Consider the following 226,517-nt stretch of genomic DNA (forward strand, 5'->3'; position numbering starts at 1 on the left):
AGCGCCCATAATGTCGCGCATTATACGAGGCTGCGAGCGCCTCGGAACGGGATATTTAGGAGTCTTTTATGGCCGTCCCCCTTACCACCCTCGTCGAGGAAGCGGACCGCTACCTTGGCAGTGCAAAAATTGCCGATTATTGCCCCAATGGCCTGCAGGTCGAGGGCCGCCCGCAGGTGATGCGCATCGTCAGCGGCGTGACCGCAAGCCAAGCCCTGCTGGATGCCGCCGTCGAAGCCCAAGCTGATTTGGTGCTTGTGCACCACGGTTATTTCTGGAAGGGCGAAAACCCGTGCATCACCGGCATGAAGCAGCGCCGCCTGAAAACCCTGCTCAAGCATGACATCAGTTTATTGGCCTACCACCTCCCGCTGGATCTGCATCCGGACGTGGGCAACAACGTGCAACTTGCCCGTCAGTTGGACATCACTGTCGAGGGCCCGCTGGACCCGAGCAATCCGAAAATCGTCGGGCTGGTCGGTTCTCTCGCCGAGCCATTGTCGCCCCGCGACTTCGCGCGTCGTGTGCAGGATGTGATGGGCCGTGAGCCGCTGTTGATCGAAGGCAGCGAGATGATCCGCCGCGTCGGCTGGTGCACCGGTGGTGGCCAGGGCTATATCGACAAGGCGATTGCCGCCGGTGTCGACCTGTACCTGAGCGGTGAAGCCTCCGAGCAAACCTTCCACTGTGCGCGGGAAAACGACATCAGCTTTATTGCTGCCGGGCATCACGCCACTGAGCGCTACGGCGTCCAAGCGCTGGGCGATTACCTGGCTCGGCGGTTTGCCCTGGAGCATTTGTTCATCGATTGCCCGAACCCGATCTAACCTCGGCGAGGGACAACATGTGGGAGCCGGCTTGCCTGCGATGGCATCAACTGTGTGTCACTGATACACCGAGGTGCCTGCATCGCAGGCAAGCCCGCTCCCACACAAACCCGCTCCCACATTCGACCGAGTTGGGCCAAACCTCGCGGCATATTCATATACCGTTTCGATCTAGCTGGCGCCCTGAATAGAAGTAGGCGCTGTGCTAGCATGCCCCGCTCGAACACGGCCCGCTGGCCGTCCATAAGATCGTTTTTCCGTGAGTAGCCATGGTCGACAAACTGACGCATCTGAAACAGCTGGAGGCGGAAAGCATCCACATCATCCGCGAGGTCGCCGCCGAGTTCGACAACCCGGTGATGCTCTACTCGATCGGTAAAGACTCCGCCGTGATGCTGCACCTGGCGCGCAAGGCTTTCTTCCCGGGCAAGCTGCCGTTCCCGGTGATGCACGTCGACACCCGCTGGAAATTCCAGGAGATGTACAAGTTTCGCGACAAAATGGTCGAAGAGCTTGGCCTGGACCTGATCACCCACGTCAACCCCGATGGTGTGGCGCAGGGCATCAACCCGTTCACCCACGGCAGCGCCAAGCACACCGACATCATGAAAACCGAAGGCCTCAAGCAGGCCTTGGACAAGCATGGTTTCGACGCAGCGTTCGGCGGTGCCCGTCGTGATGAAGAGAAATCCCGCGCCAAAGAGCGCGTGTACTCATTCCGCGACAGCAAGCACCGCTGGGACCCGAAGAACCAGCGCCCGGAGCTGTGGAACGTTTATAACGGCAACGTCAACAAGGGTGAGTCGATCCGCGTATTCCCGCTGTCCAACTGGACCGAGCTGGACATCTGGCAGTACATCTACCTGGAAGGCATCCCGATTGTGCCGCTGTACTTCGCCGCCGAGCGCGACGTGATCGAGAAGAACGGCACGTTGATCATGATCGACGACGACCGCATCCTCGAGCACTTGTCCGACGAAGACAAAGCCCGAATCGTCAAAAAGAAAGTACGTTTCCGTACCCTTGGCTGCTACCCGTTGACGGGCGCGGTGGAGTCCGAAGCCGAAACGCTGACGGACATCATTCAGGAAATGCTCCTGACGCGAACTTCCGAGCGCCAGGGCCGGGTCATCGACCACGATGGCGCAGGCTCGATGGAAGATAAAAAACGTCAGGGGTACTTTTAAGCTTCGAGTTACAAGCGGCAAGCTGCAAGTTAGAGGCGGTATGCGTAATTTTGCAGTTTGGTGCTTGCAGCCGGTTGTTGCGAGCCGATATTGAGTGACTCGTAATGGGTTTCGAGAAACTGATTGTCTGGCAGAGAAGCAAGTGTTTGGCGGTGAAAATCTATAAAGAGTTTGCGGGCTGCGGGGGTTTCGGTTTCAAGGATCAAACCACCCGGTCTGCACTTTCGGTACCTTCCAATATTGCGGAAGGTATGGAACGTCGCAGCAACAAAGAGAAAGCTCACTTTCTTTGGATTGTAAAAGCTTCCTGTGGGGAGCTACGCACTCAGATTTTCATTGGCCGTGACATCACTTACATCGCCCGCCCGCTGGCTGAAAACTGGATTACAGAAACTCGCGAGCGCTCAAAAATGCTCTGCGGCCTGATCAACAAAATTTCTGACTAGCTGTACGCCGACAAGCTTGCCGCTTGAAGCTTACAGCTTGGAGCTTGAATGCAATGAGCCATCAATCTGATTTGATCAGCGAGGACATCCTCGCCTACCTGGGCCAGCACGAGCGCAAGGAAATGTTGCGCTTCCTGACCTGCGGCAACGTCGACGACGGCAAGAGCACCCTGATCGGGCGCCTGCTGCACGACTCCAAGATGATCTACGAAGATCACTTGGAAGCCATCACCCGCGATTCGAAGAAATCCGGCACCACTGGCGACGATATCGACCTGGCCTTGCTGGTCGACGGCCTTCAGGCCGAGCGTGAGCAGGGCATCACCATCGATGTCGCCTACCGCTACTTCTCCACCGCCAAACGCAAATTCATCATCGCCGACACCCCCGGCCATGAGCAGTACACGCGCAACATGGCCACCGGTGCATCCACCTGTGACCTGGCGATTATCCTGATCGATGCCCGCTACGGCGTGCAGACCCAGACCCGTCGCCACAGCTATATCGCCTCGTTGCTGGGCATCAAGCACATCGTGATCGCCGTCAACAAGATGGACATCAATGGCTTTGACCAAAGCATCTTCGAGTCGATCAAGGCCGATTACCTGAAGTTCGCCGACGGTATTGCTTTCAAGCCAAGCACCATGGCCTTCGTGCCGATGTCGGCGCTCAAGGGCGACAACGTGGTGAACAAGAGCGAGCATTCGCCTTGGTACACCGGCCAGTCGCTGATGGAGATTCTCGAAACTGTCGAGATCGCCAACGACCGCAACTACACCGACCTGCGTTTCCCGGTGCAGTACGTCAACCGTCCGAACCTGAACTTCCGTGGTTTCGCCGGCACGTTAGCCAGCGGCATCGTGCACAAGGGCGACGAGGTTGTAGTGCTGCCGTCGGGCAAGAGCAGCCGCGTCAAATCCATCGTCACCTTCGAAGGTGAGCTGGAGCACGCCGGCCCAGGCCAGGCCGTGACCCTGACCATGGAAGACGAGATCGACATCTCCCGTGGCGACCTGCTGGTGCATGCCGACAACGTGCCGCAAGTGACTGACGCCTTCGACGCCATGTTGGTGTGGATGGCCGAAGAGCCGATGCTGCCGGGCAAGAAATACGACATCAAGCGCGCGACCAGCTACGTGCCGGGTTCCATCACCAGCATCGTGCACCGCGTGGACGTGAACACCCTGGCCGAAGGCCCGGCGAGTTCGCTGCAGTTGAACGAGATCGGCCGGGTCAAGGTCAGCCTCGACGCCGCCATCGCGCTGGACGGTTACGACAGCAACCGCACCACCGGTGCGTTTATCGTCATCGACCGTTTGACCAATGGCACTGTGGCCGCAGGCATGATCATCGCGCCGCCGGTCAATCATGGCGGTTCTGCGCAACACGGCGGCCTCGCTCATGTCGCCACCGTAGAACGCGCCCTGCGCTTCGGCCAGCAGCCGGCCACCGTGTTGTTTAGCGGCCTGTCGGGCGCGGGCAAAAGTACCTTGGCCTACGCGGTTGAGCGCAAGCTGTTCGACATGGGCCGTGCGGTGTTCGTACTGGACGGCCAGAACCTGCGTCATGACCTGAACAAAGGCTTGCCGCAGGACCGTGCCGGGCGTACTGAAAACTGGCGTCGTGCCGCTCACGTCGCGCGCCAGTTCAACGAAGCAGGCCTGCTGACCCTGGCCGCCTTCGTTGCCCCGGATGCCGAAGGCCGCGAACAGGCCAAGGCGCTGATTGGCGCCGATCGCCTGCTGACGGTTTACGTCCAGGCCTCGCCACTGGTGTGCGCCGAGCGTGATCCGCAAGGCCTGTACGCCGCGGGTGGGGATAACATCCCGGGCGAATCCTTCCCGTACGACGTGCCGTTGAATGCCGATCTGGTGATCGACACCCAGGCCCTGTCGCTGGAAGACAGCGTCAAGCAAGTGCTGGAACTGTTGCGTCAGCGCGGCGCGATCTAAACCTCGCCGCCACAAAAAAAAGCCCGCCACCGAGCACTCGGTGGCGGGCTGATCGTTCCCACGCTCTGCGTGGGAATGCATCCTGTGACGCTCTGCGTCACAACTTCAAATGTTGACTCGGTCAATGTCGGAGCTGGCTTGCCTGCGATGGCGGACGGTCAGTTTATTTTTACTTGGCTGACCCACCGCTATCGCAGGCAAGCCAGCGCCCACATTAAATTGCATCCACATGTTGATCAGTGGCGGTCTGGGAAATCTGTGTGCAGTTTGGCGAGCAGTTGGTCTTTGTCTTCCCACAGCTGGTTAATCCACCCCTGAAACGCCAACCGATACTCGCCATCCTGCTCATAATTCTTGCCGATAAACCCGGCTGGAATCTGCACCTCTTCAAAGTGCACCACCACATCCTTCACATTCCCACACAGCAAATCCCAATACCCTGGGCGCCCGCCAGGGTAGTGAATGGTCACGTTGACCAATGACTTCAGCTGCTCACCCATGGCATCCAGCACAAACGCAATCCCGCCCGCCTTAGGCTTGAGCAAATAGCGAAACGGCGACTTCTGCTGGGCATGCTTGCCTGGCGTAAAGCGTGTGCCTTCGGCAAAGTTGAAAATGCCCACCGGGTTGTCACGAAACTTCGCACAGGTCTTGCGGGTGGTTTCCAGGTCTTTGCCTTTCTTCTCCGGGTGCTTCTCCAGGTAGGCCTTGGTGTAGCGCTTCATGAACGGAAAGCCCAACGCCCACCACGCCAGGCCTATCACCGGCACCCAGATCAGTTCCTGCTTGAGGAAGAACTTCAGCGGGCGAATCCGGCGATTGAGCACGTATTGCAACACCATGATGTCGACCCAGCTCTGGTGGTTGCTGGTCACCAGGTAGGAGTGCTCATAGTCCAGCCCTTCAAGGCCGGTCAGGTGCCAGCGCGTGCGCCGTACCAGGTTCATCCAGCCCTTATTGTTGGTCACCCAGGCTTCGTGGGTGTGGTTCATCAGCCATTCGCTGAAGCGCTTGGCAAACGGCAGCGCCTTGAACAGCGCGACGATAAACAGAAACGAGCACAGCAGGATCGTGTTCAGCGCCAACAATAAGGACGCGATCACCCCGCGCACGGCGGCAGGTAGAAAATCCAGCATTTAGATATCCATAGGTCGGTTGGCGGCTTGAATCGCAGTGAGTGCGATGGTGTACACGATGTCATCCACTTGGGCACCGCGCGGCAGATCGTTTACCGGTTTGCGCAGGCCTTGCAGCATTGGCCCCAGGCTCACGCAATCGGCGCTGCGTTGCACCGCCTTGTGCGTGGTGTTGCCGGTGTTCAGGTCCGGGAACACAAACACCGTGGCTTTGCCGGCGACCAGGCTGTTGGGCGCCAACTGCCGGGCCACGGTTTCGTTGGCGGCGGCGTCGTACTGCAACGGCCCGTCGATCAGCAGCGAGCTTTGTTGTTCGTGGGCGAGCAGGGTGGCTTCACGGACTTTTTCGACCTCCTCACCGCTGGCCGAATCGCCGCTGGAGTAGCTGATCATCGCCACGCGCGGGGTGATGCCGAACGCGGCCGCCGAGTCGGCACTTTGCAGGGCTATTTCCGCCAGTTCTGCGGCGCTTGGGTGCGGGTTCATCACGCAGTCGCCGTAGACCAGCACCTGCTCCGGGAACAGCATGAAGAACACCGATGAGACCAACGTGCAGCCGGGCGCGGTTTTAATCAGCTGCAGGGCAGGGCGGATGGTGTTGGCGGTGGAGTGGATAACCCCGGAAACCAGGCCGTCCACTTCATCCAGCGCGAGCATCATGGTGGCGATCACCACTGTGTCTTCCAGTTGCTGCTCGGCCATCGGCGCGTTGAGGCTCTTGCTCTTGCGCAGCGCGACCATCGGTTCTACATAACGCTGGCGAATCAGGTCAGGGTCGAGAATCTCCAGGCCTTCAGGCAACTCAATGCCGTGGGCGCGGGCGACCGCTTCCACATCCGCAGGTTTAGCCAGCAGCACGCAACGCGCAATGCCGCGTGCCTGACAGATGGCGGCGGCTTGCACGGTCAGTGGCTCGCTGCCTTCGGGCAACACGATGCGCTTGTTGGCGGCTTGGGCGCGCTGGATTAACTGGTAGCGGAACACGGCCGGCGAGAGGCGCATCTCCCGTGGCGTGCCGCAGCGTTGGTGCAGCCAGCGCGCATCGAGGTGGCTGGCGACGAAATCGGTGATGATTTCTGCGCGCTCGCGGTCATCAATCGGGATTTCTTTGTTGAGGCTGTTGAGTTGGTTCGCCGTATCGTAGGAGCCCGTGCTCACCGACAGCACCGGCAGCCCGGCCTGGAACGCACCACGGCACAAATCCATAATGCGCGGGTCGGGCAGTGTGTCGCTGGTCAGCAGCAGCCCAGCCAGCGGCACGCCGTTGATCGCGGCCAGGCTGACGGCGAGGATGATGTCATCTCGGTCGCCCGGGGTTACCACCAGCACGCCGGGCTTGAGCAATTCCACGGTGTTACGCATGGTGCGCGCGCAGATGATGATTTTGGTCATGCGCCGGCTTTCATAGTCGCCGGCGTTGAGGATCTGCGCGCCCATCAGGTCGGCCACGTCGCGGGTGCGCGGTGCGTTGAGTTCGGGCTGGTAGGGGATGCAGCCGAGCAGGCGGAATTCACCGCTGCGCAACAGCGGCGAATGCTCTTTGAGGCGCGCCGAGAACGCTTCCATGCTTTCGTCGGTGCGCACTTTGTTGAGGATCACGCCCAGCACTTTCGGGTCTTTCGGGCCGCCGAACAGCTGGGCCTGCAATTCCACGCGGCCGGAGAGCTCGGTGAGCACTTCGTTTTCCGGCGCCGACACCAGGATCACTTCCGCGTCGAGGCTCTTGGCCAAGTGCAGGTTGACCCGTGCCGCATAGCTGGCGCTGCGGGTCGGCACCATGCCTTCGACAATCAGCACGTCCTTGCCCACAGCGGCTTGCTGATACAGGGTGATGATTTCTTCGAGCAGTTCGTCGAGCTGGCCGTCGCCGAGCATGCGCTCCACGTGGGCCAGGCCCAGCGGTTGCGGCGGTTTCAGGCCGTGGGTGCGGGCCACCAGCTCAGTGGAGCGCTCGGGGCCGGTGTCGCCAGGGTGTGGCTGGGCAATCGGTTTGAAAAAGCCGACTTTCAGCCCGGCCCGTTCAAGGGTGCGCACCAGCCCAAGGCTGATGGAGGTCAGACCCACACCAAAATCGGTGGGCGCGATAAAAAAAGTCTGCATGCGAATTCTCTGGAGGTGCATGGCTTCGGTGGCGCTCTATGGTTGAGCGCCTACCGGGAATCAGGCACCAAGGTTATCGTTATTCGTGCTCTTGCGCACACCAGCCGCACGCAAAGGGTTGGCCTATTTTTTTAACGCGTTGCGCGGGGTCGAGTACCCAGGCGCGGGACTGCCAGGGCGGCAGATGGCGCAGGTGTTGGGTGTGGCCGCAGGACAGCTCGGCAACCCAGTGCTGGTCGTCATCCTGGCGAAAGCCGATGATGAAGGATGCCGTTGATCGACCCCGTCTGTCCGGGTTGTGTTCGCTTTCGGGCAAATCCTTGTTTAGACTTGTCCGTTCTTCATTCTTATGCAAAAGGTCTCGCCCCATGACGATCGCCGCTAACAAGGCTGTCTCCATCGACTATACCCTGACCAACGACGCTGGTGAGGTCATCGACAGCTCCGCCGGCGGCGCGCCGCTGGTCTACCTGCAAGGCGCAGGTAACATCATCCCGGGCCTGGAAAAGGCTCTGGAAGGCAAGAACGTCGGTGACGAACTGACCGTCGCCGTAGAACCTGAAGAGGCTTACGGCGAATATTCCGCCGAACTGGTTAGCACCTTGAGCCGCAGCATGTTCGAAGGCGTTGACGAACTGGAAGTGGGCATGCAGTTCCACGCTTCCGCGCCGGACGGCCAAATGCAGATCGTCACCATCCGCGACCTGGACGGCGACGACGTGACTGTCGACGGTAACCACCCACTGGCTGGCCAGCGTCTGAACTTCCAAGTGAAGATCGTTGCGATCCGCGACGCCTCCCAAGAAGAAGTTGCTCACGGCCACGTTCACGGTGAAGGCGGTCACCAGCACTGATTGATGGTTTAATCAGTTGCTAGCAAAAACGCCCCGACTGGTTCGGGGCGTTTTTTTTGTTTGAAAATATCTATCTCACACCCCGCGGCCCACGTGTGGGAGCGGGCTTGCCCGCGATGGAGGCGTGTCAGCCACCTTATATGTCACTGACCCACCGCTATCGCGGGCAAGCCCGCTCCCACATTTTGAACTGCGCGCGCCGTCTATATAAGGCACAAACAAAAATGCCCCGGACCTTTCGGTACGGGGCATTTCTTAACTGTTACGTAACCTAGGCTACGCGGCAGTTATTACCACTTAGGCTGCTGCAGCGACGTTCAGAGCCTTGATGTGGCCATTCAGGCGGCTCTTATGACGAGCGGCCTTGTTCTTGTGGATGATGCCTTTATCGGCCATACGGTCGATAACTGGCACGGCCAGAACGTAAGCAGCTTGGGCTTTTTCAGCGTCTTTGGTGTCGATGGCTTTAACTACATTCTTGATGTAGGTACGAACCATGGATCGCAGGCTGGCGTTGTGGCTGCGACGCTTCTCAGCCTGTTTTGCACGTTTTTTGGCGGAAGGTGTGTTGGCCACCGTCGAGCTCCTCGAAAGACTTTTTAGGAAATAGCAAACAAAATAGGCCGCGAATCATGCCGATGACTTGATGGGTTGTCAAGGGCGGCTGATGCGAACTGCTGAGTGGTCGATCTGAAGAGGCGGGTGATTTATTTCCGGCGCTTGACCTGTAAACTCGCGAGCTTTGGCTCTGTGCTGTTGCAGGCGCGCAGTATCGCATAAGTGGGCGCTTAGTTCGCCTGCTCTTTATCTATAGGCGCAAACTCTTTCAATGAATCTGCTCAAGTCGTTGGCTGCCGTCAGCTCTATCACGATGATTTCCCGGGTATTAGGGTTCGTGCGTGACACCCTGCTGGCGCGTATTTTTGGCGCCAGCATGGCCACGGATGCGTTCTTTATTGCCTTTAAACTGCCCAACCTGCTGCGGCGGATCTTCGCCGAGGGGGCTTTTTCCCAAGCTTTCGTGCCGATCCTGGCCGAATACAAGACCCAGCAGGGCGAAGAGGCGACCCGCACTTTTATTGCGTACGTTTCGGGCCTGCTGACCCTGGTGCTGATGCTGGTGACCATCGCCGGCATGCTCGCCGCGCCCTGGGTGATCTGGGCCACGGCGCCAGGTTTTGCCAACACCCCGGAAAAATTCGCGCTGACCACTGATCTGTTGCGGGTGACCTTTCCTTATATATTGCTGATTTCCCTGTCGTCCCTGGCCGGGGCGATCCTCAACACCTGGAACCGCTTTTCGGTGCCGGCCTTCGTGCCGACCTTGCTGAACGTCAGCATGATTATTTTTGCGCTGTTCCTCACGCCGTACTTCGACCCGCCGGTGATGGCCCTGGGCTGGGCCGTGCTGGCCGGCGGCCTGGCGCAGTTGCTCTACCAGCTGCCGCACCTTAAAAGGATCGGCATGCTCGTGCTGCCGCGCCTGAACCTCAAAGACACCGGCGTATGGCGCGTGATGCGCAACATGCTGCCGGCGATCCTCGGGGTTTCCGTCAGTCAGATCTCCCTGATCATCAACACCGCGTTCGCCTCGTTGTTGGTCTCAGGCTCCGTGTCGTGGATGTATTACGCCGATCGCCTGATGGAGTTACCGTCCGGTGTGCTCGGCGTGGCCTTGGGCACGATTTTGCTGCCGACCCTGGCGCGCACCTATGCCAGCAAGGACCGCCAGGAGTACTCGCGCATCCTCGATTGGGGCTTGCGCCTGTGCTTTATGCTGGTGCTGCCGTGCTCCCTGGCGCTGGGGATCCTGGCCGAGCCGCTGACCGTCGCGTTGTTCCAATACGGCCAATTCGACGCACATGATGCATTGATGACCCAGCACGCGCTGGTGGCTTATTCCGTCGGCCTGCTCGGCATTATTGTGATCAAGGTGCTGGCTCCGGGCTTCTACGCCCAGCAAAACATCCGCACGCCGGTCAAAATCGCGATTTTCACCCTGATCGTCACGCAACTGCTCAACCTGGTGTTTATCGGCCCGCTGGCCCATGCCGGCTTGGCCCTGGCCATCAGCGTCGGTGCCTGCATCAATGCCGGCCTGCTGTTTTATCAACTGCGCAAGCAGCAGATGTTCCAACCGCAGCCAGGCTGGGGCATGTTTGCGCTCAAGCTGGTGGTGGCGGTGGCAGCCATGTCGGCGGTATTGCTTGGCCTGATGCACTTTATGCCGGCCTGGGACCAAGGCCATATGCTGGAGCGCTTCCTGCGCCTGGGTGTATTGGTGGTCGCCGGTGTGGTGGTGTACTTCGGGATGTTGCTGCTGCAGGGTTTTCGCCTGCGGGATTTCAATCGCAAGTCGCTGAGCTAGAGACTTTCCGGCGATAAAACGGTTGTTTTATCGATTCGATCCATTTGGCCTGCGCTGTTGCCTGTCGTCCGGGGCTGGGTGTGGTTATAATCGACCACTTTATGAGCAAGAAGCGCGTTATGCAGCTGGTTCGAGGTCTCCACAACCTGCGCCCCGAGCATCGGGGCTGCGTCGCCACTATTGGCAACTTTGACGGTGTTCACCGTGGCCACCAGGCTATCCTGGGCCGGCTGCGTGAACGTGCGGTCGAGTTGGGCGTGCCCAGCTGCGTGGTGATTTTTGAGCCACAGCCACGGGAATTCTTCACCCCGGAAACGGCGCCGGCACGTCTGGCCCGCTTGCGCGACAAGTTGCAGTTGCTGGCCGAAGAGGGCGTGGACCGTGTGCTTTGCCTGGCTTTCAACCAGCGCTTGCAAAGCCTCAGCGCCGCCGAGTTCGTCGACCGTATCCTGGTGGACGGCCTGGGCGTGCAGCACCTGGAAGTCGGCGACGACTTCCGCTTCGGTTGCGACCGCGTCGGCGATTTCGACTTCCTGCAGCACGCTGGTGTGATTCAAGGTTTTACCGTCGAAGCCGCGCAAACCGTCGAACTGGACGGCCTGCGCGTGAGCAGTACCCAGGTGCGTAACGCCCTGGCCGCTGCCGACTTCGCCTTGGCTGAGCGTTTGCTCGGTCGCCCGTTCCGCATTGCCGGGCGGGTACTGCACGGCCAGAAGCTGGCGCGCCAACTGGGCACGCCAACCGCCAACGTGCAACTCAAGCGCCGTCGTGTACCGCTCACCGGGGTTTATCTGGTGAGTGTCGACATCGACGGCCAATCGTGGCCGGGAGTCGCCAACATAGGCGTCAGGCCCACGGTTGCAGGTGATGGCAAGGCCCACCTGGAAGTTCACCTTTTGGATTTTGCCGGTGATTTGTATGACCGGCGTTTGACGGTGGTTTTCCACCAGAAGCTGCGTGAAGAGCAGCGTTTCGCCTCACTTGAGGCGTTGAAAACGGCGATCAATGCGGATGTCGCCGCCGCCCGTGCACTAGCCGCACCTAGCGCCCATCGCTAACCGAAGAGCCTTAAATGACCGACTATAAAGCCACGCTAAACCTTCCGGACACCGCCTTCCCAATGAAGGCCGGCCTGCCACAGCGCGAACCGCAGATCCTGCAGCGCTGGGACAGTATTGGCCTGTACGGAAAGTTGCGCGAAATTGGCAAGGATCGTCCGAAATTCGTCCTGCACGACGGCCCTCCTTATGCCAACGGCACGATTCACATCGGTCATGCGCTGAACAAAATTCTCAAGGACATGATCTTGCGCTCCAAAACCCTTTCGGGTTTTGACGCACCTTATGTCCCGGGCTGGGACTGCCACGGCCTGCCGATCGAACACAAAGTCGAAGTGACCTACGGCAAGAACCTGGGCGCGGATAAAACCCGCGAACTGTGCCGTGCCTACGCCACCGAGCAAATCGAAGGGCAGAAGTCCGAATTCATCCGCCTGGGCGTATTGGGCGAGTGGGACAACCCGTACAAGACCATGAACTTCAAGAACGAGGCCGGGGAAATCCGCGCCTTGGCCGAAATCGTCAAGGGCGGTTTCGTGTTCAAGGGCCTCAAGCCCGTGAACTGGTGCTTTGACTGCGGTTCGGCCCTGGCCGAAGCGGAAGTCGAGTACGAAGAGAAGAAGTCCTCGACTATCGACGTGGCCTTCCCGATCGCCGACGACGCCAAGCTGGCCGGGGCTTTTGGCCTGGCGAGCCTGAGCAAGCCGGCTGCCATCGTGATCTGGACCACCACCCCGTGGACCATCCCGGCCAACCAAGCGCTTAACGTGCACCCGGAATTCACCTACGCCCTGGTGGACGTCGGTGATCGCCTGCTAGTGCTGGCCGAGGAAATGGTGGAGGCCTGCCTGGCTCGCTACGAGCTGCAAGGTTCGGTGATCGCCACCACTACCGGCACCGCGCTGGAACTGATCAACTTCCGTCACCCGTTCTATGACCGTCTGTCGCCGGTGTACCTGGCTGACTACGTTGAGCTGGGTTCGGGTACTGGTGTGGTTCACTGCTCGCCCGCCTATGGCGTGGACGACTTTGTGATCTGCAAGAAGTACGGCATGGTCAACGATGACATCATCAACCCGGTGCAAAGCAACGGCGTTTATGCGCCTTCGCTGGAGTTCTTCGGCGGCCAGTTCATTTTCAAGGCCGACCAGCCGATCATCGACAAGCTGCGTGAAGTCGGTGCGCTGATGCAAACCGAAACCATCAAGCACAGCTACATGCACTGCTGGCGTCACAAGAGCCCGCTGATCTACCGCGCCACCGCGCAGTGGTTCATCGGCATGGACAAAGAGCCGGTCAGCGGTGACACCCTGCGTGTGCGCTCGCTGAAAGCCATCGAAGACACCCAATTCGTACCGGCCTGGGGCCAGGCGCGCCTGCACTCGATGATCGCCAACCGTCCGGACTGGTGTATCTCCCGTCAGCGTAACTGGGGCGTGCCGATCCCGTTCTTCCTGAATAAGGAAAGCGGCGAACTGCACCCACGCACCGTCGAACTGATGGAAGCAGTGGCCCTGCGCGTTGAACAGGAAGGCATCGAAGCCTGGTTCAAACTGGACGCCGCCGAACTGCTGGGCGACGAAGCGCCGCTGTACGACAAGATCAGCGACACCCTCGATGTGTGGTTCGACTCCGGCACCACTCACTGGCACGTGCTGCGCGGTTCGCACCCGATGGGCCACGAGACCGGCCCGCGTGCCGACCTGTACCTGGAAGGCTCGGACCAACACCGTGGCTGGTTCCACTCGTCGTTGCTGACCGGTTGCGCCATCGACAACCACGCGCCGTACCGCGAACTGCTGACCCACGGCTTCACCGTCGACGAGACGGGCCGCAAGATGTCCAAGTCGCTGAAGAACGTGATCGAGCCGAAAAAGATCAACGACACCTTGGGCGCCGACATTATGCGTCTGTGGGTGGCCTCGACCGATTACTCGGGCGAAATCGCCGTGTCGGACCAGATCCTGGCCCGTAGCGCCGATGCCTACCGCCGTATCCGCAATACCGCACGCTTCATGCTGTCGAACCTGACCGGTTTCAATCCGGCCACCGACATCCTGCCAGCCGAGGAAATGCTCGCCTTGGACCGTTGGGCCGTGGATCGTACCCTGTTGCTGCAGCGTGAGTTGCAGGAGCACTACGGCGAATACCGCTTCTGGAACGTGTATTCCAAGATCCACAACTTCTGCGTGCAGGAGCTGGGTGGTTTCTACCTCGACATCATCAAGGATCGCCAGTACACCACCGGCGCCAACAGCAAGGCGCGCCGTTCGGCGCAGACCGCGCTGTATCACATCTCTGAAGCGCTGGTGCGTTGGATCGCGCCGATCCTGGCCTTCACCGCCGATGAGCTGTGGGAATACCTGCCGGGCGAGCGTAACGAATCGGTGATGCTCAACACCTGGTACGAAGGCTTGACCGAACTGCCGGCAGACTTCGAACTGGGCCGCGAGTACTGGGAAGGCGTGATGGCCGTCAAGGTTGCGGTGAACAAGGAGCTGGAAGTGCAGCGCGCGGCCAAGGCCGTTGGCGGCAACTTGCAGGCCGAAGTCACCCTGTTTGCCGAGGAAGGCCTGACCGCCGACCTGGCCAAACTGAGCAACGAACTGCGCTTCGTGTTGATCACCTCGACCGCCAGCCTTGCACCGTTTGCCCAGGCGCCAGCGGACGCCGTGGCTACCGAAGTGCCTGGTCTCAAGCTTCAAGTGGTCAAGTCGGCCTTCCCTAAGTGCGCGCGTTGCTGGCACTGCCGTGAAGACGTTGGCATGAACCCTGAGCATCCGGAAATCTGCGGTCGTTGCGTCGACAACATCAGCGGTGCCGGCGAGGTTCGCCATTATGCCTAAAGCCAGCCGTTTCGGACGTCTGGGCTGGCTCGTACTGAGCGTGCTGGTGCTGGTTATCGACCAGCTCAGCAAGGCTCATTTCGAAGGCGCCTTACAGATGTACCAGCAGATCGTGGTCATTCCTGACTACTTCAGCTGGACCCTGGCCTACAACACCGGCGCCGCCTTCAGCTTCCTCGCTGATGGCGGTGGCTGGCAGCGATGGCTGTTCGCCGTGATCGCCGTGGTGGTCAGTGCGGTGTTGGTAGTCTGGCTCAAACGCTTGGGCCGCGATGACACCTGGCTGGCTATCGCCTTGGCCCTGGTGCTGGGCGGCGCGCTGGGCAACCTGTACGACCGCATTGCCTTGGGCCATGTGATCGACTTTATCCTGGTGCATTGGCAGAACCGCTGGTATTTCCCGGCGTTCAACTTTGCCGACAGCGCCATCACCGTCGGTGCAATTATGCTGGCGTTGGACATGTTCAAAAGTAAGAAAACCGGAGAGACCGTCAATGACTGATCAGGTATTGGCTGAGCAACGCATCGGCCAGAACACGGAAGTCACTTTGCATTTTGCACTGCGCCTGGAGAATGGCGACACGGTCGACAGTACGTTCGACAAAGCCCCGGCGACCTTCAAGGTGGGCGATGGCAACCTGCTGCCGGGTTTTGAAGCGGCCCTGTTCGGTTTCAAGGCCGGCGACAAGCGTACCCTGCAGATCCTGCCGGAAAACGCCTTTGGCCAGCCCAACCCGCAAAACGTGCAAATCATCCCGCGTTCGCAGTTCCAAGACATGGACCTGTCGGAAGGCTTGCTGGTGATCTTCAACGATGCGGCGAATACCGAGCTGCCCGGTGTGGTGAAAACCTTTGATGACGCGCAAGTGACCATCGACTTCAATCACCCGCTGGCCGGTAAAACCTTGACGTTTGACGTTGAAATCTTCGACGTTAAAGCGCTCTAACTGACGAAACATAGCAAGTGTGGGAGCGGGCTTGCTCGCGAATGCTGAGGCACATTCAGCAAATATGTTGGCTGACGCACCGTTTTCGCGAGCAAGCCCGCTCCCACATTTGATTCGTGTTGTTAAATAGAGACCAGCCGCGCCTGCGGTTGCAATGATCCAATTTCTTGCCCTGCAAGACACGAGGCACAGCATGCAAATCAAACTCGCCAACCCCCGTGGCTTTTGCGCCGGTGTGGACCGGGCGATCGAAATCGTCAATCGCGCCTTGGAAGTCTTCGGGCCGCCGATTTACGTGCGCCATGAAGTTGTCCACAACAAATTCGTGGTTGAAGACCTGCGCGCACGCGGTGCCATTTTTGTCGAAGAACTCGACCAGGTGCCGGACGACGTTATCGTCATCTTCAGCGCCCACGGCGTTTCCCAGGCCGTGCGTACCGAAGCTGCCGGCCGTGGCCTGAAAGTATTCGACGCCACCTGCCCACTGGTGACCAAGGTGCACATCGAAGTCGCTCGTTACAGTCGCGACGGCCGTGAATGCATCCTGATCGGCCACGCCGGCCACCCGGAAGTCGAAGGCACCATGGGCCAATACGACGCCAGCAATGGCGGCGCCATCTACCTGGTGGAAGACGAAAAAGACGTCGCCAACTTGCAGGTGCAAAACCCCGAGCGGTTGGCCTTTGTCACGCAGACCACGTTGTCGATGGACGACACCAGCCGTGTGATCGATGCCCTGCGCACGCGCTTCCCGGCCATCGGCGGCCCGCGCAAAGATGACATCTGCTACGCCACGCAAAACCGTCAAGACGCGGTCAAGCAACTGGCCGATGAATGCGATGTAGTGCTGGTGGTCGGCAGCCCTAATAGCTCCAACTCCAACCGTTTGCGCGAGTTGGCTGAGCGCATGGCCACACCGGCGTACCTGATCGACGGCGCCGAAGACATGCAGCGCAGTTGGTTCGACGGTGTTGAGCGTATCGGCATTACGGCCGGCGCTTCGGCTCCGGAAGTCTTGGTGCGTGGTGTGATCCAGCAACTGCAGGCTTGGGGCGCCACCGGTGCCGATGAATTGGCCGGTCGTGAAGAGAACATCACGTTCTCCATGCCCAAGGAACTGCGGGTTCGCTCGCTGCTGTGAGTGCAAAGGTGCCGGAATCATTCCGGCACAACGCCTGCTCGGTGGCCTCACTGCGCAGGCTGATGCGTCCACTGGGCGCGAGCACCACCTGAAACAGGCTTTGCGCCTTGTCCGCGTCGCACACATGCACGGTGCCCGCGCGGAAACCTCCCGCTGAAAATATCGGCTCGCCCAACCCGCTGAAGCGCACTTGGCTTTTCACCGGCCCATTGCCCACGATCGGTATTCGCCCGCTGTCCTGTCGCTCCAGCAGTACTGGGTTGTCGTCGTCCAGGTTGCCGCGCCCGCTTTCGTCCAGTATCACCCGCCATCCCTGGCTCCAGTCCTCATCCCGCGCATAAATGACCACCGCACGATTGCGCGCAATGGCCTCGGTGCGTGCGTAGCGCAGCCCGCCGGCCAAGGCCTGCGCAGCAGTTTGTCGCTGCTGCGATTCAAGTAAACCTTTAAAACCGGGGATTGCCAGGTTCGCCAGGATGCCACTCAGAACCAGACTGAGCAGCAGTTCGATCAGGGTGAATCCGTGTTGTCTCATGTGCCGTCCCTCCGTGGACGTGGTCAGTGTTGCCGGTGACAGGCATAGGTATAGCCTCTCGGTCCTGGTGGTGGATGATGGCCTTTATGTCCAAAGTATTTCCCTTTATTCCGGAAGCAGCACGAGTCAAAAACCGGCGCTAGTCTTGGGCCGCACAGCAGGGTTTTCCTGCTTTTTTTCGGCCTTCGACAGGGATGACGACGGTAATGCTTGCTTACCCGAACACACACGCTGCCTGTGTTTTACCCAGGCTCCAATCCGGCATGACGTTGATCGAGGTGCTGGTGGCGGTACTGATTCTCGCGGTTGGCCTGCTGGGTGCGGCGGTGATTCAGCTCAATGCGCTCAAGTACACCGACGGTGCAAGGATGATCAGCCAGGCCAGTTTCATTGCCTACGACATGCTGGACCGGGTTCGCGCCAACTCGGGTGTCAATTACTCATGGGGCCGAACTGAAGGTGCACCGCCCATTACCTCCAGCGCCAGCGTGCGTGACGTGGACCTGCATGATTTCGAAGCCAATATCGTCGGGTTCGCTGGGGCCAGCGCCAAAGGTTCCGTGGTGGTCAGCGGCAGCGAGGTAACCGTCAGCATTACCTGGGATGACGCCAGAAGCGCGAACACCGGTGGAGCGCGAGAAACCTTCACCCTCACCAGTCGCATTGCCGGCGAGTTGGGGGTGACGCAATGAGTCGCCTTTCGCGGGGCTTCAGCCTGGTGGAGCTGTTGCTGGCGCTGGCAGTCGGGCTGGTGCTGATACTCGGTGTCAGCCAAGTAGCCATCAGTGCCCGGATTACCCACGCCAGTCAGCAGGCCGCCATGCTGCTGCAGGATGATGCGCGCTTTGTGCTAGGCAAGATGATTCAGGATATTCGCCAGGCGGGCATGTTTGGCTGCTTGGCGACGGCCTACATCGATAACGCGCCAACGGTCTTTGATCGACCGGTTGGGTGGAGTGCCACAGGCAGCTCCAAGTCATTGACGGTGGTCACCGCCGATGTAGCAAGTGAGGGTGGCAAGCCTGATTGGACGGTACTCTCCGACTGCACCAGCGCCGCCCAAGCCTATGCGGGCAGCTCGCCGCCGCCAGCGCCCGGCCAAATTCGGTTTGCGATACGCCAGCTCACCTACACCTTTGAAGCAGGGCAATTGAAGATCAGCACGCCCGCAACGCCCGCCAGGACGGTGCTGGTCGATAACGTACAGGCGCTCGACATCAGTTTTGGTGTAGCGGCCAAACCCGGTTCGACTCAGGTCGTGCGCTATGACCCCAGCCCGGCTGACGAGTCGCTGATACGTAGCGTACGTATACAGATGACGCTGCAAGACCCGACCGGGCGTGCTCAGGATCAGGCCTACAGTGTCGTGGCGGCGCTGCGTAATCGGTTGGGGTAGGGCGACCATGCAGAGCTATCACTGCTTTTATCGGCGACAGACGGGCATGGTCCTGCTAATTAGTCTGGTGTTTTTGTTGGTGTTGTCACTGATCGGCCTGGCCTCGATGCAAGGGGCCGTGTCCCAGCAAAGGATCGCCAGCGGCGTCTGGCATCGCAACCAATCATTTCAAAGTGCCGAAAGCGGCTTGCGGCTTGGGGAGTCGATTGTCCGGCGCGTAGGGGTGGTGCTGCCGTTGTGCAAGTCGATCAGTACCTGCGCACCGCCGGGGGAGTCGTTTTCGGTAATGGGCGTTGGGGCGAATCCTGTTTCAGCGGTCAGCTGGTTTGCCTTGACTGGCGGCTTGTATGGCATTCAATCGCTGGGGCAGAGCATAGGGCTGGCGGGTTTACCGCCGCAAACGGCTGCAGCGTTGTACCGCGTGACGGCGGTTGGGCTCAGTGGCCAATCGCGCACGGTCTTGGAAACGGTGTATGCCCAGGTGAACGAAGAGGCAGGCCCGCGATTTCGTCGGGTTTTATGGCGACAACTTCAATGAGGTACGTATCAATGGGCAAGGATTGCCAAGGTTTTACCCTGATCGAGTTACTGATCGCTGTAGCGATCATCGCGGTTTTGGCCGGGATTGCTTACCCCGGTTACACCGGCCATGTAAAAAAAGCCTATCGCGCAGAAATCGTCGCGTTGTTGTCCGAGCAAGTGCACTACCTGGAGCGTTTTTACACGCGCAACGGCACTTTTATTGATGCACGCGGCGTCAGTGCGGGCAATGATCGCTATAGAATCAGCGCTGCATTAAACCCCCAGGAATTTCGCCTGGTGGCTACGCCTGTTGTCGACTCGGTCATGGTGGGCGACCCTTGCGGTGCCTTTAGCCTGACCAGCTCGGGTGTGCGCAGCAACCCGGGCGCGGCACCTGAAATGTCGCGCAAGGCGTGCTGGGGGCAATGATGAGAGTGCTGGATGATTGGGCGCCGTGTGCGCTTTTCCCTTTTTATCGGCTGGATCAAATGATGGCTAAGCAACAGCAAGTGGTGATTGTCGGTGGTGGAGTAATCGGGTTGTTGACGGCATACAACCTGGCCACCCAAGGGCAGGCCGTCGTGCTGCTGGAGCGTTCGGGCCTCGGTCAGGAGTCTTCTTGGGCGGGTGGCGGAATTGTTTCGCCACTGTATCCGTGGCGCTACAGCCCGGCGGTCACTGCTCTGGCCCACTGGTCGCAGGATTTTTACCCGCAACTGGCGCAGCGATTGTTCGCCGCCACCGGTATTGATCCAGAGGTTCATACCACAGGCTTGTACTGGCTGGACCTGGATGATGAGGCCGAGGCACTGGCTTGGGCTGCACGCGAAGGCCGACCACTGAGCAAAGTTGATGTGTCGGCCGCCCATGATGCGGTGCCGGTGCTGGGCGGGGGGTATTCCCAGGCGATCTACATGGCGGACGTGGCCAATGTGCGCAACCCGCGACTGGTCAAATCCCTCAAGTCGGCGTTGTTGGCGCTGCCCGGCGTGACCATCCATGAGCAGTGCGAAGTGGCTGGGTTTGTTCTTGAGGGTGAAGACGTAGTGGGTGTGAACACGGCTGCGGGGCAGGTTCTTGGCGATCAGGTCGTACTGGCTGCCGGTGCCTGGAGCGGGGAGTTGCTGGGCACGTTGGGTTTGTCACTGCCCGTAGAACCGGTCAAAGGCCAAATGATTTTGTACAAATGCGCGTCGGATTTCTTATCGAGCATGGTGTTGGCCAAAGGTCGCTATGCGATCCCGCGGCGGGATGGGCACATTCTGATCGGCAGCACGCTGGAGCATGAAGGGTTCGACAAGACCCCGACCGAATCGGCGCTGGAAAGCCTCAAAGCGTCAGCTGTGGAGTTGATTCCCGCGTTGGCGGACGCCGAGGTTGTGGGCCACTGGGCCGGTTTGCGGCCCGGTTCGCCGGAAGGTATTCCTTATATCGGCGAGGTCCCTGGCGTGAAAGGGCTGTGGCTCAATTGCGGGCATTACCGCAATGGTCTGGTGCTCGCCCCGGCATCCTGCCAGTTGTTTGTCGACTTGTTGCTGGGGCGTACACCGATCATCGACCCGGCGCCCTATGCGCCCGCCGGTCGGATCAACGCTGGATAGACTTCGGCCCTTGCTCCAGGTGCGCCTGGGTGCAATACCACTCTTGGCGTGAGCTCAGTGCGCGATTCTGCGGCAGGTGTACGCCGCAGTGGGCGCAGCGCACCATCAAGGCGGCGTCGGGCTCGCTGGCGCGTTGCTGTTTGGCGGCTGGGCTTTTGAATTTGCGCCAGAACCATACTGCGGCAGCAATGACGGCAATCCAGAACAGTAGACGGAGCATGATGGGCAGTTTCTCGACAGGGAATGTGCCAGTTTAGCCAAGGTGGTGGCAGGCGCACAGCGCAATAATGCTCGGCAATAAAAAAGGAGCCTCGAAAGGCTCCTTCTTGATGACGCCGGGTGCAATCAGTCAAACACGCCGAACGTCATGTAGCTGAACCACGAGCGATCTTCGTTGTTGCCAAGGGCCTGTGGCTCTTGCTCTTCGATCACGTCACCGTTTTCGTCATGCGGCTTGAGCTCCGAAGGAATCGATTCCTTGGCATCCTGGAACTGCTTCATCACGTCCTGGTTGGCGCGGGTTTCGCCCGGCGGCAGCGGTGGACGGGATTCGATCAGGCCCAAGGTGTACTTGCTCAGCCACGAACGGTTGTCCGCTTCAGCAACCTGAGGCACGAACTGGCCGTCCTTCAGGCTTGGGTGATCCGGGTAGTTGAGTTTCAGGGTTTCCAGGCTGGTGGTCGCCAGGGCGTCCAGGTGCAGGCGCTGGTAAGCCTCGGTCATCACTGCCAGGCCGTCACCCACGGATGGGGTTTCCTGGAAGTTTTCCACTACATAGCGGCCACGGTTGGCGGCAGCGACGTACGCCTGACGGGTCAGGTAGTAGTGGGCCACGTGAATCTCGTAGGACGCCAGCAGGTTGCGCAGGTAGATCATGCGCTGCTTGGCGTCCGGCGCGTAGCGGCTGTTAGGGTAGCGGCTGGTCAGCTGGGCGAACTCGTTGTAGGAGTCGCGGGCAGCGCCCGGGTCACGCTTGGTCATGTCCAGCGGCAGGAAGCGCGCCAGCAAGCCAACGTCCTGGTCGAACGAGGTCAGGCCCTTCAAGTAGTAGGCGTAGTCCACGTTCGGGTGCTGCGGGTGCAACCGGATAAAACGCTCGGCGGCAGACTTGGCAGCCTCAGGCTCGGCGTTCTTGTAGTTGGCGTAGATCAGCTCGAGCTGTGCCTGGTCGGCGTAGCGTCCGAACGGATAGCGCGACTCCAGGGCCTTCAGCTTCGCTGTGGCGCTGGTGTAGCTATTATTGTCCAAGTCTTTTTGAGCTTGTTGGTACAGCTCGACTTCGCTCAGGTTTTCGTCGACGACTTCCTTTGTTGACGAGCAAGCAGCAGTCATGGCGAGGATGGCGATCAGCAGCAGGTGTTTCACTTGCATGGCGGCTTGCGTCCCTATGACGGCCGCTGTCTTGGGCGGGGCCGTCCTGTTATGATGAGCGCCCCGTTGAAAGCCTCGGGGCAAAAGACGCCGTATTTAACCACAAGCGCGCAGCCGAAACCAAAGGCTGTGCCACGCCTAGTCTGAGCATGTCCGATAAAATTGAACTTCGCGCAGAGGTGCCGTCCGAATTGGGCGGCCAACGCCTCGATCAAGTCGCCGCACAATTATTCGCTGAGCACTCGCGCTCGCGCCTTTCCGCCTGGATCAAAGACGGCCGCCTGACTGTGGATGGAGCGGTTATCCGCCCGCGAGACATAGTTCATGGTGGTGCGATTCTTGAGCTGACTGCCGAGCAGGAAGCCCAGGGAGAATGGGTCGCCCAGGACATCGAGCTGGATATCGTCTATGAAGACGACGACATCCTGGTCATCAATAAACCCGCAGGCCTGGTGGTTCACCCGGCGGCCGGGCACGCTGATGGCACCTTGCTCAATGCCCTGTTGCACCACGTGCCGGACATCATCAATGTCCCGCGCTGCGGCATCGTGCACCGCCTGGACAAGGACACCACCGGCTTGATGGTGGTGGCCAAGACTATCCAGGCCCAGACGCAGTTGGTCACACAATTGCAGAGCCGTAGCGTCAGCCGCATCTACGAATGCATCGTGATCGGCGTGGTGGTAGCGGGTGGCAAGATCAACGCCCCTATCGGCCGACACGGCCAGCAGCGCCAGCGTATGGCGGTCATGGAGGGCGGCAAACAGGCCGTCAGCCACTACCGTGTACTCGAGCGTTTCCGGTCCCACACTCACGTGCGGGTCAAGCTGGAAACCGGTCGTACGCACCAGATTCGCGTGCACATGGCGCACATTAACTTCCCGTTGGTCGGAGATCCGGCCTACGGCGGTCGCTTCCGTATTCCGCCGGCGGCGAGTCAGACCATGGTTGAATCGCTGAAGTCCTTCCCGCGCCAGGCACTGCATGCCCGGTTCTTGGAACTGGACCATCCGACGAGCGGTAAGCGGATGAGCTGGGAATCGCCTCTTCCGGACGATCTGGTCTGGTTGTTGTCGCTGCTCAAGCAGGATCGTGAGGCGTTTATCGGATGAGTGACTGGCTGATTCCTGACTGGCCCGCGCCGGCCGGGGTGAAAGCCTGCGTTACCACCCGAGCGGGCGGCGTCAGTCTGGCGCCGTTCGACAGCCTTAACCTGGGCGATCATGTCGAAGATAGCCTTGAGGCCGTCCTTGAGAATCGCCGTCGTCTGACCGATGCCTTTGATATTCAGCCTGCGTGGCTGCGCCAAGTCCACGGGACAACCGTGGTCGAGGCTGACCCGTCGCGCATCGCCGAAGCCGATGGCAGTTGGACCGGCACGCCTGGGATTGCCTGCACAGCAATGACCGCCGATTGCCTGCCCGCGTTGTTCTGCAACCGTGCCGGTACTCGCGTGGCGGCCGCCCATGCCGGTTGGCGCGGGCTGGCAGCAGGCGTATTGGAAGCAGCCTTTGAAAGCTTGAACACCGAACCCGGCGAAGTGTTGGTCTGGCTGGGCCCGGCAATCGGGCCGCAAGCTTTTGAAGTTGGCCCGGAAGTGCGTGAAGCCTTCATGGAGCAACTGCCGATTACCGCCGAAGCCTTCGTTCCAAGCCACAACCCCGGTAAGTACTTGGCCGACATCTACCAGTTGGCACGCCTGCGCCTGGCCGCGCGCGGTGTCACCGCTATATATGGTGGCGGTTTCTGCACCGTGACCGATCCGCGCTTCTTTTCTTACCGCCGCAGCCCTCGCACCGGTCGGTTTGCCTCCCTAATCTGGCTTGACCGCTAGACTCTCTTGATCTGGGTCAACCCTGGTCCATATCGACCATTGATCGCTTGAATCTTCCAGAATCCACCCCATCTATAGGGGTATCTGGCAGGTTTCTTCATTCAGGATGTGTTTATAGCTCCGGCCTGCTCAAAAGGAAGGTGACTAATGCGTATTGATCGTTTAACCAGCAAATTGCAGTTGGCTTTATCTGACTCTCAATCCTTGGCGGTGGGCCTTGACCACCCGGCCATCGAGCCTGCGCACTTGATGCAGGCGCTTCTGGAGCAGCAAGGTGGTTCTATCAAGCCCTTGCTGATGCAGGTGGGCTTTGACGTCAACAGCCTGCGCAAGGAGTTGAGCAAAGAGCTCGACCAACTGCCGAAAATCCAAAACCCTACCGGCGACGTGAACATGTCGCAGGACTTGGCGCGCCTGCTTAACCAGGCGGATCGTCTGGCCCAGCAGAAAGGTGACCAGTTCATCTCCAGCGAACTGGTGCTGCTCGCCGCGATGGACGACAACAGCAAGCTTGGCAAATTGTTGCTGGGCCAGGGCGTGAGTAAGAAAGCCTTGGAAAACGCCATCAACAACCTGCGTGGCGGCGAAGCGGTGAATGACCCCAACCATGAGGAGTCGCGCCAGGCCCTGGATAAATACACCGTCGACCTGACCAAGCGCGCCGAAGAAGGCAAGCTTGACCCGGTGATTGGCCGTGACGACGAAATTCGTCGCACTATCCAAGTGCTGCAACGCCGCACCAAGAACAACCCGGTGCTGATCGGTGAACCTGGCGTGGGTAAAACCGCGATTGCCGAAGGCTTGGCCCAACGCATCATTAATGGTGAAGTGCCGGACGGCCTTAAAGGCAAGCGCCTGCTGTCTTTGGACATGGGCTCGCTGATCGCCGGTGCCAAGTTCCGTGGCGAGTTCGAAGAGCGCCTGAAATCCCTGCTCAATGAGCTGTCGAAGCAGGACGGGCAGATCATTCTGTTTATCGACGAACTGCACACCATGGTCGGCGCCGGTAAGGGCGAAGGCTCGATGGACGCGGGCAACATGCTCAAGCCAGCCCTGGCTCGGGGTGAGTTGCATTGCGTTGGTGCGACCACGCTCAACGAATACCGCCAGTACATTGAAAAGGACGCAGCCCTTGAGCGTCGTTTCCAGAAAGTACTGGTGGAAGAACCGAGTGAAGAAGACACCATCGCGATCCTGCGTGGCCTGAAAGAACGCTATGAGGTCCACCATAAGGTGGCGATCACTGACGGCGCGATCATTGCGGCGGCCAAATTGAGCCATCGCTATATCACTGACCGTCAGTTGCCGGACAAGGCCATTGACCTGATCGACGAAGCGGCCAGCCGCATTCGCATGGAGATCGACTCCAAGCCGGAAGTGCTCGACCGCCTGGATCGGCGCCTGATTCAACTGAAAGTCGAATCCCAGGCACTGAAGAAGGAAGAGGACGAGGCGGCGAAGAAGCGCCTGGAAAAACTCCAGGAAGAAATCCTGCGCTTGGAGCGTGAGTATTCGGACCTCGAGGAAATCTGGACCTCGGAAAAAGCCGAAGTGCAGGGTTCTGCGCAGATCCAGCAAAAAATCGAGCAGTCCCGTCAGGAACTGGAAGCGGCACGCCGTAAAGGCGACCTGAACCGCATGGCTGAGTTGCAGTACGGGGTTATCCCGGACCTGGAGCGCAGCCTGCAAATGGTCGATCAGCACGGTAAAAGCGAGAACCAGTTGCTGCGCAGCAAGGTGACGGAGGAAGAAATCGCCGAAGTCGTCTCGAAGTGGACCGGCATCCCCGTGTCGAAAATGCTCGAAGGTGAGCGCGACAAACTGCTGAAAATGGAAAGCCTGTTGCACCAGCGCGTTATTGGCCAGGAAGAGGCGGTGGTGGCGGTGTCCAACGCGGTACGCCGTTCCCGGGCCGGCTTGTCCGACCCGAACCGTCCGAGCGGCTCGTTCATGTTCCTCGGCCCGACCGGCGTGGGTAAGACCGAGCTGTGCAAGGCCTTGGCCGAGTTCCTCTTTGATACCGAAGAGGCCATGGTGCGGATCGATATGTCCGAATTCATGGAGAAACACTCGGTGGCGCGCTTGATTGGTGCCCCACCAGGCTATGTGGGCTACGAGGAGGGCGGTTACCTGACCGAAGCCGTGCGGCGCAAGCCTTACTCGGTGATCTTGCTGGACGAGGTCGAGAAGGCCCACCCGGATGTGTTCAACATCTTGCTGCAGGTGCTGGAAGATGGCCGCTTGACGGACAGCCACGGGCGTACCGTGGATTTTCGCAACACGGTGATCGTGATGACCTCCAACCTGGGCTCCTCGCAAATCCAGGAACTGGTCGGCGATCGTGAGGCGCAGCGTGCTGCGGTCATGGATGCGCTGACCTCGCACTTCCGCCCGGAATTTATCAACCGGGTCGATGAAGTGGTGATCTTCGAGCCTTTGGCGCGGGATCAGATCGCGGGCATCACCGAGATCCAGTTGGGCCGCCTGCGCAGCCGCCTGGCCGAGCGCGAACTCGACCTGGAGCTGAGCAGCGAGGCGTTGGACAAGCTGATCGCGGTGGGTTACGACCCGGTGTATGGCGCACGGCCTCTCAAACGTGCGATCCAGCGCTGGATAGAGAACCCGCTGGCGCAGTTGATCTTGTCGGGCAGCTTCATGCCGGGGACCAGCGTCGCGGCCACGGTGGAAAACGACGAAATCGTCTTCCACTGAGCCCAGCCTGTATGGCGATAAGAGGAGGCCCCGCATTGCGGGGCCTTTTTTTTCGATAGGGCGTTGAACTGTAAGGCAAAGGCTTGTAAAGTGCGCCCCGCAGCAACGTCAGCCCACGGGTTTCTTCTCCCCAAGAAGAAATCAGAAAGAAGCGCAAATCATTGTCTTAAAAGCAATTTAAAGGGTTGACAGGGGTTTTTAAGATTGTAGAATAGCGCGCCTCAGAGACATGAACGTAGCGATACGGACGGGTCGAAGAGAAGGTTACAAAGCGGTAAAAGTTGTACATTTGAAATATGTAGTTCCGTGATAGCTCAGTCGGTAGAGCAAATGACTGTTAATCATTGGGTCCCAGGTTCGAGTCCTGGTCACGGAGCCAATTTCAAAACCGGGGTATAGCGCAGTCCGGTAGCGCGCCTGCTTTGGGAGCAGGATGTCAGGAGTTCGAATCCCCTTACCCCGACCATTTTTGGGTCGTTAGCTCAGTTGGTAGAGCAGTTGGCTTTTAACCAATTGGTCGTAGGTTCGAATCCCACACGACCCACCATTTTTGAGACCAGTTAACGCTGGAATCGAATCTTAAGATCAGAGGCCAAAAGCACTGATCGAAGAAGGCGACTGAAAGGTCGCCTTTTTTTTACCGGGGTATAGCGCAGTCCGGTAGCGCGCCTGCTTTGGGAGCAGGATGTCAGGAGTTCGAATCCCCTTACCCCGACCATATTAAAAATCCTCGTATCGAAAGATACGGGGATTTTTTTTGCCCGTTGGTTAGCCTGCTTGTGCGAATTCCAAACAAATATTGTGCTGATTAGTGCGTTGGTGCGGTGATGACGGTCTCCTAGACTGGGTCTCGTCAATTTACTCACCTCAGGAACTCGCACCATGACCCTCGCTATTGCCACTCATCCCGTCCGCTCATTACCTGCCATGCTCAAGTCCACACTGGTGGGCCTCGGCATGATGATGGGGTTCGGCCACTACGCGGTCGCCGCCGACACCGCCGCGAATCAGCAGCCCACCATTCGCGCCATGTTGGGTGCCAAACCCACAGAACGCCTGGACCCGAAAACCACCGCCCTGCTGGTAATCGACTTCCAGAATGAATACTTCACCGGCCGCATGCCGATCCCGGACGGCATGAAGGCTCTGGAAAACACCCAGCGCCTGATCAAATTCGCTGACAAAGAAAAAATCCAGGTCATTCACGTGCAGCACATCGCCCCGGATGGCGCGGCGGTATTCGCCAAGAACGGCAAGACCGTTGATTTTCACCCGCTGATGAAGCCGCGTGCGCAAGACACGCTCGTGCAGAAGACCACCGTCAGCGTATTCGCCAGCACTGACCTGGATGCGCAATTAAAGAAGGCCGGCGTCAAGACTCTGATTATCAGTGGCCTGATGACCCACGCCTGTGTCGCCGGCGCCGCCCGGGACGCCGCGCCGTTGGGTTATGACGTTGTGGTAGCATCCGATGCCAGTGCCACACGGGCGATTACACGCGCCGATGGCCATTCGGTAACCAAGGATGAGTTGCACAACTCGGCGCTGGCGGAAATTGAAGACACTTTCGGCTCGGTGCTGACCACCTCGCAAATTATCGCGTTGCCGGTTAACTGATTCCCCAAAACCCGCAGGGACCGCCTGTTGCATGAACCAGTTATCCGCCATGCGCGCCTTTCGGTGCATCGTTGACGCAAAAGGCTTTTCTGCCGCAGCAGAGCGCCTGGACACCACGCACTCGACGATTTCCCGGCAGTTGCAGCAGTTGGAGATTGAGCTGGGCGCCCAGCTGATCAACCGCAACACGCGGCGCTTCAGTCTGACGGCGGCCGGGGAGCAGTACTACGCTGCGTGCGTGGATATCCTCGACCGTCTCGACGCCGCATCCCAAGCCATCGCCCATGGGCACCAACGCCCTGAAGGCGTGCTGAGAGTCAGTGTGCCGCTGGTGGTGGGGACCTTGGATCTGCCGCACTGGCTGCCGGGTTTTCAGCGGCGCTATCCCGATATTGAGCTGCAACTGTGTTGCGATGATCAATTCGTCGATTTGGTTGCCGATGGGTTTGATGTCGCGATACGCATCTCCAGCGCCTTGGCGGACACGTCGCTGATTGCACGCACGTTGACGGTTTCCAGTCAGGTTCTGGTGGCTTCGCCGGGCTACATCGGCCGTCATGGTTTACCGCGTTCGGCCCAGGAGCTCGACAAGCATCACTTGCTGAGCTTTGTGGGGGCGTCGTCGGATTGGCAGCTGAACGCGGCACGCGGCGCTGTAGTCAACGTCACGCCGTCGGGGCGGTTCAGTACCAACACTATCAGCGCGCTGCACGCGGCCACGTTGGCGGGGGCGGGCATTGCGTGCTTCACCCAGGCCACCGTGCACAATGATTTGGCGCTAGGCCAGCTTGTGCGCATTCTGCCCAATTGCTCATTGGGCGAGCGGCACTACTACGCCCTTTATCCACAGTCCCGGCATCTGGCGCCCAAGGTGCGAGCGTTTGTCGACTATATGGCCGAGTTCTACCAGCAGAGTTAGCCCAATAAAAAATCCCCCTATCGCTCGATAGGGGGATTTTTTTGTGGCCGTTCAGTCGATCAGTGCAGCTTGAGCCGAGGCTCAGTCCCGCGCCCAATCTTGCTGCCCAGTATCAGCATCGCCGTGCGGAAAAAACCGTACAGCGCCATCTGGTGCATGCGGTACAGCGACACATAGAACATCCGCGCCAGCCAGCCTTCGAGCATCACGCTGCCAGTCAAATTGCCCATCAAGTTACCCACCGCGGAGAACCGCGACAGCGAGATCAGCGAACCGTAGTCGGTGTACTTGTAGGACGGCAGGTCCTTGCCTTCAATGCGCAGCTTCAGCGACTTGGCCAGCAACGAAGCCTGCTGGTGAGCGGCCTGGGCGCGTGGTGGCACATTGCGGTCGGTGCCCGGTTGCGGGCAGGCGGCGCAGTCGCCAAAGGCGAAGATGTTCTCGTCGCGAGTGGTCTGCAGCGTTGGGAGCACTTGAAGCTGGTTGATGCGGTTGGTTTCCAGGCCATCGATATCCTTGAGGAAACCTGGCGCGCGAATCCCGGCGGCCCACACCTTCAGGCTGGCAGGGATGACCTGGCCGCTGCTGGTGATCAGCGCGTCGGCGGTCACTTCGCTGACCGCTGAGTTGGTCAGCACGGTGACGCCGAGTTTCTCCAGGGTTTTATGCACCGGCCCGCCAATTCGCTCCGGCAGCGCAGGCAATACCCGTGGGCCGGCCTCGATCAGGGTGATGTGCATGTTTTCCGGTTTGATCCGGTCCAGGCCATACGCCGCCAGCTCATGGGCGGCGTTATGCAGCTCGGCGGCGAGCTCAACACCGGTGGCACCGGCACCGACGATGGCGACGCTGATCTGCTCAATGGTATCGGTCTGCCCGGCATGGGCGCGCAGATAGTGGTTGAGCAACTGCTGGTGAAAGCGCTCGGCTTGTTTGCGCGTGTCGAGGAACAGGCAGTGTTGCGCCGCGCCTTCGGTGCCGAAGTCATTGGTGGTGCTACCGACCGCGATCACCAGGCTGTCGTAGCCCAGCACGCGCCCAGGCACCAGTTCGCGGCCTTCTTCATCAAGGGTGGCGGCCAGCTGGATTTTCTTCTTTTCACGGTCAAGCCCGCTCATGCGCCCCAGCTGGAACTCGAAGTGGTTCCATTTGGCTTGGGCGACATAATTGAGTTCGTCTTCCGAAGAATTCAGCGAACCGGCCGCCACTTCATGCAGCAGCGGCTTCCAGATATGGGTCAGGTTGGCGTCCACCAGCGTGATGCTGGCGGTGCCGCGCTTGCCCAGAGTCTTACCCAGGCGGGTAGCCAACTCCAGGCCGCCGGCGCCGCCGCCGACGATAATAATACGATGGGTCATGGGGATATCTCGCAAGGCTAAAAGAAATCGGAGCAGTTACCCCCGCGAGCGCCAGGCAGCTCATAGCGTCAGGTAACTCAAAAGGCGGCTCAGCAGACCGAGCCCGATCACCACTACCAGCACCACACCAAGGAGCAGCCACGGCCGGAAAGGCTTGCGCTCGACTTGGTTCTGGGAGAGTTGCAGGTACTCTTCGACATGCTGTTGGTCATCGGGGTTCAGGCGGCTGGTCATAAAGGCCTCGTCAGATAGACGTTGCAAAAGGGCGCCACGTTACAGTCAGGGGGTTGGCGGTATTGCCACAAGCGTAGCCTGTACCCGAGTCACAAGCTGATGCCCACGTCGAATACTATGCTGCGCCCCAGGTTGTTGCGCAAGAAATCCGGTGCGTCGGGGTGGGCGAACAGTACCCGGGCAAAGGTCGGCCCTACCAGGGACAACGAGCGCCAGCCCTGGCGCAGGTATTCGGTGGGGGGCGGGAAGTGGCTGTTGAGGTCCAGCACTTCGCGTTTGAGGCTGGTGAAGGCGATGAGGTCTAACTCGCCCAGGTCCATACCGCGCTCTTTGTAGTTATGCGCTTTTTTGCGCAGCGTCGGTGCCAGGCGCAGTAGGAACTCATGGGCCGGAATGCGCCGCGGCTTGGCCTCGCGGCGTACCAGTTGGCTCAGGGAAAATGCACTGCGTCGGCGCAGCAGTTCATCGCGCCATTCGTCGTTCAGGCGTCGGCCTTCATCCAGCACGAAAAACACCTCAAAACTGGCGTCGCGAAACAGCACATCCGGCGGCTCTTGACCGGCGGCATGAAACTCTTCGGCGCGGTAGGGCACATTCAAGCCTTGCAGCAGGCGCTGGCAGACCCAACGCTCACGCTCCCATTTGCGGGCATTGGACAGGAACGCATTGGCTTGTTCGGCCGCTACGGTGAGCAGGCGCAAATAATCTGAGTCATCCATATTTGCAGCTTAGCGTTCAAATGATGACCACAGGAAGTCTTGCTTTAAAAGGCCGGTGTAGACTGGCTACTCGACCATCATCCAAACCAAGGAGTAAGCAGTGAAGTTTTTCGCAGTGCTGTTTCTAAGCCTTTTACCGTTGTGGGCCCAAGCCGTCGAGGTGGGTGAGCGCGTGGCGCCGTGGACCTTGCTCGACCAGTTCGACCAAGCCTACACCCTGGATGATCAGGCACAGATTCTGCTGGTAGCTCGCAGCATGGACGCCGCCAAGTTGCTAGACGCGGCGTTGCAAGGCCAGCCCAAGGGCTACCTCGAAGCGCGGCATGCGGTGTTTGTTGCGGATATCCAGCGCATGCCCCGGCTGGTCGCCAAGCTGTTCGCCGTGCCGGCCATGCAAGCCTACAACTACCTGGTCATGCTCGACCGTGACGCGCGTATCGCCCCGCGTTATCCGGGGGCTGTGGATAAAGTGCTGTGGCTGCAACTCGATAGCGGCAAGCTGGTCGCGCAACACGAATACAGCTCAGCCGCTGAACTGCGCCAGGCCCTGGAGCAGGTGAAGCCGTGATCAGCGCCGCCGTGCTGGCGCCGGAAACCCTCAGCGTCGGCTGGCTGTTGTATGCGCCGGTGGTGATGTGGGCAATCCTGCGCTCACCCTGGGTTGAGCTGTTTGCCGACCGACGGCGCCAGCATCTGCTGTTCGGTACGGTGTTTGCGCTGTTCATGTTGTGGCTGGTGCGGCGGGATTTTGATACGGGCGTTTCTTACCATTTTATTGGCATGACCGCTGTGACCCTGCTGCTCGATTGGCCTCTGGCAATCGTCGGCGGGTTGGCTTCGCAGTTCGGTCTGGTGCTGCTGGGGCGCCAGGACTTGGCCGCCGTCGGCATCAACGGTCTGCTGCTGATTGTGTTGCCGGTGCTGGTCACGGAGGCCTGCGCAGTGCTGGTTGAGCGGGCGCAACCACGCAATCCCTTTGTGTATATCTTCTGCTCGGGTTTTTTTGCCGCCGCGCTGTCGGCGCTGCTCTGCCTGTTGGCCGCATTGGGCCTGCTGTGGTTCGACGGCCGTTTCGCAATGCCGGAATGGCTGGAGGATTTTGTCGGTTACCTGTGGCTGATCATCTTCCCCGAAGCCTTTATCAACGGCATGGTCGTCAGCGCCCTGGTGGTGTTCTGCCCTGAATGGTTGGAGACCTTTAACCGCACGCGCTACTTGTCGGCGCCGTGGAAGGATGACGATTCGCGGCGTTGATCCAGATCAAATCCCGGGCACCTGCGCAGGCCCATGCTTTGCGAAAATCTTGAAGGGGCTTTAGGCATGAGTGTGTACGAATGGGCACGGCAGGAGTTGCGCAGAAGTCAGGACGCTGCACAGGAAATCGGTTTTGACCCAGGCTTGACCCTGCGCGCCATGCTCAGTGCGGTGGTGCAGCAGAGCAAGGGCGTACGCAGTTTTGAAGACTTGGCCGACGAGCTGCAATACCTTGCAGAGAACCTCGACGACCAGCAGGAATACGCCTTTATGCGGCCTTAGTGGCGCGGCGGCAGGTCTTCGGAGAACAGGTCGTCCTCGGCATCCGGGCTGACCGGAATCTTGTGCTCTTCCGACGCCCAGGCGCCCAGGTCGATAAGTTTGCAACGGTCCGAGCAGAACGGCCGGTTGGCGTTGTCTGTTTTCCATTCCACGGGTGCACCGCAGGTTGGGCAGTCGACGGTCTTAGGTTGGCTCATGATCGGCCTCCACGCAAAGTAAGGTAAAAGTGGTGCAGTCGCTCGACCTCGCTGTGCAGCCAGGCAAGGTCCTGGTCATTGACCAGCACGTCATCGGCATGGTTCAGGCGGTCTTCACGGCTGGACTGAGCCTTCAGAATCGCCTGCACCTGCTGTTCGCTGATGCCGTCGCGCTGCAGGGTACGCTGAATCTGCAGTGATTGCGGCACGTCGATCACCAGGATGCGCTGGGTCATGCTGTTCTGGCCGGATTCGATCAGCAGCGGTGATACCAGGATCGCGTAAGGCGACCGAGCGCGGGCCAGGTGGCTGCGAATTTCCTCACCGATCAGCGGGTGCAGCAGGGCTTCCAGCCAGCGGCGCTCTTCGGGCACCTCAAAGATCAGGTTGCGCAACGCCGCGCGGTCCAATTGGCCGTCGGGCAGCAGCACGCCTGCACCGAAGTGCTCAGCGATGCGCGCCAGGGCCGGCCGGCCGGGTTCGACCACCCAGCGGGCGGCATGGTCGGCGTCGACCAGGTCAATGCCCAGGTCGACAAAGTGCTGGGCGGCCGCGCTTTTACCGCTGCCGATGCCGCCGGTGAGGCCAAGAATCCAAGGTGTTGCAACAGAAGTGGTCATCTGAAACCGACAGACTGCAAATAGAAGTCGGTTATTTGACCACCCCAGAGCAATGCAATCCAGCCGGCAATCGCCAGGCACGGACCAAACGGCATCGGTAACGACGCCTGGGGCTTGCGCAAGCGCATCAGGATCAACCCGGCGAGCACCCCGAGCAGCGATGACATCAGCAGCGTCATCGGCAGGATCTGCCAACCACCCCAGGCGCCGAGCAGGGCCAATAACTTGAAGTCGCCATAGCCCATGCCGTCCTTGCCGGTGATCATCTTGAACAGCCAGAACACCGTCCACAGGCTCATATAGCCGATCACCGCGCCCCATAGCGCATCGGGCAGCGTCGCCAGCATGTCGGCACTGTTGAGGATCAACCCCAGCCATAACAGCGGCAGCACCAGAACGTCGGGCAGCAGTTGATGATCCACATCGATCAGGCTCATCGCCAGCAACCCCCAGCTCAGCAACATCACCGCACCTGCTTGCCAGCCGAAGCCGAAATGCCAGGCGACCGTCGCCGAGATCAGCGCGCAGGCAAGCTCCGTGAAGGGGTAGCGCGCACCGATCGGCTCACGACATTGGGCGCAGCGCCCTCTGAGCAGCAGATAGCTGAGCAGCGGGATATTTTCCCACGGGCGAATCGGCTGTTTGCATTGCGGGCAGCAGGAATTGGGGTGCATCAAGTTGTAAGTCGGGCCCGCCGGGTCGGCAGGTAAGCCGAGCACCTCTTGGGCCTGGGCGCGCCATTCGCGCTCGAGCATCTTCGGCAGGCGCCACACCAGCACGTTGAGGAAACTGCCGACGATCAAGCCCAGTACCAGCGCCATCCCAACGAAGACCCAAGGTTGCTCGCTCAGCAGCAGGCTCAAAATGCCGACCCCAATTGGAACACCGGCAGGTACATGGCGATGACTAACGCGCCGACAATGCCGCCCAGTACCACCATGATCAGTGGCTCCATCAGGCTGGTGAGGTTGTCGACCAGATTTTCCACGTCGGACTCAAAGTGATTGGCGACTTTTTCCAGCATGCGGTCCAGCGTGCCCGACTCTTCACCGATCGCGGTCATCTGGATCGCCATACTGGGAAACAGCCCGCTGCCGGCCATGGATTGATGCAACTGCATGCCTGTGGATACATCGTGACGCATATGCTCGATCGCCTGTTTGAACAACCCATTGCCCACCGCGCCTGCTACCGAGTCCAGCGCCTGCACCAAAGGCACACCTGCTGCGAAGGTGGTCGAGAGTGTGCGGGCATAACGGGCGACGGCGGTTTTTTTCAGCAGTGTGCCTGCCAGGGGCGTGTTCAACAAACCTGCGTCCAACCAGTGGCGAAAACCAGGAGAGGCTCGGTAGGCCTGGCGCAAGCTTGCAAATGTAGCGCCCAGGCCCAGCACGAGCATCCACCAGGCCTGCTGCAGGAATTCGGACAGGACGATGACGGCCAAGGTAAACCCGGGGAGTTTGCCGTCGACCCCGGCAAACAGGATCTGGAACTGCGGCACTACATGAATCAGCAGGATGCTGCTGACCACGCACGCGACCACGATCACCGCGATGGGGTAGGTCATGGCCTTTTTGATTCGCGCCTTGAGCTGTTGGCTTTTTTCCAGGTGCACCGCCACCCGCTCCAGCAGGGTTTCCAGGGCGCCGGCTTGTTCCCCGGCAGCCACCAGGTTGCAATACAGGTCATCGAAGTAACGCGGTTGCTTGCGCAGTGCCGCCGCCAGGTTGTTGCCGGCAGCGATTTCCTGTTTCAAACCCTTTACCAGTTCGCGCATCAGGCGGTTGTCGAAGCCTTCGCGGATAATGTCGAAGGCTTGCAGCAGCGGTATGCCAGCCTTCAGCAAAGTCGCCAGTTGGCGAGTGAACAGCGCAATATCGGCGGGTTTTATCGGCGGGGCGAAGCTCGGCAGGCACGTGGTTTTCTTGCGCACGCGGCCGGGGAAGATTCCTTGTTGGCGCAACTGCGCCTTGATCAGCGCCAGGTCATGGCCGACGGTTTGCCCGGACACCCTGCGCCCTTTGCGGTTGATGCCTTCCCAGGCGTAGATCGTTGCAGCGTCATTCATGTCACGTTTCCGCACGCGGGTGGTTGAAGATTTATAGCTTAGTCAGGTCATGGATTCGGACAGGCCGGTGGCGAAGGATAAAATGTCAGATTGTGCGTCTTGCACGCGATTGGTTGCCCACGGATGAGTACACTGGCGCCGTTGCACAACGCGAGGCGCAGGACGCGCCTTGGTATGGGTTCTATATCTGGAGAGTGAATGTGATGCGTCAGAAAGGCTTTACCTTGATCGAGTTGTTGATCGTCGTGGCAATCATCGGCATTTTGGCAACCATCGGTTTGCCCATGTACACCAATAACCAGGCCAAGGCCAAGTTCACGGCGGGGTTGGCTGAAATCTCCGCGTTGAAGGCCGGTTTCGAAGATACCTTCAACCAAGGCACTGTGCCGACCCTGGCCTTGATCGGTGGCACCAGCCCCACCGCCAATTGCAAGATTGACGTGGCAGGCGATGTGGCGACTGGCGTCGGTTCCATCAGCTGTGAAATCCTCGATGCACCGGCGCCCGTGCAAGGCAAGACCATCACCTTGACGCGCAGCGCCACCACGGGCTGGAAGTGTGCCACTACGGCTGATGCGCAATACATCGCCAAGGGCTGCGGCGCCGACGGGGCCTAGCGGCTGCTGGGCGGCATGCGAGTTAGTTGCTGCCCGCCCAATGCGGTGCTAGCTTTAGCCCACTGCCCGTGTAGCTCAGCCGGTAGAGCAGCGCACTCGTAACGCGAAGGTCGCAGGTTCGATTCCTGTCTCGGGCACAAAGGCAACACTGTTTCAAAGGCAACGTTTTCAGATGATCCCAGAATGGTTCTGAAGGCCAGACGAGCCGGCATTCGTGCCCGCTCTTTCGTATCTGCGCAACCTTGATGACCCAGATGCATCCCCATTCCTCGATCTAAGAGAACAACATGACCACATCAGAGATGACCCAGGAAGCGCGGCACGAAGCAGCCCTCAAAAAGTACGTCGCGGAGTCGCCGGAACTGCTGCATGAGATCAAGGACCTGAGCGCCGATGATCAAAAGGACCAGATCAAATGGGCATTTGAGGATGAGGCTGAGGCCCAGGGCCTGCAGCCATGGGAGCTGAGCCTCAAGTACACCTCCACCCCTGAAGAGTTCGAGGCGGCGCGACTGGCCTTGCACAAGGAGGCTGCCGAGGTGCTGGGTGTCGACTGGAACGAGTATTGCGGGATGAATAATCTCGCGATCTAAGCACTAAGCCTGCAACGAGCTTGTTGTGGAGGCTCGCTTGGTTGGCGAGTGGGCTTGTTGTGGTGAGGCTTGAACTGGTGAGTGGGCTCGCCACGACAGCCCCGCTCACCGCAACAAGCCGCCACACAAATTTCGGTCATGCGCCTCAGATACTGAGGCGCATCGACAAATCCACCGCCTTCACATCCTTGGTCATCGCACCGATGGAGATGTAATCCACCCCGGTTTCAGCGATGGGCAGCAGGGTGGTTTCATTGATCCCGCCGCTTGCTTCCAGCTTGGCCTTGCCGGCGTTCAGGCGCACGGCCTCACGCATGTCATCCAGGCTCAACTCGTCGAGCATGATGATATCGGCACCCGCCGCCAGTGCTTCGCGCAGTTCATCCAGGCTTTCCACTTCGATTTCCACCGGCTTGCCCGGGGCGATTTTGTGGGCGGCCGAAATCGCCTGGGCAATACCGCCACAGGCGGCGATATGGTTTTCCTTGATCAGGAACGCGTCATACAAACCGATGCGATGGTTGTGGCAGCCGCCGCAGGTGACTGCGTACTTCTGCGCTAGGCGCAGGCCTGGCAGGGTTTTGCGGGTGTCCAGCAACTTGACCTGGGTCGTGGCGACAAAATCCGCCAAGTAGTGGGCGCGGGTGGCGACGCCTGACAGCATCTGCAGAAAATTCAGTGCGCAGCGTTCGCCACTCAGCAGCGAACGGGCCGGGCCTTCCAGATGGAACAGCGCCTGGTTGGGGCTGACGCGCTCACCGTCGGCCACCTGCCAATGCACCGCGACCCGAGGGTCGAGCTGGCGGAAGACGGCGTCCACCCAGGCAGTACCGGCGATAACGGCGGCATCACGAGTAATGATCGTGGCCTTGGCCAGTCGTTCGGCGGGGATCAATTGCGCAGTGATATCGCCGCTGCCGATGTCTTCCAGCAGTGCACGGCGCACGTTGGCTTCGATTTCGGCGGTAAGGTCGGCAAGACGGAGATTCGGCATAACAGGCTCCACAAACAAGGTGCCTCGATTATAGGGGCTGTGCGCCTTTGAACCCAGGCTCCCCACTCATTTACACCGCAATGGCAGAGTTTGCTGGCGCAACTACCCTCGTTTGCAAGATAATCTCGCGCCTTGCAATTGGCGTCATAGCTTTGACGTCTTGGTGGTAACCGGCTTTTGCAGCCCAATTGGACCTGTCGCCGATTTTTCCCCACCCCAACATCGCCGTTTCAGGAGGCCAGGATGCACATTGACGGAAAGGTGGTGCCTATCAACAAGGCACAGGCCACGCCATCCCCGCTCGCGCGCCTGCCGGTGGTGTTGATGCAGGTTCGCGACAAGGCTGCCCAACAGTTGCAGCAAGGCTTGCAGGAGCTGTTCGATAACGCCGACGACACCCTGTTCGAAATGGCCGACAAGGCCCGCAGTAATGTTGACCATCACATTTTCTTTGAAGCCATGCGCGACTTGCGCCTCAAGCGTAAGAACTTCGAACGCGTATTCATGGAGCAACTGTTCGCCGCCTTCGCCAATCTGGGCCCCAGCGGGCCGGGCGAGCCGCACCTGGTGCCGGTAGTGTCCTACGAGGCGGCGCCCGGCACGTCCAGCGATGCCCTGGAAAAAGCCGTTGCACTGGAGGCCATGCTGGGCCGGGTGCGGCACCGCGATGGCCTGGCGCTGGGGCAACTGACTGCACGCTTGGGCACGGTGCTCGGCAAGCCCCTGGACGAGCGAGATAACCCATTGGGCCCGGCGCTGCTTTGTGAGTTCTTTTTGCGCGCGGGGCGCAGCTTGGGGGTGGAGATCCGCGTCAAGCTGATCATGCTCAAGCTGTTTGAAAAGTACGTGCTCAGCGACGCCGATCAACTGTTCGGCGAAGCCAACCAGTTGCTGGTTGCCACCGGGGTGCTGCCTGAACTCAAGGCGGTGCCGTCACGTCGGCCCGGCGGGCGTGCGGCGCGCGAACAACAGCAAGAAGGCAGCCTGCCCAGCATCGACCCGCCGCTGGATGAAAACGGCCAGGAAGCCTTCGCCGCGTTGCAAAAGTTGCTGGCGGCGGTACGTGGCAGTGTAGCGCCCACCCTTGAGGCCTGCGCCGAGCCGCAACCCATTGCCACCCGCGACCTGCTGCGCCTGCTCTCCCATTTGCAACAATACGTGCCGGAACCCGAGGCCGAAGACGACTTTGACCTGCGCAACCAGCTTGGGCAGTTGTTGACCCGGGTCAGCGTCAAGAGTGGCAAATCCCGTGTTGTGGAAGACGCCGATGAGGATGTGATCAACCTGATCGCGCTGCTGTTCGATTTCATCCTTAACGACCGTACCGTGCCGGATGCCTTCAAGGGCTTGATTGCCCGCTTGCAGATCCCGATGCTGAAAGTCGCGGTGCTGGACAAAAGTTTCCTCAGCCGTAGCAATCACCCAGCGCGGCGGTTGCTCAACGAGATCGCGGCTGCCGCCATGGGTTGGAGCCCGCACGCGGACTATCAGCGTGACAGCCTGTACCTGCAGATCGAGCAAGTGGTGCAGTGCTTGCTGAATGACTTCGTCGAGGACCTGACGATTTTTTCCCAACTGCTGGCGCAGTTCAGTGCGTTTACCTTGGATGAACGCCGCCGTAGCGAGCTGCTTGAACAGCACACCCGCGAAGCCGAAGAAGGGCGTGTGCGCACGCAAGCCGCCCGTGAGCGTGTGGCTGACCTGCTTAACCGGCGCTTGCTCGGCAAGGTGTTGCCGCAATCCGTGGTGGAGTTTCTGCAGCAGGCCTGGAGCCAGGTGCTGTTGTTGGCCAGCCTCAAGCAAGGCGAACAGTCGGTGCAGTGGCAGTCGGCAGTACGGACCATGGACGAGTTGATCTGGAGCGTGGGCCTGCAGAAAGACACCGAGGCCGGGCGGCACCTGCTGGAGCAACTGCCTGGGTTGCTCACGGCGTTGCGCAACGGCTTGACCCGCGCGGCGTTCGATTCCTTCAGCACCCGTGAGTTTTTTGTGCGCTTGCAGGCCATGCATGTTCAATCGTGCGAAGGCGAGCCCCTTGATGTGCTGATCAAGGTGCGTGAGCCGTTTTCATTCGGTGCCGTGTTGCCTGACGCCATGGAAGGCCTGCCCAGCGATGACCCGGACCTGCTCAAGGTTCATCAACTGCGCATTGGCGGCTGGGTTGAGTTCCAGCAAGAGGCAGTCGCCACCCTGCGATGCAAGCTGACGGCGATCATGGCACCGGCCAACCGCTATATTTTTGTCAGCCGTACCGGGCTCAAAGTCCTGGACAAAACCGCCGGCCAATTGGCCATGGCGTTCAAGCGCGGCGCGCTGTGCACCTTGGACGATGGGTTGCTGTTCGACCGCGCGTTGGCGTGCGTAGTGGGTAACCTGCGTCAACTCAATCGCGGCAAGTGATCGCAACCGCAGGGCTGAACGCGGCATACTGGTGATACCTCGTCTCATTCAAGGAACCTGTATGCAGTTGGACCCCACCAGCGGTTGGTGCCAGGGCATTCGTCATTGCCCTTCGCCCAACCACAACGAGCGCCCCGCAGGCGAAATCTCACTGTTGGTGGTGCATAACATCAGTTTGCCCCCGGCGCAGTTTGCCACCGGCAAGGTGCATGAGTTTTTCCAGAATCGCCTGGATGTCACGGAACATCCCTACTTTGAAGGCATTGCCGACCTACGGGTATCTGCGCATTTTCTGATTGAACGCGACGGTACCGTGACGCAATTTGTATCGTGCCTGGACCGCGCCTGGCATGCCGGGATATCCAGCTTTGGGGGGCGTGAAGTCTGCAACGACTTCTCTTTAGGCATCGAGCTGGAAGGGACCGATGAGCTACCGTTTACCGAGGCCCAATATGCATCCCTGATCGACCTGGCCCGCCAGCTGCTGGTGGCGTATCCGGACATTACCCAGCAGCGTATTTGTGGCCACAGTGATATCGCCCCGGGACGCAAGACTGACCCGGGCCAGGCTTTTGATTGGACGCGCTTTCGCAGCGCCCTGCAGGATGGAGGACACGCACGATGAGTTTCCTGGTGTTAGTGCTGGCGGTCTGGATCGAGAAGTTTTCGGCCCTGCGTCGGCGGTTGCAGCGTGACGGTGGATGGCTGCGTGAGCTGGCCAAGCTGGAATCTAGCGCGCGCATGGGCAAGCGGCCCTGGTTGATTTTAGTACTGCTGGTGTTGTTGCCGGTGGCCTTGCTAGCCCTGTTGCTGATGGTGCTGGAGCCGGTGGCTTATGGCCTGTTGGCGCTGCCGGTGCACTTGCTGGTGGTGATTTATAGCCTGGGGCGTGGCGATCTATTGGCCGGGCTTGGACCGTTTCGCGATGCCTGGCGGCGCGGCGATCTGCAGGCCGCCGAACACGTGGCCGAGCGCGACCTGAAGGTGGCGGCCGACAGTGGCGAGCAGCTGCTGGAGCGGGTGCAGGGCCATCTGCTGTGGCAGGCCTATCAAAGCTTTTTCGCGGTGATTTTTTGGTATTTCCTGTTGGGCCCGGTCGCCGCACTGGCCTATCGACTGCTGGCGTTGGCCAGCGAGCATAGTCAGAACCCCTTGGTCGCCGAACGTGCCGGGCAGTTGCGCCACGCGTTTGACTGGCTGCCGGTGCGCCTGCTGGCGGCAAGTTTTGCGCTGGTGGGTAATTTTGTTGCGGTCGGTCGGGTGATGCTGCATGAGCTGCTGAGCTGGGACATCAGCGCCGCACAACTGGTGGAGAAGGTTGGCCTGGTGGCCGCTGAAATTCCGGCGCCAGTGGTGGGGGCTGACGGTATCAATAGCCTGGATCGGCTGTGGGAGTTGCTGCTGCGTGCGGCGGTGCTGTGGTATGCCGGGTTTGCTATCTGGACTGTGTTGCCGTAATTAAGCGAACGCGGTCAAAAATGTGGGAGCGGCGGTGCGAGGATTCGACTCGCACCGTCGCTCCCACCGTTGTTTAAAGTCGTTAACCTTACGTTACAAAACTCCCTTTCAAATTGAGCTATACAGACACAGCGCCAAATAGTGGCTATCTGCCGTGCCCCTGCGCCTCAATAAAAATAAGAAAGGGAGTTCACCTGTGAAGAGCTTGCTCTATCCCGCCGTAGCGCTGATGAACCGCCTGAGTTTCGGCATGAAATTCAGCCTGATCAGCGTGCTGTTCCTGCTACCGATGCTGGCAACCAATTATTTCCTGGTGCGCGATTCCTGGTCTGAATTCCAGGGCACCCGCATCGAGCTGCAAAGTCTCGACCTGCTCGGCAGCAGCCTGGCCCTACGCCGCGATCTGGAAACCCTCAACAACCAGGTGCAGATCAACGCGGTGCTCGGCCAATCCGGCAAGGCCGGCGATCTTGAAAGCCAGATCAGTGCTTTGGAACAAAGCGTGCTGAGTCGCTTGCAAAGCCTTAATGCGATGACCACCGACCCTGAGCAAATCAGCGCCTTTGACGGCAAACGTGACGAGATGATCGCCGCGTTCAAGGCTCAGCAACAAGAAACCTCGCTGCTGAGCAAAAGCGCGCTGATCGGCAAATTGCTCAACAAGGCCCAGATGCTCAGCCAGATCATCGCCAGCCAGTCTGGCTTGAGCCGTGACGCCCAGAGTGATGTGCGCCAACTCTGCGAGCTGGTCACCAGTATCACCCCGCAAGTCACCCAAACGTTGGGCGAAGGGCGCGCGATGGGCGCGTATTCCCTGGGCCAAGGCTTTCTCAATTCATCCTCCAGTACGCGCTTTGACGAACTGCTGCAACAGGTGGAGAAACTCCAGGCCGAATACGCCTTGAAGTTGCAGGATGCCCTGGGCGGCAGCGGTGCCGCGCATGCCGCGCTCGACAGCCAGGCCAAGGCCAGCAGCGCGAGCCTCAAGCAAGGCAGTGAAGTGTTTGAAGAGCAGGTGGTGATGGCCGAAACCCTCGATGCGCCCTGGCAGGCCTTCTACGAAGACGTCAGCAAGCTGATGGCCCAGACCTACCAGCTCAATGAAGCGACTTTGACCTTCCTCGAGCAGCAACTTGAGCAGCGCCTGGCGCAAAACCGAACGCACATGGTGGTGCTGGTCTCGGCCCTGGCGGCGGTATTTTTGCTGATTTTTTATCTGTATGCCGGTTTCTACGCCTCGACCCGCACCACCTTGCGGCGCTTGGGGGCGATGATGGGCAAGGTTGCGGCCGGCGACATGACCGTCACCTTTGTCGCCGACAGCCGCGATGAACTGGGGGATTTGGGCCAGGTATTCAACGGCACCGTGGCCAAGATTCATGACCTGATCGAGCGTGTCGGCCACACCGTCAGCCAGGTCGAGCTGCAAGCCGGCCAGGTGCAGGCCGTATCCGCTCAGAGCAACCAGGCGGTATCCGGGCAGCGCAGTCAGATCGAACAGGTGGCGACGGCCATGAACCAGATGTCTTCCACCGCCCAGGAAGTGGCGCGCAGCGCGGCGGCGGCGGTCAGCAGTGCCCACAGCGTCAACGATGAAACGGTCAGCGGCCGTGGCCTGGTGCAATCCCAGCAGAGCAGCATCGCGCGCCTGGCGTCGGAGATTGATGAGTCGGTACGGGTCATCAACCAATTGGCCACCGACAGCCAGTCCATCAGCAGCGTGTTGGAGGTGATCAAGAGCGTCGCCGAACAAACCAACCTGCTGGCGCTGAATGCCGCGATTGAGGCGGCGCGTGCCGGCGAGCAGGGCCGAGGCTTTGCGGTGGTGGCCGATGAGGTCCGTACCCTGGCCCGGCGCACCCAGCAGTCCACCGAAGAAATCGAACAGATGATCAGCCGATTACACAGCGGGGTCGGTGCGGCAGTGAAGGCCATGGGCACCAGCCATGCGATGGCGAATGGCACCGTGGGGCAGTCGGAAAAGGTCCAGCAGGCCTTGGAAAACATCCACGGTGCCGTCGGCATGATCGTCGATCAGAACCAGCAGATTGCCGCGGCCGTGGAGCAGCAAACCGCCGTCGCCCACGATATCGATCAGAACATCGTCGAAATCAATCGTGCCGGCGAGCATGCGGCCGAAGGTGCGCATCAGACCGAGGCCGCCAGCCGACTGCTATCAATACAGGTCATCGAGTTGAAGCAACTGATTGGGGCGTTTCGCGTGTAGGTCCGGGGCGTAGGAATTTATCCTTGTGTGGTGTGGTGCCCGTCCTGATTTGCCTGTGGATCTTTTCTGAGTGCGTGAAGGGGTGAGAGTTTGTTTCAACCAGTCACAGACCAAGGGAGGCACGGCGATGACCGCTGTTATCGGCGTCAAAGGGCACTGCGCCCATTGCGACATCACGTTTTCACTCAAGCCTTGGCAACTGAACGCCATTGCTATCCATGAGCCCTTTGGATGCCCGTACTGTCAGCGCATCTTGCAGTTGAACTGCCCCAAACAACAGCGCCAGTTCAAGTCGTTGGACCACTGGGCGATGGTGCGCCCGAGCATGATCGTGCTGACTTGCGTGGTGATGGTCGTGGCGCTGGTGGCCGAGTGGGTAGGGCTGATCAGTGTGATCGGGCAGCTGAATATTTCATTGGTAGTGGTGCTGGTGCACTTTCTGGTGCTGCGTTATGCCCGTCACCGGCAACGGCTGACGTTGGACTTGCAGGCGGTCAACACGCTACCAATTGAACAGCTCGCACGCGTTGCGCGTACTCGACTCGGCCAACAATAAAGGGCTGATGCCCATGTGTTCAGCCAGGGCGGTGCAGATGTCCGGCAAGTGTTGCGGGCTATTGCGCTGGCCCGGGTACATGGCGGGCGCCATGTCCGGCGAATCGGTTTCCAGCACCACGGCTTCCAGGGGCAGTTGGGCCAGTACTTTGTGCATGCGCAGCGCCTGGGGCCAGGTGGCCGCGCCGCCCAGGCCCAGCTTGAAGCCGAGCTTGATGTACTCGCGAGCCTCCTCAACACTGCCGGCGAACGCATGAATGATGCCGCCGCGTGGCAGGCGGATGCGCTTGAGGGTCGCGATCACTGCTGCGTGGCTGCGGCGTACGTGCAGCAAGGCCGGAAGCTGGAAGTCCACCGCCAGTTTCAACTGGGCTTCAAACAGGCTTTGCTGGCGCTCGCGGTCCAGCTGTTCGAGAAAGTAATCCAGGCCGATCTCGCCGACGGCGCACAGTTGGCGGTGGCCGTGCAGGCGGGTAAGCCATTCGCCCAGCGCGGTCAGGTCGGCGGGGCGATGCTCATCGAGGTACACCGGATGCAGGCCGAAGGCGGCGAACAAGCCTTCATCTGCTTGCACCAGGTCCCACAGCCGTTGCCAATTTTGCTGATACACCCCCAACACCACCATGCGCTGCACGCCGAGTTGGCGGCTGTGCGCCAGCACTTCCCGGCGATCAATGTCGAAGTCCGGGAAGTCCAGGTGGGTGTGGGTGTCGATCAGTTCCACGCTCAAGCCTCGTGAATACGCTGCTTGAAGGTCCGGCCGATGGCGTGCACGCCCGGTTGGTACTGTTCTTCTTCGATGGCGGCCAGGGCCAGACGCAGCGCGGTGTCGGCAATCAGCTGATGTTGCTGGGCCATGGCGTTGACCGGCAACGGCAGAAAGTCCAGCAATTGGGTGTCACCAAAGGTGCCCAGGCGCAGCGGTCGGGATTTGAGCGGGAAGTCGTGCAACGCGTCAAACACGCCTTGCAGCAGCACGTAGGAGGTGGTCACCAGTGCGTCAGGCAAATGCCCCAGTTGCTGGAGAAGTTGCTCCATCAGCTGTCGGCCGCAATCACGGCTGAAGGCTTCACCCTCTTCGATGATGACGTCACCGGTGAACCCCTGCAGGGCTTCGCGGAAACCGGCGGCACGCTCCTGGCTGATGCTTAGCTCGGGCCGTGCACCTATTAATGCGATCTCCTTGGGCACCGGTTGCAGCAGGCTGCTGGTCAATTGCTGGCAGGCCTGGCGGTCGTCGCTGACCACCGAGCAGAATTGCCCCGGCTCCATCACCCGGTCGATGGCAATCACCGGCAGGCCTTTGGCTTGCAGCTCGCGGTAGCTGTCATCGCTGGCCGGCAGGCAGCTGGCGACGAACAACGCATCGCAGCGCCGCGCGCGGAACAGTTGCAGCAACTGACGCTCGCTGTCGGCTTCATCATCGGAGCTGGCAATCAGCAATTGATAGCCGCGTGCTCGCGCGCCTTGTTCCAACAGCTTGGCGATCCGTGCGTAACTGGGGTTTTCCAGGTCGGGCAGGATAAAGCCCAAGGTGCGTGTATGCCGGCTGCGCAGCCCGGCCGCCTGGGGGTTTGGAGTAAAACCATGAGCGTCGACCACCGCCCGCACCCGCTCCACGGTTGTGGGGCTGATGCGTTGCTGTGCGGCCTTGCCATTGATGACGTAGCTTGCGGTGGTAACGGACACACCGGCCAGACGTGCGATATCACTGAGTTTCAAACCGGGATTTCCTTGTTTTTTAGAGCCTGCCCCGACATTTTGTCCGATCGTAACCGATTACTGCACACGACTATTGTCTGAGCTCAAGTGCCGAGTGGTCCTTCAAGCTTGCGCAATTAACGCGTAATCTGCCATAAATTCTAGATTAAACGTTTCAGCAGGCGTATTTTTACGATGTTCGCCGCTGAGTGGCTACTGCCAATTGACCACTTAGTCAGTTATTTATGAACGCCCGTACGCTGATTTATTCAAAACAATACCTAGTGCGCACACCGCACTAACTAGGAGAACGGCATGCTTGAGCTCACTGTAGAGCAGATATCCATGGGCCAGGTGGCTGTGGATAAATCTGCTGCCTTGCACCTGCTTGCTGACAAATTGGTGGCCGATGGCCTGGTCGCCGAGGGTTACCTCAGTGGCTTGCAAGCCCGTGAAGCCCAAGGCTCGACCTTTCTCGGCCAAGGTATTGCCATCCCCCATGGCACCCCGCAAACCCGCGACCAAGTGTTTTCTACCGGCGTGCGCCTGCTGCAGTTCCCCGAAGGGGTGGACTGGGGCGACGGCCAGATCGTCTACCTGGCCATTGGCATCGCGGCCAAATCCGATGAACACCTGCGCCTGCTGCAATTGCTGACCCGCGCCCTCGGCGAGACCGACCTGGGCCAGGCGCTGCGACGTGCCAGTTCCGCCGAAGCCTTGCTGAAACTGCTGCAAGGTGCGCCGCAGGAACTGGCGCTGGATGCACAGATGATCAGCCTCGGCGTGTCCGCCGATGATTTTGAAGAGCTGGTCTGGCGAGGTGCACGCCTGCTGCGCCAGGCTGACTGTGTGAGCAACGGCTTTGCCGCCGTGTTGCAACAAGTTGACGCGCTGCCGCTGGGCGATGGCCTGTGGTGGTTGCACAGCGAGCAGACCGTGAAGCGCCCGGGCCTTGCGTTCGTGACGCCGGACAAACCGATGCGCTACCTCGGCCAGCCACTCAATGGCTTGTTCTGCCTGGCCAGCCTCGGCGAAGCGCACCAGACCTTGCTGGAACGCCTATGCGCGTTGCTGATTGAAGGGCGCGGTCAGGAACTCGGCCGCGCCACCAGCAGCCGTGCGGTGCTCGAAGTGCTCGGCGGCGAACTGCCGCCGGACTGGCCGAGTGCGCGCATCACCCTGGCCAACGCCCACGGCCTGCATGCCCGGCCGGCGAAGATCCTTGCGCAATTGGCGAAAAATTTTGACGGCGATATCCGCGTGCGCGTCATAGATGGCCCGGTGGGCGCCGTGTGGGTGAAAAGCCTGAGCAAGCTGCTGAGCCTTGGCGCGCGTCGCGGCCAGGTGCTGGAGTTTGTCGCTGAGCCGACGATTGCCGGCGATGCACTGCCGGCGTTGCTGGCGGCGGTCGAAGAAGGCCTTGGTGAAGAGGTCGAAGCGCTGCCGACCTTCAGTGCCCAACCGGCAACATTCGATATTGAACCGGTGATCAGCGCGCCGCAGGCCGGCAGCCAGGTCCAGGCCATCGCCGCCGCACCGGGCATCGCCATTGGCCCTGCGCATATCCAGGTTCAGCAAGTCTTCGACTACCCACTGCGCGGCGAATCCTCAGCGGTTGAACGCCAGCGCTTGCACGCCGCGCTCAGCGATGTGCGCGCTGATATCCAAGGCTTGATCGAGCGCAGTCAATCTAAAGCCATTCGCGAAATTTTCATCACCCACCAGGAAATGCTCGACGACCCGGAACTGACCGACGAAGTCGACACCCGGCTCAAGCAAGGCGAAAGCGCTGAAGCCGCGTGGATGAGCGTGATCGAAGCCGCCGCCAAGCAGCAGGAGTCGTTGCAGGATGCCTTGCTCGCCGAGCGCGCTGCCGATTTGCGTGACATTGGCCGCCGGGTGCTGTCGCAACTGTGTGGCCTCGACACCGCCCAGGAGCCGAATGAACCCTACATCCTGGTGATGGACGAAGTCGGCCCCTCCGACGTCGCCCGTTTGGACCCGGCCCGCGTTGCCGGCATTCTCACCGCCCGTGGCGGCGCCACGGCGCACAGCGCCATCGTCGCGCGCGCCTTGGGCATTCCCGCCTTGGTTGGCGCGGGCGCGGCGGTGTTGCTGCTGGCGTCCGGCACGCCGTTGTTGCTTGATGGCCAACGCGGTCGCCTGCACGTCGCCCCCGACGCCGCCACCTTGCAACGCGCCACGGTCGAACGCGACACCCGCGAACAACGCCTGCAAGCCGCCTCGGCCCAGCGCCATGAGCCGGCCCTGACCCGCGACGGCCACGCCGTGGAAGTGTTCGCCAATATCGGCGAAAGCGCCGGCGTCGCCGCTGCGGTGGAGCAGGGCGCCGAAGGCATTGGCCTGCTGCGTACCGAGCTGATTTTCATGGCCCACCCGCAAGCGCCGGATGAGGCCACCCAGGAAGCCGAATACCGTCGCGTACTCGACGGCCTCGGCGGTCGCCCGTTGGTGGTGCGTACCCTTGATGTGGGCGGCGACAAACCCTTGCCGTATTGGCCGATTGCCAGGGAAGAGAATCCTTTCCTCGGCGTGCGCGGTATTCGTCTGACGTTGCAACGCCCGCAGATCATGGAAGCGCAATTGCGTGCACTGCTGCGCTCGGCGGATAACCGGCCGTTGCGCATCATGTTCCCCATGGTCGGCAGCGTGGATGAATGGCGCGCCGCCCGTGACATGACCGAGCGCCTGCGCCTGGAAATCCCGGTGGCCGACTTGCAGCTGGGCATCATGATCGAAGTGCCGTCCGCCGCGTTGCTGGCGCCGGTACTCGCCAAGGAAGTCGACTTTTTCAGCGTCGGCACCAACGACCTGACCCAGTACACTCTGGCCATCGACCGTGGCCACCCGACCTTGTCGGCCCAAGCCGACGGCCTGCACCCGGCGGTGCTGCAACTGATCGACATCACCGTGCGCGCCGCCCATGCCCATGGCAAATGGGTCGGCGTGTGTGGCGAACTGGCGGCGGACCCACTGGCGGTGCCGGTGCTGATCGGCCTGGGTGTGGATGAGTTGAGTGTGTCTGCCCGTAGCATTCCCGAGGTGAAAGCGCGGGTACGTGAATTCAGTCTGAGCGAGGCCCAGGGCCTGGCGCAAAAAGCCCTTGCGGTAGGTTCGCCTGCGCAAGTGCGAGCCCTAGTGGAGGCCGTGTAAATGGCGAAGATTCTGACCCTGACGCTGAACCCGGCGTTGGACCTCACGGTGCGCCTGGCGCACCTGGCACCGGGTGAAGTCAACCGCGGCGAAACCCTGCTGACCCATGCCGCTGGCAAGGGTGTGAATGTCGCCCAAGTGCTGGCGGACCTCGGCCATCAAGTCACCGTCGGCGGCTTTCTCGGCGAAGACAATCCACAAGCCTTTGAGGCGCTGATCGCCCGGCGTGGTTTTGCCGATGCGTTCATCCGCGTGCCGGGTGAAACCCGCAGCAATATCAAGATCGCCGAGCAGGACGGTCGGGTCACCGACATCAATGCGCCAGGGCCGCAGGTCACTGAGCAGGCCCAGCAGGCGTTGCTCAATCAACTGACGCTGATCGCGCCGGGTCACGATGCGGTGGTGGTCGCCGGCAGCTTGCCGCGTGGCATCAGCGCGCAGTGGTTTCAAGGCTTGCTGGAGCACCTGAAAAGCCTCGGTTTGAAAGTCGCCCTCGACACCAGCGGCGAAGCCTTGCGCGCAGGCCTCAAGGCTGGCCCGTGGTTGATCAAACCCAATACTGAAGAATTAGCTGAAGCGCTCGACTGCTCCACCGATTCCCTCGCGCAACAGGCCCTGGCCGCCGAACGCCTGCACGCCCAAGGCGTGGAGCATGTGGTGATCTCCCACGGCGCCGAGGGTGTGAACTGGTTCAGCCCGGGCACTGCGCTGCACGCCACACCGCCCAAGGTCAGCGTCGCCAGCACGGTGGGCGCGGGCGACTCGTTGCTGGCCGGGATGCTGCACGGTTTGCTCAGTGTTGATCTGCCGGAAACCGCCCTGCGGCGCGCCACGGCGATTGCGGCGATGGCGGTCACGCAGATCGGGTTTGGCATCAGCGATCACGCGCAGTTGGCGCGTCTCGAAAGCGGCGTCCACGTGCGCGCGCTGACAGAACAATAAGAGGGTTTGTGATGAAGTTAGCCATTGTTACCGCCTGCCCGAACGGCATGGTCACCAGTGTGCTGTGCGCCCGCTTGTTGGACGCTGCCGCGCAGCGCCAAGGCTTGCGCACCAGCGTCGAAGTGGTGGACGTGCAGCGCCCGGAACGCCAGTTGTCCCAGGCCACGATCGATGAGGCCGAGTGGGTGTTGCTGGTCAGCAGCACGCCGGTGGATATGCAGCGGTTTGTCGGCAAGCGCGTGTTCCAGAGCACGCCGGCCCAGGCGCTGGCGGATGTGGACGCGGTATTGCGTCGCGGCGCCGAAGAGGCCGCGGTCTATGTGGCGACTGCGCAAACCGCTAAAAACGCGCCGCGTATCGTTGCAATCACTGCCTGCCCGACGGGCGTGGCCCACACCTTTATGGCTGCCGAAGCCTTGCAGCAAACCGCCAAGCGCCTGGGCTACGACTTACAGGTCGAGACCCAAGGCTCGGTGGGCGCGCGCACGCCTTTAAGCCCGGAGGCCATCGCCAATGCCGACGTGGTGTTGCTGGCCGCCGACATCGAAGTCGCCACCGAGCGCTTCGCCGGCAAGAAGATTTATCGCTGCGGCACCGGCATTGCCCTCAAACAATCCGAAGCCACGCTCAACAAGGCCTTGGCCGAAGGTGCGGTGGAAAGTGCCGCCAGCGGCGCGGTGGCCAAGAAGTCAGAAAAAACCGGTGTGTACAAACACCTGCTCACCGGCGTGTCGTTCATGTTGCCGATGGTGGTGGCGGGCGGTTTGTTGATCGCCTTGTCGTTTGTGTTCGGTATTCATGCCTTTGAAGAAAAAGGCACCTTGGCCGCCGCCCTTAAGACCGTCGGCGACCAGGCCTTCATGCTGATGGTGCCGCTGCTGGCGGGCTACATCGCCTACTCGATTGCCGACCGTCCTGGCCTGGCGCCAGGCATGATTGGCGGGTTGTTGGCGGGTACTCTGGGCGCGGGTTTTATCGGCGGCATCCTCGCCGGTTTCCTCGCCGGTTATTGCGTGAAGCTGATCACCCGTGCGGTGAAGTTGCCGCAGAGCCTGGAGGCGCTCAAGCCGATTCTGATCATTCCGTTACTGGCGAGTTTGTTCACCGGTCTTGCGATGATCTATCTGGTTGGGCCGCCGGTCGCGCGGCTGCTCACTAGCCTGACGGACTTTCTCAGCACCATGGGCACCACCAATGCGGTGCTACTGGGCATCCTGTTGGGCGGCATGATGTGCGTCGATTTGGGCGGGCCGATCAACAAGGCGGCGTATGCGTTTTCCGTCGGCTTGCTGGCGGCTTCCAGCGGTGCGCCGATGGCCGCGACCATGGCCGCTGGCATGGTGCCGCCGATTGGCATGGGCATCGCCACGTTCCTGGCACGGCGCAAGTTCGCTCAGACCGAGCGCGAAGCCGGCAAGGCCGCGATGATTCTGGGCCTGTGCTTTATCTCCGAAGGCGCGATTCCGTTTGCGGCCAAAGACCCGCTGCGCGTGATCCCGGCCAGCATCGCCGGTGGCGCCTTGACCGGCGCGCTGTCGATGTACTTTGGCTGCAAGCTGGCAGCGCCCCACGGCGGTTTGTTTGTGTTGGTGATCCCGAATGCCATGAACCATGCGTTGCTGTACTTGCTGGCAATCGTTGCCGGCAGCCTGTTGACGGGGTTGGTGTACGCGCTGATCAAGCGCCCGGAAGCCGTCGAGCTGGCGGCCGTACCGACCTGACGGCGCGAACCGGCAATGGGATTACGGCGTGGTAGCTGAGCCTGGGTGATCGCAGTTGCCCATCGGCGTGGAAAGGCGACCTCGGGGTCGCCTGGCATCTCAACGGTGTTACGTTCGCCTAAGCCCACCTAATATGCCGCCCGCTGGCGTCAGGCTGGCAGTCAGCATATCCAGCAGAGCGCTGACCTTTGGCAGCGCCTGACGGCTTTTGACCCAGGCCAGGTTGATCGGCATGCCCTCGGTCGCCAAATGGGGCAGCACCTCCACCAATGTTCCCTCTTCCAGCTGCTGATTAATCAGCCACGAGGGTAGTTGCGCGATCCCACAGCCCGCCATGACCGCCATCAACAACCCCTCTCCATTGCCAATCACCAACTGGGCGGGTACTGGCTGGCGCTTTATGGCGCCGGGGTGTGCGCCTGCGAAACCCCACGGGGTGATGTTGCCGTCCACCCAGCCATAGGCGATGCACTGGTGGTGCTCCAGGTCCTGATCCGTGAGAGGCGTGCCGTGCTTGGCCAAATAGGCCGGGGATGCGCAGAAGGTATGCCATTCACTGGCCAGGTAACGATGCGCCACGCGTTCGGGCCAGATGTCTGTGCCACCAATGCGCACGACCACGTCCACTCCCTCCTGGAACGGGTCGATCAAACCGTCGGAGAACGTCACGTGCGGAATCAGCAGCGGATGATCCTGCATAAATCGCAGGAGGGTGGGCAGCACTTGCGCACGGCCGAACGCGCCTGGAAGGTCAATTCGAATCCGGCCACGCGGTTCGGTATTTTCGATTTGCAGTGACAGCTCGGCCTCTTCAAGGTCGGCGAGCACACCGATGCAGGTGCTGTAGAACGCGGTCCCCGCATCTGTCAGCGCCAGGCTTCGGGTGGTGCGTTGGAAGAGTCGGGTGCCCAATCGGCTCTCCAGCCGGGCGACGCTTTTACTGATGGCGGAGCCTGTCAAATTCATTCTCTCGGCAGCAGCCTTGAAGCTACCGGTCTCCGAGACGCAGACGAACACATCAATCCCTTTCAAGCGTTCTGAGGAAAACATACACACCCTGTATCCATGAATTCAGTTCCACCTATCTGGTAAAAAAGATCATAAATCAGAACGTGGCACGGCGGTAATCTAAGTGCATGAACATCTGTCAGTGATTGGCTATAAACGCTGTCATAAAAGTGACCTATTGATCGACGAGGCAAGGATGCTGGTGGCGTTAAAAAGATATCGGGCGACAGTCAGTGTCCTGTTTTCAGCACTTCTGATATTGAACCCTTTTCGAACCCGCAACTTGTTTGCTCTGGTTGCCTGTTCATGGGGCGGCTTTGTTTTGCTCCCCCGACGCTCTTTTGTATCAGGGCTGGGGTGAGAACGCCTACCTCTGCTGCGGCGCAGCTGATTAATAGCGCGCCGTTCGGCATCGACAGCCCACGTTTCCTCATGAATTAATATTCCCGTCTTATGCCGAATAAAGGCATTTGTCCGGCAGGCAGCGCTTTGTCTAAAGCGCAGCGGTTAATGGATATAAGTAGAGGCATTTGTAATACGTTAAATGTGCTGTTTTATAAGAAGCTTGTAGTTGCGCAACCCTCGTTAGTAAGGAGAAAAAAGTGCCGTCCAAGGAAATTTATACACTGGCGTGTGCAGGGCTTAAGAAGTTGGCGCTTAATCAGGAATGTCGTGACGCATTCAATAAAAACTCTTTATTTTTCAAATTGTTCGAGCAGGCTGCCCATCGCTACATTATTGCCTCGGACGCGCAGGAACTGAACCGTAAGTTGCACACATTGGCGGCTAAAGGCTATCAGCTTGGTGTGGAGTATGTGGGGGAAGAGAATCACGACCCGCAGGTTGTCCAGCGCTTCGTCAGCGAGTACCTGAGTGCTGTTCAACGATTTGCCGACGCTGGTTTAAAACCACAGTTGGGCTTTGATTTAAGTGCTGTGGGCATGCTCATTTCTCAGGAGACGGCTTATCGCAACGCTGCGACTATTTTGTCGGCGGCGGCTCAGCACGATATCCCGGTAATGATCAGCATGGAGCACTCTTCGGCTGTCGATAAAATTCTGGAAGTGTATGCCGAACTTGCGCCGGCTCATCACAATGTGGGTATGACCGTACAGGCGCACTTGCACCGAACCGTCAATGACTTGCCTCGCCTCATTAGTTATGGGCGAAAAGTCAGATTGGTCAAAGGCGTCTATAACGAAGCGCACGACATCGCTTTGCCCCGTGGTGAAGAACTGGATAACCGTTACTTGATGTTGCTTGATGATTTACTGGCCGCCCATGTTCCAGTGAGTTGTGCAACGCAAGATCCCAACTTGATCAAGCGCCTGTTCGAGGGGGGTTACCACTCGAAGATCGAGGAGCTGGAAATGCTCCACGGCGTCCAACCTGAAGTATTGCGCAGCGCCCGAGAGGCCGGCCTGACCTGCCGCATTGCGGCGGTCTATGGTGACAGTTGGTACCTGCATTTCCTGCACCGCCTGGCGGAGTCACCGGACAACGTCCTCGAGGCGCTTGCTGACTTCTACGACCCATCCCGTATCACGTTTGGCGCAGGTTATTAACGGAGCATTTATGTTTATCGATCTCAGAAGCGATACGGTCACCAAGCCAACGGAAGGCATGCGCAAGGCTATTTACCAGGCGGAAGTCGGGGATGAATGTTTCGGTGAAGACCCGAGTGTGCGTGCGCTTGAAGAGTTCTGTGCCAATTACTTCCAGAAGGAAGCGGCGCTCTTCACCACGGGTGGCACCTTGAGTAACCAGTTGGCTATCAAGTCCCTCACCCAGCCAGGTGATGAGATTTTTCTGGATGCCTCCTATCACATCAACTATTACGAGGCCGCGGCGACGTCGGCGTTTTCGGGGGTCAACTTTTCGCTGTCATCCCATGAAAACGGCTTGTTCGACGTCAGTGACCTGGAAAAGCTCTACGCCTCCCGCTGCCGCTGGAATCAGAACTATGCCTTGCCGCGCGTGGTGGTGGTTGAAAATACCCTGGGGTGCAAAGGCGGCGCGATCTTTCCCTTGGCGCAGATGAACGACGTCTTCAGTTATGCCAAGTCGATCGATGCCTATCGTTATCTGGACGGTGCACGCATCCTCCATGCCTCTATCGCCTCCGGCATTGACGTGACGTCGTACACGGAAAACGCCGACCTCATGTCCATGTGCCTGTCCAAGGCATTGGGCGCACCTGTGGGCTCGATCATGGTCGGCTCCAAAGAGTTGATTCAGCGTGCCAAAAAATACCGTAAGTGGTTTGGCGGCGATCTTCATCAGGCCGGCATGATGGCCGCTGCCGGGCTTTACGCGATGCACAACAATATTGAGCGGTTGGCCGAAGATCATGAGCATGCGGCCCTGTTGCATCGTTTGCTCTGCGATATCGATGAGACGCCTGCGCATTACAAAGGCACGAATATGGTGACCCTGGATGTTTCTTCGCTGGGTGTCACGCCGATGCAATTCAGTACGTTCCTGAGTCAACAAGGTGTCGCCGGCTTGCCTTATAACGCGCGAGAAATGCGCTTCATGCCGCACATCAATATTAGTCGTGCCGATGTCCTCAAGGCGGCCGGCATTATTAAGGCCGCTGTGCGTGAATTCGCTTCAGCGCGGGAGGTCGCCCAGTGATTTATAAGAAAAATATTGTACTGATCGTCGATGCTTATTCGATTGGCAGTTTGATCGCGCCCGCGTTCATCTCACGTGGGTATGAATGTGTGCACGTGCGCTCGACCGCCGAAGTGAATGGGTTTTACCAAGCCTGGTTGCGCACCGGGGACTTTATCCACGACCTGCTTTACCGTTCGGATGCCGAACTGCAGCAGGCATTGTCCGAGTACAGCGTGCAGTTCGTACTGGCCGGTTGTGAGTTCGGGGTTGAAATGGCTGCGCATCTGGCTGCGCTATTCAATGTCGAGCGCCACAACAATCCGGCCCACGCCGTGCGCTGGCGCGATAAGTATCAAATGCATGAGGCCTTGTCGCAGGCGGGTGTGCGTTCGATCAAACACTTCAAATCAGATTCGCTGCCGAGCATTCTGGAGTGGGTCAAGGAGCACAACATGTTGCCGGTGGTGTTGAAACCGGTGAAAAGCGCGGGCTCCGATAATATTCATATTTGCACGCAAGTCAGCGAAATTGAACACGCCTTTGAGGTCATCAAATCCAGCCGCAACATCTTTCTGGAAAGTAATGAAACGATTCTGGTGCAGCAATACCTGGATAACTCCGATTTCAAATCCGAGTTGTTGCTGAGCAAATCCAAGGATGTCGACATCGAATACTGCGTGAATACCGTGAGTGTCGATGGCCTGCACTATGTCAGTGAAATTATCCGCGTTTACCGCACCCGTATCGGTGCCTCGCCGGTGCATGACTACAACCAGCTGATGTGCCCGGTGGACAATGCCGACGTCTACAACCGACTGTCGAGTTACATCTTTTGCGTGCTCGACGCCTTGGGCATCCGGCACGGTGTCGGGCATAGCGAATTGATGATCGTCGATGATCAGCCCGTGTTGCTTGAAACCGCTGCACGCATGCCGGGCGGCATCGATCTGTCGGCCTATACCCGCGCCTTGGGGCACAACCAGTTGAGCTTGTGGATCGACTCGCTAGTTAACCCTCAAGCGTTTCTCGATTACCGCCAGCGGCCGCGAAAAAAACTCTACTTTCATTCCAGCTGTGTGTTCCTGATCGCTCGCCAGGCAGGGCCGATCAAACGCACACCGGACATCACGGCGTGGAAGGCGATCCCCGGCGTACACAGCATAAAAATCCAGGATGAAGGCGTGCTCAAGCCAACCGTCTCCCTGGAAAACAGCCCCGGTCATGTATTCATCCTCGATAGCAACCGCGCGAACATTCAGAACAGCATTGAGCTGCTGCGTGAGCACGAGCCAAGCGTCTACAGGGAAATGCTGATATGAAAGAAGTCTCGGAGGGGCTGGTAATCCAGAGTCAAGCCAAAGTCTATGACCGGCCAGTGATCCTGCTGCTGTCGGCGACCTTTATCTTGACCATTGCCCGGGCGTTGGCGCTGCCCTATCTGGTTATTTACTTCTCTGAGGCGTTCGGTCTGGGAGTGGCCGATATTGGCCTTGCCGTCGGCGGGGCGTTGATCGTCAGTTCAGTCCTTGGGGTCTATGGTGGGTTTCTGGTGGACCGGTTCTCCAACTACCGGATCATGCTCGCTGCCGCCACGGTGTTCGCGCTCGCGTTTGCGGTGGCCTTCCAGGTCACCAGCCTGGTGCCGTTCATCATCGCGATTGTGGTGGTGAACCTGGCCTACGCGGTGGTGGATATCGCGGTGAAATCCGGCATAGGTTTCCTGGTGGCGCCGGACAAGCGCGGCGGGGTGTTCTCGCTCAAGTACACCTTGACCAACGTCGGCTATGCCATCGGCCCTTTTCTGGGTGTGCTGTTTGCCAAAGTCAGTCCCGGCCTGCCGTTTGCGGCGGCCGCGCTGATCGGGGCGGTTTTTGTCGTACTGTATGGGCTGGTTGGGGCGCGAATTCCTCGGCCATCGGCCGTGGCGAGTGACGCGGCCGGGACGAGTTTTGCCAACGTGTTGATGCATTTGCTGAGGAACTACCGGCTGGTATGTTTCACCGTCGGCGGCATTCTCAGCGCGATCGTCTTCGGGCAATTCACGGCCTACTTGTCGCAATACCTGATCGTGACGAGTGACCCGCAAAACGCCTATCAAATTATCAACTATCTGGTGACCACCAACGCCTGTGTGGTTATCAGCCTGCAATACCTGATCGGTTCTCGGATTAATCAGCACAACATGTTCCGCATGTTGATGCTGGGGATGCTGTTCTTTGTGGTTGGGCTGATGGGCTTCGCTCACGCACAGGTACCGGTTGTCTGGGTACTCGCAATGATTATTTTCACCGTGGGCGAGATCATCATCATACCGGCGGAGTACTTGTTTATTGATTACATCGCGCCGGAAGATATGCGCGGCGTTTATTACGGCGCGCAGAACTTGTCGAACTTGGGCGCGGCGCTCGGGCCGGTACTCTGTGGCGTGGCGTTGTCGTTTTATGCGCCTCAGGCGATGTTCTATGTGTTGTCCATGTGTATCGTGTTGGCGAGCGGTTTCTATTTTATGGGTTCACGGCACAGGGCTGATTAATGATCCATTTCAATACGGCAGGCGCGGGGCGCGTTTCCTCTGAAACATTGCGTTTGATGCAGACTTACCTGCAAGAGGAATATGAAACCGGCGCCTATGAAACCGAACTGTCTTACGCGGCAACGCTGGACGGCGAAGTGTATGAAAACATCGCTCGGTTGCTCGGCGCCAAACCACGCAACATTGCACTTTTCGACGGTGCTACCAAGGCCTGGATCACTGCGCTGAACGCGCTGAACTGGTCCCCCGGTGCGCGTGTCGTGGTCACGCCTTACGAGTACGCCGGCAACCTGATCGCGCTGTCCGAGTTACAGCGCCGCTACGGTATCGTGATTGACGTCATGCCACTGCTGCCCAATGGCGACTTGGATCTGCAATGGCTGGCGCAGCACATGAGTGCGCAAGTCATGCTGGTCTCGGTGGTGCATGTGCCTTCGTGCTGCGGCATCGTGAATGATGTTGAGGCGGTGGGTCACATCCTGCGCGATTTCCCGTGCTACTACTTTGTCGATGCCTGTCAATCTGCGGGCTTGCTGCCTCTGGACATGCTGGCGATTGGCGCTGATGTGCTGACGGCTGCGGGCAGGAAGTTTCTTTGCGGGCCTCGAGGTACGGGGTTTGCCTACCTGTCCGATGCTTTTCTGGCGGCTGCACAACCGCGCTTCACCGACCTGAGCAGGGCCAGTGTGGACGCCCAAGGGGGCGTAAGCTTGGGGGCCGATGATGCCCGGCGTTATGAATATGCCGAGCGCAATAACGCGGCCGTTGTTGGGTTGAATCAGGCGATCAAAGAGCGTCTATCGGTGGCTTACAGCGTTGAGCGTGGGGTCTACCGACACCTGTATCAGCAATTGGCACAGACGGCGCACATTCATGTAATCGCCCCGGGTACGCAACAGGCGGGAATCATTGCATTTACCCATGATCGCTGTTCGGCTACCGAACTGGTGGCTTATATGCGCACGCAGGGTGTGAACAGCTGGCCAGGTTATGCCTCGCACACGCCATATTATATGTTGGGGCAAGGCCATGATCGCTTCGTACGCCTGTCAATTAATAACAAGAATAATCTTGATGATGTCGGTGTGTTTATGGCGTTGTTGGCCAAGTTGTAATAATCGCATGTTATAAAACTGAGGGAGGTGTCGCGCCAGCGTCGCCGGTCATGTGGGATGATCAGGTGCCAATCAAAGCAGTCTCCTTATGTGAATGAATCGATCAGGCAAAGCATTTATAAACGTCGGAAGTTACTTCGGGTATTAATGGGTGACCATCAATCTCGTGGGGTGTGACTTGTTGCCATAGTGTCGCGCATCAGCGTTAATTGCACTGAGCGCCTCGAGTTGAGGAAAAGGAATTCTGATGGGTAACGTAAAAAGATTTAACCCTTCCAATGAAGTGAAACAGCGCCTGCGTGCACTTTACCAAAAGGACAACTGGCATTGGATGTTGGCAGTATTGGCCGACGTGGCCGTTATCGCGCTGGCGGTGTTTTTTGCCGATCGCTACCACTACCTGTACCCGCTGGCGCTGCTGTTTATAGGGTCCCGCCAACGCGCCTTGGCTTCGCTGCTGCACGAAGCGGCGCACATGACGCTGACCCAAAGTAAGAAGCTCAACAAAATCATCGGCGAGTACCTGCTCGGGTACCCGATCTTTCAAAACTATGAGGCTTACCGTCGCTCGCATGTGCAGCTTCACCATCACAACCTCGGTGACCCCGATAAAGATCCGGACCATCGCTATTACATTGAATCGGGCTTGTATAACGCGACCGACCGCTTCGATTTCTTGATCGGGCATTTGCTCAAGAGCCTGACACTGGCCAATACCTATCGCTACTTCCTCTACCTCGTGAAAAACCGAGCTGGGGACGTTGTGGCCAACCCGTCGCAGGGCTTGAAACTGTTGGCTGCTCACGCGGTGTTGCTGCTGGTTTTCAGCTACTTCATCGGGCCATGGGCCTATGTATTGTTTTGGCTGGTGCCGTATTTCACGGTGTTCCAGGTGATTGGCTGGTTATCCGAAGTCTCTGAGCACTTCGGCAGGTTCGGTCTCTACAACGAAGAGGTGGAGCTCACTCGTAACCGCTTCCCCGTGCTGCTTGAGCGCTTGATCATCGGTATGCATGGCGATAACTACCACCTCACCCACCACCTGTTTGCCGGTATTCCGTTCTGGAACTTGAAGAAAGCCCATCAGGTGCTGATGGACGATGAGCGTTACGCCGCTGCCAACCAAGGTTGCGGCGGGATTTTCACGGCGAAGGGCGATGCCCAATCCAGCATTGGCCAGATATTCGAGGCTTATCGCAGCGGAAAAATCAGCGCAGTCTTCGTCGCCGAGTAATGCGTTGACGGCTGCATCCCACACTGGGGCTGTCATAACCGCTTCATCCGGGCATGGTTAAGTTGCCCTTTTGAATATTCAGAGGGCACCTGCATGAGCCACTTCGACCTCGGCCGTCGCCGCGTGATGCAAGCCGTCGGCGCTGGCCTGTTGCTGCCGGGCCTCGCTCCGGCTGTGATCGCGTCGGTCAAAGACCGGCCGCAACTCACCGATGGGGTGCAGTCCGGCGACCTGCTGGGCGACCGCGCGATGATCTGGAGCCGCAGCGACCGCCCGGCAAAAATGGTGGTGGAGTGGGACACCCGCAGCGTGTTCAGTAACCCGCGCAAATTCATTTCGCCGCTGGCCGACAGCCGCACCGACTTCACCGCGCGCGTCGAGCTCACTGGGTTACCGGTCGACCAGGCGATCTTTTACCGCGTGCATTTTGAAGACGCCCAGACCGGCGTTGCCAGCGAGCCGTGGTTCGGCCACTTGCGCAGTGTGCCGCAGCAACGTCGCGACATCCGTTTTGTGTGGAGTGGCGACACCGTCGGCCAAGGCTTCGGCATCAACCCCGACATCGGCGGCATGCGCATCTACGAAGCCATGCGCCTGCGCCTGCCGGACTTCTTTATCCACAGCGGCGACACCATCTACGCCGACGGCCCAGTGCCGGCGCAACTGACCACCGAAGGTGGGCGCATCTGGCGCAACATCACCACCGAAGCCAAGAGCAAAGTGGCCGAAACCCTGGATGAATATCGCGGCAACTACCGCTACAACCTGCTCGACGAAAACGTGCGCCGCTTCAACGCCGAGGTGCCGCAGATCTGGCAGTGGGACGATCACGAGGTGGTCAATAACTGGTCGCCGAGCAAGCAGCTCGATGAGCGTTATCAAACCCGGGATATCAACACCCTTGTTGGCCGTGCACGCCAGGCCTGGCTGGAATATTCACCGATGCGCCGGCAAAGCGCCGACGGCGGCGGGCGGATTTATCGCAAGCTCAGCTACGGCCCGTTGCTGGATGTGTTCGTGCTGGACATGCGCAGTTATCGCGGCCCCAACGATGACAACCTGGGCGCTGAAAAACCCTTCCTTGGCCGTGAGCAACTGGACTGGCTCAAGCGCGAACTCAAGGCCTCCCAGGCGCAGTGGAAAGTCATCGCCGCTGACATGCCTATCGGCCTAGGCGTGCCCGACGGCGAGGTCAGCCCCGGCGTACCGCGTTGGGAAGCGATTGCCAACGGCGACCCTGGCCCGGCCCAAGGCCGTGAACTGGAGATTGCCGAATTGTTGGGCTTTTTGCGCGCGCAACAGGTGCGTAACCACGTGTGGCTGACGGCGGATGTGCACTACTGTGCGGCGCATCACTATCACCCGGACCGGGCGGCGTTTCAGGATTTCGAGCCGTTCTGGGAGTTTGTCGCGGGGCCGTTAAATGCGGGGAGTTTTGGGCCTAACCCATTGGATAAAACTTTTGGTCCCGAGGTGGTGTTCGAGAAGGCGCCGCCTGCGCAAAACACCTCGCCGTTTGCCGGGTTTCAGTTTTTTGGTGAGGTGCAGATTGATGGGCAGACGGCTGAGTTGACGGTGATTTTGCGCGACCTGGATGGAGTCTCCGTGTTCGAGCAAAAACTGCAGCCCGTATAGACGATCATTCCCACGCTCTGCGTGGGAATGCCGGCTTGGACGCTCTGCGTCCGCTCTTAAGGTCGTGACGCGGAGCGTCACAGGATGCGTTCCCACGCAGAGCGTGGGAACGATCAGTCAATACACATCCCGACGATAGCGCCCTTGCTCAATCAAGCGCTCCACCGCCTCGCTGCCGAGCACCTCGTGCAGCACCTGATCCACGCCTGTCGCCATGCCCTGCAAACTGCCGCAGACATAAATGGCGGCGCCATCCGCCAGCCATCGACGTAGCACATCCGCCGACTCGCGCAGGCGATCCTGTACGTAGATCTTCTCTTCCTGGTCGCGGGAAAACGCCAGGTCCAGCAGCGCCAGATCACCGCTGGCCAGCCAGCCTTGCAGCTCGTCCTGGCACAGGTAGTCGTGGGCGATATTGCGTTCGCCGAACAGCAACCAGTTGCGCTGCTGGCCATCGGCAATGCGCGCCTTGAGCAAGCTGCGCAGGCCGGCTAGGCCGGTGCCGTTGCCCAGCAAGATCAGCGGTACCGGCGCGTCCGGCAGGTGGAAGCCACTGTTGCGACGCAGGCGCAGGCTGATGCTGGAACCGAGGGCGGCGTGTTCGGTCAGCCAGCCGGAACCCAGGCCTAGGCTGCCGTCGGGGTGACGTTCCTGGCGTACGATCAGCTCCAGCACACCGTCAGCGGCAATCGAGGCGATGGAGTATTCGCGCATGCCCAGCGGCACCAATGCGTTCACCAGTGCCTGGGCATGCAGGCCGACCAAGTGCGCGCGGTTGTCCGGCAGTTGGCGGGTGGCCAGTGCCTGGTTGAGGGTTTGCGCCAGGCCATCGATCAGCACGCCGTCGCTGCCGGCCAGGCCCAGGCCTGCGAGAAAGTGCTCGATGGCCCATGTGCAATTGCGTGGCAGGATTTCCACCAAGTCACCGGCCAACCAGCTGTGTGGCGAGGGCGGTGTGAGGCCCAGCAGGTAGATGGCCGAGCCGACGCTGTCGCGGTTGAGCAGGGTGCGCTGGCTCAGGGTCCAGTTTTCGTACTGGGCGGTCTGCCAGGCTGCTGCCGGCGCGTGACCGGTGATCTGGCCGAGTTGCTGTTGCCAGGTCTGCAAGGCCTCGGTGTCACCGCTGTCGACTTCCACTGGGGCGAACAGCGGGTTGCCGCCCTGGTTGGTCAGCCAGAAGTGCAGGCGCCGGGCAAAACCGCAGAAGTGTTGGTACTGGCGATCACCCAGGGCCAGTACCGAATAGTTCAGGCCTTTGAGCGACAGCTCCTGGCCGAGCACGCTGCGCTCAAAACCACGGGCGCTGTCGGGGGCTTCGCCGTCGCCAAAGGTGCTGACCACGAACAGTGCATTTTCTGACTGGCGCAGGTCGTCCTGGCTGACGTTGCTCAAGGGCTGCACCTTCACCGGCAGGCCGGCGGCCTGCAATTGCCCAGCCGTCTGCCACGCCAGCTGTTCGGCGAAGCCGCTCTGGCTGGCAAAGCCGATCAGCCACGCGGGGGCATCGCTGTGGTTGGCGCCGAGGCCTTTGCGCGCATCGCGCACATGGCGTTTTTTGCGGCGCCGGTCGAGGTACAGCAGCCAGCCGGTAATAAAGAACAGCGGCATGCACAGCGCACTGACGGTGAGGATGATGCGGCCTAGCAAGCCGAAGTAGCTGCCGGTGTGCAGCGCGTAAACGCTGGTGAGCAATTGCGACTTGAAGCTTTTGCTGGCGTAGCGGTCGTGAGACTTGACCTCGCCGGTGGCCGGGTCGAGGTTGATCTGGTTCTGCGCGCGGTCATGGGGCGATGTTTTGAGCAGGTAATAGACGATGGCCGGCGGCCCGGCGACGGCCGGCATACGGATGTTGTAAGCGCTCAAACCAGGGCCGGCGTTAGCGTAGATGCTGCTCCAGATCGCAGCGTAGTCGGCCACCGGCGCCGGGCCTGCGGGCGGCGGGCCGCGTTTGCGCATGCGCTCATTATGCGGGGCGTCGGAGAGCAGTTTGGTCACGCCCTGGTTGTACCAGTCATAGGACCAATACAAGCCGGTCAGCGCGGCAAACAGATAAAACAGCAGGCACCAGGTACCGAACACCGAGTGCAGGTCCCAGTTGAAACTGCGGCCCTTTTTGCGCCAGTCCAGCGTCAGCCAGGCACGCCAGCTGGCCACTTGGCGCGGCCAGCGCAGGTACAGGCCCGAGAGGCAGAAGAACACCAGGATCAGCGTGCAGGCGCCGGTGATTTGCCGGCCGGTGTCGCTAGCGGCCAGGAAGCGGTGCAGCTGCAAGATGAAATCGAACACATCCTGGCCGACGGCGTCGCCCATGTAGTCGCCGGTGTACGGGTCGAAGTAGCGCATCTGACCACGGCGCTCGCCCGGCGGCGGGGTGAAGAACACGCGCGCGGCGTTGCCGCTTTCGTTTTCCACCCACAGCATCGATACGGTTTTACCTTCGGTGGCTTCGAGCTTGCGCACCAGTTCGGCGGGCGGCAGCACACCGGCTTCGCGTTTTTGCACGCTCAATACCGTGGGGTTGAGCGCGCGCAGAATCTCATCCTGAAACGAGACCGCAGCCCCGGTGATCCCCATCAACGCCAACACCAGCCCGGCGGTAATGCCGAAGAACCAGTGCAACTGGAACAGGGTTTTCTTCAACACGTCTGACGGCCTCGCTGAGCTGGATAGTTAGGTCACGGCGCGCATTATGCCGTGGGTTAACGAGAAAAATTCTGTTTTACACGCAAAAGCCCCGCGCATCCGATGCGTGGGGCTTTGGGCTGAAGGAGTGCCCCGTTTAGAAGTGGAAACTGGTGGTCAACAGCGCCGTACGACCGGCGGCCTGGTTGGCGAAGTGTGTCGAGAAGGCCTTGTCGTAATAGGTCTTGTCGGTGAGGTTCTGCACGTTCAATTGCAGGTCGACGTTCTTGGTCAGTTTGTAGCTGGCCATGGCGTCGTAGCGGGTGTAGGACGGCACGTACACGGTGTTGCCTACATCGCCATACACGTCGTCGACATAGAACGCACCGCCACCGATGGTCAGCTTCGACGTGATGTCGTAAGTGGTCCACAGGCTGAAGGTGTTCTTCGGCGTATTCGGCATCTGGTTACCTTTGTTCGAACCTTTGCTGACTACGCCGTTACGCCCATTGAGACCGGCGCTGACCAGTTCGCTGTCGAGGTAGCTGTAGCCGGCGAACACTTGCCATTGATCGGTGATTTTGCCGCTGGCGGACAATTCCAGGCCATCGACCTGCGACTCACCGGCGTTCTGGTAGGTGAAGGCGTCGACCAGGATGCGCGTGTTTTTCTTCTCGGTGCGAAACACAGCGGCGGTCAGCGACAGGCGATCGTGGAACAGGTCCCACTTGGTGCCCAGTTCATAGTTGACGGTTTCTTCCGGCTGCAAATCGCTGCTGGCGGCACCAGCAGTCAGTGGATTGCCGTCGGAGCCTTCGCCCACCAGGCCGCCGGGCGGTGTAGCCGAGGTGGCGTACGAGGCGTAGATGCTGCCGTTTTCCATCGGCTTCCAGACCAGGCCGGCCTGCCAATTGAAGAACTGGCTGTCTTCCTTGATTTTGCTGCGCCCGGCGGCGGCATTGGTGCTGGCTTCGGTGTCGAAGGTGTCGTAGCGCAGGCCGACGTTGAGCAGCCATTTCGGGTCGAGCTCAATGGTGTCGAATACATAGGCGGCGCGGCTGACGGCTTTGGTGTTGGTGCCGTAGTAATTGCGTGCGACGCTGCCGGTCCAGGCGTCGTCTGGTGTCGGGTTGCTCAACGATGTGCACTGGCCGCCCAGGCTCCCTTTGGCCACGGTGCAGGTCGGGTTGGCGTTCGGGCTCACGGTGTAGCTGCTCACGCGGGTTTCTTCGCCGGTGAACTCCAGGCCGGTGGAGTAGGTGTTCTTGAAGCCCAGCGCCTGGAAACTGCCGAACAGGTCGGTCTGGTTGGTGGTGGTTGTGGTGGTGGACACGCGGCTGTTGGCGCGGCGCCATACAGTGCCGAACTTGTTGACGTTGAGCTTGCTGTCGTCCGGTTGGGTGAGGACATAGTCCTGGCCGGTGCTGCCATGGCGCAGGGTGTTTTTCAGCGTCATGTTGTCGTTCAGATCGTGCTCGATGGAGACGGTGCTGATATCGGCGCGGGTCTTGCGGAAGTCGCGGCTCTTGAGCCCGTAGAAGTTGTTGCTGTCGCCGCCGTCATTGGGTTTGTCATGCACGTGGGCGGTGGCGGTCGGCGAGCCGTAGCCGTAGGGGATCCCCGAATCTGGCAGGTCGTCGCTTTCCATGTGGTAGTAGCTGAGGTTGACGCGGGTCGGTGTGCCCAGGCCGAAGGTCAGAGAGGGCGCTACGCCCCAGCGGTCATAGTTGATCGTGTCGCGACCCGCCACATTCTGCTCGTGGCTCATCAGGTTCAGACGGAACGCGGCGTTGTCGAGGAACTGGCGGTTCACGTCGAGCACGTAGCGACGGGTCTGGTCGGAGCCGTAGGTGAAGCCGCCGTTGGTGAAGTCGCGCGCTTGTGGGGTTTTGCTCACCAGGTTGAGGCTGCCGCCGGCCGAACCGCGGCCGCCGAACGAGGAGTTCGGGCCTTTGCTGACTTCAATCGATTCGATGTCGAAGATCTCGCGGCTTTGGCCGCCGGTGTCGCGTACGCCGTCCAGGTAGGTGTCGCCCTGCGCGTCAAAGCCACGGATAAATGGACGGTCGCCCTGTGGGTTACCGCCTTCACCGGCGCCGAAAGTAATCCCCGGTACGGTGCGCAAGGCATCCTGCAACGAGGTGGCGGCGGTGTCCTTGAGCACTTGTTGCGGCACCACGGTTACCGAGCGCGGGGTGTCCACCAGTGGCGCGGTGTACTTCTGCGATGAGGCTTTTTCCACCTGGTAGGAGGTGTTGTCCTGTTCCTGGCCGGTAATGCTCGTGGCACCGAGGGAGATGCTGTTGCGCTCGCCTTTTTGTTCAGTGCTTTGCGCTGCTTGCGCCAAGTGGGCGGCAGAGCTAGCGCTGAGCGCGACGCCGATGGCCGAAGCCAACATACGTGGTGAACTGGCAGGTGTTTTTAGCATTGTGCGCGACATCGACGTGTCCCTTCCCCAAGGTTGTGAGGCCGCGGAATATAGGATCAATAAGAGTTTCTATCAATTGCGATACATTACTATTCGCACTGAATTTACATTCTTTACACTTTTTGCTTACGGTTTTTACCAACTCGTTCGTCTCGCGCGTTTTACAGGGCGGATAAGAATCAATACCATTGGCGCCTCTCTGCATTCAGGTACTGCCCCATGCTGCTGCACATTCCCGGCCTGTTCTCTCGCGAGGAGGTGCTGCGCATTCGCCAAGCCCTGGAAAACACTGAGTGGGCCGACGGTAAAATCACCGCCGGGCACCAATCCGCCAAAGCCAAACACAACCTGCAATTGCCTGAAGGGCACCCGTTGGCCAAGGAAATCGGCGCGGCGATGCTGGAGCGCTTGTGGAAAACCCCGCTGTTTATGTCAGCGGCGTTACCGCACAAGGTCTTCCCACCTTTGCTCAATTGCTACACAGCGGGCGGCAGTTTCGATTTCCATATCGACAACGCTGTACGCCAGGCGCGGGGCAGTCACGAGCGCGTGCGAACAGACCTGTCGTCGACGCTGTTCTTCAGCGACCCGGATGAATACGACGGTGGCGAACTCGAGATCCAGGACACATTCGGCCTGCAGCGGGTCAAACTGCCGGCCGGCGACATGGTGCTGTACCCCGGCTCCAGCCTGCACAGAGTCAACGCCGTGACCCTTGGCGCGCGTTACGCCTCGTTCTTCTGGACCCAAAGCCTGGTGCGTGAAGACAGCCAGCGCACTTTGCTGTTCGAGATGGACGGCGCGATTCAGCAACTGACCCGCGATGTCCCTGACCACCCGGCGCTGATCCAGCTCACCGGCACCTACCACAACTTGTTGCGCCGCTGGGTCGAGGTCTGAGATGGGCTTTTTAGTGCGCCGTGAAGAAGTGCTCAATGTTGAGCAACTGCAAAGCATGCTCGACGACTCCCCGGTGCGTGCGGCCCAGGCGATTCTGATGGCGGCGAGAGAGGGCGTGGTCGACGCTCAGGCATTGCTGGGGCAAATCCTGCTGGAAGGGCGCGGCATCGCACGCGATGAAGCGCTGGCGCTGCGCTGGTTCCAGATCGCGGCCAATGGCGGGCACTTGATGGCACGCAACATGGCCGGGCGTTGCCTGGAGCATGGTTGGGGTTGCGCCGTCGATGAAGCAGCGGCGGCGCGGGAGTACCGCCTGGCGGCAGAGGCCGGGTTGGATTGGGGCCAGTACAACTACGCCAACCTGCTGGCCACCGGTCGTGGTGTCGCGCAAGACCCACCGCAAGCGCTGGGGTTTTATCGGCTGGCCGCAGAGCAGGGCCACGCCAAGTCGATGAACCTGTTGGGGCGTTATCTGGAAGATGGCGAGTATTGCCCAAGGGATCTGGAGGCGGCTGTCGAGTGGTATCGCCGCTCAGCCGAAGGCGGGGATTTTCGCGGGCAGTTCAGTTATGCGGCAGTGTTGGCCGATAGAGGCCAGGTCGAAGAGGCGTTGGCATGGTTGCGCAAGGCGTTGGTGGGCGGCAATTTGAAGTTTTTGCGGGTGGCGCATATCGCGCTATTGAATGCAGTGCAGCCTGAGATCAGGTGCTTGGCGAAGGATTTTGAGCATCGAGCAATTCTATTAAGCGATGAACGTCCTCGCGCAGAGGTTGCTGCACAAGCCTAAATCACCATGATTGAGGCTGATTCAATTTTAATCAGAAATTTCGCGATGTTGCGAATATAGGATGCATGGGCGCCGACACTAAAGTACTGACAGCTCACGTCCCCACGGCCTTGGCGCAAAAAGTCGATCAGATGGCGGCGCGAATGGATCGTCCGCGTGGCTTGCTTGTTAAGCAAGCCCTCGAAATCGGATCGCGGCGGCGTGCACAGTGCAGTCACTTTCCCGGGCACCTACGAGCTTATTGAGTCATCCGCGTATAGGTGAACGAGTTGAAGAGTTCGAGCCGCGAGACGTAAGAACACTATTGGTCGGCCCCTACGAAATGCGGTACGAAATTCAAACATCAACACTCTATATTCTGCGCTTGTGGCACGTCCGCTAAGACCGTTAATAGTAGGCATCCATAAAAAAACCCATGACATGTCATGGGTTTTTTGTGTGCGAAGTGCTTACACGTAGTAAGACTTCAACGGCGGGAACCCGTTGAACTCAACCGCGCTGTAGCTGGTGGTGTACGCACCGGTCGACAACCAGTACATCCGGTCACCAATTGCCAGGTTCAGCGGCAGGCCGTACTTGTAGTTTTCGTACATGATATCGGCGCTGTCGCAGGTCGGGCCGGCGATGACCACTTCTTCCATCTCGCCTTTCTTCTCGGTCCAGATCGGGAACTTGATGGCTTCGTCCATGGTTTCGATCAGGCCGGAGAATTTGCCCACATCGGTGTACACCCAACGCTCGACGGCAGTGCGCGATTTACGCGCCACCAATACCACTTCACTGACCAGGATACCGGCGTTGGCGATCAACGAACGGCCTGGTTCCAGGATGATTTCCGGCAGGTCGTCGCCGAAATCTTCCTTGAGGAAGCGGATGATTTCTTCGGCGTAGGTTTCCAGGCTGTTGGTACGGGTGATGTAGTTGGCCGGGAAGCCGCCGCCCATGTTGATCAGCTTCAGATGAATGCCGTCTTCTTCTTTCAGGCGTTCGAAGATCACTTTGACCTTGGCGATGGCTGCGTCCCACACGCTGATGTCGCGCTGTTGCGAGCCGACGTGGAACGAAATGCCGTAAGGCACCAGGCCCAGGTCGCGGGCCAGGATCAGCAGGTCCATGGCCATGTCGGTCTGGCAGCCGAATTTGCGCGACAGAGGCCAGTCAGCCGTGGTCGAGCCTTCGGTGAGGATACGCACATAAACTTTCGAACCCGGCGCGGCCTTGGCGATGTTGCGCAGGTCGGCTTCGGAGTCGGTGGAGAACAGGCGCACGCCCTTATCAAAGAAGTAGCGAATGTCTTTGGATTTCTTGATGGTGTTGCCGTAGCTGATACGGTCGGCGCTGACGCCACGGTCCATGACCTTGTCCAGCTCGTAGATCGAGGCGATGTCGAAGCTCGACCCCTTGTCTTTCAACAGGTCGATGATCTCGACGGCCGGGTTGGCCTTGACCGCGTAATAGACTTTGGCGAATTCGAAACCGGCGCGCAGGTCATCGTAGGCCTGGCTGATCATCGCGGTGTCGATCACCACGAACGGGGTTTCTTGCTTGTCGGCGAACGCCTTCATTTTGTCAAAAGTGGCGCGCGCGAAATAATCTTCGACGTTGATCGACATGCTGGGGACTCCTAAGGGCAAACTAAAATTAGCAATGGGTGCAAATGAACGTCCTCCGTATCCCCACTTTGGTTCGCCTACTTCCCAAGGCATGTCGCCGAAAGCAAAAAGGCCATGGGAATAAACGCTGCCCTTGGCCTTGCTGTCTCGTCGTCAGTACTTGAGCCGGATGGATCGTTTCCAGCATGGACGTTCGGCGCGAACTTTAGGACGTGAGGGGCTATAGATCAACTAAAAATGTCGCGTTTTTGCACGCGTTCGTCGCGCGACCTCGTGCAGCTACTTATGTAACCGACAGGTGTGACGGATTGATGTTCCCCGGATGGGGTAAATCAGGAGGATTTGCGGTGCCTTCATCGCAGGCAAGCCAGCTGCCACATTTGAATTGCATTCATCTGTTGGAATGCATTTCCCTGTGGGAGCCGGGCTTGCCCGCGATAGCGGTCTATCAGGCCAACGCTGTCTCGGCGGGCGAAACAATGCTGGTCTTACCGCCACGCGACTTACCAGAACTCAGGTACTCAGCAATCGACTCCTGAGTCACTTCACCCAGGAACACCCGCTCCGCATCCATCACCGGCAACCACGAACGGTTGAACTCGTACATGCGCGACAACAGGATGCGCAAATGCTCGTCATACGCCGCCGTGGCGTTGAATTCGCGCAGGTACTGGCCGCAGGTACCGGTCTGGCGGTGCAGGTCGCGACGTCGTACATAACCCAGCGCTTTGTTCTCGGCGCAGGTGACCACCACGTAGCGACGGTCGGTTTCGTCCATCAGCTCCAGCGCCTCGGCCACCGGGGTTTCCGGGCTCACCGACGGCGCGTTGTCCGCCGCGTCTTCGGCTTTCACCAGCAGCAGGCGCTTGAGGGTGCTGTCCTGACCGACGAAGCTGCTCACGAACTCATCAGCCGGATGCGCCAGCAAGGTGTCCGGGTGGTCGATCTGCAGCAGCTTGCCGGCACGGAAGATCGCAATCTTGTCACCCAGCTTGATCGCTTCGTCGATGTCGTGGCTGACCATGATCACGGTCTTGTTCAGCGCGCGCTGCATCTCGAAGAACTCGTTCTGGATCATCTCGCGGTTGATCGGGTCGACCGCGCCGAACGGTTCGTCCATCAATAGCAGTGGCGCATCGGCCGCCAGCGCGCGGATCACACCGATACGCTGTTGCTGGCCGCCCGACAGTTCACGCGGGTAGCGATGCAGGTACTGCTTGGGCTCCAACTTGATCATGCTCATCAACTCGCGGGCGCGGTCGTGGCATTTCTGCTTGTCCCAGCCGAGCAGCTTTGGCACGACCACGATGTTTTCCTCGATGGTCATGTTCGGGAACAGGCCGATCTGCTGGATCACATAACCGATGTTGCGGCGCAGGGTCACTTCGTCGAGGTCGGTGGTGTCTTCGCCGTTGATCAGGATCTTGCCCGAGGTGGGCTTGATCAGGCGGTTGATCATTTTCAGCGTGGTGCTCTTGCCGCAACCCGACGGGCCGAGGAATACGCAAATTTCGCCTTCGTTGACGGTCAGGCTTACGTCGTTCACGGCAGAGACTGTTTTGCCGTTGCTTTGAAAAGTCTTGGTCAGGTTTTGAAGTTCGATCATTTGAGCAGTCCTTTTGGAGTCAGCGAGCGTTGCAGCCATTGCAGAAGCAGGTCGGCGAAGATGGCCAGAAGACTGACCAGTACGGCGCCAACGATCAGCATCGACATGTCGCTGCGGCTGATGGAAGCCAGAATAAGTACACCCAGGCCACCGGCGCCGATGGTGGCGGCGATGGTCATCACACCAATGTTCATCACCACGGCGGTGCGCACACCGGCGAGGATCACCGGCACGGCGATGGGCAGTTCGACCATGCGCAGGCGCTGGCCGAAGGTCATGCCGATACCCCGCGCGGCTTCGCGAATACCCGGATCAACCCCGGTCAACGCCAAGTAGGTGTTACGCATGATCGGCAGCAGGGAATAGAGGAATACCGCAGTAATCGCCGGCATCGGGCCCAGGCCCTGGCCGAACTTGGAGTAGAACGGCAGCAGCAGGCCGAACAGGGCGATGGACGGCACCGTCAGCAGTACCGTGGCGCTGGCTTGCAGCGGGCCGGCCAGGGTCGGGAAGCGCGTCATCAGCACGCCGAGCGGTACGCCGACGACGATTGCCAGGATGACGGCAATGCCGACCAACGTGATGTGCTGCCAGGTCAGATGCAGGACAAGTGCCCAATCAAGATGGGAAAAGGCGTTCAGGAATTCCATGTCTTCTCCTCTTATTGATTGATCGGATGTTGGCGCAGGAAATCTGCAGCGACAGCGGACGGGCTTTCGTGGTCGACGTCGACCCGTGCGTTCAGTTGGCGCATGGTTGCGTCGTCGAACAGCGCGGCAAGAGGTTTGAGGTCAGCTTCCAGCTGCGGGTGGGCGTCCAGATAAACCTGGCGCACTACCGGTGCGGCGGTGTAGTCCGGGAAGTAGTGCTTGTCGTCATCCAGCAGCTTCAACTTGAAGGCATCCAGGCGACCGTCGGTGGTGTAGACCAGACCGGCAAACACCTGGCCATTACGCAGCGCGGTGTAGACCAAGCCGGCGTCCATCTGCCGGGTGTTTTTGCGCGTGAGGTTCATGTCATACAGCTTGACCATGCCGGCCATGCCGTCGGAACGGTTGGCGAACTCGGTGTCCAGGGCCACCAGGCGCGTGCCTGTGTTTTTTTCCGCCAGGGCTTGGGTCAGGTCGCTGATACTGTTGATCTGCGGGAATTCCTTGGCCACGTTTTCTGGCAGCGCCAATGCGTAGGTGTTGCTGAATTTCGACGGCGACAGCCAGACCAGGCCTTTCTTTGCGTCGAGTTCTTTCACCCGTGCGTAGGACTGCTCGTTGTCGAGCTTCTCGTCTACATGGTTGTAATTCACCAGCGACACCCCGGTGTATTCCCAGAGCATATCCAGTTGCCCGCTTTCCTGGGCACTGCGTGCCAGGTTACTGCCCAGGCCGCCGGTCACACGGGTGTCGTAACCCTTGGTGCGCAGGTACTGGGCGGTGATTTCGGCAAGCAGGGTCTGTTCGGTGAACACCCGGGCGCCGATGCGGATGACCGGTTTTTCGGCGGCTTGCGCAATGCCTGCAAACAGCAGGACGCAGCTTAATATCAACGTCAGTTTTTTCATGTGATTTCCTTTGCCAAGCCTTAAGACGGACGCAACCCGCGTTCCAGCCAGAGGCGGCTGGCCATGGTCACCAGACCGTCGAGCAGCAATGCCAGCAACGCGGTGCACGCGGCGCCGAGCAGCAATTGCGGCTGATTGTTCAAGGCGATGCCGGGGAAAATCAGACTGCCCAGGCTGTTGGCGCCGATCAGGAACGCCAGCGGTGCGGTGCCGACGTTGATCGCCAGGGCCACGCGCACACCGCCGATGATGATCGGCACGGCGTTGGGCAACTCCACGCGAAACAGCACCTGGCGCGGCGTCATGCCGATGCCGGTGGCGGCTTCTTTCAGCGAGCCTTGAACGTTTTTGAGGCCTTCGTAGGTGTTGCGCACAATGGGCAGCAACGAGGCGAGGAACAACGCGAAGATGGCCGGGCCACTGCCGATGCCGAGGACGCCGAGGGCGATGGCCAGTACGGCCAGGGGAGGGACGGTGTTGCCGATGTTGAAGATCTGCATGAAGCGTTCTGCGCGCCCGACCATGTTCGGTCGGCTGAGCAGGATACCGGCGGGGATCCCTACAACGAGGGCTGCCAGCATGGAGACAAAAACGAGGATCAGGTGTGCTTGCAGGTAAAACAACAAATCGTCGCGGTACAGTTCGATCGTGTTGATGCCGATCCAGTGGACCAGCAGGGCCAGGAGAGCGACGACAACCGCTCCACCTATCAGCCCTTTGCCATAGCGAATAGCCACAGGCGGACTCCTTTTTTCTTTTGTCGGCGAACACATTTCTTCGTGGCATGCCATTGCTGGCTGCCTCTGAATGTGGTCGCGAAAAGCAGCTCGCCAATGCCGGTAAGACGGCATGAGGTCAAGCCATGAGCGCAGCCTCGTCAGGCTAACTTGCTGATTTATCAGCCCCTGTTCCGAGTGCGATAGCAGGGGAGTGGACGTCTCTACCTTTTAAAAGGTTCCACACTTGGCTGCATTTAGCCACCCTCAATGGGCTGAACGGTGGTCCGGCTCCCTGGGTTTGCGCTATACTCGCCGCCCTTTTTTGACTCACCTGCCAGGCGATTTCCCATGACCCACCAGGCCGCCGAAGTCGCGAAACGCCGCACTTTCGCCATTATTTCCCACCCCGATGCCGGTAAAACCACCATCACCGAGAAGCTCCTGCTGATGGGCAAGGCAATCGCGGTGGCCGGCACGGTGAAATCCCGCAAATCCGACCGCCATGCCACCTCCGACTGGATGGAAATGGAAAAACAACGGGGTATTTCCATTACCACGTCGGTCATGCAGTTTCCGTATCGCGACCACATGGTCAACCTGCTCGACACCCCGGGCCACGAAGACTTCTCCGAAGACACCTACCGCACCCTGACTGCAGTGGACTCGGCCTTGATGGTCCTCGACGGCGGTAAGGGCGTTGAGCCACGTACCATCGCGCTGATGGACGTTTGCCGCCTGCGCGACACGCCCATCGTCAGCTTTATCAACAAACTCGACCGCGATATCCGCGACCCGATCGAGTTGCTCGATGAGATCGAAGCGGTCCTGAAGATCAAGGCCGCGCCGATCACTTGGCCGATTGGTTGCTACCGCGACTTCAAGGGTGTCTACCACCTGGCCGACGACTACATCATTGTCTACACCGCCGGCCACGGTCACGAGCGCACCGACGTCAAGATCATCGAGAAACTCGACTCCGACGAAGCCCGCGACCACCTGGGTGACGAGTACGACCGCTTCGTCGACCAGCTGGAACTGGTGCAGGGCGCCTGCCACGAGTTCAACCAGCAAGAGTTCCTCGACGGCCAACTGACGCCGGTGTTTTTCGGTACCGCACTGGGCAACTTCGGTGTCGACCACGTGCTGGATGCCGTCGTGAACTGGGCCCCCAAGCCTCTGGCCCGGGTTGCCAACGAGCGCACCGTGGAACCGGTCGAAGAGAAATTCACCGGCTTCGTGTTCAAGATCCAGGCGAACATGGACCCCAAGCACCGCGACCGTATCGCCTTCATGCGTATCTGCTCGGGCAAATACGAAAAAGGTATGAAGATGCGCCACGTGCGCACCGGCAAGGACGTGCGCATCGGCGACGCCCTGACGTTCTTCTCCTCCGAGCGCGAGCAACTGGAAGAGGCGTTTGCCGGCGACATCATCGGCTTGCACAACCACGGCACCATCCAGATCGGCGACACCTTCACCGAAGGCGAAGCGCTGGGCTTCACTGGTATCCCGCACTTCGCCCCGGAACTGTTCCGCCGCGTACGCCTGCGTGACCCGCTCAAATCCAAGCAACTGCGCCAAGGCTTGCAGCAGTTGGCGGAAGAGGGCGCCACCCAGGTGTTCTTCCCCGAGCGCAGCAACGACATCATCCTCGGCGCCGTCGGTGTTCTGCAGTTCGATGTGGTCGCCAGCCGTTTGAAAGAGGAATACAAGGTCGAATGCTCTTACGAGCCGATCACCGTGTACTCCGCGCGCTGGATCGATTGCAGTGATAAGAAGAAGTTGGAAGAGTTCTCCAACAAGGCTGTGGAAAACCTTGCGATCGACGGCGGTGGTCACCTGACCTACTTGGCGCCGACGCGGGTGAACCTGGCGTTGATGGAAGAGCGCTGGCCGGATGTGAAATTCCGCGCGACCCGCGAGCATCACTAAAAACCGATGCGGGCCATACGCTACGTATGGCCCGTCTTGGAGTGTTTCGTATCAGCGACAGCTACGCAAACGACTCAGGCTGGCATTCAACTGACTATCGTTTAGTTGGAAAGTAACTGTCGGTCTTTGCCTCATTGATAAAACGGTCGTATTCGGGGCGTGAGATAAAGCCGTTAGCATCTTTGTCTGCAGCCTTAAAGGCAACGTCATCAAATTCTGACTTGTTCGAGTAACCCAATTCGGTTGCTGTTTTAACGTAGCGGTCATCCATATATAAGTTCCATTCCTGTCTTGAAAGTTGTCCATCTTTATTTCGATCGGAATAGTCCCAGTTGTCATTGTAAATCGTGTTGTAGAGGCCTCCGCAAGCGGTGGTATTCACAAAGACGGCGATGAGTGCACAGGCGACAAGGATAGGCTTCACTTTGTTTTTCTCGATAGGAGTTCGTGGAGCTAAGACTTTAGTAATGGGTGTTCGCTAGATGCAATAAACTCGTTGAATAGTTAAAACTTTCAGAATCGTCCTACGGGTGGGATGGAAATGGTTGTGTGCGTAACCTCTACAGCAGGCCGGGTGGCGCATGGCCTCAATTGCGAAAACCCTGATGCGCGACTAGGTTGATAAAGGGGCCTGAAACAGTTCACCCATCGACTGAAAAGGAGGCCGTCGTGCCGAGAATTCAACGTGCTACCCAACTGGTGCTGCTGGCAACCTTGGGCGTAGCCAACGCCTGGGCGCACACCCCAGTGCCGGTCTCTGGCCTGCTATTCGCGGATGCGGGAACGCCCCAGTGGAAAGACACGGGCCCAGTCACCAAGAAAAAGCAGAACGAGGTCAATTCCGGCAGTTGGCAACCACAAGCCCAACCTGCTCCCAAGGAGGACGCAGAAAACCCCTACAACGAAGGTGAAGACAGCGAAACCTACGATGACGGCGACACCTGAAGCCTGGCGCAAACCGGGCATTGGGACTAGCTTCTTACTGGGCGACGGTAAACAGCTGTCGTGCAGGATTCATCTACTGACTGGACGGAAATCGACCATGAGTATTTTTCAACGAGTTGTGCTGTTGCTAAAGGTGTTGGTGCTGTTGTCGTTGGGGATGTCGACGGCCTGGGCGCATAACCCGGCGCAGGGCAGCCAGGCGGGCTTTTCGGCGGTGCAGACGACGCAGGGGAAAGGGTTGCAGTTGGCCAAGTCTGAATCCGAAGCGGGTGACGAAGATCAGGGTGGCTCCAAGGACGATGACGACCAGCAAGTCCCGCCAGACGACGATGACACGCAAGGTGACAGCGATACCTGAGTCGCCGTAGAAAAAAGCCCTTCCCGCCAGGGTTATGCGCCACCTGATCGGAAGGGCTTTCGACAACCAAACTCACCCCACGCGTGAATCAACCGATTTCTTTGAAATGGTCGTTGCTCAGGATGTGTTCAATTGAAAGCCCTGGCTCTGGGATATAGTCGGCGCCCTTTGCGGCAGTAAACTTAATATCCTTACTGCCCTTTGTAATACTCCGCTCACCTGCAGTTTGGGTCGAGGTGGTGTAAACGGTACTGCGCATTTTCATATAGCCGCCCAGATCATTTTTGATCGTTGCGAGCCGTTCTTCTATCTGCTCGGGCGTGAGGTTGAGTTTCTTTTCCAAGCGAACGCCCCAGCGCGTCAGGCATGTTTCCGCAAAGTGGCGAACAAGCTGGCCGGGTTCTGCATAAACCTTTGCACCTTCGTTCCCATTGGCGGCAGCATTACCCACTAAAGTCGCATGGCGGCCGGGCATGGGGTAAATATGAACCTGGGTAGTTTTATCACATTCTGGAACAACACAGGCGAACCCCAGGGAGCGCTCATCTCTGGCGTAAAACGCCACATACTCTTTGACGTTGCTACCGAGTCTTACCCTGCTGTCCTGGAAGTTCAGCAGCCCGGGAACAGGGTCCACAGCAAAAATGTTGACAGGCACATTTTTTAAGGCGCTGTCATTCAGCATGGCATTGGCCAGCATATGGCAGCTGATCCCGCCGCGGCTCCAACCGACCAGATTCACTTGGGTCGGAATAATGCCGTCTTTTCGAAAGGTCTTGATGATTTGTTGTTGCAGCTGTTGCTGCGTCACTTTGCGCGTACCGTAATCGTACGTGCGCCAATACCAACTGCCTGTGACGTTGACTTCTTCAATGGGGACGCCGGCGTTCTGCAGTTGGTTTTAGTTTTCCTCGGTCAGTTTTAAGCGCTGCCACAAAACCGTTCCCTTCATGATGTTGACAGCGTGTGCCACATTTTCTTCCCAACCGGAACCCAGGGCTGTTCCCTTTAGCTGAAGGTAGTTACCTGACGCAGTGAACATCTCGTCTGCTTGCAAGTTTCCGCTGCCGGGGCCGTCAATGACGATCCATTCGGCAAACTCCTTACTGAGGCTTTGGGTATTTTGCGCCAAGGTAGAAATGAGTTCGCCATTCCAATAATTGGCGTTGCTATCATCAAATTTAGTTGAGCCGGTGCCGCAGAAAAAAACCGTAAAAGTTGTCATGAGTACATACCCTTCCGTTGGATAAAGGTCGTGCGCTCATGAAAGGTTAAACAGGTCGTGCTGGCTACTGTGAGAACTCACAGGTGATTAGATTGCTTTCGAATACTTAATGGGGTTTGTTAACAGAAAGCACTCGGTGATAAGCCGAAAAAAAGCCCCTCCCAACAGGCTGATGCGCAACCTGATGGGAAGGGCTTATAGAACACACTTAATGCCCTGGGTTGACCCCCAAGGCATCTTTTATCGGTCAGGCCACAAACTGCTCCGCATAGTGGCAAGCCACCTGACGGTTATCCAAGGCACGCAACTGCGGCTCCTCGCTGCTGCACCGCGTGGTCGCATACGGGCAGCGCTTGTGGAACGCGCAGCCAGGTGGCGGGTTCAGCGGGTTGGGCAGTTCGCCGACGATTTTGATCTTCGGCTTGTTCGGGTCCGGGTGGATGGTCGGGGTGGCCGACAGCAGCGCCTGGGTGTACGGGTGCAGAGGGCGGGCGTAGATGTCGTCCTTGGGGCCGACTTCCACCGGGCGGCCGAGGTACATCACCATCACGTCGTCGGCGACGTGTTGCACCACCGCCAGGTTGTGGGAGATGAACACGTAGGCGGTGTTGAATTCCTGCTGCAGGTCCATGAACAGGTTGAGCACCTGGGCCTGGATCGACACGTCCAGCGCCGAGGTCGGTTCATCCGCCACCAGCACTTTGGGTTGCAGCATCATGGCGCGGGCCAATGCGATGCGCTGACGCTGGCCACCGGAGAACATGTGCGGGTAGCGCTGATAGTGCTCAGGGCGCAGGCCCACTTGCTTCATCATCGCCTGGACTTTCTCGCGGCGTTCAGCGGCGGACAGATTAGTGTTGATCAGCAGCGGCTCGCCGAGTTGATCACCGACTTTCTGGCGCGGGTTCAACGACGCGTACGGGCTCTGGAACACCATCTGCACGTCTTTGCGTAATTGCTTGCGCTGGGCCTTGTTGGCGCCGGCGACTTCCTGGCCGGCGATTTTCAGCGAGCCTGACGACGGTTCTTCAATCAGCGTCAGGGCGCGGGCCAGGGTGGATTTGCCGCAACCGGATTCGCCAACGACCGCCAGGGTCTTGCCGGCTTCCAGCTCAAACGACACACCATTAAGCGCGCGTACCAGCGCGTGGCCCTTGAACAGGCCACGGGACACTTCGTAGTGACGGGTCAGGTCGCGGGCGGTAAGAACGACGGCCATTACGCCACCTCCTGGTTCAAGGGGTAGAAGCAGCGCGCAAGGCTGTTGCTTTTCGGGTCAAGGCCAGGCCGCTGGGCACGGCAGGATTCCTGCACATACGGGCAGCGCGGCGACAACAGGCAACCCTGCGGCCGGTCATAACGACCGGGAACAATCCCCGGCAGCGTGGCCAGGCGCGTGGCGCCCAGGCTGTGCTCCGGGATTGCCTTGAGCAGCGCTTCGCTGTACGGGTGCGCCGGGATGTCGAACAACTGCGGCACCTGGCCGACTTCCACGGCTTGGCCAGCGTACATCACGCACACACGCTGGGCGGTTTCGGCCACCACGGCGAGGTCGTGGGTGATCAGCACCAGGCCCATGTTCTGCTCTTTCTGCAGGGCCAGCAGCAGCTCCATGATCTGCGCCTGGATGGTCACGTCCAAGGCCGTGGTCGGTTCGTCGGCGATCAGCAGTTTCGGCTCGCCGGCAATCGCCATGGCGATGGCCACACGTTGGCTCATACCGCCGGACAGTTGGTGCGGGTAGGCATCCATACGGCTGGCGGCGCCTGGGATTTCAACTTTTTCGAGCAGCTCGATAGCGCGTTTACGTGCTTGTCTGCCGGACATTTTCAGGTGCAGGCGCAGCACTTCTTCAATCTGGAAACCCACGGTGTAGCTGGGGTTCAGAGCGGTCATCGGGTCCTGGAACACCATCGCCAGGTCTTTGCCGACGATCTGGCGGCGCTGACGGTTACTCAGCTTGAGCATGTCCTTGCCGTCGAAGTTCAGCGCGTCGGCGGTGACGATCCCGGGGTGCTCGATCAGGCCCATCAGCGCCATCATGGTCACGGATTTACCCGAGCCCGACTCGCCAACGATCGCCAGTACTTCGCCTTTGTCGACGCAAATGTCGAGGCCATCGACCACCGGCACGGCGGTCTTGTCGCCGAAGCGCACATTGAGATTCTTGATTTCTAACAGTGACATGGGAATCTCCTCAGGCGGCGTTCTTGAGTTTCGGGTCCAGCGCATCGCGCAGGCCGTCACCCATCAAGTTGATTGCCAGCACGCTGAGCAAAATGGTCAGACCCGGCAGGCTCACGACCCACCAGGCGCGTTCGATGTAGTCACGGGCCGAAGCCAGCATGGTGCCCCACTCAGGGGTTGGCGGTTGTACGCCAAGGCCAAGGAAGCCCAGGGCCGCGGCATCGAGAATCGCCGAAGAGAAGCTCAAAGTGGCCTGTACGATCAGCGGCGCCATGCAGTTAGGCAGCACGGTGATGAACATCAGGCGTGGCAGGCCGGCGCCGGCGAGGCGGGCGGCCGTCACGTAGTCGCGGTTCAGTTCGCCCATCACTGCAGCACGGGTCAGACGCACATAGGATGGCAACGACACGATGGCGATAGCGATCACGGTGTTGATCAGGCCAGGGCCGAGGATCGCGACAATGGCGACAGCCAGCAGCAGCGACGGCAGGGCCAGCATGATGTCCATCAAGCGCATGATGGTTGGGCCAAGCAGGCGCGGGAAGAAGCCAGCGAACAGGCCTAGCAGGATGCCTGGAATCAGCGACATCACCACCGACGACAAGCCGATCAGCAAGGACAGGCGCGAACCCTGGATCAGGCGCGAAAGCAGGTCACGGCCCAGCTCGTCGGTACCGAGCAGGAACTGGATTTGCCCGCCTTCCAGCCACGACGGCGGGGTCAGCAGGAAATCGCGGTATTGCTCGCTGGGGTTATGCGGCGCAACCCACGGGGCGAAGATCGCGCAAAACACGATGAGGGTCATGAATAGCAGGCCGGCAACCGCACCTTTGTTCTTGGAGAAGGCTTGCCAGAATTCTTTGTAAGGGGACGGGTACAGCAGGCTTTGATCGACTGCTACCGCTTGTGTAGATGGGGTCATGGTCATGATCTCAGCGCTGGTGACGGATGCGTGGGTTAGCGAAGCCGTAGAGGATATCCACCACGAAGTTCACCAGGATCACCAGGCAGGCGATCAGCAGGATGCCGTTTTGCACCACCGGGTAGTCTCGCGCGCCAATGGCTTCGATCAGCCATTTGCCGATGCCGGGCCACGAGAAAATGGTTTCGGTCAGGACCGCACCGGCCAGCAGGGTGCCGACTTGCAGGCCGACCACGGTGAGTACTGGGATCAGCGCGTTACGCAGGCCGTGTACGAACACCACGCGCGCCGGCGACAGGCCTTTGGCCTTGGCAGTGCGGATGTAGTCTTCGCGCAGTACTTCGAGCATCGATGAACGGGTCATCCGGGCGATCACCGCCAGCGGGATGGTGCCGAGCACGATGGCCGGCAGGATCAGGTGGTGCAAGGCATCCCAGAAAGCGTCCGGCTCGTCAGCCAGCAAGGTGTCGATCAGCATAAAGCCGGTGCGTGGCTCGATGTCATAGAGCAGGTCGATACGCCCGGAAACCGGGGTCCAGCCCAGGCTTACCGAGAAGAACATGATCAGGATCAGGCCCCACCAGAAGATCGGCATCGAATATCCCGCGAGGGAGATGCCCATCACCCCATGGTCGAACAGGGATCCTCGTTTCAAGGCCGCGATCACCCCGGCCAACAGGCCCAGGATACCGGCGAACAACAGGGCGGCCATGGACAGTTCCAGGGTCGCGGGGAAGAGGGCGGTGAATTCGGTCCACACGCTGGTGCGGGTGCGCAGGGATTCACCGAGGTCGCCCTGGGCGAGCTTGCCTACGTAGTCAAAATATTGCGCGTACAGCGGCTTGTTAAGGCCGAGGCGTTCCATTGCCTGTGCGTGCATCTCTGGGTCGACTCGTCGTTCGCCCATCATGACTTCGACAGGGTCGCCGGGGATCATGCGAATCAACGCAAACGTCAGCAACGTGATGCCGAAAAACGTGGGGATCAATAACCCCAATCGGCGGGCAATAAAGCTAAACATCTTGTTGTGTACCTCAATCAGCCGGTTAGGCAGGTTCGGCACCGTCAATGTCGACGGTGCCGAGCGTCTCTTATTACTTCACCTGGGTGGTGGCGAAGTTATTTGTAGTCAGAGGGCTTTGGGTAAAGCCTTCGACGTTTTTGCGCATGGCGGTGAACATTTTCGGGTAAGCCATGGGAATCCAGGGTTGATCCTTCTCGAAAACGTCCATGGCTTGTTCGTAGAGTGCAGCCCGTTTCGAGGGTTCCTCGATGGCGCGTGCCTTATCGATCAAGTCTTGAAACTCTTTGTTACACCAGCGGGCGTAGTTTTCGCCGTTTTTGGCTGCATCGCAACTCAGGTTTGGCGTGAGGAAGTTATCCGGGTCACCGTTATCCCCTGCCCAGCCAGCCGACACCATGTCGTGCTCGCCGTTTTTTGCGCGCTTGAGCATTTCGCCCCATTCCATGACTCTGATATTGACCTTCAGGCCAATCTGCGCCAGATCCGCCTGCATGCGCTGGGCGCCGAGCATTGGGTTAGGGTTGGTCGGGCCACCGCCGTTACGGGTGAACAGGGTGAACTCGGTGCCTTCCGGTACGCCGGCTTCCTTGAGCAGGGCGCGGGCTTTGTCCAGGTCGCGCGGTGGGTTCTTCAGCTTGTCGCTGAAACCCAGCAGCGTCGGTGGATACGGGCCAGTGGCGTCGATGGCGTTGCCTTTGCCATACAGGGATTCGTTGTAGCCTTTCTTGTCGAACGCGATGTTGATCGCGTGACGCACCCGCGCGTCGCTCATGTACTTGTGGGTGGTGTTCATGGCGGTGTAGCTGGTGGTCATGGCCGCCAGTTCCGCGACTTTCAGGTTTGGATCAGCCTTGGCGCTCGGCACGTCATCGGGCTTGGGATACAGCGCGATCTGGCATTCGTTGGCCTTGAGCTTTTGCAGGCGCACGTTGCTGTCGGTAGTGATGGCCAGGATCAACGGGTCAGCTGGCGGCTTGCCACGGAAGTAATCCGGGTTGGCCTTGAAGCGCACTTGGGCGTCCTTGGCGTAGCGGGTGAAGATGAACGGGCCGGTGCCGATCGGCTTGGCGTTCAGGTCATCGGTCTTGCCGGACTTGAGCAACTGGTCGGCGTATTCGGCGGAGTGGATCGAGGAAAACGCCATGGCCAGGTCGGCCAGGAACGGTGCTTCAGGACGGGTCAGGGTGAAGACAACGGTGTGGTCGTCGGTCTTCGTTACGCTCTTGAGCAGTTCCTTGAAACCCATGCTTTCAAAGTACGGGTAGCCCACAGCGGACTTGTTATGCCAAGGGTGGTTCGGGTCCAGCTGGCGCTGGAAGCTCCAAAGCACGTCGTCGGCATTCATGTTGCGCGTGGGTTTGAAGTAGTCGGTGGTGTGGAACTTGATGTCGTCACGCAGGTGAAAGGTGTAGGTCAGGCCATCGACGCTGATTTCCGGCAGGGCCTTGGCCAGTGCAGGAATCACTTCGGTGGTGCCGGGCTTGAAGTCCACCAGGCGGTTGAACATGGTTTCGGCAGCGGCGTCAGCGGTGACGGCCGTGGTGTACAGGACCGGGTCGAAACCCTCCGGGCTGGCTTCGGTGCAGACCACCAGCGGTTTGGCCGAAACGCCGATCGCGACGCTCAACAGCGCAGCGGCAATGGCAGCTTGTAGCGGGAGCATTTTCATTCAGAGGCCTCTGCAATCGATTGAACCAGACAAGCGTAGACGGCGGGTTCGTCATGAACCCGCCGTCTACCTGGCGCTAATTAAAGGATGTTGAACGGGATGGTAGTGACCAGGCGGAACTCACGGATGTTGCCGTCAGCCTGTTGGGCGCTGGCACGGTGAGTGACGTAGGTGCCACGGATGGTGGTGGCTTTCAGAGGGCCGCTCTGGATAGCGTAGGAAGTACCTACGCCGTATTCCTGGTGCTTCTCGCCGTCTTGGGACTGAATACCGTTGTAAGCGAAGCCTTTCACGCCGCCGTCGCCGGTGTAGTGAGTACCATCAATGCCCCAGCCGCGAGCCGAGTAGATGTTGAACTTCAGGCCTGGCACGCCGTATTCAGCCATGTTGAGGCCGTAGGCAACCTGGAAGGACTTCTCGTTCGGACCGTTAAAGTCAGAGGTCAGGGAGTTGGCCAGGTAGATGCCGTTGGTTTCGTGCAGGTAGTCGAAGTACTCGTTACCGTTAACGGCCTGGTAGGAGAAGGTCAGGCTGTGGGCTTGGTGAGTCAGGCCCAGAGACAACGAGTAAGTGTCGTTGTCGATTTTGCCCATCTTCTTGCTGCCGGTGTCGGTGGTTTTGTAGTAGTTCAAGCCGGTGGTCAGTGCCAGAGTCTGGGCATCACCCAGTTCGTGGGTAGCGCCGAAGTAGTACTGGTTCCAGAAGTCTTCGACGTTAGCGGCAAAAACGCTGGTTTTCAGGCTTTTGAACGGCTGGTAGTTGAAGCCCAGGGTTTTGACCTTGTCGGTTTCCTGGCCATTGCCGTACTCGGAGCGGAATTTCGACAGGCTCTGTTCGGTACGTGGCGAAACGCGGTCAAAGATACCGCCCTGGAATGACAGGTTGCTGAGTTCCTGGCTGTCGAACGACACACCTTCAAAGCTTGAAGGCAGTGCACGGTTACCGATGGTGTCGACAATGCCGCTGCTGAAGTTCTGGCGACCGGCGGTCAAGGTGGTGTTCGAGACACGGAACTTCACGTTGGCCAGGCCCAGTTTGCTCCACTGGCCGACGGCATCGCCGTCGGAGTCAGCCAGCGTACGGTTGGAACCGCCCTTGATGTCACGCTTGCTGCGGTCCAGGGCCACAACGTTGTAAGCCGCCACTTCGGTCGCCACGCCCACGGTGCCTTGGGTGAAGCCCGAGGAGTAGTTAAGGATGGTGCCTTGCAGCCAGTTCGTACGGTTCGCGTCGGTTTCTGTCACGCCGTGCTTCTTGTAAGAGAAGCGCTGGCCACGGAATTTACGCTCGCTGGAGAACCAGTTACGGGTAGTACCGCCCAGACTTTGACCGTCGACAAAGCCTTTGGCCTCGCTTTGGGCGCTGGTGCCGGCCAATGTGGTAGGAACGAAGTCCTGGCTTTGAGGTTCAGCGAAGGCGGTTGCCGTGATGCTGCTGATGGCCAAGGCCAGAAGCGCTTTGCTGCTCAGTTTCATGGGTGAAGCTCCTTTGGTTCTCTTTTTAATGCCGGTCTTTTTAGGTGAACCGGCTATTGGGTGTGTAACTCGTTCAAGCCTTGCAAACGTTTGCCGTAGGAAATTTCCCAACAAAAGGCTGCACGTTTGCCAGGGAGCTAACTTCGCTCCCTGCAAATCCGGTTATTTTCTTATGGGGTGATACTGACGCCCGAGAACACGTTGCGGCCGAAGGGGCTGACTTTGAACCCTTCAACTTTGGCGCTTAACGGCTGGTTGACCGTCGAGTGGGCGACTGGCGTGATCGGCACCTGTGTTTTAAGCAGTTGCTGCGCCTGTTTGTACAGAACAGTCCTTTGTTCGCGGTCGGTGACGACCTTGGCTTGCTTGATCAGCTTGTCGTACGCCGGGTCACACCACATGGAGTAGTTGTTCCCGCCGATGGCGTCGCAGCTATACAGGGTGCCCAACCAGTTGTCCGGGTCACCGTTGTCGCCGGTCCAGCCGATCAGGCTGATATCGTGCTCACCGTTCTTGGTGCGCTTGATGTATTCGCCCCACTCGTAGCTGACGATCTTGACCTTGAGGCCGATCTTGGCCCAGTCGCTTTGCAGCATCTCGGCCATCAGTTTGGCGTTGGGGTTGTACGGCCGTTGCACCGGCATCGCCCACAGGGTGATCTCGGTGCCTTCCTTCACGCCGGCAGCCTTGAGCAGTGCCTTGGCTTTTTCCGGGTCGTAGGCGGCGTCCTTGATGGTGTCGTCGTAGGACCACTGGGTCGGCGGCATGGCGTTGACCGCCAGCTGACCGGCGCCCTGGTACACGGCGTTGAGGATGCTCTGCTTGTTCACCGCCATGTCCAGCGCCTGGCGCACTTCGAGCTGGTCGAAGGGTTTGTGGCGCACGTTGTAGGCGATGTAGCCGAGGTTGAAGCCCGGCTTGGTCAGCAATTGCAGATTCGGGTCGGCCTTGAGAGCGTCGACGTCGGCCGGGCGCGGATGCAGGGTGATCTGGCATTCGCCGGCCTTGAGCTTCTGTACCCGCACCGATGCGTCGGTGTTGATCGCAAAAATCAGCTGGTCGAGCTTCACGCGGCTCGGGTCCCAGTACTGTTTGTTGCCCACATAACGAATCTGCGAGTCTTTCTGGTAGCGCTGGAACACAAACGGGCCAGTGCCGATCGGCTTCTGGTTGATGTCGCTCGGTTTGCCTTCTTTAAGCAGCTGCTCGGCGTACTCGGCCGACAGAATCGAGGCAAAGCTCATGGCGATGTTTTGTACGAACGCGGCGTCGACCGTGTTCAGGGTCATCACCACGGTGTAAGGGTCGGTTTTCTCGACCTTGGCAATGTTCTTGTTCAGGCTCATCCCGGTGAAGTACGGGAACTCGGTGGGGTAGGCCTTGCGAAACGGGTATTCAGGGTCAAGCATACGGTTGAAGGTGAACAGCACGTCGTCGGCGTTGAAGTCGCGCGTCGGCTTGAACTCCTTGTTGCTGTGGAACTTCACCCCTTCACGCAGGTGGAAGGTGTAAGTCAGGCCGTCTTCGGAAATATCCCACTTGGTTGCCAGCCCAGGTACCACATTGGTTGAGCCCTTTTCGAATTCAACCAAGCGGTTGTACAGCGGCTCGGCGGCATCGTTGTCGGTGGCGGTGGTGTATTGCGCGGTGTCAAACCCTGCCGGACTGCCTTCAGAGCAGAACACCAGGCTCTTCTTGTCGGCGGCTTGGCCCATCGTAGCCACAGCCAGCAGGCTGGTGCCAAAAATTGCGGATAGAACGGTGGTATGGCGCATGACGATCCCAATCCTTGTTTGTTGTTGTCATCAGCGAGCAATCACCCAGGCTTTTGCCTGGGAGACATCACTGATCCCACACACAGCAAGTGCCTTTCCGTGCTTGGTGCTTCTGCTGTCCTACGACGTTATGGGTCTCGGACTTCGCAGTAAATACGCCAAAACGGATTGACCTTGTAGGTAACGGATGCACAGGTCGCGGCTCATTGCTGTAGGACGGCAACGTTTCGGATGTGGTCTGTTTCCTATGGTCCAGGCGGATGCAATAACGGCGACGTTATGACGCGTCGCCGTTACTAATCCTTACTTGCCGCTTACGCTCACGCCGTAGAAGGAGTTCAAGCCAAACGGGCTGATCTTGAAGTCCTGCACGGTGTTGCGCATGGGTTGATACACCGTCGAGTGCGCGATAGGTGTCAACGGGACTGCATCTTTGAGGATATGTTGCGCCTGCTTGTACAGCTCGGTGCGTTTGGCGACATCCGATGTGGCCTTGGCATCTTTCACGAGGCCATCGAATTTTTTGTCACACCATTTGGAGAAGTTGTTACCGGCCAGCGAGTCGCAACCGAACATTACGTTCAGCCAGTTGTCCGGGTCACCATTGTCGCCGCTCCAGCCAATCAGCATGGCCTGGTTCTCGCCGCCTTTGGCGCGCTTGACGTACTCGCCCCACTCGTAGCTGACGATGTTGACCTTCAGGCCGATCTGTTTCCAGTCGTTCTGCAGCATCTCAGCCATCAGCTTGGCGTTCGGGTTGTACGGACGCTGAACCGGCATCGCCCACAGGGTGATTTCGGTGCCTTCCTTGATACCGGCTTCCTTGAGCAAAGCCTTGGCTTTGGTCACGTCAAACGGAACATCTTTGATGGTGGTGTCGTAGGACCATTGGGTTGGTGGCATGGCGTTGACGGCCAGTTGGCCAGCGCCCTGGTAAACCGAATCGATGATCTGCTGCTTGTTTACCGACATGTCCAGGGCTTGACGCACGCGCAGGTCCGACAGCGGGTTAGGCGCAGTCTGGCCTTTGAGCACCGGCATTACGTTGTAGGCGATGTAACCCAGGTTGAAACCGGCCTGGTTCGGCATTTTCAGGTCTTTGTCTTCGCTCAGCGTCTTCAGGTCGGCTGGACGTGGGAACAGAGTGATCTGGCATTCATTTTTCTTGAGCTTCTGGATACGCACCGACGGGTCAGTGGTGATGGCGAAGATCAGGTTGTCGATCTTCACATCTTCAGGTTTCCAGTAATCCTTGTTGCCGGTGAAACGGATGTTGGAGTCTTTCTGGTAGCTCTTGAACACGAACGGACCAGTGCCGACCGGCTTCTGGTTAATGTCCTGGGCCCTGCCTTCCTTCAACAGTTGTGCGGCATATTCAGCCGACTGGATCGAAGCGAAGCTCATTGCCATGTTCTGGATGAAAGCAGCGTCCACGGTGCCAAGGATGAACTTGACGGTGTGGTCATCGACTTTCTCGATGTTCTTGATGTTGGTGTCCATCCCCATGTCCGTGAAGTACGGGAACTCGGTGGGGGAGGCTTTGCGGAACGGGTCGTCCTTGTTGATCATGCGGTTGAACGTGAACTGCACGTCATCGGCATTGAAGGTACGGGTCGGCTTGAAGTACGCCGTGGTGTGGAACTTGACGCCTTCGCGCAGGTGGAAGGTGTACGTCAGGCCATCCGGGGACACGTCCCAGCTGGTGGCCAGCCCAGGAACAACAGCGGTGCCGCCGCGTTCGAACTGGGTCAGACGGTTGAACATGGTTTCGGCCGAAGCATCGAAGTCTGTTCCGGTGGTGTACTGGGCGGCGTCGAAACCAGCCGGGCTCCCTTCGGAGCAGAACACCAGGTTAGTCGCCGCTTGGGCGAATGGGGCTGCGGCCATAAGGCCAGCGCTCACTAAAAGCGGAATGACTGCGTGTTTAAGCATGTTGGCCTCATGATTTGTTGTCATTTTTGGTGGTGAGGGCGACCTCGTGAGTCGGCCTGCGGATACTTATGCAGGCGCCATACCCATTGCAAGATGCTGAACCGTCGCGAGAGCCAAACTGTGGTACGAACGTACAGGAATGTCGCATTTATGAAAGTTTGTACATAAATGCATATATATAGAGGGTTTTTTCAGTGCATTTGACGCACCAAAAAAGCCCGACCGAGGCGTCTGGCGCACTCGGTTGGGGCGTCGCTGTTACTTATCTAGACTGACACCATAAAACGGTGTCAGGCCAAACGGGCTGATCTTGAAGTTCTGCACTTCTTTGCGAATAGGCTGGAAAACCGTCGAGTTTGCGATAGGCGTTATAGGTACTTGTTCCTTAAGGATTTTCTGTGCCTGTTGATACCACTTGATGCGCTGCTCACGGTCACTGCTGACCTTGGCCTGTTGCACCAGTTTGTCGTAGGCCGGGTTACACCATTTAGCGTAGTTGCTGCCCTTGACCGCGGCACAACTGTAGAGCACGCCAAGCCAGTTATCCGGGTCGCCGTTGTCGCCGGTCCAACCGTAAATCATCGCGTCGTGCTCGCCATTTTTGGCGCGCTTGATGTATTCGCCCCACTCGTAGCTAACGATATTGGCTTTGATACCGACTTTTTCCCAATCCTGTTGGATCATTTGTGCCGACATTCGCGCGTTGGGGTTCGAGGCGCGCTGCACAGTCATCGCCCACAGATTGATGGTGGTACCTGGTGCAACCCCTGCTTCTTTTAGTAGCGCCCGCGCCTTTGTCGGGTCGTACGGCGCGTCCTTGATGTTGGGGTCATAAGACCACTGCGCCGGTGGCAGTGCGTTCTGCGCCAATTGCCCGGCGCTTTGGTAAACAGCCTTGATAATCGCCGGTTTGTCGATGGCCATGTCCAGGGCCTGGCGCACTTTGAGCTGGTCCAGCGGCGGGTGAGTGACGTTGTACGCCAGAAAGCCCAAGTTGAAACCGGCTTGCTGCAGCACGCGCAGATTCGGGTCCTGCTTCATCACTTCAATGTCGGCGGGGCGTGGGTAGCCGCTGACCTGGCATTCGCCGGCCTTGAGTTTCTGCAAGCGCGAGGCCGCGTCCGGGGTGATGGCGAACACCAGGTTGTCGAGCTTCACATCCTCGGGCTTCCAATACTGTTTATTGGCCGCGTAGCGAATCTGCGAGTCTTTCTGGTAGCGCTTGAACACAAACGGCCCGGTGCCTACGGGCTTTTGATTGATATCCGAAGCCTTGCCTTCTTTTAATAGCTGCGCGGCGTATTCGGCCGATTGCACCGAAGCAAAGCTCATCGCCAGGTTCTGCACGAACGAGGCATCGACGTTGTTCAGGTTGAAACGCACGGTGTGATCGTCGAGTTTTTCGAGGTTTTTGATCGTGGTGTTCAAGCCCATGTCGGTGAAGTACGGCGACTCGGACGGGTAGGCCTTGCGAAAGGGGCTGTCGGCATCCAGCAGGCGGTTGAAGGTAAACAGCACGTCATCCGCGTTGAAGTCGCGGGTAGGGGTGAAGTAGTCGGTGGTGTGGAACTTGACGCCATCGCGCAGATGAAAGGTGTAGGTCAGGCCGTCTTTGGATACCTCCCAGCTCGTCGCCAGGCCGGGTTCGACTTCGGTGCCGCCGCGCTTGAACTGGGTCAGACGGTTGAACACGGTTTCGGCGGAAGCATCGAAGTCGGTGCCGCTGGTGTACTGGCTGGGGTCGAAGCCGGCGGGGCTGGCTTCGGAGCAGTAGACCAGGGTGCTGGCCGCTTGGGCCATCGGCATAAAAGCCAGCAGGCTTGCAGCCAGGAGTAGCGGTTTGAACGCAGAACTTTGCATGGAAACTCCTGAAGTAGCAGGCCTATAAAGCCGCCCAAACAAAAACGGCGGTCACCGAGGTTACCGCCGTTCAGGTTTGTCAGGTAGGGGTCACTGCATCTGTACTTCGATCACGCCATCAGCGCTCATGTTGACCTGGCTGGTGCCGGCTTCGACTTCCGGCGTCGGCGCCGAATCCGCCATGGCTGCTTTCATCATCATCCCGCCACTGCGGGCGTAAGGCATCGGATAGCCATTGGTGTTGAAGTTCAGGTTAACGATTTTGTAGCCCTTGCCGCCCAGCGCATCGGTGGCCAGTTGGGCGCGCGCTTTGAAGGCGGCAACCGCGTCTTTGAGCAATGCATCTTCGCTGGCCTTGCGCGTGTTGTCGGCGATGGCGAAGTCCATGTTTTCCATTTTCAGGGTATTGAGCAGCTCGCCGGTAAGCTTGGACAGCGCCGGGAAGTCCGCACTCTCCAGGCGCAGCTCGGCGCGCTCACGCCAGCCGGTGATCTTCTGGTTCTTGTTGTCGTAGATCGGGTAGCTGCTACGGCTGCCCTGGCGCAGGGTCACGCCTTTGACTTCGCGCGCTTCGCCAAGGGCCTTGTTCAGGGTGGTGGTGATTTCGGCGGCGAGCTTGGCCGGGTCGGTATTTTGCGACTCGGTATAAAGCGTGACGATCATCTTGTCGCGGGCCACTTCCTGGCTGACCTCAGCGCGCAGGGAAATCTGGTTGTAATGCAGCTCATCGGCGGCCATCGCCGGGAGGGTGGCCAGGGCGCTGGCGCTCAGGGTCAGTACGGCTGCACTGCGAGTGAAACGAGACATGGAAGCTCCTTGGGATAGTCGTGTTCGGTATGACTGTAGACGGTGCTGTCGGGTTCTTCGGGTTTACACATTCGCTACAAGTTGTGGGGGCGCCGACGAACGGTCATTCGCTCGGCCTGCGTCAAAGAGCCACACGCGCCGTGCCAGGCGGCCTGCTTCGTTTATACTCCTGGCGATCCGCCTGCAGCGCTCACCGGGAGAGCTCATGCTCGCCGCCGTAAAACTGACTTCCGCCACCCGCCAGAACCTCTGGCGCCTGACGTTCATTCGTACCCTGGTACTGGCCGCACAGGCCGGTTCCGTCGGGCTCGCGTATTGGTTCGACCTGCTGCCATTGCCGTGGCTGCAGCTGGCCGTGACCCTCGGCTTTTCCACCGTGCTGTGTGTGTTTACGGCCATTCGGCTGCGTACCACCTGGCCGGTGACCGAGCTGGAATACGCCCTGCAGTTGGCTTGCGACCTGTTTATCCACAGTGTGCTGCTGTATTTCTCCGGTGGTTCCACCAACCCGTTCGTCTCGTATTACCTGGTGCCACTGACGATTGCCGCCGTGACCTTGCCATGGCGCTACTCGGTGGTGCTGTCGGGTATCGCGCTGATGCTGTACACCTTGCTGCTGGCACAGTTCTACCCGTTGCAGACCTTCCCTATCGCTAGGGAAAATCTGCAGATTTATGGGATGTGGCTGAGCTTTGCGCTGTCTGCGGCGGTGATTACTTTCTTTGCCGCGCGCATGGCCGAAGAGCTGCGTCGCCAGGAAGAATTACGCGCCATTCGCCGCGAAGAAGGCCTGCGTGACCAGCAACTCCTGGCCGTCGCCACCCAGGCCGCCGGTGCCGCTCACGAGCTGGGCACGCCGTTGGCGACCATGAGCGTACTGCTCAAGGAAATGACCCAGGACCATCACGACCCGGCCCTGCAAGAAGACTTGAGCGTGCTGCAGGAACAGGTCAAGCAGTGCAAGCTGACCCTGCAGCAACTGGTGCGGGCCGCCGAAGCCAATCGCCGCCTGGCGGTGGAAATGCAGGACGTGACCCAATGGCTCGACGACGCCCTGAACCGCTGGCACCTGATGCGCCCCGAAGCCAGTTACCGCTTCAACCTGCTGGGCCAGGGCAGCGTGCCGCGCATGGCGCCGCCGCCGGACCTGACCCAAGCCTTGCTCAATCTGCTCAACAACGCTGCCGACGCCTGCCCCGAAGGGCTGGGCGTGCAGCTGGATTGGGATGCCGAAGACGTGACCATCAGTATTCGTGACCACGGCGCTGGCGTGCCGCTGGCCATTGCCGAGCAGATCGGTAAACCCTTTTTTACCACCAAGGGCAAAGGCTTCGGCCTCGGCCTGTTTTTGAGCAAGGCCAGCGTGACCCGCGCGGGCGGCTCAGTGAAGCTCTATAGTCATGAGGAAGGTGGCACGCTCACCGAGCTGCGCCTGCCCCGTGTCGCACGAGGAGATATCGATGAGTGACGAGATCCAAGTCGAAGGCGAAGAACTGCCGCACCTGTTGCTGGTAGATGACGATGCCACCTTTACCCGCGTGATGGCGCGTGCCATGAGCCGCCGTGGTTTCCGCGTAAGCACCGCAGGCTCGGCCGAAGAAGGCCTGACCATCGCCCAGGCCGATTTGCCGGACTACGCCGCGCTCGACCTGAAAATGGACGGCGACTCCGGGCTGGTGCTACTGCCTAAACTGCTGGAACTCGACCCGGAAATGCGCGTGGTGATCCTCACCGGCTACTCCAGCATCGCCACCGCTGTCGAGGCCATCAAGCGCGGCGCCTGCAACTACCTGTGCAAGCCGGCAGACGCCGACGACGTGCTGGCCGCCTTGCTCTCCGAGCACGCTGACCTCGATACCCTGGTGCCGGAAAACCCGATGTCGGTGGACCGCCTGCAGTGGGAACACATCCAGCGCGTACTGACCGAGCACGAAGGCAATATCTCCGCCACCGCCCGCGCCCTGGGCATGCACCGACGGACTTTGCAGCGCAAGCTGCAGAAGCGCCCAGTACGGCGCTGAACAAAGTCTGAACAATCCGCTTCAGGCCGCAGGGAGCTCTGAACCGATCGTCTATGATCGGTTCAAACGCCTGTCATCTTTTCCCTATCGAGCCTGAACGATGAATCAGAACGCTGAGTATGGCGCGGTCAATGACGCGGTGCGTGGGCAATTCTTGCGCCGAACCTGGGCGATGATCACGCCCTATTGGCGCAGTGAAGAGAAGGGCAAGGCTTGGTTGCTACTGGTCGCACTGGTTGGCTTGTCGCTGTTCAGCGTGGCGATCTCGGTGTGGATCAACCACTGGTACAAGGATTTCTACAACGCCCTGGAGAAGAAGGACACCGCCGCCTTCTGGCAGTTGATCGGCTATTTTGGCGGGATTGCCGCCGTGGCGATTCTCGGCGCGGTATACCGCCTGTACCTGACCCAGATGCTGACCATTCGCTGGCGTGCCTGGCTCACCGAAAAGCACTTCGCACGGTGGCTCGCCGACAAGAACTACTACCAGCTGGAGCAGGGCGGCTACACCGATAACCCAGACCAGCGGATATCCGAAGACCTCAATAACTTCACCTCGAACACGTTGGGCCTGGGCCTGGGTCTGCTGCGCAATATCGTCAGCCTGGTGTCTTTCTCGATTATTTTGTGGGGCGTTTCCGGCAGCATCGAGGTGTTTGGCTTTACCATCCCGGGTTACATGTTCTGGTGTGCGCTGGTCTACGCCGGGATCGGCAGTTGGATAACCCACTTGATCGGCCGTCGCTTGATCGGCCTGAGCAACCAACAGCAACGCTTCGAAGCGGACCTGCGTTTCTCCATGGTGCGCGTGCGCGAGAATGCCGAGAGCATCGCCCTGTATAACGGCGAGCCGAATGAAAACCAGCGCTTGAGCGCACGTTTCGGCAAGGTCTGGCGCAACTTCTGGGACATTATGAAAGTGTCCAAGCGCCTGACCTTCTTCACCGCCGGGTATGAACAGATCGCAACCATCTTTCCCTTTATCGTCGCTGCGCCGCGCTATTTCGCCGGCAAGATCGAACTGGGTGAGCTGATGCAAATCAACTCGGCGTTCGGCAATGTGCAGGGCAACTTCAGCTGGTTTATCAGCGCTTACGCTGACCTCGCCAGCTGGCGCGCGACCAGTGATCGTCTGCTCAGCTTCCACCAGGCCATGAGTGAAAACGAGCAGCGTGCCCCGGCCATTGATGTGCGCCCGGAAGGCGAGCGTCTGGTGGTGAAAGACTTGGGCATGGACTTGGCCGACGGTCGCCACTTGCTGACCGATGGCGACATGACCGTGGAGCCGGGCGAGCGTGTGATGCTCAGCGGGCGTTCCGGCAGCGGTAAAAGTACCTTGCTGCGCGCCATGGGGCACTTGTGGCCGGCGGGCCACGGCAGCATCCGCCTGCCGGCGGCGCGTTACCTGTTCCTGCCGCAGAAACCGTATCTGCCGATTGGCACCCTGAAGGCCGCGCTGAGTTATCCACAGGCCGACAGCGTCTACCCGCCGGAACGTTATGCACAGGTGCTCGAAACCTGCCGCTTGCCGCACTTGGTCGGCCGTCTGGACGAAGCCAACCACTGGCAACGCATGCTCTCGCCGGGTGAGCAGCAACGCCTGGCGTTTGCCCGCGCGCTGTTGTTTGCACCGCAATGGCTGTACATGGACGAAGCCACCTCGGCGATGGATGAAGAGGATGAGGCAACGTTGTACCAAGCCTTGATCGATGAGTTGCCGGGGCTGAGCATCGTCAGCGTCGGCCATCGCAGCAGCCTCAAGCGCTTCCATGGGCGGCATGTGCGGATCGAGGGTGGGCGTCTTCAGGAGCAACTCGTCTCCTGAGGCCGAACTCGATCAAAGATGTGGGAGCCGGGCTTGCCCGCGATGGCGGTGTAAGCTGGCACACCGCGATCGCAGGCAAGCCAGCTCCCACATTTGATCGGTGTTGGCTGATGAAGTGAGTGCCCAACAAAAAGCCCGGCTGATCATCGATCAGCCGGGCTTTTTTTATTGCTTGAAAATGACTTACTTCTTCAAGCCGTAATGCTCATCCAGCATGCCCGGGGCGTTCGGCGTTTTTGGCGCGTAGTCCCGTGGTGGCTCCTGGTTTTCCCGCGGTGGGGTCAGGCGCTCCCGCGCAGTTTGCGGGGCATCGGAATGCAACGCAGCCAGCAGGCGCTGACGGGTGATGTCGTCGAGGGCCAGGCGGTTGGCGCCATCGGCGAGGTGATCCTGTACTTCCTGGTAGCTCTGGGTGAGCTTCTTGACCAGGGTCGCGGTGCTGTTGAAGTGGGTAACAACCTCGTTCTGATAACTGTCAAAACGTTCCTGAATGTCATCCAACTGACGCTGCGTGCGGTTAGGCGCGGCATTCGGCAGCAGGCGGGCAACCAGGAATCCAATGGCGACACCGGCAACCAAGGCGAGAGTCGGCAACAACCAAACTAAGAGCGAGTGTTCCACGAGTCCTTCCTCTATAAACGGCTTTGCTTTACGTTAACGGCTCAAACCTGCGCTGTATACCGCGATTAAGCTCGCAATGATGCCATGCACAGACTTTTAGCTAGACGAGTCGACCCTTTGAGAGGTCACGGAGTTCATTCCTTGCTCATGCGTGAAACCCCCGTTTTGATCGATGGCCCGGTTGGCCAATTGGAAGCCCTGTACCTTGATCACCCCGAGCCACGTGGCCTGGCGCTGATCTGCCACCCTAACCCGGTGCAGGACGGGACCATGCTCAATAAAGTTGTCTCGACCCTGCAACGCACCGCCCGCGATGCCGGTTTGATTACTTTACGTTTCAATTACCGTGGCGTCGGTGCCAGCGCCGGTACACACGATATGGCCACCGGTGAAGTGGACGATGCCGAAGCGGCTGCCACCTGGCTGCGGGAAAAACACCCCGACCTGCCGATCACCCTGCTCGGTTTTTCCTTTGGCGGTTACGTGGCCGCCAGCCTCGGCGGCCGTTTGGAAGCCAAGGGTGAAAAGCTCGCGAACCTGTTCATGGTTGCCGCCGCCGTGATGCGCCTGCGCGATACCGACCTGCTGCCCCAAGGCTGCCCATTGACCCTGATCCAGCCGGAAACCGACGAAGTGGTCGACCCGCAGCTGGTCTACGACTGGTCTGGCGCCTTGAAACGCCCCCATGAGCTGCTGAAAGTGGCAGAATGCGGTCACTTTTTTCATGGCAAGCTGACCGATCTCAAGGATCTGGTGCTGCCGCGCCTCTCGAATTGATAGCAGTCTGATAAGCGATTACCCATGACGACTCGTACCCGTATCCTCACCGGCATCACCACCACCGGCACGCCGCACCTGGGCAACTACGCTGGCGCGATCCGCCCGGCGATCCTTGCCAGCCAAGACGCGAATGCCGACTCCTTCTACTTCCTGGCCGACTACCACGCCTTGATCAAGTGCGATGACCCGCAGCGCATCCAGCGCTCGCGTATGGAAATCGCCGCGACCTGGCTGGCCGGTGGCCTGGATGTGAACCGGGTGACTTTCTATCGCCAGTCCGACATCCCGGAAATTCCCGAGCTGACCTGGCTGCTGACCTGCGTCGCCGCCAAGGGCCTGCTCAACCGCGCCCATGCCTACAAGGCCTCGGTGGACAAGAACGTGGAAACCGGTGAAGACCCGGACGCGGGCATCACCATGGGCCTGTACAGCTACCCGGTACTGATGGCGGCGGACATCCTGATGTTCAACGCACACAAGGTGCCGGTCGGTCGCGACCAGATCCAGCACGTGGAAATGGCCCGCGACATCGGCCAGCGTTTCAACCACCTGTTTGGTAACGGTAAAGAATTCTTCACCATGCCCGAGGCGTTGATCGAAGAAAGCGTCGCCACCTTGCCGGGCCTGGATGGCCGCAAGATGTCGAAAAGCTACGACAACACCATCCCGTTGTTCACCAGCGCCAAGGACATGAAAGACGCCATCTCGCGGATCGTCACCGATTCCCGCGCGCCTGGCGAAGCCAAAGACCCGGACAACTCGCACCTGTTCACCCTGTTCCAGGCGTTTGCCACCAAGGCCCAGGAAGAAGAGTTCCGCGCTGAGTTGTTGCAAGGTTTGGGCTGGGGCGAGGCGAAGAGCCGTCTGTTCCAACTGCTCGACAGCCAACTGGGTGAGGCGCGCGAGCGTTATCACCAGTTGATGTCGCGCCCTTCGGACATGGAAGACCTGCTGCTGATCGGCGCCAAGAAGGCCCGTGCCGTAGCGGCGCCGTTCCTGGCCGAGCTGCGTGAGGCGGTGGGCCTGCGTTCATTCGTCAATGAGGCTGCGGCGCCGGTGGCGACCAAGAAGAAAACCGCCAAAGCCGCGCGCTTTGTGAGCTTTCGCGAAGACGACGGCAGTTTCCGCTTCCGCTTGCTGGCGGCCGATGGCGAGCAACTGCTGCTGTCGCGCAACTTTGCCGACGGCAAAGCGGCCGGTGCGGTAACCAAGCAATTGCAAAGTGGTGACGCGCTGGACGTGCGAACTGAAGTGCTGAGCTTCAGCGTGTGGCTGGACGGCGCTGCTGTGGCCGACAGTGCGACCTTCGCCGATATGGCATCGCGTGATGCTGCCATCGAAGCCCTGCGCGTCGCGTTGACCCCCATCGAGGATTAACCCGACCAAGGGTTGATTGCCATTCTTCAGGGCCGTCGTTACAGTGACGGCCCGTTTTTGTTGCCTTGCTAACGAAATTATGACGCCCCTAGAACGATATCAAGCTGATCTGAAACGTCCTGAATTCTTCCATGACGCTGCCCAGGAAACTGCGGTGCGTCATTTGCAGCGCCTGTACGACGACCTGGTCGCGGCCTCGCAAAGCAAGCCAGGGATGTTCAGCAAGCTGTTTGGCAAGAAAGACCACACGCCGGTCAAAGGCTTGTACTTCTGGGGTGGCGTGGGCCGCGGCAAGACTTACCTGGTCGACACCTTCTTTGAAGCGCTGCCGTTCAAGGAAAAGGTACGTACGCACTTCCACCGCTTCATGAAGCGCGTGCACGAAGAAATGAAGACCTTGCCGGGCGAGAAAAACCCGCTGACCATCATCGCCAAGCGCTTCTCCGACGAAGCGCGGGTGATCTGCTTCGATGAGTTCTTCGTCTCCGACATCACCGATGCCATGATCCTCGGCACCCTGATGGAAGAGCTGTTCAAGAATGGCGTGACCTTGGTTGCCACCTCGAACATCGTGCCCGACGGCTTGTACAAGGACGGCCTGCAACGCGCGCGCTTCCTGCCGGCCATCGCGCTGATCAAGCAGAACACCGAGATCGTCAACGTCGACAGCGGCGTCGACTACCGCCTGCGTCACCTTGAGCAGGCCGAGCTGTTCCACTTCCCGCTGAACGAAGCGGCGCACGAAAGCCTGAAAAAAAGCTTCCGCGCGCTCACGCCGGAATGCACCCAGGCGGTGGAAAACGACAAGTTGATGATCGAGAACCGCGAAATCATCGCGCTGCGCACCTGCGATGACGTGGCCTGGTTCGAATTCCGCCAACTGTGCGACGGCCCGCGCAGCCAGAACGACTACATCGAACTGGGCAAGATCTTTCACGCGGTGATTTTGAGCGGCGTGGAGCAGATGAGCGTCACCACCGACGACATCGCGCGCCGGTTTATCAACATGGTCGACGAGTTTTACGACCGCAACGTCAAGCTGATCATCTCGGCGGAAGTCGAACTCAAGGACCTCTACACCGGCGGTCGCTTGAACTTTGAATTCCGGCGCACGTTGAGCCGCTTGTTGGAAATGCAGTCCCACGAGTTCCTGTCGCGTGGGCATAAGCCGTAAGCGGTGTGATTGATATAAAAGGCCCGCAGCGATTGCGGGCCTTTTTATTTTGGGTGTTGGTTAAAAAGTGATCTGGTCTTCAGTGGGCGGCGCCGGTTTTACGAGCGTCTTTATGTCACCCTCCACCTTGTAGATCGCGCCGTCCGCCCCCTTAACAAATTCGGGCGCCGCTTCCTCTTCCTTTTTTTTCCGATCCTTTTTTAACTGTTCAGTCTCATTTTCCTTGGATGTAATTGCGCCTGTCTCGTTCGGCTGTACAGCCGACCTGAAAGAGCTGCTTCCTATGGATGACATGATTGAGTCTCCGTCCTAGTTTGAGCCAAGTGAATTTAGAAAAAGCCCTGCGTGATCCGCAGCGCAGTTCGGCAGAAATAGGCGACTTTTTCCTCGCTTAAAATGCCAGAGGTCCCGGGCGTTGCGGGTTCGTCCTCGTCCTGTCTAGCTGTAGGAATTGGAGGTCTTGCAGGCAGGTATTGCTTAAGGCCTTGGTTAAGGCTGCATGGGGTTTTCAGTTCGACCCTGCACCATTGCGGAATGGCAGGGTCGTTTGCATCGTCAGGGGCTGTATCTACGCGGCTTGCTGAAATTGCTGCCGGTACTGGTTTGGCGACAACTCCGTGTGCTGGCGGAACAACCGCGCAAAGAAGCTCGCATCGTCGTAACCCACCTCATAACTGATGGTCTTGATGCTCTTGCGGCTGCCCGAAAGCAAGCCCTTGGCGGTCTCGATGCGCAGGCGTTGCAGGTAATGCAGCGGCTTATCACCCGTCGCTGTCTGGAAGCGGCGCATAAAGTTGCGAATGCTCATACCGTGTTCCCGGGCGACGTCTTCGAAGCGGAACTTGTCGGCAAAATGCTCTTCGAGCCAGTGCTGGATCTGCAGGATGATCACGTCTTGGTGCAGCTTCTGCCCACCAAACCCGATGCGCCCCGGCGCGTAGCTGCGCTGCACTTCGTAAAGAATATCGCGGGCCACGGCTTGGGCGATGTTGGCGCCGCAGAAACGTTCGATCAAGTAGATGTAGAGGTCGCACGCCGAGGTGGTGCCACCGGCGCAATACAGGTTGTCGGCGTCGGTCAGGTGCTTGTCCTGGTTGAGCTGCACCTTGGGGAAGCGTTCGCTGAAGGCATTGAAGAAGCGCCAGTAAGTGGTCGCCTCCTTGCCATCCAACAGCCCGGCTTCAGCGAGCCAGAACACCCCGGTGGCTTCGCCGCAGAGCACGGCGCCACGGGCGTGTTGCTGGCGCAGCCAAGGCATCACTTGCGGGTAGCGCGTGCACAGCGCGTCGAAGTCATCCCAGAAGGCCGGTAAGACGATGATGTCGGCGTCTTCCAGGCCGCCGTCCACCGGCATGATCACATCACTGAAGCTGCGCACCGATTGCCCGTCGGGGCTGACCAGGCGCGTTTCAAACGCTGGGGTCAGGCCCAGGCCTTGTTGCTTGCCATATCGCAGGCTGGCGAGATGGAAGAAATCCTTGGCTTGCATGAGGGTTGAAGCGAATACCCGATCAATGGCCAAAATGCTGACGCGCCGCAGGGGCGTGGAGATTTGGTTAGACATAATTTCATTTATTCTTATAGGGGAAAGTGGTCACCAGACGGCTGGATCGTCTTATTTTTTGTCGCATGTGTCCAGTGTCCCGTGACGCCTTCGCGGCTTAGTCTCTGTGGTCTGGTCTTTGTCCGACAATCCCCACAGGTGACCCATGATCCCCAGAACCTTGTTCAGCTCGGAGCACGAACTCTTCCGCGAGAGCGTGCGCACCTTCCTCGAAAAACACGCTGCGCCGTTCCATGGGCAATGGGAGAAACAGGGCTACATCGACCGTGATCTGTGGAGCAAGGCAGGGGAGGCGGGCATGCTCTGCTCCCACTTGCCGGAGGAATATGGCGGCCTGGGCGCGGACTTTCTCTACAGCGCGGTAGTGATCGAGGAGATCAGCCGCCTTGGTTTGACCGGCATCGGTTTCTCGCTGCATTCGGACATCGTCGCGCCGTACATCCTGCATTACGGCAGTGAAGCGCTGAAACACAAATACCTGCCCAAATTGATCTCTGGCGAGATGGTCACGGCCATCGCCATGACCGAGCCGGGGGCCGGTTCCGACTTGCAGGGCGTTAAGACCACCGCCGTGTTGGAGGGCGATGAGTACGTGATCAACGGCTCCAAGACCTTTATCACCAACGGCTTTCTCGCCGAGTTGGTGATCGTGGTGGCCAAGACCGATCCCAAGGCCGGTGCGAAGGGCACCAGCCTGTTTCTGGTGGAAGCCGATACGCCGGGCTTCGACAAGGGCAAGCGCCTGGAGAAGGTAGGCATGAAGGCTCAGGACACGTCGGAGTTGTTCTTCCAGGACGTGCGCGTGCCCAAGGAAAATCTGTTGGGTCAGGCGGGCATGGGCTTCGCGTATTTGATGCAGGAGTTGCCCCAGGAGCGTCTGACCGTGGCGATTGGCGCGCTGTCGTCGGCCGAGGCGGCGCTGCAGTGGACCTTGGAACACACCCGCGAGCGCAAGGCGTTCGGCAAGGCGATTGCCGATTTCCAGAACACCCGGTTCAAGCTCGCGGAGATGGCGACTGAGATTCAGATTGGCCGTGTGTTCGTTGACAAGTGCATGGCGTTGCACCTGGAGGGCAAGCTAGACGTGCCTACGGCGGCGATGGCCAAGTATTGGGCCACGGACCTGCAGTGCAAGGTGCTCGATGAGTGCGTGCAGTTGCACGGCGGCTACGGCTACATGTGGGAATACCCGATTGCGCGGGCCTGGGCGGATGCGCGGGTGCAGCGGATTTATGCGGGGACCAATGAGATCATGAAGGAGATTATCGCGCGGGCGCTTTGATGGTTTTGTAGTGCTGCGTAAGGCTCCATCGCAGGCAAGCCAGCGCCCACATTTGACTGTGTTCACAGTTCAAAATGTGGGAGCCGGGCTTGCCCGCGATGGGGTTTAGGGATCAATCAAGGCGCGGGGTTCGGATGATCCTTCTGAATCGCCTCAATCCCTTCGAGCACTTCCTTCGACAGCTTCAGGTCAGCACTGGCAATGTTGCTGTCCAGCTGTTCCAGTGTCGTGGCACCAATAATGTTGCTGGTCACAAATGGCTGTTGCGTCACAAAGGCCAGGGCCATCTGTGCCGGGTCCAGACCCTGTTCCCGCGCCAGCGCCACATAACGGCTGCATGCCGCTTCCGACTGCGGGTTGAAGTAACGGCTGAAGCGGCTGTATTCGGTCAGGCGAGCCTTTGCCGGGCGTGCGCCACCTTCGTACTTACCGCTGAGCATGCCGAACGCCAGCGGCGAGTAGGCCAGTAGGCCGCACTGCTCACGCATGGCGACTTCCGCCAGGCCCACTTCAAAGCTGCGGTTGAGCAGGTTGTAGGGGTTCTGGATCGACACCGCGCGTGTCCAGCCACGGGCTTCGGCCAGGGCCAGGAATTTCATAGTGCCCCACGGGGTTTCGTTGGACAGGCCGATGTGGCGGATCTTGCCGGCCTTGACTTGTTCGTCCAGCGCTTCGAGGGTTTCTTCCAGCGGGGTCAGGTCGTCTTCGTCTTTGTGCTTGTAGCTCAGTTGGCCAAAGAAGTTGGTGCTGCGTTCCGGCCAGTGCAACTGGTAGAGGTCGATCCAGTCGGTTTGCAGGCGTTTGAGGCTGGCATCCAGGGCGTCGACGATGTGTTTGCGGTTGTGGCGCAGGTGGCCGTCGCGGATGTAGTCGATGGTGTTGCCTGGGCCGGCGATTTTACTGGCGAGGATCCAGTCGGCACGGTCGCCGCGGCTTTTGAAGTAATTACCGATGTAGCGCTCGGTGGTGGCATAGGTGTCGGCCTTGGGCGGCACCGGGTACATTTCTGCCGTGTCGAGGAAGTTGATCCCCGCGGCCTTGGCCCGTTCGATCTGCGCGAAGGCCTCTGCCTCGCTGTTCTGCTCGCCCCAGGTCATGGTGCCCAAGGCTATCGCGCTTACGTTCAGATCGGTGCGGCCCAGCTGTCGATAATCCATCCGGTACTCCTTCGGGGAAAACAATCATAAAAGCAGGTTGAATTTTTTTTCGCAATCTGCATAATTGCCCACCTCTTTCTGCAGTGGAAGTGATGCGCCGCCTGCCGAAGAATCTTGCCGTTGAACGGACGCGCCGACCCGAGCCCCCGATAGCGTCTGTATCCGGCTGCCTTTGACTTGTCAAAGTACGCACTATTCAGTAAGATCCGCCGTCTAATTTACAGGGCGGCCCCTGAGGCTATTAAAGAATGACAACTTTTACTGCAAAACCGGAAACAGTTCAGCGCGACTGGTTTGTCGTCGACGCCGCTGGTCAGACCCTGGGTCGTCTGGCCACTGAAGTCGCCAGCCGTCTGCGTGGCAAGCACAAGCCTGAGTACACCCCTCACGTTGACACCGGTGACTACATCGTGATCATCAACGCTGAGCAGGTACGTGTTACCGGCAACAAAGCGCAAGACAAAATGTACTACCGTCACTCCGGTTTCCCAGGCGGTATCAAGTCTTCCAACTTTGAAGGCCTGATTTCCAAGAAGCCTGAAGCCCCGATCGAAATCGCGGTCAAAGGCATGCTGCCGAAGGGCCCACTGGGTCGCGATATGTTTCGCAAGCTGAAAGTCTATGCGGGCGCTGTACACCCTCATGCTGCTCAGCAGCCCCAAGAACTGAAGTTTTAACGGAATAGTTCATTATGTCGGCGACTCAAAATTACGGCACTGGCCGTCGCAAAACCGCAACCGCACGCGTTTTCCTGCGTCCGGGCACTGGTAACATCTCGATCAACAACCGCACTCTGGAAAACTTCTTCGGTCGCGAAACTGCCCGCATGGTAGTTCGTCAGCCGCTGGAATTGACCGAGACAGTTGAAAAGTTCGACATCTACGTCACCGTTATCGGTGGCGGTGTAAGTGGTCAAGCTGGCGCAATCCGCCACGGTATCACTCGCGCTCTGATGCAGTACGACGAAACTCTGCGTGGCGCTCTGCGCAAAGCTGGCTTCGTAACTCGCGATGCTCGTGAAGTTGAACGTAAGAAAGTCGGTCTGCGTAAAGCGCGTAAGCGTCCGCAGTACTCGAAGCGTTAATTCGCTTTACGTTCCACAAAAACGCCCAACTCCTTACGGAGCTGGGCGTTTTTTATTGCCTACGATTTATGCATAAATTTCGCCGTGACAACTTGCCACATCCGTAGACCCCCTATACTACAAGGCCTGGGGAGGGAGCCTTGGGCAATTCCCTTGTCATACGTGGGGCTTTTCATTACCATTCGGCAAAATTTTTATAAGTAAAGATTCAACACTTAGTAGACGCCTGATTTAACAGGCCAAAAAGCTGATGGGAGAGGACTGAATGAGCAATGACGGCGTGAATGCAGGCCGGCGTCGCTTCTTAGTAGCAGCCACATCCGTGGTGGGTGCTGCAGGAGCGGTGGGGGCTGCGGTCCCGTTCGTGGGGTCATGGTTTCCCAGTGCCAAGGCGAAAGCCGCTGGTGCACCGGTGAGGGTGAATGTCAGCAAGATCGACCCAGGCCAGCAGATGATTGCTGAGTGGCGCGGTCAGCCGGTCTTCATCGTTCGTCGTACTGAGGAAATCTTGGGGAATCTGAAGAAAATCGAAGGTCAGCTGTCTGACCCCGACTCGAAGAATTCCGACCAACCCGCCTACGTCGATAAGGAAATTCGTTCGATCAAGCCAGAGATCCTGCTGCTGATCGGTATCTGCACCCACTTGGGTTGCTCGCCTACTTTCCGCCCCGAAGTTGCTCCAGCAGACCTGGGAAAAGACTGGGTTGGGGGCTATTTCTGCCCTTGCCACGGCTCCCACTACGACCTCGCTGGCCGCGTCTACAAGTCACAACCCGCACCACTGAACCTGCCAGTTCCGCCGCATCATTACGAGACTGACAGTGTCATTGTCATTGGCGTCGACGAGGGGGAGAAAGCCTGATGAGCAAGTTCATGGATTGGGTGGATGCGCGCTTCCCCGCTACCAAAATGTGGGAAGACCATCTCAGCAAATATTACGCGCCAAAAAACTTCAACTTCTTCTACTTCTTCGGCTCCCTGGCGCTGTTGGTGTTGGTCAACCAACTCGTCACCGGCGTCTGGCTGACGATGAGCTACACGCCGTCGGCAGAAGAGGCCTTTGCGTCCGTTGAAGGGATCATGCGCGATGTCGAGTACGGCTCGATCTTGCGTCTATTGCACTCCACCGGCGCTTCAGCGTTCTTCATCGTGGTCTACATGCACATGTTCCGTGGCTTGCTCTACGGTTCGTACCAGAAGCCACGCGAGCTGGTGTGGGTGTTTGGCATGCTGATCTACCTGGCACTGATGGCCGAAGCCTTCATGGGCTACCTGCTGCCGTGGGGCCAGATGTCGTACTGGGGCGCCCAGGTGATCATCTCGCTGTTTGGTGCGATCCCGGTCATCGGTAACGACCTGACCCAGTGGATCCGCGGTGACTACCTGATCTCCGGCATCACCCTGAACCGCTTCTTCGCCTTGCACGTGGTGGCCTTGCCAATCGTGATTCTGGGCTTGGTGGTGCTGCACATTCTGGCGCTGCACGAAGTGGGTTCGAACAACCCAGATGGCGTGGATATCAAGAAACACAAAGACGAAAACGGTATCCCGCTGGATGGTATTCCGTTCCATCCGTACTACACCGTGAAAGATATTGTCGGCGTGGTCGTGTTCCTGTTCATCTTCTGCTCGATCGTGTTCTTTTTCCCGGAGATGGGCGGTTACTTCCTCGAAAAGCCTAACTTCGAACAGGCCAACGCCTTCAAGACGCCTGAGCACATCGCCCCGGTTTGGTACTTCACACCGTTCTACGCCATCTTGCGGGCGATTCCAGACAAGCTAATGGGCGTAGTTGCCATGGGGGCTTCGATTGCTCTGTTGTTTGTACTGCCTTGGCTCGACCGTAGCCCGGTCAAGTCCATGCGCTACAAGGGCTGGTTGAGCAAGATCTGGCTGTGGGTGTTCTGCATCTGCTTCGTGCTGCTGGGTTGGACGGGCGTCAAGGCGCCGACGCCGCAATTAACGTTGCTGTCGCAGGTCTGCACCTTCCTGTACTTCGCCTACTTCATTCTGATGCCGTTCTACACCCGGCTCGAGAAGACCAAACCGGTTCCGGAAAGGGTGACTGGCTGATGAAAAAGTTATTTGTTGCTTTGATGCTTGCGGCACTGCCGCTACTGTCCTTCGCGGCCGAGCATGGCCCCGAGCTGGAAAAAGTCGATATCGACGTGTCTGACAAGGCCGCCATGCAGGACGGGCTGCGTACCTTCAGCAACTACTGCATGGGCTGCCACAGCGCCAAGTTTCAGCGCTACGAGCGTGTCGCCGATGACCTGGGCATCCCCCATGACGTGATGCTCAGCCACGCGGTGTTCACCGGCGCGAAGATCGGCGACCACATGAGCATCGGCATGCAACCGGCTGATGCCAAGGCCTGGTTCGGGGCTGCACCGCCCGACCTGACCCTGGTGGCCCGTGTTCGCGGCACCGATTGGCTCTATGGTTACCTGAAATCCTTCTACGAAGACCCGGCGCGCCCTTATGGCGTCAACAACAAAGTCTTCCCGAACGTCGGTATGCCTAACGTTCTGGTCGGCCTGCAGGGTCGCCAAGTGGTAGGATGCAAGCAGGTTCAGGTCGTCGAAGACGGCAAGAAGCAATATGATCCGTTGACCGGTACGCCTTTGACTCATGAAGCGTGCGATCAACTGACCATCGTGCCCAAGACTGGCGCGCTGAACGAAGAGCAGTTTGACGAGAAGGTCAAGAATCTGGTGACCTTCCTGGCCTACTCGGCCAACCCGGTCAAACTGGAACATCAGCGCATCGGTACCTATGTATTGCTGTACCTGGCTTTCTTCTTTGTGTTCGCCTATCTGCTCAAACGCGAATACTGGAAGGATGTGCATTGATCCAACTGTAAGCAATTGCTGTTAATCTTGCGCGCCCAGCGGCATCTCTGAACACGTAGCGCTCTGGTTGAACCAGGCACTGCAGAGATGCTCTCTGGGCGCGCTCGTTTTTGAGCTTTCGATAATTTCAACAAGCGAGGAGGACCGCCATGGGCGTGACCAACCGGTTGGCCTGTTACTCCGACCCCGCCGACCACTATTCCCACCGAGTACGCATCGTGCTCGCAGAGAAGGGTGTCAGCGCCGAGATCATCAGTGTGGAGGTGGGTCGTCATCCGCCGAAACTGATCGAAGTGAACCCTTACGGCAGCTTGCCCACCCTGGTCGATCGTGACCTGGCGTTGTGGGAGTCAACCGTGGTGATGGAATACCTGGATGAGCGTTACCCGCATCCACCTTTGCTGCCGGTCTACCCGGTGGCGCGTGCCAACAGCCGCCTGCTGATCCATCGGATTCAGCGTGACTGGTGCGGGCTGGTGGATTTGATTCTGGATACACGCAGTAAAGAAGCCGCTCGAGTGCAGGCGCGCAAGGAATTGCGTGAGAGCCTGACCGGTGTTTCGCCGCTGTTCGCCGACAAACCTTTTTTCCTCAGCGAGGAACAAAGCTTGGTGGATTGCTGCCTATTACCCATACTCTGGCGCTTGCCGATCCTGGGCATTGAACTGCCACGGCCGGCCAAGCCGTTGCTTGATTACATGGAGCGCCAGTTTGCGCGTGAGGCTTTCCAGGCGAGTCTGTCTGGCGTCGAACGCGATATGCGCTAAGGCTTAAGGAGCCGCTGATGAACTCCAGTCGACCCTACTTGGTCCGCGCGCTCTATGAGTGGATTGTGGACAACGATTGCACCCCGCACATGCTGGTCAACTCTGAATTCCCCAAGGTTGATGTGCCGCAGGGTTTCGCCAGTGATGGGCAGATCGTGCTGAACGTATCACCCAGTGCTGTGCGCCACCTGCATATGGACAATGAAGCTGTCAGCTTCGAAGGGCGTTTCGGCGGTGTGCCGCATACGCTGTTCGTGCCGATTGGTGCCATCCTCGGGATCTATGCTCGGGAAAATGGCCAGGGCATGGTGTTCGATCTGGAGTCGCCTTTCGAGGACGACGAAGCGATCGAAGGCGAAGGCGGTGATGATGTGCCACCACCAGACTCCGAGCCTCCGCGTCCAAGCGGCCGGCCGAGCCTGAAAGTGGTGAAGTAAGCGGCTTTCACCCTAGGGTGAGCCTGAAAAATGCCTCGACTTGTGCCGGGGCTTTTTTTTGCGCAAAGGATGTGGGTGAAAGTCGCGACCGGACGGTGATCGTACAACCGCCATGGGCTATGATGCGGGCTCAAGTTCGCCGAGAAAGATGGATTCATCATGGAAAATGCCAACACCGCCCCTCGTCTTCCCCGCAAGCGCCGCAGCCTTGCCCAGGAATTGGTCACGGTGTTGTCCGAGCAGATTCGCGACGGCCAACTCAAACGCGGCGACAAGTTGCCTACCGAATCCGCAATCATGGAAGCCCATGGGGTCAGCCGCACCGTGGTGCGTGAAGCCATCTCGCGTTTGCAGGCGGCGGGGCAGGTGGAAACCCGCCACGGTATCGGCACTTTTGTATTGGACACGCCAAGCCCCAGCGGCTTCCGGATTGACCCGGCCACGGTGGTGACGCTGCGTGATGTGCTGGCGATTCTGGAGCTGCGTATCAGCCTGGAAGTGGAGTCCGCCGGCCTCGCAGCCTTGCGTCGTAGCGACGAACAGCTGGCCGCCATGCGTGCTGCCCTCGACGCCTTGAATGAAAGCGCCGCCCACGCTGGCGATGCTGTCGCGTCAGACTTCGCGTTCCACCTGGAAATTGCGCTGTCCACTGGCAATCGCTACTTCACCGACATCATGACCCACCTGGGCACCAGCATCATTCCGCGTACCCGCTTGAATTCAGCGCGCCTGGCCCATGATGACCAGCAGCACTACATGGGCCGCCTGAGCCGCGAACACGAAGAGATTTATGAGGCGATTGCTCGCCAGGATTCGGACGCGGCACGCGCGGCCATGCGCCTGCATCTGACTAACAGCCGCGAACGGCTGCGCCATGCCCATGAAGAGGCACAAGCGCAGCGCTGATCTAGTGTGGGAGCTGGCTTGCCTGCGATAGCATCACTTCGGTCTGTCTGACAGGTCGAGTCGCCCGCATCGCAGGCAAGCCAGCTTCCACAGTGATCATTCCCACGCAGAGCGTGGGAATGATCAAACCTACTTAGCTCGCAGGTTGGTTTGGCTTGTAGTCCTTGAGCAGCAGGTACGTACTCCAACCCCACCAATCATTGGTCCAGTGCTTGTCGTTCAGGTCATTCACGTCCTTGCGGCGCAGCACCTTGTTGCCTTCCATCTTGAACAGCGGCGAAAAGTTATTCGCCGGGTTCTGCGCCGCGTTCAAATCCGGCACATACAGCGGCGCCTTGAAGTTGGCCGGGGAGGGCGCGACACCGCTGATAAAGGTCTCGAAGATTTCATCTGCCGACGCCTGCACCGCACGTTTGACCATCGCCCGATTGTCCGCGTCGATGGCATCGAAGTAGCGTTTATCCCCATAGGCATGCCATTGATCACCCTTGGCGTTGCGCACCTTGAGCCCAAACTTGCTGTCTTCATCGTGCATGAAGCGGCTGATCAGCGAGCCCAGTTCCCCTGGCGTCACCACGGCCGCCAATTGTTTACGCGGCACGCGCAGGTGGCCGGCGGAAAACAGGTCGGTCAAAAAATGATCAGCAAAGCTGTTCATGGCATAGGCCAATTCCAGTGCTTGGTCGGTGCCGGTTTGATGCGCCACCACCGCCTGTTGCAGCGCCGCCGTATGGCCGGCCAGATAGGCTGACAGCGCCCACTCGCCAAAGTGGTCGGCGTTGTCTGCCGCCAATTTCAGATAGCGCCCCAGCGGAATCAAGGCCGACACCGCACTGCCACCGCCGGTGATGCGGTTCCATTCCTCGGACAACGTATCACCCAGCGCGTCATACGCTTCATGGGGTTGTTTGCCGTCCTTGATCGCCTGCTTGACCGCGTTGATCTCCTTTTGCATCACCGCGAGGATTTTCCCGGCTTCTGCCCGTGAGGCTGGCAGCACAGCCAACGAATTGAACGCAGCGCTAAAGCGTTGCACACGCTCGGCGGGGGAGGCGCCATCGCTGATGGGCTGGCCGGGAATGCCATAGAAGTCACCGCCCAGGGCGATCACCTGGCCGTAGGTCAGTGCCAGCCCGTTGGGCAAGTGCAGCTCGACTTGGTGCGCTGGAATCGCCGGGGCGTCCTTGACGAAACGCAGCAGGGTTTCATCGCCGATAGCAGTGTGTTCACCGCCTTCGAAGCGCAGGGCCGGTGGGATTTTTTCGGGTGCTGCGAGTTCAAGATCTGACATGTTAGCTCCTTGCTATGTCGTAGGAATCTTCCTTAATAACTGTATGTATATACAGCTGTGTCGAGCATAGAGGAAAAAAGTCCTACGTCAAGAAGTCACGTTTAAACACTTAGCCGCAGATGAGGCCCGATGAATTGCAGTTGACGAATAGTTTTATAGTTGTACGATGACGTACGACATCGCCACAACCAACAACAACCTTTCGACAGAAAGTCTTCGCCCAGGGTGTTCGAATAATGAATCCACAAGAACTGAAGTCCATCCTCTCCCACGGTCTGTTGTCTTTCCCCGTGACCGATTTCAATGCGCAGGGTGACTTCCACCAGGCTGGCTACATCAAGCGTCTGGAATGGCTGGCCCCTTACGGCGCCACCGCCTTGTTCGCCGCCGGCGGCACCGGTGAGTTTTTCTCCCTGGCTGCCAGCGAATATTCTCAAGTGGTGAAGACCGCTGTTGATACCTGCGCCACCAGCGTGCCGATCCTTGCCGGCGTCGGTGGTTCGACCCGCCAAGCCATCGAGTACGCCCAGGAAGCCGAGCGCCTGGGCGCCAAAGGCTTGCTGCTGCTGCCGCATTACCTGACCGAAGCCAGCCAGGACGGGGTTGCCGCTCACGTAGAAGCGGTGTGCAAATCGGTCAAGATCGGCGTGGTGGTCTACAACCGCAACGTCTGCCGCCTGACCGCGCCTTTGTTGGAACGCCTGGCTGAGCGCTGCCCTAACCTGATCGGCTACAAAGACGGCCTGGGTGACATCGAGTTGATGGTGTCGATCCGCCGTCGTCTTGGCGACCGTTTCAGCTACCTCGGCGGCTTGCCGACTGCAGAGGTTTACGCCGCTGCCTACAAGGCCTTGGGCGTGCCGGTGTACTCCTCGGCGGTGTTTAACTTCATCCCGAAAACCGCGATGGACTTCTACCACGCGATTGCCAAAGACGATCACGCCACCGTCGGCAAGATCATCGACAACTTCTTCCTGCCTTACCTCGACATCCGCAACCGTAAAGCCGGGTATGCCGTGAGCATCGTCAAGGCCGGTGCAAAAATCGCCGGCTACGACGCAGGCCCGGTGCGCACGCCGCTGACCGACCTGCTGCCGGAAGAATATGAAGCCCTGGCCGCGCTGATCGACAAGCAAGGTCCGCAGTAACTTATCAACAAGGCCGCTGAGAGATCAGCGGCCTTTTGCGTCAGGAGAAGATGTGTGTCCCAAGCCAAACGTTTTGAAAACTACATCAACGGCGAGTGGGTGGCCGGTGCCGACTACTGCAACAACATCAACCCGTCGGAGTTGTCCGATGTTATTGGCGAATACGCCAAGGCTGACGTAGCCCAAGTCAACGCTGCCATCGACGCCGCCCGTGCCGCTTTCCCGGCTTGGTCGACCTCCGGCATCCAGGCTCGCCACGATGCCCTGGATAAAGTCGGCAGCGAAATCCTTGCCCGCCGTGAAGAACTCGGCACCCTGCTGGCCCGGGAAGAGGGCAAGACCCTGCCCGAAGCCATCGGCGAAGTGACCCGCGCCGGTAACATCTTCAAGTTCTTCGCCGGTGAATGCCTGCGCCTGTCTGGTGACTACGTGCCGTCGGTGCGCCCGGGCGTCAACGTTGAAGTGACCCGCGAAGCCTTGGGTGTGGTCGGCTTGATCACCCCGTGGAACTTCCCGATTGCAATCCCCGCCTGGAAAATCGCTCCGGCCCTGGCCTACGGCAACTGCGTAGTGATCAAGCCGGCCGAATGGGTGCCCGGCTGCGCCTGGGCCCTGGCCGAAATCATCTCCCGCGCCGGCTTCCCCGCCGGTGTGTTCAACCTGGTGATGGGCAGCGGCCGTGTGGTGGGTGACGTGCTGGTCAACAACCCGAAAGTCGACGGCATCAGCTTTACCGGCTCGGTCGGCGTGGGGCGTCAGATCGCCGTCAGTTGCGTATCGCGCCAGGCCAAAGTGCAGTTGGAAATGGGCGGCAAAAACCCACAGGTCATCCTCGATGACGCCGACCTCAAGCAGGCCGTCGAGCTGTCGGTACAGAGCGCGTTCTACTCCACCGGTCAGCGTTGCACCGCCTCAAGCCGTTTGATTGTTACTGCCGGTATTCACGACCAGTTCGTCGTGGCCATGGCCGAGCGCATGAAGTCGATCAAAGTTGGCCACGCGCTGAAAAGCGGCACCGACATCGGCCCGGTGGTTTCCCAGGCCCAGTTGGACCAGGACATGAAGTACATCGACATCGGCCAAAGCGAAGGCGCGCGACTGGTCAGCGGTGGTGGCTTGGTGACCTGCGACACCGAAGGTTACTACTTGGCGCCGACGTTGTTTGCCGACAGCGAAGCCGCCATGCGCATCAGCCGTGAAGAGATCTTCGGCCCAGTGGCCAACGTGGTGCGCGTAGCGGATTACGAGGCGGCGCTGGCCATGGCCAACGACACCGAGTTCGGCCTGTCGGCGGGCATTGCCACCACCTCGCTGAAGTACGCCAACCACTTCAAGCGCCACTCCCAGGCCGGGATGGTGATGGTCAACCTGCCGACCGCCGGGGTGGACTACCACGTGCCGTTCGGTGGCCGTAAGGGCTCGTCTTATGGTTCGCGCGAGCAGGGTCGCTATGCGCAAGAGTTCTACACCGTTGTGAAGACCAGCTACATCGGTTCGTAGGAAACGCCCCGGTAGGCACCGGCTTGTGTGGGCGCTGGCTTGCCTGCGATGCAGTCACCTTGGTGCTTCAATGAGACCGAGGCGATGCTATCGCAGGCAAGCCAGCTCCCACAGAAAGCGGCTCCTGCAGTTAAAACAGAAATGATTACCCGCAAAAAAAATAATTAGTGGGAGTACTTCTTCATGCAAGCGACCAAGCCGACCCACGTCCGCTATTTGATCCTGCTCATGCTGTTTGTGGTGAGCACGATCAACTACGCCGACCGGGCAACTATCGCCATCGCCGGTTCCAGCCTGCAAAAAGACCTCGGCATCGACGCGGTCACCCTCGGTTACATCTTCTCCGCATTCGGTTGGGCCTACGTGGCCGGGCAAATTCCCGGTGGCTGGCTGCTGGACCGGTTCGGCTCGAAAAAAATCTATGCCCTGAGCATCTTCACCTGGTCGCTGTTCACCGTGCTGCAAGGCTATGTGGGTGAATTCGGGGTCTCCACCGCCATCGTCGCGTTGTTCATGCTGCGCTTTTTGGTGGGCCTGGCTGAGGCGCCGTCGTTTCCTGGAAATGCCCGCATTGTTGCGGCGTGGTTTCCTACGGCTGAACGCGGCACGGCCTCGGCAATTTTCAACTCGGCGCAGTACTTCGCTACGGTGCTGTTCGCACCGCTGATGGGCTGGATCGTCTATACCTTCGGCTGGCAGCACGTGTTTATCGTGATGGGCAGCATCGGCATCCTGTTCTCGCTGATCTGGCTGAAACTTATCCACAGCCCGCGCCAGCACCCGATGATCAACGCGGCCGAACTCAAGTACATCGCTGAGAACGGTGCGATGGTCGACATGGATCAAGACAAGGCCAAAGGCCAGAAAATCGACGGCCCGAAGTGGGATTACATCCGCCAGTTGCTGACCAATCGCATGATGCTCGGCGTGTACCTGGGCCAGTACTGCATCAACGGCATCACCTATTTCTTCCTCACCTGGTTCCCGGTGTACCTGGTGCAGGAGCGTGGTATGACGATTCTCAAGGCCGGCTTCATTGCTTCGCTGCCGGCGGTCTGCGGGTTTATCGGCGGGGTATTGGGTGGGTTGATTTCCGATTACCTGCTGCGCAAGGGCCATTCCCTGACGTTCGCGCGCAAGGCGCCGATCATTGGTGGGTTGCTGGTGTCGTCCAGCATCGTGGCGTGCAACTACGTGGATATCGAATGGATGGTGGTGGGCTTCATGGCCTTGGCCTTCTTCGGTAAAGGCGTTGGCGCACTCGGTTGGGCGGTGGTGTCTGACACCTCTCCGAAACAAATAGCCGGGCTCAGTGGCGGCCTGTTCAATATGTTTGGCAACCTGGCGTCGATCAGCACGCCGATCGTGATTGGCTACATCATCGCCACCACCGGCTCGTTCAAGTGGGCCTTGGTGTTCGTCGGCGCTAACGCGCTGCTGGCGGTATTCAGCTACCTGGTGATTGTCGGCCCGATCAAGCGTGTGGTGCTCAAAGAGCCGCCCAGCAAAGGGCCAGAGCTGACCCAACTTACCGAAGCGCATTCCTGAGGGGCGATGTAATGCAGTTGATTGAACATGCCGACTCACCGCGCTCGATCCGTTTGCACGCGCGCGACAACGTGGTGATCGTGGTCAACGACCAGGGCGTACCTGCGGGCACCGAGTTCCCGGACGGCCTGGTGACCGTGGATTTCATCCCACAGAGCCACAAGGTGACCCTGGAAGACATCCCCGAAGGCGGTCAGATTATTCGCTACGGCCAGACCATTGGTTACGCCCTGGCGCCGATTCCACGAGGTAGTTGGGTGCAGGAAGACCAACTGCGCATGCCCACCGCGCCACCGTTGGACAGCCTGCCGCTGTCCACCGAAGTGCCGCAAGCCCAGGCGCCGTTGGAAGGCTTCACGTTTGAGGGTTACCGCAACGCCGACGGCACCGTGGGCACGCGCAATATCCTGGGCATCACCACCACGGTGCAGTGCGTCACCGGCGTGCTGGACCATGCGGTCAAGCGCATCAAGGAGGAGTTGCTGCCCAAGTACCCGAACGTCGATGACGTGGTGGCGCTGACCCACAGCTACGGCTGCGGCGTGGCGATCACTGCGACGGATGCGTATATCCCGATCCGCACCGTGCGCAACCTGGCGCGCAACCCGAACCTGGGCGGCGAAGCGCTGGTGATCAGCTTGGGCTGCGAGAAACTGCAGGCCGGGCAGGTGATGCACGACAACGACAGCTCCGTCGACCTGAGCGAGCCGTGGCTGTATCGGCTGCAGGATTCCAGCCATGGGTTTACCGAGATGATCGAGCAGATCATGGCGCTGGCCGAGGTGCGCTTGAAGAAACTCGACCAGCGCCGCCGCGAAACCGTGCCAGCGTCGGAGTTGATCCTGGGCATGCAGTGCGGTGGCAGTGATGCGTTTTCCGGCATCACCGCTAACCCCGCGCTGGGCTACGCCTCGGACCTGCTGCTGCGGGCTGGGGCTACGGTAATGTTTTCCGAAGTCACTGAAGTGCGTGATGCGATTTACCTGCTGACGTCGCGCGCTGAAAGCAAAGAAGTTGCCCTAGCCCTTGTAAGAGAAATGGACTGGTACGACCGTTACCTGGCCAAAGGCGAGGCGGATCGCAGCGCCAACACCACGCCGGGTAACAAGAAGGGCGGGTTGTCGAATATTGTCGAGAAGTCTCTGGGCTCCATCGTCAAATCCGGCAGCAGCGCGATCAATGGCGTGCTCGGCCCGGGCGAGCGTTTCAAGCGCAAAGGCCTGATCTTTTGCGCCACGCCGGCCAGTGACTTTGTGTGCGGCACCTTGCAATTGGCGGCTGGGATGAACCTGCATGTGTTCACCACCGGGCGTGGCACGCCGTACGGGCTGGCGATGGCGCCGGTGGTGAAGGTTTCCACGCGTACGGAATTGGCGCAGCGCTGGCCGGACCTGATCGATATCGACGCCGGACGCATCGCCACCGGGCGTGCGAGCATTGAGGCATTGGGCTGGGAGTTGTTCCACTTCTACCTGGATGTGGCCAGCGGCAAGAAGCAGACGTGGGCGGAGCAGCATAAGCTGCATAACGACATCACCTTGTTCAACCCGGCGCCCATTACCTGAGACCTACCCGGACGTTGTGGGAGCAGGCAAGCCAGCTCCCACATCTATGGTTACCCCCTTTTCTGCAATACTGTCTTTGATGGCGTGTATGGCTTGCTTTCATCTATTCGGCGTCTGAGTGGGGTATTGGCCCCGCGCCTCGATGAGAATTGATGCCCAACGACCCTAATTATTTGGACGGCCTTTCAGCCGTGTGGGAGCTCAGGGTTGTCGTCAGGCCGGTTGGCCGTTCACGTCATCTGTTATCCAGCATCGCAAAACCAGGTGGGTGGTGCTTGGGTGACAGCAGGGTCAAGCGTTCATCGCGCTTGGCCCTGCATCAAATTCAGTGTGGTTTGCCGCGATCGACCAAGCGATTCTTGCCAGCTTGTTGGCTAGCGCGCAGACCACTAAATTGGAGTGCCGATGGCCTGCCAGCAGCTTGCGAACCCAATCGGCCAAACTCCCTTTTTGCTTATCCAAGTGCATCAAGTAGATACGGGCACATTGAACAAACAAGCGTCGCTGGTTTCGATCTCCGCGCTTGCTGATGCCCAAAAGTACGGTTTTACCGCCAGTAGAATGCTGCTTTGGCACAAGTCCTATCGAGGCTGAATAGCCTCGACCACATTTGAACTGCTTGCCATCGCCCAACTCCGCAGCCAAGACGCTGGAGGTGATCGGGCCAACGCAGGGAATTGTCATCAAACGAGAAGCCAGATCATCTTCAGCGACTTGGCTCTCAACTTCTTTGTCGAGAACCTTAACCTGACGATCCAGGTAGACGTAGTGGTCATACAGCCCTTGCAGCAGCTTTTTGATCAGCCCATGAAATGAGGCTGTTTCGAGTAACGCGGGCACCTCTTTGACTGATTTAAAGCCCGGTGCCAAGCTGACACCCACCTCCAAAAGCCCTGCATGAATTCGATTAACGGCGGCTGTGCGTTCCTTGATAAGCGAGTCGCGGACCGAGTTGAGCATGGCCAACGCTTGCTGAGCTTGGGTTTTTACTGGTACGAAACGCATCGTTGGGCGACTAGCTGCCTCACAAATCGCTTCGGCATCAGCGAAGTCGTTTTTATTGCTTTTTACGTAAGGGCGCACGAGATGAGGAGCAATAAGTTTGGGGGTGTGTCCCAGCATGGCGACTTGTTGCGCCATGAAGTGGGCGCCGCCGCAGGCTTCCATCACAACAGTACAAGGCTCGATGGAAGCTAAATGCTGGAGCAATCCTGCTCGATTAAACTTTTTGCGCAGCAGTACATGGCCACGCTCATCTTGTTCGTGAGCGTGATAGCTGTGCTTACCAAGGTCAACGGCGGTGATGTCTACTTTGCTCATGGCTGCGGTCTCCGATAGATCCCCCTGTGAAAGCTTAGTGGGCGTTCACAGGGGGCGGCGGGGGTAGCCATCTCATTATTTGATCGGTGTTGCCCGGACGAACCGGGCCGCATGGCTTATCATTAGCCACCTGACGACACCCACCAAGGTTCTCCCCGGCATGCTGGCTATCTTCCTCACCACCCTCACCATCACCGCGCCGGTGTTTGCCATGCTGTTCCTCGGTGTGCTGCTCAAGCGCATCAACTGGATCAACGACAACTTTATCCACACCGCGTCGTCACTGGTGTTTAACGTCACCATGCCAGCGCTGCTGTTTCTGGGCATTCTGCATGCCGACCTGCACTCGGCGCTCAAGCCGGGGCTGCTGATCTATTTCGCCGTTGCCACGTTGCTCAGCTTTGCCCTGGCCTGGGGTTGGGCGCTCTATCGTTGCCCGCGTGAAGACCGCGGCATCTACACCCAGGGCGCGTTTCGCGGCAATAACGGCGTGATCGGCCTTGCGCTGGCGGCCAGCATGTACGGCGACTATGGCATTTCCCTCGGCGCGATCCTCGCCGCGCTGGTGATCCTGTTCTACAACACGCTGTCGACCATCGTGCTGGCGGTGTACAGCCCGGTGATCAAGTCCGACCCGTGGAGCATCTTCAAAAGTGTGGTGGCCAACCCGCTGATCATCAGCGTGATTGCCGCCGCGCCGTTCGCGATCTTCAAGATCGGTCTGCCGGGGTGGCTGGAGTCGTCCGGCCAGTACCTGGCGGACATGACCTTGCCGCTGGCGTTGATCTGCATCGGCGGCACTTTGTCGTTGGCGGCCTTGCGCAAAAGCGGGAGCATGGCGTTGAGTGCCAGCCTGGTGAAGATGATCGGCCTGCCGCTCTTCGCGACGCTGGGCGCATGGCTGCTGGGCTTTCGGGGGCCGGAACTGGGGATTTTGTTTCTGTATTTTGGCGCGCCGACGGCGGCAGCGAGTTTTGTCATGGCCCGGGCGGCCGAGGGTAATCATGAGCTGGCGGCGGCGATTATTGTGATTACTACCTTGGTGGCGGCGGTGACCACCAATATCGGGATTTTTGTGTTGCAGGCGGGTGGTTGGATCTGAAGGTTGTGGTGGGGTTGAAGGCCAATCGCAGGCAAGCCAGCTCCCACATTCGACCGCATGCTCATGCTGCAACTCGGTCAAGTGTGGGAGCTGGCTTGTCGGGTCGCCGCACCGCTGCGGTAGCTATCTAACAGTCACTGCTTATCTGCCTGATACGCCTCAATCACTTCCTGAGCCGCCCGAAACGCATCAATCGCCGCCGGCACGCCCGCGTACACCGCGCAATGCAGCAGCGCTTCGCGAATCTCCTCCACCGTACACCCATTGTTCAGCGCGCCACGCACGTGGCCCTTGAGTTCCTGCGGGCACTTGAGGGCGGTAAGGGCGGCGAGCGTGATCAGGCTGCGCGTCTTCAGCGGCAGGCCTTCGCGGTTCCACACGCTGCCCCATGCGTGGTCGTTGACGAAATCCTGCAGCGGCTGGGTGAACGCGGTGGCGTTGCCCAAGGCGCGGTCGACGAACACATCGCCCATGACCTGGCGGCGCATTTCAACCCCGGTTTTTTTCTGATCGGTCATTGCGGTTCCCTCTTGTGTTGGCGGCGCCAGGCTTGCAGCGAGGTGAACAACAGGAAGGCCACCAGCGCTGGCAGGACGTAATACAGCATCAATTGTTCAAGCTGGGTGGCCAGCGGCATGCCAAAGGTGAACGACACCACATGCAGCCCATACACCAGGTACAGGCCCAGGAACACCAGGCCTTCGGCACGGGTGACCCGGTAGCCGGTATAAAACACTGGCAGGCACAACACAATCACGCCGAGCATCACCGGCAGGTCGAAGTCGAGGGCGTTGGGTGACACCGACAGTGGCGAGGGGGCCACCAGCGCGGTAAACCCAAGCACTCCAAGCAGATTGAACAGGTTGCTGCCGATCACGTTGCCCACGGCAATCTCCCGCTCGCCGCGCAGCGCGGCAATCAGCGAGGTCGCCAGGCACGGCAGCGAAGTGCCGACACCGATCAGCGTCAGGCCGATGATGCGCTCCGACAGGCCCAGATCGCTGGCTACATCCACTGCCGCACCCAGCAGCAAATGCCCGGCCAGTACCAGGATCAACAGCCCGCCGAGCATCAGCAACGCGCTGCTCAGCCAGGGCGCCCTGGCCACCGTATCCAGCGTGCGTGGGCGGCGCGAATGGCGGGTCTGGTAGTGCAGCACGCCGAGGTAGGCAACCAAAGCAAGCAGCAGCAACAGGCCGTCGAACGGTGTCAGTGTTTCATTGGCCGCCAGGGTAAACACCAGCAAGCCGGCGAAAATCATTACGGGGATGTCCAGGCGCACCAGTTGCCGCGACACCCGCAGCGGAATGACCAACGCAGCCAGGCCCAGGGTGACGAGGATGTTGAAGATACTGCTGCCGATCACGCTGCCCACAGCGATATCGGTATTGCCGGCCAAGGTGGCTTGCAGGCTCACGGTCATTTGCGGCGCGCTACTGCCGAAGGCGACGATGCTCAAGCCGATAATCAACGGCCGCACCTTGAGGCTGGCTGCCAGGCGCACGGCGGCGCGCACCAGGATTTCGGCGCCGGCGATCAGCAGCACCAGGCCGCTGATCAGTTCGATCAGGCTCCAGGGCGAGAGGGCAGTTAATGCGGAAATGGCCAAAGCTCCCTTGATTTAGTTGCTCATGGCTTGCACGCGAACCCGTGCAGTGCCGCTGCCCAGCATACCGAGTTGTTCGGCAGCCTTGCGTGAAACGTCGATCAGGCGCCCACGGGTATGCGGGCCGCGGTCGTTGATGCGCAGCACCACGGACCTGTTGTTGTCGAGGTTGGTCACCTTGACCTGAGTGCCGAAGGGCAGGCGCCGATGGGCGGCGGTCAGGGCGTTCTGGTTGAAGGGTTCACCACTGGCGGTTCTGTTGCCATGGTGCTTGGCGCCGTAATACGAGGCGGTGCCGGTTTCGTCGTAGCCGTTGGGGTCGATGAGGCCGCTGGCGCAACCGGCCAACAGAGAGAACAGGGCCAGGAGGCCGAGTAGACGCTTCATTTTCAGGAAATTCCCAATTAAATGTGGGAGCTGGCTTGCCTGCGATACAGGCACCTCGGTATTTCAGTTGCACCGAGGCGATGCTATCGCAGGCAAGCCAGCTCCCACACAAGCCCACTCCCACAAGGGGTCCGAGTTGGGCATGAAAGCCCACCCGGACCATTTCACCGCGATCAGCCTTCGAGCTTGCTTTTCAGCAGTTCGTTCACTTGTTGCGGGTTGGCCTTGCCTTTGGAGGCTTTCATCGCCTGGCCGACAAAGAAGCCGAACATCTTGCCGCGCTTGGCTTCGTCTGCCGCACGGTATTGCTCGACCTGTTCGGCGTTGGCCGCCAGCATCTCATCGAGTACGGCCGAAATCGCGCCGCTGTCGGTGACTTGCTTGAGGCCGCGCTTCTCGATGATTTCGTCCGCACTGCCTTCGCCGCTGGCCATCGCTTCAAACACGGTCTTGGCGATTTTGCCGGAGATGGTGTTGTCCTTGATGCGCAGCAGCATGCCGCCCAGTTGCTCGGCGGTAACAGGCGCATCGTCGATTTCCAGGCCCTGTTTGTTCAACAGGCTGCCCAGCTCAACCATCACCCAGTTGGCCGCCAGTTTGGCGTCGCCGGCGATGCTCACGACTTTTTCGAAGTAGTTGGCTTGCTCACGGCTGGACGCCAACACGCTGGCATCGTAGACCGACAAGCCGAACTGCGCCTGGAAGCGCTCGCGTTTCTGCTGCGGCAATTCCGGCAGGGTGGCGCGGATGTCATTGAGGAACGAGTCCTCAAGCACCACCGGCAACAGGTCCGGGTCGGGGAAGTAACGGTAGTCGTTGGCTTCCTCTTTGCTGCGCATGGCGCGGGTTTCGTCTTTGTTCGGATCGTACAGGCGCGTTTGTTGGATCACCCTGCCGCCGTCTTCGATCAGCTCGATCTGGCGACGCACTTCGCTGTTGATCGCCTTTTCGATGAAGCGGAACGAGTTGACGTTCTTGATCTCGCAGCGGGTGCCGAACTCGACCTGGCCTTTTGGCCGGATCGACACGTTGCAGTCGCAACGCAGCGAGCCTTCGGCCATGTTGCCATCGCAGATGCCCAGGTAGCGCACCAGCGCGTGGATCGTCTTGACGTAGGCCACGGCTTCCTTGGCGCTGCGCATGTCCGGCTCGGACACGATTTCCAGCAACGGCGTGCCGGCGCGGTTCAGGTCGATACCGGTGGCACCTGGGAATTCTTCGTGCAGGCTCTTGCCAGCGTCTTCTTCCAAGTGCGCGCGGGTCACGCCGACACGTTTGATGGTGCCGTCTTCCAGCGGTATGTCCAGGTAGCCCTTGCCGACGATCGGCAGCTCCATCTGGCTGATCTGGTAGCCCTTGGGCAGGTCCGGGTAGAAGTAGTTCTTGCGCGCGAACACGTTGTGCTGGCCGATCTCGGCGTCAATCGCCAGGCCGAACATCACCGCCATGCGCACCGCTTCCTGGTTCAGCACCGGCAATACGCCGGGCATGCCCAGGTCAACCAGGCTGGCCTGGGTGTTGGGTTCTGCACCGAACGTGGTGGCGCTACCGGAGAAAATCTTCGATTGGGTGGCGAGCTGGGTATGAATCTCCAGCCCGATCACAACTTCCCATTGCATAGTGTTCTCCTCAGAAGCCGGTAGGGGTGCGAGTGTGCCAGTCGGTGTTCAACTGGTACTGGTGCGCCACATTGAGCAGGCGGCCTTCCTGGAAATACGGGGCGAGCAATTGCACGCCGACCGGCAGGCCATCGACGAAGCCGGCGGGCATGGACAAGCCCGGCAAGCCCGCGAGGTTGGCGGTAATGGTGTACAGGTCTTCCAGGTACTCGGCGATCGGGTCGCCGGTCTTGGCGCCGATCTTCCAGGCCGGGTTTGGCGTGGTTGGGCCGAGGATCACATCGACTTCTTCAAAGGCCGCCATGAAGTCGTTCTTGATCAGGCGACGGATTTTTTGCGCCTTGAGGTAGTACGCGTCGTAGTAGCCGGCCGACAGGGCGTAGGCACCGACCATGATCCGGCGTTGTACTTCGCTGCCGAAGCCTTCGCCACGCGAGCGTTTGTACAGGTCGGTGAGGTCTTTCGGGTTTTCGCAGCGATAGCCGAAACGTACGCCGTCGAAACGCGACAGGTTCGAGGAGGCTTCAGCCGGGGCGATCACGTAGTACGCAGGAATCGCGTGCTGGTTGTTCGGCAGGCTGATTTCCTTGATCACGGCGCCGAGCTTTTCCAGTTCCTTGACGCTGTTGTGGACCAGCTCGGCGATACGCGGGTCGAGGCCGGCGCTGAAATACTCTTTCGGCACGCCGATGCGCAGGCCTTTGATCGACGTATTCAGGCTGGCGCTGTAGTCCGGCACGGGCTCATCGATGCTGGTGGAGTCCTGTTTATCGAACCCTGCCATACCTTGTAACAATATTGCGCAGTCTTCGGCAGTGCGTGCCAATGGGCCGCCCTGATCGAGGCTGGAGGCGTAGGCGATCATGCCCCAACGGGAAACGCGACCGTAGGTCGGCTTCAAGCCAGTGAGGTTGGTGAACGCGGCGGGCTGACGGATCGAGCCACCGGTGTCGGTTGCGGTAGCCGCCGGCAGGAAGCGCGCGGCAACGGCCGCCGCCGAACCACCCGACGAGCCGCCTGGCACGTGTTCCAAGTTCCACGGGTTTTTCACCGCGCCGTAGTAGCTCGACTCGTTGGCCGAACCCATGGCGAACTCGTCCATGTTGGTCTTGCCCAGGGTCACGGCCCCGGCGGCAGCCAGCTTGGACACCACGGTGGCGTCGTAGGGCGCTTTAAAGTTGTCGAGCATCTTCGAGCCGCAGCTGGTGCGAATGCCCTGGGTGCAGAACAGGTCTTTGTGGGCGATCGGTGCGCCCAGCAGTGCGCCATTCTCACCATTGGCGCGACGCACGTCGGCGGCCTTGGCCTGGCTCAGGGCCAGTTCTTCGGTGAGGCTGATGAAGCTGTTGACCTTGGGATCGTGCTCGGCGATGCGCGCAAGCAGGGTCTTGGTCAGCTCTTCGGAAGAAAACTTTTTGTCGGCGAGACCGCGGGCGATCTCGGCCAGAGTCATGTGATGCATTGCAGGCTCTTTCCCTTTAGTCGATGACTTTCGGAACCAGGTACAGGCCGTTTTCGACCGCTGGCGCGATGGACTGGTAGGCCTCGCGATTATTACGCTCGGTCACAACGTCTGCGCGCAGGCGCTGGCTGGCTTCCAGTGGGTGAGCCAGGGGCTCGATGCCGTCGGTATTGACGGCCTGCATTTGGTCGACCAGCCCGAGAATGCTGTTCAGGGCTGCGGTGGTCTGTGGAAGATCGGCTTCAACCAGGTCCAAGTGGGCCAGGTGAGCGATTTTTTCCACGTCGGAGCGTTCAAGCGCCATGGGATTCTCCAGTGGAAAACAGAACGGAGGGCGTCCGTGTGTTAGATTGTCGGAACACTACCGCATTTCTACGGTCATAAGGCCGCGATTGTGGGGGTTGGTGCACAGAAAGTCGGCCAATTTAGCACATTGGCGCCTTGCCCAAAATCCCTGTCGTTGTTAGAGTTTGCCGCACTTTTTTACCCACGCGTTGCCTAGGGTCCTTTCCCCATGTTCAAGAAACTGCGTGGCATGTTTTCCAGCGATCTTTCCATTGACCTGGGCACTGCCAACACCCTTATTTACGTGCGCGAGCGCGGTATCGTTCTGAATGAGCCATCGGTTGTGGCCATTCGGACCCATGGTAATCAGAAAAGTGTCGTTGCCGTTGGCACCGAGGCCAAGCGTATGCTCGGCCGAACACCAGGCAATATTGCTGCCATTCGTCCGATGAAAGATGGCGTGATCGCCGACTTCAGTGTCTGCGAGAAGATGCTGCAGTACTTCATCAATAAGGTTCACGAAAACAGCTTTCTGCAGCCCAGCCCTCGTGTGCTGATCTGCGTTCCGTGCAAGTCCACCCAGGTTGAGCGTCGTGCCATCCGTGAATCGGCCCTTGGCGCCGGTGCCCGTGAAGTGTTCCTGATCGAAGAGCCAATGGCTGCTGCGATCGGTGCTGGCCTGCCGGTTGAAGAAGCGCGCGGTTCGATGGTGGTGGATATCGGTGGTGGTACCACTGAAATCGCCCTGATCTCCCTGAACGGTGTGGTGTATGCCGAATCCGTGCGTGTAGGCGGCGACCGCTTCGACGAAGCGATCATCACTTATGTACGTCGTAACTACGGCAGCCTGATCGGCGAATCCACCGCCGAGCGCATCAAGCAGGAAATCGGCACCGCTTACCCGGGCGGCGAAGTTCGCGAGGTTGATGTTCGCGGTCGCAACCTGGCCGAAGGCGTTCCACGTGCTTTCACCCTGAACTCCAATGAAGTGCTGGAAGCTCTGCAAGAGTCCCTGGCCACCATCGTTCAGGCCGTGAAGAGCGCACTGGAGCAATCGCCTCCGGAACTGGCTTCCGATATCGCCGAGCGTGGCCTGGTGCTGACCGGTGGTGGCGCCTTGCTGCGCGACCTCGACAAGCTGCTGGCCCAGGAAACCGGTCTGCCGGTGATCGTCGCCGAAGACCCGCTGACCTGCGTCGCCCGTGGCGGTGGCCGTGCACTGGAAATGATGGATAAACACACCATGGACCTGCTCTCCAGCGAATAAGATCGCTTGGATGGTTCATGCTTCGCCCGCAGGCAGCACTTTGCAGTGCTGCCTGTTGGCGTTTATCTTCTTCAATCTGCATCCAGGCCGGTTTGATGCCGTATGAATAAAGAGAACATTTGCCTGGGAGGAGCGGATTATTAAACCGCTTTTCGCCAAAGGCCCCTCATTGGGCGTGCGCTTATTGGTGCTGGTCGTGCTTTCGGTCGCGCTGATGGTGGTCGATGCCCGCTTTGCACTGCTCAAGCCCGTGCGCAGCCAGATGTCGCTGGTGTTGATGCAGACTTACTGGATCACCGACCTGCCGCAACGTCTCTACCAGGGCGTGGCCAGCCAATTCGGCAGCCGCACTGAGCTGGTCGCCGAGAACGAAAAACTCAAGACTGAAAACCTGCTGTTGCAGGGGCGCATGCAAAAGCTGGCGGCCCTCACCGAGCAGAACGTTCGGCTGCGTGAGTTGCTCAATTCCTCCGCACTGGTCAACGAGAAGGTGGAAGTGGCCGAGTTGATCGGCATGGACCCTAACCCGTTTACCCACCGCATCATCATCAACAAAGGTGAGCGCGACGGTGTGGTCCTCGGCCAGCCGGTGCTTGATGCCCGTGGCCTGATGGGTCAGGTGGTCGAGTTGATGCCCTACACCTCGCGTGTATTGTTGTTGACGGACACGACTCACAGCATCCCCGTGCAGGTGAACCGTAACGGCTTGCGCGCCATTGCCAGCGGCACCGGTAACCCGGAGCGTCTGGAGTTGCGTCATGTGGCGGACACTGCCGACATCAAGGAAGGCGACCTGCTGGTCAGCTCCGGCTTGGGCCAGCGCTTCCCGGCGGGTTACCCAGTGGCGACGGTCAAGGAAGTGATCCACGATTCCGGCCAGCCCTTCGCCATTGTACGTGCCGTGCCGACTGCCGCCTTGAACCGCAGCCGTTACCTGCTGCTGGTCTTCAGCGACAACCGCACGCCGGAAGAGCGTGCCAACGACGCCGCTCAGGCGCAGGAAGCGGAAGACAAGCAGAACGGCGCTGCGCCGACCATTCCTGCCACGGTGCCAAAACCTGCGTTCGTGGGGCCACCAGCCCCTGTGGCCGCCCCGGCAGCGCCAGTGGCAACGCCAGTCAAACCTGCGGCCCACAACGCTCGCCCGGCCAAACCGGCTGCGGCCAAGCCACCCGCGACGACGCCAACTGCTGCAACTCCGGCGGTTAAACCGCCTGCTGCTACCACCCCGGCAGCCCGGCCAGCGGCCGCAGCCCCGGCCACCACACGGCAGAGGGAGGAATAATGGCCGGTACTCATTCGCACAATGGCTGGATCGTCTGGCTGACCTTCGCCGTCGGCCTCCTGCTCAGCGTTTCGCCGTTACCGCAATTCATGGAAGTCCTGCGTCCTTTATGGCTGGCCCTGCTGCTGGCGTTCTGGTCGCTGACCTTGCCGCATAAAGTCGGAATGGTCACCGCAATGTGCCTGGGCTTGGCGGAAGATGTGCTCTATGGCACTTTGCTCGGTCAGAATGCGTTGATCCTGACCCTGATTACTTTTCTGGTGCTGTCGTTGCAGCAGCGCTTGCGCATGTTCCCGATGTGGCAGCAGTGCCTGGTGATCCTGGTGATCTTCGGCCTGGCGCAGTTGGTGCAACTGTGGCTCAGCGCCTTGACCGGTAACCGCCAGCCAACCCTGGCGTTGGTGCTGCCTGCGCTGGTCAGTGCATTGCTGTGGCCATGGGTCAGTTTTGGTCTGCGTGGGTTACTTCGTCGCTATAAAATCAATTGAATGGATTGCGAGGCTCTGCCTGGTTATCGAACCCTACAGGGAGAGTCTGCAATGAATTTGCTTTATCTGGCCTCGGGTTCCCCAAGGCGGCGTGAATTGCTGACCCAGATCGGTGTGCCCTTCACCGTGGTCAGCGCCGCCATTGATGAAACGCCTCTTACAAACGAATCTGCTGTTGCCTACGTCGAGCGCCTTGCGCGCGGCAAGGCCACGGCGGGTTTTGCTGCGCTTGAAAAAACGGCGGGCGCCTGCGTTTTAGGCGCCGACACGGCTGTGATCGTGGAGGGTCATATCCTCGGCAAACCGATGGATCAAGCGGATGCCTTGGCCATGTTGATGGCTTTGGCAGGGCGTGAACATGAAGTGCTCACGGCCATTGCGCTCACCGACGGCGAGCGCTGCGAAACCCGATGTGTAAGCAGTCGCGTACTGTTTCGCGGGATTTCTGTCGAGGAGGCTACAACCTACTGGCACAGTGGCGAACCTCAGGACAAAGCTGGCGGCTATGCTATCCAAGGGCTCGGGTCGGTGTTTGTCGCCGGGCTCAATGGCAGTTACTCCGCCGTGGTTGGCCTGCCGGTGTGCGAAACCGCGCAACTGCTCGAGCAATTCGGCATACCCTGTTGGCAAAACCTTACCGCGCGCTGAACGCCTTACTTGCGCGCCAAGCCTTAAGCGATCGGTCACTATTGTGAAAACGCCTGAACGAGACCCAGCCATGAGTGAAGAGATTCTGATCAATATCACGCCGATGGAATCGCGCGTGGCGGTGGTAGAGAACGGTGTTCTGCAAGAAGTGCACGTCGAGCGCACGCAGAAGCGCGGCATTGTCGGCAATATTTATAAAGGCAAAGTGGTGCGCGTGTTGCCGGGGATGCAGGCTGCATTCGTCGATATCGGCCTGGACCGCGCCGCGTTCATCCATGCTTCGGAAATCTCCCTGCGCGAAGGCCCTGCGGTCGAAAGCATCAGTGCGTTGGTGCACGAAGGGCAGAGCCTGGTGGTGCAAGTCACCAAGGACCCCATCGGTTCCAAGGGCGCGCGGTTGACGACTCAGTTGTCGATTCCTTCGCGTTACCTGGTGTACATGCCGCGTACTGCTCACGTCGGCATTTCCTTGAAGATCGAAGACGAAGCCGAGCGCGAGCGCCTGAAAAAGGTGGTCAGCGACTGCGTGGCTGCCGAGGGCATCAAGGAAGCGGGTGGCTTCATACTGCGCACCGCCGCAGAAGGCGCCGGCGCCGATGAAATCCTCATGGACATCCGTTACCTGCGACGCCTATGGGATCAGATCGGCGCGCAGATCAAAACCATCGGCGCACCCAGCGTCATCTATGAAGACTTGGGCCTGGCCCTGCGCACCCTGCGCGATCTGGTCAGCCCGAAGATCGAGAAAATTCGCATCGACTCGCGGGAAACCTTCCAGCGCACCACGCAGTTTGTCGCCGAACTGATGCCTGAAATTGCCGACCGCCTGGAACATTACCCTGGTGAACGGCCGATTTTTGACCTGTATGGCGTCGAAGACGAAATCCAGAAAGCCCTGGAACGCAAGGTGCCGCTCAAGTCCGGCGGCTATCTGGTGGTGGACCCGGCGGAAGCCATGACCACCATCGACGTCAACACCGGTGCGTTCGTGGGGCATCGCAACCTTGAAGAGACCATCTTCAAGACCAACCTCGAAGCGGCTACCGCGATTGCCCGCCAGATGCGCCTGCGCAACCTGGGCGGCATCATCATCATCGACTTCATCGACATGGAAGACGAAGAGCATCAGCGTCAGGTGCTGCGTACCCTCGAGAAGCAGCTGGAGCGCGATCACGCCAAGACCAATATCATCGGCATCACCGAGCTTGGCCTGGTGCAGATGACCCGCAAGCGTACCCGCGAAAGCCTCGAACAAGTGCTCTGTGAGCCTTGCAGCAGCTGCCAGGGGCGGGGCAAGTTGAAGACCCCGGAAACGGTTTGCTACGAGATTTTCCGCGAAATCTTACGGGAGGCGCGTGCCTATCAGGCCGAAGGTTATAGAGTGCTCGCCAACCAGAAAGTGGTCGATCGGTTGCTGGACGAGGAGTCTGGTAACGTCGCCGAATTGGAAGGTTTTATCGGGCGCACCATTCGCTTCCAGGTCGAAACCATGTATTCACAGGAACAATACGACGTGGTGCTGCTCTGATCCCCAATCGCTTTCTTTCTTCGAGACCGGCAGACCTTGATCTGCCGTCCGCTAATTGCCTTGAGGGTCGCCTGACATGGAGCGTCTGAAACGCTTTTTTGCCGCTTTGACCCGCTGGGGCCTGGGCTTGTGCGCCTTGCTGCTGGTACTGGCGGCGGTGTACGTGAGCCTGGGTCGTGAACTCACCCCGTTGGTGGCCGAATACCGCGCCGAAATCGAAGCCAAGGCCCAGGCCGCGGTGGATATGCCTGTGCGCATCGGTAGCCTGGAAGGGCGCTGGAGCGGTTTCGCACCGATATTGCTGGCCCACGATGTGATGGTCGGCGAGGGCAGCAGTGCCTTGCGCCTGGACCAGGTTGAAGTGGTACCGGCTATCTGGGCCAGCCTGATGGCGCGCGAGGTGCGCATTGCCCACCTGGAAGTCAGCGGGTTGCAGTTGAGCGTCAAGGAAGACAAGGACGGCCACTGGGCGCTGCAAGGCCTGCCGGTACAAGATGATCAGCCGCTGGACCCGGAGCAGTTGCTGACACGCATGCAGATGGTCAAGCGCGTGTCGGTGCTCGATAGCCAGGTCACGCTGCAACCGTTCGCTCAGGCGCCGCTGACCCTGACATACGTGGGCCTTAGCCTGCACACCGGCGCCACGCGCCAACGCCTCGACGCCCGCCTGACCTTGCCGGACGGCCAGCCACTGGCCGTGAGCCTGCGCACGCGTATCCGCGCGAGCGAATGGAAAGACGCGCAAGTCCAGGCCTACCTGAGCCTTCCCCAGAGCGACTGGGCCAAATGGATCCCGGCCAAGCTGACCCAGCAATGGAAGCTTTCGCAATTCAAGGCGGGCGGTGAGTTCTGGCTCGACTGGGCCAAGGGTACCGTGCAAAACGCCGTGGTGCGCCTCAACTCGCCTCAGGTGAAGGGCAGCTACGCTGACCGCAAACCGGTGCATATCGAAAACCTTGCCCTCACGGCTTACCTGCAACGCAGTGATACCGGCCTTAAAGTGCTGTTTGATTCGCTGGCGATGAACATCGGTGAGACGCGCTGGGAATCACGCCTGCAATTGCAACAGAGCCTGGCCACCGATACCGCTCTGGAAGTCTGGAAGCTGCAGGCCGACCGCCTCGACCTGACCCCGATCACGCCGCTGCTGAATGCCTTGGCGCCCTTGCCGGAAGGCGTTGCCAAGACCATTGAACACCTGAAGGCCACTGGCGTGCTGCGTAACGTGCTGGTGGATTTGCGTCCCCAGGACACCACTGACCAAAAGGTCAGCTTTGCCGCCAACCTTGAGCGTATCGGCTTTAATGCCTACTTCGGCGCACCGGCTGCGCGGAACGTGTCCGGCAGCATCAGCGGCGACCTGGGCCACGGCGAGTTGCGCATGGACAGCAAGGACTTTTCCTTGCACTTGGACCCGATCTTCGCCAAGCCATGGCAGTACATCCAGGCCAATGCGCGCCTGACATGGAAGCTGGATAAGGAAGGTTTCACCCTGATCGCACCGTACATCAAAGTGCTGGGCGAAGAGGGCAAGGTCGCTGCGGACTTCCTGATTCGCCTGCATTTCGACCACAGCCAGGAAGACTACATGGACCTGCGGGTCGGCATGGTCGATGGCGACGGGCGCTTCACGGCCAAGTATTTGCCGGCCGTGTTAAGCCCGTCCTTGGATGAGTGGCTGCGCACGGCGATTCTCAAAGGCGCGGTTGACGAAGGTTTCTTCCAGTACCAAGGCTCGCTGAACCACGACGCGCTGCCGGCTGCACGCAATATCAGCTTGTTCTTCAAGGTGCATGATGCCGAACTGGCGTTCCAGCCGGGTTGGCCGCACGTAAGTAAGGTCAATGGCGAAGTGCTTGTCGAGGAGAGCGGTGTGCGTATCCTGGCGAGCAAGGGCCAGTTACTCGACACCAAGGTCAAGGACATCTACGTCAATATTCCTCATGCGCCTGCCGGCCAAGACAGCCACCTGCTGATTACCGGTGGGTTTGCTGGCGGTTTGGGCGATGGCTTGAAGATCCTCCAGGAAGCGCCGATAGGCACCGGTTCGACCTTCGCCGGTTGGAAGGGCGAGGGCGACCTGCAAGGCAAACTGGACCTGGACATTGCGCTGGTCAAAGGCGCCGATCCGAAGATTGTGGTGGACTTCCAGACCGACAAGTCCCGCCTGCAATTGGCCGAGCCGACCCTGGACCTGACCCAGCTCAAAGGCAATTTCCGCTTCGACAGCGCCAAAGGCCTGAGTGGCCAGAACATCTCGGCCCAGGCGTTCGACCGGCCGATCACTGCGCAGATTTTTGCCGATGGCAAACCGGGCAAAATCAGTACGCGCGTCAGCGCCAAGGGCCAGGTCACGGTCAAGCGCCTGACGGATTGGTTAAAAGTCAGCCAGCCGCTGCCGGTGTCCGGTGATATCCCTTACCAATTGCAACTGACCCTGGACGGCGCCGACAGCCAACTGATGGTCAGCTCCACCATGAAGGGCGTAGCAGTGGATCTGCCGGCACCGTTTGGCATGCCTGCCAGTCAGGGCCGTGACAGCGTGTTCCGTATGACCTTGCAGGGCGCCGAGCGGCGCTACTGGTTTGATTACGGCGAGCTGGCGAGCTTTACCTTTGCCTCGCCTCCAGACAAGTTCAATGACGGTCGTGGGGAATTGTTCCTTGGCGATGGCGCTGCCTTGTTGCCGGCTAGCAAAGGCCTACGTATTCGCGGCGTGCTGTCGGAGCTGGACATCGACCCGTGGAAAAAACTGGTAAACCGCTACGCCGGCAATGATCCGGGCGGCAGTGCCAAGCAACTGCTCAGTGGCGCTGATTTCAAGGTGGGCAAGTTGACGGGCTTCGGTACCCAGTTTGATCGGGTCAACTTGCAACTGGGTCGCAAGCCGGCTGCGTGGGGTTTGCAGTTTGACAGCCAGCAAGCCAAAGGCGCGGTGAACCTGCCGGATGCCAAGGGTGCGCCTATTGCGATCAACTTGCAGTACGTGAAATTGCCGGCGGTGGACCCGACGGTGCAGGCGAATGAGAACGCGCCGGACCCGTTGGCTGATATTGATCCCAAAGACATTCCGGCACTGGATATCGCCATCGATCAATTGTTCCAGGGGCCTGATCTGATAGGTGCCTGGTCGCTGAAGATCCGCCCAACCGCCAAGGGCCTGGCCTTCAACAACCTGGACCTGGGCCTCAAAGGCATGCAGCTCAAGGGTGCCGGTGGTTGGGAAGGCGCGCCGGGTGACAGCAGCAGTTGGTACAAAGGCCGCCTGGATGGCAAGAACATCGCCGATGTGCTCAAGGGCTGGGGCTTTGCGCCGACCGTGACGAGTGAAGACTTCCATCTGGACGTGGACGGTCGCTGGCCGGGTTCGCCAGCCTGGGTCGGGCCCAAGCGTTTCTCCGGTAGCCTGGACGCTGCATTCCGCAAAGGCCAGTTCGTTGAAGTGGAAGGCGGCGCCCAGGCCCTGCGGGTATTTGGTTTGCTCAACTTCAACTCCATCGGTCGCCGTTTGCGCCTGGACTTCTCGGACTTGCTCGGCAAAGGTTTGAGCTATGACCGGGTCAAAGGCTTGCTGGCAGCCAGTAATGGCGTGTTCGTGACCCGTGAGCCGATCACCATGACCGGGCCATCCACTAACCTTGAGCTCAATGGCACGCTGGACCTGGTGGCCGACCGGGTCGACGCCAAGTTGCTGGTCACATTGCCGGTGACCAACAACCTGCCGATTGCCGCATTGATTGTCGGTGCGCCGGCCATTGGTGGCGCGCTGTTCCTGATCGACAAGTTGATCGGCGACCGTGTGTCGCGCTTCGCCAGTGTGCAATACAAGGTGCAAGGTCCATGGAAGGATCCAAAAATCACCTTCGACAAGCCATTTGAAAAACCAAACTGAGAGCCTGTGGAGTAGCATGGCCGCATGCCCTTTACGGAGTGTTGGCCTATGTCCTTTGCGGTAATTCAAATGGTCAGCCAGAGTGACGTCCTGGCCAACCTGGCTCAGGCCCGGCGCTTGCTGGAGCAAGCGGCGGCGGGCGGTGCGAAGCTGGCGGTACTGCCGGAAAACTTCGCCGCCATGGGCCGTCGTGACGTCGCCGACATTGGTCGCGCCGAAGCCTTGGGCGAAGGCCCGATCCTGCCGTGGTTGAAACAGGCCGCCCGCGACCTCACCTTATGGATAGTGGCCGGCACATTGCCGTTGCCGCCTAAGGACCAACCGAACGCCAAATCCAACGCCTGCTCGCTCTTGATCGATGATCGGGGTGAAATCGTCGCCCGTTACGACAAACTGCACCTGTTCGATGTCGACGTGGCGGATGCTCGAGGTCGTTATCGCGAATCCGACGACTATGCTTTCGGTGGCAATGTTGTCGTGGCGGACACGCCGGTGGGGCGCTTGGGCCTGACGGTATGCTACGACTTGCGGTTCCCCGAGTTGTACAGCGAATTGCGTGCGGCGGGGGCTGAATTGATTACCGCGCCCTCGGCCTTTACGGCGGTGACCGGCGCTGCACATTGGGATGTGCTGATTCGTGCGCGAGCCATCGAAACCCAGTGCTACCTGCTGGCAGCCGCCCAAGGCGGCGTACACCCAGGCCCACGGGAAACCTTTGGCCACGCAGCAATTGTCGACCCTTGGGGGCGCGTGCTGACACAACAGGATCAAGGCGAAGCGGTGTTGTTGGCCGAGCGCGATAGCAGTGAACAGGCGTCGATACGGGCGCGCATGCCGGTGGTCAACCATCGGCGCTTTTTCTCGCAGGGCGCGCAGCGGCCTGCTTCGGAACGATGAATTTAAGGCCAAACCTATGAGCGAGTTGTTGTCCTCAGTCAGTGAACACCTCCTGGCACCCGGTGGCGTGACCATCGAAAGCTTGCAAACCGTGCTCGGCGATCTGGCCGGGCCAGGCATCGACGCGGCCGACCTGTATTTCCAAGGGCAGATTTCCGAGTCTTGGGCCCTCGAAGACGGCATCGTCAAGGAAGGCAGCTTCAACCTTGATCAAGGTGTGGGCGTGCGCGCGCAATCTGGTGAGAAGACCGGGTTTGCCTACAGCAACGCCATTACCCTTGAAGCCCTGGGCCTGGCGGCGCGTGCGGCACGCTCAATCTCTCGCGCCGGCCAGAACGGCACGGTGCAGGCATTCAGCACCCAGGATGTGGCTCAGTTGTACGCGCCGGATAACCCTCTGGAAGTGATCAGCCGTGCGGAAAAGGTCGACTTGCTCAAGCGTATCGATGCGGCCACCCGTGCCCTCGACCCGCGTATCCAGCAAGTCACCGTGAGCATGGCCGGTGTGTGGGAGCGCATTCTTGTGGCGTCCACCGACGGCGGGTTGGCGGCGGATGTACGGCCGCTGGTGCGGTTCAATGTCAGTGTGATCGTCGAGCAGAACGGTCGCCGCGAGCGCGGTGGCCATGGCGGCGGCGGGCGCACCGACTACCGTTATTTCCTCACTGAAGACCGCGCCATGGGCTACGCCCGCGAAGCGCTGCGCCAGGCACTGGTCAACCTTGAAGCCATTCCGGCGCCAGCCGGTACCTTGCCGGTGGTACTGGGCTCGGGCTGGTCTGGGGTTTTGCTGCACGAAGCGGTGGGCCACGGCCTGGAAGGCGACTTCAACCGCAAGGGCAGTTCCGCCTACAGCGGGCGCATGGGCGAGATGGTCGCGTCCAAGCTGTGCACCATTGTCGATGACGGCACCCTGGCCGGTCGTCGTGGTTCGCTGAGCATCGACGACGAAGGCACGCCGACCGAGTGCACCACGCTGATTGAAAACGGTGTGCTCAAGGGTTACATGCAAGACAAGCTCAACGCCCGCCTGATGGGCGTGGCGCGTACTGGTAACGGCCGCCGCGAGTCCTACGCTCACCTGCCGATGCCGCGTATGACCAACACCTACATGCTCGGTGGCGAAAGCGACCCGGCGGAAATCATCGCCTCGGTAAAACGCGGGATCTACTGCGCCAACCTCGGCGGCGGCCAAGTGGACATCACCAGCGGCAAATTTGTGTTCTCCACCAGCGAGGCGTACCTGATCGAAGACGGCAAGATTACCGCGCCGGTCAAAGGGGCAACGTTGATTGGTAACGGGCCAGAAGCCATGAGCAAGGTGTCGATGGTCGGTAACGACCTGTCGCTGGACAGCGGCGTGGGCACGTGCGGTAAAGATGGGCAGTCGGTGCCGGTCGGCGTTGGTCAGCCAACCTTGAAGATTGATGCGATCACCGTGGGTGGCACGGGGTCGTAAAAGGTGGAGCTTCGGGTGGCGCAGAACGCCACCCGGGGAAGAGGATCAGCGCAGGCCGCGTTGAGTCTCGTCCAGCTCACGGATGTACTTGAAAATTTTACGGCTGGTGGCCGGAGCCTTGTTTTGCGCCAGTTCGTGCTGGGCCTGACGGATCAGGGAGCGCAGTTGCTGGCGGTCCGCGTCCGGGTAGTCCAACACGAACTTCTCCAATACAGCGTCATCGCCCGAAATCAGGCGGTCACGCCAACGTTCCAGGTTGTGGAAACGTTCGTTGTATTGGCGAGTGGAGGCATCGAGTTGATCGAGCAGGGTCAGAATGGCGTCAGTGTCCTGATCGCGCATCAGTTTGCCGATAAACATGATGTGCCGTTTACGCGCGATATTCGCGGTGTGCTTAGGTGCATCAGCCAGGGCCCGGCGCATTTCGTCGGTCAGTGGCAGTTTTGCAACCAAGTCAGGCTTGAGCGTTGTAAGGCGCTCGCCAAGGTCAACCAGAGCATGCAGCTCGCGTTTGACCTGGGTTTTGCTTTTCTCCCCATCGAGGGAGTCGTCGTAAGAATCAACCATGGTGGCAGTCCGCAAAGAAACGCCGCCATGATAACCAGTCGGGGGCCGCTTGTCCGGCCCGGTCGCTCGATGGCCTTAACCGAAAGCAGAATTTGAGTGGAGAAAACCATGAGTGCAGCCCAAAGCGTCGGTCCGCAAGCGTTACCGGCACTGCAGGAACAAGTCGAGCAGATCCTTGCCGAGGCCAAGCGCCAGGGGGCCAGCGCCTGTGAAGTGGCGGTGTCGCTGGAGCAGGGGCTGTCGACGTCGGTGCGCCAGCGGGAAGTGGAAACCGTCGAATTCAATCGCGACCAGGGTTTTGGTATCACCTTGTATGTAGGGCAGCGCAAGGGCTCGGCGAGTACGTCGGCCAGCGGGCCCGAAGCGATTCGCGAGACGGTCGCCGCTGCGTTGGCGATTGCCAAGCACACCTCCGAAGATGAAAGCTCAGGCTTGGCTGACAAGGCACTGATGGCCAAGGACTTGAAGGATTTCGATCTGTTTCACACTTGGGACATCACGCCTGAACAGGCTATCGAGCAGGCGCTGATCTGCGAAGCGGCAGCGTTTGATGCTGATCCTCGCATCAAGAATGCTGACGGCACCACCTTGAGTACCCATCAGGGCTGCCGCGTGTATGGCAACAGCCACGGGTTTATCGGTGGTTACGCCTCCACTCGCCATAGCCTGAGCTGCGTGATGATTGCCGAGGCCGATGGCCAGATGCAGCGTGATTACTGGTATGACGTGAGCCGCCAAGGCGAATTGCTGGCTCACCCGGTCAGCATTGGCCAGCGCGCAGCCCAGCGTGCGGCGAGCCGCCTGGGCGCGCGCCCGGTACCGACCTGTGAAGTGCCGGTGCTGTTTTCGGCAGAGCTGGCCGGCGGGTTGTTCGGCAGCTTCCTGGGCGCGATTTCCGGCGGCAACCTCTACCGCAAGTCTTCGTTCCTTGAGGGCGCAATCGGCCAGAAACTGTTTCCTGAGTGGCTGACCATTGATGAGCGCCCGCACCTGATGCGCGCCATGGGCAGTTCGGCGTTCGACGGTGATGGCCTGGCCACTTATGCCAAACCGTTTGTCGAAAAGGGCGAGTTGGTCTCCTACGTTCTCGGTACTTACGCTGGCCGCAAGCTTGGCCTGCCAAGCACCGCCAACGCCGGTGGCGTGCACAACCTGTTCGTGACCCATGGCGACGAAGACCAGGCGGCGTTGCTGCGTCGTATGGGCCGTGGCCTGCTGGTGACCGAACTGATGGGCAGTGGCCTGAATATGGTCACCGGTGATTATTCCCGCGGCGCGGCGGGTTTCTGGGTAGAAAACGGCGAAATTCAATTCGCCGTGCAGGAAGTCACCATCGCCGGCAACATGCGCGACATGTTCAAGCAGATCGTTGCCGTGGGTAACGACCTGGAACTGCGCAGCAACATTCGCACCGGTTCGGTGTTGATCGAGCGGATGACTGTCGCCGGCAGCTAATCACTCTCGCGCTCAAAAAAAGGCACGCCATCGTACAGATGGCGTGCCTTTTTTTATGGCCGAGTCACAGGTGGATTAACGTGCTGTGCTTGTTTTGATTCTCAATATCATTTAATAATAAATATCATTATCGAATGAGTGTGGATCATGAGTTCTGTCCTGCATGAGGATCCGTACCTGGAAAGCTGGCGCTGGATGAGTCGTCAGATTCGCTGCGGCCTCGATCCCAATGAACCTCGCCTGATCGAACATTACCTCAATGAGGGTCGGTACCTGGCGTGTTGCACCGCGACCCATCCGTGGACGATCGCCGAAACCTCATTGCGCCTGCTGATCGACACCGCCCGCGATATCGCCTTGCCCTGGCATTGGCGCTCCATGTGCCTGGACCAGGCGTGGCGCCCGCTGCGCGACCTGGAAAACCTCTCCCACTGTGCCTGCCGCCTTAAGCGCTGGCAGGCCTTTGCCTGGCAATTGGCGACCTGCGAATTGCTGCCTTCCATTTCTGTTTCTGACCTGGTGCAAGGATCTTCCGATGAGTAACACCCGTATCGAACGCGACAGCATGGGCGAACTGCAAGTACCGGCCGAGGCCTTGTATGGCGCACAAACCCAGCGCGCGGTGAACAACTTTCCGATCAGCAACCAACGCATGCCGGCGCAATTCATCCGCGCCCTGATCCTGGCCAAAGCCGCTGCGGCCAAGGCCAACGTCGACCTAAAGCAGATCAGCGAAGGGCAGGGCAAAGCCATTGTCGATGCCGCCCAGGGCTTGCTGGAGGGCGATTACATGCCGCACTTCCCGGTGGATATCTTCCAGACCGGCTCCGGCACCAGCTCCAACATGAACGCCAACGAAGTGATTGCGACCCTGGCCACACGTTTGTTGGGCGAGGCGGTCAACCCTAACGACCACGTGAACTGCGGCCAAAGCAGCAACGACATCATTCCCACCACCATCCACGTCAGTGCCGCCTTGGTGCTGCATGAGCAAACGCTGCCGGCGCTGTTGCACTTGGTGCAGGTGATCGAGCAAAAGGCCGAGCAAGTGCATCCGTTCATCAAGACCGGCCGCACCCACTTGATGGACGCCATGCCGGTGCGCATGAGCCAGGTGCTCAACGGCTGGGCGCAGCAGCTCAAGGCCAATATCGGTCACTTGCAGGACTTGCTGCCGAGCTTGCAGGCCCTGGCTCAGGGCGGCACGGCGGTCGGCACCGGGATCAACGCACACCCGGAATTCGCCGCGCGTTTCAGCCAGCAACTGAGCAACCTGACTGGCGTGAAATTCACCCCGGGCAGGAACCTGTTCGCATTGATCGGCTCCCAGGACACAGCCGTTGCCGTGTCCGGCCAGTTGAAAGCCACCGCCGTCTCGCTGATGAAAATCGCCAATGACCTGCGCTGGATGAACTCCGGACCGCTCGCAGGCCTGGGTGAAATCGAGCTGGAAGGCCTGCAACCGGGCTCTTCGATCATGCCGGGCAAGGTCAACCCGGTGATCCCGGAAGCCACTGCCATGGTCGCGGCCCAAGTGATCGGCAATGACACGGTGATTACTGTCGCGGGGCAATCCGGCAACTTCGAGCTGAACGTGATGCTGCCGATCATCGCCCAAAACCTGCTCAGCAGCCTTGAACTGCTGGCCAATTCGAGCCGCTTGCTGGCCGACAAGGCCATCGCCAGCTTCAAGGTCAACGAAGCCAAGCTCAAGGAAGCGCTGTCGCGCAACCCGATCCTGGTCACCGCACTCAACCCGATCATTGGTTACCAAAAAGCCGCTGAAATCGCCAAGAAGGCCTATCAGCAAGGCCGTCCGGTAATTGATGTCGCTCTCGAGCACACTGACTTGTCACGTAGCCAACTGGAGATCCTGCTGGATCCGGAAAAGCTTACGGCGGGCGGCGTGTAATCACCGACTCTGCTTTGGAGGCTCACCATGGAGCACTGGAAACGCACGATCGAACGGGCCAATCGCTGCTTTATGCAGGGCGAACTGGTCGACGCTCGCGAGGCCTATTTGCAAGCCCTGGCCCTGGCTCAAGTGTTATTCGAGCGTTGGGCGGATGCCGACGAAGCAGTGGCGGCTTGCGTCATTTCCCATCACAACCTGGCGGACCTGCACCTGCGCCTGAACCAGCCTGAGGAAAGCGCGGAGTACCTGTGTGCTATCCACCAGCGCCTGCTGCAGACCCTGCAGGACCCGCGCCTGAGCCGGCAATTGCGCGAGGCGGCGCTGCGCCAGAGCAGCAAGACCTACGTCGAACTGTTGAACTTCATCAGCGATCACGGCGAGTACCCGCGAACCCATCGCTTGTTGGGTGGCGCTGCGGTGCAAACGGATGCGTCGATCCGCAACAGTCCTTATTACGGAGCACATTGATATGTCCTACACCTTGCCTGCCCTGCCTTACGCCTACGATGCCCTGGAGCCGCACATCGATGCGCAAACCATGGAAATCCACTACACCAAGCATCACCAGACCTACATCAAGAACCTGAATGCGGCGGTTGAGGGCACTGAGTTTGCGGGCTGGCCGGTTGAGAAGTTGGTGTCCAGCGTCCAGCAGTTGCCGGAAAAACTGCGTGCCGCAGTGATCAACCAAGGTGGCGGCCACGCTAACCACTCGCTGTTCTGGGCGGTGATGTCGCCCAAAGGCGGCGGTAAACCTGAGGGCGTGCTGGGCAAAGCGATCGAGGAACAGTTGGGTGGTTTCGACAGTTTCAAGGATGCCTTCACCAAGGCTGCCCTGACGCGTTTCGGCAGTGGTTGGGCCTGGCTGAGCGTTACCCCACAAAAGACCCTGGTGGTCGAAAGCAGCGGCAACCAGGACAGCCCGCTGATGAACGGCAATACGCCGATCCTCGGTCTGGACGTCTGGGAGCACGCCTACTACCTGCTCTACCAGAACCGTCGTCCGGAATACATCAACGCCTTCTACAGCGTGATCAATTGGCCGGAAGTCGCCGCACGCTACCAGGCCGCCTTGGCCTGATATTGACCCTATAACAAGACCTAAGGCCGACTATGGGCACTGAAATACTGGCGATCAGCAGCGGACGAATGTTTCGTTATGCGTTTGGCTCACTGCTGCTATTGGCAGGTACTGCATTGCTGGTGGCCCACGGGCTGGCCTGGCTGGACCTTGAACCGCGCATCCTGCGTGCCTTGCAGGGCGGGTCGATCTGCGCGCTCGGCACGGCGCTGGGCGCGGTGCCGGTGCTGGTGATTCGTCGGATGCCGGTAGCGCTCAGCGATACATTGTTGGGCTTTGGTGCTGGAGTGATGTTGGCAGCAACTGCCTTTTCGCTGATCGTGCCGGGTATCGCTGCCGCTGAAGGCCTGGGGCTTTCGCCCTGGGGCGCCAGTGGCTTGATCAGCTTTGGGATCATGCTGGGAGCGTTCGGGCTGTACCTGGTCGACCGCAAGGTCTCCGGCGCCAGCCCGGAAATGCTGGTGGGCACGCCGGATAAACCGGTGATCCCACCCCGCATCTGGCTGTTTGTGTTCGCCATCATTGCCCACAACATTCCGGAAGGCATGGCGGTGGGTGTCTCTGCCGGTGGCGGGATGCCGGATGCCGATAGCCTGGCCATGGGCATTGCCCTGCAGGACGTGCCGGAAGGTTTGGTGATTGCGCTGGTCTTGGCCGGGGCCGGGATGTCGCGGGTCAAAGCGTTCCTGATCGGCGCCGCGTCAGGGTTGGTAGAGCCGGTATTCGCTGTGTTGTGCGCGTGGCTGGTGAGCCTGGCAGAAGTTTTGTTACCGCTGGGCCTCGCGCTTGCGGCTGGTGCGATGTTGCTGGTGGTGACTCACGAAGTGATCCCCGAATCGCGCCGCAATGGTCACGAAAAGCTTGCCAGCTTGGGGTTGTGCATCGGGTTCTGTTTAATGATGGTGATGGATACAGCTCTGGGGTGAGGCTGTTGCAGCCTCACATCCCTCTCAAAGGGTGGGCTTACTCACCTTCGTCGAAGTAGTTATTGATCAGCGCCACCAAGGCATCCATCGCTTCCTGTTCCTGCTCGCCTTGCGTCTTCAGGTGAATTTTGGTGCCCTTGCCGGCGGCCAGCATCATCATCGACATGATGCTCTTGCCGTTGACCATGGACTCCGGCGTGCGCCCGGCGTAGATCTCGCAAGGAAATTGTCCGGCAACGCCGACGAATTTAGCGGAAGCGCGAGCGTGCAGGCCCAGCTTGTTGATGATTTCAATTTCCAGAGCGGGCATCGCGGGGTGGTCCTTTCAGCTAAGGTCGCGGTGGCGAACCTGGACGTTCTTGAGGGTTTGCTGCAGCACCTGGCCCAGGCGTTCGGTCAGGTAGACGGAGCGATGGTGGCCGCCGGTACAGCCAATGGCAATGGTGACATAGGCCCGATTGCTCGCAGCAAAGCGCGGCAACCATTTGAGCAGGTAGCTGGAGATGTCTTGGAACATCTCCTCTACATCCGGCTGCGCGGCCAGGTATTCGGCCACAGGCTGATCCAGCCCCGACTGTTCGCGCAGTTCTGGCTTCCAATAAGGGTTAGGCAGGCAACGCACATCAAAGACCAGGTCGGCGTCCACCGGCATGCCGCGCTTGAAGCCAAACGACTCGACCAGAAAAGCGGTACCGGGCTCTGGCTGGTTCAGCAGGCGCAGCTTGATGGCATCCCGCAATTGATACAGGTTCAGGCTGGTGGTGTTGATCTTGAGGTCGGCGAGGTCAATGATCGGGCCGAGCAGCGTGGTCTCGTCCTCAATGGCTTCGGCCAGGGAGCGATGCGGGCTGCTGAGGGGGTGGCGTCGGCGGGTCTCGGAAAAGCGCTTGAGCAGCGTTTCTTCGTCCGCATCCAAGTAGAGCACATCGCAATGAATGTGCTTGGCGCGCACTTCCTCGAGCAATTGCGGGAATCGCTCAAGGTGGCTGGGCAGGTTGCGGGCGTCAATCGAAACGGCAACCAGGGGTTGTGCCAATTCAGTGTGGATCAGCGCGCGCTCTGCCAGTTCAGGCAGCAGGCCCGCAGGCAGGTTGTCGATGCAATAGAAGCCGTTGTCCTCAAGAACGTTGAGGGCAGTGCTTTTACCCGAGCCGGAACGGCCGCTGACGATGATCAAACGCATGATTACTGCCCGCTTTGTTCATCCAGGACAACCTGATAGAGCGCCTCGTTGGTGCTGGCACTGCGCAGTTTGTCGCGTACTTCCTTGCGGTCGAGCATGCTGGCGATCTGCCGGAGCAGTTCCAGGTGTGCATCGGTGGCGGCTTGCGGGACCAGCAGAACGAACAGCAGGTCGACCGGTGCGCCGTCGATGGCGTCGAAATCAATTGGTGCATCGAGGTGCAGCAGGGCGCTCACTGGGGCTTCACAGCCTTGCAGGCGGCAGTGAGGAATCGCGATACCGTTGCCAAAACCGGTTGAACCGAGTTTTTCACGGGCGATAAGTGCCTCATACACAGCTTGCGTATCCAGTTCGGGCACTTCGCGGCCGATCAGGTTGGCAATTTGTTCTAGGGCGCGCTTTTTACTGCCGCCCGGCACGTTCACGAGAGAACGGCCGGGGGTCAGGATGGTTTCAAGTCGGATCATGGGTGGGGAGTGTTAGCGGCCTGTGCCCTGAAGAAGGCTCTGCTGCTTTTCCTTATGCTTTTTGATTTGGCGATCCAGCTTGTCGGTCAGGTCGTCAATGGCGGCATACATATCTGAATGCTCAGCATTGGCGACGACTTCCCCGCCGGGTATACGCAAGGTGGCTTCGATTTTCTGCTTCAGCTTTTCGACAGTCATGATGACTTGCACATTGGTGATCTTGTCGAAATGCCCCTCAATTCTTTTGAGCTTTTCGCCTATGTAGGCGCGCAGCGGTTCGGTCACTTCCAGTTGGTGTCCACTGATATTGACTTGCATACAGCTTCTCCTTCGTTGCCAGTGCATAAAGCGGCGGGTAGGAATACCCGCCACTGGAACGCTATGGCCCGCCCGTCACATCAAACGCTTACGCTCGCTGGAAGGCGCGATCCCGAGGGACTCGCGGTACTTGGCGACGGTTCGACGGGCGACCTGAATGCCTTGTGCCTCCAGTAAACCAGCGATCTTGCTGTCACTCAACGGCTTTTTCTGATTTTCCGCGGCAACCAGTTTTTTGATGATCGCGCGGATCGCCGTGGACGAGCATTCGCCGCCTTCGGAGGTGCTGACGTGGCTGGAGAAAAAGTATTTCAACTCATAAATACCCCGTGGGGTATGCATGAATTTTTGCGTGGTCACCCGGGAAATCGTCGATTCGTGCATGCCCACCGCCTCGGCGATGTCGTGCAGCACCAGCGGTTTCATGGCCTCGTCGCCATATTCCAGGAAGCCGCGCTGGTGCTCGACGATCTGGGTGGCCACTTTCATCAGGGTTTCGTTGCGGCTCTGCAGGCTCTTGATGAACCAGCGCGCTTCCTGCAACTGGTTGCGCATGAAGGTGTTGTCGGCGCTGGTGTCGGCGCGGCGCACAAAGCCTGCGTATTGCGGGTTGACGCGCAGGCGCGGCACCGATTCCTGGTTCAATTCCACCAGCCAGCGCTCGTTGTCCTTGCGCACGATCACGTCGGGAACCACGTATTCGGCTTCGCTGGACTCGATCTGCGAGCCCGGGCGAGGGTTGAGGCTCTGTACCAGCTCAATGACCTGGCGCAGGTCGTCTTCCTTGAGCTTCATGCGGCGCATCAGCTGGCTGTAGTCGCGGCTGCCCAGCAGGTCGATGTAGTCGGTGACCAGGCGCTGGGCCTCAGCGAGCCAAGGGGTCTTGGCCGGCAGTTGGCGCAGTTGCAGCAGCAGGCACTCGCTGAGCGTGCGAGCGCCGATACCGGCGGGCTCGAATTGTTGGATGCGGTGCAGGACGGCTTCGATTTCGTCCAGTTCAATGTCCAGTTCCGGGTCGAAGGCCTCGAGGATTTCATCAAGGGTTTCGTCCAGGTAGCCCTGGTTATTGATGCAGTCGATCAGGGTGACGGCGATCAGGCGATCGGTGTCCGACATCGGCGCGAGGTTCAGTTGCCACAACAAATGGCTTTGCAGGCTCTCGCCGACGGACGTACGGGTGGTGAAATCCCACTCGTCATCATCATTGCTCGGCAGGCTGCTGGCGCTGGTCTGGTAGACGTCTTCCCACGCGGTGTCCACGGGAAGCTCGTTGGGAATGCGCTCGTTCCATTCGCCTTCCTCAAGGTTATCCACCGTCGGGGCGGTTTCCTGATAAGAGGGTTCCTGCACGTCGGCGTTGGGTTTTTGCTCGATGTTGTCGGCCAGCGGGTCTGCATTATCGAAGTCGTCGCCTTCTTCCTGGCGTTCGAGCATCGGATTGGACTCCAGGGCCTCCTGGATTTCCTGTTGCAGGTCCAGGGTCGACAATTGGAGCAGGCGGATGGCCTGTTGCAGCTGCGGTGTCATCGTCAGCTGCTGGCCCATTCTCAGGACTAGCGATGGTTTCATGGCAGGGGCTTAACACCTTATTCGCCGGCGCAATGCGCCATCCACGACAGGGCGCGTGAGCGCCAAACATAAGCAAATTATATGCCTGATATCGGGGGCTTTGCCTAGAGCGCGGTAACAATAAAAAAAACGAGGTTTTTATTGACTCCCGCGCGCCTTGGCGAATGGCCAGACACCACAGTGCTTACAGGCGGAACTCATGGCCCAGGTACACTTCCTTGACCAGTTCGTTGGCCAGGATAGTGGCGGAATCGCCTTCGGCGATCAGCTGGCCATCGTTGACGATATAAGCTGTTTCACAGATATCGAGGGTCTCACGGACGTTGTGGTCGGTGATCAATACGCCGATACCCTTGGCCTTGAGGTGATAGATGATCTGTTTGATGTCGCCGACCGAGATCGGGTCGACGCCGGCAAACGGTTCGTCCAGCAGGATGAACTTAGGCGCAGTGGCCAGGGCGCGGGCGATTTCCACACGGCGACGCTCACCACCGGACAAGCTCATGCCGAGGTTGTCGCGAATGTGGTTGATATGGAACTCCTGCAGCAGGCTTTCCAGCTCCTTGCGGCGGCCATCACGGTCGAGTTCCTTGCGGGTCTCAAGGATCGCCATGATGTTGTCGGCCACTGACAGTTTGCGGAAGATCGACGCTTCCTGGGGAAGATAGCCGATACCTGCACGTGCACGACCGTGCATGGGCTGATGGCTGACGTCCAAGTCGTCGATCAGTACACGCCCTTGATCCGCCTGAACCAGCCCGACGATCATATAGAAGCATGTGGTCTTGCCGGCACCGTTCGGGCCAAGCAAGCCGACGATCTGGCCACTGTCGATCGACAGGCTCACGTCGCGTACGACCTGACGGCTTTTATAGGCCTTGGCCAGATGCTGGGCTTTCAGGGTTGCCATTCGTTAGTTCGCCTTCTTCGCGTCAGCTTTCTGCTTCGGCTGGATAACCATGTCGATACGCGGGCGAGGTGCGGTGACCTTGCTGCCATTGGCGCGGCCGGCCTGAGCGATCTGCTTCACGGTGTCATAGGTGATTTTTTCACCTTCCGTGGTGTTGCCATCGGTGCTGACCACTTTGGCCTGATCGATCAGGACAATGCGGTTCTGCTGGGCGTGGTACTGGATGGTCTTGCCGTAGCCCTTCATCGGGGCGGTATCGGCGGGCGCCTGCTTCTGTTCGAAATAGGCCAGGTTGCCCACCGATGTCACCACGTCAATATCGCCGGCCGGGGTACGCGTGAGCGTCACCGTGTTGCCGGTGATTTTCATCGAGCCTTGGGTGATGATCACGCCGCCGGTGTAGGTGGCCACACCTTGTTTGTCATCCAGCTGCGCATCGTCAGCCTGAATGTGGATCGGTTGCTGGCTATCGTTCGGCAGAGCCCAGGCGCTCACGCTTCCCAGTGCTGCGCCCAGACCGAGCAAAATAGGGAGGGTTTTAACGAGCCTCATACTGTCCTCTTACGTTCGATAGCAGGTGTATCCTGCTTTCTTTCAAATACGCTTTCATTCCCTTGCCAGTCGATACACCGCCAGCGCCGTCGATTCTAACGTCTTGCTCGGTCTGCGCATATTGCTGTTGTGGGAAAACGGTCATGCGACTGCTGGTAATGATGGTGTCGCGGTTCTTATCGTCGGTGCGTGCAACGCGGACCGAGTCGATCAGTTCTACCTGGGTGCCACCCTTGTTCACCTCACCGCGCTTGCTGGTGACATGCCATGGGAACTCGGTACCGCGGTAGAGGTTCAGGTCGGGGTTGGTCAGTAGGCTGACGTCCGTGGCCTTGAGGTTTTCGACTTTATCGGCGGTCATTTCGTACTGAACCTTGCCGTCAGGCAGGAACTGTATGGTGTGGGCGTTGATGGCGTAATAGGCGATAGCGCTCTCGTCGACGGCCACTACAGGCTTGTCGAGAAAGCGCTCCGGGCTGATATTCCAGTAGCCCACCGCCAGGAACAGCGCGGCGATCACCCCGAATAACAGAAATTTGCGAATCTTTTTGCTCAGCATAAAAAGCTCTATAGGTAGGCGGCGTGGGCCGCTTCAAGACTGCCCTGGGCACGCAGGATCAACTCGCAGAACTCGCGGGCAGCACCTTCACCGCCACGTGCGGTAGTGATGCCATGGGCGTGTTCGCGCACAAATGCCGCGGCGTTCGCGACGGCCATGCCCAGGCCTACCCGGCGAATGACCGGCAGGTCAGGCAGATCATCGCCCAGGTAGGCGACCTGCTCATAGCTTAGGTTGAGCTGTCCAAGAAGCTCGTCCAGAACCACCAGTTTATCCTCGCGGCCCTGATACAGGTAAGGAATCCCCAGGTTTTGTGCGCGGCGTTCCACAACCGGTGTTTTTCGACCGCTGATAATCGCCGTTTGCACGCCCGCAGCCATCAACATCTTGATGCCTTGGCCATCGAGGGTATTGAACGTCTTGAACTCGCTGCCGTCTTCGAGAAAGTACAGGCGGCCATCGGTCAGTACGCCGTCGACGTCGAAAATCGCCAGTTTGATGTTTTTACCGCGTTGCAACAGGTCGCTGGACATTTACATCACTCCCGCACGCAGCAAGTCGTGCATGTTCAGGGCGCCGACCGCGTGATCGTCACCGTCGACGACCACCAGCGCAAGAATCTTGTGGTCTTCCATGATCTTCAGCGCTTCGGCCGCCAGCATTTCAGGGCGTGCGGTCTTGCCGCGTGGGGTCATGACTTCGTCGATCGTAGCCGTTTGAATGTCGAGGTTACGGTCCAGGGTACGGCGCAAGTCGCCGTCAGTGAACACCCCGGCCAGGCGGCCATCGGATTCCAGGATGACTGTCATGCCCAGGCGCTTGAGGGTCATTTCCATCAGGGCGTCCTTAAGCAGGGTACCGCGCGGGACGTGAGGCAATTCATCACCGGAGTGCATGACGTTTTCGACTTTCAGCAGCAGGCGGCGGCCCAAGGCGCCACCCGGGTGGGAAAATGCGAAATCCTCGGCGGTAAACCCGCGTGACTCCAGCAGCGCCACTGCCAAGGCATCGCCCATCACCAGTGCTGCGGTGGTGGAGGAGGTCGGTGCCAGGTTCAGCGGGCAGGCTTCGTGGTCCACGTGAACATTCAGGTTGACCTCGGCGGCCTTGGCCAGCGTCGAGTCCGGGTTGCCGGTAATGCTGATCATCTGGATGCCCAGGCGTTTGATCAGTGGCAGCAGGGTCACGATTTCATTAGTGCTGCCGGAGTTCGACAGCGCCAGGATAATGTCATCCTTGGTGATCATGCCCATGTCGCCGTGGCTGGCCTCGGCCGGGTGCACGAAAAAAGCCGTGGTCCCGGTGCTTGCCAAGGTGGCGGCGATTTTGTTGCCGACATGGCCTGATTTGCCCATGCCGACCACGACAACGCGGCCCTTGCTGGCCAGAATCATTTCGCAGGCGCGTACGAAATCCGCGTCGATATGGGCCAGCAAACCTTCTACGGCTTCAAGCTCGAGGCGGATGGTGCGTTGTGCGGATTGAATAAGGTCGCTGGATTGGCTCATGTCTGAAATCGTATAGCCTGACGAAAAGTCGACGATTATAGCGGTAATGATCAATTCCCTCACGCAAGTTCGTCAGGGTTTATTCTGCAAGTGCCTAAGATTAGTGCACAGCAACGTTTTTTCCCTGTCCCGAATCTGAACGAGCGCTGTTCCGGCCTTGGGGGCGCTGTACCAGCAGTGATATAGTTCGCCGCCAGTTCGGTCCGCCCAACCCATGTGGCTAACTATTTATTGCGCATCTGTCGCAAACGAATGTCGCAAACATGGTGTCTGAGTGAAAGGCTGCATCCCAAGGAGATTAGATGAGTGCCGATAACGCCTACGCGGTCGAGCTGAAGGGCCTTACCTTCAAGCGCGGGACGCGCAGCATCTTCAATAACGTCGATATTCGCATTCCCCGCGGAAAAGTCACGGGCATCATGGGGCCTTCCGGTTGCGGCAAGACCACCCTGTTGCGCCTGATGGGTATGCAATTGCGCCCTAGCGCCGGCGAAGTGTGGGTCAACGGCCAGAACCTGCCGACCCTGTCGCGCAGCGATCTGTTCGATGCGCGCAAGCATATGGGCGTGCTGTTCCAGAGTGGCGCGCTGTTCACTGACCTCGATGTGTTCGAAAACGTGGCGTTTCCGCTGCGGGTGCACACGCAACTGTCCGATGAGATGATTCGTGACATTGTGTTGCTGAAGCTGCAGGCCGTCGGCCTTCGCGGCGCCATCGACCTGATGCCTGACGAATTGTCCGGCGGCATGAAGCGTCGTGTCGCGTTGGCGCGTGCCATCGCGCTGGATCCGCAAATCCTCATGTATGACGAGCCTTTTGTAGGCCAGGACCCGATCGCCATGGGCGTGCTGGTACGCCTGATCCGCCTGCTCAACGACGCGTTGGGGATTACCAGTATCGTGGTGTCCCACGACCTGGCCGAAACCGCGAGCATTGCCGACTACCTCTATGTAGTAGGCGATGGTCAGGTGCTGGGGCAGGGCACGCCTGAAGAACTGATGAACGCTGATAACCCGCGTATTCGCCAATTCATGACCGGCGATCCCGATGGCCCGGTGCCTTTTCATTTTCCGGCAGCGGACTACCGCTCAGATCTTCTGGGGAAGCGCTGATGCGCAAGACATCTTTACTCGAGAAGGTTCGCCTTTTCGGTCGCTCCGGCATCGATCTGGTCGAAGTGCTGGGGCGTTCGACCATTTTTCTGTTTCACGCACTGCTCGGTCGCGGCGGCATCGGCGGCGGTTTTGGCCTGCTGCTCAAGCAATTGCACTCGATCGGCGTGATGTCCCTGGTCATTATCGTGGTGTCCGGGATTTTCATCGGCATGGTGCTGGCGTTGCAGGGGTTCAATATCCTCTCCAGCTACGGTTCGGAGCAGGCGGTGGGGCAGATGGTCGCCCTGACGCTGTTGCGTGAACTCGGCCCGGTTGTCACCGCCTTGCTGTTTGCCGGGCGCGCAGGGTCTGCATTGACCGCTGAGATCGGCAACATGAAGTCCACCGAGCAGTTGTCCAGCCTGGAAATGATCGGCGTGGACCCGCTCAAATACATTGTTGCCCCGCGCCTGTGGGCCGGCTTCATTTCCCTGCCTCTGCTGGCGATGATCTTCAGTGTGGTCGGTATCTGGGGCGGCTCGTGGGTGGCGGTTGACTGGTTGGGCGTCTATGACGGCTCGTACTGGGGCAACATGCAAAACAGCGTGACTTTCAGCGGCGACGTGCTTAACGGCATCATAAAGAGCATCGTCTTCGCCTTTGTAGTGACCTGGATCGCCGTATTCCAAGGCTATGACTGTGAGCCCACTTCAGAAGGGATCAGTCGCGCCACCACCAAGACCGTTGTGTACGCCTCGCTGGCGGTACTGGGCCTTGACTTCATTTTGACCGCCTTGATGTTTGGAGATTTCTGATGCAAAACCGCACTGTGGAAATCGGTGTCGGCCTTTTCTTGCTGGCTGGCATCCTGGCTTTACTGTTGTTGGCCCTGCGAGTCAGCGGCCTGTCGGCCAGCCCCACCGCCGACACTTATAAACTTTACGCGTACTTCGATAATATCGCCGGTTTGACTGTCAGAGCCAAAGTGACCATGGCCGGTGTAACCGTCGGCAAGGTCACGGCAATCGATCTGGATCGCGACAGCTTCACCGGCCGAGTGACCATGCAAGTCGATAAGAAGGTAGATAATCTGCCGACTGACTCCACTGCATCTATCCTCACTGCTGGTTTGCTGGGCGAGAAGTACATCGGTATCAGCGTGGGCGGGGAAACAGCCTTGCTCAAGGATGGTTCGACAATCCACGACACACAGTCGTCGTTGGTGCTTGAAGACTTGATCGGTAAATTCCTGCTCAATACGGTCAATAAAGACGCCAAATGAGGAATCTGTTCATGATCTCTACCTTGCGACGTGGCCTGCTGGTGCTGCTTGCAGCACTGCCGATGATGGCCAACGCGGCGGGTTCTGCGCACGATCTGGTGCAGGACACGACCAACAAAATGTTGGCTGACCTGACTGCCAACAAAGAGCAGTACAAGCAAGACCCAACGAAGTTCTACGATGCGCTGAATACCATTGTGGGCCCAGTGGTCGATGCCGAAGGCATTTCCCGCAGCATCATGACGGTCAAGTATTCACGCAAAGCTACGCCTGCGCAGATGCAAACATTCCAGGAAAACTTCAAGAAGGGCCTGTTCCAGTTCTATGGCAACGCCCTGCTGGAGTACAACAACCAGGGCATTACCGTTGCTCCGGCCGGGGATGAGTCGGGTGACCGCACCAGCGTTAACATGACCGTTAAGGGCACCAACGGCGCCGTTTATCCTGTGCAGTACACACTGGAGAAGATCAGCGGCGAGTGGAAACTGCGTAACGTGATCATCAACGGCATCAACATTGGCAAGCTGTTCCGCGATCAGTTCGCTGACGCGATGCAGCGCAATGGCAACAACCTGGACAAAACCATCAATGGTTGGGCCGGTGAAGTCGCCAAGGCCAAGGAAGAAACCGACAAACAAGCTGGGAAGCCTGCGCAATGACCGAGTCGGCTGTTCGTCTTGGCGACGCCGGTGAGTTGTTTCTCAGTGGCGTACTCGATTACCGCTCCGGGCCTGACCTGCGCAAGCAGGGCCAGGCGCTGATCAACAGCAGCAACGCGCCTGCGTTGGTGCTTGATTGCTCGGCGGTGACCAAGTCCAGCAGCGTCGGTCTGTCGTTGTTGCTGTGTTTCATGCGCGATGCTGAAGCGGTCAAGAAGCCGTTCAGCATCCGTGCGTTGCCCGAGCACATGCGCGAAATTGCCGAGGTTTCCGGTATTACCGAACTGTTGGCGCATCCTTAATACACATTATTAAAGAGGCCCCCCGTCAGAGTCCTGCTATGCGGGGTTCGCAGGCGCGGGGCTTTTTTGTATGATGTGCGACCCGTGCGCACTTGGCGCCGATAGAGGTTGAGCATGCAGGCCTACGAAGTTAAGAGCTTCCTTGAAGAAAAGCTGTCGAATAGCCTTCCTTCACAAGTGCAGGTTGAAGTTGAAGGCGAAGGCTGCAACTTCCAGCTGAATGTGATTAGCGATGAACTGGCGGCACTGAGCCCGGTCAAGCGTCAACAGCAGATCTATGCCCATTTGAACCCGTGGATCACCGATGGCAGCATCCACGCGGTCACTATGAAATTTTTCAGCCGCGCGGCCTGGGCCGAGCGCACCTGAGCCCCCAAGGCGTCGAGATTCTTATGGATAAATTGATTATTACCGGCGGTGTCCGCCTTGATGGCGAGATCCGCATTTCCGGTGCGAAAAACTCCGCCTTGCCGATCCTGGCAGCGACCCTGCTGTGCGATGGCCCGGTGACTGTGGCCAACCTGCCGCACCTGCACGACATCACCACCATGATCGAGCTGTTCGGTCGCATGGGCATTGAGCCGGTGATCGACGAGAAGCTGTCTGTCGAAATCGACCCGCGCACTATCAAGACCCTGATCGCTCCGTACGAATTGGTGAAAACCATGCGTGCGTCGATCCTGGTACTGGGCCCGATGGTTGCCCGTTTTGGTGAAGCCGAAGTGGCGCTGCCTGGCGGTTGCGCCATCGGTTCGCGTCCGGTCGACCTGCACATCCGTGGCCTTGAAGCCATGGGTGCCACCATCGACGTCGAAGGCGGCTACATCAAGGCCAAGGCGCCAGAAGGCGGCTTGCGCGGTGCCAATTTCTTCTTTGATACCGTCAGCGTGACCGGTACCGAGAACATCATGATGGCCGCTGCCCTGGCCAACGGTCGCAGCGTGCTGCAAAACGCCGCGCGCGAGCCTGAAGTGGTCGACCTGGCCAACTTCTTGATCGCCATGGGTGCCAACATCACCGGCGCCGGCACCGACACCATTACCATTGAGGGTGTTAAACGCCTGCACTCGGCCACCTACAAAGTGATGCCCGACCGTATCGAGACCGGCACCTACCTGGTGGCTGCCGCCGTGACCGGTGGTCGCGTCAAGGTTAAGGACACCGATCCGACCATCCTTGAAGCCGTCCTGGAAAAACTCAAGGAAGCGGGTGCTGAAATCACCACCGGTTCCGACTGGATCGAGCTGAACATGCACGGCAAGCGGCCAAAAGCTGTCAACGTGCGTACTGCTCCGTACCCGGCGTTCCCGACCGACATGCAAGCGCAGTTCATCTCCTTGAACGCGATTGCCGAAGGCACCGGTGCCGTGATCGAGACCATCTTCGAAAACCGCTTCATGCACGTGTATGAACTGCACCGCATGGGCGCCAAGATCCAGGTCGAAGGCAACACGGCCATCGTTACCGGCATCGAGAAGCTCAAGGGCGCGCCAGTCATGGCCACCGACCTGCGTGCCTCGGCCAGCTTGGTGATCTCGGCGCTGTGCGCTGACGGCGATACCCTGATCGACCGCATCTACCACATCGACCGTGGTTACGAGTGCATCGAAGAAAAACTGCAGATGCTCGGCGCCAAGATCCGCCGCGTACCGGGCTAGTCCCCGGAACTGCAAATACCTTTACTGTGGTGAGGGAGCTTGCTCCCGCTGGGCTGCGCAGCAGTCCCGCTCTTGGGGGCCGCTTTGCGACCCAACGGGAGCAAGCTCCCTCGCCACAGGAAGGTGTTTGTTGTTAAATGGTTTGTTTCAAATCGAGGCTGTAATGGCCTCGATCTGTGTCTGGCGCCGTTTGCGACCGGACAGCAATAGCCTGATGAAGGACTGACGTTTCCCATGTTGACCATCGCACTGTCCAAGGGCCGCATCCTTGACGACACTTTGCCGCTTCTGGCTGAAGCGGGCATCGTGCCGACCGAGAATCCGGACAAGAGCCGCAAGCTGATCATCCCTACGACCCAGGACGACGTTCGCCTGCTGATCGTTCGGGCTACCGACGTGCCGACTTACGTTGAACATGGCGCGGCCGACCTCGGTGTGGCCGGTAAAGACGTGCTGATGGAATACGGCGGCCAAGGCCTGTACGAGCCGCTGGACCTGCGTATCGCCCTGTGCAAGTTGATGACCGCCGGCCGCGTCGGTGACGTCGAACCTAAGGGCCGCCTGCGCGTGGCAACCAAGTTCGTCAACGTCGCCAAGCGTTACTACGCCGAGCAGGGCCGTCAGGTCGACATCATCAAGCTCTACGGCTCGATGGAACTGGCCCCGCTGATCGGCCTGGCCGACAAGATCATCGACGTGGTCGACACCGGCAACACCCTGCGTGCCAACGGTCTCGAACCCCAAGATTTTATTGCCGACATCAGCTCCCGTCTGGTCGTCAACAAAGCTTCAATGAAGATGCAACACGCCCGAATCCAGGCGTTGATCGACACCCTGCGCAAGGCAGTGGAGTCTCGACACCGCGGTTGACTCACCTGCGCGGCCCTAGGCCGCGCCCGTCTATCCGCCTCATAGCCAGAATTCTCAGGTGCCCAAGCGGATCGACTGCTAACTTTCGGCGCCTGAGTATTTTTGCCAATCCTATGAGGCCCTCGCTATGACCACGTCCACTGCAATTGCCCGACTCAACGCTGCCGACCCGGATTTCGCCCATCATCTGGATCATCTGCTGAGCTGGGAAAGCGTGTCCGACGACTCGGTCAACCAGCGGGTGCTCGACATCATCAAGGCCGTGCGCGAGCGCGGCGATGCGGCGCTGGTGGATTTCACTCGCCAGTTCGATGGCCTCGACGTGGCGTCCATGTCAGACCTGATCCTGCCGCGCGAGCGTCTGGAGCTGGCTTTGACGCGCATCACTGCGCCACAGCGTGAAGCCCTTGAAGTCGCGGCAGCACGGGTGCGCAGCTACCACGAAAAACAGAAGCAGGATTCCTGGAGCTACACCGAGGCCGACGGCACGGTGCTGGGCCAGAAGGTTACGCCGCTGGACCGTGCTGGGCTGTACGTGCCCGGCGGTAAAGCCTCTTACCCATCGTCGGTGCTGATGAACGCGATCCCGGCCAAGGTGGCGGGCGTGACCGAAGTGGTCATGGTGGTGCCAACCCCGCGCGGTGAAATCAACGAGCTGGTGCTGGCGGCCGCGTGCATTGCCGGTGTGGACCGCGTGTTCACCATCGGCGGCGCTCAAGCTGTCGCGGCCCTGGCCTATGGCACCGAGAGCGTGCCGAAGGTCGACAAAGTGGTTGGCCCCGGCAATATCTATGTAGCCACCGCCAAGCGCCACGTGTTTGGCCAGGTCGGCATCGACATGATCGCCGGCCCCTCGGAAATCCTCGTGGTGTGTGACGGCCAGACCGACCCGGACTGGATCGCCATGGACCTGTTCTCCCAGGCCGAGCACGACGAAGACGCCCAGGCGATCTTGGTCAGCCCTGACGCCGCGTTCCTCGACAAGGTCGCCGCCAGCATCAACAAGTTGCTGCCGACCATGGACCGCGCCGAGATCATCGAAAAGTCGATCAATGGCCGTGGTGCGCTGATTCTGGTGCGTGACATGGAACAGGCCATCGAAGTGGCCAACCGTATCGCGCCGGAGCACTTGGAATTGTCCGTTGCCGACCCACAAGCCTGGCTGCCGTCGATTCGCCACGCGGGTGCGATCTTCATGGGCCGCCACACCAGCGAAGCCCTGGGCGACTACTGCGCCGGCCCCAACCACGTGTTGCCGACCTCCGGCACCGCGCGGTTCTCGTCGCCTCTGGGGGTGTATGACTTCCAGAAGCGTTCGTCGATCATCTTCTGCTCGCCACAAGGCGCTTCCGAACTGGGCAAGACCGCTTCGGTGCTGGCCCGTGGTGAATCGCTGAGCGCCCACGCTCGCAGCGCCGAATACCGCATCCTTGAAGAGGGGAAATAAGACATGAGCAAATTCTGGAGCCCCTTCGTCAAGGACCTCGTGCCTTACGTGCCCGGCGAGCAGCCGAAGCTGACCAAGTTGGTCAAGCTCAACACCAACGAGAACCCCTACGGCCCGTCGCCCAAGGCGCTCGCGGCGATGCAGGCCGAGTTGAACGACAACTTGCGCCTGTACCCGGACCCCAACAGTGACCTGCTCAAGCAGGCCGTGGCCAAGTATTACGCTATCGACGCTGGCAAGGTCTTCCTCGGCAACGGTTCCGATGAGGTCCTGGCGCACATTTTCCACGGCCTGTTCCAGCACGACTTGCCGCTGCTGTTTCCGGACATCAGCTACAGCTTCTACCCGGTTTATTGTGGCCTCTACGGCATCACGTCCGACCCGGTGCCGCTGGATGAGCAGTTCCAGATCCGTGTGGCGGACTACGCCAAGCCTAACGGCGGGATCATCCTCCCCAACCCGAACGCGCCCACCGGCTGTGTGCTGGCGTTGGACGCCGTGGAGCAGATCCTCAAGGCCAGCCCGGATTCAGTGGTGGTGGTCGATGAAGCCTATATCGACTTCGGCGGTGAAACCGCTATCAGCCTGGTGGACCGTTACCCGAACCTGCTGGTGACTCAGACCCTGTCCAAATCGCGCTCACTGGCCGGTTTGCGTGTGGGCCTGGCGGTGGGTCACCCAGACCTGATCGAGGCGCTGGAGCGGGTCAAGAACAGCTTTAACTCCTATCCGTTGGACCGTCTGGCGATTGTCGGCGCGGCAGCGGCGTTCGAGGACCGTGAATATTTCGAGAAGACGTGCAAGCTGGTGATCGACAGCCGTAACAAGCTGGTCGCACAGCTGGAGGGTAAAGGCTTTGAAGTGTTGCCGTCGGCGGCCAACTTCATCTTTGCCCGTCACCCGCAGCACGATGCCGCCGGGTTGGCAGCCAAGTTGCGTGAGCAGGGTGTGATCGTGCGGCACTTCAAGCAGGCGCGGATTGCCCAGTTCCTGCGGATCAGCATTGGTACGCCAGAGCAGAACCAGGCGCTGATTGATGGGCTCGGGGAGCTTTAACCTGCGCTGAAAAACAAGTGTGGGAGCTGGCAGGCCAGCTCCCACACTTATTTGCGTTGGGTCAGTTAGAGCAGCGGCTCATCCGGCTTCTTGTTTTTCCAACCATCATTACCCGGCAGCAGCAGGTTCAAACCAATCGCTACCACCGCGCACAGGGCGATGCCCTTGAGGCCGAAATCATCCGGGCCGGTGCCCGTACCCACCAGCACACCGCCAATCCCGAACACCAACGTCACCGACACAATCACCAGATTGCGCGCCTCTCCCAGGTCGATCTTGTGGCGGATCAGCGTGTTCATGCCCACAGCGGCAATCGAGCCGAACAGCAAGCACAGAATCCCGCCCATCACCGGCACCGGGATGCTCTGCAGCAGCGCCCCGAACTTGCCGATAAACGCCAGGCTGATGGCAAACACTGCCGCCCAGGTCATGATTTTCGGGTTGTAGTTCTTGGTCAGCATCACCGCGCCGGTCACTTCGGCGTAGGTGGTGTTCGGCGGGCCGCCAAGCAGCCCAGCAGCCGTGGTGGCAATGCCGTCACCGAGCAGGGTGCGATGCAGGCCGGGCTTCTTCAGGTAGTCGCGACCAGTCACGCTACCCACCGCAATTACACCGCCGATGTGTTCGATCGCCGGGGCCAGGGCCACCGGGAGGATAAACAGGATCGCCTGCCAGTTGAATTCCGGCGCGGTAAAGTGGGGCAGGGCGAACCACGGTGCGGCGGCGATCTTCGCGGTGTCCACCACGCCGAAGTAGAACGCCATGGCGAAACCCACCAGTACGCCGGAGATAATCGGCACCAGGCGGAAAATGCCTCTGCCGAATACCGCCACGATCAACGTGGTGAGCAGCGCCGGCATCGAGATCAGCATGGCTGTCTTGTAGGGGATCAGTTCGGCACCGTCGCCGCCTTTACCCATCGCCATGTTCGCGGCGATCGACGCCATGGCCAGGCCGATGGAAATAATCACCGGCCCGATCACCACAGGTGGCAGCAGCCGGTCGATGAAACCGGTGCCCTTGATCTTCACCGCAGCGCCCAGGAACGTATAAACGAAACCGGCCGCCATCACCCCGCCCATCGTCGCCGCCAGGCCGAACTGCTGCTTGGCGAGAATGATCGGGGTGATAAACGCAAAGCTCGACGCCAGGAACACCGGCACTTGGCGGCCGGTGACCACTTGGAACAACAAGGTCCCCAAGCCTGCGGTAAACAGGGCGACGTTTGGATCGAGGCCTGTGATCAGCGGCATCAACACCAGCGCACCAAATGCTACGAAGAGCATCTGTGCGCCAGACAGGATCTGGCGCCAAAGCGGGTCGTTGAATTCATCCTGCATGCTCACGCGTCCTTCTGCTTGGTGCCGAAGATCTTGTCACCGGCATCGCCCAGGCCTGGGATGATGTAGCCGTGTTCGTTCAGGCGCTCATCAATCGACGCGGTGTAGATCTGCACGTCCGGGTGGGCCTTCTCGACGGCAGCAATGCCTTCGGGCGCAGCCACCAACACCATGGCGCGGATGTCCTTGCAACCGGCCTTTTTCAGCAAGTCGATGGTGGCAACCATGGAGCTGCCGGTGGCGAGCATCGGGTCGATGATCATCGCCAAGCGCTCGTTGATTTCCGGGACGAGTTTTTCCAGGTAGGTGTGCGCCTGCAATGTTTCCTCGTTGCGGGCCACGCCGACGGCGCTGACTTTGGCGCCCGGGATCAGGCTGAGTACGCCTTCGAGCATGCCGATGCCGGCGCGCAGGATCGGCACCACCGTGATTTTCTTACCGGCGATTTTCTCCACCTGGACGGGACCGGCCCAACCGGGGATCTCGTAGGTTTCCAGAGGCAAATCTTTGGTAGCTTCGTAAGTGAGCAGCGCTCCGACTTCCTGAGCAAGCTCACGGAAGTTCTTCGTGCTAATGTCGGCACGGCGCATAAGGCCGAGTTTGTGTCTGATCAGCGGGTGGCGGATCTCGCGAGTGGGCATGGGAAAAGCTCCGGCGGCGGGCAAAAAAACCGGCCTAGATTAATCTATCCGAGGGTGTTGTCCTATAGACATCTAGTACGTTAGTCCATTAAGGCTTGATCGTTGCGCCTCACATGCGTACCTTTGCCCGCTTTTCTTGCCACAGCACCCCCTTGGAGAGCGCCATGTCTGCTGATCTCGAGCATATCCGTCAAATCATGCGCGAGGCTGACTGCCTGTACACCGAAGCGCAAGTCGAAGAGGCAATCGCCAAGGTCGGCGCTCACATCACACGCGAAATGGCCGACACCAACCCGGTGGTCTTTTGCGTGATGAACGGTGGCCTGATCTTCGCCGGTAAATTGCTGACTCACCTGCAGTTCCCGCTGGAAGCCTCCTACCTGCACGCCACCCGTTATCGCAACGAAACCACCGGCGGCGACCTGTTCTGGAAAGCCAAGCCGGAAGTCTCGTTCATCGACCGCGACGTGCTGATCATCGACGACATCCTCGATGAAGGTCACACCCTGGGCGCGATCATCGACTTCTGCAAACACGCCGGCGCGCGCAAAGTGCACACCGCCGTGCTGATCGACAAAGACCACGACCGCAAGGCTCGCCCGGACCTGAAAGCTGATTACGTCGGCCTGCCGTGCATCGACCGCTACATCTTCGGTTACGGCATGGACTACAAAGGCTACTGGCGTAACGCCAATGGGATCTTCGCCGTTAAAGGAATGTAACCCATGGCCCGCTTTCTTGATCAGTCCCTGTTCACCGAATTGGCCGAGAAAGCGGCCGCCAGCCCCCGTGGTCGGCACCACCACAACTTTCATCAGATGGAAGAGCCGTGCCATCGCCTGGCCGTTGGCCTGCAACTTGACACCTATGTGCCGCCGCATCGGCACCTGAGCGCGGACAAGGCGGAAACCCTGCTGGTGCTCAAGGGCAGCCTGGGCGTGTTGGTGTTCAGCGACACCGGCGAGGTCATCGCCAAGCGCGTGATGCAGGCGGGCGGTGAATGCTCGGGCGTTGACCTGCCCCCCGGCGTGTTTCATGGCTTGGTGGTGCTGGAGCCCGACAGCGTGATGTTCGAGTGCAAAGCCGGGCCGTATCGCCCGGTAGGCGAGGGCGAGTTGGCTGACTGGGCACCCCGCGAAGGCGATGCCGAGGTGGAACGCTATCAGGCATGGATGCGTTCACAATTTGATTGGGTTTCAGCTCAACGGTAGCCCTTGTTCGACCAGTGAGGCCAACAGGCCGGCGCCCAGTGGAATAACGCTGTCATTGAAGTCATAACGGTCATTGTGCAGTTGGCAATGACCGACCCCTTCGCTTGGCGAGCCACCCTGGCCGAGATAAATATAGGCGCCCGGCCGCTCCTGCAGCATGTATGAGAAATCTTCGGCGCCCATGGTGAGTGGTTCGTTGCACCTCACGTTGGCTTCGCCAACCAGGCTTCGTGCAACCTCAGCGGCAAACAGCGCCTGCTCAGTGTGATTGACGGTTGCGGGATAACCTCGCTGATAGTCATAGCTGGCGGTGGCGCCAAACGCGGTTGCAACACCCTGGGCGATTTCACCGATGCGCCGTTCCAGGAGGTCTCGATTGGCGCTGGTAAAACTACGCGCGGTTCCGATCATCTTCACGTGGGCGGGGATAACGTTGTTAGCGTTAAGTTGACTGGTTTGCAGGCTGGCCACCGTCACTACACCGGACTCGAGTGGGTGCAGGTTGCGACTGACGATGCTTTGCAATGCAACAACGATATGGCTGGCAGCCAGTACCGGGTCGATTGCCGCGTGAGGGATCGCCGCGTGGCCGCCAAGGCCGGTGACGATAATTTCAAAGCTGTCGGCCGCCGCTTCCACCGGCCCCGGCTGCACGGCGATGACCCCGGCGGGGTAGTCGGGGTTGTTGTGCAGTGCATACACCGAATCCATTGGGAATTGTTTGAACAGCCCTTGTTCAATCATCACTTTGGCGCCGCCGCCGCCTTCTTCGGCGGGCTGGAAGATCACGATCACTTTGCCACTGAACCGGCGTGTCTGCGCCAGATAGCGCGCCGCCGCCAGCAACATCACCGTATGCCCGTCGTGCCCGCAGCCGTGCATCAGGCCTGGGTGGATGGAACGGTGCGCGAAATCATTGGCTTCGACCATGGGCAGGCAGTCCATGTCGGCACGCAGGCCCATGCTCCCGCCGGGTTGTGCGCCTTCAATGATGCCGATAACCCCGGTGCCGGCCAGCCCTCGATGGACTTTGATACCTTGCTGTTGAAGAAAGTCAGCAACAATTGCGCTGGTACGGTGCTCATCGAAACCCAGCTCTGGATGGGCGTGGAGATCGCGCCTCAAGGCGGTAAGTGCTTGAAGATGGGCCTGGATGGCGTCAACAGGATGGGTGGTCATGGGCGGGACTCTTGTTATTTTGATTGAGCTGGAAAATCTACAGCGTTCAGGCGTTCTTTCAACCATGGTGGCTTGATTCAATGCAACCAGAGGTGTCAGGGGGTATCTCGGCCGTTTATGCGTGATCTGCGTGCTAGCATGGCTGCCCCTTTGGAGGTGTAAATGAGAGCGTTGATTTGCAGCTGCGCCGCCCTGGCGCTGACCCTCAGCCTGCCCCTCGCGGCGGCCCCCGCGCCGATGCACAGCCAATTCCTGCCGCCGGACGACCTCACCCTGCGCGCCGACATCCCTGACCAGCAGCAACTGCTGCAAGTCACCGAGTACGCGGTGGTGGTGGGCAACCAGCGGCAATCGACCCAGCAGCCGATCCCGGTGACGTCGCCGTTGATGATCCGCCTCAAGGGCAAGTCCTTGAACAAAGGCGCGACCATCAGCCAGGTGGTGCTCAATTTTGATGCTGAAAGCAAAAGCCTGAAAAAACCGGTGTTCGATGACACCAGCAAAACCCTGACCTTGTCCTACCCACTGGCGCAGTACCGCGTGATTGTCGACCTGCTGCGCAATGACACGGTGTATGTGCAGTTCCTCAGTTATGCCAACGGGCATATCTGGGCGGACCTGCACACCGGCGCCGTTCGCGCAAAGTAATTAAGCCGGCACACGCTCATCCATGTGAATGCAGTCAATGTGGACGCTGGCTTGCCTGCGATGGCAAGCCAGCGTCCACATGAGTGTTTGGTTGTTTTCGAAGGTGGTGTCTGGCAGGTAGACTTCCTCTCCCGTGTAAATGTCTGCAGGCTGGAGTCGGTAATGCGTAAAGATAAGAAACAGGTGATTGGTGACGAGATCGGCGACGACCAGATCAAGTTGTTCCTGGACTTCGAGCCGGTTGATGCGACTTCACCGTCCCTGCACAAACTGATCAAGGCCTACCGCGGCCTGCGTATCGACGACTTCGAGCGCTTCCTGGGCTTTTTCAAGCAAGCAGGCCTGGATCTGGACGGCAAGGACGAGCATGGCCAGACGTTCGTCGAGTTGATCAAGGACCAGCGCAACGCTGCCGAGTACATCGCGCTGATCGACAACGCTCGCAGCTGATTATCCGAGACATAAAAAAACGCCCCGAGGGGCGTTTTTCTGATGGTTCCCACGCTTTGCGTAGGAATGCATCCTGTGACGCTCTGCGTTAGGTCCTCAAGCGTAGCTTTCGGCTTCGTTGCTTTGCTCAACCAGTTCCAGGCTGATGTTGTTCTGCGTATTGATCTTGCGGTACAGCTCGGCGTCAGTCTCGAGGATTTTCTCCCGGGCCGGGAAGATCTCGTGCAGCTTGGCTGCCCACTCACCGGCCGTCTTCTCTGGGAAGCAACGCTCGATCAGTTCCAACATGATCGAGACGGTCACCGAAGCGCCCGGGGATGCGCCCAACAACGCCGCCAGCGAGCCGTCTTTGGCCGCAACCAGCTCGGTGCCGAATTGCAGCACACCGCCTTTTTTCGGGTCTTTCTTGATGATCTGCACCCGTTGGCCAGCCACTTCCAGGCGCCAGTCTTCGGCTTTCGCCTCGGGGTAGAAACGGCGCAGGGATTCCAGGCGTTGCTCCATCGACTGGCGCACTTCGCTGACCAGGTATTTGGTCAGGTCCATGTTGTCGCGGGCCACGGCTAGCATCGGGCCGATGTTGCCGGCACGAATTGACAGTGGCAGGTCCAGGAACGAGCCGTGCTTGAGGAACTTGGTGGTGAAGCCGGCGTATGGCCCGAACAGCAGGGACTTCTTGCCATCCACCACGCGCGTGTCCAAGTGCGGCACGGACATCGGCGGCGAACCCACGGCGGCCTGGCTGTAGACCTTGGCCTGGTGGTGCTTGACCACTTCTGGGTTGTCGCAACGCAGCCACTGGCCGCTGACTGGGAAGCCGCCGAAACCTTTGCTTTCTTCGATGCCCGAGGCTTGCAGCAACGGCAGGGCCGCGCCACCGGCGCCGAGGAACACGAACTTTGCGTCCACTTCACGGCTGTTGCCGTTGTTGACGTCCTTGATGCTCACGGTCCAGCCCGCGCCGTTACGCTTGAGGCCAGTGACGCGCTTGCTGTACTTGACCTGGGCATCCGGTGCGCTGGTCAGGTGCGACAGCAGTTGGTTGGTCAGGGCGCCGAAGTTGACGTCGGTGCCGTTCATCACGCGGGTGGCAGCGATTTTTTCGTCGAGCGGGCGGCCCGGCATCATCAGCGGCATCCACTCGGCCATTTCGCTGCGGTCTTCGGTGTAGTGCATGTCCGAGAACGCGTGGTGCTGGCTGAGGGTTTCAAAGCGCTTCTTGAGGAAGGACACGCCTTTGTCGCCCTGCACGAAGCTCAGGTGCGGCACCGGGCTGATAAAGGATTTGGACGAGCCAAAGGTGCCTTTTTTGGTCAGGTACGCCCAGAACTGCTTCGACACCTCGAACTGGGTGTTGATGTGCACGGCTTTCTTGATGTCGATGGAGCCATCGGCGGCCTGCGGTGTGTAGTTCAGCTCACACAGCCCGGCGTGGCCGGTACCGGCGTTGTTCCACGGGTTGGAACTTTCCGCGGCACCCGAATCCATCAGCTCAACGACTTCCAGCTTGAGGCCGGGGTCGAGCTCTTTGAGCAGTACGGCCAGGGTGGCACTCATGATGCCGGCCCCTACCAGAACTACGTCGACTGCTTCGTTATGCGCCATTTAACGCGTCTCCAAAATCTGCAGCACCAAATTGACGGCATGGCTGCCAGGAGTGACGGGGCGGTTCACGTGTTGCCCCAGGTTACCCATGGCCAGGATCGCCATGTCCGTTTCGCAATTCTTTGCAATTTCAGCGCACGCTTCCTGCCGGGCTAATCTGCCTATGAACGCATTCATGGGCGCCTGTGGCAATTCGACTTATGGTCAACGCGTGCGATTTGTGCAACCAATCCGTAGCGGACAGGCTCAAGCTCCGGTGTTTGAGGAGTACTCGGTCCTGTGTGGTTGGGCTGTTACAGACGCTGATGGTGCTTGTACAAACGCAAAACTATTCATTTGCTCGCCACACTCTTGTGAAGTTGTGAAAACCCGTTTTTTCACGCTCTTTTGAAGACGTGAACCTCAAAAAAGGGCTGCCCCAGCCTGGCACCTGGCCCGCAAACCTCTGCCGACACGCGGCAAAACGGGCAAACAACTCAAGTGGCCGAGCGCAATGGCAGCTCTGGCAGATTCGGTAAGGCGGGTGGGTTTGCAAAGAAAACAGCAAGCGCGCCAGCTTCACTCGATCTGTGTGGGCGGCTCTCTGTGGGCGATTTGGGGGTTAATACCGAGGCATTAACGATGCTGCGAGGCCCGATCAGGAGACGTCCTTATAATCGGGGGGAGATTGTAGCGAAGAACGCCAGGGAAATGGGCGTGTTTTATGACTTTAATTCGTGTCTCGGTCAGGAGGCCAACGCATGCCGGGTTTGCGCGTGCGTAACTTTCGGGCTGACCCGGGCGCTCGCTGGCAGCGGGCGGTGCATCCAGCCCAGGTGGGTCTCTGCGACCTCCACCCAGCCTTCACCGACGGGCGGCAAGCTGCACTGCTTGAAGGCCTGGCAATGGCCGCGGGCGTCCAGCAGGGCATAGTGGCGATGACGGGCGCGGGGCATGAACAATGACTTGAGAAGGCGCATGGCTTTGTACCTGTTACGTTACATGCTTGAAGGTTGCCAGTGTGCCATGACACTGGAATGACGGATTTATGTGAAATTGTAATTTCAGCATGCCTTCAGCTGCCGTTCAGGATGGCTGGTGGGTGGCGCGTGCGCACCGTTATACTGGCGGCCTGTTTGCATCTAGTCCTGGAGAAATGAGTATGTTGCAACGCCTGTTGTTCGGTTTGATCACTGTGACCAGTTTGACCCTGGTTGGCTGCGCCAACAGCCCGCAACAACTCAGCCCGCAACCTAAAGTCACCGCGCGGTTGGCGCCTGTCGGCCATGGCCAGCCGGTGTCGGTGCGTGTAGTGGATGGTCGCCCGTCGCCGACCCTGGGTTCGCGCGGTGGCCTGTACCCGGAGACCGCGCTCATTTCGGTCACCGGTCAAGACGTGCTGCCCAAGCTGCAAGCCCAGGCTGAAGCCGCCGTGCGCCTGCTGGGCTTCACCCCGGCCAACTCGCCGGGCGCGCCTCAGTTGACCATCACCCTGGCCGAGCTGAAATACCAGTCGCCCAAAGATGGCCTGTATGTGACTGAAGCCTCCATCGGCGCAACGTTCAAGTCCGACGTCAGTGCCGGTACCCGTCGCTACAGTGGCCGCTACGGCGCTTCGCTGAACCAACGCTTCGGTATGTCGCCGAACCAGGAAACCAACACCAAGTTGGTCAGCGATGTCCTGAGCGACGCCCTGACGCGCCTGTTCAAAGACCCAAGCATCGGTCAACTGCTCAGCTCGCAGTAATACCGTTCAACAAAAAGCCGGGCTCAGCGATGAGCCCGGCTTTTTTATGCTTGTTGCGTTCATGCAGCTGTTTCGACATAAAAGTCCAGCACACTCACGCCAGTGAGCAAGTCCAGCTCCGGCAAGTCGGCATGCTGGTGCCCGCCCAGCGCGCAATACACCAGCCAGTGGCGATCCTGAACGTTAAACGCCAAGCCGCCGACCAGCGCCTCTTGCTCATCGGTCTGGGCGATCAGATACAGCCGATCCTGGTTCTGCGCATGCAACATGACAAGCTCCCGAACGTTCGAAGGGCAACAGAGTGGCCTGTTAAGGTGACGTTCAGGTGACGCTGTAAATTACTGGATACATTGATCGTACATGGGGGATGGAACGTTTCTGCGGCAGGAGGCCAATATCGTTCAGGTTTGTATCTGAATGGATACCAGAACACTGTACCACTGAGGTTTGCGATGGCGCTGCCCGCACTGCTGATCAATGCTGTGGCTTTATTGGTAGCCTGCCCGGGTGCAGCGCTGCTGTTCATTACCCGCCTGCGCGAGCAACGCGCACTGGCTGACCTGAGCGCGCAAAGCGAAGAGCGCGCGATCGATCAACCGATGTTGTTTCTGGATGTGCGCACCGAACGGGCGCATCGCCTGGCTTACCGCGTCGGGTTTGCCTGCCTCGGGCTGGCGCTGGTCGCTTCTTGGCTCAGCACCCGTTTGTAAAAACACTGCAAAACTAAATGTGGGAGCGGGCTTGCCCGCGATAGCAGTGTGTCAGTCGATAGATTCGATTCTGACACACCGTCATCGCGGGCAAGCCCGGCTCCCACATTTTGTTCCGGTGTTTACAGCGGGATGCCCGCTTTAACCCGATATTGATTACGCACTGGCGTCGCATACTGCACCACCAGAAACGGCCGGTGCTCAGCTGGGCACTCGTTCAAACGCCGCTCCCACTCCGCCTTCGCCTTGGCCAACTCATCAGCCGGGAACACCTCGGCCGCTGTCGGCACCTGCAATTGCGGGTCGGCGTCGCTCCACTGCGCGTACGCCAGGTAGTGCACCGGGAACAAGCGATAGCCGCCGAGAATCTGCCGGTCCATTTCCACCGCCAGCAGTTTGGTGTCTTCAAAACGCTCGGTAATCGGCGGCGCAAAGTTCACATGCACACGGCCCTTGTAGCCGGTGATGCCCAAGGCAATGCTCACATCATCCTCGCCCGGCGCCTTGCTGTAGGTGCCAGTGGTGGCGCGGATATACAGCTCGCGGGCCTTGGCCGTGTCGCACGGGTCGTATTCATAGCTGATCGACACCGGCGTCAGGTTCAACGACTGGATCACCTCGGCAAACGGCTCGTCCTTGCGGCTGACGTGGAACATCTTGAGGATCGCCGACTCGGTGCGATCATCCCCGTCCTTGGCACGGCCTTCGGCCTGGGCGATCCAGATCGACTGGCAGTCGTTGCGGATCGAATGGTTGATGTAGGCCGACAGCAGGTTATACGCCGCCATCTTTTCCTTTCGCCCGGTGATCGAGCGGTGCACGATAAAGCTCTTGTTCAGGCGCATCAGGTCGCTGACAAACGGCTTTTGCAGCAGGTTGTCGCCTATAGCGATACGCGGCGTCGGCAGACCGGCGTGGTATACGGCATAGTTGACGAAGGCTGGGTCCATCACGATGTCGCGGTGGTTGGCCAGAAACAGGTAGGCGGTGCCGGACTTGAGCTGCTCGACGCCGGTATAAGTGACGCCGTCGGTCGCGCGATCAATGGTGTGGTCGACGTAATATTCGACTTTGTCCTGCAGCGTTGCCACGGTGGTGACGCCGGCGAACTCACGGCGCAGCTTGCGGGCGATCATCGGCTTGAGCAACCAGCCCAAGGCGCCGGCAAAGCGCGGAAAGCGGAAGTGGGTCAGGATGTCCAGAAAGGCCTTGTCACTGAACAGACGTGCCAGCACTGCCGGGACTTCGCTGTCGTTGTAAGGTCGGATGGTATCGAATTCGCCCATCATGCTCTCTTGTTAGAAACGGCTAGGGTAAGTAAAGGAAGTATCAGGGTGCGGCCGCAATATTGGCTCTGCCGTGAATAGCCCTGTAAATAGACCGGCGATTATACGCACAAGTCACCTGGGAGACCGCGATGCTGGAAACCGAGTCGTACGATTGTCCTTATTGTGGTGAACCGGCCGAGGCCGTGCTGGACCTTTCCGGCGGCGATCAGTCATACATTGAAGACTGCCCGGTGTGTTGCCGGCCAATTATCTTTGATCTGCAGGTACACGATGAAGAATGGATGCTCACGGTCCGCAGCGAGAACGAGTGACAGGTACGCCCATGCAGCGAATCTATGAACCGGAAAACCTGATGGAGGGCGAGCTGCTGCAACAGATGCTCGCCAGCGAAGGCATCGAGGCGCACCTGGTGGGGCGCCATTTGCTCGGTGGCACCGGCGAATTGCCGATTTTCGGCCTGCTCGGGCTGGAAGTGGACAACGACCAGGCCGCCTACGCCCGTGAGCTGATTACCGCTTACAACGGTGCGCAACCGCTGCCCGGCGATGAACCCGACAGCTTCCCCGACGTATTGGTCTGTTAGGCTGTCGGTCGGTTTACCCAAGAGTCGTGTTACCCCATGTGTGGACGTTATGCCCTGTTTCGCTGGAACCCTACGTTTGCTGCCTTGCCGGGCTTTCCGGCCGACCAGCAGGCCCAGTGGAACATCTCCCCGAATGATTCGGTGCTGATCCAGCGCTTGAGCGAAGGCCAGCACACCCTGGCGCGCGCCCGCTGGGGCCTGACGCCGCCCTGGCTGACCGACCTTTCCCGCACCCCAGCCCACGCCCGCGCCGAAACCCTGGCCGAGCAACCGATGTTCCGCGAAGCCTTCCGCCAGCGCCGCTGCTTGCTGCCGGCCAACGGTTTTTACGAATGGCGCGGCACCCAGCGCAAGCGACCCTACTGGCTGACGCCGGGGGAGGGGTCGACGCTGTTTTTTGCGGCAATCTGGGAAGCGTATCCGGTGCAGGAACAGGTGTGGCTGAGTACGGCGGTGGTGACCCAGGCGGCGCAGAGCCAGCGGCGGCCGTTGATCCTCGATGCTGCGGGGCAAGAGGCCTGGCTGAATCCGCAGACGCCGTTGCATGTGTTGCAGGGGTTGTTGGCCGGTGAGCCGGCTGCGCTGCGCGAGCGGGTTCTGGCCAATATGGTCAATGATCCGAAGCTCAATGGGCCTGAATGCCTGACCCCAGGCTGAGGTTGGATTCACGGGCCTCATCGCAGCATAGGTATCTACGCAACTGCTGGTGAACGCAAAATCTGTAGCTGGCGAGCTTTTGTGGCGAGCGGGCTTGCCCGAATGCCGTTCAGCTAAGCGCATATCCCCTGTGGGAGCGGCGGTGCGACGATTCGACTTGCTCGCGAAAGCGGTGGGTCAGTCAACATCAATGTTTACTGGGCCGACGTCTTCGCGAGCAAGCCCGCTCCCACTTTGACTGTATTCACAGATCCAAGCGTGGGAGCTGGTTTGCCTGCGATAGCGCCCTCAAAACCACCGCAAATCCCTAAACCTTAAACTGGTTGATCAACCGCCGCTGCTGCTCTGCCAACTTGGTCAAATCCGCACTGGCCGCGCTGGACTCATCCGCGCCGCCCGCCACTTCATTGGCCACCTGGCCGATATTGATCACATTGCGATTGATGTCCTCAGCCACCGCGCTCTGCTCCTCAGCTGCGCTGGCAATCTGGGTGTTCATGTCGTTGATCACCGACACTGCCTGCGTAATCGTTTCCAGTGCCTCAGCGGCCTTGGCCGCATGTTGCACGCTTTCATCGGTGCGGTTCTGGCTGTCTTCCATCACCTTCACCACGTCCCGCGTGCCTTGTTGCAGTTGCTGGATCATGGTCTGGATTTCTTCGGTGGCTTTCTGCGTTTTCTGCGCCAGGTTGCGCACTTCATCCGCCACCACCGCAAACCCACGGCCTTGCTCGCCAGCCCGCGCCGCCTCGATGGCGGCGTTGAGCGCCAGCAGGTTGGTCTGCTCGGCAATGCCACGAATCGCCGTGAGGATCGCGTTGATGTTCTCGCTGTCCTTGGCCAGGGTTTGCACCACGACGACCGCGCGGCCGATTTCTTGCGCCAGCGCGCCGATTGACGTCGAGGTGTCGCGCACGACGCGCATGCCTTGGCTCGCGGCTTGGTCCGCGTGGCTGGCAGCTTGCGCAGCCTGGGTGGCGTTGCGCGCCACGTCTTGGGCGGTGGCGGTCATCTCGTGCACGGCGGTGGCCACTTGGTCGATCTCGACCATTTGTTTGTGCACGCCCTGATTGGTGCGGATCGCGATGTCGGCGGTGTGCTCCGACGAATCGCTGACCTTTTGCACCGAACTCACCACCTGGGTAATCATGCCCTGCAGCTTGATCAGGAAGGTATTGAAGCCCGTGGCAATCGCGCCCAGTTCATCGGCGCGGTCGCTGGTCAGGCGGCGCGTCAGGTCGCCTTCGCCTTGGGCGATGTCGTTGAGCATGGCCACCATTTGCTTGAGCGGGCGGGCGATGCCGTGGCCCACCAGCCAGATCACCAGCAAGCCGATGCCAGCGATCAACAGGCCAACCATGGCCATGCCGAAGGTGTCGGTTTTGCGCTGGGCTTGCAGGTCACTTTGCAGTTTCTGCGAGTCGGCCATTACTGCACTCAGCGGCAGTTGCATCATCAAGGTCCAGCGCGCTTCAGCCTGGCCGATGTTGAAGGGCAGGAACAGCACGATATGCCCGTGTTCCTTGTCGATGTCGTAGCGCACTTCGCCGACTTTCAGCTGGCTGAGGTTGGCCAGTTCGTTACTGTCGAGCAGGTCGGTGGCTTTTTCACCGAGCTGGCTGGCGTCCTTGGTGTAGGCCACCAGGCGACCGTTACTGGAGATCAGCGCCAGCTCGCCGGCGCCGTCATAGAGGTTCTGGTCGGCGCGGGTGAGCATGTCCTGGATGAAATTGACTGACAGGTCGGCGCCGACGATGCCCTGGAAGGCGCCGTCAATCATGATCGGTTCGATAAACGAGGCCAGCATCACCATCGCATTGCCGACCTTATACGGTGCCGGGTCGATGGCGCAGGGCTTCTTGCTCTCTTTGGAGCACAGGTAGTACTCGCTGGCGCGCACGCCGGTGGCGAGGATGTTCTGGTCGTTGACGTCGGCGAGTTTATCCAGGCCCAGGCTGCCATCAGCGTTGCGGTACCACCACGGCAAAAAGCGCCCGTCGGCGGCCATGCCGACAATCGGCGTGTTGACGTAGGCGGCGTCGTTATGGTCAATCGCATTGGGCTCCCAGCCGATATAAGCGCCAAGGATTTTCGGGTTGCGCACCACGGTCTCGTGCAGCAGGTTGATCAGTTGTTCGCGCCCGACCTGCAGCGCCGGTTCGCCCTTGGCGTCTTTCATGCCGAGCAGGGCGTTGGCGGTGGCCAGGCCTTTGGCGGTCACCAGGGGTGCTTCCAATTCGCGCTGGATCAGCGTGGCCTGGGTTTGCGCCAACGCTGTGAGGCGCTGCTCGATGACCTGCTCAAACTGCGCCTGGGTGCGGTCCTGCACCAGTTCCTGGGTGCGCGCGCCGGCAAACACGGCGTAGAGCACCAACACGGCAACCACACTCAGCACGATGGCGCCGGTCAGTGCTGCGACAGAAAACTGAATCGACTTGAATTTCATGAAGGCTCCGGGCGCAGGGGCAGAGGGCTGCCTTCTTGTATCGGCCGCGGGCTCGGGAGGCTTAAGGGTGGGCCGGTAAAAGAGCGCCGGATGTCGCAAATGGGCTGTTCGCCGCCGCAGTGGGCGTGTGGGGCGTATCTGAAAATCTGCGGTTACACGTCTTGTGTATCTGGCGCAGATACATTTGACCGCCTACGATACGCGCCAGGATTCTAGGGAGAGCGTCATGAAAAAATCATTGGCAGTAAGCGTACTCAGTGCAGCGATGCTGCTGGCCGGTTGTCAGTCGGTCAATACCACCAGCGGCGGTGCCGTTGGGGTAGAGCGCAAGCAGTACATGTTCAGCATGCTGTCGAGCCAAGAAGTCGACCAGATGTATGCCCAGTCCTACCAGCAAACGCTGGGTGAGGCGAGCGGCAAAGGCATGCTCGACAAGACCAGCGCCAACGCCAAGCGCGTGCAGGCGATTGCCAAGCGTCTGATCGCCCAGGCACCGACGTTCCGCCCGGATGCGGCGCAGTGGAAGTGGGAAGTGAACCTGATCAAAAGCGATGAGATGAACGCCAATTGCGGGCCTGGCGGCAAGATCTTTGTGTACAGCGCGTTGATCGACAACCTCAAGCTCACCGATGACGAACTGGCTGCGGTGATGGGCCATGAAATCGCCCACGCCTTGCGCGAGCACGGGCGTGAGGCCATGTCCAAGGCCTACGGCATCCAGATGGCCAAGCAGGGCGCCGGTGCCTTGTTCGGTTTGGGTCAGGACAGCCTGGCGTTGGCCGATACCGTGGCCAACTACGGCATGACCTTGCCCAACAGTCGCGCCAATGAAAACGAAGCGGACCTGATCGGCTTGGAGCTGTCGGCCCGGGCTGGTTATAACCCGAACGCGGCCATCACGTTGTGGAACAAGATGGCCAAGGCTTCGGAAGGTGCGCCACCGGAGTTCATGAGCACACACCCGGCTTCCGACAGCCGAATCGCCTCGTTGCAGGCGGCGATTCCGAAGGTGATGCCGCTTTACCAGCAGGCCAAAAAGTCCTGATTGATCGTTCCCACGCTCTGCGTGGGAATGCCGCTCTGGACGCTCTGCGTCCGCTCTTAAAAGCGTGATGCAGAGCGTCACAGAATGCATTCCCACGCGGAGCGTGGGAGTGATCAGGTCGGGCTAGATCCAGCCGCTGCTTTGCATGGCTTTGTACACCGCAACAATCGCCAGGATGAAGAACGCCGTAGCCGCCAGTCGACGAATCAAGGTCAACGGCAGTTTTTCCGCCGCGAAATTCCCCGCCAGAACCACCGGCACGTTGGCAATCAGCATGCCCAAGGTGGTGCCGATAATCACCAGCCACAGCTCAGGGTATTGCGCCGCCAGCATCACCGTGGCGATTTGCGTTTTGTCACCGATTTCTGCGAGGAAGAACGCAATCAGCGTGGTCAGGAACGGGCCGAACTTGCGCGTGGTACTGGCTTCGTCATCGTCGAGTTTGTCCGGCACCAAGGTCCATAGCGCCGTGGCACAGAAGCTTGCCGCGAGGATCCAGTGCAACACCGCATCCGAGAAGAAACTGCCGAACCAGGCCCCCACGGCACCGGCAGCCGCATGGTTGGCCAGGGTCGCGGCGACGATGCCGGCGATGATCGGCCAAGGTTTGCGAAAGCGTGCGGCAAGGATGAGCGCGAGCAGCTGCGTCTTGTCGCCGATTTCGGCCAAGGCAACGATTGCGGTAGGTACGAGTAATGAATCCAGCATCAGGTAAGTTTCCAGGGGCGGGTCGACACGGCTATGACACGTACAGCCTTCCCGCCCCGGGTAAGGTGTGCGTGTCATAGGTCTTGTCAAACCCCGGTCCGTCTGTGCGGACTCCTGGGTCGCATACGCCATGGTCTGTTGACCAAGTATGTTGACGTATGCCGGACGAGCATGGCGCTCGTGGGAGACTACTCCCCTAGGACGGAGCGGATTTTGCCTAGGCAAAACCCATTCGGCAAGCCTTCTTTTTCAAAAAACCATCAGCCGCGTTTGGCACGATAAATGCGAAAACCATTGCCTTCGGCCTTGATTGCGCACACGCCCAAGTGCTCTTCGATCAGGGGTTGGTACTTGAGGAAACTGTTGGCGACCAAGCGCAGTTCGCCGCCTTTTGCCAGGTGTTTCGCCGCTTTTCGCAGCAAGTTTTCCGTGGCGAAATAATCCGTATGCACGCCGACATGGAACGGTGGGTTGCTCAAAATCGCGTTCAAACCCATCGGCGCGGCGTCGATGCCGTCACCGGTCAACACCTCGGCTTCCAGGCCATTGGCTGCCAAGGTCAGGCGACTGCTGGCGGCAGCAAAGGCATCCACGTCCAGCAGGGTCACCGTGTTATGCGGGTAGCGACGCTTGACCGCAGCTCCCAGCACGCCGGCGCCGCAGCCAAAGTCCAACAAATGCCCACTGGGCAGCTTGTCCAGATGCTCAAGCAACAGCTCGGTGCCGCGATCCAGGCGACCATGGCTGAACACGCCTGGCAGGCTCACCACCTTGAGCGGCCCTTCGGCCAATGGCACGTCGAACACTTGCGCCAGGCTTTCCAGCTCGACCGCTTGCGGGGCGTTGGCCACGGTGACTTGCCACAGCTGGCAATGCCGCGCGTTATCGAGCTTGCGTGGCTTGCCGAACGGGATCATCTGCTTGGCGGCGCTTTCGATACCGCCTTTTTTCTCGCCGACCAGATACAGCTCGGCGCCGGGCAGGCGCGCGGCCACGGCATTGAGCAGGTAGTCGGTGAGGTCCTTGGACTTGGGCAGGAAAATCACCGCCGCATCAAACCCACGCTCGGGCACGTTCACGCCGAACTGGCTGCGCTCAGGGAAGCGCGCATCGAGCGCCGCCTGGTCGCCGGCATGCCAGCTCCAGCCGTGGGCATTGGGCAGGCGGCCGAGCAAGTCGTCGGCGGGCAACCCTACCAGCAGCAGGTTGCCTTGAAAAAGTTCGGCCTGACGAAGCAGTACTTCACTGCGCGGATCCATGGTCTGCTCCTTGAAAAGGGGCGCAGTTTATCAACTGACGACGCGCAGCGGGGCGCCGCTGAAAAAGGTCCGGGCGTTTTCTGCCAATTGGCCGACGATGCGCTGCCGCGCTTCGCGACTGCCCCACGCGTTGTGCGGCGTGACGATCAAGCGAGGAATGTCGCCGGCCAGCAGTGGGTTGCCATTCACTGGCGGTTCCACGCTCAGCACATCGGTGGCCGCGCCGCCCAGATGGCCGCTGCGCAGGGCGTCTGCCAGCGCCTGTTCGTTGATCAAACCGCCGCGCGCGGTGTTGACGATAAATGCGCCGGGTTTGAGCAGTGCCAATTCGCGAGCGCCGATAAAGTCGCGGGTGTGTTCATTGAGCGGGCAGTGCAGGGTCAGCGCATCGACCTGCGCGAGCAGTTCATCCAGCGGCACGCGGTCGGCGCGGGCAGGGCGCCCTGGAATCGCGCCGAGCACCACGCGCATGCCAAAGGCTTCGGCCAGGCGTGCGACGGCGCTGCCCAGTTCGCCGTGGCCGAGCAGGCCAAGGGTTTTACCTTGCAGCTCGACAATCGGGTAGTCCAGAAGGCAGAACTGCTTGGCCTCTTGCCATTTGCCGGCGGCGACCTCTCGTTGATAGTCGTTCAAGCGTGTCGCCAGGTTGAGCAACAGCATGATCGTGTGCTGCGCCACCGACGGCGTGCCGTAGCCCTGGCAGTTGCTCACGGTGATGCCCAGGGCGCGGGCGGCCGCGAGGTCGATGTTGTTGGTGCCGGTGGCCGACACCAGGATCAGCTTGAGTTCGGGGCAGGCCTGCAGGGTCTCGGCGTTGAGCGCGATCTTGTTGCTGATCGCCACCTGGGCGCCTTGCAGGCGTTCGATCACGTTCTGCGCCGTGGTGTGCGCGTACAGTTGCAGGTCGCTGAAGCTGTTGCGCAATGCGCTGAGGTCGAGGTCCCCCAGGTCCAGGGACGGGTGATCAAGGAAGACGGCGCGGCGATTGTTCGTCATCAACTGTACCTTTTGCGACAGGGTTCGAAGGCGTAATCTGCCGAGCCTATCAGATGAAATAATCCGTTACTTAATGGAGTGAGTATGTACGCCGCCGAGTTTTTGACCGTAGCCTTGATTCACTTGTTGGCGGTGGCCAGCCCTGGCCCGGATTTCGCCGTGGTGGTGCGCGAGAGTGTTACCCATGGCCGCCGCGCCGGGACTTGGACGGCGCTCGGCGTCGGTTCGGCGATTTTCCTGCACGTGGGTTACTCGTTGCTGGGCATTGGCTTGATCGTGTCGCAGTCCATCGTGCTGTTCAATGCGCTGAAATGGGCGGCAGCGGCCTACCTGCTGTACATCGGCTTCAAGGCCTTGCGCGCGCAGCCGGCCAAGCCTGTTGCCGAGGGCGAGTTGCACCGTGAAGTGGGCGAACGCACCCCGCGCGGGGCATTTACCGCAGGGTTTGTGACCAATGGCTTGAACCCCAAGGCCACGCTGTTCTTCCTGTCGCTGTTTACCGTGGTGATCAACCCGCACACGCCGCTGGCGATCCAGGCCGGTTACGGCCTGTACCTGGCGGTGGCGACGGCATTGTGGTTTTGCATGGTGGCGATGTTGTTCAGCCAGCAGCGGGTGCGTGCTGGTTTTGCGCGGATGGGGCATTGGTTCGATCGGACGATGGGCGCGGTGCTGATTGCGATTGGCGTGAAGCTGGCCTTCACCAGCATGAAGTAAACGAATTTCTTGAGTGACCACGGCTCAAAATGTGGGAGCGGGCTTGCTCGCGAATACGGAGTGTCAGTCACCGAATACCTAGGCTGATACACCGCCTTCGCGAGCAAGCCCGCTCCCACATTGGATCTCGGCTAGGCTCAAGTAATGGCGCAAAGCTAGCATTCATTGGGGTCTACAAATCATTCCTTTGGCTGATTTAGCTGACACATAAGCGCTCTACAGTGCTGGTCTTCAAGCCACGACCGTGCAGTCAGATAAGGGATTAGTATGTTGCAGACCCGTGTTATCCCACCCGCCGAAGGCGCTTACCAATACCCACTGTTGATCAAACGCCTGCTGATGTCCGGGGCACGCTACGAGAAGACCCGGGAAATCATCTACCGCGACAAACTGCGTTACACCTACCCGACCCTGATCGAGCGCGTTGCGCGCTTGGCCAATGTGCTGACCGAAGCCGGGGTCAAGGCCGGCGACACTGTCGCCGTGATGGACTGGGACAGCCACCGTTACCTGGAGTGCATGTTCGCCATCCCGATGATCGGCGCGGTGATCCACACCATCAACGTGCGCCTCTCGCCGGAACAAATTCTCTACACCATGAACCACGCCGAGGACCGCTTTGTGTTGGTCAACAGTGAGTTCGTGGGGCTCTACCAGGCCATTGCCGGGCAACTCACCACCGTCGACAAGACCTTGCTGCTCACCGACGGCGACGCCAAGACCGCCGAGCTGCCCAACTTGGTCGGCGAGTACGAAACCCTGCTGGCGGCCGCCAGCCCCAAGTACGACTTCCAGGACTTCGACGAACATTCCGTCGCCACCACCTTCTACACCACCGGCACCACCGGTAACCCCAAGGGCGTGTACTTCACCCACCGCCAGCTGGTGCTGCACACCATGGGCGTGGCGACCATCATGGGCAGCGTCGACAGCGTGCGCCTGCTAGGCACCAACGACGTATACATGCCGATCACGCCGATGTTCCACGTACACGCCTGGGGCCTGCCGTACGTGGCGACCATGCTCGGTTTGAAACAGGTCTACCCCGGCCGCTACGACCCGGAATACCTGGTGGAGTTGTGGCGCAAGGAAAAGGTCACCTTCTCCCACTGCGTGCCGACCATCCTGCAAATGGTGCTCAATGCCAAGGCTGCCCAAGACGTGGATTTTGGCGGCTGGAAAATCGTCATCGGCGGCAGCGCGCTGAATCGCACGTTGTACGAAGCGTCCAAGGCGCGCGGCATTCAACTGACCGCCGCGTACGGCATGTCCGAGACCGGGCCGCTGGTGTCCTGCGCCCACCTCAACGAAGAACTGATGGCCGGCACCGAAGACGAGCGCACCACCTACCGCATCAAGGCCGGCGTGCCTGGGCCGTTGGTAGAAGCGGCGATTGTCGACGCCGAGGGTCACTTCCTGCCCGCCGACGGCGAGTCCCAGGGGGAGCTGGTGCTGCGTGCACCGTGGCTGACCGAGGGCTATTACAACGAGCCGCAAAAGGGCGCCGAGCTGTGGGAAGGCGGCTGGATGCACACCGGCGACGTGGCCACCCTCGACGCGTTTGGCGTGATCGATATTCGTGACCGCATCAAGGACGTGATCAAGACGGGCGGCGAGTGGATCTCCTCCCTGGCCCTCGAGGACCTGGTCAGCCGTCACCCGGCGGTACGCGAAGTAGCGGTGGTGGGCATCGCCGACCCGCAGTGGGGCGAGCGCCCGTTTGCGCTGCTGGTGGTGCGTGATGGCCATGTGATAGGTGCTCGCGAGCTCAAGGAACACCTCAAGCCTTTTGTCGAGCTGGGCCATTTGAGCAAGTGGGCGATTCCGAGCCAGATCGCCGTTGTTACTGAAATTCCCAAGACCAGCGTAGGAAAACTCGACAAAAAACGTATCCGCATCGACATCATTGAATGGCAGGCCAACAACAGCACCTTCCTCTCGACCCTGTGATGCCCCTCGCCGCGCCCGTTCGGGCGCGGCAATGCTCTATCTCGCGCCTTCACTTGTGATTTGCCAATTTTCAGCCATCCTTGCCTAGCCGGCCTTCGTCGGCGTGGCGAAAGGACTGTGGCAGACGGGTTGGTGATGCAAATCACACTTTAGAGGGATCAAGCGGTACCCCCTGCTGGCTATAGTCCCTCTCAGAGTTTTTCAAGGATGTTGCGCTTCGAGCCAAGGGGGCTCGGTTGCCGTTCGGCATTGGAATCTTTGTATTCCGGCCGGTACATGCATCCAGAAGACAGAACTCACTGCCATAACAATAATGCACATGGAGTAGCGTCGATGACCTCAGTAAACCAGTTCTGGCGCCGGGCAAGACTGCCCCTGGCCGTCAGTCTCGCTTCTACGCTCGCCGGGCCCGCATTCGGCGTCAGTTTCAACATCGGTGAAATCGAAGGTAGCTTTGACTCATCCCTGTCGGTGGGGGCGAGCTGGTCGACTGCCGGTCGCAATAAAGACCTGATCGGTGCCAACAACGGTGGCAAGGGGCTTTCGCAAACCTCCGACGACGGCCGCCTGAACTTCGACAAGGGTGATGCCTTTTCGAAGATCTTCAAGGGTATCCATGACCTTGAGTTGAAATACGGCGATACCGGCATCTTTGTGCGTGGCAAGTACTGGTATGACTTTGCGCTGCAGAACGAAGACCTCGACTTCAAAAACGTCAGCAACGACAACCGTAAAGAGGGCGCCAAGTCCTCTGGCGGGCAGATTCTCGATGCTTTCGTCTACCACAACTACACCATCGCCGATCAGCCGGGTAACGTGCGTCTTGGCAAGCAGGTAGTGAGCTGGGGCGAAAGTACCTTTATTGGCGGCGGTATCAACTCGATCAACCCGATCGATGTGTCTGCGTTCCGTCGCCCGGGCGCTGAGATCAAGGAAGGCTTGATTCCGGTCAATATGTTCTACGTGTCCCAGACCCTGACCGACAACCTCTCCGCAGAGGCGTTCTACCAGTTGGAGTGGGACCAGACCGTGGTGGATAACTGCGGTACGTTCTTCTCCCAGCCTGACGTGATTGCCGACGGTTGCAGTAACAACCTGCGGGTCTTGAACAAACGTTCCACCATTCCTGGCGCGGCCTTGCCAACCCTTAACACGCTCGGCGTCGATGTGAACAACGAAGGCGTGCTGGTACGTCGCGGCGGTGACCGTGATGCACGCGACAGCGGCCAGTTCGGCGTGGCCATGCACTACAACTTCGAGCCGCTGGACACTGAGTTCGGCGCGTACTTCATGAACTACCACAGCCGTGCGCCGATCTTCAGCGCGACAGGTGCGCCAAACTCGGCCTACACCCGTCCGCTGGGACCACTGGCGGCATTGCGTCCGTTGATTGTGGCGGGCAGCTCCCAGTACTTCGTCGAGTACCCGGAAGATATCCGCTTGTATGGCTTGAGCTTCTCCACCACGTTGCCGACCGGCACCGCCTGGAGTGGTGAATTGAGCTACCGGCCAAACGCGCCGGTACAGCTGAGCACCACCGATATTCTGTATGCGGGCGTCACGCCGATTCCGGGCTTTGGCAATGCTTCGGTGCTCAAGGGCAGGCCGGGGCAGGACCTGCACGGCTACAACCGTAAGGAAGTCACCCAGTTCCAGACCACCTTCACGCACTTCTTCGACCAGGTTATGGGCGCCACCCGCCTGACCACCGTGGGTGAAATCGGCGTGACTCATGTGGGCGGCTTGGAGAGTAGAGACAAGGCGCGCTACGGGCGTGATCCGGTCTTCGGTCCCGGCAGCCTGCCTGGCGGCTTCTGTAACGGGCTGAACAATTCGACCGGTCAAGGTGCAGGCCTGCCCAATGCGTCCGGCCTGAACACCAACTGCAACAACGATGGTTATACCACGGCTACGTCCTGGGGTTACCGCGCCCGGGCGATCTGGGAATACCCGGACACGTTTGCCGGTGTAAACCTCAAGCCTAGCGTGGCCTGGTCCCACGACGTCAAAGGTTACTCGCCGGGCCCTGGCGGCAACTTCGAAGAAGGTCGCAAGGCTGTCAGCCTGGGTGTCGATGCGGAGTATCAAAACACCTATACCGTTGGCCTGAACTACACCAACTTCTTTGGTGGCAAGTTCAGCACCGTGGACGATCGTGACTTTATCGCCTTGAGCGCAGGCATGAACTTCTAAGCACACTCTCTTTAAGCAGTCTGTTTTCAGGAAGAACCAGAACATGAAAATAACTAAAAGTCTGTTGCACGTGGGTGTGCTTGGGCTGTCGATCCTGGCGGGTAGCGTCATGGCGGCAGTCTCGGCGGATGAAGCCGCCAAGCTGGGCACGAGCCTGACCCCGATGGGCGCTGAAATGGCCGGTAACGCAGCCGGCACCATCCCGAAATGGTCGCCACTGCCCACCAATGCCGGTGCCGTGGATGCCCGGGGTTTCCTGGCCAACCCGTATGCCAGCGAACAACCGCAGTTCACCATCACCGCGCAGAACGTCGAGCAGTACAAAGACAAGCTGGCGCCGGGGCAGTACGCGATGTTCAAGCGTTACCCGGACACCTTCAAGATGCCGGTCTACCCGACCCATCGCGGCGCCACGGTGCCGGCTGATGTGTTCGCCGCCATCAAGAAGAACGCCACCAACACCAACCTGGTGTCCGGCGGTAACGGCCTGGAAAACTTCGAAACCGCGATTCCGTTCCCGATCCCGAAAAGCGGCGTGGAAGTCATCTGGAACCACATCACCCGCTATCGCGGCGGCAGCGTGACCCGTCTGGTCACCCAAGCCACCCCGCAAACCAACGGCTCGTACAGCCTGGTGTACTTCCGCGACCAGTTCGTGTTCCGCGACAAAATGAAGGACTACGACCCGAAAAACCCGGGCAACGTGCTGTTCTACTTCAAGCAGCAAGTGACCGCGCCGGCACGTCTGGCCGGTGGTGTGCTGCTGGTGCACGAAACCCTGGACCAGGTGAAAGAGCCGCGTTCGGCGTGGGTTTACAACGCCGGCCAGCGCCGTGTGCGTCGGGCGCCGCAAGTGTCCTATGACGGGCCGGGTACTGCGGCCGACGGCCTGCGTACGTCCGACAACCTCGACATGTACAACGGTGCACCGGACCGCTACGACTGGAAGCTGGAAGGCAAGAAAGAAATCTACATCGCCTCCAACAGCTACAAGATCGACGATCCAAAGCTCAAGTACGCTGACATCATCAAGGCCGGCCACATCAACCAGGACTTGGCTCGCTACGAGCTGCGCCGCGTCTGGCACGTGGTCGCCACCCTGAAGGAAGGCCAGCGCCACATCTACGCCAAGCGTGACTTCTTCATCGACGAAGACACCTGGCAAGCGGCGGTGATCGACCACTACGACGGCCGTGGCCAATTGTGGCGCGTTGCTGAAGCGCATGCCGAGAACTACTACGACAAGCAAGTGCCGTGGTACGCCATCGAAACCCTCTACGACCTGCAGTCCGGCCGCTACCTGGCCCTGGGCATGAAGAACGAAGAGAAACAGGCGTATGACTTCGGCTTCACCGCCAGCACCAGCGACTTCACCCCAGCGGCCTTGCGCCAGGATGGTGTTCGCTAAGCAGCACTCGCTCGACAATGTGGGAGCTGGCTTGTGTAAAGCTGGCTTGTGTGGGAGTCGGGCTTGCCCGCGATGCAGGCGCCTCGGTGTATCAGTTACACCGAGTTGATGCTATCGCAGGCAAGCCAGCTCCCACACAAGCCAGCCTTGTGCAAGGCAGCTCCCACATTTTTTGTCGCAGTTCTTTTTCAGTCAAATGTTGCAAAGATCTACAAATCCGCCGCTTTTACCGCTAGTCTGCGGACATCTGCAATGCCGACAACAGCCTTCTACAAGAGCCCGGCGATGACTGATCTGTCCCGAATCCAAGGGCCTGCAAGCGCGGTAATTCCGACCCTGGAAGCGCGCTTCTACAGGCCACCGTTGCCTGACGGCTATGTGCTGCGCCCGCGCCTGTGCGAACGGCTGAGTGCGGGGCTTGCAGGGCGATTGTTATTGGTCAGTGCCCCGGCCGGGTTCGGCAAGAGTTCGTTGGCGGTGGAGTTCTGCCAGAGCTTGCCGGCGCATTGGCAAAGCCTGTGGCTGGGTCTGAGCCCACGGGACAACGACCCGGGCCGTTTCCTCGAGCGCCTGCTCGACGGTTTGCAACAGTACTTCCCGCAACTCGGTGCCCAATCCTTGGGCCTGCTGAAAATGCGCCAGCGTCACCAACCCTTTGCCTTTGAAGAATGGCTCGACGGCCTGCTCGATGAGCTGACGTTGCACCTGTCCACGCGCGCGCCATTATTGCTGGTGCTGGATGACTACCATCTGGCCCAGGGCCCGGTGCTGGATCGCTGCCTGCAGTTTTTCCTCAATCACTTGCCCGATGGGCTGGTGGTCATGGTCACCAGCCGCCAGCGCCCCGACTGGCACCTGGCACGGCTGCGGCTGTCGCGGCACCTGCTGGAGCTGCACGAACAAGACCTGCGCCTGACCCATGACGAATCGCTGGCCGTGCTGGATCGGCACAGCAGCTCGTTGCGCGGCGAGGCCCTGGACAACTTGATCCGGCGCAGTGAAGGTTGGGTGGCCGGCCTGCGTTTCTGGTTGTTGGCCATCGCCGAAGCCGGCAATGAAAGCGCGCTGCCGCAAAGCCTGCACGGTGGCGAAGGGCTGATTCGTGATTACCTGCTCGAAGAAGTCATCGACTGCCTGCCGGTTGAGGTTCAAGCCTTCCTGTACGACACCGCGCCTCAGGATCGTTTTTGCAGCGAATTGTGCGACGCCGTGCGCGAAGCCCACGACAGCGCTGAGATCCTGCGCTACTTGCAGGTCCACCAAGTGTTTCTGGTGCCGCTGGACGAACAAGGCCACTGGTACCGTTATCACCACCTGTTTTCCGATTTGCTGCGCACCCGCCGAGCGAGCAATGCCACCTTGCCGATTGCCAGCCTGCACCTGCGGGCTTGCCGCTGGTTCAACGCCCAGGGCTTGATCGACGAAGCGGTGGAGCAGGCGTTGCGCGCCGGTCACCTCGATGTGGCCGCCAACTTGGTGCAGAACCTGTCGGAGGAGCAACTGCTCGCCGAGCAGAATGTCGGCATGCTGCTGCGCTGGAAGATGGACTTGCCCGACAGCCTGCTGATCAGCACGCCGCGCTTGATCGTGCTGTACAGCTGGGCCTTGGGGCTGGCCTGCCAGTTGGATGCGGCCGAAGAGTTGTCCGGCTACCTCAGCCGCTTCCTGCCGGCGCCGTCGGCCACCGCGCAAAAGTCGATGCTGGCCCAATGGCTGGCGCTGAGCGGGATCATCGCCCGTGGGCGTGGCGACCGCGAGCTGACCCAGCGTTATTGCAGCGAGGCCTTGGAAAGCCTGCCGCACAAACGCTACGGCCAGCGCCTGATGTGCCTGTCGACCCTGTCCAACCTGGCCATCGTCGATGCCGACCTGTGGCGCGCCCGTGGTTTGAATCGCGAATCCTTGGAGCTGGCGCAACGCGTCGGCAACCCGTTATTTGAAGCCCTGGCCCATTACGACCGCGCGCGAGTGTTGCAGGCGCGCGGCGAAATCCTGCGTTCCCTGGACGAAGTGCGCCAAGGCCTGCAACGCCTGCACGGCCTTGCGCCTCAGCGGCTCTACGCCGTGCGCGCGCGGTTGTCGCTCTACGAAGGCTACTTGCTGCTGGTGCGTTATCAGCCCGAAGCCGGCCTGGCGCGTTTGCGTGCCGGTTTGAGCGAGGCCCGCGCCTGTCGGGATATCAGCGTGTTGATCGGGCACTGCGTGATCGCCAGCTTTGAAGGGCGGCGCGGTGATTTCCCCAAAGCCTTCGCCGAACTCGCCGAAGCCGAGCGCTTGATGCATATCTGGGACGTGCCGCCGATCTACTACCTGGCGATGATCACGCTGATCAAATGCGAATTGTGGCTGGCCCAAGGCCGTACCGACCTTGCCGACGCCTGGCTGACCCGCCTGGGGCAGACCTACAACGGCGAGCACGCCGCTGCCGCGCCTGAGTTTCATCCACATTTGCCGCAACACATTGGGCTGCAACAGGCGGCGTTGGATGCGATTCGTCATCAACCGGCGGCGGCCCTGCAACGCCTCGAAGAGCTGGCGCAGCAGGCGCACAACAGCGGGCGCCAGATGATTGCCTTGATGGCCCTGACCCAACAGGCGCATTTACTGCTGGAGTGTGGCCAGGAAGCCAAGGCGCGGCCGATCGTGGCCCAGGCGCTTGAGGCGGGCGCCGGCGGCGCACTGCAACCGTTCCAGCGCCTGCTGGAAGGCTACCCGGACTGGATGCGCGAACAACTGCGCAAAGACCCGCACGGTTTGTTGAGCCAGAGCCTGTTGGCGCTGCTGCCGGTGGTGGCTGCTGTCGAGACCTCGCCCACTCACGAAACCCTCAGCACCCGCGAGTTGGCGGTGCTGCAACTGATCGCCCAAGGCTGCTCAAACCAGGAGATCAGCAATCAGTTGTTCATCTCCCTGCACACGGTGAAAACCCACGCCAGCCACATCAACAGCAAGCTGGGCGTGGAGCGCCGCACCCAGGCGGTGGCGCGGGCCAAGTCGATGGGCTTGCTGGTCTGATAGCCGATCTGCTTTCCTGTGGGCGCTGGCTTGCCTGCGATGGCATCAACGCTGTGTGCCTGATGTCTCCAGTCGTCCGTATCGCAGCATAGGTATCTACACATCTTTTTATGGGTTGAATTCTTTGGTTGTCGCGGGGGCGCGGGGTACATATCCGTTGCTGCGGTAACGGCTGCTATTGGTTCCGCCCTTACGGCGGGTCACTTTTGAAAGAGCCCAAAAGTAACCAAAAGGCTCTTGCCCCACCACTCGGCACCTCGCTCACGCTTCGGTGTGCCCTCACTCCGGCTTTGGGCGGGGCCGCCGCCATGGGCCATCCTTGGCCCATCGCGGCTAAACCGGCGTCCTGCCGGTTTACCCACGCTCAAAAGCCTGCGTTCGGCCAGCGTGGTTTAACGGGGCGCCTAAGATCAAGATCAAAAGCAAGAGCACGGCGGCCTGGTAGCCGACCTGAGTGGTTAGATCAAAAGCAAGTCGAGGCGGCCTGACAGCCGACCTGATCTTAGAGGCTGAAACTCAATCAAATGTGGGAGCTGGCTTGCCTGCGATGGCATCGGCTGGTTATGCCTGACACACCGAGGTGCTTGCATCGCAGGCAAGCCAGCTCCCACAGAAAAGCAGAGCACTGCAGTGCTGACAGCCGAACTCGCTCCCACATTGGGATCTCATTACATCAGCTAGATAGGATGGTGCTCTGCTTCTGCTCTGCTTTTGCTTCAACCACCACTCAGGTCGGCTACTAGGCCGCCGTGCTCTTTGCTTTTGATCTTGATCTTGATCTTGATCTTGATCTGAGGCGCCCCGTTAAACCACGATGGCCGAACGCAGGCTTGAATCCGTGGGTAACCCGGCAGGACGCCGGGTTAGCCGCGATGGGCCAGGATGGCCCATGGCGGCGGCCCACGGATTCAAGCCGGAGTGAGGGCATGCCGAGCCTAGGCGAGGCACCGAGTGGTGGGGCAAGAGCCTTTTGGTTACTTTTGGGCTCTTTCAAAAGTGACCCGCCGTAAGGGCGGAACCCTAAGCAGCCGTTACCGCAGCAACGGATATGTACTCATATCTACCTAAAAACCCCGTCAAAAGCTCAGCGCAACACAAAAATTTGCGTAGATACCCATGCGTATCGCAGGCAAGCCAGCTCCCACATGTTTACCGCGTATTACTTAAGGTTTACGGCGCCGTAGGGCACGCTTGCAGGGACTTGTCGACCGTTTGGCTGATCAGCGCAGCGAAGCGTTTGACGTTGTTCTGGTGCGCAACCACCACGTCGTCGATGCTCGGGCCTGCGGGTGACTGCAAGGTGGTGCGGCAGCTCAGGGCAGGGCGATCACCGCCGCCGGTCGGCCTTAGCCGCCACCTCACGTCGAACAACGCGTACTGCCCGGGCACCGAGTCGAAGCGCTGCACTTCAACGCGCAACGACAGGGCTTGCCGGGCGTTGCTGTTGGCCAGTTGATCCACCAGCGCACTTTTGAGCTCATCCGCCAGGCTGGCGGCCCACCATTGGGTTTCAAGAATCGCCACGCCGCTGTCGCCTTGGCGAATCACGATCTGCGGCCGGTCGACCTGCGGCGGCACGCTGATGCTTTCGATACGGATACCCGCGGCTTCGGCGCGCGTGCTGTTGTTCCAGTGCGCCGGGGTCAGGGTGTGGAACGCAATCGGCTCACTGCTGCAGGCCGCCAGTAACAGCAAGGCGGTGACCCAGGTGATTTTCAACGGAAACGTCATGGCTGCTCCAATGCTCATTCGCGGGGTGGGCCTTGCAGGCCGGTCGGCGCGGCGTTGTCGGGGCGCCCGCGAATCAGCGATTCGGGGTGCCGGCCGAGGTAATCCGACAGCTCGCGCAAGGAGCGCGACATGCGGCCCAGTTCATCCAGGGTTTGGGTCAGTTGTTCGCGTTGCGGCGAGTCTTCGGCCAGGGTTGAGTTGGCTGATTGCAAGGTTTTGCTCACGTCAGACAGCGTGTTCTGCACACTCGGCAGGGTCTTGGCATTGAACTGGGTCAGGCCCTTGCGCAGCTCGACCAGGTTACTGTCGAGGTTACCGGCAATGCGCTCGATGGGCAGTTGGTTGATCTTGTTGACGATGCCTTCGAGTTTTTCCTGCAGTTGCTCCAGGTTGCCAGGGATTGTCGGGATGTTGATCGGGCGCAGGCTCGAGTCAAACGCGACTTTCTCGGCTTTCGGGAAGAAATCCAGGGCGATGTACAACTGACCGGTCAGCAGGCTGCCGCTGCGAGCCTGGGCGCGCAGGCCATTTTCGATGAACGTGCCGATCAAGCGCACGCCGCCGGCCTCATCGTTGGGGTCATGGTTGGTGGCCTGGAGCAGCTTGGTATTGGCCTCCCCGAGCAATTGTGGATAAATCACGATGCCGACGTTGATCGGAAAGCTGCGTTTCTTAGCGTCGTAATCCAGGTTGATCGACACCACTTTGCCAAATTCAACGCCGAGGAACTCAACCGGCGCGCCGACTTTAAGGCCACGCAGTGCCTGATCAAAGCGCAAGACCATGTATTGCCCTTTGCCGTTGGGAGGGGCGAGGGCGCTTTGCTGGTCGTCGAATAGCTCATAGGCATGGTCTTCGTCGGCGGGTTTGTCATTGGGGCTGTAGGGCGGCGCTTGGAACGCGATGCCGCCGGCCAGCATCGACGACAAGGATTCGGTTTTCAGCGCGAAACCATTGGCGCCGACGCTCAGGTCAATGCCGCTGGCATTCCAGAACCGCGTGTTTTCGGTGACATACACATCGTTGGGCGCATGCACGAACACCTCGATATTCACCCCTTTGCCTTCGGCATCCAGCTCATAGGCCACGACCTGGCCCACGGGGATTTTGCGGTAATACACCGGCGAGCCGATATCCAGCGACCCCAGGCCTTGGGTGTGCAGGGTGAAGCGTTTGCCCGGCTCGCCGTAGGTGATGGGGGGCGGGTTTTCCAGGCCCTTGAACTGTTTGGCGCGGGTATCGGACTGGCCGATGTCGGCACCGATGTAGTCGCCGGACAGCAAGGTATCGATGCCGGACACGCCACCGGCGCCGATGCGCGGGCGCACCACCCAGAACTTCGAGTCTTCGCGGGTGAAGCTTTCCGCCTGCTTGGCCAGCTTGATGGTGGCGTTGACGCTTTTCTGGTCATCGCTCAAGGCAACGTCGGACACCTGGCCGATCACCACGTTGCGGTATTTGACCTCGGTTTTGTTGGCGACCAGGCCGCTGCCGGTCTTGAAGTTGAGGGTGATGGTCGGGCCTTGTTGCAGGACGTTGTGAACCACCAGCGAGATGCCCACCAGCACCGCGACAATCGGCACGATCCACACCAGCGAAACGCTGAAGCGCCGCGTCTTGATCGCGGGCGTGCCAGCAGATGTGCTTGTATGCGTGTCAGTGTTGTGTGGCGTCATCCAAGCGCTCCTCGTTGTGTGGGTTTTCCCAGATCAACCGGGGGTCGAAACTCATGGCCGCCAGCATCGTAAACACCACCACCAGGCCAAAAAACAAAATACCCAGGCGCGGCTCGATGGTGCCCAGCGCCTGGAACTGGACGAGTGCGGCCACCAGCGCAACCACGATCACATCGAGCATCGACCAGTAGCCGATGAGCTCGACAAACCGGAACAGCTTCGAGCGCTCCTTGCGCGCCCACAGGCTGTTGCGCTGCACGGTGATCAGCAGCAGGGCCAGCGACACGAACTTGATGCCCGGCACCGCAATACTGGCGATGAAAATGATCAGGGCAATGTCCCAGGCGCCATGCTGCCAGAACTCCAGCACGCCGCTCATGATAGTGCTGTCTGCGCCCGAGCCGAGCATCGTTGTTTTCATCACCGGCAGTAAGTTCGCCGGCACATAAAACGCCAGGGCCGTGAGCAGGTAGGCCCAGGTGCGGGTCAGCGAGTGCTCTTTGCGCCAGTGCAGGGCCGCGCCGCAGCGGTCGCATTCGGTGGGCGCGGCGCTCATGTCGCAGGGCTGGCCGCAGGTGTGGCACAGGCACAGGTTGAGCTCGCGGGCGGTCGGCGGTGAGTTCATAAGGTGTCCCACAGGTCGCGCACATCCCGCCCGGCGATGCGGATCAGCAACAGGCTGAGGGCCGCTAACGCAAACAGGCCGGTGCCGGGTATCACGTCGAGCATGCCTGCCAGCTTGAACACCGCCACCATGGCGCCGAGCAGGCAGACTTCAAGCATGCTCCACGGCCTCAGCGCTTCCAGCCAGCGCATGCACAGCTTGAACGCCGGTGAGCGCCTGCCGGACAGGGCGAAACTCAAGACCCAGATCAGCAACAGCAGCTGGAACACCGGCGCGATGATGATGGAAATTGCTGCCACCAACGCAATAAAAGTGATCGGCCCCAGGCTCAACGCAACCACTGAATCCCAAAGGGTCGCGCTGTTTTTCAAACCTTGCAGGCTGATGCTCATCACTGGGTAGAAGTTAGCAAACGTCCACAGGACGGCGGCGGTGACGCTCAGGGCGAGGCGCTGTTGCACCGACAGGCCGTTGTAGCGCTGCAATACGCCTTCGCAGCGTGTGCACAGGGCTTTTTGATGCTTGGCGAGCGTAACTTTTTCGTACACGCAGTCGCAGTGTTCGCAGATGACCCGTTGATTCGCCATATGTCTTGCTCCAAACGCGATGCGCTGCGGTCTTGGACAGTGCTACTGATTCAATGGCGCTTGAACAGCTTAGCAGTTGAGATGCCGCAGGTTTGATCCCTTCCGGAGCGGGGCGGGGGTAAGGTCAACCATACTGCGCCTGGAATGTGCCATAGCGCTTGCAGAAACGCCCATGAATATCGAAAAAGGCGCGCTGATCCGTGAAACCTTCCCCGTCGGCCCTTTGCAGTGCAACTGCACGATCATCGGTGACCCGATTACCAAAAAAAGCCATTGTGGTTGACCCGGGCGGTCATCATGAGCTGATCCTGGCGCGCCTTAATGCGTTGGGGTTGAAGGTGGTGAGTATTATCCATACTCACGCGCACCTTGAGCACCTCCTGGCGTCGGGGCAGTTGAAACAGAGGGCGGGCGCCCGGTGACCACTCGGCGATAGCGTCAGCAGTCCGGGCAGGGCATGTAGTGATCGAACCAGTCGACGATGCGCCGTGCGGCATCGGCGGCGTTGCTCGGATTGCGCAGCCGATGCCCTTCGTCGGCGTAGATCATCAACGTCGTGGGGACGCCTTTGTCGCGTAGAGCCTTCCAGAATTCGCGGGACTGGACCGGCGGCGTCTCGATATCCCGCTCGCCGACATAGATGAACGTGGGCGTCGTGACGGTGTTGACGAAGTTGAGTGGCGATGCCGCTTCATAGGCCTTGCGGTTGTCATGGGGGGTGCCGCCGAAATAGGGCAGCAACCATTTGTCGATCCCGTTCTGCCCGTAATAACTGACCCAGTTGGCGATGCTGGCGCCCGCTGCCGCCGCCTTGAAACGTTGGGTTTGCGTCACGGCCCACATAGACATGAAACCTCCGTAGCTGAAGCCCGTGATTCCGATCCGGTCGGGATCGATCGATATCGTCTTTTCGACCTTGTCCACGCCCGACAGAATGTCGCGTAGGTCGCCGCCGCCCAGATCGAGCAGATTGGCCTGTCGGAACGCTTCGCCCCGGCCGGCGCTGCCACGGAAATTGGGAAAGAACAGCGCATAGCCACGCTCAATCAGGCCGCGACGCCAGCCTTCCCAGATGAATTCTGGTCCGCCGTAGTCCGACGGCCCGCCATGGACGACGACGACGAGCGGCCTGCGTTTGTGCTGGGTGGACGCCAGAGGCGTCACCAGCCAGCCTTGGACGTCGTAGCCGTCGCTCGACCAGGTGATGCTTTGTCCGCTGGCAATACCTGCCATCGCGCGGTTGGCATCCGACACGACCGTGGGATGCGGTATACCGCCCGCGATCAGCTCGGGCGCACGATCATAGCCCTCGTAAATGCCCGCGATGCTTTTGCCGTCCTGCGACAGAACGATCCGGTTGTGACCGCCATTGGCTGAGACGGCGGAGGTGGCGTCGGACCAGAGCGTTTTCAACCGGCCATCTGCAGGATCGAGTTTGACAACGATCACACTGTTCTTGCGAACGCCCGCTGCAACCAGCTGCCGCCCCTGCCACTGGACTGCATTAAACGTCGCGTCGGCACCTGCCGTGACGTTGCGCGCCGGTCCGCCGGCGATGGGGACGGTGTAGATGTCGCCGCCGCCCTGATTATAGTCCGACATCAGACCGCTGATGAACGCGACTTGCGTACCGTCCGGCGAGACGCGGGCACCCATGAGCTGCCGCTGCGGGGCCACGACCAACCGTCCCGCGCTTTCAGTATTCGCGCAGAATGCGAGCAGTTCGGCATGATACCAGTCGTTGTCGCCATCGCCCGCGACCGCGATGCCGACCAAGCCTGCACCGTCGGGCGCCCAGTCGAAATCGAATACGAACAGCTCGGGCGTGCTGGCGAACCGGATCGCGCCTGTTGCTTCATCGACGATCGCGAGCCGCTGGCGATCTTCGTTCGCTCCCTGCTCACCGATCGTGCGCGCGCCCGGCTGGGTCGGGCCGGTTTCCTTGCGCGGCGCAATCGTGACGAGCAGGCCGAGCGCCGATCCCGATGGCGACCAGCGCGGCGTCGAGGCATTGCCATCGATGCTCGCCAGCGTGCGCTGCTGGCCGGCGGTATCGACGATCACGTCCGTGCGCCCGTCGGGACGTCGCATCAGGTAGGTGACCGCACCGTTGCTGGCCACCGCGACCCCCGAAAAGGTGCAATGGTCGCAGGTCGCAACCTGCCGGACCGGCGCCAGCCGCGCTTCGCCGAGCCGACGCAGGACGACGGCATTGTGCGTCGCTTGGACGCCGGTCGCGGCTACGTCGCCCTCGATACTGGCGACAAGCCTGCCTTCGGGATCGAGCGCGATCTGGTCGAAGCAGTGCAGGTTTTGCGCGGTTACTACGATGTCCGAGTTGGAGTCAGCGGCCGCGTCGCGACTCATTGCAATGCTGCCATTGGGTACGGCGCTGCCATTCGTTGCCGCCTGAGCAAACGCCGGAAACGCCACACCAGCTGCCAATGCGGGGTCAACCAAATTCACTGGCTTCTTCATTTCAAGCCCCCCCAAAAACAATCACGACCGACTGCATAAAAAATAGTCAACGCAACACCGGTAAGAAAACCGACAGAAGTATCGCTCAAATTAAACGCGTGCTTGATGGGTTCTATTAACGTGGAAAGCACAAAACGGTCGGCCATATTTATGATGTATACGATGGTCAATAGGAAAAGTGTGATCCACGCGCCAGCAACACGGAGAATACCGGGATGTTCGGCGCTTGATGAAGCGGGTATGTCAGTCACGGTGTGTATCGACATCATAACCTCCGATGCGGGCAGACCCAGTTAGGCAACCAGCGTTGACGGGGAAAGAAGGCTCGGGCTTTGGTACTCAGATGTTTGAGCACCCAATGGGCTAGGTCGATAGCGGGGGAGAACTTTCCATGGGGGTTACCTTAACTGAATTATTGTTATGTCGAAGGGGCGCGGGTGGACACCTGCTGCCAGGGCAACGTTACCCACAATTAGCTCAAGGTGGAAACGCAAAGGCGTTCTGGTTTGCATGCAAAATTTGCAGGCAACGGAAAACGGTCATCAGGTTCAGTATGAAGTCCTTGGGCCTTACTGACATGACTGTCCTCTCTGTCAACAGAAACTGCCGCATGAATTCGAAAAAAGCCTTGAGGGCTATTTCGACGAAACATTCGAGGCTGATACTAGCGCTCTATCGCGTTTCGGGGTATTTACAGTTCGGTAGCAGATGGCCTTTTAGTTCAGGACTCAAACAGTCCTAGCGACGGATTGTTCTCACTTAGATAAAGAGAAGCTTAATCTTGAGTTGCAAGCCATGAATGCAGTCATTATTCCTGTAATAGATTCATCTCTCTATGTGGTTAATCAGCTCAGTGCTCAAGCGTCTGCTTCAGAAAAAAACGCATCGATATCCTCCCTCGTTTTTTGAGCGTAAGCGACGAGCCAATTTCTGAACACTTCGTGAGCCGATGACTTTTGGAGTAACGGTGCGTGGATCAAATATTCTTTGTGGCCCGTCCTCACAAAAACGTCGATGGGCCGGATCAGACGTCCGGCTCGGAATTCCTGTAGCGGCGCAACATATGACCACATTAACGTGATGCCCTGACCTGCTTGAGCTGCCCGTGATGCCAAGTCGTAGTTGGATACCATTAATGAGTATCTCGCCTCTCCGATCGGCATACCCATTTGACGAAACCAATCAGACCATCCCCTGACAGTTCGTAAATGCTTGATCTCAAAATCAATCAGTGTCTCGCTCATTAAATCAGCCGCAGCTGCGATAGTACGGGGGTGCAGATAGAGCGGTGAACAGGCCGGGAAGATTAATTCGTCGAACAGTTCTGTTCCCTCAAAGCCGTACGATGGCAATTGATCATAAATAATGGCGAAATCTGTCTCACCATTGAGAAGTCCTGAGTAACCATGCTCGTCAGCGGCGATGACACGCACGCGCATTTCTGGGTAGGCAGCTTTGAATTCCGCAATGCCAGGCAGTAGCCAGAAACTCGCGATAGCGGTACTGGCAGAAATGGTAATGGTAGGGCTCAGGATAGAATGGATAGCGTCTATACTTCGCCTTAATTCATCAATGCTACGCCCCACCCCCTCCAGTAAAATTTGCCCTGCTTTGGTAAGTTCGAGAACCTTGTGACGTCGCAGGAACAGAGGCACGCCTATTCTGTCCTCCAGTTGCTTCACTTGACGACTGACAGCGCTTTGAGAAAGGTTCAGCTCTACCCCCGCCTTGGTAAAACTGAGATAAGTGGCGGCAGCCGCAAAGGCTTCCATGGTCTGCAAGGGAGGCAATCGCTTTCGATGGCTGTTCAAATTGGCACGCGCCTCTGGGTTCGTCAGTATTCTTTTCGCCCTTTCCAACACTCCTTGGCGAGGTAGGCTTTTACACCCAAATCCAATAATGGCCGGGGAGGCAAGCGTGTAGGCTCCCCCAAAGCGTACATGTCGTCAATCAACGGGTTTTCAATGCCACACGCCAGATCCGCGAGTGTTACCCCAGAAACAGTTTGCTTTGAGATTCCCACGCCATTACAGCCCGCCGCCGCATAAGTATTGGACCTTACCCGCCCCCAACGCGGGGATCCATTTCGTGTAATGCTAAAAAAACCCATCCAGAAATGTTCCATTTGAACATCGCTCAACTCCGGAAAACGCGAAAGAAAAACGTCCCGATGCTGCCCGCGAACGTGAATTCTTGATTGTTCGGTGACGCTCATTGATGGGGTGTAATCGAATTGCTGTCGAATAAGAAGACGATGATCCTGCGTAAAGCGCATTGTTGCCCCGCTAATAGCATTAGCAGGTGTGACGCCCCATTCTTCGATGTTGCCCAGTCGCAACCTTTGTTCTTCACTTAAAGGGTGCGTCAGGCTTGCATATGAAGCCACTGTAAATAATTGCCGTTCGAAGCCGGGTAATTGGCCGATACTTCCGTTATTCGCAAGAATGAGTTTCCGAGCCCGCACCTCTCCGAACGCTGTTTTGGCATGCACTTTCCCCTCGAAATCCAGCCACGTAACAGGGCTGTTTTCATACAACACAACGTTATTGGGTAAGGTGTCCGCCAAGCCTCGGGTCAAGGCAGCAGGATTTAAAAGAATGCATCCCGGCGTGTAGATGCCCGAACGGAAAAAGGACGTCCCAAGCCTTTCGCGCAACTGATCGCGATCGAACCATACGTAAGGTTCTTTGAGCCTCTCCAATTCTTCAGCATGGTGTTTGAGCAGAGAGTCAACGAGTTTAGCGGATGCAGCACAGTGATATTTACCGCGTTGACTCCAGCTACAGTCAATGGAATGCGTATCAACGACCTCTTTGAGGTGAGCGATGCCGGCGTTCATTAAACGCTTGTAGTTGACGGCTTTTTCAAGCTCGGCGGTTGAGCTCCCGACATTGTGCGGCACGTCGATCGCGAAACCCGAGTTACGCCCTGAGGCATTGTCGCCGGCAACACCCGCTTCCAAGATGATAATACGATCATTAGGACAGTTTTGCGCAAGACGACGTGCCGTCGCCAACCCGGCAAAACCTGCGCCGATGACCAGCCAGTCGGCATTGATCGCTTCTTTTAGAGCAGGAGCAGGCGTTCGGGGATGCAGAATTGCCGACCAGCCATTAGTACAGTCGTCATTCGGGCGAAGTTTGATCTGCATATATTTTTCGCTCTGCTAAGTTTAACTGGGCGGGTGGAGTAATGACGAAAAATGCTTTGGCACACTCACCAAAATAGCGTACCCGTGTCCACTTCGATATTCTCAACGTGTCGCCCGGTCCACCTACAAACCGTTGACCGTCCTCAAGTTCAAAACCAAAGCAACCTTCAAGCACTAAAATAATTTCATCGTAATCCAAGGTCTTGAAAGGAGACTCATCGCCATCCCAGTTGGTAAAACCCGCGCACAGTGGCGACACGCCGTTATCCGGTATACTCCAGCCCAACGTGACGTGTGCGCTACCGGACAAGGGTCTAGATAAATAGGCGATGTCAGCATGCGGAATATGCAAAGGCAAGATAGGTTTAATCATGTTCTAAGCTCCATGTTTAGATAGTACGCTGCTGCCCAGTAGTGATAGGCAGCCCAGGATCCAGTAAATGCGCAGCCTAAAAGGACGAATCGTAGCGAACTTTCGGGTTCACTAATTAGGTGGGCAGGGCGTCTGAGAGAAATCCTATTAATTGTGGAACTCTCGCAAGCTTCGCAAAACGGGCAACAAAAAGTAGAATCGCAACTCCTTTCGCGCTCATGGGCCCAGGGAATAAGTTTTGTACCAAGCCAGTAGTAGGGCCGATATAGTTGGCGTGGAAAGAATGCTCGGGCTTTGGTACTCAGATGTTTGAGCACCCAATGGGCTAGGTGGATAGCGGGGGAAACTTTCCATGGGGCTTACCTCAACTGAATTATTGTTATGTCGAATGGACGCGGGCGGACACCTGCTGCCAGGGAAACGTTACCCATAATTAGCTGAAGGTGGAAACGTAAAGGCGTTCTGGTTTGCATGCGAAATTTGCATGCAACGGAAAATGCTCATCAGGTTCAGTGAGCATGGAAGGACATCCCCGCATCACGATCTTAAGAAGCAAAGTCTTTTGACTCTGTCTTAGACGATCTGCCTGACGTTACTCAACAAAGATGGCTGCACCTAAGTGTCTTGCTCCGGACGTGGGAGGAAGAACAAAGATGATATCTCCCGCCCGCACTGCCATGTGGTTGAATGGGTCATCCTGATTGTTATCGAAGTGTTCCATTCGAGGTCATCTGGTTATGCCTGATACACCGAGGTGTCTGCATCGCAGGCCAGCCAGCACCCACATTTGACCGAGTACAGCCTAAAGAGCAGTACACCCTTTACCGGATGTACTGAGCTTCGAATCGGGCTCTTTTCCAAAAGTGACCCGCCGTAAGGGCTCAGCCCATATCCGCCATCACGTAAATACACCCCGCTTGCGAAAACACAGCCCGCGTTCAGCCTACGTCTGCTACGTTTTCCAAAGCAGCAAACGTGGCCGGCCTTTTGTCGCGGCTCTGGAAACCGCCACGGAATTTTTACCGTTTGTCGCGTTCAAAACTCGGCACAGGCCCATTGCCAATGTCCTTTGCACCACAGAATGCAAAAGTAGGAGCTCCCTTCATGTTTACTCCGCGTCGTCTTCTTGTTGTTGCTACCGCTGTAGCCCTGTTGTCCGGTTGCGCCTCACCCAATCCTTATGACGGCAGCCAGGGGCAGGCTAATAACGGTTCGCAAGGCGGTATCAGCAAAACCGCCAAGTACGGCGGCCTGGGTGCCCTCGCCGGTGCATTAGCCGGTGCAGCCATCGACCATAACAACCGCGGCAAGGGCGCGCTGATAGGGGGTGCCATCGCCGGCCTCGGTGCTGCCGGCTACGGCTACTACGCTGACCAGCAGGAAAAGAAACTGCGTGAAAGCATGGCCAACACTGGGGTTGAAGTGCAGCGCCAAGGTGACCAGATCAAGCTGATCATGCCGGGCAACATCACGTTTGCTACCAACTCGGCGGATATTGCCGGCAGTTTCTACACCCCGCTGAACAACCTGGCCAACTCGCTCAAGCAGTTCAACCAGAACACTATCCAGATCGTCGGCTACACCGACAGCACTGGCAGCCGCCAGCTGAACATGGACCTGTCCCAGCGCCGTGCGCAGAGCGTGGCCAACTACCTGACGTCCCAAGGCGTTAGCCCGACCAACCTGAGCGCACGCGGTGCCGGCCCGGATAACCCGATTGCCAGCAACGCCGACGTGAATGGCCGCGCCCAGAACCGTCGCGTCGAGGTTAACCTCGGCCCGATCCCAGGCCAGCAGTACGGCCAGCCTGGCCAGCAGCAGCAGGCGCCTGCGCAGAACAACCAGTTCCAAGGCAACCCGTACCAGCAGTACCAATAAACGCAGGCCACTAAAAAGGGCGCCGTGCAGTCAATGCACGGCGCCCTTTTTTGTGGCTGTCGTTTACATCAATCGATGTATTCGAACACTTTCACGATCTTCTGCACGCCTGACACACCCTGTACCAAGTTGGACGCCCGAGTGGCTTCCGCCTGGGTCAGCAGGCCCATCATATAGACGATGCCGTTGTCGGTGACGATCTTGATGCGCGAGCCCGGAATGGCGTTGTCGGTGAGCATCTGTGCCTTGATCTTGGTGGTCAGCAAGGCATCGTTGCTGATCGCCAGCAGCGTGATCGGGTCCATGACTTGCAGTTCGTTGTGGACCTTCTTCACCCGTTGCACGGTCGAGGCTGCTTGTTCAGCCTGGGCCTTGAGGTCGGCACGCGGGGTTTGGCCAGCGAGCAGCACCACGCCGTTGAAGCTGGTCACGACGATGCGCGATGCGCCGTTGCCCAGGTCTGTAGCAGCCTTGGCGACGTTGACTTCTACCTTGGTTTCGATCAGCGAGTCATCAATCTTGCTGCCGAAAGTGCGTGTGCCCCGGTCATCCTGAATGGGTGTGTCGCGTGTCGCGGTGATTGCCGTGCTGCAGCCGCTAATGGCGAGGCACAGCGTAATGGCCAAAAGGCTGAGGCGGTTAACGGTCATTCTTCACTCCCGAACAGTTGGCTGTCGATCAGATCGCACAGGCAGTGGATCGCCAGCAGGTGGACTTCCTGAATGCGTGCGGTGACATTGGCCGGGACGCGAATCTCCACGTCTTCCGGCAACAGCAGCGAGGCCATGCCGCCGCCATCGCGTCCGGTCAATGCTACGACAATCATTTCGCGATCATGTGCGGCCTGGATCGCTTGAATAATATTGGCCGAGTTGCCGCTGGTGGAAATCGCCAGCAACACGTCACCCGGTTGGCCCAGGGCGCGGATCTGCTTGGAGAAAATTTCGTTGTAGCTGTAGTCGTTGGCGATCGAGGTAATCGTCGACGTGTCGGTGGTCAAGGCGATGGCCGGCAGGCTCGGGCGCTCGCGCTCGAAGCGGTTGAGCAGCTCGGAGGAGAAATGCTGGGCATCACCGGCCGAACCGCCGTTGCCGCACGAAAGCATTTTGCCCTCGTTGAGCAAGGCATTGACCATGACCTGACTGGCTTGCTCGATGTGCGGTGCAAGTACGTCCATCGCCTGTTGCTTGGTGTCGATGCTGGCCTGGAAAAGCTGGCGAATTCGGGATTGCATGTCCATCTGTGTGACCTTAAGTAGCGCGGCTGTTTGGCACAGGTGTGTGCAGCCCGCAAAGCAAAGAGCAAAAGTGTGTGGTGAAAATGTCCGGTGAATCAGCTGTCGAAGGCATCTTTCAGCCAGTTCAGATCAGCGTGGCCAGACGGTGTGCTTTCTATGGCAACCACATCGAAACGGCAGGGGGAGTCAGCCCAGCGATGCTCTTTTTGCAGGAAAAACTGCGCGGCGAGTATCAGCTTCTGACGCTTGCGCCCGTCGATACTGGCGAGCGCGCCACCCCATTGTGCGTGTTTTCTGTAGCGGACTTCGACGAATACTACTGTATCGCCGTCAAGCATGACCAGATCAAGCTCACCGCGTTTACACAACCAGTTCTGCGCCAGGAGGCGCAGGCCCTGTTGTTGCAGATACTGGAGAGCTTGAAGTTCGGCATCCTTGCCGCTTTGTGCACTGGACCGCTCGGGCATCAGCGCGGGGTGTCCGGCAGGCGTTGAATGTCGCCGCCGACGAACTTCGCCCACGGCATCTGGCGGTCAACGCGCTGGTAGCCGCCGATGCCCAGGCTGCCTGAGAGGCCGTCAACGCGCGTATCCGGCAGCGCCTTGAGTTGGCCCAGGCGAGGTGCCAGGCGGTAGGCGTCAGCGCCCATCGCGTACAAACGGCCGAGGCTGCCATTGGCCTGTGGCCATTGTGCGGCAACCTGGTTGCGCAGCGGGTCAGTGGTGTTGAGCAACCAAGGGGTTTCACAGAACATAACGTTGGTCATGTCCAGGTACTGGTTCTTGTCGCCGCTGGCACTGAACACGTGGGACGTCGCATACACAGGCACGTCACCGGCGTATTGGAAGTTCAGGGTCGGCTTGATCTGCTGGGCCAGTTGCGGCGTCACAGCCAGGAAGATGAACTCGATGTCCTGGCGGCGCGATGGTTGGGCCGCTACGTCGGTGCCAACAGTGTTTTGCAGGCTCTTGGCGCGGCCTTCGCTTTTACGCAGTTGGAACAGCTCGGCAATCTGCTGGGCGAGGGCCACTGGCTGGTCGACGTACTCGACGCCGACGACGGTGCCGCCATTGGCTTCCCAGTCCTGGCGGAAGGCCTTGTAGACACGCTCGCCCCATTCGCCTTTGGGCACCATGGCGGCGGCGCGGTGAAGGCCGTCGGCGCGGGCGCGACGCGAGACTTCACGGGCTTCGTCTTCAGCGGCCAGGCCGAACTGGAACAGTTGCGGCGGGTTTTCATTCAGTTCGCTGTAATTCAGCCCCAGGGTTGTGATCGGCAATTGCCCACGCGAGGCGAGTTGTCTGACCAGCGGTTTTTCCAGCGGGCCGACCACCAGTTGCACGCCAGCGGCCTGGGCCTTGGCATAGAAGTCGTCAATGGAGGACATGCGCGAGCTGTCATAGAACTCGATGACCGGCGGCTTCTGCCCGGCTTGTTCGGCCTGGTAGTGAGCGGCCATGAAGCCCTCGCGCAGCGCCTTGGCGACACCTGCCAGCGGACCTTCTTGCGGCAGCAGCAAAGCGATCTTGTTCAGCGGTTGGCTGGCCAGTTCCTTGAGCTTGGTCAGCGGGGTTGGCAGATTGACGGCCGCTGGATGCCCTGGGTTCTGCGCGCGCCAGGTATCGATGGCGGCTTGTTGTTGCTCCAGGGTTCCGGCGCCCTTGACCGCCTTGGCCAAGCTGATCCAGCCGTCGAGCGTCGGGTTGCCACTGGCTTGCAGTTGTTCAGCCGGCAGCGCCGCAATCAGCGACCAGATGGCGTCGTGGTTGCTGGCCGCGGCGTCGCCCGTCAGCAGCGGGGCCATGGCGACACGCTCACGCGCGGCAGCCAGGGTCTGGCCATCGGCTTCATAGGCGCGGGCATGCACGGTGCCCGTACGGATCTGCTGGTCGGTCGGCAGCTCCTTCAGGCTTTGCAGGCTGGGATGGTTCAGCGCCGTCAACGCAGCCTTGGGCTGGTTGCGAGTCATCGCCAGTTCGGCAGCCAGCGTACTGGCAAATACTTGCGCGGCAGGCTTCAGGACATCCAGGGGCACTTGCGCAAGAATCTGCGACGAACGGCCTGGGTTGTTCTGGTGGTAGGCCAGGTCTGCCGCACTCAGACGCAGCATCGCGGCCTTTTCTGGCGTATTGGCGGAGGTCGCCTGTTCGAGCAGTTGCTCGATACTGGCATCCGGGGTCCGGGGGAGTTCGCCAAGGCTGGACGAGGGCGAGCTGGCGCAAGCGGCCAATAAGGCAGCGAGGCAGAGGGCGGAGAGCAGCCGCAGGCAAGCGATCATGTAAGTGTTCCTGATACCGATCAAGTTAGCGTGGAATTGTACCCAAGCACTGGCCCAGGCGCGATGTTACTGGCGTGAAACCGTCAATTTAGGTCGTACAAATGTTGCCAGCAGGTATAGACGGCCGACCTCGGGGGCATAGTATCGAGGCGTCTACGCGCTACAATGCGACTTTTCCCAACCATCGAGGTGTGCGTTTTGACTGCTCCAGGTCCTTTGAATTCCACTGCAGGCTCGCTTTTTGTCGTGGCGACGCCCATTGGCAACCTGGACGATATCAGTGCTCGGGCGCTGAAAGTGTTGCGCGAGGTAAAACTGATCGCGGCGGAAGATACGCGACACTCCCAGCGTTTGATGCAGCACTTTGGTATCAGCACGCCACTTGCCGCCTGCCACGAGCATAACGAGCGCGAAGAGGGCAGCCGTTTTATCACGCGCTTGCTGGCCGGTGACGATGTGGCGCTGATCTCCGATGCCGGTACTCCGCTGATTTCCGATCCTGGCTACCACTTGGTCCGACAGGCGCGTGCTGCTGGTATCAATGTAGTGCCTGTTCCGGGGGCGTGCGCGCTGATTGCTGCATTATCAGCAGCCGGGTTGCCGTCGGATCGCTTTATCTTCGAGGGTTTTCTGCCGGCCAAGACCGTTGGGCGCCGCGCGCGTCTGCAGGCCTTGAAGGAAGAGCCGCGCACGCTGATCTTCTATGAAGCCCCGCACCGCATCCTTGAATGCCTGCAAGACATGGAACTGGTCTTCGGCGGCGAGCGCCTTACGCTGTTGGCGCGTGAGCTGACTAAAACCTTCGAAACCCTCAAAGGCCTGCCGCTGGAGGAGCTACGTGCCTTCGTCGAGGGCGACAGCAACCAGCAGCGCGGCGAGTGCGTGGTGCTGGTGGCCGGCTGGACGGCTCCGGAAGACGAAGATGCGGTGGGCAGCGAGGCCATGCGTATTCTCGATTTGCTGCTCAAGGAAATGCCGCTCAAGCGGGCTGCAGCCTTGGCGGCCGAAATTACCGGCGTACGCAAGAATGTGTTGTATCAAGCCGCGCTGGATAAACAGAAGGCCGAATAGTTCCGGGGGCAAAGCGGTATTCCGTCTGAACGTGATGGCATTGGCGCACTTTTAATACTTGTCCTCAGCCCGCCGTGCCGTTAACCTTCGCGGCGGAGAGTCGATTGGACAGTCGCTGCCCTCTATGAAAATTAGGGGGGGGAGGAAAGTCCGGGCTCCATAGGGCGAAGTGCCAGGTAATGCCTGGGAGGCGTGAGCCTACGGAAAGTGCCACAGAAAATAACCGCCTAAGCACTTCGGTGCCGGTAAGGGTGAAAAGGTGCGGTAAGAGCGCACCGCACGACTGGCAACAGTTCGTGGCTAGGTAAACCCCACTTGGAGCAAGACCAAATAGGGTCCCAAGGCGTGGCCCGCGCTGGGACCGGGTAGGTTGCTAAAGATGTCCAGTGATGGCCATCGTAGACGAATGACTGTTCAAGACAGAACCCGGCTTACAGATCGACTCTCCACCTTTTTTCCTTTTGTCCGAATCTCGGGCAGAAACCCGGTAGTAACGCAAGAATCCCTCCCTGCCAAATCATTGGCAGATGCGTCTTCGTAATACCAAAAAAATCTTACTCTTAATAAATTACTTTAACTTCAAGCCGTAGCTCTATGAGCTATTTGCGATTGTTGAGTCAAAAACATCGCAGAACTCGCGTTTCTCCTCCTTTTGCGTTCCTAAATCTCCGTTCTGTAAGGCTTTTCCTTGAATCCGTGCCTTGACGGTGTGGTGGGCGCATTCCTATAGTGTGCGCAAGTGGCGGAAAGTGGCACAAAGTGGGTTTTTTGAACGTAAAACGCTAAAATTTGGAGAAACGCATCTGTGTTTCGCGGAGCTAACGCTATCAGTCTCGATGCAAAAGGCCGTCTCGCTATGCCGAGCCGGTATCGCGACGAGCTGATTTCGCGAAGTTCCGGGCAGTTGATCATCACGATCGATGCCGTTGACCCTTGTTTATGTGTTTACCCGCTCGATGAGTGGGAGTTGATCGAAACCAAGTTGCGCGCTCTGCCTTCATTGCGTGAAGAAAACCGCCGCCTGCAGCGTTTGCTGATTGGTAATGCCGTCGACCTCGAACTCGATGGCAGTGGGCGCTTCCTGGTGCCTCCGCGTCTGCGCGAGTACGCCAAGCTGGATAAGCGCGCAATGCTGGTCGGCCAACTGAACAAGTTCCAATTGTGGGACGAAGATGCCTGGGATGCTGTTTCTGCAGCTGACCTGGCTGCTATTCAACAACCGGGCGCTATGCCTGATGAACTGCGTGATTTGATCCTGTGACTATTGATAGCGGCTTTAACCACATCACCGTACTGCTTGACGAAGCCGTTGAGGCTCTCGCCGTACGCGCGGATGGCTGCTATTTGGATGGCACCTTCGGCAGGGGCGGGCACAGTCGGTTGATCCTCAGTCAGCTCGGGCCCGACGGTAAACTCCTCGGGTTTGACAAAGACCCCCAAGCGATTGCCACCGGGCAAGCGCTAGCGGCCGAAGACGGCCGCTTTGTCGTTGTGCAGCGCAGCTTTGCCGAGCTGGGTGCCGAAGTCGCCGAGCGCGGTATGGCAGGCAAGGTGGCCGGGGTTTTGCTCGACCTGGGCGTGTCTTCGCCGCAGCTCGATGACCCGGAGCGCGGCTTCAGTTTCATGAACGACGGCCCGCTCGACATGCGCATGGACCCTACCCGTGGGATCAGTGCGGCGGAGTTCATCGCCACCGCGCCCCATGAAGAAATTACCCGTGTATTCAAGGAATACGGCGAAGAACGCTTCGCCGGTCGCATGGCCCGTGCCGTGGTCGAGCGCCGCGAAATCCAGCCGTTCGAACGCACCGCCGACTTGGCCGAAGTGCTGAAAGTCGCCAACCCTGCCTGGGAAAAGGGCAAGAACCCGGCGACCCGCGCGTTCCAAGGCCTGCGCATTCACGTCAACAACGAATTGGGCGATCTGGAAGCCGGCCTCGAAGCCGCACTGGAAGCCTTGGAAGTGGGCGGTCGCCTGGTTGTGATCAGCTTCCACTCCCTGGAAGACCGCATCGTCAAGTTGTTCATGCGTCGTCTGGTCAAGGGCGAATCCGATAACCTGCCGCGTAACCTGCCGGTACGTTTCGAAGCCTTTGTGCCGAAAATCAAAATCCATGGCAAAGCGCAGTTCGCTTCCGAAGCGGAACTCAAGGCCAACCCACGTTCCCGTAGCGCCGTTATGCGCGTCGCGGAGAAGCTGCGGTGAGCAAGCTTTTCGCCAAGCCCCTCCCGGGCGGCAGCTTCTTTATGTTGCTGCTGTTTGTCGGCGTGCTGGTGTCCGCGATTGCGGTGTCCTACAGCGCCCACTACAACCGCCAATTGCTCAATACCCTGTACGGGGAATTGAGCGTGCGTGATAAAGCGCAGGCGGAGTGGGGCCGGCTGATCCTCGAGCAAAGCACCTGGACCGCGCACAGCCGCATCGAAGTGCTGGCCACCGAGCAGCTGAAAATGCACATTCCGGGCGCGGCCGAAGTTCGCATGGTGGCGCCATGATGAAACTTGAGGGCGCACTCTACCCATGGCGCTTCCGTCTCATGCTGGGCTTGCTGGCATTGATGGTGGGCGCGATTGCCTGGCGGATCATCGACCTGCAGGTGATCGACCGTGACTTCCTGATCGGCGAGGGCAATGCCCGTAGCATGCGGCATATCCCGATCCCTGCGCACCGTGGCCTCATCACCGACCGTAACGGTGAGCCTCTGGCCGTGAGTACGCCGGTGACCACCCTGTGGGCCAACGCCAAAGAACTGCAGGTGGCCAAGGACAAGTGGCCGGCGCTCGCCGCCGCCCTGGGCCAGGACCCAAAAGCCTTGTCTGAACGCCTGGAAGCCCAGGCCAATAAAGAATTCATCTACCTGGTTCGCGGGCTCACCCCTGAACAAGGTCAGCAAGTGCTCGACCTTAAAGTCCCCGGTGTTTATGGCATCGAGGAATTTCGTCGTTTCTACCCGGCCGGTGAAACCACCGCCCATACGGTTGGCTTTACCGACATCGATGACCACGGCCGTGAAGGGGTGGAGCTCGCCTACGATGAATGGCTGGCCGGGGTTCCTGGTAAACGGCAGGTCATCAAGGATCGGCGCGGCAGACTGATCAAGGATGTCCAAGTCACCAAAAACGCCAAGGCCGGTAAGCCCTTGGCGTTGTCGATTGACCTGCGCCTGCAATACCTGGCCAACCGCGAGCTGCGTAACGCAATCATCGAAAACGGCGCCAAGGCCGGCAGCCTGGTGATCATGGACGTGAAGACCGGCGAGATCCTCGCCATGGTCAACCAGCCGACCTACAACCCGAACAACCGTCGCAACCTGCAACCGGCGATGATGCGCAACCGCGCGATGATCGACGTGTTCGAACCCGGTTCGACCATGAAAGCCATCTCCATGAGTGCCGCCCTGGAGACCGGGCGCTGGAAGCCGAGCGACAAAGTCGAGGTTTACCCGGGCACCCTGCAACTGGGTAAATACACCATTCGTGACGTGTCCCGCACGGAAGGTCCGGTGCTGGATTTGACAGGTATCCTGATCAACTCCAGTAACGTGGGCATGAGTAAAGTTGCCTTTGATATCGGCGGCGAAACCATTTACCACCTGGCGCAAAAAATCGGCTTGGGCCAGCCTACCGGCCTGGATTTTCCCGGCGAACGCGTGGGCAACCTGCCGAACTACCGCGAGTGGAAAAAAGCTGAGACCGCCACGCTTTCCTATGGCTACGGCCTATCGGTAACCGCGATCCAGCTGGCCCATGCTTTCTCTGTATTGGCCAATAATGGCCGCATGGTTCCACTGAGCCTTATTCACGTCGACGAAGCGCCGAAAGCCACCCAGGTGATTCCGGAAAACGTCGCCAAGACCATCCAAGGCATGCTGCAACAAGTGATCGAAGCGCCGCGCGGTGTATTCCGTGCCCAGGTGCCGGCCTATCACGTGGCAGGCAAGTCGGGTACCGCGCGTAAAACGTCGGTGGGCACCAAGGGCTACGCCGAAAACTCGTACCGCTCGCTGTTCGCCGGCTTCGGCCCGATGAGCGACCCGCGCTACGCCATCGTTGTCGTGATTGATGAACCGAGCAAGGCCGGTTACTTCGGTGGCCTGGTGTCGGCGCCGGTGTTCAGCAAAGTGATGTCCGGGACGTTGCGCCTGATGAACATCACGCCGGACAACCTGCCGCCCACCCAACAAGCGAACGCCGGACCACCGGCCGCCGCTGCCAAAGCCAATGGAGGGCGCGGCTGATGTCTCTTAGCTTGAACAAGATTTTTGCCCACGCCGGACGCGATCTGCTAATTCGCGAGTTGAGCCTGGACAGCCGTAATGTGCGCGCCGGTGACCTGTTCCTGGCCGTGCCTGGCGGCAAGTTCGACGGCCGTGCGCACATCGCCGATGCCCTGCAACGCGGCGCCGCCGCCGTGGCGTACGAAGTGGAAGGCGCCACCGTGCTGCCGATCACTGACGTGCCTTTGATTCCAGTCAAGGGCCTGGCTGCGCAGCTGTCGGATATCGCCGGGCGCTTCTATGGTGACCCGAGCCGTCAACTGAACCTGATCGGCGTGACCGGCACCAACGGCAAGACCAGCGTGACCCAGCTTGTCGCGCAAGCCCTTGACCTGCTGGGCCAGCATTGCGGCATTGTCGGCACCTTGGGCACCGGCTTTTATGGCGCGCTGCAAAGCGGCCTGCACACCACGCCGAACCCGATTGCCGTGCAAGCCACCTTGGCCGACCTGAAAAAGGCCGGCGCCAAGGCGGTTGCTATGGAAGTGTCCTCCCATGGCCTGGACCAGGGCCGCGTGACGGCACTGGCCTTTGACGTGGCGGTGATGACCAACCTGTCCCGCGATCACCTCGACTACCACGGCACCATGGAGGCCTACGCCGCCGCCAAGGCCAAGCTGTTTGCCTGGAATGATCTGAGGTGCCGGGTGGTTAACCTGGATGACGCATTCGGTCGCCAGTTGGCTGCGCAAGACAGCGAAGCGCGCCTGATCAGCTACAGCCTGGAAGATTCCAGCGCGTACCTGTACTGCCGCGATGCCCAATTTAATGACGAAGGCGTGCTCGCCACGTTGGTCACGCCTCAGGGCGAACACCACTTGCGCAGCACCTTGCTGGGGCGTTTCAACCTGAGCAACGTGCTGGCCGCCATTGGCGCACTGCTTGGCCTGGATTACGCGCTGGATGAAATCCTGCGTGTGCTGCCCAAGCTGGAAGGCCCGGTCGGTCGCATGCAGCGTTTGGGTGGCGGCTCGCAGCCGCTGGTAGTGGTCGATTACGCCCACACCCCGGACGCCCTGGAAAAAGTTCTCGAAGCCCTGCGCCCACACGCCAAGGGCAAGCTGCTGTGCCTGTTCGGCTGCGGCGGTGATCGTGATCGCGGCAAGCGTCCGTTGATGGCCGAGATCGTCGAGCGCCTGGCCGATGGCGTACTCGTCACCGACGACAACCCACGCAGCGAAGCGCCGAGCCAGATTTTCGACGATATCCGCGTTGGCTTCAAAGATGCGTCGAAGGCTACTTTCGTCGCCGGCCGTGGCGCTGCCATTGCCCAACTGATCGCCAGCGCCAGTGCTGACGACGTGGTGGTGCTGGCCGGTAAAGGTCACGAGGACTATCAGGAAATCAACGGCGAACGCCATGCCTTCTCCGATCTGGTCGAGGCCGATCACGCCCTGACCGCCTGGGAGGTCGCCCATGCTTAAAGCGATGACGTTCAGCGAACTGACCCAGGCCTTGTCGGCCCGCGTAGTGTCGAGCGACTGCAGTTTCGACGGCGTCAGTATCGACAGCCGCAACATCAAGCCTGGGCAACTGTTTGTAGCCTTGGCGGGCCCGCGTTTTGATGGTCACGACTACCTGAACGACGTCGCCGCCAAAGGTGCCGTGGGTGCCTTGGTGCAGCGCGAAGTGGCGGACTCCACCTTGGCGCAATTGCTGGTCGCTGACACACGCCTGGCCCTCGGCCAGCTGGGTGCACTGAACCGCGCCGCCTTTAATAAGCCGGTTGCAGCCATCACCGGCTCCAGCGGCAAAACCACGGTTAAGGAATTGCTCGCCGGTGTCCTGCGCACGCGCGGGCCGGTGCTTGCCACCCGTGGCAACCTGAACAATGATTTCGGCGCCCCGCTGACCCTGCTCGAACTGGCCGCGGAACACACAGCGGCGGTGATCGAACTGGGTGCTTCGCGCGTCGGCGAAATCGCCTACACCGTGGCGCTGACCAAGCCCCACGTTGCGATTATCAACAACGCCGGCACCGCCCACGTGGGTGAGTTCGGTGGCCCGGAGAAAATCGTTGAAGCCAAGGGCGAAATCCTTGAAGGCCTCGATGCGTCCGGCACAGCTGTATTGAACCTCGACGACAAAGCCTTCGAGACCTGGCGTATACGCGCCGCCGGTCGCAAGGTACTGACGTTTGCCGTGTTGAACGCGGCAGCTGACTTCCACGCTTCCAACATCATCGTCGACGCCCGTGGCTGCCCGTCCTTCACCTTGCACACCCCGCAAGGTAGCGAGCACGTGCAACTGAATCTGCTGGGCAACCACAACGTCGCCAATGCCTTGGCCGCTGCCGCTGCCGCGCATGCCTTGGGTGTGTCGCTGTTTGGTATCGCCACCGGTCTAGGCGCGGTGCAGCCGGTCAAAGGCCGCACGGTTGCGCAACTGGCGACCAACGGCATGCGCGTGATTGACGACACCTACAACGCCAACCAGTCCTCGGTTTGCGCGGCCATCGATCTGCTCAAAAGCTTCGACGGGCGCAAGGTGCTGGTGCTGGGCGATATCGCCGAACTGGGCGACTGGGCCGAACAATCCCATCGTGAAGTCGGCGCTTACGCTAGCGGCAAAGTCGACGCGTTCTACGCCGTCGGCCCGAACATGGCTTACGCCGTTGACGCCTTCGGTCTTGGTGCACGGCATTTCGCAACCCAGGCCGAGCTGATCCAGGCACTGGCTTCGACTGAACAACACAAAAACACAACCATTTTGATCAAGGGATCGCGCAGCGCGGTGATGGAAAACGTCGTCGCGGCCTTGTGTGGCTCAAGTACGGAGAGACATTAATGCTGCTGCTGCTGGCTGAGTATCTGCAACAGTTCCACAAAGGCTTCGCGGTCTTTCAGTACCTGACCCTGCGCGGGATCCTGGGTGTGCTGACTGCGCTGTCTTTGTCGCTGTTCTTGGGGCCGTGGATGATCCGCACCCTGCAGAGCCTGCAAATTGGTCAATCGGTTCGCAATGACGGCCCGCAGTCGCACCTGTCAAAATCCGGCACCCCGACCATGGGCGGCGCGCTGATCCTGTCGTCCATCGGCATCAGCACTTTGCTCTGGGCTGACCTGCATAACCGCTACGTCTGGACGGTGCTGCTGGTGACCCTGTTGTTCGGCGCCATCGGCTGGGTCGATGACTACCGCAAAGTGATCGAGAAAAACTCCAAGGGGCTGCCAAGCCGCTGGAAGTATTTCTGGCAGTCGGTGTTCGGCCTCGGCGCTGCGATCTTCCTTTACACGACAGCGCCAAGCGCGGTCGAGACCACCTTGATCATCCCGATGCTCAAGGACGCCAGCATCCCATTGGGCATCGGCTTCGTGGTGCTGACCTACTTCGTGATCGTCGGCTCCAGTAACGCGGTGAACCTGACCGACGGCCTCGACGGTCTGGCGATCATGCCGACGGTGATGGTTGGCGGTGCGCTGGGCATCTTCTGCTACCTGTCGGGTAACGTGAAATTCGCTGAATACCTGCTGATTCCGTATGTACCGGGCGCGGGTGAACTGATTGTGTTCTGCGGCGCGCTGATCGGTGCTGGCCTGGGCTTCCTATGGTTCAACACCTACCCGGCACAAGTCTTTATGGGCGACGTCGGCGCACTGGCGCTGGGCGCGGCCTTGGGCACCATCGCGGTGATCGTTCGCCAGGAAATCGTGCTGTTCATCATGGGCGGTGTGTTCGTGATGGAAACCCTGTCGGTGGTCATCCAGGTGGCTTCCTTCAAATTGACCGGGCGCCGCGTATTTCGCATGGCGCCGATTCACCACCACTTTGAACTCAAGGGCTGGCCCGAGCCACGCGTGATCGTCCGCTTCTGGATCATCACCGTGATTCTGGTACTGGTCGGCCTTGCCACCCTGAAACTGAGGTAGAAACGAGTGTCCCTGATCGCTTCAGACCACTTCCGCATCGTTGTCGGCCTCGGCAAGAGCGGCATGTCCCTGGTTCGCTTCCTGGCGAACCGGGGCACGTCGTTTGCCGTGGCTGATACGCGGGAAAATCCACCGGAGCTGGTCACGCTGCGCCGTGACTACCCGCACGTGGAAGTGCGTTGTGGCGAGTTGGATGTCGAGTTTCTGTGCCGCGCTGATGAGCTCTACGTGAGCCCGGGCCTGGCCTTGGCGACACCGGCCCTGCAAGCGGCTGCGGCGCGTGGCGTGAAGCTGTCCGGCGACATCGATCTGTTCGCACGTAACGCGAAGGCGCCAATCGTGGCGATCAGTGGCTCCAACGCGAAAAGCACCGTGACCACGCTGGTCGGTGAGATGGCCGTTGCCGCCGGTAAACGCGTGGCCGTGGGCGGCAACCTCGGCACACCGGCGCTGGACCTGCTCAGCGATGACGTCGAGCTGTACGTGATGGAACTGTCGAGCTTCCAGCTCGAAACCACCCACGACCTGGGCGCCGAAGTCGCCACCGTGTTGAACGTCAGCGAAGACCACATGGACCGTTACAGCGGCCTGCCGGCGTACCACTTGGCCAAGCACCGGATCTTCCGGGGTGCCAAGCAAGTGGTGGTCAACCGCCAGGATGCCTTGAGCCGTCCGCTGATGGGCGAGGGCTTGCCATGCTGGACCTTCGGCCTGGGTAAACCTGATTTTAAAGCCTTCGGCATTCGCGAAGAGAACGGCGAGAAATACCTGGCCTTCGAATTCCAGAACCTGATGCCGGTGCGCGAACTGAAAATCCGTGGTGCGCATAACCAGTCCAATGCCCTGGCGGCCTTGGCGCTGGGCCATGCTGTAGGCCTGCCCTTCGATGCGATGCTTTCCAGCCTGCGCACTTTCGTCGGCCTTGAGCACCGCTGCCAGTGGGTCCGCGACCTCAATGGCGTCGGCTATTACAACGATTCCAAGGCCACCAACGTCGGTGCTGCATTGGCTGCTATTGAAGGCCTTGGCGCCGACATCGAAGGCAAGCTGGTGCTGATCGCCGGCGGCGACGGCAAAGGCGCTGACTTCAAGGACCTCAAAAGCCCGGTGGCTGCGCATTGCCGCGCCGTGGTGCTGATGGGCCGTGACAGCGACTTGATCGCCGCCGCTCTCGGTGACGGCGTGCCGCAAGTGCGCGCCACGTCCCTGGACGACGCCATTGCCCAATGCCAAGCCCTGGCCCAGCCGGGTGACGCAGTGCTGCTGTCACCGGCGTGCGCCAGTTTCGACATGTTCAAGAACTACGAAGAGCGCGGCCAACTGTTCGCCCGCGGCGTGGAGGCCTTGGCATGAATTTGCGAGATATCATCAAGCCGTACCCGTCGCCGATCATCACTGGCCGTGGCGTCGACCTCGACTTTCCGATGCTCGCCGGTTGCCTCGCGCTGCTGGGCCTGGGCCTGGTGATGATCACGTCGGCTTCTTCCGAAGTGGCCGCCGTGCAGTCGGGCAACACGCTGTACATGATGATCCGTCACTTGGTGTACCTGGTGATCGGCCTCGGCGCGTGCTTCGTTACCATGATGATCCCCATCGCCACCTGGCAGCGCCTGGGTTGGCTGATGCTGATCGGTGCGTTCGGCCTGCTGATCATGGTGATCCTCCCCGGCATCGGTCGTGAGGTGAACGGTTCGATGCGCTGGATCGGCTTCGGTGCGTTCAACGTGCAGCCGTCGGAAATCGCCAAGGTGTTCGTGGTGATCTACCTCGCCGGCTACCTCGTACGTCGCCAGAAAGAAGTGCGCGAAAGCTGGATGGGCTTCTTTAAGCCATTCATCGTGTTGCTGCCGATGGCCGGCCTGTTGCTGATGGAGCCCGACTTCGGTGCCACCGTGGTGATGATGGGCGCGGCGGCGGCGATGCTGTTTCTCGGCGGCGTGGGCTTGTTCCGGTTCGCCTTGATGGTGGTGCTGGCGGTGGTTGCCGTTTACCTGCTGGTCGAGGCACAACCGTATCGGATGGCGCGCCTGATTACCTTTACCGACCCTTGGTCCGATCAGTTCGGTTCCGGCTACCAGTTGACCCAGGCGCTGATCGCCTTTGGTCGCGGTGGGTGGCTGGGCGTCGGCTTGGGGAACAGCGTGCAGAAGCAGTTCTACCTGCCGGAAGCGCACACCGACTTCGTGTTCTCCGTGCTTGCCGAAGAGCTCGGCGCCGTGGGCTCGCTGTGCACCGTTGCGCTGTTCGTATTCGTCTGCGTACGCGCCCTTTACATCGGTCTTTGGGCCGAGAAAGCCAAACAGTTTTTCGCCGCCTATGTCGCGTACGGGTTGGCGTTTTTGTGGATTGGCCAGGTGCTGATCAACATCGGGGTAAACATCGGTCGTCTGCCGACCAAGGGTTTGACCTTGCCGTTTCTCAGCTACGGCGGCAGTTCGTTGGTCATCTGCTGCGTGTGCCTCGGCTTGTTGCTGCGCATCGAGTGGGAGAGTCGAACCCACCTGGGCAGCGAAGAGATGGAATTCAGCGAGAGCGATTTTGCCGAGGAGCCGAACCATGGGCGCTAACGTGCTGATCATGGCGGGCGGCACCGGGGGCCACGTGTTCCCGGCCCTGGCGTGCGCCCGCGAATTCCAGAACCGTGGCTACACCGTGCATTGGCTCGGTACACCGCGTGGCATCGAAAATGAATTGGTCCCGAATGCCGGCTTGCCGCTGCATTTGATCAACGTCACCGGCCTGCGTGGCAAGGGCAAATTGTCCCTGCTCAAGGCGCCGTTCGTGTTGCTCAAGGCCGTGTGGCAGGCGCGCAAAGTCATCCGCGAATTGAAGCCGGTATGTGTGCTTGGTTTCGGTGGGTATGTGACCGGCCCTGGCGGTGTCGCCGCCAAGCTCGCTGGCGTGCCGGTGATCGTGCACGAACAGAACGCCGTCGCCGGTACCGCGAACCGCTTGCTGGTGCCATTGGCCGCGCGGGTGTGTGAAGCGTTCCCGAATACCTTCAGCGCGTCGGATAAGCGCCGCACCACCGGCAACCCGGTGCGCACTGAACTGTTTATGGACATTGCCCGTGAGGCACTGGCCGGGCGTAAGGCGCATCTGCTGATCCTCGGCGGAAGCCTGGGCGCCGAGCCACTGAATAAATTGCTGCCGCAAGCGCTGGCACAACTCCCTGTGGAGTTGCGCCCGGAGATCTTCCACCAGGCTGGCAAGAACCACGATGAAATCACCGCTACCCGCTATCGCGAGGCCGGTGTCGAGGCGGATGTACAGCCGTTCATCAAAGACATGGCCCAAGCCTATGGCTGGGCCGACCTGGTGGTCTGTCGCGCTGGTGCGTTGACCGTCAGTGAACTGGCCGCCGCCGGTCTGCCGTCCTTGCTGGTGCCTTTGCCCCACGCGATTGACGATCACCAGACCCGCAACGCCGAATATTTGGCCGGGGAGGGCGCTGCCTTCCTGCTGCCGCAAAGAACGACTGGCGCCGCCGATTTGGCCGCACGCCTGACCGAGGTTTTGATGCAACCGGAACGACTCAATAGCATGGCGAGCACCGCAAGCCGCCTGGCCAAACCTGACGCAACCCGCACCGTGGTCGATATCTGCCTGGAGGTGGCCCATGGTTGAGAATCAGAAAGCGATGCCGCAACCGGAAATGCGCCGCATCCGTCGTATCCACTTCGTCGGTATCGGCGGCGTGGGCATGTGCGGGATTGCCGAAGTCCTGCTGAACTTGGGCTACCAAGTGTCCGGCTCCGACTTGAAAGAGTCGCCGGTCACTGACCGCCTGAAGTCCTTCGGTGCACAGATCTTTATCGGCCACCGCGCCGAGAACGCTGCCGAGGCTGATGTACTGGTGGTCTCCAGTGCCGTGAACACTTCCAACCCTGAAGTGGCCACAGCCCTTGAGCGCCGAATTCCTGTGGTGCCGCGCGCCGAGATGCTCGCCGAGCTGATGCGCTATCGCCACGGCATCGCCGTGGCCGGTACGCACGGTAAAACCACCACCACCAGCCTGATCGCCTCGGTGTTCGCCGCCGGTGGCCTGGACCCGACGTTCGTCATCGGTGGCCGTCTGAATGCAGCGGGCACCAATGCTCAGCTCGGCACCAGCCGTTACCTGATTGCCGAAGCCGATGAAAGTGATGCCAGCTTCCTGCACCTGCAACCGCTGGTCGCGGTGGTCACTAACATCGACGAAGACCACATGGCGACCTACGGCGGTGACTTCAACAAATTGAAGAAAACCTTCGTCGAGTTCCTGCACAACCTGCCGTTCTATGGTTTGGCCGTGGTGTGCCTGGACGATCCGGTGGTGCGTGAAATCCTGCCGCAGGTCAAGCGTCCGACCGTGACCTACGGCTTCAGCGAAGACGCCGACGTGCGCGCGATCAATGTGCGCCAGGAAGGCATGCAAACCTACTTCACCGTACTGCGCCCTGACCGCGAGCCGCTGGACGTTTCGGTGAACATGCCGGGCAATCACAACGTGCTCAACTCCTTGGCGACCATCTGCATCGCCTCCGATGAGGGCGTCAGCGATGAAGCCATCGTTGAAGGCCTGTCGCGCTTTGCCGGTGTTGGCCGTCGCTTCCAGGTCTACGGCCAACTGCCGGTTGAAGGCGGCGACGTGATGCTGGTCGATGACTACGGTCACCACCCAACCGAAGTCGCGGCCGTGATCAAAGCTGTGCGCGGTGGCTGGCCGGAGCGCCGCCTGGTGATAGTTTACCAGCCGCACCGCTACAGCCGCACGCGTGATTTGTACGACGATTTCGTCAATGTATTGGCCGATGCCAACGTGCTGCTGCTGATGGAAGTGTACCCGGCCGGTGAAGAACCGATCCCGGGCGCCGACAGCCGCAAGCTGTGCAATAGCATCCGTCAGCGTGGCCAGTTGGACCCGATCTACATCGAGCGCGGTGTGGACCTGGCGCCGATCGTCAAGCCGCTGCTGCGTGCCGGTGACATCCTGCTGTGCCAGGGTGCCGGTGACATCGGTGGCCTTGCGCCTAAATTGCTGGCGAGCCCGTTGTTTGCCGCTGCGCAGGGGAAGTCGAAATGACCACGAATTACGACGCCCTGTTTTCCACCCTCGCGCCTGCGGACTTCGGCCGCGTGGCCGTGCTGTTCGGCGGCAAGAGCGCTGAGCGCGAAGTCTCGCTCAAGTCCGGCAATGCCGTGCTTGAAGCACTGCAAAGCGCCGGTGTGAACGCGTTCGGTATCGACGTGGGCGATGATTTCCTCGCCCGCCTGTTGGCCGAGAAGATCGACCGTGCCTTCATCATCCTGCACGGCCGTGGCGGTGAAGACGGCAGCATGCAAGGCTTGCTCGAGTGCGCCGGCATCCCTTACACCGGCAGCGGCATTCTCGCTTCGGCACTGGCGATGGACAAGTTGCGCACCAAGCAGGTGTGGCACAGCCTGGGTATTCCAACCCCGCGTCACAGCGTGCTGTGCAGCGAAGACGATTGTATTTCTGCAGCCAAGGAACTGGGCCTGCCTTTGATCGTCAAACCAGCCCATGAAGGCTCCAGTATCGGCATGGCTAAAGTGAACTCGGCCGCCGAATTGATCGACGCATGGAAAGCGGCAAGTACCTACGATTCGCAAGTGTTGGTGGAACAGTGGATTCAAGGCCCTGAGTACACCATCGCCACCCTGCGTGGCCAGGTATTGCCGCCTATCGCATTGGGCACGCCCCACACCTTTTACGACTACGACGCCAAGTATGTGGCTTGCGATACTCAGTACCGCATCCCGTGTGGCCTCGACGCAACCAAGGAACAGGAATTGATGGACCTCACGGCGAAAGCCTGTGAGGCGCTGGGTATCGCCGGTTGGGCGCGGGCAGACGTGATGCAGGATGACCAAGGGAATTTCTGGTTCCTGGAAGTCAACACCGCTCCCGGCATGACCGATCACAGCTTGGTACCTATGGCAGCCCGTGCCGCCGGTTTGGATTTCCAGCAGTTGGTGCTGGCGATCCTGGCCGACAGCATTGAGCCAAGAGGCTAAACACATGAACGGCGCATCGCTTCGTCATCAGCCCCCACAAGCACCGAGCCGCAAGCCGGTGCCACGGGGTGCCAGCCGCATGGTGGCTAAAGAGCCGATGTCGGCGCGCCTGCCGAAAGCCAACTTTGGTTTTATCAAAGCGCTGTTCTGGCCGGTACTGCTGGTGGCGTTGGGCTTCGGTACTTACGAAGGTGCACAGCGCTTGTTGCCGTATGCCGACCGTCCGATCACCAAGATCAGCGTGCAGGGCGACTTGAGCTACATCAGCCAGCAAGCGGTGCAGCAGCGCATTGGCCCGTACTTGGCGGCGAGCTTCTTCACCATCGACCTGGCCGGTATGCGCTCGGAGTTGGAACAGATGCCGTGGATCGCTCACGCCGAAGTCCGCCGCGTCTGGCCGGACCAGGTGACGATCCGCCTGGAAGAGCAACTGCCCGTGGCCCGTTGGGGCGATGGTGCGCTGTTGAACAACCAGGGCCAGGCATTCACCCCGCGTGAGCTGGCCAACTACGAGCACCTGCCGCAGTTGTTCGGGCCGCAGCGGGCGCAACAGCAAGTGATGCAGCAGTACCAGGCCTTGAGCCAGATGCTGCGGCCACTGGGTTTCTCCATCGCGCGCCTGGAATTGCGTGAGCGGGGCAGCTGGTTTTTGACCACCGGGGCCGGCAGTTCCGGCCCGGGCATCGAGTTGTTGCTGGGACGCGACCGCTTGGTGGAAAAGATGCGCCGCTTTATTGCCATCTATGACAAGACCTTGAAAGAACAGATTACGAACATTGCGAGCGTCGACCTGCGTTACGCCAACGGCCTGGCCGTCGGCTGGCGTGAACCAGCTGCGCCGACGACAGCCAAACCCGCTGTCGCGAAGAATTAAGAAGAGGCAGGACCCATGGCAAACGTGCAAAGCGGAAAAATGATCGTCGGTCTCGATATCGGCACCTCCAAAGTGGTGGCCCTGGTCGGCGAGGTCGGGGAAGACGGTGTTATCGAAATCGTCGGTATCGGCACGCATCCGTCCCGGGGCCTTAAGAAGGGCGTGGTGGTCAACATCGAGTCCACCGTGCAATCGATCCAGCGCGCTATCGAAGAAGCGCAGTTGATGGCTGGCTGCCGGATTCACTCGGCGTTCGTCGGCGTGGCCGGCAACCATATCCGCAGCCTGAACTCCCACGGCATCGTGGCGATCCGCGACCGTGAAGTCAGCGCGGCTGACCTTGAGCGTGTACTCGACGCGGCCCAGGCTGTGGCAATTCCGGCTGACCAGCGCGTGCTGCACACCCTGCCGCAGGACTACGTGATCGACAACCAGGAAGGCGTTCGCGAGCCGCTGGGCATGTCGGGCGTGCGTCTGGAAGCCAAGGTTCACGTGGTGACCTGCGCGGTCAACGCGGCACAGAACATTGAAAAATGCGTGCGCCGCTGCGGCCTGGAAATCGACGACATCATTCTCGAGCAGTTGGCTTCGGCCTACTCGGTACTGACCGACGACGAAAAAGAACTGGGCGTGTGCCTGGTGGACATCGGCGGCGGCACCACCGACATCGCGATCTTCACCGAGGGTGCGATCCGTCACACCGCCGTGATCCCGATTGCTGGCGACCAAGTCACCAACGACATCGCCATGGCGCTGCGTACACCGACCCAGTACGCCGAAGAAATCAAGATCCGTTACGCCTGCGCCCTGGCCAAACTGGCCGGCGCCGGTGAAACCATCAAGGTACCAAGCGTGGGCGATCGCCCACCGCGTGAGCTGTCGCGCCAGGCCCTGGCCGAAGTGGTCGAGCCACGTTACGACGAGCTGTTCACCCTGATCCAGGCTGAACTGCGCCGCAGCGGCTACGAAGATTTGATCCCGGCCGGCATCGTGCTGACCGGTGGCACCTCGAAGATGGAAGGCGCGGTCGAACTGGCCGAGGAAATCTTCCACATGCCGGTTCGCCTGGGCGTGCCCCATGGCGTCAAAGGCCTGGGCGACGTGGTGCGCAACCCGATTTATTCCACCGGTGTGGGCTTGCTGTTGTACGGGCTGCAAAAGCAGACCGACGGCATTTCCTTGTCGGGCCCGAGCATCCGTGACAGCTACCGCAGCGATGACGAGGCCAAAGCGCCGTTGTTCGAGCGGTTGCAGGCTTGGGTAAAAGGCAATTTCTAAAGATTTACCGTGACACCGCAACACCGCAACAAGCAGTAGGCGAAAAAACTAGAGAAAACGAAAGGAGAGGGAACATGTTCGAACTCGTAGACAACATCCCCGCAAGCCCGGTTATCAAAGTAATCGGTGTCGGCGGTGGCGGCGGCAACGCTGTCAACCATATGGTCAAGAGCAACATTGAAGGCGTTGAATTCATCTGCGCCAACACTGATGCCCAAGCGCTGAAAAGCATCGGCGCGCGGACCATCCTGCAATTGGGCACAGCCGTGACCAAGGGCCTCGGCGCTGGCGCCAATCCGGAAGTCGGCCGTCAAGCCGCCCTGGAAGACCGCGAGCGTATTGCTGAAGTGCTGCAAGGCACCAACATGGTGTTCATCACCACGGGCATGGGCGGCGGTACCGGTACCGGTGCTGCGCCGATCATTGCCGAAGTGGCCAAGGAAATGGGGATTCTGACCGTTGCTGTTGTGACGCGTCCGTTCCCGTTCGAAGGCCGCAAGCGCATGCAGATCGCCGACGAAGGTATCCGTCTGCTGTCTGAAAGCGTCGACTCGTTGATCACTATTCCCAACGAGAAGCTGCTGACCATCCTGGGCAAGGACGCAAGCCTGCTGTCCGCATTTGCCAAGGCTGACGATGTACTCGCCGGTGCCGTTCGCGGTATCTCCGACATCATCAAGCGCCCAGGCATGATCAACGTCGACTTTGCCGACGTACGTACCGTGATGAGCGAAATGGGCATGGCGATGATGGGCACTGGCTGCGCCAGCGGTCCGAACCGTGCACGTGAAGCGACTGAAGCGGCGATCCGCAACCCATTGCTGGAAGACGTGAACCTGCAAGGTGCACGCGGCATCCTGGTGAACATCACCGCCGGCCCTGACCTGTCCCTGGGTGAGTACTCCGACGTGGGTAGCATCATCGAAGCCTTCGCTTCCGAGCACGCGATGGTCAAAGTCGGTACCGTTATCGACCCGGACATGCGCGACGAGCTGCACGTGACCGTCGTTGCTACCGGCCTGGGCGCAAAAATCGAGAAGCCTGTGAAGGTCATCGACAATACCGTTCACACCGGTCACAACAGCCATGCTAGCCACGCCAGCCAGCAAGCTGCCGCTCCAGCGCCTTCGCGCCAGGAACTGCCGTCTGTTAACTACCGTGACCTGGACCGTCCGACCGTGATGCGCAACCAGGCTCAGGCCGGTGCTGCGGCGTCCCGTAGCCCGAATCCGCAAGATGATCTGGACTACCTGGACATCCCGGCATTCCTGCGTCGTCAGGCCGATTAATGGAATGTATCAGGGCTATGAAGGTGATTGGTGTTCAGCAAAGGTCTGGTCTGTTATTATCGCCAGCCTTTGTTGATACCAGTTCGCAATTTGCGCTGAAGCGGTCCAAGCCATGATTAAACAACGCACCCTGAAGAATATTATTCGTGCCACAGGTGTAGGTCTGCACTCCGGGGAGAAGGTATACCTGACCCTCAAGCCCGCACCTGTCGACACCGGCATCGTGTTTGTTCGTGCCGACCTGGACCCTGTGGTGCAGATTCCTGCTCGCGCGGAAAACGTTGGCGAAACCACTATGTCGACCACGTTGGTCAACGGTGACGTCAAAGTGGACACGGTGGAGCACTTGCTCTCGGCCATGGCTGGCCTGGGCATCGATAACGCCTACGTCGAGCTCTCCGCGTCCGAAGTCCCAATCATGGATGGCAGCGCCGGACCCTTCGTATTCTTGATTCAATCTGCCGGCCTGGAAGAACAGGACGCAGCCAAGAAGTTCATTCGCATTCTGCGGGAAGTGACAGTAGAAGACGGCGACAAGCGCGCCACCTTCGTCCCGTTCGAAGGCTTTAAAGTGAGCTTTGAGATCGATTTCGATCACCCGGTATTCCGTGACCGCACCCAAAGTGCAAGCGTGGATTTTTCCAGCACTTCGTTCGTAAAAGAAGTCAGCCGCGCCCGTACCTTTGGTTTCATGAGTGACATCGAGTACCTGCGCAAGCACAACCTCGCACTCGGCGGCAGCGTTGAAAACGCCATTGTGGTCGACGCGGATGGTGTACTGAACGAAGACGGCCTTCGCTATGAAGACGAATTCGTGAAGCACAAGATCCTCGATGCAATCGGTGACCTCTACCTGCTGGGCAATAGCCTGATAGGCGAGTTCAAAGGCTTCAAGTCGGGCCACGCCCTTAACAACCAGCTGCTGCGCAAGTTGATTGAGCAGACAGACGCTTGGGAAGTCGTGACCTTCGAAGATGCCAGCACCGCACCGATCTCTTACATGCGTCCCGTTGCGGCGGTGTAAGTAACAACTCTCTTTCTTTAGTTTTGAAAGGCCACCTTCGGGTGGCCTTTTTTTTTGTGTCTAACACACCATGATACTAATGTGGGTTATCAATGGTTTGCCTGTAGGAACTGATACCTAGCCGCGTACCACAATAGGTTTGTGAGGCCGTTGAATTGGCGACATCGTAGCGAGTGAGCCGAAGGCCGAGCGATTGATGAGTAAAGCAAGAGAAGCCAATACATCAAACTTACTGTGAGCGGGTATTACCCTTGAATAATGTATCTCCAAACTACGCTTACCGTGGCCCAGCCCCTCAGCAACAAAATGGCGGCTATGTTAGCGGCCAGCAGCAAAACGTTAATAATCAGCCGCCGCGTTCCTTTGCCGCGCCCTTCACGGCGAATGTTTTCGGCGGTGAGGCTAAGTTTCAAGCGATTCCCACGCTGTCTTTTTATCCCCGGGCGTATGCCACTATTGCGGCCAGGCTTACCCCAATTCCTGGCGGCCCCAGCGTGGGCGTGAGCGCAACAGCACGTTTTGACCCGGCAATCACCTTGCGCCCAACAGACGCCGGTGGCTTCCAAGTCAGTTTTGTACCCAGGATGCAGTTAGCCGCAAGCGGCGATGTCAGGGCAGGCATTCCCAATATTCTAAATACGGGGCTTGGTATCAATGCAGGTGCTCGCCTGACACAGGTGCTTAATTTCAGTGCTCCAGAGTTCAGCGCGACGGTCGAACCAACGGGTGAATTCAAAGCTAAAGCTAATTTTAATCCCACCCTCAGCACTCAACAGTTTGCTGGGGTGAATGGTGGGCTGGAGGGTAATGTCTCGGCCCCGATCCCTGGCCCTATTCCAGGTTTAAGTGTAGGCGCCGGCGGTGGTGTAAACCAAAGTATTACGGGCGGCCCCGGGCATGAAATAAAAGTCGGTGGTCCTGGCGTGGAGTTCGCATTGTCTCCCACCGGGCAGCCATCAATAACGCAGAACTTTGATCGTACTGTTTCTGTCGCAAACAGTTATACCTTCTTCCCAAGAACGAGTATTAACGCGAATGTTCAAGCAGGTCCGTTAACCGTTACTACGGGAGGGGGCGTGACACCGACATTTACCGTTCAGCACAGGGTTACCTTCAGTACCGACCTTGGCAGCAAGATAACGCCCAAGCACGAGTTCTCTGTGGTGCCGGGGGTAGCTGTTGATGGTTCCTTCGGTTTCCGAGTCTCGCTGCTTCCTCGCGAATGGCCGGTGAGCCTTACCGCAGAAATCGGTGTCGATCCGAGGGCAACGGCGACAGCGCGCGGGAGTTACACGGTATAGCGTTCCTTCACGCCTGACTCCATTGGAGCAGGCGTTACCCTTTCAGGAACGGGCTTTGGCATCGACAATCCGATTGCGTCCGCTGTGCTTGGCCTCATACAGCGCCTGGTCCGCACTCAGCAACAACGCCTCCAACGAAGTGCGGCTGCGTTTATCCCAAGTGCTCATGCCGATACTCACGGTAATCGGCCGCTCGGCACCGGCCACCCGTGGCAAATGCTCGACGCTGCTGCGGATGTGCTCGGCGATCACCCACGCACCCTTGGCGTCGGTATTCGGCAGCACCACGGCAAACTCTTCCCCGCCATACCGCGCGGCCAGGTCGGCCGGGCGTCGGATGTTGCCACCGATCACCTGCGAGACCGCGCGCAATGCCTCGTCGCCGCTATGGTGGCCATGACGGTCGTTGAAGGCCTTGAAGTTGTCCACATCGATCATCAACAGTGTCAGCGGCTCGGTCGAGCGCTGCGCGCGGTCCCATTCCAGGCGCAGGCGCTGGTCCAGGGTGCGGCGGTTCGCCAGGCCGGTGAGCGCATCGGTGGCTGCCAGTTCTGACAGCACCTGTTCGGCACGATGGCGACGGCGCAGTTCGCGGCGCAACATCCAGGTCAGCCACAACAGGCCGATACACAGCACGCCGGTAGCGCCACTGGTCAGCAGCGCGGCACGTTGCCAGGGGGCGAACACGTTTTCGCTGGCCAGTGCCACCACCACAATCAACGGCAGCTCACCGACCTTGGTGAACGTATATAAACGCTCTGTGCCAGAGAGGGCGGAGATGGCCTGAAAGCTGCCTTCGCCTTCGCGCAGTATGCGTTTGAAATTGGGCCGGTCGCTGAGGTCCTTATCAATCATGTCGCGCTCCAGCAGCGGCTGCTGGGCCAGAAGAATGCCACGGGTGTTCAGCAGGTTGACGGAGCTGCCGTTGCCGATGGTGAGGCGGTTGAACAGTTGATCGAAATACGCCAGGCGCATCGTCGCCACGGCCACGCCGGCGAACTCGCCGTTGGGGCCCTCCACTCGGCGACTGAATGCCATGCGCCACACTTGATCGCAATCGCAGCGGATCTTGAACGGGCGGCTGATAAACAGCCCTGCCTGTGCATTTTGTTTATGCACCTGGAAATAGTCACGGTTGGCGAAATTGCGCGGCGTCGGCTGCAACGTCGAAGAATCGGCAACCACCGCACCATTGGCATCCAGCAACAGCACTTCACCCTTGAACGGCGCTGCGGTGGATTGATCAAACTGCACCATGTGCCGGATGTCCGGCGGCGTCTGCGACAGGTCATTGCGTGTGGTGGCCGTGATCAAGCCCTGCAGCGCCAGGTCGTAGAGTTCGGCGTTGCGCAGCACATCGGCATTGATCAGTTGGGTGATATTGGTGGTCTCGCGCTTGGCCGCCTGCAGGGTGCTGGCGTGTTCGCGGGTGAGCAAGGCTGCGACGATAACCACGATCAGGATGACGGTCAGGCCACTGCCCAGAATCAGCAGAAGCTCCGAGCGTGCAGGTAAAGAAGGAGGGCGGAGTTGACTCATCGCGCAGGCTTCAACAGGAAGATACTGGCAGTTTAGTTCTACGCGATGAAAATTAGAGCATGGGCTAAAAAAGAAAGATCAGCGGGTTAGAACACGTTGATCGGGTAGTCCACGATCACCCGGTATTCGTCCACGTCCCGATCCACCGCCGCGTAGCCGTTGCCGCCGCGGTTGGTCGCCCACTGCAGGCGCACGGCCAGGTCTTTGGCTTTGCCGCCTTGCACCACGTATTTCAGGTCGATATCGCGCTCCCAATGTTTCGCGTCCTTGCCGTCGGCGCTGTACCAGGCGCTGTAGCCACGGCTTTGCGGGTCGACCTTGGTCAGGTCGGTCTTGCCGCTGATGTAGGACACGGCGGACGTCAGCCCAGGCATGCCGAGGCCTGCAAAGTCATAGGCATACTTGAGTTTCCAAGAGCGCTCGTTAGGGCCGTTGAAGTCCGAGTATTGCTGGGAGTTATCCAGGTAGATGCTGTCGCCCTGGCTGATGTAGTCGAACGGCGTGTTGCCGTTGACCCGCTGATAAGCGGCGGTGACGCTGTGGTTGCCCACGCCTACGGTGAAATGCAGGCTGTAGGTATTGTTGTCGATGTTGCCCAGCAGCGATTGGCCGGTGTCCTGGGTGTGGTAGTAGTGCAGGCCTGGGTTGAGGCTGACCAAGTCGTTCAGCGCGTAGGTGTAGTCCAGGTCGTAGTAGTACTGGTGCCACACATCCTTGAGTTCGGAGGCGTACAGGTTACTGGTCAAGCCCGCAATGCCGCTGAAGGACGCGCCGGCCCAGTTCAGGTGCTGGCTGTCGGCATGCTCCGGCAGTGCGCCATAGCTGGTGCCGATGCGCCGGTGGCCGCTCTGGTTGTAAAGCTTGGTGAAACTGGCCTGACCGCCTTCGAGCATCCAGCCGTCGAAGCTGTGGTTGGTCAGGCTTACACCACGGAAATCCTGCGGCAACATGCGGGTCATACCGCCGGCGATCACCGGGTTATTGAGGAACAGGTCCCCGGCCTTCAGCTCGGTGTCGAAGGCGCGCATTTTCAAGGTGCCGCCTGCGGTGGAGAATGAGCCGGGCGCTTTGCCGTTGCCGGAACCCACCGGCAGGATGCTGGAACCGTCGGTGCCGCCACCGCCGTCGAGCTTGAGGCCGAGCATGGCGTTGAGGTCCAGGCCGAAGCCGACGGTGCCTTGGGTGTAGCCGGATTCGAACGTGCCGATGAAGCCTTGGCCCCATTCCTTGCTGTCATCGGTGTGAATGTCGCGACGGTCGCGGTTCATGTAGTAGTTGCGGGTGTTGATCTTGAGGCTTGCGCCTTCGACGAAACCATCGGCGGGGGTGGTGTCTGCTGCTTGGGCGAAAGGGGCAATCGTTGCTGTAATTGCGAGGAATAGCGGGGTAAACGTCAGCGAGTTCTTCACCGGTGGAGCTCCTTTGGTCAATCGTAAACGGCCAATGTCGTGGGGGTGTGCCTGGCCTTTTTTACGGCAAAAAAAAGCCGCTGAAGTCAGCGGCTTTAAGACAGATTCCCAGTGTAGAGCCCTGGAAAAAAGTCGAGGGGAATTGGGGTGAGCGGGGAGCTGTCTTTGCCATTGCGCTCATCGGTGCGTCAAATTAACGCAGGTGAGCGGTGTGATACAGAGTGTAACAAGATAATGACTGTTGCCCAAACCGCAATAGTAAAGGTGGCAGAGATCCACTGTGGGA

209 protein-coding genes, 5 tRNA genes, 1 other RNA gene, 5 pseudogenes and 1 riboswitch are annotated in these 226,517 nt (G+C 59.6%); of the genes and pseudogenes, 133 read left to right on the top strand and 87 right to left on the bottom strand.

Annotated elements, in window-relative coordinates; all coding sequences use genetic code 11:
• Positions 1-68 precede the first annotated feature (68 nt).
• From KZH41_RS05220 to cysN, 4 genes are all read left to right on the top strand, one after another.
• On the top strand, positions 69-827 hold the full coding sequence (locus KZH41_RS05220; RefSeq protein ID WP_263274484.1) for a Nif3-like dinuclear metal center hexameric protein: 759 nt from the start codon (positions 69-71) through the stop codon (positions 825-827).
• Positions 828-1,096: 269 nt separating this feature from the next.
• Positions 1,097-2,014, top strand: coding sequence for a sulfate adenylyltransferase subunit CysD (gene cysD / locus KZH41_RS05225; RefSeq protein WP_017137614.1), 918 nt, complete (start codon positions 1,097-1,099; stop codon positions 2,012-2,014).
• Positions 2,015-2,118: 104 nt separating this feature from the next.
• The gene (locus KZH41_RS05230; RefSeq protein ID WP_242154287.1) at positions 2,119-2,460 is read left to right on the top strand and encodes a four helix bundle protein; all 342 of its coding nucleotides are present in this window, start codon (positions 2,119-2,121) and stop codon (positions 2,458-2,460) included.
• A 53-nt stretch (positions 2,461-2,513) separates the two neighbouring features.
• Entirely contained in the window at positions 2,514-4,412 is a 1,899-nt protein-coding gene (gene cysN / locus KZH41_RS05235) for a sulfate adenylyltransferase subunit CysN (RefSeq protein ID WP_263274485.1), read from the top strand.
• 236 nt (positions 4,413-4,648) lie between these two features.
• On the opposite strand, the gene KZH41_RS05240 is transcribed toward cysN, so the two are convergent.
• The 3 genes from KZH41_RS05240 to KZH41_RS05250 all read right to left on the bottom strand — a co-directional run bounded on the left by KZH41_RS05240 (position 4,649) and on the right by KZH41_RS05250 (position 8,018).
• A complete protein-coding gene (locus KZH41_RS05240) occupies positions 4,649-5,548 on the bottom strand; it encodes an acyltransferase (protein ID WP_094948923.1) in 900 nt (299 codons plus the stop codon).
• Entirely contained in the window at positions 5,549-7,648 is a 2,100-nt protein-coding gene (gene pta, locus KZH41_RS05245; protein WP_094948924.1) for a phosphate acetyltransferase, read from the bottom strand. It abuts the gene before it with no gap.
• Between the two features lie 79 nt (positions 7,649-7,727).
• Positions 7,728-8,018 carry a DUF3565 domain-containing protein gene (locus KZH41_RS05250; RefSeq protein WP_141240506.1) on the bottom strand — a complete coding sequence of 97 codons (291 nt, stop codon included), beginning with the start codon at positions 8,016-8,018 and terminating at the stop codon, positions 7,728-7,730.
• Between KZH41_RS05250 and KZH41_RS05255 the strand changes: the two genes are divergently transcribed.
• Positions 8,017-8,502 (top strand): FKBP-type peptidyl-prolyl cis-trans isomerase, encoded by a 486-nt coding sequence (locus KZH41_RS05255; protein WP_094948925.1) that lies wholly within the window; start codon positions 8,017-8,019, stop codon positions 8,500-8,502. The genes KZH41_RS05250 and KZH41_RS05255 overlap by 2 nt on opposite strands.
• 297 nt (positions 8,503-8,799) lie before the next feature.
• On the opposite strand, the gene rpsT is transcribed toward KZH41_RS05255, so the two are convergent.
• Positions 8,800-9,078, bottom strand: coding sequence for a 30S ribosomal protein S20 (rpsT, locus tag KZH41_RS05260; protein WP_003171647.1), 279 nt, complete (start codon positions 9,076-9,078; stop codon positions 8,800-8,802).
• A 253-nt stretch (positions 9,079-9,331) separates the two neighbouring features.
• Here rpsT and murJ point away from each other — a divergent pair, with 253 nt between their 5' ends.
• The 6 genes from murJ (at position 9,332) to ispH (ending at position 16,862) form a co-directional block, all read left to right on the top strand.
• Entirely contained in the window at positions 9,332-10,870 is a 1,539-nt protein-coding gene (gene murJ, locus KZH41_RS05265) for a murein biosynthesis integral membrane protein MurJ (RefSeq protein WP_242154289.1), read from the top strand.
• Between the two features lie 119 nt (positions 10,871-10,989).
• Positions 10,990-11,928, top strand: coding sequence for a bifunctional riboflavin kinase/FAD synthetase (ribF, locus tag KZH41_RS05270; protein WP_094948927.1), 939 nt, complete (start codon positions 10,990-10,992; stop codon positions 11,926-11,928).
• 14 nt (positions 11,929-11,942) lie between these two features.
• Positions 11,943-14,774, top strand: coding sequence for an isoleucine--tRNA ligase (gene ileS / locus KZH41_RS05275; RefSeq protein WP_094948928.1), 2,832 nt, complete (start codon positions 11,943-11,945; stop codon positions 14,772-14,774).
• On the top strand, positions 14,767-15,276 hold the full coding sequence (gene lspA, locus KZH41_RS05280) for a signal peptidase II (protein WP_094948929.1): 510 nt from the start codon (positions 14,767-14,769) through the stop codon (positions 15,274-15,276). The genes ileS and lspA overlap by 8 nt, the downstream gene beginning before the upstream one ends.
• Before the next feature lie 7 nt (positions 15,277-15,283).
• Positions 15,284-15,721 carry an FKBP-type peptidyl-prolyl cis-trans isomerase gene (gene fkpB, locus KZH41_RS05285; protein ID WP_174244855.1) on the top strand — a complete coding sequence of 146 codons (438 nt, stop codon included), beginning with the start codon at positions 15,284-15,286 and terminating at the stop codon, positions 15,719-15,721.
• Positions 15,722-15,914: 193 nt separating this feature from the next.
• Entirely contained in the window at positions 15,915-16,862 is a 948-nt protein-coding gene (gene ispH, locus KZH41_RS05290; protein WP_083360219.1) for a 4-hydroxy-3-methylbut-2-enyl diphosphate reductase, read from the top strand.
• Here ispH and KZH41_RS05295 read toward each other — a convergent pair.
• Positions 16,816-17,397, bottom strand: coding sequence for a GspH/FimT family protein (locus KZH41_RS05295; protein WP_094948931.1), 582 nt, complete (start codon positions 17,395-17,397; stop codon positions 16,816-16,818). The two genes, ispH and KZH41_RS05295, sit on opposite strands and share 47 nt — an antisense overlap.
• A 206-nt stretch (positions 17,398-17,603) precedes the next feature.
• On the opposite strand from KZH41_RS05295, the gene pilV reads away from it, so the two are divergent.
• The 5 genes from pilV (at position 17,604) to thiO (ending at position 20,916) form a co-directional block, all read left to right on the top strand.
• On the top strand, positions 17,604-18,089 hold the full coding sequence (pilV, locus tag KZH41_RS05300; RefSeq protein WP_094948932.1) for a type IV pilus modification protein PilV: 486 nt from the start codon (positions 17,604-17,606) through the stop codon (positions 18,087-18,089).
• Positions 18,086-18,793, top strand: a complete 708-nt coding sequence (locus tag KZH41_RS05305; RefSeq protein ID WP_263274486.1) for a PilW family protein — start codon at positions 18,086-18,088, stop codon at positions 18,791-18,793. The genes pilV and KZH41_RS05305 overlap by 4 nt, the downstream gene beginning before the upstream one ends.
• 46 nt (positions 18,794-18,839) lie before the next feature.
• Positions 18,840-19,331 (top strand): PilX N-terminal domain-containing pilus assembly protein, encoded by a 492-nt coding sequence (locus KZH41_RS05310; RefSeq protein ID WP_263274487.1) that lies wholly within the window; start codon positions 18,840-18,842, stop codon positions 19,329-19,331.
• Between the two features lie 11 nt (positions 19,332-19,342).
• Positions 19,343-19,744: a type IV pilin protein gene (locus KZH41_RS05315; protein WP_263275082.1), complete on the top strand. Its 402-nt coding sequence runs from the start codon at positions 19,343-19,345 to the stop codon at positions 19,742-19,744.
• Between the two features lie 62 nt (positions 19,745-19,806).
• The gene (gene thiO, locus KZH41_RS05320) at positions 19,807-20,916 is read left to right on the top strand and encodes a glycine oxidase ThiO (protein WP_263274488.1); all 1,110 of its coding nucleotides are present in this window, start codon (positions 19,807-19,809) and stop codon (positions 20,914-20,916) included.
• On the opposite strand, the gene KZH41_RS05325 is transcribed toward thiO, so the two are convergent.
• The gene (locus tag KZH41_RS05325) at positions 20,903-21,136 is read right to left on the bottom strand and encodes a PP0621 family protein (RefSeq protein WP_094948937.1); all 234 of its coding nucleotides are present in this window, start codon (positions 21,134-21,136) and stop codon (positions 20,903-20,905) included. The genes thiO and KZH41_RS05325 overlap by 14 nt on opposite strands.
• A gap of 125 nt (positions 21,137-21,261) precedes the next feature.
• Positions 21,262-22,287: an outer membrane protein assembly factor BamD gene (locus KZH41_RS05330; RefSeq protein WP_094948938.1), complete on the bottom strand. Its 1,026-nt coding sequence runs from the start codon at positions 22,285-22,287 to the stop codon at positions 21,262-21,264.
• A 149-nt stretch (positions 22,288-22,436) separates the two neighbouring features.
• On the opposite strand from KZH41_RS05330, the gene rluD reads away from it, so the two are divergent.
• From rluD to KZH41_RS05375, 9 genes are all read left to right on the top strand, one after another.
• Entirely contained in the window at positions 22,437-23,399 is a 963-nt protein-coding gene (gene rluD / locus KZH41_RS05335) for a 23S rRNA pseudouridine(1911/1915/1917) synthase RluD (RefSeq protein WP_005784662.1), read from the top strand.
• Positions 23,396-24,121 carry a peptidoglycan editing factor PgeF gene (pgeF, locus tag KZH41_RS05340; protein WP_263274489.1) on the top strand — a complete coding sequence of 242 codons (726 nt, stop codon included), beginning with the start codon at positions 23,396-23,398 and terminating at the stop codon, positions 24,119-24,121. Before rluD ends, pgeF begins: the two co-directional genes overlap by 4 nt.
• A gap of 147 nt (positions 24,122-24,268) precedes the next feature.
• Positions 24,269-26,833 (top strand): ATP-dependent chaperone ClpB, encoded by a 2,565-nt coding sequence (gene clpB, locus KZH41_RS05345; RefSeq protein WP_083360211.1) that lies wholly within the window; start codon positions 24,269-24,271, stop codon positions 26,831-26,833.
• A 303-nt stretch (positions 26,834-27,136) separates the two neighbouring features.
• Positions 27,137-27,212, top strand: a tRNA-Asn gene (locus KZH41_RS05350).
• Between the two features lie 10 nt (positions 27,213-27,222).
• A tRNA-Pro gene (locus KZH41_RS05355) sits at positions 27,223-27,299 on the top strand.
• 5 nt (positions 27,300-27,304) lie between these two features.
• Positions 27,305-27,380 (top strand) — tRNA-Lys (locus tag KZH41_RS05360).
• Between the two features lie 94 nt (positions 27,381-27,474).
• Positions 27,475-27,551, top strand: a tRNA-Pro gene (locus KZH41_RS05365).
• 164 nt (positions 27,552-27,715) lie between these two features.
• The gene (locus tag KZH41_RS05370; protein WP_094948940.1) at positions 27,716-28,450 is read left to right on the top strand and encodes a cysteine hydrolase family protein; all 735 of its coding nucleotides are present in this window, start codon (positions 27,716-27,718) and stop codon (positions 28,448-28,450) included.
• A 31-nt stretch (positions 28,451-28,481) separates the two neighbouring features.
• Positions 28,482-29,369, top strand: coding sequence for a LysR family transcriptional regulator (locus tag KZH41_RS05375; protein WP_242154307.1), 888 nt, complete (start codon positions 28,482-28,484; stop codon positions 29,367-29,369).
• A 59-nt stretch (positions 29,370-29,428) separates the two neighbouring features.
• Here KZH41_RS05375 and KZH41_RS05380 read toward each other — a convergent pair whose 3' ends face one another.
• The 3 genes from KZH41_RS05380 to KZH41_RS05390 all read right to left on the bottom strand — a co-directional run bounded on the left by KZH41_RS05380 (position 29,429) and on the right by KZH41_RS05390 (position 31,680).
• The gene (locus tag KZH41_RS05380; RefSeq protein ID WP_242154309.1) at positions 29,429-30,727 is read right to left on the bottom strand and encodes an NAD(P)/FAD-dependent oxidoreductase; all 1,299 of its coding nucleotides are present in this window, start codon (positions 30,725-30,727) and stop codon (positions 29,429-29,431) included.
• Positions 30,728-30,787: 60 nt separating this feature from the next.
• Positions 30,788-30,961, bottom strand: a complete 174-nt coding sequence (locus tag KZH41_RS05385) for a DUF3094 family protein (protein ID WP_048724181.1) — start codon at positions 30,959-30,961, stop codon at positions 30,788-30,790.
• An 89-nt stretch (positions 30,962-31,050) separates the two neighbouring features.
• Entirely contained in the window at positions 31,051-31,680 is a 630-nt protein-coding gene (locus KZH41_RS05390; RefSeq protein WP_083360208.1) for a DUF1780 domain-containing protein, read from the bottom strand.
• 100 nt (positions 31,681-31,780) lie between these two features.
• On the opposite strand from KZH41_RS05390, the gene KZH41_RS05395 reads away from it, so the two are divergent.
• From KZH41_RS05395 to KZH41_RS05405, 3 genes are all read left to right on the top strand, one after another.
• Complete coding sequence (locus tag KZH41_RS05395; protein WP_242154311.1) at positions 31,781-32,248, top strand: FAD/FMN-containing dehydrogenase; 468 nt, start codon at positions 31,781-31,783, stop codon at positions 32,246-32,248.
• A complete protein-coding gene (locus KZH41_RS05400) occupies positions 32,245-32,934 on the top strand; it encodes an energy-coupling factor ABC transporter permease (RefSeq protein ID WP_242154312.1) in 690 nt (229 codons plus the stop codon). Before KZH41_RS05395 ends, KZH41_RS05400 begins: the two co-directional genes overlap by 4 nt.
• A gap of 66 nt (positions 32,935-33,000) precedes the next feature.
• Complete coding sequence (locus tag KZH41_RS05405; RefSeq protein ID WP_003171680.1) at positions 33,001-33,216, top strand: hypothetical protein; 216 nt, start codon at positions 33,001-33,003, stop codon at positions 33,214-33,216.
• On the opposite strand, the gene yacG is transcribed toward KZH41_RS05405, so the two are convergent.
• From yacG to KZH41_RS05425, 4 genes are read right to left on the bottom strand one after another with little or no spacing between them, the layout of a single operon-like run.
• Positions 33,213-33,413: a DNA gyrase inhibitor YacG gene (gene yacG, locus KZH41_RS05410; protein WP_094948943.1), complete on the bottom strand. Its 201-nt coding sequence runs from the start codon at positions 33,411-33,413 to the stop codon at positions 33,213-33,215. The genes KZH41_RS05405 and yacG overlap by 4 nt on opposite strands.
• Positions 33,410-34,033: a dephospho-CoA kinase gene (gene coaE / locus KZH41_RS05415; RefSeq protein WP_094948944.1), complete on the bottom strand. Its 624-nt coding sequence runs from the start codon at positions 34,031-34,033 to the stop codon at positions 33,410-33,412. Before coaE ends, yacG begins: the two co-directional genes overlap by 4 nt.
• Positions 34,030-34,896, bottom strand: a complete 867-nt coding sequence (locus KZH41_RS05420; RefSeq protein WP_277933789.1) for a prepilin peptidase — start codon at positions 34,894-34,896, stop codon at positions 34,030-34,032. Before KZH41_RS05420 ends, coaE begins: the two co-directional genes overlap by 4 nt.
• On the bottom strand, positions 34,893-36,101 hold the full coding sequence (locus KZH41_RS05425) for a type II secretion system F family protein (RefSeq protein WP_263274490.1): 1,209 nt from the start codon (positions 36,099-36,101) through the stop codon (positions 34,893-34,895). The genes KZH41_RS05420 and KZH41_RS05425 overlap by 4 nt, the downstream gene beginning before the upstream one ends.
• A 203-nt stretch (positions 36,102-36,304) precedes the next feature.
• Between KZH41_RS05425 and KZH41_RS05430 the strand changes: the two genes are divergently transcribed.
• The 3 genes from KZH41_RS05430 to KZH41_RS05440 all read left to right on the top strand — a co-directional run bounded on the left by KZH41_RS05430 (position 36,305) and on the right by KZH41_RS05440 (position 37,311).
• Complete coding sequence (locus tag KZH41_RS05430; protein WP_094948947.1) at positions 36,305-36,718, top strand: pilin; 414 nt, start codon at positions 36,305-36,307, stop codon at positions 36,716-36,718.
• Positions 36,719-36,782: 64 nt separating this feature from the next.
• Positions 36,783-36,855: transfer RNA gene (locus KZH41_RS05435), tRNA-Thr, on the top strand.
• A gap of 150 nt (positions 36,856-37,005) precedes the next feature.
• Positions 37,006-37,311 carry a DUF6388 family protein gene (locus KZH41_RS05440; RefSeq protein ID WP_094948948.1) on the top strand — a complete coding sequence of 102 codons (306 nt, stop codon included), beginning with the start codon at positions 37,006-37,008 and terminating at the stop codon, positions 37,309-37,311.
• Between the two features lie 145 nt (positions 37,312-37,456).
• Here the strand turns inward: KZH41_RS05440 and nadC are convergent, their stop codons facing one another.
• Positions 37,457-38,305, bottom strand: a complete 849-nt coding sequence (nadC, locus tag KZH41_RS05445; protein ID WP_094948949.1) for a carboxylating nicotinate-nucleotide diphosphorylase — start codon at positions 38,303-38,305, stop codon at positions 37,457-37,459.
• Positions 38,306-38,548: 243 nt separating this feature from the next.
• Between nadC and KZH41_RS05450 the strand changes: the two genes are divergently transcribed.
• The 5 genes from KZH41_RS05450 to KZH41_RS05470 all read left to right on the top strand — a co-directional run bounded on the left by KZH41_RS05450 (position 38,549) and on the right by KZH41_RS05470 (position 44,946).
• On the top strand, positions 38,549-40,705 hold the full coding sequence (locus KZH41_RS05450; RefSeq protein WP_263274491.1) for a DUF1631 domain-containing protein: 2,157 nt from the start codon (positions 38,549-38,551) through the stop codon (positions 40,703-40,705).
• A gap of 61 nt (positions 40,706-40,766) precedes the next feature.
• The gene (gene ampD, locus KZH41_RS05455; RefSeq protein WP_094948951.1) at positions 40,767-41,330 is read left to right on the top strand and encodes a 1,6-anhydro-N-acetylmuramyl-L-alanine amidase AmpD; all 564 of its coding nucleotides are present in this window, start codon (positions 40,767-40,769) and stop codon (positions 41,328-41,330) included.
• Positions 41,327-42,163, top strand: a complete 837-nt coding sequence (gene ampE / locus KZH41_RS05460) for a regulatory signaling modulator protein AmpE (protein WP_263274492.1) — start codon at positions 41,327-41,329, stop codon at positions 42,161-42,163. Before ampD ends, ampE begins: the two co-directional genes overlap by 4 nt.
• A 196-nt stretch (positions 42,164-42,359) precedes the next feature.
• Positions 42,360-44,390 (top strand): methyl-accepting chemotaxis protein, encoded by a 2,031-nt coding sequence (locus tag KZH41_RS05465; RefSeq protein WP_094948953.1) that lies wholly within the window; start codon positions 42,360-42,362, stop codon positions 44,388-44,390.
• A 127-nt stretch (positions 44,391-44,517) separates the two neighbouring features.
• Positions 44,518-44,946 carry a hypothetical protein gene (locus KZH41_RS05470; protein WP_094948954.1) on the top strand — a complete coding sequence of 143 codons (429 nt, stop codon included), beginning with the start codon at positions 44,518-44,520 and terminating at the stop codon, positions 44,944-44,946.
• Here the strand turns inward: KZH41_RS05470 and KZH41_RS05475 are convergent.
• Both KZH41_RS05475 and cra read right to left on the bottom strand, forming a co-directional pair.
• Entirely contained in the window at positions 44,893-45,669 is a 777-nt protein-coding gene (locus KZH41_RS05475; RefSeq protein WP_094948955.1) for a TatD family hydrolase, read from the bottom strand. The two genes, KZH41_RS05470 and KZH41_RS05475, sit on opposite strands and share 54 nt — an antisense overlap.
• Before the next feature lie 2 nt (positions 45,670-45,671).
• Complete coding sequence (gene cra, locus KZH41_RS05480) at positions 45,672-46,667, bottom strand: catabolite repressor/activator (RefSeq protein WP_242154416.1); 996 nt, start codon at positions 46,665-46,667, stop codon at positions 45,672-45,674.
• Between the two features lie 294 nt (positions 46,668-46,961).
• Here cra and ptsP point away from each other — a divergent pair, with 294 nt between their 5' ends.
• Genes ptsP through KZH41_RS05495 form a run of 3 tightly spaced genes read left to right on the top strand, consistent with a single transcriptional unit; the run spans position 46,962 to position 52,483 of the window.
• Positions 46,962-49,820 (top strand): phosphoenolpyruvate--protein phosphotransferase, encoded by a 2,859-nt coding sequence (gene ptsP, locus KZH41_RS05485; RefSeq protein WP_263274493.1) that lies wholly within the window; start codon positions 46,962-46,964, stop codon positions 49,818-49,820.
• Positions 49,821-50,762, top strand: coding sequence for a 1-phosphofructokinase (gene pfkB, locus KZH41_RS05490; protein ID WP_263274494.1), 942 nt, complete (start codon positions 49,821-49,823; stop codon positions 50,760-50,762).
• Positions 50,763-50,773: 11 nt separating this feature from the next.
• Entirely contained in the window at positions 50,774-52,483 is a 1,710-nt protein-coding gene (locus KZH41_RS05495; protein ID WP_263274495.1) for a PTS fructose-like transporter subunit IIB, read from the top strand.
• 108 nt (positions 52,484-52,591) lie between these two features.
• Here the strand turns inward: KZH41_RS05495 and KZH41_RS05500 are convergent, their stop codons facing one another.
• Positions 52,592-53,533 carry a LysR family transcriptional regulator gene (locus KZH41_RS05500; protein ID WP_242154424.1) on the bottom strand — a complete coding sequence of 314 codons (942 nt, stop codon included), beginning with the start codon at positions 53,531-53,533 and terminating at the stop codon, positions 52,592-52,594.
• A gap of 560 nt (positions 53,534-54,093) precedes the next feature.
• Between KZH41_RS05500 and KZH41_RS05505 the strand changes: the two genes are divergently transcribed.
• The 7 genes from KZH41_RS05505 to KZH41_RS05535 all read left to right on the top strand — a co-directional run bounded on the left by KZH41_RS05505 (position 54,094) and on the right by KZH41_RS05535 (position 62,627).
• Entirely contained in the window at positions 54,094-55,056 is a 963-nt protein-coding gene (locus KZH41_RS05505) for a proline dehydrogenase family protein (protein WP_094948961.1), read from the top strand.
• Between the two features lie 10 nt (positions 55,057-55,066).
• Entirely contained in the window at positions 55,067-56,128 is a 1,062-nt protein-coding gene (locus KZH41_RS05510) for a threonine aldolase family protein (protein WP_263274496.1), read from the top strand.
• Positions 56,125-57,429, top strand: a complete 1,305-nt coding sequence (locus KZH41_RS05515; protein WP_263274497.1) for a hypothetical protein — start codon at positions 56,125-56,127, stop codon at positions 57,427-57,429. The genes KZH41_RS05510 and KZH41_RS05515 overlap by 4 nt, the downstream gene beginning before the upstream one ends.
• Positions 57,426-58,643 carry an MFS transporter gene (locus KZH41_RS05520; RefSeq protein WP_094948964.1) on the top strand — a complete coding sequence of 406 codons (1,218 nt, stop codon included), beginning with the start codon at positions 57,426-57,428 and terminating at the stop codon, positions 58,641-58,643. The genes KZH41_RS05515 and KZH41_RS05520 overlap by 4 nt, the downstream gene beginning before the upstream one ends.
• The gene (locus KZH41_RS05525; RefSeq protein WP_263274498.1) at positions 58,643-59,758 is read left to right on the top strand and encodes an aminotransferase class V-fold PLP-dependent enzyme; all 1,116 of its coding nucleotides are present in this window, start codon (positions 58,643-58,645) and stop codon (positions 59,756-59,758) included. The genes KZH41_RS05520 and KZH41_RS05525 overlap by 1 nt, the downstream gene beginning before the upstream one ends.
• Positions 59,759-60,005: 247 nt before the next feature.
• Positions 60,006-60,992 (top strand): guanitoxin biosynthesis L-arginine gamma (S) hydroxylase, encoded by a 987-nt coding sequence (gene gntB, locus KZH41_RS05530; protein ID WP_263274499.1) that lies wholly within the window; start codon positions 60,006-60,008, stop codon positions 60,990-60,992.
• A gap of 93 nt (positions 60,993-61,085) precedes the next feature.
• Positions 61,086-62,627, top strand: a complete 1,542-nt coding sequence (locus KZH41_RS05535; RefSeq protein WP_094948967.1) for an alkaline phosphatase D family protein — start codon at positions 61,086-61,088, stop codon at positions 62,625-62,627.
• Positions 62,628-62,744: 117 nt separating this feature from the next.
• Here the strand turns inward: KZH41_RS05535 and KZH41_RS05540 are convergent, their stop codons facing one another.
• Positions 62,745-65,270 (bottom strand): sulfite reductase flavoprotein subunit alpha, encoded by a 2,526-nt coding sequence (locus KZH41_RS05540; RefSeq protein WP_263274500.1) that lies wholly within the window; start codon positions 65,268-65,270, stop codon positions 62,745-62,747.
• A 136-nt stretch (positions 65,271-65,406) separates the two neighbouring features.
• Positions 65,407-67,689, bottom strand: a complete 2,283-nt coding sequence (locus tag KZH41_RS05545; protein WP_263274501.1) for a TonB-dependent receptor — start codon at positions 67,687-67,689, stop codon at positions 65,407-65,409.
• A gap of 207 nt (positions 67,690-67,896) precedes the next feature.
• Between KZH41_RS05545 and KZH41_RS05550 the strand changes: the two genes are divergently transcribed.
• The 4 genes and pseudogenes from KZH41_RS05550 to KZH41_RS05565 all read left to right on the top strand — a co-directional run.
• Positions 67,897-68,577 (top strand): Fe2+-dependent dioxygenase, encoded by a 681-nt coding sequence (locus KZH41_RS05550; protein WP_263274502.1) that lies wholly within the window; start codon positions 67,897-67,899, stop codon positions 68,575-68,577.
• Between the two features lies 1 nt (position 68,578).
• Positions 68,579-69,364 (top strand): tetratricopeptide repeat protein, encoded by a 786-nt coding sequence (locus KZH41_RS05555; RefSeq protein ID WP_263274503.1) that lies wholly within the window; start codon positions 68,579-68,581, stop codon positions 69,362-69,364.
• A gap of 65 nt (positions 69,365-69,429) precedes the next feature.
• Positions 69,430-69,546: pseudogene (locus KZH41_RS05560) on the top strand (ribbon-helix-helix domain-containing protein); the annotation flags it as partial.
• 2 nt (positions 69,547-69,548) lie between these two features.
• Positions 69,549-69,746 (top strand): annotated as a pseudogene (locus tag KZH41_RS05565) (type II toxin-antitoxin system RelE/ParE family toxin); the annotation flags it as partial.
• A 67-nt stretch (positions 69,747-69,813) separates the two neighbouring features.
• On the opposite strand, the gene KZH41_RS05570 reads toward KZH41_RS05565, so the two are convergent.
• The 5 genes from KZH41_RS05570 to KZH41_RS05590 all read right to left on the bottom strand — a co-directional run bounded on the left by KZH41_RS05570 (position 69,814) and on the right by KZH41_RS05590 (position 74,878).
• Complete coding sequence (locus KZH41_RS05570; RefSeq protein WP_083360185.1) at positions 69,814-70,977, bottom strand: type III PLP-dependent enzyme; 1,164 nt, start codon at positions 70,975-70,977, stop codon at positions 69,814-69,816.
• Between the two features lie 448 nt (positions 70,978-71,425).
• The gene (locus KZH41_RS05575) at positions 71,426-72,583 is read right to left on the bottom strand and encodes a betaine/proline/choline family ABC transporter ATP-binding protein (RefSeq protein WP_242154446.1); all 1,158 of its coding nucleotides are present in this window, start codon (positions 72,581-72,583) and stop codon (positions 71,426-71,428) included.
• Positions 72,580-73,233: an ABC transporter permease gene (locus tag KZH41_RS05580; RefSeq protein ID WP_094948974.1), complete on the bottom strand. Its 654-nt coding sequence runs from the start codon at positions 73,231-73,233 to the stop codon at positions 72,580-72,582. The genes KZH41_RS05575 and KZH41_RS05580 overlap by 4 nt, the downstream gene beginning before the upstream one ends.
• A gap of 11 nt (positions 73,234-73,244) precedes the next feature.
• A complete protein-coding gene (locus KZH41_RS05585; RefSeq protein WP_094948975.1) occupies positions 73,245-74,141 on the bottom strand; it encodes a glycine betaine ABC transporter substrate-binding protein in 897 nt (298 codons plus the stop codon).
• Between the two features lie 20 nt (positions 74,142-74,161).
• A complete protein-coding gene (locus KZH41_RS05590) occupies positions 74,162-74,878 on the bottom strand; it encodes an ABC transporter permease (protein ID WP_094948976.1) in 717 nt (238 codons plus the stop codon).
• 330 nt (positions 74,879-75,208) lie between these two features.
• Between KZH41_RS05590 and KZH41_RS05595 the strand changes: the two genes are divergently transcribed.
• Positions 75,209-76,792 (top strand): peptide chain release factor 3, encoded by a 1,584-nt coding sequence (locus tag KZH41_RS05595; RefSeq protein ID WP_094948977.1) that lies wholly within the window; start codon positions 75,209-75,211, stop codon positions 76,790-76,792.
• 94 nt (positions 76,793-76,886) lie between these two features.
• On the opposite strand, the gene KZH41_RS05600 is transcribed toward KZH41_RS05595, so the two are convergent.
• A complete protein-coding gene (locus KZH41_RS05600; protein WP_242154448.1) occupies positions 76,887-77,216 on the bottom strand; it encodes a hypothetical protein in 330 nt (109 codons plus the stop codon).
• Between the two features lie 245 nt (positions 77,217-77,461).
• Here KZH41_RS05600 and KZH41_RS05605 point away from each other — a divergent pair, with 245 nt between their 5' ends.
• Together KZH41_RS05605 and KZH41_RS05610 are read left to right on the top strand one after the other, a co-directional pair.
• Entirely contained in the window at positions 77,462-77,737 is a 276-nt protein-coding gene (locus tag KZH41_RS05605; protein ID WP_094953911.1) for a hypothetical protein, read from the top strand.
• Between the two features lie 97 nt (positions 77,738-77,834).
• Positions 77,835-78,095, top strand: a complete 261-nt coding sequence (locus tag KZH41_RS05610) for a hypothetical protein (RefSeq protein ID WP_094953912.1) — start codon at positions 77,835-77,837, stop codon at positions 78,093-78,095.
• An 88-nt stretch (positions 78,096-78,183) separates the two neighbouring features.
• Here KZH41_RS05610 and KZH41_RS05615 read toward each other — a convergent pair.
• From KZH41_RS05615 to KZH41_RS05665, 11 genes and pseudogenes are all read right to left on the bottom strand, one after another.
• Positions 78,184-79,320 (bottom strand): annotated as a pseudogene (locus KZH41_RS05615) (hypothetical protein).
• Positions 79,321-79,567: 247 nt separating this feature from the next.
• Positions 79,568-80,539 carry a peptide ABC transporter ATP-binding protein gene (locus KZH41_RS05620; protein WP_094950385.1) on the bottom strand — a complete coding sequence of 324 codons (972 nt, stop codon included), beginning with the start codon at positions 80,537-80,539 and terminating at the stop codon, positions 79,568-79,570.
• On the bottom strand, positions 80,539-81,507 hold the full coding sequence (locus KZH41_RS05625; RefSeq protein WP_094950386.1) for an ABC transporter ATP-binding protein: 969 nt from the start codon (positions 81,505-81,507) through the stop codon (positions 80,539-80,541). Before KZH41_RS05625 ends, KZH41_RS05620 begins: the two co-directional genes overlap by 1 nt.
• A 10-nt stretch (positions 81,508-81,517) precedes the next feature.
• Positions 81,518-82,429, bottom strand: a complete 912-nt coding sequence (locus KZH41_RS05630) for an ABC transporter permease subunit (RefSeq protein ID WP_094950444.1) — start codon at positions 82,427-82,429, stop codon at positions 81,518-81,520.
• Positions 82,430-82,439: 10 nt separating this feature from the next.
• Entirely contained in the window at positions 82,440-83,450 is a 1,011-nt protein-coding gene (locus KZH41_RS05635) for an ABC transporter permease subunit (RefSeq protein ID WP_094950443.1), read from the bottom strand.
• Between the two features lie 73 nt (positions 83,451-83,523).
• Positions 83,524-85,122 carry an ABC transporter substrate-binding protein gene (locus tag KZH41_RS05640; RefSeq protein ID WP_263274504.1) on the bottom strand — a complete coding sequence of 533 codons (1,599 nt, stop codon included), beginning with the start codon at positions 85,120-85,122 and terminating at the stop codon, positions 83,524-83,526.
• Positions 85,123-85,202: 80 nt separating this feature from the next.
• Complete coding sequence (locus KZH41_RS05645; RefSeq protein WP_094950388.1) at positions 85,203-86,597, bottom strand: OprD family outer membrane porin; 1,395 nt, start codon at positions 86,595-86,597, stop codon at positions 85,203-85,205.
• A 170-nt stretch (positions 86,598-86,767) separates the two neighbouring features.
• Entirely contained in the window at positions 86,768-88,312 is a 1,545-nt protein-coding gene (locus KZH41_RS05650) for an ABC transporter substrate-binding protein (protein ID WP_371917669.1), read from the bottom strand.
• A 363-nt stretch (positions 88,313-88,675) separates the two neighbouring features.
• A complete protein-coding gene (locus tag KZH41_RS05655; protein ID WP_094950390.1) occupies positions 88,676-90,304 on the bottom strand; it encodes an ABC transporter substrate-binding protein in 1,629 nt (542 codons plus the stop codon).
• A 258-nt stretch (positions 90,305-90,562) separates the two neighbouring features.
• Positions 90,563-92,164, bottom strand: coding sequence for an ABC transporter substrate-binding protein (locus KZH41_RS05660; RefSeq protein WP_263274505.1), 1,602 nt, complete (start codon positions 92,162-92,164; stop codon positions 90,563-90,565).
• A gap of 90 nt (positions 92,165-92,254) precedes the next feature.
• The gene (locus tag KZH41_RS05665) at positions 92,255-92,971 is read right to left on the bottom strand and encodes an SIMPL domain-containing protein (RefSeq protein WP_094950392.1); all 717 of its coding nucleotides are present in this window, start codon (positions 92,969-92,971) and stop codon (positions 92,255-92,257) included.
• 205 nt (positions 92,972-93,176) lie between these two features.
• Between KZH41_RS05665 and KZH41_RS05670 the strand changes: the two genes are divergently transcribed.
• From KZH41_RS05670 to KZH41_RS05680, 3 genes are all read left to right on the top strand, one after another.
• Positions 93,177-94,439 carry an ATP-binding protein gene (locus KZH41_RS05670; protein ID WP_263274506.1) on the top strand — a complete coding sequence of 421 codons (1,263 nt, stop codon included), beginning with the start codon at positions 93,177-93,179 and terminating at the stop codon, positions 94,437-94,439.
• Positions 94,432-94,992 carry a response regulator transcription factor gene (locus tag KZH41_RS05675; RefSeq protein WP_003171731.1) on the top strand — a complete coding sequence of 187 codons (561 nt, stop codon included), beginning with the start codon at positions 94,432-94,434 and terminating at the stop codon, positions 94,990-94,992. Before KZH41_RS05670 ends, KZH41_RS05675 begins: the two co-directional genes overlap by 8 nt.
• Positions 94,993-95,092: 100 nt before the next feature.
• Entirely contained in the window at positions 95,093-96,817 is a 1,725-nt protein-coding gene (locus KZH41_RS05680) for an ABC transporter ATP-binding protein/permease (protein ID WP_263274507.1), read from the top strand.
• 183 nt (positions 96,818-97,000) lie between these two features.
• Here the strand turns inward: KZH41_RS05680 and KZH41_RS05685 are convergent, their stop codons facing one another.
• Positions 97,001-97,438 (bottom strand): YhcB family protein, encoded by a 438-nt coding sequence (locus tag KZH41_RS05685; protein WP_094950395.1) that lies wholly within the window; start codon positions 97,436-97,438, stop codon positions 97,001-97,003.
• A gap of 147 nt (positions 97,439-97,585) precedes the next feature.
• Here KZH41_RS05685 and KZH41_RS05690 point away from each other — a divergent pair, with 147 nt between their 5' ends.
• The 3 genes from KZH41_RS05690 (at position 97,586) to zapE (ending at position 100,769) form a co-directional block, all read left to right on the top strand.
• The gene (locus KZH41_RS05690; protein WP_263274508.1) at positions 97,586-98,215 is read left to right on the top strand and encodes an alpha/beta hydrolase; all 630 of its coding nucleotides are present in this window, start codon (positions 97,586-97,588) and stop codon (positions 98,213-98,215) included.
• A gap of 24 nt (positions 98,216-98,239) precedes the next feature.
• Entirely contained in the window at positions 98,240-99,595 is a 1,356-nt protein-coding gene (locus KZH41_RS05695) for a tryptophan--tRNA ligase (protein ID WP_094950397.1), read from the top strand.
• Between the two features lie 79 nt (positions 99,596-99,674).
• Positions 99,675-100,769: a cell division protein ZapE gene (gene zapE, locus KZH41_RS05700; protein WP_263274509.1), complete on the top strand. Its 1,095-nt coding sequence runs from the start codon at positions 99,675-99,677 to the stop codon at positions 100,767-100,769.
• Positions 100,770-100,829: 60 nt separating this feature from the next.
• Here zapE and KZH41_RS05705 read toward each other — a convergent pair whose 3' ends face one another.
• Together KZH41_RS05705 and KZH41_RS05710 are read right to left on the bottom strand one after the other, a co-directional pair.
• Positions 100,830-101,063: a hypothetical protein gene (locus KZH41_RS05705; protein WP_094950398.1), complete on the bottom strand. Its 234-nt coding sequence runs from the start codon at positions 101,061-101,063 to the stop codon at positions 100,830-100,832.
• A 274-nt stretch (positions 101,064-101,337) separates the two neighbouring features.
• A complete protein-coding gene (locus KZH41_RS05710; protein ID WP_176462922.1) occupies positions 101,338-102,258 on the bottom strand; it encodes a GlxA family transcriptional regulator in 921 nt (306 codons plus the stop codon).
• Between the two features lie 220 nt (positions 102,259-102,478).
• On the opposite strand from KZH41_RS05710, the gene KZH41_RS05715 reads away from it, so the two are divergent.
• Positions 102,479-103,615, top strand: coding sequence for an acyl-CoA dehydrogenase family protein (locus KZH41_RS05715; RefSeq protein WP_263274510.1), 1,137 nt, complete (start codon positions 102,479-102,481; stop codon positions 103,613-103,615).
• Positions 103,616-103,731: 116 nt separating this feature from the next.
• Here KZH41_RS05715 and KZH41_RS05720 read toward each other — a convergent pair whose 3' ends face one another.
• Positions 103,732-104,772 carry an NADP(H)-dependent aldo-keto reductase gene (locus KZH41_RS05720; RefSeq protein ID WP_094950401.1) on the bottom strand — a complete coding sequence of 347 codons (1,041 nt, stop codon included), beginning with the start codon at positions 104,770-104,772 and terminating at the stop codon, positions 103,732-103,734.
• Positions 104,773-105,020: 248 nt separating this feature from the next.
• Between KZH41_RS05720 and rplM the strand changes: the two genes are divergently transcribed.
• From rplM to KZH41_RS05760, 8 genes are all read left to right on the top strand, one after another.
• Entirely contained in the window at positions 105,021-105,449 is a 429-nt protein-coding gene (gene rplM / locus KZH41_RS05725; RefSeq protein ID WP_003171742.1) for a 50S ribosomal protein L13, read from the top strand.
• A gap of 14 nt (positions 105,450-105,463) precedes the next feature.
• A complete protein-coding gene (gene rpsI, locus KZH41_RS05730; protein WP_003216038.1) occupies positions 105,464-105,856 on the top strand; it encodes a 30S ribosomal protein S9 in 393 nt (130 codons plus the stop codon).
• Positions 105,857-106,121: 265 nt separating this feature from the next.
• Positions 106,122-106,718, top strand: coding sequence for a ubiquinol-cytochrome c reductase iron-sulfur subunit (gene petA, locus KZH41_RS05735; protein ID WP_094950402.1), 597 nt, complete (start codon positions 106,122-106,124; stop codon positions 106,716-106,718).
• Positions 106,718-107,929, top strand: coding sequence for a cytochrome b (locus KZH41_RS05740; protein ID WP_094950403.1), 1,212 nt, complete (start codon positions 106,718-106,720; stop codon positions 107,927-107,929). Before petA ends, KZH41_RS05740 begins: the two co-directional genes overlap by 1 nt.
• Positions 107,929-108,708: a cytochrome c1 gene (locus tag KZH41_RS05745; RefSeq protein WP_094950404.1), complete on the top strand. Its 780-nt coding sequence runs from the start codon at positions 107,929-107,931 to the stop codon at positions 108,706-108,708. Before KZH41_RS05740 ends, KZH41_RS05745 begins: the two co-directional genes overlap by 1 nt.
• 149 nt (positions 108,709-108,857) lie before the next feature.
• Positions 108,858-109,475, top strand: a complete 618-nt coding sequence (locus KZH41_RS05750) for a glutathione S-transferase N-terminal domain-containing protein (RefSeq protein ID WP_027604841.1) — start codon at positions 108,858-108,860, stop codon at positions 109,473-109,475.
• Between the two features lie 17 nt (positions 109,476-109,492).
• Positions 109,493-109,912, top strand: coding sequence for a ClpXP protease specificity-enhancing factor (locus KZH41_RS05755; protein ID WP_094950405.1), 420 nt, complete (start codon positions 109,493-109,495; stop codon positions 109,910-109,912).
• 159 nt (positions 109,913-110,071) lie between these two features.
• Positions 110,072-110,818, top strand: a complete 747-nt coding sequence (locus KZH41_RS05760; protein WP_083360156.1) for a FadR/GntR family transcriptional regulator — start codon at positions 110,072-110,074, stop codon at positions 110,816-110,818.
• Between the two features lie 133 nt (positions 110,819-110,951).
• On the opposite strand, the gene KZH41_RS05765 is transcribed toward KZH41_RS05760, so the two are convergent.
• Positions 110,952-112,109, bottom strand: coding sequence for a phospholipase (locus KZH41_RS05765; protein ID WP_094950406.1), 1,158 nt, complete (start codon positions 112,107-112,109; stop codon positions 110,952-110,954).
• Positions 112,110-112,345: 236 nt separating this feature from the next.
• Here KZH41_RS05765 and kdgD point away from each other — a divergent pair, with 236 nt between their 5' ends.
• The 4 genes from kdgD to garD all read left to right on the top strand — a co-directional run bounded on the left by kdgD (position 112,346) and on the right by garD (position 117,870).
• On the top strand, positions 112,346-113,257 hold the full coding sequence (gene kdgD, locus KZH41_RS05770; RefSeq protein ID WP_064450699.1) for a 5-dehydro-4-deoxyglucarate dehydratase: 912 nt from the start codon (positions 112,346-112,348) through the stop codon (positions 113,255-113,257).
• Between the two features lie 54 nt (positions 113,258-113,311).
• Positions 113,312-114,757 carry an aldehyde dehydrogenase family protein gene (locus KZH41_RS05775; protein WP_263274511.1) on the top strand — a complete coding sequence of 482 codons (1,446 nt, stop codon included), beginning with the start codon at positions 113,312-113,314 and terminating at the stop codon, positions 114,755-114,757.
• A 183-nt stretch (positions 114,758-114,940) separates the two neighbouring features.
• Positions 114,941-116,305 (top strand): MFS transporter, encoded by a 1,365-nt coding sequence (locus KZH41_RS05780; protein WP_263274512.1) that lies wholly within the window; start codon positions 114,941-114,943, stop codon positions 116,303-116,305.
• A gap of 11 nt (positions 116,306-116,316) precedes the next feature.
• Positions 116,317-117,870, top strand: a complete 1,554-nt coding sequence (gene garD / locus KZH41_RS05785) for a galactarate dehydratase (protein ID WP_094950409.1) — start codon at positions 116,317-116,319, stop codon at positions 117,868-117,870.
• 291 nt (positions 117,871-118,161) lie between these two features.
• On the opposite strand, the gene KZH41_RS05790 is transcribed toward garD, so the two are convergent.
• Complete coding sequence (locus tag KZH41_RS05790) at positions 118,162-119,190, bottom strand: IS110 family transposase (RefSeq protein WP_242152133.1); 1,029 nt, start codon at positions 119,188-119,190, stop codon at positions 118,162-118,164.
• Positions 119,191-119,350: 160 nt separating this feature from the next.
• On the opposite strand from KZH41_RS05790, the gene KZH41_RS05795 reads away from it, so the two are divergent.
• Positions 119,351-120,292 carry an AEC family transporter gene (locus KZH41_RS05795; protein WP_263274513.1) on the top strand — a complete coding sequence of 314 codons (942 nt, stop codon included), beginning with the start codon at positions 119,351-119,353 and terminating at the stop codon, positions 120,290-120,292.
• A gap of 134 nt (positions 120,293-120,426) precedes the next feature.
• On the opposite strand, the gene KZH41_RS05800 is transcribed toward KZH41_RS05795, so the two are convergent.
• From KZH41_RS05800 to gatC, 6 genes are all read right to left on the bottom strand, one after another.
• On the bottom strand, positions 120,427-120,810 hold the full coding sequence (locus KZH41_RS05800; RefSeq protein WP_094950411.1) for a carboxymuconolactone decarboxylase family protein: 384 nt from the start codon (positions 120,808-120,810) through the stop codon (positions 120,427-120,429).
• Complete coding sequence (locus tag KZH41_RS05805) at positions 120,807-121,853, bottom strand: calcium/sodium antiporter (protein WP_263275083.1); 1,047 nt, start codon at positions 121,851-121,853, stop codon at positions 120,807-120,809. The genes KZH41_RS05800 and KZH41_RS05805 overlap by 4 nt, the downstream gene beginning before the upstream one ends.
• A gap of 60 nt (positions 121,854-121,913) precedes the next feature.
• The gene (locus tag KZH41_RS05810; protein ID WP_094950412.1) at positions 121,914-122,285 is read right to left on the bottom strand and encodes a septal ring lytic transglycosylase RlpA family protein; all 372 of its coding nucleotides are present in this window, start codon (positions 122,283-122,285) and stop codon (positions 121,914-121,916) included.
• 173 nt (positions 122,286-122,458) lie between these two features.
• Positions 122,459-123,904, bottom strand: a complete 1,446-nt coding sequence (gatB, locus tag KZH41_RS05815) for an Asp-tRNA(Asn)/Glu-tRNA(Gln) amidotransferase subunit GatB (RefSeq protein ID WP_094950413.1) — start codon at positions 123,902-123,904, stop codon at positions 122,459-122,461.
• A 10-nt stretch (positions 123,905-123,914) separates the two neighbouring features.
• Positions 123,915-125,366 (bottom strand): Asp-tRNA(Asn)/Glu-tRNA(Gln) amidotransferase subunit GatA, encoded by a 1,452-nt coding sequence (gene gatA, locus KZH41_RS05820; RefSeq protein WP_263274514.1) that lies wholly within the window; start codon positions 125,364-125,366, stop codon positions 123,915-123,917.
• A gap of 16 nt (positions 125,367-125,382) precedes the next feature.
• Positions 125,383-125,670: an Asp-tRNA(Asn)/Glu-tRNA(Gln) amidotransferase subunit GatC gene (gatC, locus tag KZH41_RS05825; RefSeq protein ID WP_083360145.1), complete on the bottom strand. Its 288-nt coding sequence runs from the start codon at positions 125,668-125,670 to the stop codon at positions 125,383-125,385.
• 210 nt (positions 125,671-125,880) lie between these two features.
• Here gatC and mreB point away from each other — a divergent pair, with 210 nt between their 5' ends.
• From mreB to tldD, 8 genes are all read left to right on the top strand, one after another.
• Positions 125,881-126,918, top strand: coding sequence for a rod shape-determining protein MreB (gene mreB, locus KZH41_RS05830; protein ID WP_002555108.1), 1,038 nt, complete (start codon positions 125,881-125,883; stop codon positions 126,916-126,918).
• 139 nt (positions 126,919-127,057) lie between these two features.
• The gene (mreC, locus tag KZH41_RS05835; RefSeq protein ID WP_263275084.1) at positions 127,058-128,203 is read left to right on the top strand and encodes a rod shape-determining protein MreC; all 1,146 of its coding nucleotides are present in this window, start codon (positions 127,058-127,060) and stop codon (positions 128,201-128,203) included.
• Positions 128,203-128,691 (top strand): rod shape-determining protein MreD, encoded by a 489-nt coding sequence (mreD, locus tag KZH41_RS05840; RefSeq protein ID WP_094950416.1) that lies wholly within the window; start codon positions 128,203-128,205, stop codon positions 128,689-128,691. Before mreC ends, mreD begins: the two co-directional genes overlap by 1 nt.
• Positions 128,692-128,742: 51 nt before the next feature.
• Entirely contained in the window at positions 128,743-129,339 is a 597-nt protein-coding gene (locus tag KZH41_RS05845) for a Maf family protein (RefSeq protein WP_094950417.1), read from the top strand.
• Positions 129,340-129,409: 70 nt separating this feature from the next.
• A complete protein-coding gene (gene rng / locus KZH41_RS05850) occupies positions 129,410-130,867 on the top strand; it encodes a ribonuclease G (protein ID WP_053254407.1) in 1,458 nt (485 codons plus the stop codon).
• A gap of 76 nt (positions 130,868-130,943) precedes the next feature.
• Positions 130,944-134,759 (top strand): YhdP family protein, encoded by a 3,816-nt coding sequence (locus KZH41_RS05855; protein ID WP_263274515.1) that lies wholly within the window; start codon positions 130,944-130,946, stop codon positions 134,757-134,759.
• A 48-nt stretch (positions 134,760-134,807) separates the two neighbouring features.
• The gene (locus KZH41_RS05860) at positions 134,808-135,656 is read left to right on the top strand and encodes a carbon-nitrogen hydrolase family protein (RefSeq protein WP_094950419.1); all 849 of its coding nucleotides are present in this window, start codon (positions 134,808-134,810) and stop codon (positions 135,654-135,656) included.
• A 16-nt stretch (positions 135,657-135,672) separates the two neighbouring features.
• On the top strand, positions 135,673-137,115 hold the full coding sequence (gene tldD, locus KZH41_RS05865) for a metalloprotease TldD (RefSeq protein WP_094950420.1): 1,443 nt from the start codon (positions 135,673-135,675) through the stop codon (positions 137,113-137,115).
• Positions 137,116-137,160: 45 nt separating this feature from the next.
• On the opposite strand, the gene yjgA is transcribed toward tldD, so the two are convergent.
• On the bottom strand, positions 137,161-137,682 hold the full coding sequence (gene yjgA / locus KZH41_RS05870) for a ribosome biogenesis factor YjgA (protein ID WP_064450713.1): 522 nt from the start codon (positions 137,680-137,682) through the stop codon (positions 137,161-137,163).
• A 108-nt stretch (positions 137,683-137,790) separates the two neighbouring features.
• Here yjgA and pmbA point away from each other — a divergent pair, with 108 nt between their 5' ends.
• The 6 genes from pmbA to KZH41_RS05900 all read left to right on the top strand — a co-directional run bounded on the left by pmbA (position 137,791) and on the right by KZH41_RS05900 (position 143,059).
• Complete coding sequence (gene pmbA / locus KZH41_RS05875) at positions 137,791-139,137, top strand: metalloprotease PmbA (protein ID WP_263274516.1); 1,347 nt, start codon at positions 137,791-137,793, stop codon at positions 139,135-139,137.
• A gap of 147 nt (positions 139,138-139,284) precedes the next feature.
• Positions 139,285-139,680 carry a FagA protein gene (locus KZH41_RS05880; protein WP_242154471.1) on the top strand — a complete coding sequence of 132 codons (396 nt, stop codon included), beginning with the start codon at positions 139,285-139,287 and terminating at the stop codon, positions 139,678-139,680.
• Positions 139,673-141,049, top strand: coding sequence for a class II fumarate hydratase (locus KZH41_RS05885; RefSeq protein ID WP_094950423.1), 1,377 nt, complete (start codon positions 139,673-139,675; stop codon positions 141,047-141,049). Before KZH41_RS05880 ends, KZH41_RS05885 begins: the two co-directional genes overlap by 8 nt.
• A gap of 27 nt (positions 141,050-141,076) precedes the next feature.
• Positions 141,077-141,520, top strand: coding sequence for a hypothetical protein (locus KZH41_RS05890; protein ID WP_094950424.1), 444 nt, complete (start codon positions 141,077-141,079; stop codon positions 141,518-141,520).
• Position 141,521: 1 nt separating this feature from the next.
• Positions 141,522-142,133 (top strand): superoxide dismutase, encoded by a 612-nt coding sequence (locus KZH41_RS05895; RefSeq protein WP_263274517.1) that lies wholly within the window; start codon positions 141,522-141,524, stop codon positions 142,131-142,133.
• A gap of 32 nt (positions 142,134-142,165) precedes the next feature.
• Entirely contained in the window at positions 142,166-143,059 is an 894-nt protein-coding gene (locus tag KZH41_RS05900) for a ZIP family metal transporter (protein WP_094950426.1), read from the top strand.
• Between the two features lie 37 nt (positions 143,060-143,096).
• Here KZH41_RS05900 and KZH41_RS05905 read toward each other — a convergent pair whose 3' ends face one another.
• The 10 genes from KZH41_RS05905 to KZH41_RS05950 form a co-directional block, all read right to left on the bottom strand.
• Positions 143,097-143,369 carry an HPr family phosphocarrier protein gene (locus tag KZH41_RS05905; RefSeq protein ID WP_094950427.1) on the bottom strand — a complete coding sequence of 91 codons (273 nt, stop codon included), beginning with the start codon at positions 143,367-143,369 and terminating at the stop codon, positions 143,097-143,099.
• Between the two features lie 15 nt (positions 143,370-143,384).
• Complete coding sequence (gene rapZ / locus KZH41_RS05910) at positions 143,385-144,242, bottom strand: RNase adapter RapZ (RefSeq protein WP_083360130.1); 858 nt, start codon at positions 144,240-144,242, stop codon at positions 143,385-143,387.
• 2 nt (positions 144,243-144,244) lie between these two features.
• Complete coding sequence (gene ptsN / locus KZH41_RS05915; protein WP_094950428.1) at positions 144,245-144,709, bottom strand: PTS IIA-like nitrogen regulatory protein PtsN; 465 nt, start codon at positions 144,707-144,709, stop codon at positions 144,245-144,247.
• 12 nt (positions 144,710-144,721) lie between these two features.
• Positions 144,722-145,027, bottom strand: a complete 306-nt coding sequence (gene hpf, locus KZH41_RS05920) for a ribosome hibernation-promoting factor, HPF/YfiA family (protein WP_010170586.1) — start codon at positions 145,025-145,027, stop codon at positions 144,722-144,724.
• Positions 145,028-145,102: 75 nt separating this feature from the next.
• Positions 145,103-146,596 (bottom strand): RNA polymerase factor sigma-54, encoded by a 1,494-nt coding sequence (locus KZH41_RS05925; protein ID WP_094950429.1) that lies wholly within the window; start codon positions 146,594-146,596, stop codon positions 145,103-145,105.
• A gap of 184 nt (positions 146,597-146,780) precedes the next feature.
• Complete coding sequence (lptB, locus tag KZH41_RS05930) at positions 146,781-147,506, bottom strand: LPS export ABC transporter ATP-binding protein (protein WP_094950430.1); 726 nt, start codon at positions 147,504-147,506, stop codon at positions 146,781-146,783.
• 3 nt (positions 147,507-147,509) lie between these two features.
• The gene (gene lptA, locus KZH41_RS05935) at positions 147,510-148,058 is read right to left on the bottom strand and encodes a lipopolysaccharide transport periplasmic protein LptA (protein WP_094950431.1); all 549 of its coding nucleotides are present in this window, start codon (positions 148,056-148,058) and stop codon (positions 147,510-147,512) included.
• Positions 148,045-148,617 carry an LPS export ABC transporter periplasmic protein LptC gene (gene lptC / locus KZH41_RS05940; RefSeq protein WP_242154477.1) on the bottom strand — a complete coding sequence of 191 codons (573 nt, stop codon included), beginning with the start codon at positions 148,615-148,617 and terminating at the stop codon, positions 148,045-148,047. The genes lptA and lptC overlap by 14 nt, the downstream gene beginning before the upstream one ends.
• Before the next feature lie 8 nt (positions 148,618-148,625).
• Positions 148,626-149,150: a KdsC family phosphatase gene (locus KZH41_RS05945; RefSeq protein WP_094950433.1), complete on the bottom strand. Its 525-nt coding sequence runs from the start codon at positions 149,148-149,150 to the stop codon at positions 148,626-148,628.
• Entirely contained in the window at positions 149,151-150,125 is a 975-nt protein-coding gene (locus KZH41_RS05950; RefSeq protein WP_094950434.1) for a KpsF/GutQ family sugar-phosphate isomerase, read from the bottom strand.
• A gap of 302 nt (positions 150,126-150,427) precedes the next feature.
• On the opposite strand from KZH41_RS05950, the gene KZH41_RS05955 reads away from it, so the two are divergent.
• The 10 genes from KZH41_RS05955 to hisC all read left to right on the top strand — a co-directional run bounded on the left by KZH41_RS05955 (position 150,428) and on the right by hisC (position 158,493).
• The gene (locus KZH41_RS05955; protein ID WP_003171811.1) at positions 150,428-151,237 is read left to right on the top strand and encodes an ATP-binding cassette domain-containing protein; all 810 of its coding nucleotides are present in this window, start codon (positions 150,428-150,430) and stop codon (positions 151,235-151,237) included.
• Positions 151,237-152,034: a lipid asymmetry maintenance ABC transporter permease subunit MlaE gene (mlaE, locus tag KZH41_RS05960; RefSeq protein WP_094950435.1), complete on the top strand. Its 798-nt coding sequence runs from the start codon at positions 151,237-151,239 to the stop codon at positions 152,032-152,034. The genes KZH41_RS05955 and mlaE overlap by 1 nt, the downstream gene beginning before the upstream one ends.
• Positions 152,034-152,501, top strand: coding sequence for an outer membrane lipid asymmetry maintenance protein MlaD (gene mlaD, locus KZH41_RS05965; RefSeq protein WP_094950436.1), 468 nt, complete (start codon positions 152,034-152,036; stop codon positions 152,499-152,501). The genes mlaE and mlaD overlap by 1 nt, the downstream gene beginning before the upstream one ends.
• An 11-nt stretch (positions 152,502-152,512) precedes the next feature.
• A complete protein-coding gene (locus KZH41_RS05970; RefSeq protein WP_094950437.1) occupies positions 152,513-153,160 on the top strand; it encodes a phospholipid-binding protein MlaC in 648 nt (215 codons plus the stop codon).
• On the top strand, positions 153,157-153,462 hold the full coding sequence (locus tag KZH41_RS05975) for a lipid asymmetry maintenance protein MlaB (protein ID WP_094950438.1): 306 nt from the start codon (positions 153,157-153,159) through the stop codon (positions 153,460-153,462). Before KZH41_RS05970 ends, KZH41_RS05975 begins: the two co-directional genes overlap by 4 nt.
• 114 nt (positions 153,463-153,576) lie before the next feature.
• Positions 153,577-153,831, top strand: coding sequence for a BolA family protein (locus KZH41_RS05980; protein ID WP_094950439.1), 255 nt, complete (start codon positions 153,577-153,579; stop codon positions 153,829-153,831).
• A gap of 23 nt (positions 153,832-153,854) precedes the next feature.
• On the top strand, positions 153,855-155,120 hold the full coding sequence (murA, locus tag KZH41_RS05985; RefSeq protein WP_094950440.1) for a UDP-N-acetylglucosamine 1-carboxyvinyltransferase: 1,266 nt from the start codon (positions 153,855-153,857) through the stop codon (positions 155,118-155,120).
• Between the two features lie 234 nt (positions 155,121-155,354).
• On the top strand, positions 155,355-155,990 hold the full coding sequence (hisG, locus tag KZH41_RS05990; RefSeq protein ID WP_083360118.1) for an ATP phosphoribosyltransferase: 636 nt from the start codon (positions 155,355-155,357) through the stop codon (positions 155,988-155,990).
• 127 nt (positions 155,991-156,117) lie between these two features.
• Entirely contained in the window at positions 156,118-157,437 is a 1,320-nt protein-coding gene (gene hisD / locus KZH41_RS05995; protein WP_094950441.1) for a histidinol dehydrogenase, read from the top strand.
• A gap of 3 nt (positions 157,438-157,440) precedes the next feature.
• Positions 157,441-158,493: a histidinol-phosphate transaminase gene (gene hisC / locus KZH41_RS06000; protein WP_094950442.1), complete on the top strand. Its 1,053-nt coding sequence runs from the start codon at positions 157,441-157,443 to the stop codon at positions 158,491-158,493.
• Between the two features lie 65 nt (positions 158,494-158,558).
• Here the strand turns inward: hisC and KZH41_RS06005 are convergent, their stop codons facing one another.
• Both KZH41_RS06005 and upp read right to left on the bottom strand, forming a co-directional pair.
• Positions 158,559-159,833 (bottom strand): uracil-xanthine permease family protein, encoded by a 1,275-nt coding sequence (locus KZH41_RS06005; protein WP_263274518.1) that lies wholly within the window; start codon positions 159,831-159,833, stop codon positions 158,559-158,561.
• Positions 159,834-159,835: 2 nt separating this feature from the next.
• A complete protein-coding gene (upp, locus tag KZH41_RS06010; protein WP_017138223.1) occupies positions 159,836-160,474 on the bottom strand; it encodes a uracil phosphoribosyltransferase in 639 nt (212 codons plus the stop codon).
• 164 nt (positions 160,475-160,638) lie between these two features.
• On the opposite strand from upp, the gene KZH41_RS06015 reads away from it, so the two are divergent.
• Together KZH41_RS06015 and KZH41_RS06020 are read left to right on the top strand one after the other, a co-directional pair.
• Complete coding sequence (locus KZH41_RS06015) at positions 160,639-161,196, top strand: hypoxanthine-guanine phosphoribosyltransferase (protein ID WP_034102221.1); 558 nt, start codon at positions 160,639-160,641, stop codon at positions 161,194-161,196.
• 3 nt (positions 161,197-161,199) lie between these two features.
• On the top strand, positions 161,200-161,685 hold the full coding sequence (locus KZH41_RS06020) for a WbuC family cupin fold metalloprotein (protein ID WP_094953030.1): 486 nt from the start codon (positions 161,200-161,202) through the stop codon (positions 161,683-161,685).
• Here KZH41_RS06020 and KZH41_RS06025 read toward each other — a convergent pair.
• Complete coding sequence (locus KZH41_RS06025; protein ID WP_263274519.1) at positions 161,671-162,864, bottom strand: M20 aminoacylase family protein; 1,194 nt, start codon at positions 162,862-162,864, stop codon at positions 161,671-161,673. The two genes, KZH41_RS06020 and KZH41_RS06025, sit on opposite strands and share 15 nt — an antisense overlap.
• Before the next feature lie 162 nt (positions 162,865-163,026).
• Between KZH41_RS06025 and KZH41_RS06030 the strand changes: the two genes are divergently transcribed.
• Positions 163,027-163,512 carry a hypothetical protein gene (locus KZH41_RS06030; protein ID WP_094953028.1) on the top strand — a complete coding sequence of 162 codons (486 nt, stop codon included), beginning with the start codon at positions 163,027-163,029 and terminating at the stop codon, positions 163,510-163,512.
• Between the two features lie 162 nt (positions 163,513-163,674).
• Complete coding sequence (locus KZH41_RS06035) at positions 163,675-163,962, top strand: PA4642 family protein (RefSeq protein WP_094953027.1); 288 nt, start codon at positions 163,675-163,677, stop codon at positions 163,960-163,962.
• Positions 163,963-164,058: 96 nt separating this feature from the next.
• Here KZH41_RS06035 and mqo read toward each other — a convergent pair whose 3' ends face one another.
• Both mqo and KZH41_RS06045 read right to left on the bottom strand, forming a co-directional pair.
• The gene (mqo, locus tag KZH41_RS06040) at positions 164,059-165,567 is read right to left on the bottom strand and encodes a malate dehydrogenase (quinone) (protein WP_263274520.1); all 1,509 of its coding nucleotides are present in this window, start codon (positions 165,565-165,567) and stop codon (positions 164,059-164,061) included.
• A gap of 725 nt (positions 165,568-166,292) precedes the next feature.
• Positions 166,293-166,526 (bottom strand): hypothetical protein, encoded by a 234-nt coding sequence (locus KZH41_RS06045; protein WP_094953025.1) that lies wholly within the window; start codon positions 166,524-166,526, stop codon positions 166,293-166,295.
• 182 nt (positions 166,527-166,708) lie between these two features.
• Between KZH41_RS06045 and KZH41_RS06050 the strand changes: the two genes are divergently transcribed.
• Positions 166,709-167,293 (top strand): YajG family lipoprotein, encoded by a 585-nt coding sequence (locus tag KZH41_RS06050; protein WP_263274521.1) that lies wholly within the window; start codon positions 166,709-166,711, stop codon positions 167,291-167,293.
• A 59-nt stretch (positions 167,294-167,352) separates the two neighbouring features.
• Here the strand turns inward: KZH41_RS06050 and KZH41_RS06055 are convergent, their stop codons facing one another.
• A complete protein-coding gene (locus KZH41_RS06055; protein ID WP_083360107.1) occupies positions 167,353-167,562 on the bottom strand; it encodes a hypothetical protein in 210 nt (69 codons plus the stop codon).
• A gap of 183 nt (positions 167,563-167,745) precedes the next feature.
• Between KZH41_RS06055 and KZH41_RS06060 the strand changes: the two genes are divergently transcribed.
• Positions 167,746-168,003, top strand: coding sequence for a hypothetical protein (locus KZH41_RS06060; RefSeq protein WP_094953023.1), 258 nt, complete (start codon positions 167,746-167,748; stop codon positions 168,001-168,003).
• A 122-nt stretch (positions 168,004-168,125) separates the two neighbouring features.
• Here the strand turns inward: KZH41_RS06060 and KZH41_RS06065 are convergent, their stop codons facing one another.
• On the bottom strand, positions 168,126-169,289 hold the full coding sequence (locus KZH41_RS06065; protein ID WP_176462995.1) for a 1-acyl-sn-glycerol-3-phosphate acyltransferase: 1,164 nt from the start codon (positions 169,287-169,289) through the stop codon (positions 168,126-168,128).
• 131 nt (positions 169,290-169,420) lie between these two features.
• Here KZH41_RS06065 and KZH41_RS06070 point away from each other — a divergent pair, with 131 nt between their 5' ends.
• From KZH41_RS06070 to KZH41_RS06080, 3 genes are read left to right on the top strand one after another with little or no spacing between them, the layout of a single operon-like run.
• Positions 169,421-169,603, top strand: a complete 183-nt coding sequence (locus KZH41_RS06070; RefSeq protein ID WP_094953021.1) for a CPXCG motif-containing cysteine-rich protein — start codon at positions 169,421-169,423, stop codon at positions 169,601-169,603.
• 11 nt (positions 169,604-169,614) lie between these two features.
• The gene (locus KZH41_RS06075; RefSeq protein ID WP_094953020.1) at positions 169,615-169,875 is read left to right on the top strand and encodes a putative signal transducing protein; all 261 of its coding nucleotides are present in this window, start codon (positions 169,615-169,617) and stop codon (positions 169,873-169,875) included.
• 36 nt (positions 169,876-169,911) lie between these two features.
• Complete coding sequence (locus KZH41_RS06080) at positions 169,912-170,532, top strand: SOS response-associated peptidase (RefSeq protein ID WP_094953019.1); 621 nt, start codon at positions 169,912-169,914, stop codon at positions 170,530-170,532.
• Between the two features lie 307 nt (positions 170,533-170,839).
• Here the strand turns inward: KZH41_RS06080 and KZH41_RS30405 are convergent, their stop codons facing one another.
• Positions 170,840-171,682 carry a methyl-accepting chemotaxis protein gene (locus KZH41_RS30405; RefSeq protein WP_406991501.1) on the bottom strand — a complete coding sequence of 281 codons (843 nt, stop codon included), beginning with the start codon at positions 171,680-171,682 and terminating at the stop codon, positions 170,840-170,842.
• Positions 171,683-171,697: 15 nt separating this feature from the next.
• A pseudogene (locus KZH41_RS30410) lies at positions 171,698-172,978 on the bottom strand (HAMP domain-containing protein); the annotation flags it as partial.
• Between the two features lie 226 nt (positions 172,979-173,204).
• Between KZH41_RS30410 and KZH41_RS06090 the strand changes: the two are divergent.
• Positions 173,205-174,023 (top strand): M48 family metallopeptidase, encoded by an 819-nt coding sequence (locus KZH41_RS06090; protein WP_094953017.1) that lies wholly within the window; start codon positions 173,205-173,207, stop codon positions 174,021-174,023.
• A 123-nt stretch (positions 174,024-174,146) separates the two neighbouring features.
• On the opposite strand, the gene KZH41_RS06095 is transcribed toward KZH41_RS06090, so the two are convergent.
• From KZH41_RS06095 to KZH41_RS06105, 3 genes are all read right to left on the bottom strand, one after another.
• On the bottom strand, positions 174,147-174,731 hold the full coding sequence (locus KZH41_RS06095) for a TMEM165/GDT1 family protein (protein WP_004372026.1): 585 nt from the start codon (positions 174,729-174,731) through the stop codon (positions 174,147-174,149).
• Between the two features lie 89 nt (positions 174,732-174,820).
• A riboswitch (yybP-ykoY riboswitch) is annotated at positions 174,821-174,940 on the bottom strand.
• Positions 174,941-174,991: 51 nt separating this feature from the next.
• On the bottom strand, positions 174,992-175,990 hold the full coding sequence (locus tag KZH41_RS06100) for a class I SAM-dependent methyltransferase (protein WP_263274523.1): 999 nt from the start codon (positions 175,988-175,990) through the stop codon (positions 174,992-174,994).
• Positions 175,991-176,020: 30 nt separating this feature from the next.
• Positions 176,021-176,986, bottom strand: coding sequence for a 2-hydroxyacid dehydrogenase (locus tag KZH41_RS06105; protein WP_094953015.1), 966 nt, complete (start codon positions 176,984-176,986; stop codon positions 176,021-176,023).
• 84 nt (positions 176,987-177,070) lie between these two features.
• Between KZH41_RS06105 and KZH41_RS06110 the strand changes: the two genes are divergently transcribed.
• The 5 genes from KZH41_RS06110 (at position 177,071) to KZH41_RS06130 (ending at position 186,269) form a co-directional block, all read left to right on the top strand.
• Complete coding sequence (locus KZH41_RS06110) at positions 177,071-177,703, top strand: LysE family translocator (RefSeq protein ID WP_083360097.1); 633 nt, start codon at positions 177,071-177,073, stop codon at positions 177,701-177,703.
• Between the two features lie 267 nt (positions 177,704-177,970).
• Complete coding sequence (locus tag KZH41_RS06115; protein WP_094953686.1) at positions 177,971-179,653, top strand: fatty acid--CoA ligase; 1,683 nt, start codon at positions 177,971-177,973, stop codon at positions 179,651-179,653.
• Between the two features lie 333 nt (positions 179,654-179,986).
• The gene (locus tag KZH41_RS06120) at positions 179,987-181,846 is read left to right on the top strand and encodes a DUF1302 domain-containing protein (RefSeq protein ID WP_263274524.1); all 1,860 of its coding nucleotides are present in this window, start codon (positions 179,987-179,989) and stop codon (positions 181,844-181,846) included.
• A 43-nt stretch (positions 181,847-181,889) separates the two neighbouring features.
• Entirely contained in the window at positions 181,890-183,254 is a 1,365-nt protein-coding gene (locus KZH41_RS06125; RefSeq protein WP_094953688.1) for a DUF1329 domain-containing protein, read from the top strand.
• 285 nt (positions 183,255-183,539) lie between these two features.
• The gene (locus KZH41_RS06130) at positions 183,540-186,269 is read left to right on the top strand and encodes a LuxR C-terminal-related transcriptional regulator (RefSeq protein ID WP_263274525.1); all 2,730 of its coding nucleotides are present in this window, start codon (positions 183,540-183,542) and stop codon (positions 186,267-186,269) included.
• Positions 186,270-187,439: 1,170 nt separating this feature from the next.
• On the opposite strand, the gene KZH41_RS06135 is transcribed toward KZH41_RS06130, so the two are convergent.
• Genes KZH41_RS06135 through KZH41_RS06150 form a run of 4 tightly spaced genes read right to left on the bottom strand, consistent with a single transcriptional unit; the run spans position 187,440 to position 190,888 of the window.
• On the bottom strand, positions 187,440-188,000 hold the full coding sequence (locus tag KZH41_RS06135) for a membrane integrity-associated transporter subunit PqiC (protein ID WP_094953766.1): 561 nt from the start codon (positions 187,998-188,000) through the stop codon (positions 187,440-187,442).
• A gap of 14 nt (positions 188,001-188,014) precedes the next feature.
• Positions 188,015-189,676 carry an intermembrane transport protein PqiB gene (locus tag KZH41_RS06140; protein ID WP_263274526.1) on the bottom strand — a complete coding sequence of 554 codons (1,662 nt, stop codon included), beginning with the start codon at positions 189,674-189,676 and terminating at the stop codon, positions 188,015-188,017.
• Positions 189,657-190,301, bottom strand: a complete 645-nt coding sequence (locus tag KZH41_RS06145) for a paraquat-inducible protein A (protein ID WP_094953764.1) — start codon at positions 190,299-190,301, stop codon at positions 189,657-189,659. Before KZH41_RS06145 ends, KZH41_RS06140 begins: the two co-directional genes overlap by 20 nt.
• Positions 190,298-190,888, bottom strand: coding sequence for a paraquat-inducible protein A (locus KZH41_RS06150; protein ID WP_242154497.1), 591 nt, complete (start codon positions 190,886-190,888; stop codon positions 190,298-190,300). The genes KZH41_RS06145 and KZH41_RS06150 overlap by 4 nt, the downstream gene beginning before the upstream one ends.
• 172 nt (positions 190,889-191,060) lie before the next feature.
• On the opposite strand from KZH41_RS06150, the pseudogene KZH41_RS06155 reads away from it, so the two are divergent.
• A pseudogene (locus KZH41_RS06155) lies at positions 191,061-191,304 on the top strand (MBL fold metallo-hydrolase); the annotation flags it as partial.
• A gap of 22 nt (positions 191,305-191,326) precedes the next feature.
• Here the strand turns inward: KZH41_RS06155 and KZH41_RS06160 are convergent.
• The 5 genes from KZH41_RS06160 to KZH41_RS06180 all read right to left on the bottom strand — a co-directional run bounded on the left by KZH41_RS06160 (position 191,327) and on the right by KZH41_RS06180 (position 196,890).
• Complete coding sequence (locus tag KZH41_RS06160) at positions 191,327-193,366, bottom strand: S9 family peptidase (protein WP_263274527.1); 2,040 nt, start codon at positions 193,364-193,366, stop codon at positions 191,327-191,329.
• Complete coding sequence (locus KZH41_RS06165; protein ID WP_094953761.1) at positions 193,363-193,632, bottom strand: hypothetical protein; 270 nt, start codon at positions 193,630-193,632, stop codon at positions 193,363-193,365. Before KZH41_RS06165 ends, KZH41_RS06160 begins: the two co-directional genes overlap by 4 nt.
• Before the next feature lie 591 nt (positions 193,633-194,223).
• A complete protein-coding gene (locus tag KZH41_RS06170; protein ID WP_263275085.1) occupies positions 194,224-195,138 on the bottom strand; it encodes a LysR substrate-binding domain-containing protein in 915 nt (304 codons plus the stop codon).
• Positions 195,139-195,200: 62 nt separating this feature from the next.
• Positions 195,201-196,517: an NAD(P)/FAD-dependent oxidoreductase gene (locus tag KZH41_RS06175; protein ID WP_094951278.1), complete on the bottom strand. Its 1,317-nt coding sequence runs from the start codon at positions 196,515-196,517 to the stop codon at positions 195,201-195,203.
• Positions 196,492-196,890 (bottom strand): hypothetical protein, encoded by a 399-nt coding sequence (locus tag KZH41_RS06180; protein WP_242154506.1) that lies wholly within the window; start codon positions 196,888-196,890, stop codon positions 196,492-196,494. Before KZH41_RS06180 ends, KZH41_RS06175 begins: the two co-directional genes overlap by 26 nt.
• A 1,104-nt stretch (positions 196,891-197,994) precedes the next feature.
• Between KZH41_RS06180 and KZH41_RS06185 the strand changes: the two genes are divergently transcribed.
• Positions 197,995-198,768 (top strand): OmpA family protein, encoded by a 774-nt coding sequence (locus tag KZH41_RS06185; RefSeq protein ID WP_263274528.1) that lies wholly within the window; start codon positions 197,995-197,997, stop codon positions 198,766-198,768.
• 68 nt (positions 198,769-198,836) lie between these two features.
• Here the strand turns inward: KZH41_RS06185 and KZH41_RS06190 are convergent, their stop codons facing one another.
• From KZH41_RS06190 to KZH41_RS06205, 4 genes are all read right to left on the bottom strand, one after another.
• Complete coding sequence (locus KZH41_RS06190; RefSeq protein ID WP_094951281.1) at positions 198,837-199,418, bottom strand: BON domain-containing protein; 582 nt, start codon at positions 199,416-199,418, stop codon at positions 198,837-198,839.
• Complete coding sequence (locus KZH41_RS06195; RefSeq protein WP_003216190.1) at positions 199,415-200,008, bottom strand: phosphoheptose isomerase; 594 nt, start codon at positions 200,006-200,008, stop codon at positions 199,415-199,417. The genes KZH41_RS06190 and KZH41_RS06195 overlap by 4 nt, the downstream gene beginning before the upstream one ends.
• Positions 200,009-200,100: 92 nt before the next feature.
• Positions 200,101-200,472, bottom strand: coding sequence for a YraN family protein (locus KZH41_RS06200; protein ID WP_094951282.1), 372 nt, complete (start codon positions 200,470-200,472; stop codon positions 200,101-200,103).
• Complete coding sequence (locus tag KZH41_RS06205) at positions 200,472-202,283, bottom strand: penicillin-binding protein activator (protein ID WP_263274529.1); 1,812 nt, start codon at positions 202,281-202,283, stop codon at positions 200,472-200,474. Before KZH41_RS06205 ends, KZH41_RS06200 begins: the two co-directional genes overlap by 1 nt.
• Before the next feature lie 165 nt (positions 202,284-202,448).
• On the opposite strand from KZH41_RS06205, the gene rsmI reads away from it, so the two are divergent.
• From rsmI to KZH41_RS06300, 19 genes are all read left to right on the top strand, one after another.
• Positions 202,449-203,354, top strand: coding sequence for a 16S rRNA (cytidine(1402)-2'-O)-methyltransferase (gene rsmI, locus KZH41_RS06210; RefSeq protein WP_263274530.1), 906 nt, complete (start codon positions 202,449-202,451; stop codon positions 203,352-203,354).
• Between the two features lie 96 nt (positions 203,355-203,450).
• Positions 203,451-203,804: RNase P RNA component class A (gene rnpB, locus KZH41_RS06215), an RNA gene on the top strand.
• Between the two features lie 355 nt (positions 203,805-204,159).
• Positions 204,160-204,615 (top strand): division/cell wall cluster transcriptional repressor MraZ, encoded by a 456-nt coding sequence (gene mraZ / locus KZH41_RS06220; protein ID WP_003171868.1) that lies wholly within the window; start codon positions 204,160-204,162, stop codon positions 204,613-204,615.
• A complete protein-coding gene (gene rsmH / locus KZH41_RS06225) occupies positions 204,612-205,559 on the top strand; it encodes a 16S rRNA (cytosine(1402)-N(4))-methyltransferase RsmH (RefSeq protein WP_406979564.1) in 948 nt (315 codons plus the stop codon). The genes mraZ and rsmH overlap by 4 nt, the downstream gene beginning before the upstream one ends.
• Positions 205,556-205,849, top strand: coding sequence for a cell division protein FtsL (gene ftsL / locus KZH41_RS06230; protein WP_003216203.1), 294 nt, complete (start codon positions 205,556-205,558; stop codon positions 205,847-205,849). The genes rsmH and ftsL overlap by 4 nt, the downstream gene beginning before the upstream one ends.
• The gene (locus tag KZH41_RS06235) at positions 205,849-207,591 is read left to right on the top strand and encodes a peptidoglycan D,D-transpeptidase FtsI family protein (RefSeq protein WP_263275086.1); all 1,743 of its coding nucleotides are present in this window, start codon (positions 205,849-205,851) and stop codon (positions 207,589-207,591) included. Before ftsL ends, KZH41_RS06235 begins: the two co-directional genes overlap by 1 nt.
• A complete protein-coding gene (locus KZH41_RS06240) occupies positions 207,591-209,054 on the top strand; it encodes a UDP-N-acetylmuramoyl-L-alanyl-D-glutamate--2,6-diaminopimelate ligase (RefSeq protein WP_094951287.1) in 1,464 nt (487 codons plus the stop codon). The genes KZH41_RS06235 and KZH41_RS06240 overlap by 1 nt, the downstream gene beginning before the upstream one ends.
• Entirely contained in the window at positions 209,047-210,417 is a 1,371-nt protein-coding gene (locus KZH41_RS06245) for a UDP-N-acetylmuramoyl-tripeptide--D-alanyl-D-alanine ligase (RefSeq protein ID WP_263274531.1), read from the top strand. Before KZH41_RS06240 ends, KZH41_RS06245 begins: the two co-directional genes overlap by 8 nt.
• Positions 210,417-211,499, top strand: a complete 1,083-nt coding sequence (gene mraY / locus KZH41_RS06250; RefSeq protein WP_094951289.1) for a phospho-N-acetylmuramoyl-pentapeptide-transferase — start codon at positions 210,417-210,419, stop codon at positions 211,497-211,499. The genes KZH41_RS06245 and mraY overlap by 1 nt, the downstream gene beginning before the upstream one ends.
• Before the next feature lie 6 nt (positions 211,500-211,505).
• Positions 211,506-212,852, top strand: a complete 1,347-nt coding sequence (gene murD / locus KZH41_RS06255) for a UDP-N-acetylmuramoyl-L-alanine--D-glutamate ligase (RefSeq protein WP_263274532.1) — start codon at positions 211,506-211,508, stop codon at positions 212,850-212,852.
• Positions 212,849-214,066 carry a putative lipid II flippase FtsW gene (ftsW, locus tag KZH41_RS06260; RefSeq protein WP_094951291.1) on the top strand — a complete coding sequence of 406 codons (1,218 nt, stop codon included), beginning with the start codon at positions 212,849-212,851 and terminating at the stop codon, positions 214,064-214,066. Before murD ends, ftsW begins: the two co-directional genes overlap by 4 nt.
• Positions 214,056-215,126, top strand: a complete 1,071-nt coding sequence (gene murG / locus KZH41_RS06265; protein WP_094951292.1) for an undecaprenyldiphospho-muramoylpentapeptide beta-N-acetylglucosaminyltransferase — start codon at positions 214,056-214,058, stop codon at positions 215,124-215,126. The genes ftsW and murG overlap by 11 nt, the downstream gene beginning before the upstream one ends.
• Entirely contained in the window at positions 215,119-216,564 is a 1,446-nt protein-coding gene (gene murC, locus KZH41_RS06270; protein WP_263274533.1) for a UDP-N-acetylmuramate--L-alanine ligase, read from the top strand. Before murG ends, murC begins: the two co-directional genes overlap by 8 nt.
• Positions 216,561-217,517 carry a D-alanine--D-alanine ligase gene (locus tag KZH41_RS06275; protein ID WP_094951294.1) on the top strand — a complete coding sequence of 319 codons (957 nt, stop codon included), beginning with the start codon at positions 216,561-216,563 and terminating at the stop codon, positions 217,515-217,517. The genes murC and KZH41_RS06275 overlap by 4 nt, the downstream gene beginning before the upstream one ends.
• Positions 217,518-217,521: 4 nt before the next feature.
• Positions 217,522-218,391: a cell division protein FtsQ/DivIB gene (locus KZH41_RS06280; RefSeq protein ID WP_094951295.1), complete on the top strand. Its 870-nt coding sequence runs from the start codon at positions 217,522-217,524 to the stop codon at positions 218,389-218,391.
• Between the two features lie 15 nt (positions 218,392-218,406).
• Entirely contained in the window at positions 218,407-219,669 is a 1,263-nt protein-coding gene (gene ftsA, locus KZH41_RS06285; RefSeq protein ID WP_017738691.1) for a cell division protein FtsA, read from the top strand.
• A 74-nt stretch (positions 219,670-219,743) separates the two neighbouring features.
• A complete protein-coding gene (gene ftsZ, locus KZH41_RS06290; RefSeq protein ID WP_242154523.1) occupies positions 219,744-220,958 on the top strand; it encodes a cell division protein FtsZ in 1,215 nt (404 codons plus the stop codon).
• A 112-nt stretch (positions 220,959-221,070) separates the two neighbouring features.
• Positions 221,071-221,982 carry a UDP-3-O-acyl-N-acetylglucosamine deacetylase gene (lpxC, locus tag KZH41_RS06295; RefSeq protein ID WP_003171886.1) on the top strand — a complete coding sequence of 304 codons (912 nt, stop codon included), beginning with the start codon at positions 221,071-221,073 and terminating at the stop codon, positions 221,980-221,982.
• 251 nt (positions 221,983-222,233) lie between these two features.
• Positions 222,234-223,283, top strand: a complete 1,050-nt coding sequence (locus tag KZH41_RS06300) for a hypothetical protein (RefSeq protein WP_094951297.1) — start codon at positions 222,234-222,236, stop codon at positions 223,281-223,283.
• A gap of 42 nt (positions 223,284-223,325) precedes the next feature.
• Here KZH41_RS06300 and KZH41_RS06305 read toward each other — a convergent pair whose 3' ends face one another.
• Both KZH41_RS06305 and KZH41_RS06310 read right to left on the bottom strand, forming a co-directional pair.
• A complete protein-coding gene (locus tag KZH41_RS06305; RefSeq protein ID WP_263274534.1) occupies positions 223,326-224,822 on the bottom strand; it encodes a sensor domain-containing diguanylate cyclase in 1,497 nt (498 codons plus the stop codon).
• A gap of 86 nt (positions 224,823-224,908) precedes the next feature.
• Positions 224,909-226,231, bottom strand: coding sequence for an OprD family porin (locus tag KZH41_RS06310; RefSeq protein ID WP_242154527.1), 1,323 nt, complete (start codon positions 226,229-226,231; stop codon positions 224,909-224,911).
• Positions 226,232-226,517 lie beyond the last annotated feature (286 nt).

The organism is Pseudomonas sp. YeP6b (genome assembly GCF_025642995.1).
Classification (GTDB): domain Bacteria; phylum Pseudomonadota; class Gammaproteobacteria; order Pseudomonadales; family Pseudomonadaceae; genus Aquipseudomonas.

Bases quoted from the DNA above. Each gene is read 5' to 3' on its own strand.
- KZH41_RS05220 (WP_263274484.1), top strand. From the start codon at position 69: ATGGCCGTCCCCCTTACCACCCTCGTCGAGGAAGCGGACCGCTACCTT.
- cysD (WP_017137614.1), top strand. From the start codon at position 1,097: ATGGTCGACAAACTGACGCATCTGAAACAGCTGGAGGCGGAAAGCATC.
- KZH41_RS05230 (WP_242154287.1), top strand. From the start codon at position 2,119: ATGGGTTTCGAGAAACTGATTGTCTGGCAGAGAAGCAAGTGTTTGGCG.
- cysN (WP_263274485.1), top strand. From the start codon at position 2,514: ATGAGCCATCAATCTGATTTGATCAGCGAGGACATCCTCGCCTACCTG.
- KZH41_RS05240 (WP_094948923.1), bottom strand. From the start codon at position 5,548: ATGCTGGATTTTCTACCTGCCGCCGTGCGCGGGGTGATCGCGTCCTTA.
- pta (WP_094948924.1), bottom strand. From the start codon at position 7,648: ATGCAGACTTTTTTTATCGCGCCCACCGATTTTGGTGTGGGTCTGACC.
- KZH41_RS05255 (WP_094948925.1), top strand. From the start codon at position 8,017: ATGACGATCGCCGCTAACAAGGCTGTCTCCATCGACTATACCCTGACC.
- KZH41_RS05250 (WP_141240506.1), bottom strand. From the start codon at position 8,018: ATGGGGCGAGACCTTTTGCATAAGAATGAAGAACGGACAAGTCTAAAC.
- murJ (WP_242154289.1), top strand. From the start codon at position 9,332: ATGAATCTGCTCAAGTCGTTGGCTGCCGTCAGCTCTATCACGATGATT.
- ribF (WP_094948927.1), top strand. From the start codon at position 10,990: ATGCAGCTGGTTCGAGGTCTCCACAACCTGCGCCCCGAGCATCGGGGC.
- ileS (WP_094948928.1), top strand. From the start codon at position 11,943: ATGACCGACTATAAAGCCACGCTAAACCTTCCGGACACCGCCTTCCCA.
- lspA (WP_094948929.1), top strand. From the start codon at position 14,767: ATGCCTAAAGCCAGCCGTTTCGGACGTCTGGGCTGGCTCGTACTGAGC.
- ispH (WP_083360219.1), top strand. From the start codon at position 15,915: ATGCAAATCAAACTCGCCAACCCCCGTGGCTTTTGCGCCGGTGTGGAC.
- KZH41_RS05295 (WP_094948931.1), bottom strand. From the start codon at position 17,397: ATGAGACAACACGGATTCACCCTGATCGAACTGCTGCTCAGTCTGGTT.
- pilV (WP_094948932.1), top strand. From the start codon at position 17,604: ATGCTTGCTTACCCGAACACACACGCTGCCTGTGTTTTACCCAGGCTC.
- KZH41_RS05305 (WP_263274486.1), top strand. From the start codon at position 18,086: ATGAGTCGCCTTTCGCGGGGCTTCAGCCTGGTGGAGCTGTTGCTGGCG.
- KZH41_RS05310 (WP_263274487.1), top strand. From the start codon at position 18,840: ATGGTCCTGCTAATTAGTCTGGTGTTTTTGTTGGTGTTGTCACTGATC.
- KZH41_RS05315 (WP_263275082.1), top strand. From the start codon at position 19,343: ATGGGCAAGGATTGCCAAGGTTTTACCCTGATCGAGTTACTGATCGCT.
- thiO (WP_263274488.1), top strand. From the start codon at position 19,807: ATGGCTAAGCAACAGCAAGTGGTGATTGTCGGTGGTGGAGTAATCGGG.
- KZH41_RS05325 (WP_094948937.1), bottom strand. From the start codon at position 21,136: ATGCTCCGTCTACTGTTCTGGATTGCCGTCATTGCTGCCGCAGTATGG.
- KZH41_RS05330 (WP_094948938.1), bottom strand. From the start codon at position 22,287: ATGCAAGTGAAACACCTGCTGCTGATCGCCATCCTCGCCATGACTGCT.
- rluD (WP_005784662.1), top strand. From the start codon at position 22,437: ATGTCCGATAAAATTGAACTTCGCGCAGAGGTGCCGTCCGAATTGGGC.
- pgeF (WP_263274489.1), top strand. From the start codon at position 23,396: ATGAGTGACTGGCTGATTCCTGACTGGCCCGCGCCGGCCGGGGTGAAA.
- clpB (WP_083360211.1), top strand. From the start codon at position 24,269: ATGCGTATTGATCGTTTAACCAGCAAATTGCAGTTGGCTTTATCTGAC.
- KZH41_RS05370 (WP_094948940.1), top strand. From the start codon at position 27,716: ATGACCCTCGCTATTGCCACTCATCCCGTCCGCTCATTACCTGCCATG.
- KZH41_RS05375 (WP_242154307.1), top strand. From the start codon at position 28,482: ATGAACCAGTTATCCGCCATGCGCGCCTTTCGGTGCATCGTTGACGCA.
- KZH41_RS05380 (WP_242154309.1), bottom strand. From the start codon at position 30,727: ATGACCCATCGTATTATTATCGTCGGCGGCGGCGCCGGCGGCCTGGAG.
- KZH41_RS05385 (WP_048724181.1), bottom strand. From the start codon at position 30,961: ATGACCAGCCGCCTGAACCCCGATGACCAACAGCATGTCGAAGAGTAC.
- KZH41_RS05390 (WP_083360208.1), bottom strand. From the start codon at position 31,680: ATGGATGACTCAGATTATTTGCGCCTGCTCACCGTAGCGGCCGAACAA.
- KZH41_RS05405 (WP_003171680.1), top strand. From the start codon at position 33,001: ATGAGTGTGTACGAATGGGCACGGCAGGAGTTGCGCAGAAGTCAGGAC.
- yacG (WP_094948943.1), bottom strand. From the start codon at position 33,413: ATGAGCCAACCTAAGACCGTCGACTGCCCAACCTGCGGTGCACCCGTG.
- coaE (WP_094948944.1), bottom strand. From the start codon at position 34,033: ATGACCACTTCTGTTGCAACACCTTGGATTCTTGGCCTCACCGGCGGC.
- KZH41_RS05425 (WP_263274490.1), bottom strand. From the start codon at position 36,101: ATGAATGACGCTGCAACGATCTACGCCTGGGAAGGCATCAACCGCAAA.
- KZH41_RS05430 (WP_094948947.1), top strand. From the start codon at position 36,305: ATGCGTCAGAAAGGCTTTACCTTGATCGAGTTGTTGATCGTCGTGGCA.
- KZH41_RS05440 (WP_094948948.1), top strand. From the start codon at position 37,006: ATGACCACATCAGAGATGACCCAGGAAGCGCGGCACGAAGCAGCCCTC.
- nadC (WP_094948949.1), bottom strand. From the start codon at position 38,305: ATGCCGAATCTCCGTCTTGCCGACCTTACCGCCGAAATCGAAGCCAAC.
- KZH41_RS05450 (WP_263274491.1), top strand. From the start codon at position 38,549: ATGCACATTGACGGAAAGGTGGTGCCTATCAACAAGGCACAGGCCACG.
- ampD (WP_094948951.1), top strand. From the start codon at position 40,767: ATGCAGTTGGACCCCACCAGCGGTTGGTGCCAGGGCATTCGTCATTGC.
- ampE (WP_263274492.1), top strand. From the start codon at position 41,327: ATGAGTTTCCTGGTGTTAGTGCTGGCGGTCTGGATCGAGAAGTTTTCG.
- KZH41_RS05470 (WP_094948954.1), top strand. From the start codon at position 44,518: ATGACCGCTGTTATCGGCGTCAAAGGGCACTGCGCCCATTGCGACATC.
- ptsP (WP_263274493.1), top strand. From the start codon at position 46,962: ATGCTTGAGCTCACTGTAGAGCAGATATCCATGGGCCAGGTGGCTGTG.
- pfkB (WP_263274494.1), top strand. From the start codon at position 49,821: ATGGCGAAGATTCTGACCCTGACGCTGAACCCGGCGTTGGACCTCACG.
- KZH41_RS05495 (WP_263274495.1), top strand. From the start codon at position 50,774: ATGAAGTTAGCCATTGTTACCGCCTGCCCGAACGGCATGGTCACCAGT.
- KZH41_RS05500 (WP_242154424.1), bottom strand. From the start codon at position 53,533: ATGTTTTCCTCAGAACGCTTGAAAGGGATTGATGTGTTCGTCTGCGTC.
- KZH41_RS05510 (WP_263274496.1), top strand. From the start codon at position 55,067: ATGTTTATCGATCTCAGAAGCGATACGGTCACCAAGCCAACGGAAGGC.
- KZH41_RS05520 (WP_094948964.1), top strand. From the start codon at position 57,426: ATGAAAGAAGTCTCGGAGGGGCTGGTAATCCAGAGTCAAGCCAAAGTC.
- KZH41_RS05525 (WP_263274498.1), top strand. From the start codon at position 58,643: ATGATCCATTTCAATACGGCAGGCGCGGGGCGCGTTTCCTCTGAAACA.
- gntB (WP_263274499.1), top strand. From the start codon at position 60,006: ATGGGTAACGTAAAAAGATTTAACCCTTCCAATGAAGTGAAACAGCGC.
- KZH41_RS05535 (WP_094948967.1), top strand. From the start codon at position 61,086: ATGAGCCACTTCGACCTCGGCCGTCGCCGCGTGATGCAAGCCGTCGGC.
- KZH41_RS05545 (WP_263274501.1), bottom strand. From the start codon at position 67,689: ATGTCGCGCACAATGCTAAAAACACCTGCCAGTTCACCACGTATGTTG.
- KZH41_RS05550 (WP_263274502.1), top strand. From the start codon at position 67,897: ATGCTGCTGCACATTCCCGGCCTGTTCTCTCGCGAGGAGGTGCTGCGC.
- KZH41_RS05555 (WP_263274503.1), top strand. From the start codon at position 68,579: ATGGGCTTTTTAGTGCGCCGTGAAGAAGTGCTCAATGTTGAGCAACTG.
- KZH41_RS05570 (WP_083360185.1), bottom strand. From the start codon at position 70,977: ATGTCGATCAACGTCGAAGATTATTTCGCGCGCGCCACTTTTGACAAA.
- KZH41_RS05575 (WP_242154446.1), bottom strand. From the start codon at position 72,583: ATGATCGAACTTCAAAACCTGACCAAGACTTTTCAAAGCAACGGCAAA.
- KZH41_RS05580 (WP_094948974.1), bottom strand. From the start codon at position 73,233: ATGGAATTCCTGAACGCCTTTTCCCATCTTGATTGGGCACTTGTCCTG.
- KZH41_RS05585 (WP_094948975.1), bottom strand. From the start codon at position 74,141: ATGAAAAAACTGACGTTGATATTAAGCTGCGTCCTGCTGTTTGCAGGC.
- KZH41_RS05595 (WP_094948977.1), top strand. From the start codon at position 75,209: ATGACCCACCAGGCCGCCGAAGTCGCGAAACGCCGCACTTTCGCCATT.
- KZH41_RS05610 (WP_094953912.1), top strand. From the start codon at position 77,835: ATGAGTATTTTTCAACGAGTTGTGCTGTTGCTAAAGGTGTTGGTGCTG.
- KZH41_RS05620 (WP_094950385.1), bottom strand. From the start codon at position 80,539: ATGGCCGTCGTTCTTACCGCCCGCGACCTGACCCGTCACTACGAAGTG.
- KZH41_RS05625 (WP_094950386.1), bottom strand. From the start codon at position 81,507: ATGTCACTGTTAGAAATCAAGAATCTCAATGTGCGCTTCGGCGACAAG.
- KZH41_RS05630 (WP_094950444.1), bottom strand. From the start codon at position 82,429: ATGACCCCATCTACACAAGCGGTAGCAGTCGATCAAAGCCTGCTGTAC.
- KZH41_RS05635 (WP_094950443.1), bottom strand. From the start codon at position 83,450: ATGTTTAGCTTTATTGCCCGCCGATTGGGGTTATTGATCCCCACGTTT.
- KZH41_RS05640 (WP_263274504.1), bottom strand. From the start codon at position 85,122: ATGAAAATGCTCCCGCTACAAGCTGCCATTGCCGCTGCGCTGTTGAGC.
- KZH41_RS05645 (WP_094950388.1), bottom strand. From the start codon at position 86,597: ATGAAACTGAGCAGCAAAGCGCTTCTGGCCTTGGCCATCAGCAGCATC.
- KZH41_RS05650 (WP_371917669.1), bottom strand. From the start codon at position 88,312: ATGGGCCAAGCCGCCGACAAGAAGAGCCTGGTGTTCTGCTCTGAAGGC.
- KZH41_RS05655 (WP_094950390.1), bottom strand. From the start codon at position 90,304: ATGCTTAAACACGCAGTCATTCCGCTTTTAGTGAGCGCTGGCCTTATG.
- KZH41_RS05660 (WP_263274505.1), bottom strand. From the start codon at position 92,164: ATGCAAAGTTCTGCGTTCAAACCGCTACTCCTGGCTGCAAGCCTGCTG.
- KZH41_RS05665 (WP_094950392.1), bottom strand. From the start codon at position 92,971: ATGTCTCGTTTCACTCGCAGTGCAGCCGTACTGACCCTGAGCGCCAGC.
- KZH41_RS05670 (WP_263274506.1), top strand. From the start codon at position 93,177: ATGCTCGCCGCCGTAAAACTGACTTCCGCCACCCGCCAGAACCTCTGG.
- KZH41_RS05675 (WP_003171731.1), top strand. From the start codon at position 94,432: ATGAGTGACGAGATCCAAGTCGAAGGCGAAGAACTGCCGCACCTGTTG.
- KZH41_RS05680 (WP_263274507.1), top strand. From the start codon at position 95,093: ATGAATCAGAACGCTGAGTATGGCGCGGTCAATGACGCGGTGCGTGGG.
- KZH41_RS05690 (WP_263274508.1), top strand. From the start codon at position 97,586: ATGCGTGAAACCCCCGTTTTGATCGATGGCCCGGTTGGCCAATTGGAA.
- KZH41_RS05695 (WP_094950397.1), top strand. From the start codon at position 98,240: ATGACGACTCGTACCCGTATCCTCACCGGCATCACCACCACCGGCACG.
- zapE (WP_263274509.1), top strand. From the start codon at position 99,675: ATGACGCCCCTAGAACGATATCAAGCTGATCTGAAACGTCCTGAATTC.
- KZH41_RS05705 (WP_094950398.1), bottom strand. From the start codon at position 101,063: ATGTCATCCATAGGAAGCAGCTCTTTCAGGTCGGCTGTACAGCCGAAC.
- KZH41_RS05710 (WP_176462922.1), bottom strand. From the start codon at position 102,258: ATGCAAGCCAAGGATTTCTTCCATCTCGCCAGCCTGCGATATGGCAAG.
- KZH41_RS05715 (WP_263274510.1), top strand. From the start codon at position 102,479: ATGATCCCCAGAACCTTGTTCAGCTCGGAGCACGAACTCTTCCGCGAG.
- KZH41_RS05720 (WP_094950401.1), bottom strand. From the start codon at position 104,772: ATGGATTATCGACAGCTGGGCCGCACCGATCTGAACGTAAGCGCGATA.
- rplM (WP_003171742.1), top strand. From the start codon at position 105,021: ATGACAACTTTTACTGCAAAACCGGAAACAGTTCAGCGCGACTGGTTT.
- rpsI (WP_003216038.1), top strand. From the start codon at position 105,464: ATGTCGGCGACTCAAAATTACGGCACTGGCCGTCGCAAAACCGCAACC.
- petA (WP_094950402.1), top strand. From the start codon at position 106,122: ATGAGCAATGACGGCGTGAATGCAGGCCGGCGTCGCTTCTTAGTAGCA.
- KZH41_RS05740 (WP_094950403.1), top strand. From the start codon at position 106,718: ATGAGCAAGTTCATGGATTGGGTGGATGCGCGCTTCCCCGCTACCAAA.
- KZH41_RS05745 (WP_094950404.1), top strand. From the start codon at position 107,929: ATGAAAAAGTTATTTGTTGCTTTGATGCTTGCGGCACTGCCGCTACTG.
- KZH41_RS05750 (WP_027604841.1), top strand. From the start codon at position 108,858: ATGGGCGTGACCAACCGGTTGGCCTGTTACTCCGACCCCGCCGACCAC.
- KZH41_RS05755 (WP_094950405.1), top strand. From the start codon at position 109,493: ATGAACTCCAGTCGACCCTACTTGGTCCGCGCGCTCTATGAGTGGATT.
- KZH41_RS05760 (WP_083360156.1), top strand. From the start codon at position 110,072: ATGGAAAATGCCAACACCGCCCCTCGTCTTCCCCGCAAGCGCCGCAGC.
- KZH41_RS05765 (WP_094950406.1), bottom strand. From the start codon at position 112,109: ATGTCAGATCTTGAACTCGCAGCACCCGAAAAAATCCCACCGGCCCTG.
- kdgD (WP_064450699.1), top strand. From the start codon at position 112,346: ATGAATCCACAAGAACTGAAGTCCATCCTCTCCCACGGTCTGTTGTCT.
- KZH41_RS05780 (WP_263274512.1), top strand. From the start codon at position 114,941: ATGCAAGCGACCAAGCCGACCCACGTCCGCTATTTGATCCTGCTCATG.
- garD (WP_094950409.1), top strand. From the start codon at position 116,317: ATGCAGTTGATTGAACATGCCGACTCACCGCGCTCGATCCGTTTGCAC.
- KZH41_RS05790 (WP_242152133.1), bottom strand. From the start codon at position 119,190: ATGAGCAAAGTAGACATCACCGCCGTTGACCTTGGTAAGCACAGCTAT.
- KZH41_RS05795 (WP_263274513.1), top strand. From the start codon at position 119,351: ATGCTGGCTATCTTCCTCACCACCCTCACCATCACCGCGCCGGTGTTT.
- KZH41_RS05800 (WP_094950411.1), bottom strand. From the start codon at position 120,810: ATGACCGATCAGAAAAAAACCGGGGTTGAAATGCGCCGCCAGGTCATG.
- KZH41_RS05810 (WP_094950412.1), bottom strand. From the start codon at position 122,285: ATGAAGCGTCTACTCGGCCTCCTGGCCCTGTTCTCTCTGTTGGCCGGT.
- gatB (WP_094950413.1), bottom strand. From the start codon at position 123,904: ATGCAATGGGAAGTTGTGATCGGGCTGGAGATTCATACCCAGCTCGCC.
- gatA (WP_263274514.1), bottom strand. From the start codon at position 125,366: ATGCATCACATGACTCTGGCCGAGATCGCCCGCGGTCTCGCCGACAAA.
- gatC (WP_083360145.1), bottom strand. From the start codon at position 125,670: ATGGCGCTTGAACGCTCCGACGTGGAAAAAATCGCTCACCTGGCCCAC.
- mreB (WP_002555108.1), top strand. From the start codon at position 125,881: ATGTTCAAGAAACTGCGTGGCATGTTTTCCAGCGATCTTTCCATTGAC.
- mreD (WP_094950416.1), top strand. From the start codon at position 128,203: ATGGCCGGTACTCATTCGCACAATGGCTGGATCGTCTGGCTGACCTTC.
- KZH41_RS05845 (WP_094950417.1), top strand. From the start codon at position 128,743: ATGAATTTGCTTTATCTGGCCTCGGGTTCCCCAAGGCGGCGTGAATTG.
- rng (WP_053254407.1), top strand. From the start codon at position 129,410: ATGAGTGAAGAGATTCTGATCAATATCACGCCGATGGAATCGCGCGTG.
- KZH41_RS05855 (WP_263274515.1), top strand. From the start codon at position 130,944: ATGGAGCGTCTGAAACGCTTTTTTGCCGCTTTGACCCGCTGGGGCCTG.
- KZH41_RS05860 (WP_094950419.1), top strand. From the start codon at position 134,808: ATGTCCTTTGCGGTAATTCAAATGGTCAGCCAGAGTGACGTCCTGGCC.
- tldD (WP_094950420.1), top strand. From the start codon at position 135,673: ATGAGCGAGTTGTTGTCCTCAGTCAGTGAACACCTCCTGGCACCCGGT.
- yjgA (WP_064450713.1), bottom strand. From the start codon at position 137,682: ATGGTTGATTCTTACGACGACTCCCTCGATGGGGAGAAAAGCAAAACC.
- pmbA (WP_263274516.1), top strand. From the start codon at position 137,791: ATGAGTGCAGCCCAAAGCGTCGGTCCGCAAGCGTTACCGGCACTGCAG.
- KZH41_RS05880 (WP_242154471.1), top strand. From the start codon at position 139,285: ATGAGTTCTGTCCTGCATGAGGATCCGTACCTGGAAAGCTGGCGCTGG.
- KZH41_RS05885 (WP_094950423.1), top strand. From the start codon at position 139,673: ATGAGTAACACCCGTATCGAACGCGACAGCATGGGCGAACTGCAAGTA.
- KZH41_RS05890 (WP_094950424.1), top strand. From the start codon at position 141,077: ATGGAGCACTGGAAACGCACGATCGAACGGGCCAATCGCTGCTTTATG.
- KZH41_RS05895 (WP_263274517.1), top strand. From the start codon at position 141,522: ATGTCCTACACCTTGCCTGCCCTGCCTTACGCCTACGATGCCCTGGAG.
- KZH41_RS05900 (WP_094950426.1), top strand. From the start codon at position 142,166: ATGGGCACTGAAATACTGGCGATCAGCAGCGGACGAATGTTTCGTTAT.
- KZH41_RS05905 (WP_094950427.1), bottom strand. From the start codon at position 143,369: ATGCCCGCTCTGGAAATTGAAATCATCAACAAGCTGGGCCTGCACGCT.
- rapZ (WP_083360130.1), bottom strand. From the start codon at position 144,242: ATGCGTTTGATCATCGTCAGCGGCCGTTCCGGCTCGGGTAAAAGCACT.
- ptsN (WP_094950428.1), bottom strand. From the start codon at position 144,709: ATGATCCGACTTGAAACCATCCTGACCCCCGGCCGTTCTCTCGTGAAC.
- hpf (WP_010170586.1), bottom strand. From the start codon at position 145,027: ATGCAAGTCAATATCAGTGGACACCAACTGGAAGTGACCGAACCGCTG.
- KZH41_RS05925 (WP_094950429.1), bottom strand. From the start codon at position 146,596: ATGAAACCATCGCTAGTCCTGAGAATGGGCCAGCAGCTGACGATGACA.
- lptB (WP_094950430.1), bottom strand. From the start codon at position 147,506: ATGGCAACCCTGAAAGCCCAGCATCTGGCCAAGGCCTATAAAAGCCGT.
- lptA (WP_094950431.1), bottom strand. From the start codon at position 148,058: ATGAGGCTCGTTAAAACCCTCCCTATTTTGCTCGGTCTGGGCGCAGCA.
- lptC (WP_242154477.1), bottom strand. From the start codon at position 148,617: ATGCTGAGCAAAAAGATTCGCAAATTTCTGTTATTCGGGGTGATCGCC.
- KZH41_RS05945 (WP_094950433.1), bottom strand. From the start codon at position 149,150: ATGTCCAGCGACCTGTTGCAACGCGGTAAAAACATCAAACTGGCGATT.
- KZH41_RS05950 (WP_094950434.1), bottom strand. From the start codon at position 150,125: ATGAGCCAATCCAGCGACCTTATTCAATCCGCACAACGCACCATCCGC.
- KZH41_RS05955 (WP_003171811.1), top strand. From the start codon at position 150,428: ATGAGTGCCGATAACGCCTACGCGGTCGAGCTGAAGGGCCTTACCTTC.
- mlaE (WP_094950435.1), top strand. From the start codon at position 151,237: ATGCGCAAGACATCTTTACTCGAGAAGGTTCGCCTTTTCGGTCGCTCC.
- mlaD (WP_094950436.1), top strand. From the start codon at position 152,034: ATGCAAAACCGCACTGTGGAAATCGGTGTCGGCCTTTTCTTGCTGGCT.
- KZH41_RS05970 (WP_094950437.1), top strand. From the start codon at position 152,513: ATGATCTCTACCTTGCGACGTGGCCTGCTGGTGCTGCTTGCAGCACTG.
- KZH41_RS05975 (WP_094950438.1), top strand. From the start codon at position 153,157: ATGACCGAGTCGGCTGTTCGTCTTGGCGACGCCGGTGAGTTGTTTCTC.
- KZH41_RS05980 (WP_094950439.1), top strand. From the start codon at position 153,577: ATGCAGGCCTACGAAGTTAAGAGCTTCCTTGAAGAAAAGCTGTCGAAT.
- murA (WP_094950440.1), top strand. From the start codon at position 153,855: ATGGATAAATTGATTATTACCGGCGGTGTCCGCCTTGATGGCGAGATC.
- hisG (WP_083360118.1), top strand. From the start codon at position 155,355: ATGTTGACCATCGCACTGTCCAAGGGCCGCATCCTTGACGACACTTTG.
- hisD (WP_094950441.1), top strand. From the start codon at position 156,118: ATGACCACGTCCACTGCAATTGCCCGACTCAACGCTGCCGACCCGGAT.
- hisC (WP_094950442.1), top strand. From the start codon at position 157,441: ATGAGCAAATTCTGGAGCCCCTTCGTCAAGGACCTCGTGCCTTACGTG.
- KZH41_RS06005 (WP_263274518.1), bottom strand. From the start codon at position 159,833: ATGCAGGATGAATTCAACGACCCGCTTTGGCGCCAGATCCTGTCTGGC.
- upp (WP_017138223.1), bottom strand. From the start codon at position 160,474: ATGCCCACTCGCGAGATCCGCCACCCGCTGATCAGACACAAACTCGGC.
- KZH41_RS06015 (WP_034102221.1), top strand. From the start codon at position 160,639: ATGTCTGCTGATCTCGAGCATATCCGTCAAATCATGCGCGAGGCTGAC.
- KZH41_RS06020 (WP_094953030.1), top strand. From the start codon at position 161,200: ATGGCCCGCTTTCTTGATCAGTCCCTGTTCACCGAATTGGCCGAGAAA.
- KZH41_RS06025 (WP_263274519.1), bottom strand. From the start codon at position 162,864: ATGACCACCCATCCTGTTGACGCCATCCAGGCCCATCTTCAAGCACTT.
- KZH41_RS06030 (WP_094953028.1), top strand. From the start codon at position 163,027: ATGAGAGCGTTGATTTGCAGCTGCGCCGCCCTGGCGCTGACCCTCAGC.
- KZH41_RS06035 (WP_094953027.1), top strand. From the start codon at position 163,675: ATGCGTAAAGATAAGAAACAGGTGATTGGTGACGAGATCGGCGACGAC.
- mqo (WP_263274520.1), bottom strand. From the start codon at position 165,567: ATGGCGCATAACGAAGCAGTCGACGTAGTTCTGGTAGGGGCCGGCATC.
- KZH41_RS06045 (WP_094953025.1), bottom strand. From the start codon at position 166,526: ATGCGCCTTCTCAAGTCATTGTTCATGCCCCGCGCCCGTCATCGCCAC.
- KZH41_RS06050 (WP_263274521.1), top strand. From the start codon at position 166,709: ATGTTGCAACGCCTGTTGTTCGGTTTGATCACTGTGACCAGTTTGACC.
- KZH41_RS06055 (WP_083360107.1), bottom strand. From the start codon at position 167,562: ATGTTGCATGCGCAGAACCAGGATCGGCTGTATCTGATCGCCCAGACC.
- KZH41_RS06060 (WP_094953023.1), top strand. From the start codon at position 167,746: ATGGCGCTGCCCGCACTGCTGATCAATGCTGTGGCTTTATTGGTAGCC.
- KZH41_RS06065 (WP_176462995.1), bottom strand. From the start codon at position 169,289: ATGGGCGAATTCGATACCATCCGACCTTACAACGACAGCGAAGTCCCG.
- KZH41_RS06070 (WP_094953021.1), top strand. From the start codon at position 169,421: ATGCTGGAAACCGAGTCGTACGATTGTCCTTATTGTGGTGAACCGGCC.
- KZH41_RS06075 (WP_094953020.1), top strand. From the start codon at position 169,615: ATGCAGCGAATCTATGAACCGGAAAACCTGATGGAGGGCGAGCTGCTG.
- KZH41_RS06080 (WP_094953019.1), top strand. From the start codon at position 169,912: ATGTGTGGACGTTATGCCCTGTTTCGCTGGAACCCTACGTTTGCTGCC.
- KZH41_RS30405 (WP_406991501.1), bottom strand. From the start codon at position 171,682: ATGATTACCCAGGTGGTGAGTTCGGTGCAAAAGGTCAGCGATTCGTCG.
- KZH41_RS06090 (WP_094953017.1), top strand. From the start codon at position 173,205: ATGAAAAAATCATTGGCAGTAAGCGTACTCAGTGCAGCGATGCTGCTG.
- KZH41_RS06095 (WP_004372026.1), bottom strand. From the start codon at position 174,731: ATGCTGGATTCATTACTCGTACCTACCGCAATCGTTGCCTTGGCCGAA.
- KZH41_RS06100 (WP_263274523.1), bottom strand. From the start codon at position 175,990: ATGGATCCGCGCAGTGAAGTACTGCTTCGTCAGGCCGAACTTTTTCAA.
- KZH41_RS06105 (WP_094953015.1), bottom strand. From the start codon at position 176,986: ATGACGAACAATCGCCGCGCCGTCTTCCTTGATCACCCGTCCCTGGAC.
- KZH41_RS06110 (WP_083360097.1), top strand. From the start codon at position 177,071: ATGTACGCCGCCGAGTTTTTGACCGTAGCCTTGATTCACTTGTTGGCG.
- KZH41_RS06115 (WP_094953686.1), top strand. From the start codon at position 177,971: ATGTTGCAGACCCGTGTTATCCCACCCGCCGAAGGCGCTTACCAATAC.
- KZH41_RS06120 (WP_263274524.1), top strand. From the start codon at position 179,987: ATGACCTCAGTAAACCAGTTCTGGCGCCGGGCAAGACTGCCCCTGGCC.
- KZH41_RS06125 (WP_094953688.1), top strand. From the start codon at position 181,890: ATGAAAATAACTAAAAGTCTGTTGCACGTGGGTGTGCTTGGGCTGTCG.
- KZH41_RS06130 (WP_263274525.1), top strand. From the start codon at position 183,540: ATGACTGATCTGTCCCGAATCCAAGGGCCTGCAAGCGCGGTAATTCCG.
- KZH41_RS06135 (WP_094953766.1), bottom strand. From the start codon at position 188,000: ATGACGTTTCCGTTGAAAATCACCTGGGTCACCGCCTTGCTGTTACTG.
- KZH41_RS06140 (WP_263274526.1), bottom strand. From the start codon at position 189,676: ATGACGCCACACAACACTGACACGCATACAAGCACATCTGCTGGCACG.
- KZH41_RS06145 (WP_094953764.1), bottom strand. From the start codon at position 190,301: ATGAACTCACCGCCGACCGCCCGCGAGCTCAACCTGTGCCTGTGCCAC.
- KZH41_RS06150 (WP_242154497.1), bottom strand. From the start codon at position 190,888: ATGGCGAATCAACGGGTCATCTGCGAACACTGCGACTGCGTGTACGAA.
- KZH41_RS06160 (WP_263274527.1), bottom strand. From the start codon at position 193,366: ATGAAGAAGCCAGTGAATTTGGTTGACCCCGCATTGGCAGCTGGTGTG.
- KZH41_RS06165 (WP_094953761.1), bottom strand. From the start codon at position 193,632: ATGTCGATACACACCGTGACTGACATACCCGCTTCATCAAGCGCCGAA.
- KZH41_RS06170 (WP_263275085.1), bottom strand. From the start codon at position 195,138: ATGGAAGCCTTTGCGGCTGCCGCCACTTATCTCAGTTTTACCAAGGCG.
- KZH41_RS06175 (WP_094951278.1), bottom strand. From the start codon at position 196,517: ATGCAGATCAAACTTCGCCCGAATGACGACTGTACTAATGGCTGGTCG.
- KZH41_RS06180 (WP_242154506.1), bottom strand. From the start codon at position 196,890: ATGATTAAACCTATCTTGCCTTTGCATATTCCGCATGCTGACATCGCC.
- KZH41_RS06185 (WP_263274528.1), top strand. From the start codon at position 197,995: ATGTTTACTCCGCGTCGTCTTCTTGTTGTTGCTACCGCTGTAGCCCTG.
- KZH41_RS06190 (WP_094951281.1), bottom strand. From the start codon at position 199,418: ATGACCGTTAACCGCCTCAGCCTTTTGGCCATTACGCTGTGCCTCGCC.
- KZH41_RS06195 (WP_003216190.1), bottom strand. From the start codon at position 200,008: ATGGACATGCAATCCCGAATTCGCCAGCTTTTCCAGGCCAGCATCGAC.
- KZH41_RS06200 (WP_094951282.1), bottom strand. From the start codon at position 200,472: ATGCCCGAGCGGTCCAGTGCACAAAGCGGCAAGGATGCCGAACTTCAA.
- KZH41_RS06205 (WP_263274529.1), bottom strand. From the start codon at position 202,283: ATGATCGCTTGCCTGCGGCTGCTCTCCGCCCTCTGCCTCGCTGCCTTA.
- rsmI (WP_263274530.1), top strand. From the start codon at position 202,449: ATGCGACTTTTCCCAACCATCGAGGTGTGCGTTTTGACTGCTCCAGGT.
- KZH41_RS06235 (WP_263275086.1), top strand. From the start codon at position 205,849: ATGAAACTTGAGGGCGCACTCTACCCATGGCGCTTCCGTCTCATGCTG.
- KZH41_RS06240 (WP_094951287.1), top strand. From the start codon at position 207,591: ATGTCTCTTAGCTTGAACAAGATTTTTGCCCACGCCGGACGCGATCTG.
- KZH41_RS06245 (WP_263274531.1), top strand. From the start codon at position 209,047: ATGCTTAAAGCGATGACGTTCAGCGAACTGACCCAGGCCTTGTCGGCC.
- mraY (WP_094951289.1), top strand. From the start codon at position 210,417: ATGCTGCTGCTGCTGGCTGAGTATCTGCAACAGTTCCACAAAGGCTTC.
- ftsW (WP_094951291.1), top strand. From the start codon at position 212,849: ATGAATTTGCGAGATATCATCAAGCCGTACCCGTCGCCGATCATCACT.
- murG (WP_094951292.1), top strand. From the start codon at position 214,056: ATGGGCGCTAACGTGCTGATCATGGCGGGCGGCACCGGGGGCCACGTG.
- murC (WP_263274533.1), top strand. From the start codon at position 215,119: ATGGTTGAGAATCAGAAAGCGATGCCGCAACCGGAAATGCGCCGCATC.
- KZH41_RS06275 (WP_094951294.1), top strand. From the start codon at position 216,561: ATGACCACGAATTACGACGCCCTGTTTTCCACCCTCGCGCCTGCGGAC.
- KZH41_RS06280 (WP_094951295.1), top strand. From the start codon at position 217,522: ATGAACGGCGCATCGCTTCGTCATCAGCCCCCACAAGCACCGAGCCGC.
- ftsA (WP_017738691.1), top strand. From the start codon at position 218,407: ATGGCAAACGTGCAAAGCGGAAAAATGATCGTCGGTCTCGATATCGGC.
- ftsZ (WP_242154523.1), top strand. From the start codon at position 219,744: ATGTTCGAACTCGTAGACAACATCCCCGCAAGCCCGGTTATCAAAGTA.
- lpxC (WP_003171886.1), top strand. From the start codon at position 221,071: ATGATTAAACAACGCACCCTGAAGAATATTATTCGTGCCACAGGTGTA.
- KZH41_RS06305 (WP_263274534.1), bottom strand. From the start codon at position 224,822: ATGAGTCAACTCCGCCCTCCTTCTTTACCTGCACGCTCGGAGCTTCTG.